Raw genomic sequence first — 228,610 nt, 5'->3', positions numbered from 1 at the left:
CCCCCACCGACGTTGAACACGGCAAATACGTTGCGCAATTGGGCGACTGCATCGCCTGCCACACCGCCAAGCAAGGCAAGGTGATGGCCGGTGGGCTGGAGCTGAGCACGCCGATGGGCACGATCTATTCGAGCAACATTACACCGGACCGCCAGACCGGTATCGGCGCCTATACCTTCGAGCAGTTCGACAAGGTGATGCGCGAAGGTGTGACGCCCACAGGCATGAATCTTTACCCGGCGATGCCGTATCCGTCCTACGCCAAGATGAGCGAGGAGGACATGCGCGCCTTGTACGCCTACCTGATGCACGGCGTAGAGCCTGTGCAACAGGCCAACCTTGAGGCGGACATGGGCTTCCCGTTCAATCAACGTTGGGGCTTGGCACTGTGGAATTTTGCCTTTCTCGACAAGCAGCCGTTCCAGCCGGACCCAGGCCGTAACGAGGTGCTCAACCGTGGCGCGTATCTGGTCCAGGGCCTGGGCCACTGCGGCTCCTGCCACACGCCACGGGGCATCGCCTTCCAGGAAAAAGCCATGAGCGATGACGGCCGCAGCGGCCAGCATTACCTGGCCGGCGAAACCGTCGAACACTGGCGCGCCCTGAGCTTGCGCAACCTATGGACGGTGGAAGACACCGTGCAACTGCTCAAGACCGGGCAGAACCGCTTCGCCACGGTGGCCGGTAACATGGCCGATGTGATCCAGCACAGTACCCAACACTTCAGTGACTACGACCTCACGGCCATCGCCAGCTACCTCAAATCCCTGCCGCCGGGCAAAGACGATCTGCCGATGCCATCAATCGCCCACGCACCTGCCGCGCCGCCGGCGGACCTGTTCACCAGCCGTGGCGGCCTGGGTTACCTGCAGTTTTGCAGCGACTGCCACCGCGGCGACGGCGGCGGCGTAAAAGGCTTGTTCCCACCGCTGGCCGGCAACCCGAGCATTGCCGCCAGCAACCCGACTTCGCTGCTGCACATCACCCTGACCGGCTGGGAGACCGCACAAACTGCCACTCACCCACGGGTCTACACCATGCCTGGTTTCAGCCGGTTGGCCGACCAGGAAATCGCCGAGATCCTAAGCTTCGTGCGCACTCGCTGGGGCAACGAGGGCACGCCGATCAGCGCCGCCCAGGTCAAGAAACTGCGTGACCAACTTAACCCCACCACCACCGATTCGTCGGCCTTCGATACCCCAAGACTGGCAAATTTGCTCGCCGCACCGAATGCCGACCAAGTCGTTCGCGGCATGCGCCTGCACCTGCAAACCAAGGAACTGCTGCCCAACAATGTCGGCAACTCGCTCAATTGCACCAGTTGCCATCTCAACGCCGGCACCGTGGCGGACGGTTCGCCGTTTGTGGGCGTGTCGGCGTTCTTCCCCAGCTATGCGCCGCGTGCAGGCAAGGTGGTCACGCTGGAGGAGCGCATCAACGGGTGCTTGCGTCGCTCGATGAATGGCAAGCCGCTGCCGCCCCAATCGGCGGATATGCAGGCGATGGTCGCGTACTTCGACTGGATGAAAAACAACACCCGCCCCGAAGACAAAGTGGCCGGGCGCGGTGTGGGCAAGGTCGACCCGTCGATCAAACCGGACTTGGAGAACGGCAAGCAGGTGTATGCCAAGCAATGCGCGGTGTGCCACGGCGATAACGGCCAAGGCCTGGCGCGTGCCGACGGCGAGTTGGTGTACCCGCCGTTATGGGGCGAGCAGTCGTTCAATATTGGCGCGGGCATGGCGCGGCCCTACACGGCGGCGGCGTTCGTCAAACGCAACATGCCGATCGGCTTCCACGAGAAATTTCCATTAGGGCAGGGCGGCTTGTCGGACCAGGAAGCGGTGGACGTGGCGGCGTATTTCTCTGGTCAGCCTCGCCCGGATTTCCCGGACAAGGTCAAAGACTGGCCCAATGGCGGTAAGCCGGTTGATGCACGCTACTAAGTCAGCTGTTTGAGGCAGGCCTCGAGCATATCCAGGCCTTCCTCCAGCACCGCAGGCTCAATGGTCAGCGGTGCCAGCAGACGGATGATGTGCCGCGACTTACCGCTGGGCATCAGCAGCAAACCCGCGTCCCGCGCCAGGCTCAGCAGTTGGCTCAGTTGCTTGGGTGCCGGCGAGCCGTCGGCGTTGGCCAGCTCAATGCCGCGCATGGCGCCCACGCCGGTCAGGCGGCCCAGATAGGGCACGCCTTGCGCACGCCATTGTTCATAACGGCTGACGATGGCTTCTTCCTGTTGCGAACCCCAGGTTTGCAGGTGTTCATCCGTCATTGCCTCCAGCGTGGCCAATGCGGCCGCGCAAGCAATCGGGTTGCCGGAGTAGGTGCCGCCCAGGCCGCCTTTGGGCAGGTTGTCGAGCAAGGCTTTACGCCCGACGACCGCGCCCAAGGGCACGCCACCGGCGATGCTTTTGCCGAGCAGGATCAAGTCCGGTTCAATTCCCAGGCGCGAGAAGGCGAAGCGCTGGCCGGTACGCCCGAAGCCGGACTGGATTTCGTCGGCAATCAGCAGGATGTTTTTCTCATCACAGAAACGTCTTAGGGCGTGGGCGAATTCGATGTCCAAGACCAGAAAACCGCCTTCGCCTTGCACCGGCTCGATGATGAAACAGGCTACATCCTCAACGTCGATTTCCACGCTGAACAGGCGGTCCATGGCCTTCAGCGCCTCAGCGCAGGTCACGCCGTTGTCAGCGCTGGGGTAGGGCAGGTGATACACCGGCCCGGGCAGTACACCGACTTTTTGTTTGTAGGGCGCCACCTTGCCATTGAGGTTGAGCGTGGCCAGGGTACGGCCGTGAAAGGCGCCGTCAAAGGCGATCACCGCCGTGCGGCCGGTGGCGCCGCGTACGATCTTCAAGGCGTTTTCCGCCGCTTCCGCGCCACTGTTGGTGAGCATGCCGCTCACCGGGTAATCCACTGGGATAAACGCAGTAAGACGGCCCATCAGTTCGATGTAGGGCGCGTGCGGTACGGCGTTGAACGCGTAATGGGTCAGTTTAGTTGCTTGCTGCACAATCGCCGCGACCACGCCTGGGTGGCAGTGCCCGAGGTTGAGCACGCCGATGCCGCCGACAAAATCGATGTAGCGCTTGCCCGCGGTGTCCCAAACCTCGGCGTTCTTGCCGTGGCTGAGGCTGATGGGGTGAACGATGGAAATCGACTGGCTGATGGTTTCGCGGCTCATGAATCTCGGACTCGGCAATGGCGGGCGTCTTTTTATCTAAGCCGCGCGCCCGGCCTGGCCGCAAACGAAATAAAGTCGCCGGGTCATTATTAAAAGTCGGGATGTGCTTTGAGGTAGTCCACCATCCAGTTGAGGAAGGCCTTCACTTTGGGGATCTCGCCCGCATGTTCGGCATGCGCGATAAAGTGCGCGCCGGTGCTGGGCATTGTGTAATCCCAGGGAATCATCAGGCTGCCATTGGCCAACTCGTCAGCCACCAGATACTGCGGCACCAACGCCACGCCGTAGCCCGATTGCGCCGCGCGGATGCACATGTAGAACGTGTCGAAACGCGGCCCGTGGTAGCTGTTCTGCGAATGCAGGCCTTGTTCCAGGAACCACTCGTGCCAGGCTTGCGGGCGGGACGTGCATTGCAGCAAGGTGTGGCGCGACGAAGCATCGCTGCCTTCAGCGACAAAGCCCGGCGCACAGACCGGCACCACGGCTTCGCGAAACAGCTCGATGCAAGTCGCCCCCGGCCACGAGCCCTGGCCGAAGAAAAACGCGATGTCGGCCTTGGCCTGCAACACGTCGAAGGGCTCCAGTTCGTTGCGCACATCCAGGTGGATATTCGGGTGTTTGGCCGCAAAATCCTTGAGCTTGGGCACCAGCCAGCGGTCGCCGAACGTCGGCTGGGTGGCGATGCGCAGCACTTCGGTCTCGCCGCCGTAGGTGAGGATGTAACGGCTGGAGATGTCCACCTGGGTGAGAATCTTGTGCACTTCGGCCAGGTACAGCGAGCCCGCCGGCGACAGGTACAAACGCTGGCGCACCCGTTCGAACAGGTTGTGGCACAGCATCTCTTCGAGCTGTGCCACTTGCTTGCTCACCGCACTCTGGGTCAGGTGCAGTTCTTCGGCGGCGCGGGTGAAACTCAGGTGACGGGCGGCGGCTTCGAAGCATTGCAGGGCGGTCATCGAAGGGGTCAAGCGTTTTGAGATCATGCAGTTCATTCCAAATCGGAAGGAGCCTTTGCCTAAAGGTCGTTTGTGGCAGGTGTGTAAAGCCGTCGATACTGCGCGGCAACACTATAAACCGGCGCGGGCTGTGCGGCGCCGAATAATAAAGATCGACAGGGAGTGCCTCGCATGAACAACCTCAAAACCACCTTGGCCGCCCTCACCGCTGTTGCGGTCGTGGGCCTGGCGGGAAGCGCCCAGGCGGGTGTGACCCTGGACGCGATCCAGAAAAAAGGCTTTATCCAGTGTGGTGTCAGTGATGGTTTGCCGGGCTTCGGCGTGCCGGACTCCAATGGCAAGATGACCGGCATCGACGTAGACGTGTGCCACGCCGTCGCCGCCGCGGTATTCGGCGACGCGTCAAAAGTGAAGTTCAGCCAGTTGACCGCCAAGGAGCGTTTCACCGCGCTGCAATCGGGTGAAATCGACCTGATTTCGCGCAACACCACCTGGACCAGTTCCCGCGATGCGGGCATGGGCCTGGTGTTCACCGGCGTGACCTACTACGACGGCATCGGCTTTTTGGTGAACAACAAACTGGGCGTTACCGGCGCCAAGCAGCTGGACGGCGCGACCGTCTGCATCCAGGCCGGCACCACGACTGAGCTCAACGTTTCGGATTACTTTCGCACCAACGGCATGAAGTACACGCCGATCACCTTCGACACCGCCGATGAAAGCGCCAAGGGCCTCGAAGCTGGCCGTTGTGACGTGCTTACCACCGATCAGTCGGGCTTGTACGCCCAACGCATCAAAATGGCCCACCCGGACGAGTTCGTGGTGTTGCCGGAAGTGATCTCCAAAGAACCGCTGGGGCCGTTAGTGCGCAAGGGCGATGACGAGTGGTTCAGCATCGTCAAATGGACCCTGTTCGCGATGCTCAATGCCGAGGAAATGGGCATCACCTCGTTGAACGTCGAAGAGCAGGCCAAGTCCACCCAGAACCCCGATATTGCGCGGCTGCTCGGTGCCGACGGCGATTACGGCAAGGACCTGAAGCTGCGCAAGGACTGGGTGGTGCAGATCGTCAAGCAAGTGGGCAACTACGACGAAGTGTTCGAACGCAATATCGGCCAGGGCAGCGTGCTGAAGATCAAGCGCGGGCTCAATGCGTTGTGGAGCAATGGCGGCATTCAGTACGCGCCGCCGGTGCGCTGATGGACAAGCTGTCGGGCTATAGCGATGCAGGCACTGCGGTTTGAAGATGCAGCGCGGTGATCCCATCGCAGCCTCGCTAACGCTCGACAGCTCCCACATGGAGTGGGTTTACTCCGACACCACATCCTTGCCCACCGCCTTGGACCGATACAGCGCTTGATCGGCCCGCGCCATCAAGGCGGCTGGGGCTTCACCCACACGACGCTCCACCACGCCTAGGCTTAGGGTCACTTTGAAATCGCCGACGGCGGGTATCTCGGTGATTTTTTGTCGAATCCTTTCAGCCAGTTGTTTCGCGGTCTCCACGGTAGTTTTGGGCAGGATTACCATAAATTCATCACCGCCCCAGCGCGCCAGTAAATCACTGGAGCGCACGCAGGCTTCCAAGCCTTGCACCACCTGTATCAGGGTCTTGTCACCTACGCCGTGGCCATGTTGATCATTGATTGGCTTGAAATCATCGATGTCCATGGCCACCAGTGCCAGCGGCAAACGAAAACGCTCGGCACGCTCGCATTCCTCCAGCAGTACTTTTTCCAGGCGATAGCGGTTGGCGATGTGTGTCAGGGCGTCCTGTTCGGCCAGGGAGCGGTTTTCGTCCAGCTGTAATTGCAATTGCTGATTGACCCGCGACAGTTCGCGGGTGCGTTCGGCTACCAGCGCTTCCAGGGATTGGTTGCGCCGTTGCAGCTGTTCGATGGAGTTTTTGCGCGTATGGATATCGCGGTGCGCGCCGATCATGCGCGCCACTGAGCCGTCGGGGTTGCGAGCAATGACGTAGCCACGGTCTTCGATCCACAGGTAAGTGCCGTCTTTTTTGCGGCAGCGGTATTCGGCTTGGTAATGGGGCGCGCGTTGGCTGATGTAGTCATCAAACACGCTCATGACGCGGGGGTAATCCTCGGCGTGGATCACGTTCTCCCAGGTGAACACGCTGTTCTCCAGGGAGTGGCGGGGGTAGCCAAGCATTTCGTACCAGCCGGGGTTGCGGTAGACGAAGCCAGTATTGGCGTTCCAGTCCCAGATGCCGTCACTGACCAGCTCCATGACGGCATGCAACATGTCGGCGTTGAGCTCGGAAAAGTCATTGCGCAGCGATTTATTGCCGGATGTATCGTCCATCTTCGCGCTTCCCTGCGTATGCTGGCTCCTGAGGCCAGTCTTCGTTGACGCCGATACTCCGTGGCTGGCGCTACTGTACATCGGGGCTTGCGCGGTTTGAATAGGGCGGGTGTGCTGCTTTAGGCATGTGGCAATAGGCCATCGCGCTCTGCGTGAGAATGCACCCTGTGATGCTCTGCGTCACCTCGCTCCGGGCTTAAGATTTACGCCTGCATCAGGACGCGGACCGTCCGGTGCGGCATTCCCACGCAGAGCGTGGGAATGCTCGGTGCGTATGAAAACTTACTGCGGCGCCACCATCTGCGTCCGAGGCTTCCCATCCGCGTTGTGCTGGTAAATCGCCTCAGGCTGGCCCTGCGCATTGAAAAACACCTGGCCGATCCCGGCCGAATTCCACAGCCGCTCACCCGCTTGCGCATGCTGCGGAATATGCGGCACCACCTGCATGGTGCGCCGGCGAGTGAACCAGTTGAGCGGGGAGCGGGGCGAGTAGAGCCAGCGGTTGAGGCGGTCGAACCATTCCAGCAGTCGTGGGGGGAATTCGTTCTTGATGCCGCTGCTGGTGATCTGCCAGATCCTGGGGCCGGCATTGCGGTGGCGGATCAGCACTTCGTAGACGAACGAGTAATGCACGTCACCCGAGAGGATCACGTAGTTACCCGGCGTGCGCGAGTGGCGGAAGATGTTGAGGATCACCTGGGCGGCGCCGCGATGGGCCATCCAGTTTTCGGCGTCCACCAGCAGCGGGTAGCCACACCAACTGAACATCTTCTGCACGGTCTCGATCAGCTTGACGCCAAAGATCGGCGCGGGCGAAACGATGATGGCGCAAGGGTGGTCCAGCAGTTCCTGTTGCAGCTCGCTCAACGCCTCCCAGTCCAGCAGGCCGGACGGTTGCTTGAGAACAAATTCACTGCGCCAGCGCCGGGTGCGGGTATCGAGCACCACCAGGGCGGGCGTGGTGGGCAGTACGTAATGCCAGCGTTGGAATTTCAGCAGCGCTGCCTGCAGGTCATCTTGCGCAATGGCGTCCAGGTGGTTGTCTTGCGCTTGGGTGGTCAGTGCCTGGGTTTGGCTCAACAGTTCGCCAAACACATCCGGCTGGTTGCCCCAACCCTGGCACAGCAGGTAAGCGAGCAGAGCATTGCCGATGATGCGCTTGGAGAACGGGTGGCCGTAGGCGGTTTCTTCCCATTGAGCGCTGAGGTTCCAGTCATCGGTGATGTCGTGATCATCGAAGATCATCAGCGTCGAGAGGTGGGCGAACACCCGTGCGACGCCCGGCAGGCCGTCACGGAATTGATCGATGTGCACCTGCTCGCGGGCATACCGCCGCTGTTCTTCGACGTTCAGTTGCGGCGCTTGTGGCGTGATCAACTGCCAGGGCGTGGGCGACCAGGCCAGCAAGTACATCGCAATCACTTCGGCAAAGGTCACCAGGTGATTGTCGGCGGTACTGCTGGTAAAAATCGGCTTTTTTACCCCTCCAAAAAACCGTTCACGCAGGGTCTCGTTGCTGTCCAACGCCGGGAGCAGATCCGCCCGATGGTAATAGCTGGCGCGATGCCCATAGAGGCTGGCGCTGTCGTCCACCACCGCGCCTTCCAGGTATTCGTCGTACAGGCCCAAGCGCGCAATCAATGCATGAATGGCGCGCAGCATCGGCCCGGCGACATCGTCGGCGTAAATTTGGTCGCCACTCATCATCAGCAGGGCCGGGCGTTGAGCCGGCGTGTGTGCCTCGGCCAGCACGCGGTCGACGCATAGCAAACCTTCGTCGGCTGGGTGGTGTGGTTTACGGCACGAGCCATGCACCAGCTGGTGGATGCGGCTGTGCAGTACGAAATTGGGGTGCTGCGCTTCGGCATACAGCAAGTGCGGCGCCCACTCGGCGATGCCGATGTTATCGATCAGCAGGTCGTAGCCGATAACCACGTCCAACGGCAGGGCCTCGTCCAGTTGCACGTCGATCAGGTGAATAAAGGCATGGCGCCCCACCGGTACGATTTGGCACTGGCCTTGGTCCAAGCGAATGTCCTGGGTGTGTTCGGCAACGTGCAGCCTCAGGGTCGGCGACAGTTCACGACTTGCCACCAGCCACAACACCAGGCGCTGGGGCGCCAGTCGCCGCAGCAGCGGCCCAGCAAGGACGGCGGGCAGGGTGCCTGCTTGAAGCATAGGGATGACGACTCTGTGCAAGTTAGGCACGTAGATTAACCCAGTGGATGTCAGTGTTTTGTTAAGTGACTGCGCGCAAGTGGAGGGTTGTCGCCCTCCTTTTTTATTACCTAGAGAAGATTGCCTTGGCCCAGGCTATCCAGGTTGCCGGAGCGCCTGTCCTTTTGCGGTTCGCTTGCGCTGCTGAAGTCTATGGTCGATCCCGGAGCGGGCTGGGGCGTTGGCACATGCGTAATCTGTTTGATGTTGGCTACCTGGGTAAAGCTGAGGCTGGTCGCGGCAATGTTGAAAAAAAGATCCATGGTGGTGTCCTCTGTCAGGCTAAGAGTGGTGTTGAGTTATCGCGCTGTAAACGCGCACTGAACTTACAAAGCCTCGGCCGACCGAGCTATATACGTCTTGGGTCAAAACGTGACAAGGCTAGGGGCCACTTCACCGCCGCAAACGGGGCCAAACTGCTTTAAAAATCACCCCCGGCGCCCGCCCCACAGGTGTTCTCCCGTGGCGTAGTTGCGCCTTCCTTGCCTTCCACTACGAAGGCCGCACGGTGTTCCGCCACCCCATTACGTAACGCGCTGTAGTAATCCGGCAGCTTCTGTAGGCTGTCGGTGAGCGGCAACTGTGACGCCCGCGTATCCACCGTGCCACCCACCAGGCTGACCGTGCCCAGTGTCTGCACGGTATCGCTGTCGCCCAGCGGTGAGACCAGAAAACTCAGGACCTTGCCGGCGGCATCGCGGCTGTTACCGGTGCCCAGCAACGGCAACTCGACGATCGGCCCGTTGCCTACGCCCCATACGCCGAAGGTCTGGCCGAAATCGGCGGTATGGCGTGGGATACCAAGGTGGTCCGACACATCGATCAACCCCACCACACCCACCGTGGTGTTCACCGCGAACCGGCCAAGGGTATTAACCGAGCGATGCGGATTGCCTTGCAACAGATCGTTGATAAACACCTTTGGTTCGTTGAAGTTGCTTGCGAAGTTATGCACACCCTGTTGGAAAAAATCCGGCAGGTAACGGTAACCTCGCGCTACAGGCGCCAAGGCGTAGTTATCCACAGCACGGTTGAACGCGAACACACGACGGTTGACCGGCTCGGCGGGGTCATACACCGGGTAGGCCACCTGCGCGCAGCGGGTGGTGGGCGCCACATTGGCCGGGCTGGCACAGCCGGTCAGGTAAGACACGGTCATCAACAACACCGCCTGGCGGGCCAAATGCTGGGGGTAGGTCAGCGAGCGCATGGGCACAGTCTCCACGAAAAGGAGGCCGATGCTGGCAGGCCGAGCTTGCGCAAAGATGTCTGGTTTATTGCGCGGTTGACGCTTTGTTGCACGGTTGAAATATATGACGAACCGCGCCGAATGGTTTTAGATGGCACCTCGACCCAGCCAAGTGATGCCCGCCGGTGAGTAACCTTTTGATCGTGGACGATGACCTTGAAGTCCTCGCGCTGCTGAAGAAATTTTTCCTGCAACACGGCTACGCAGTCGAGACGGCGGCCAGTGGCGCCGACCTATGGGCGGCCATGGAGCGCGAGCCTGCCGACTTGATCGTCCTCGACCTGATGCTGCCTGGGGATAACGGCTTGCTGCTGTGCCAGCGTTTGCGCCAGCAGTACGCGACACCGGTGATCATGCTGACCGCCATGGGCGAGCTCAGTGACCGTGTGGTGGGGCTGGAAATGGGCGCCGACGACTACCTGAGCAAACCCTTCGACGCTCGCGAGCTACTGGCGCGAGTGCGCGCCGTGTTGCGCCGGGCCGGTGAAAACCGGCCACCTATGGGCGAGGTGTCACGGCCGCTGATCCGTTTTGCCGGCTGGCAATTGGACCTGACCCGGCGTGAATTGCGCTCGCCCGACCAGGTGATGATCCCGCTGTCATCTGGCGAGTTCGACCTGCTGTTGGTGTTTGCCGAGCACCCGCAACGCGTGCTGACCCGTGAGCAATTGCTGAACCTAGCGCGCGGCCACAGCCACGATGCGTTCGACCGCAGCATCGACGTGCAGGTCAGCCGCCTGCGCCGCAAGCTGGAGTTCGATACCAAGCGCCCGGCGATGATTCGCACGGTGCGCAACGGCGGTTACCAATTCACCGCCATGGTCACCCGTTCATGAGGCGCCTGCCCCGCGACACGGTGGCGCGTTGGATCGCCCTGACTATCCTGATTGCGATGCTCACGGCGCTCGCGTTTAACGCACTGTTTGTGCAATTGGCTGGCGTATGGGCGCGGCCGCCATTGACTGAAATCGGGCTGCTGGAAAAAGTCGCCGTGTTGGTGCGTGTGGTCGAAGCCTCCGAGCCCGCGCAGCGCCCGCAACTGGTCCAGGCGGTCGGCGATGCGCAGTTCAGCGTGGCGTGGGCCACCCAGCGTGAGACTTTTGGCTTGCCCGAACTGCAAGACCCGGATTTCCATTCGGGGGATGAGGCGTTCAAGCATCTGCTGCCCGGGCCGCCGCGACCGATGGAAGCGTATGAGCCGTCCGATTGGCCGGGCGACACAGGCCATTACGCCCTGTTGGTGCAACTGGTCGACCATTCCTGGCTGATGTTCAGCGCGCCATCGCGCAGTTGGGGCCTTGGGGACGGCGAGCGCAGCGTGATCGTGTTGCTGCTGGTATTGGTCTCTACCGCGTTGGTGACTCTGGTAGCGACGCGCCGCCTGGCGCGCCCGCTGCAGCAGTTCGCCCTAGGCGCACGGCGCTTCGGTTCTGACTTTCGCGCGCCGCCTATCGAGCCGGTCGGCCCCCACGAAATTCGCCAGGCAATCCTCGCCTTCAATAGCATGCAGGCGCAGCTACGGCACTTCATCCAGGACCGCACGCAAATGCTCGCGGCGATTTCCCACGACTTGCGCGCGCCCCTTACGCGGTTGCGCCTGCGCGGCGAGTTCATCGAAGACGCCGACCAGCAGCGCCGACTGTTTCGTGATGTGGATGAAATGCAGGCGATGATCAACACCGCCTTGGAATTCTTCCGCGATGATGCACGCCTGGAGCAGGCCACCCAGCTGGACTTGGCGGAACTGCTGCAAACCCTGATTGACGACTATCGCGACCAAGGCACCGACATCCGCTTTTGTGGCCCGCCACGGCTGGTGTATTTCGGTCGCCCGCTGGGTCTCAAACGCGTAATGACCAACTTGATGGACAACGCCATCCACTATGGCAAGACGCCGGAAATCGAGCTGCTGTACATCGCCGGAGAGGTGGTGATCCACGTGCTGGATCGCGGGCCGGGCATTCCTGCCGAGCATCGTGAGCAGGTGTTTCTGCCGTTCTATCGCCTGGAAGGCTCACGCAACAAAAGCACCGGCGGTGTAGGGCTTGGGCTCTCCACCGCACGGGCGATTGTGTTGGAGCACGGCGGCACGCTGACCCTGGCAGACCGCCAGGGTGGCGGCTTGGTGGCGGTGCTGGTGTTGCCGGTTTAACAGGCGGGTTTTATGTGGCGAGCGGGCTTCCTGTGGCGAGCCCGCTCGCCACAGGAAGCTCACTGTTGACAGTCAGGTCGGCGACAACTCGATGGCCTTTGGCACCGTAAAGATGAATTCGCTGCCCTGGCCCACCTCACTTTGCGCTTCGATCCGCCCGCCGTGGGCCTGCACGATACCCTGCGTGATGTACAGCCCCAGCCCGCTGCCGGTGGGGTTGTTCTCCGTTTGCGTCCAGTAGCGATCAAACACATGCGGCAACTGCTCCGGCGCAATGCCTTCGCCGGAATCGCGCACTGAAAACATGATTTCCTCGCCGTTGCTCAAGGCGCTTACGCTGATGGTTCCCTGGCGCGGGGTGAACTTGATGGCATTGCCGATCAAGTTCGACAACACCTGGAACAGACGCTCCGGGTCCCCATTGATCTGCAGGCCCGGCTCTGTGTTGAACGACAGCTCGATGCCTTTCTCCATCGCCAACGGCGCGAGCAGCGCATAGGCCTCTTCGAACATCTGGTTGACGTCCAGCACCACCGGTTTGACCACATAGCGCCCGGCCTCGATTTTCGAGGTGTCGAGCAAGTCTTCCAGCAGCACGTTCATCCGCCCGGCGGCCTGCTGCATGGTGTCGATGGCCGAGGAAATCCGCCGCGAGGTGTGTGGGCCTTCGGAGCTGAAGGCCTTTTGCATCATCCCGCAAAGCATCGAGATAACTGTCATCGGGTTACGCAGGTCGTGGGACACCACGGCGACCAGATCATCGCGAGCGCGCACGGCTTGTTGTTCGCGCAACACTTGGCGGGCCAGGTCATTTTCCAGGGCGGAACGGCGCAGGTCGTTGGCCGCAAACAGGTCGCCATGGCTCCACTTGGTGGAGATGCCGGCCATTTCCACTTTCCAGATTTCAAACGAGGTGCGTGGGCGAAGACGTAAGCCGGCGTCGGAATTTTCCAAGTTCAGCGGTTTATTCGGGTCGCCGCTCCAGTTGATGTTCTCTTTCACTTCCGGGCGAAACCACAGCACGCCGTTATCCACAGGCTTTGGCAGGCTCATGGCCAACACGCCACTGGCCACGGGCTGAAACTCGGCAGCTGGCGGGTATACCGAGGTCAGGTTGTGGCTGGAGAACACCGGTTCGCCGCTGGTTTGCAGCCACGTGTGCAGCGCACGAATCTGCTCAGGCTGCGGGCAATTGCCGTAGCAGTGCAGCTGTTTGTCTTCGATGATCGCCACGCCGCCCGACAGGGTCAGGTCCATCAGCACGTGCGGCTGCTGGGCCAGGCCATCGAACACATTTTGTTCAGACGCTTTCATCGCCTGATCAAGCAGGGCCAGGGCTTCAACCTTTTCTTCGCGTTGGCGGCTCAGGTCCAGGGCTTCCATGGCACTGATCTGCAACGACAGTACCTGGCCGATGGTTTGGCAGGCTATGCGCAGGTCATTGGGCACCAACAGCGGCTCGCGGTTACCGCAACTGATCAAGCCCCAGAGCTTGTCACCCGCCATCAACGAGATGCTCATGGACGACAGCACGCCCATGTTCTGCATGTACTGGCAGTGAATCGGCGACACGCTGCGCAGGGTGGCAAAGCTCAAGTCCAGCGGCTGGCCGGTGTCCGGGCGCAGCTTGGGCAGCAACGGCACCGGCTCGTAGGCAGCATTCGGGATGATACGCAGCCAATTGGTGCGGTAGAGCTCGCGGGCCTGCTCGGGGATATCGGAGGCTGGGAAGAACAGCCCGTTGAACTGCTCCATGGACGGCGACGACGCTTCGGCAATCACCTGCCCGTGGCCTTCTTCTTCGAAACGATAGATCAGCACCCGGTCATAACCGGTCATGGCCTGGATTTCATTCACGCTGATTTCGTACAGCGCTTGCAGGTTTTTCGCCGACTGCAAGCGTTGCAGCATCTTGCCCAGGTCGCTGGTGCGGCCATTCAGGGGGCGCGGTTTGAAGTCTTCCAGGTGCGGTTCGAATTCCAGCACCAGCACGTCTTGATGGCGATGCAACAGCCCTTCGAATCGCACACCGTTGAAGGTGACGTGCAGCGCCGTCGCGTCGAAAAAAGTGTCGTGTTCAGCCATGGCCTGCACGGCTTGGGCATGTTGCGCGCCAATCAAGGTGTGCAGTGGCTGGCCCAACAGCGCCTCAGGCGCGTGGTTGAACACAGTGCCCACATTGGCGCTGACCTGCATGATGTTCAGCTCAGGTGCCGATAACGTCAGCAACACGCCGTGGGGCTGAATCGCGCCTGGAGTGCGAATGGGTTCGTCGGAACAGTTGGCATGCAGTTCCTCAAAATCTTCGGGTTTCATAGCAGTACCTCCTGGCTGGCAAGCCATTGCTCAAAGCCGCTGAATGTCGAACAGGCAGCAATCACCGCGTGCTGTTTGGCCTGCGTGTCCAGTGGCTGGCGGCTTAGGTAATCGAGAAAGTCTTTCCAGCGCCGGCCGGTCTCGGTGCCGTACACGTTGAGAAACGCGCCGCCGTTGTCCGCGTCGACGGCCAGGCGTTGAGCCATTTTCCGGCGCAACACTTGGCCGCCCAAGGTCGCGCCTTCCAGCACATACAGGGCACCGAGGCAGGCGGCGGGGGTATCGAAAGTGGGGAGTTCGCAGCAACGGGGCAGGGCGCTGATAGCGTCGTCCGTCAGGCCAAGGGCGTAGAGGTCGCGCAGCAGCGTTGGCGTTTTCACACGCAACGACGTATCGAATCCATTAGGGATCAAGCCGCTGTCATACAGCACCGCTTCCATCGGCCTATAAAATCCGTAGTACGCCTGGAGCAAGCGCTGGTACCAGTCGGCATCCAGGCACTCGGAGAAAAACGGCAGGCGTTTTTCCAACGCTACATGCAGCAGGCCAGTGCCTGAGCGCAACGTTTCCAGCAATGAGGGCGCACCAACGTCAAGGGCCTGTGAATGCATTCAATGAGCTCGAACTGGGGGCCTTTCGGCCATGAATGACGCGGGTGAAACCGGCGACAATTCTACACAACTCATTGCCGTCAACTGCACGCACAAGGCGAAAAGGCTGACCAGCGCATCAGAAAAGTCGCTCCTTGCGTGATTAATGACCACAGGGCAACTCATCAAGTTCGCGTTAAGTGATATTGCGGTGCTATCAATGCAGGGACGAGCCCTTTTGGATCAGCGCGGTTTGCACGCACTCAACCAAGTGCTCGGCGCTCCACGGCTTGGGCAAAAAACGCACAGACCCGCCCAGTTGCTCCGCCAGCTTAGTATTGCCGGAGGTCAGCACCACCGGCACCGACGGCCAGCGATGCGCCACCACCTTGCTCAGGTCGTAGCCGTTGAGCAAACCCGGCATCTGGATATCGCTGACAATCAGGTCCACCGGGTCATCGCAGCGTTCCAGGTAAATCATGCCTTCATCCGCCGAAGGAAACGAGGTGACGTGCGCCCCGAAGTCCTCCAGTACATCCACCATTAACGAGCGAATGATCTCGTCGTCTTCCAGCACTAAAATCGATGGCTGAGCCATGATCCTTACTCCACCATCAGGGTTCAGTAAGGTGGAGTGGGGCGGGTGGGGATAGGTTCGATTAGATGTGCCTGAGGCGATGGGTGGTTGTTTGAACCGTCTAGGTTGCGCATCTGCAGGGCGTATTGCACGATACCGACGCTTCCCACCAAGGACCGGCCCACTTCCCACGAGCCGCCGCACAAGGCCGTCAATCATGAACACGCCTTCCGCCCTGCTGATCGACCAAAACCTTGGCAACCGCATGATCAAAGTCGACCACGCCGGCGAGCATGGCGCGATTTGTGTCTACAGTGGCCAACTGTTCATGGCGCGGTTTTTTGCTCCCAGCATGGTGGCTGAGCTGACGGAGTTTCTTTCCCATGAGCGCCGCCACCGCGCGGTGTTCCAGGCCGAGCTGCAGCGCCGTGGTTATCGCCGTTGCCGCAGTTATTGGCTATGCGGGCTGGGTGGGCTGGTGCTGGGGTTGATCACCGGGCTGTGCGGGCGTAAGGCTATCGTCGCTACCACGGTCGCGGTCGAAAGCGTGGTGCTCAAACACCTGGCGCATCAACTTCATACCTTGCACGACATCGACCCCTTAGCCGTGGCGGCGATTGCTTCCATCGTCGAGGAGGAACAACACCACCATGACCACTCGGCCGCACAGATTGATGTGCGTGACCCGTGGTTCAGGGCGCTCACGCCGGTGGTCACGGCGTGGACGGAAACGGTGATCTGGATGGGCATGCGCTCCTGACAAACAGGCATAATCGCCGTAACACCCGCTGTGGAGCCCACCATGAAGTACGCGTTACTGACCCTCGCCCTGATCCTCAACACCGCCCCGGCCTTTGCGGCCGGCGATGCCGAGGCGGGCGGCAAGCTGTTCAGCAAGACCTGCGGCGGCTGCCACAGCATCGGCGAAGGTGCGCGCGGCGGCTTTGGCCCAGAGCTTAACGGCATCATCGGCCGACCCGCCGGCACCACCACGGATTACCAGTACTCCGACGCGATGAAAAACTCCGGCGTGGTCTGGTCCCGCGACAAGCTCGCCGCCTACATCGAGGCGCCGAAGAAGGTGGTCAGCGGCACGCGCATGATCTTCTGGGGCATCAGCGACCCGCAGAAGATTGAAAACATCCTGGCCTACCTGGAAACTTTCCAGCCCAAGTGATCACTCGCGCACATTCTTGAACAGCATCAACCGCGCGCTTTCATGCAGCCCGCGCGTCAGCCCCTGTAAGCGTTGAAACTCTTCGGGATGCTGCTCGGCCACGTCGTCCCGAGGCGTTTGCGAGGCAAGGTCGTGCAGGGTTGGTAAGCTGCCGTCGTGTTGCATCTGCAGCAGGAAGTCCTTGGTCACGCCGCCGATAATCGGGAAGGTGCCCTCGTGCAACACCAGCGGCACCACGCGTTCGCCTTCTGGCGCCGGTTGCTGGATGTCGCGGCCCATCGCGCCATTGCGAAACGGTATGCCGGCCATGCCGGCAACAGTGGGCAGCAAGTCCGCCAGGCCCACGGCCTCTTCAATCACCCGCGGTTGCAGGCCCGGCGCGTGGATCAGCATCGGCACGTTGTTGCTTTCCAGGCCCAATTGCTCGAAGGCCGGTGCCATGTGCGGGATCTGGCTGATGCGGGTGTTGTGGTCGCCGAAGAACACAAAAATGCTGTTGTCGTACCAGCCGCCGGCCTTGGCGATGTCCATCAGGCGGCCGATGTTGAAGTCCAGCAAACGCACTGCGTTGTATTGCTCGACGCTGCGCGAGCCGGCGGCCTGGGCTTGCTCCAGCGTCACGTCATGCACCTGGAAGCCGTCGTTCTGCTTGGGGATGGTGAACGGGCGGTGGTTGCCGGAGGTTTGCACGTAGGCGAAGAAGGGCTGGTCCTTGGGCACGGCGCGCAGCAACTGGTCGCCTTCCTTGAACAGGTCCAGGTCGGAGATGCCCCACACGTCCACCCGTGGCGAGCGCCAGTAGCTTTCGTCAAACAGCTGCACGCCATCGATGCTCTGACGAATCAGCGCATTGATATTCGCCCAGCCAGCGTTGCCGTTGATCATGTAGAACTTCTGGTAGCCCTCGAACGCGTTGATCAGCGTGTGTTGCCGCGTGATCAGCGGGTTGCGCGTGGCGGTCTCCTGGCGCGTGACATCGGGCACCCCGGTGATGCTTGCCCACACGGTTTTGGCAGTGCCGGTGACGGGCACGTAGAAGTGTTTGAAGAACCAGCTTTGCGTCGCCAGTTTGTCCAGGTTCGGCGTGGGGTTCAGCGGGTTGCCGTAGGCACCCACGGCGCTGGTGCCTAGGGACTCGAGCATCACGAAGATCACATTGGGCGGGCGCTCGCCTTGCAGGCGATAGGGCTGCACGCCTTGCTCGCGGGTGAAATTCAGTTGCTTGGGATCGGGCTGAGCAACGCCTAAATACTGCGCAACCTGCGGGTAATGGTCGCGCACTTTGGCTTCATCGAATTGCGATTGGCCAACCTTGAGCGTGTCGTACAAAAACAGCACCGGGTTCAGGCCCACGGCGGCGACCTGGCTGTTGCCGGAAAAGAACGCATCGCTCCAGCGCAGCGGCACCGGGTTTTCCAGGTTGAGGTTGGCCACGCGGCCGAGCAGGGCCAGCAGCACGGCGACAACGCCGACCACGGCCACAGACGCCACCGCCCACTTGCCGATGGTTTTGGCTTCGCGATCCAGGGTCAATCGCTCCAGGCACACCAACGCCCACACCCACAGCGCCACGGCGGCCAGCCAACAGGCGGTTATCCACAGCACCGGGTAGGTTTCCCACACCATCTGTTGCGAAATCTGTGCGTCTTGCAGGTAGCGCAACACCGTCGCATTGATGCGCACGCCAAGGTAGGCGTAATGGCCGAAGTCGATGATGTACACCAGGCCGACTACGGCCAGGGCTACGACCAGATAGCCGCGCGCCAGCCAGCGCAAGGCGGGCAGGGTGGTGAGGTTCCAGCGCGGGAACCAGGCCAGCAGCGCCAGCGGCAGCAGGATCAACACCGCCAGGCGCAGGTCGAAACGCAAGCCGATGCCCAGGGTTTCCAGCAGCGCCGGGGTGTTAAGAGCAAGGCCGGAAAAGCTTATTAAAAATACCAGCCGCAAAGCGGCCAGCAACACAAACACCAACCCGATCGCGCCCACGCCGTAGCGCAGGCGGCGTGATTGCAACACACCCATCATTGACTCTTCCCAATTTCAAAAACTACATAGGGCAAATGTGGGAGCGGGCTTGCCCGCGATGACGGAGTGTCAGCCACCTTACCCGGTACCTGATACACCGCTATCGCGGGCAAGCCCGCTCCCACAGTTTTGAACTTCATTGCTTTCTCGACAGTGCTCGGCTCGGGTATTTCCAGGCTGCTTTTACCAGCAGCCAGGATCCTGCGACTATGCAGTAGCCCGTCAAGAGCGGATCGACCAAGTAATCCCAATAGTTCTCCGACGCCTTGAGCCGCAACGCGAACGCCAGGGTGCCCAGCGCCAGCATCCACACCGCCAGCGCATTGCGCAGCCACAGCATCAACAGCGCCGCCGCGCCCACCAGCACAATCATCGGCCGAGGGTTGAAGCCCCAGCGGTACGGGTCGTAATACGTCAGGCCCAGCGTGGCGGGGTACAACAGCAGGCTCAGCACGCCAAACAGCACCAGCAGTTGCAGCTGATGTTGACGAGTAACCGGCTGCACCACGCCCAACCGGCACAGCCCCACCCACGCCAGCAACACCAAGGTGCTGATGGCCAGGTCATCGGTAAAGCTGCGCACATACGCCGCCAAGGGCAGTTCATTCACCGGGATAAAGCTCAGCACCACCAACACCGGCAGCAGCCACGGCCGCCACGGTGCGGTAAAGCGCAGGGCACACAACGCCACAAACCCCAGCAGCACAAAACTCAAATGGGCTTGCCACACAGAAACCATTACAAATGCTCCGCCAGCCAGGCTTCGTTGAAGCTGACATGTTTGATAAAGGTGTTATTCCACGAGTACACCAAGTGGTACATGCCGTCCGGGCTGCGGCTGAAGTACGGGTACTCGTACTCAAAATCGCAGCCACTGGGTTTGCACACGCGGTAATCCAGGTTGCTCAGAAAGCGCTGCTCCAGCGGCAGGCGCTGGGCACCACTGGAGGCGCGGAAGCCTTCGCCGATGATTTCTTTGTAGGCCTCATGGGCGAACGGCTGGCCGAGCGGGTCGGGCGACTGGTCCAGCTCTATCACCGTGCGCCATTGGCTGAACTGGGCATCGGTGCCGTAAAGGCTGAGCTTGAAGCGGCCGTCTTGCAGGTCGTTGAGGGCGACCAACAAACCGTCGTCCCGGGTGGCCACCGCCGCCAGCGATGAATTGGGGTTGGCCGGCTCCAGCGGGTACGGCTCGCTCCAGGTTTGGCCGGCGTCAATGGTGCGGCTGGCGAGCACGCGGTGATAGGTGTCACCGGCATAGCGCAACATCGCCACGGCGCGCAGGCCATCCTGCGCCACGATGGTCGGTTGCAGAGAGTTCTTGCCACGGCTGATGCGGAATTTGTCGATCACCGCACCGTCGGCGCTCAAGTACAGGTACTCGGCAAACTTGCCCATGAACTCGTGATACACCGGCAGGCCGATAGAACCGTCGGCGTGAAACACCGGCGCGGCACGCACCAAGGTGCTGATATTAAAGAACGGCGAGGTCACCAATTGCCGAGGCGCTGACCAGTTCGCACCGAGGTCCTCCGAGACCATCACGTTGATCGCACTGGTGGCCCAGCCGCCGACCGACACCGACACGTAAAACATCCACAGGCGTTTATCCGGCCCCAGCGCAATCACCGGGTTACCCAGTTTGCGAATGTAGCGCTGAGTGCCGTCGCGGGTACTTTCGCGCGTGGCCAGCACCTGTTCGGCGCCCCATTCACCGCTGCGCGCATCAAACCGCGCGGTGCGCACTTGCACATCGGCGGCGCCTTCGCGCGAACCTGCAAACCACACGGCCATCAAGTCGCCGCCGGGCAGGGCGGTGACGGAGGAGGAGTGCACAAAGTCGGTGAGTTGCGAGGACACGAAGCGGCTGGTGTATTGCGGCGCCGCCGCGACCTTTGAATTGTTCGGGCTCGCTTGGGCAAAGGGCGCCAGCACATGGGGCGGATGGCTAAGCCAGGCGGCGATGAAGACCCCTAGCAGGCTGCAGATCAGTAAAACGGGGCGCATAGAGAACCTGTCGGAAAAAAGGATAACTGCGCATGTTCATCCGGCAGGTGCTCCTGCGGCCGGTGAGCATGGATAACGACAGGTTGTCCCGTACCTGGTCCCATAAACGCAGGAATATTTCTCTGCATACGTGGGAAGGTTCACAGTGCAAAACCAACCTTAGCGCAACCTTAGTTGGCAACGTGGCGTAACATCTTTCCCGCAAGGGCCCGCACCAGAACCGGCATGATTCCGCCGTTTCCTACAGAGAATCTGCTATGCGCCTACTCCTAGTCGAAGATGATCGTGCCCTCGGCCAGGGCATTCGCGTGGCATTGGGCGCCGAAGGCTACACCCTGGATTGGCTGCAAGATGGCCTCAGCGCCCTACACGCCCTGCGCACGGAAAGCTTCGATTTGTTGCTGCTCGACCTCGGCCTGCCACGCCTCGACGGCCTCGACCTGCTGCAACAACTGCGCGCCGAGCAACACGACTTGCCGGTGCTGATCCTCACCGCCCGCGACGGCACCACCGAGCGCATCGCCGGGCTGGACGCAGGCGCCGACGACTACCTGATCAAACCCTTCGACGTCGAAGAGCTCAAAGCCCGCGTGCGCGCCCTGTTGCGCCGCAGCCAGGGCCGCGCGCAACCGATGCTGGAACACGCCGGCGTCAGCCTCGACCCCGCCACCCAGCAAGTGCGCTACCAGGACGCAGACATCATCCTCACCCCGATGGAATACCAACTGCTGCACCAACTGATGGTGCGCCCTGGCAAAGTCGTGACCCGCGAGCGCCTGGCCCGCGCTTTATATGGTTGGCAGGACCGGGTTGAGAGCAACACGTTGGAAGTGTTGATCCATAACCTGCGCAAAAAGTTATCCACAGAGCTGATCCGCACCGTGCGCGGTGTTGGCTATGTGCTGGTGCTCAAACTGTGAACTCGGTTCGCGCGCGCATCCTTATTCCCGTGCTGATGCTGATCCTGCTGGGCGACGCCCTGATCTGCTGGCTGATGCTGCGCGACAGCCACCACGAAATCGAAGAAGTCTACGACGCCCAACTGGCCCAAAGCGCCCGCCTGCTGCAAGGCGTGCTGCGCCAACGCGACCTCGGTGAGGCCGACTTTGACCGCCTCTACCAAGCCTTCGACCACGCCATGAGCCGCATCGGCGAAGACGGCGCCGCCCACCCTTATGAAACGCCGCTGACCTTCCAGGTATGGCGCACCGACGGCCAACTCCTGGTGCGCTCCGCCCAAGCGCCGATCCTCGATGCACCGCCCACCCACCTCGGCGCCCACGACCTGACCCACGACGGCAACGACTGGTGCGCCTTCCTCCTCGTTGACCCACAGCAGGGTCTGCTGATTTGGGTGGGCGAGCGCGACGACATGCGCCAAGACCTGATCGAACGCATCGTGCGCCACACCCTCTGGCCCACCTTGATCGGCGTGCCGCTGCTGACCGTACTGATCTGGCTGGCCATCGGCTGGGGCTTCAAACCCCTGCGCGCCATGGTGCTGGCGATTCGTGGGCGTAACACCGACGCCTTGCAACCGTTGAGCCTCAAGCCCCTGCCCTCCGACCTGGAACCCATGCAAACCGCGCTGAACCGGCTGTTGGTGCACATGGATGACCTGCTGGAACGCGAACGCCGGTTTATCGCCGATGCTGCCCATGAACTGCGCACGCCGTTGGCCATCCTGCGCATCCATGCACAAAACGCCCAAAGCGCCGCCACCGAGGAGCAACGGCGCGAAGCGTTGGACTTTCTGGTGAAGGGTGTGGACCGCGCGACACGGGTTGGCAGCCAATTGCTGACCATGGCGCGCATCGAACCGCACCTGAGCAACCTCGTGTGCAAGCCCGTGCAACTGATGGAATTAGTGCGCGAAGAACTCGCTGAGCTGGCGCCACTGGCGATGGACAAGGGCGTGGAGCTGGTGCTGGAAGGCAACGAAGATTGCTGGGTGGAAACCGAACCGGTGGCCCTGGCCATCGCGCTGCAGAACCTGGTAACCAATGCGCTGAATTTTTCCCCGGCAGGCAGCGAAGTGAAAGTGCTGATTGGCGCTAACTGCTTGAGCGTGGAAGACCAAGGCCCGGGGATTGATGAAGCCGAACTGAGCCGCTTGTTCGAACGGTTCTACAGCCGCGATAACGCCAATGGCGCGGGCTTGGGCTTGGCGATTGTGGACATGATCGTGGGCAAGATCGGCTGTCGGTTGATGTTGCACAACCTGGAGCAGGGCGGGTTGTGTGCGCGGTTGGTATTCAACCAAACCTGAAGCGGCCCCGGCTCAACGGTGGGGAATGTGGGAAATGTGGGGCACGTAGGAAATATAGGAAATGCAGGGCATGTAGGAACGGTGGGAGTTGTCGAGCCCCAGCGAGGCGACGATGGGATCACCTCGGTACGCCTGCCCAACCCAAGCGCCCGCATTGCTGCTCTGCTGCAGATCATTCGTTTAAACTCCGCTCAAGTCATCACATTCACCCTCGATAAGGACATCCCCCATGAAGCGAATCGCGCTGCTCACCCTCGCTCTGGCCCTGTGCGCCTGCCAATCCAACCAGCGTGACTCATCGCCCTCCCTGCTCAAAGACGGCATCCAGCTGCGCCAAAAAACCGTGGCCGTGGACGCAGACCACGCCAAAGTAGTGATGAAAGCCTATGGCGGCACCGCGCCGGTGGAATTCTCGATACGCCGTGAGGGCGACGCCGACCCACGCATGGAAATCCTCGGCACGGTGATGGACACCGGCGAAGGCCGGGTTTTCAACTGGATCGCCAAATTAAACCAGACGGTCGCCAGTGCCGGGCTCAAGCGCTTTCCTCAGTTGGAGATACAGGCTGATCCGGGCAAGCAGTTGACCGTATCCAGCACCGCGAGAGAGTCTCGACCGGGTATCTACTCAATATGCGGGCCGGTGCTCAGCAGCTTCGTGCCGGAGCGGGCGAAGGTGTATTTGGTGGAGTTTCAGTTCAAGGGGGAGGTGTGTGTGCAGCAGGTGTTTGATGTGACGGACCCGGCGAATCGGGTGTTGGTTGAGGGGGCGGGGAGTGGGGTGAAGTCGGGGTGAGTTTTAACGTGGAGCCTGCGGAAATACCACACCGTTGAAGGTGTGGGTGCAGCAGTTACAATTTGGCGTCATCTGTTCGGATGTCAGTTGGGGGTTAACTTTTTGCAGGAGGCCTGCGGCGTCGACCCACAAACCGCTGTAATAGCTGGAATCACCTAATCGCACATATTCGTCTTTGTCGCTTTCATGCAGCGCAACCATCCAGAACACCGGCTCTGTACGATCCAGGCGAGTGTTAGCTTCGCTGAAAACCTTGTCCCACGGCTGGCCGACTTTGGACAGGAGAAAGCGGAATAGTGGCGTGTAGTCAAAACCGTGTCGTTGATGGCTGTGCATTGAGCCACGGTTAGACAGTGAGCTTTTTTCACTTTTGGTATGCCGCTCATAGCGATACGCGCAATGACTACCGTGGTGCACACCATGGGTTCGGGTGTTGACTGAGCGGTAGAGGAGGGGCTTTTTCTCTGAAAGTGAAATTCTACGCATCAAACTTGGACTCTTTGGAAAGTTAGCGTGGTGTGGCCATTACGCGTCGCATGCCAAATACAGCGACGCATTTTTTGGAAATACCAATGAGGTGAATTTTTCGATGCCTTCGATTTGTTGGGGAGTAAGTAGGTAGTCATAAACACATTCGTGTTCGTCCTCCCAACCCATAATAGGCAGCAAATCGGCAGCTTTCAGGTTGAGCGGGATCTCAGTCGAAATATGCTCGCTCCCCGCTGGGACTACGTAGATCAGGTGATTCATGGGTCTATCCTTCTCTTGTCTTCTGCATCTTTGGTTCGTTCACCTGTTATAGGATCGAATTCACCCAAATGCTTCCCTCGCTTGTTGTACTTCTCGACCTTACCTCGTTCGAAGTCCCATTCGTAGATATAGCCATGGGGATCCTTCCAGCGCGGCCTAAGGTGGCCTCCGCCCTTGACTCCGGATTTGGACGGCGCACGTACGGCCTCTGGAAACGCAGTTAAAAACCGTGGGCTCGGTTGATACTTGTGGTCTCCTGCCCGAACGCTAACCACCACATACAGCGGCCGAACCCCCGATTCCACCGGGAACACCAGAATAAAATCCCGATACTCCGGCGGGTAGATCGGGTTCACCAGAATCTGCGCCGCCTTCTCCGTCGGCGGGTAAATCCAAATTACCGGCGCTTGCGGCGCAGCCTCCAACGCCGGAATACCCAGCGTGTCGCCCCGATCAACCGCAGGCGTCCAGATCAGCTCCACGCCCTCACCCAAATCCGCCACAAACTGATCGCCACGGCTTTGGAACTGCACCACATCAATCATCTGCCAATCGGCATGGTTGCCCGTGTAAAACCCATACCCCTTGAGCGTGCCATCCTCACGCTGCTCCACATGCAAACGCATCTGCGACCGCGCCCGTTGCAGCGAACGCAGTTGCTCCTCGCTGTAAAGCGCGCTATCGCCCAGCGCCGACGGCCAAGCCAGCGCCACTAACCCCGCCAACAGCCCACCCGCCACAGTGCCAGCGGCGCCGACTGCGGACTCCACCACCGCTGAGCGCAACGCCAATTGCCCCAAACCAACGGGCAGCGCACTGCCGCTGATCTTGCTCAAGGCAACCGCGCCTCGGCTGTCCACCTCGCGCCCACCCAACAGGCTGAAATGGCCGTAATCCTTGATCAGCTCCAACGGTACGTAACCGGTGGGGTTGTTGTAGCGAATAATGCCGTCGGGCAGTTGGCAGGGTTTAGTGAACACGCAGCCGGGAAGCTTTGCGGGCGAAGGCGCCGGGGCGGGTGCTGAGTCGAATAAATCTATCGGCGGCGAATAGGGCTCCCGCTTCGGCTGCGGAGTCAGGATTCGCCGTTTGAGTTGGTCCTCTTCGGTGATGGGGTACGCGCGTTCTGGCATGACGGGCTCACTTCCTTTTGCGGGGGAGTGAGCGTACGGGGGGGAATCAGAGGTTGATGTCGGCTTTGTGCGATGGTGGGTGTGGGAAAAGTCAGCTGGTTTCTAGCGACCCCAAAGTGGGTAGTTGAGGTTGCTTATATCAGGGCCTCCAAGCAGGTGATCGACTGAGCTATGGCTACATCAATAGCGTACCTCTGGCGCAAGTTCTGGGAACTCGGCAGCTAGTTGCGACAAGCATTGCTGCAGCATTTTGGCATCGTGAGGCATGCGTTCTGAAAAAGCGTTCCATCCGTAGAATTCAAGCTCTTTGGGCATCTCCACCAAGGCGCTGATAGCGTCCCAGAAGGCATCCCAGTTTTCACCGTACCATCCGGGGAAGTTGAGTGAGTTGCTTAACACTGAGTGGAGGTCATCGGAATTTTTGATGCTGCTCAGGTCTATTTTGATGACGGATGATCTGATCACATATTCACCGTTCACCAGCTTGCAGGGGCTTGAATAAATTCGTCCCCTTTACTTGCTTGCCGGCTTGTTGAGAAGTGTTGGCGCCTTGAGTTCCTGAGTTTCAGGTTCGGCAGGGAGCGGAAATCTGTACATACAAAAGCATACTTTCAGGTCTCCCGCTTTCAGATTACCGTCCTGATCGTCGTCTTTATGAGGCGACCGGGCCTGGAAACCCGTGGGTATAGGCGCACAGGTGCCACCATTTATCACGACCGCTGGCGCCACTTTTGTGCCAGCATATGCGTGTTATGGCGGCTGTGCGTGGGAGACTTTCGAGTCTGCCGGGTTTGCCTATTCCCCCGGTTTCCAGCCTGCGCACAGCTGCCACCCATTCGCCTGGAAACGAATGGGGCAGCTCTCTTCGAAGAATGGGAGCTATACCAATGAGTGTTTCTGAAAGGCTTGATCCTCGTATTACCGCAATCCACACCACCGCCCAACCCGGAGGTGCCCAATGATCAACCCACCCCTCAACAAAACCCTCGGCGTCATCACCTTCTCCACCTGCGGCGAACAGCCCAACCTCCACCGTCTATTCCGCGTCAATGCCGGCGTACCCATTCGCGACGCCCTGGAGCATGCCTCCGAGCTGCTGCACTGTTCCAAAATGCTGGCGTTGGATGCAGCAATGGACAACAGCGCGGACCGTTATGCCTGGGCGGCGCATTATTTGGGGGAGATGGCGAAGGCGGTGGTGGATGATTTGGCCAATGGGATGTTGCCGAATGGGGTGATGGAGGAGGGGGAGGCCGTTGGTGTGTAAACGGCTGGTTTGAGGGTATGGCGGCTGGCGTCTTCGCAGGCAAGCCAGCTCCCACATTTGGATCGTGGTGCACCCGCTGAACCGTGTTAGCAGTAAAAAAGACCTTGGGACGCCAAGGTCTTTTTTTGCCGAGCGGTTAGTCAAAGCGTCGTTTGTTCTTCAGTTCCTGCGTACCCCACACTCCTGATGGTGTAAAAACTCGCCCGGCATCACTCGGTCAGCGATTGTGTTGGCTCATCAAATCGGGCGCTAAGCAACGCTTTGGAAAGAGGCGCCGGAACAGGTGGCTTTGGCTTGGGGTAAGCCTCTTGTATTTGGGCTTTATCGCCGTCGCTGATGTCCCAGTTTTCCGATTGACCCCAGCCGCCGGATGTCCAGTCGTCGGTGACCTCGTAATGCATTATCGAATCGCCGTCGTAAGGTTGGTAGCTGTACTTATCACTGCGTTCCAAGGGCAAGATATTTTTGTCGACGAGATCCTGGGTCCAACCATAGCGCTTGAGCAGGTGGTCATACGCCTTCTGCCTGTCCCAAGGAATGCCTGAGTCGGGGTGTTGGTGAGCATGCATTGCGCCCAAGCCATGCCCGAACTCATGCAGCGCCACGAAGCGGAATTTGGGTGAGTGGATGTCGTCCAGCAGGATCATTGTGGGCAGGTGTGGCGGTATTTTTTTCGCGTCTATTCCTGCCGCAGTGCCGTAGGTGTTATTGATATGGTTGAGAGCGATACGGATGTCGCCTTCCTCGCCCAGGACGAAATCGAACTTGAGATTGACGTAAGGCTTCCATTCGTTGATCGCATCCTTTATCGCCTTTGCCTCCTCCTCGTTAACGTCATAGAGCGCTATCTTGAGCGTCGAACCATTGGGCCAGAGCTTGGTTTTGTCGATCACGTTGCGCTTGGTTCGTATCGGGCTGACAGACTGCGCCTCAGGGCTTGAGGCGTTGTCCGCGTAGGTGGCGCTATGGAACGGTTGAAGGAGACTGGGAGCGTTGACCAAAAGACTTATCACCCAAAGGCTATAGGAACCATTGTGTGGTACCGCTGAGGCCTACAGTTCCCTGTGCAGTCTTGTTTCAGTCAATTGCGTTGTCTGTCGCGGGCTTCCGAGCGACAGGCTTGAGCAACTGAGAAACAATAAGCGCACAAGGGATCAGCCCAGCAAGTGTTTGGAGATGATCCGCGAGATCTCCACAATCGAAGTCTTCCCGGTGAATTCAAACTTCACTTTCCCCAGCGACGAAAAGTAAATCTCCAGCTCCGAATCCAGATCAAACGTGCCGGACGTTTCCACCGAGTACGCGACGATGTTTTTGTACGGCAGCGAGGTGAAGTCCTTCTTGCTGCCGGTAATCCCCTGCACGTTCACCGCGATGATGCGTTTGGTGGTGAAGACCACGCCATCGCGCATGGCTTTGTAGGCGTCGATGACTTCTTCGCCGTCGAGCAGCAGGGCTGATACGCGTTCGGCGTATTCGTTGTTTTGCTTGAGTTTGAAGAAGCCTTTGTTGTTGAAGTCGATCATGTGCCTGTCCTTGGGTGAATGGGGCGGTAACCGCCTGCGTGTGTGTATGACGTTTTGCTCGCGGATCTGTATCTAACGGCCTGCTGTTCAACGCCCTACCATGGCGCCCAGCACACACCTTAAGGAGCGGCACCATGCCCGAACTGTCCAGCTGGCTTGCTTATGGCCTGATCTCACTCGGCATGGTGCTCACGCCCGGGCCGAATATGATTTACCTCATTTCCCGCTCGATTTGCCAGGGGCGTAAGGCCGGGTTGATATCGCTCGGCGGTGTTGCGTTGGGTTTTCTGGTTTATATGTTTTGCGCAGCATTGGGCATCACCGCGTTGGTGATGGCGGTGCCCTTTGCGTACGACGTGCTGCGGCTCGGTGGTGCAGTGTATCTGGTGTACCTCGCCTGGCAGGCGGTGAAGCCGGGTGGCCGTTCGCCCTTTCAAGTGCGGGACTTGCCCCAGGACAGCCCGCGCAAGCTGTTCATGATGGGCTTGGTGACCAACCTGCTGAACCCCAAAGTGGCGGTGATGTATTTGTCGTTGTTGCCGCAGTTCATCGACCCGAACGGCCATGGCAGTGTGCTGACGCAGTCGCTGATCCTGGGTTTTACGCAGATTGCCATCAGCGTGAGCGTTAACTCGGTGATCGCCATCATGGCGGGCTCTATCGCGGTGTTCTTCGTCACCCGGCCGGGTTGGCAGGTGGCGCAGCGTTGGCTGATGGGCTCGGTGCTGATGGGCTTGGCGGTGCGTATGGCGGTTGAAGGGCGGCGGTAAGTGGGTGGTCGCAGCGCGGCGTTTGGTTCCGGAACCTGTGGCGAGCAGGTTTGTTGTGGCAAGCCTGCTCGCCACAATGGCAGTGTTCGTTCCATAGCTAATGGGTAGGTACTCAGCGGGCCATGACGTTGACGATCACATGCAGGATGAAGGCGGGGCCGTAGCAAGGCTGGCCGTGTTCATCCTCGATCCGCCAGATCGACGTGACGGTGCAGGTTTCCTTGGGCGCGGCGAATTCCACCGTGAGGTGCACCGGCTGGCCGGGCAGTGTGTCGGCAATCGGGATTTCGTTGTTCAGGCTGCGCAGGTGTGTGTCCATCACCACTTCCAATGGCGCACCCGTGGCGGTGCGTCGGGCGATCACGTATTCGCCGTCTACTCGCACCAACTTGCGGCCGCGCCAGGGGCGGGTGCCGAGGTTTTGGATCTCCCAGGTCTTCTGAAACGTCTCACCGGGTAACACGACGGTTTGGTCTGGCGTGGTGACGTCTGCGTTGAAGACGGCAACGTCGTTGGGGGCTAGCAGGCCGATAGCACGGTTGGTGGTAGCCATCGAGTGAGCGTCAACCGGAGCGCCTGCCAAATCGGCGAAGTAGCGGAACAGTAGCAGCGGTGAAACGTGAAGCGCCTTGGCCAACTTGATCAGTGTGCGCACCGAGGGATCTTTAGAGGCGCCACCGGCCAACCCGTAGAGGTAGGTTCTGGATATGCCCGCTTCCTTGGCCAGGGTGGTCATGGATTTGCCCAGTTCCCGGCTGCGTCGTACGACCAGCGCTCGGAGGGTGTCGCGCGTCTTGATGCTCATAGTTGATTACTCATCCCCAATCCTTGGTGAAAGTCGTTACGTTGTTAGCTAAAAAGGACAACCTGCCCGCCGCAACGTGTAATGGGCCATGCACACTCGCATCCTGCTGGCGACGTTGTGAAGGACATGGATAGTCCGCGTTTTGATTGGCTATATCCAGTGTCGCGGTTTCTCGCATGCTTGCGACCCCGTGTTTGTTGCATTCCTTTACAACCATCTCTGGATATAGCTATGAAACAGATAAAAGCGTGCTGTGAATCCATTGCTCGATCAGGCTTTGGCACCCTGCAAATCTCAGATGCGATGCAGCAGGACTACAAAAAGATCATTGATGGGTACTCGGCAATTTCCCAAACCACTAAGCAATCATTTTCCTTTGCCGAAGACACTGACGGTTTTTTCCCTTTTGGCGCTGAGTATTCGAGCATCGAAGACCACCCGGACCTGTGTGAGCGCTTCTGTTACTGGCCTGCGCATGCGTCGAAGCGAACGGATCTGGAGTTCACCCAAAGCCCGTTCTTCACTGCAGTGGATAGTTTTGAGCGCCAGATCAGCGAGCTCGCCCAAGCGTTAATGGACGGCATTTGTGCAGAGTTTGGCGTTGCTCCATTAGCGCCCTTGCGTTTGGCGTCTTACATCCAACTCTGTGTCTACGGTGCTCAGGCCACAAACGGCGTGCGTCAATTTGCTCAGGACCCTCATGAAGATGGGCACATGCTGTCGTTTATCAAGCCTACCCGCGAAGGGCTGGTGTTGGTGAAGGGCGCTTCATTAGAGCCGGTCCGGCTTCTGGAAGGCGAGATTGCAGTGCTGGCAGGTTCTTTGCTCACTGAGCTTTCCGACCAGTCCATTCCTGCTGCCTATCATGCTGTGCTGGCGCCTAAGCAGCCGGTCGCCAGAAGCTCGTTGATTTACTTTGCAAATCCGAGCCCGGAACAGCAGCCGACAAGCTTTTTCCGCCGCACACCCATTGACCTGAACAGCGCCGTCAACGCTCGTCATACCGGTTTCGGCAATCAGCCTATTCAACTTCTTTAATCGCCTCGCGGACTCGAACATTCCATGTTTCCACACTTCAACGCCCTGTACCTTGAAGGTTTGCTCTTGGGCATCGGACTGTTCGCCGCCCCCGGCCCAAAAGACACCTTGGTAATCCGCCAAGGTGTCGGCCGTGGTCCCATCTGGTGGGTGGTCGCTATTTGTGTGCTGGCCGATATCCTCCTGATCGCTATCGGCGTGACGGGGTTAGGGTCTGTGCTGGAAAGTTGGCCGGCGGTGATGGCGATAATGCTTTTGTCCGGAGCGGCCTATCTGCTGTGGTTCGGTGGTCAGCGCTTGCTGGCCTGCATCCGCAACCAGTCCATGCCGGACACTCAAGGCGGCAATTCGCAACGCGGGCTGTTACGCACGGCGATAGTGCTCGGCTTCGCCAACCCCTACGCCTGGCTGGATACGGTGGTGCTGATCGGCTCTATCGGTGCGGCCAAACCCGCAGGCCAACAAGCCCTGTTCGCGACAGGGGCCATGACGGCATCGTTGGTGTGGTTTGTGCTGTTGGCGTTGGGATGTCAGCGTTTGACCTGGCTGTTTCGCGCGCCCGTGGTCTGGCGATGCTTGGACGCTGGTGTTGCGGTGCTGATGGTTTACTTGGCCGGTGTGTTGATCATTGATTCACTGGATATCTTTCAGATAGTCCTTGAGGGTGGTCAGCGGCGGGCTTAGCTCATCAAGGCTGGGGGCCTGTTGCACATCAGTGGCCAGCTTATGCAGCTCGCGACCGAGTACGGTGTCGGCGCCGCCTAAGGTATTCAAGGTCTGGGCAATGCACTCATCAAGCTTGCGTTGAATCGTGGCCAAATCCCCTTGGCGCACCAACAACCCAAACACCTCGCGCTCATACCCATCCATGACCAGGTCATCCCGCAGAACCGGGCTCGCGCCTTCGGTCTCATGCACCAGCTTGAGAGCAAAAAGCGCAACAGCTTCCAGCGTCAATTCCATGGTCTCGGCTCCTCAACGTCTGCGTTGGCCTGCGCATACTCACTTTTTTACAGGCGAAAAAAAAGACCTTGAATTTCAAGGTCTTTCTTTAAGATGGTGCCCCGAGGGAGAATCGAACTCCCACTTCTTTCGAAAACGGATTTTGAATCCGCCGCGTCTACCAATTCCGCCATCAGGGCTCAATGGCGGCGAAGTATAGAGATGAGATTACCGTTGGTCAATCACGTTTCATGGTCTATTTTCACTATTTCCGCTAGACTTCCCGGCCCTGCTAGACGAACCCCATCATGCGCGTTGCTGACTTTACTTTTGAGCTCCCTGATTCGCTGATCGCTCGCCACCCTTTGGCCGAGCGTCGCGCCAGTCGACTGCTGACCCTGGACGGGGTGAGCGGTGCCCTCGCACACCGTCAATTCACTGATTTGCTTGAGCATTTACGCCCAGGCGATTTGATGGTGTTCAACAATACCCGGGTGATTCCGGCACGGCTGTTTGGCCAGAAAGCGTCCGGCGGCAAGCTGGAAATTCTGGTGGAGCGGGTGCTGGACAGCCATCGCGTGCTGGCCCATGTGCGCTCCAGCAAGTCGCCGAAACCGGGTTCGAGCATCCTGATCGATGGCGGTGGTGAGGCCGAGATGGTCGCGCGCCATGACGCGCTGTTCGAGCTCAAGTTTGCCGAAGAGGTGTTGCCGCTGCTGGAGCGCGTCGGCCATATGCCGTTGCCTCCTTATATAGACCGCCCCGACGAAGACTCGGACCGCGAGCGTTATCAGACGGTGTACTCCCAGCGCCTGGGTGCTGTGGCCGCGCCGACGGCCGGGCTGCATTTCGACCAACTGCTGCTGGACGCGATTGCCGCCAAGGGCGTCGAAAGCGCCTATGTGACCCTGCACGTGGGGGCCGGGACGTTTCAGCCGGTGCGTGTGGATAACATCGAAGACCACCACATGCACAGCGAGTGGCTGGAAGTCAGCCAGGAAGTCGTGGATGCCGTGGCCGCGTGCAAGGCGCGCGGCGGGCGGGTGGTTGCCGTGGGCACCACCAGCGTGCGTTCGCTGGAGAGTGCGGCGCGTGATGGCGTGCTCAAACCGTTCAGTGGTGACACCGATATCTTTATTTTCCCAGGCCGGCCGTTCCATGTGGTCGATTGCCTGGTGACCAACTTCCATTTGCCGGAATCCACGCTGTTGATGCTGGTGTCGGCATTTGCCGGTTACCCGGAGACCATGGCCGCTTATCAAGCCGCCATCGCCAACGAGTACCGTTTTTTCAGCTACGGTGATGCGATGTTTATCACCCGAAACCCGGCGCCGCGCGGCCCAGAGGAAACCTTATGAGTCGTATGTCGTTTGAATTGCTGGCCACGGATGGTAAAGCTCGCCGCGGCCGTTTGACCTTCCCTCGCGGCACCGTCGAAACCCCGGCTTTCATGCCTGTGGGCACCTACGGCACCGTCAAAGGCATGATGCCGCGTGACATCGTCGCCACTGGCGCCGAGATCATCCTCGGCAACACCTTCCACCTGTGGCTGCGCCCGGGCACGGAAGTGATCAAGAAGCATGGCGACCTGCATGACTTCATGAAGTGGCAAGGCCCGATTCTCACCGACTCCGGTGGTTTCCAGGTGTTCAGCCTGGGCGCCATGCGCAAGATCAAGGAGGAGGGCGTGACCTTCGCCTCGCCGGTGGACGGCTCCAAAGTGTTCATGGGCCCGGAAGAGTCGATGCAGGTGCAGCGCGACCTGGGCTCCGACATCGTGATGATTTTCGACGAATGCACGCCGTACCCGGCGGATGAAGACGTGGCGCGCATTTCCATGGAGCTGTCGCTGCGTTGGGCTCAGCGTTCGAAGAACGCCCACGGCGACAACACGGCGGCGCTGTTCGGTATCGTCCAGGGCGGCATGCACGAAAGCCTGCGCAAGCGCTCGCTGGAAGGCCTGGATAAAATCGGTTTTGATGGCCTGGCTATCGGCGGTTTGTCGGTGGGCGAGCCCAAGCACGAGATGATCAAGGTGCTGGATTACCTGCCGGGCCTGATGCCGGCTGACAAACCTCGTTACCTTATGGGCGTTGGCAAACCGGAAGATCTCGTAGAGGGTGTGCGCCGCGGTGTGGACATGTTCGATTGCGTGATGCCAACCCGTAATGCCCGCAATGGGCATCTGTTCATCGATACAGGCGTGCTGAAGATCCGTAACGCGTTCCATCGCCATGATGATTCGCCGCTGGATCCCACCTGTGACTGCTACACCTGCCAGAACTTCTCGCGTGCTTATCTGCACCATCTGGACAAGTGCGGGGAAATGCTGGGTAGCATGTTGAATACCATCCACAATTTGCGTCACTACCAAGTCCTGATGGCTGGTTTGCGCGAGGCTATTCAACAGGGTACATTGGCCGCCTTCGTCGATGCCTTCTATGCCAAGCGCGGGCTCCCTGTGCCGCCCTTGGACTGAGTTTTCCGACCCTAAGATTCACTATTTGCAACTGGAGTGCTAAATGAGCTTTTTTATCTCTAATGCCATGGCTGACGCCGCTGCGCCTGCCGCTGCCGGCCCTATGGGCGGTGGTTTTGAGTGGATTTTCCTGGTCGGCTTCCTGGTCATCTTCTACCTGATGATCTGGCGTCCACAGGCTAAGCGCGCCAAAGAGCAGAAAAACCTGCTGGGCAGCCTGCAAAAAGGCGACGAAGTTGTGACCACTGGCGGCATCGCCGGCAAGATCACCAAGGTTTCCGATGCTTTCGTGGTTCTGGAAGTCTCCGACACCGTAGAAATGAAGTTCCAGAAGGGCGCCATCGCCGCCACGCTGCCAAAAGGCACGCTCAAAGCGATCTGAGTAACAACCTTTACCAATCGACGGGGCGCGCAAGGCGCCCCGCGTTATAAGCGGGCGGCGTGATGCTGAACAAATACCCTCTGTGGAAATACGTACTGATCCTGGCGGTGCTGGCGATCGGTTTTATTTATTCCGCTCCCAATCTCTATCCTGATGACCCTGCGATCCAGATCACTGGCGCCAGCACTTCGCTGCAAGTCAATCAGGCTGACCTGGAACGCGCGAGCAAAGCGCTCACCGACGCGGGCATCCAGGTTAAAGCGGCAACGTTGGCGGCTGATGCGAAGGGCGGCTTGCTGCGCCTGACCAAGGCAGAAGACCAATTACCTGCCAAAGATGTTGTGCGCAAGGCCATGGGTGACGACTACGTTGTTGCACTCAACCTGGCACAGACCACGCCAAAATGGTTGCGCAGCATTGGCGCGCACCCGATGAAGCTGGGCCTGGACTTGTCCGGTGGTGTGCACTTCCTGCTGGAAGTCGACATGGACAAAGCCCTCGACGCACGCCTGAAAGTCTACGAAGGCGATGTGAAGAGCTTGCTGCGTAAAGAGAAACTGCGTTATCGCAGCCTGCCGCAGCTCAACGGTGCCATCCAGCTGGGCTTCTCTGATGAAGCGTCCCGCGAACAGGCCCGTGCACTGATCCGCAAGAACTTCAACGATTTCGACATCGTACCGGCTGACCTCAATGGCCAGGCTGTGCTGCGTCTGGCGATGACCCCAGCCAAGCTGGCGGAAATCCGCGAATACTCCATCAAGCAGAACTTGACCACGGTACGTAACCGCGTCAACGAGCTGGGTGTGGCTGAGCCGATCGTTCAGCGTCAGGGTGCCAACCGCATCGTGGTTGAGCTGCCGGGCGTACAGGACACCGCTGAAGCCAAGCGTATTCTGGGTAAAACCGCCAACCTGGAGTTCCGCCTAGCGGCTGAGCCGGGTGCTTCGCGCGCCACTGCAGAAGAATTCGAGTTCCGCGAAGGCAATCGTCCTCCTGCGTTGATCGAGCGTGGCTTGATCATCACCGGTGACCAGGTAACTGACGCCAAGGCGGGTTTTGACTCGCAGCACGGCTCTCCTGAGGTGAACATCCGTCTGGATGGCCACGGCGGCGAACTGATGAGCCGCGCCACGCGCAGCAACGTCGGTCGCAGCATGGCGGTGATCTTCATCGAGCAGCGCCCAGTCACTACCTACACCAAGCAAATGGTCAACGGCGTCGAGAAAGACGTGCCGGTGCAGACCTTCAAAGAAGAGAAGAAGATCATCAGCCTGGCGACCATCCAGTCGCCGCTGGGTGCTCAATTCCGTATCACTGGCCTGAACGGTCAGGGCGAATCGTCCGAACTGGCACTGTTGCTGCGTGCTGGTGGCCTGGCGGCGCCGATGTACTTCGTTGAAGAGCGTACCATTGGCCCGAGCCTGGGTGCCGACAACATCACCAAAGGTATCGATGCAGCCTTGTGGGGCATGCTGTTTGTGTCGCTGTTCATCATCGCCATCTACCGTTTCTTCGGCGTGATCGCCACCGTGGCCTTGGCGGGCAACATGGTGATGCTGCTGGCGCTGATGTCGCTGCTGGGCGCTACGCTGACCCTGCCAGGTATCGCCGGTATCGTACTCACCATGGGTATGGCGGTAGACGCCAACGTACTGATCTTCTCGCGGATACGTGAAGAGATCGCGGCGGGCATGACCGTACAGCGTGCAATCAACGAAGGCTTCGGCCGGGCATTTACCGCGATTCTCGACTCCAACTTGACCACCTTGCTGGTCGGCGGGATTCTCTTTGCCATGGGCACCGGCCCCGTCAAAGGTTTTGCGGTAACCATGTCCCTCGGTATCTTTACCTCGATGTTCACGGCCATCATGGTGACCCGCGCAATGGTCAACCTGATCTTTGGCGGGCGTGACTTCAAGAAGTTGTGGATTTAAGGGGCTGCCATGTTACGTACAATCAACTTCATGGGCGTTCGCAACGTTGCGTTCGGCGTCACCGTGCTCCTTACCGTTCTGGCGTTGTTCAGCTGGTTCCATAAGGGCCTGAACTACGGTCTGGACTTCACCGGCGGTACGCTCATCGAGCTGACCTACGAGAAACCAGCCGACGTCACCCTGGTGCGCAACGAGCTGGTCAAGGCTGGCTATCACGAAGCCATCGTGCAGAGCTTTGGTGCGACTACCGACCTGCTGGTGCGTATGCCTGGTGAAGACCCGCAACTGGGTCACCAGGTAGCTGAGGCCTTGCAGAAGGTCGGCGGCGACAACCCGGCGTCGGTAAAGCGTGTTGAGTTCGTTGGCCCACAAGTGGGTGAAGAGCTGCGCGACCAAGGCGGCCTCGGCATGCTGATGGCGCTGGCCGGCATCATGATCTACCTGGCGTTCCGCTTTCAGTGGAAGTTCGGCGTCGGCGCGATTGTGTCGCTGATCCACGACGTTATCGTGACCGTGGGTATCCTGTCCTACTTCCAGATCACCTTCGACCTGACGGTATTGGCGGCGGTGCTGGCGATCATTGGTTACTCGCTCAACGACACCATCGTGGTATTCGACCGGGTTCGTGAGAACTTCCGCGTGCTGCGTAAAGCGACGTTGATCGAGAACATCAACATCTCCACCACCCAGACCCTGCTGCGGACCATGGCAACGTCGATCTCCACTTTGCTGGCGATTGGTGCGTTGATGATCTTCGGTGGCGACAACCTGTGGGGCTTCTCCCTGGCGCTGTTCATCGGCGTTCTGGCGGGTACCTACTCGTCGATCTACATCGCCAACGTGGTGCTGATCTGGCTGAACCTCAACAGCGAAGACTTGATCCCTCCTGCCGCTACCGGCAAGGAGGTCGACGACCGCCCTTGATGGGCGCTTGTTGACACGCTGTTACAAAGAAGGCGCGAGTATTGAACTCGCGCCTTTTTTTTTGCTCCAAGGCTGGGTATAGCGCGGACGTTTCAGTCCGCTTGTGATGGTCAGGAGGTTCACGTGAACAAGTCGTTGCTGGTTGGTGCAGTATTGGGTGCTGTCGGTGTGACTGCCGGGGGTGCTGTTGCCACCTACAGCCTGGTAAAAAGCGGCCCTGAGTATGCGCAAGTGCTGGCGGTGCAGCCGGTGAAGACCCAGATTAAAACCCCGCGCGAGGTCTGCAAGGATGTCGCCGTGACCCGGCAGAAGCCGGTGCAGGATCAGCATCAAATCGTCGGCACCGTGGTCGGTGCGCTGGCCGGTGGCCTGTTGGGTAACCAAGTCGGTGGCGGTAATGGCAAGAAGCTGGCCACTGTGGCTGGTGCGGTCGGTGGCGGATACGCCGGTAACAAGGTTCAGGAAGGCATGCAGAACCGTGATACCTACACCACCACGCAAACCCGTTGTAATACCGTTAACGACATCAGTGACAAGGTGGTCGGCTATGACGTGCGGTACAACTTGGACGGCAAGGAAGGTTCGGTGCGCATGGACCGTGATCCAGGTGGCCAAATTCCGGTGGATAAAGAAGGTCGTCTGATTCTCGGTCAGAACCAGCAGTAATTCCAAGCCTGACATAGATCTAAATGTGGGAGCTGGCTTGCCTGCGATAGCGGTGGGTCAGCAACTAATGAATTAGCTGGCAGACCGCTATCGCAGGCAAGCCAGCTCCCACATTGGTTTGTGTTTGGGTCAGTGGTATTGGGTTTGCTCAAATCCCAGGCATAAAAAAAGCACCCCTAGGGGGTGCTTTTTTGTGCTCGCTCGCTTAACGCTTCAGCGAAGCCGGCAGGTGCGGCTGGATCGCCGTCAGTACTGCCTTGAAGCATTTGGTGTTACCGGCAACGACGTGGCCTTTCTCAAGGAAGTCGTGACCACCGGTGAAGTCGCTCACCAGGCCGCCAGCTTCCTGGATCAGCAGGGCGCCTGCAGCCATGTCCCACTCGGACAGGCCCGACTCCCAGAACGCATCAAAACGGCCGGCGGCCACGTAGGCCAGATCCAGGCTGGCAGCGCCGGCGCGACGGATGCCGGCGGTCTGGCCAACCAGGGCGCGGAACATGCCCAGGTAGTTTTCCAGGTTGTCCATCTGGTCGTCACGGAACGGGAAGCCCGTGCCCAGCAGGGCGCCGTCCAGGCTGGTACGACCGCTTACACGCAGGCGGCGGCCGTTCAACTGGGCGCCACGGCCACGGCTGGCGGTGAATTCTTCCTGGCGAACCGGGTCCAGCACAACAGCGTGTTCCAGGCGGCCACGGTATTTGCAGGCGATGCTCACAGCAAAGTGTGGGATGCCGCGCAGGAAGTTGGTGGTGCCATCCAGTGGGTCGATGATCCACAGGTAGTCTTCGCCTTCGCCGCTGCCTTTGTGCAAGCCGGTTTCTTCACCGAGGATGCCGTGGGTAGGGTAGGCCTTGCGCAGAGCGTCGATGATTTTCTGTTCGGCGGCGCGATCCACCTCGGATACATAATCCTTGGCGTCTTTTTCGTCGACCTTGATGGTATCCAGGCGCTCGATGGAGCGGAAGATCAATTCACTGGCGCTGCGGGCGGCGCGCAGCGCGATATTCAGCATGGGCTGCATGGATGTGTCACCTAAGGTTGTTAAAGAAAGCCGAGCATTCTAGCAGAAACTTTCTTCAGGTGAAGGACGACGTTAGCTTTCATGGCATAACCTTAGGCTGTTCTGTAAGATTTGCTCCCCTTTCCCGTGTCCGAGAGCGCCTCCCTTGCTGCAAAACATTCGTGTCGTCTTGGTCAATACCAGTCATCCCGGCAACATCGGCGGGGTGGCGCGAGCCATGAAAAACATGGGGCTGACGCGCCTGGTGCTGGTCGAACCTCGCGTGTTCCCGCACCACGAGGCCGATGCCCGTGCATCCGGCGCCAATGACATCCTGGAAAAAGCCCAGGTCGTCGCCACGCTGGAAGATGCCTTGGTCGGCTGCAACCTGGTGCTCGGCACCAGTGCCCGCGACCGTCGTATCCCCTGGCCGCTGCTGGATCCGCGTGAGTGCGGCACCAAAGTCGTGGAAGAGGCTGCCGGCGGCGCTGAAATCGCCTTGGTGTTCGGCCGTGAAGACTCCGGCCTGACCAATGAAGAGCTGCAGCGATGTCATTACCACGTGCACATTCCATCAGACCCTGAGTTCAGTTCGCTGAACCTCGGGGCAGCGGTGCAGGTGTTGAGTTATGAAGTGCGCATGGCCTGGCTGGCCGCTGAAGGCCAGCCGAGCAAGGTGGAAAAGGATGAAGTCGCCTCGACCAAAAGTGGCGAGTTGGCCACGATGGACGAGCTGGAGCGGTTCTATGAGCACTTGGAGCAAACCCTGGTGGCCATCGAATTCCTCGATCCGGAAAAACCACGGCACTTGATGGCGCGCCTGCGTCGCCTGTACGGGCGCAGTTCGGTCAGCCGAGCGGAAATGAATATATTGCGTGGCATCCTCACGGAAACCCAGAAGGCGGCCCGTGGCGAGCTTCTTAAGCGGAAGGATTAAAAATGTTCGAGCGTTTGCGAGAAGATATCCAGAGTGTTTTCCACCGTGACCCGGCGGCGCGCAACGCCTTTGAAGTGCTGACCTGCTACCCGGGCATGCATGCGATCTGGATTCACCGCCTGTCCGGCACCTTGTGGAGCATGGGCTGGAAATGGCTGGCGCGGCTGGTGTCGAACTTCGGCCGCTGGTTGACCGGGATCGAGATCCACCCGGGCGCCAAGGTGGGGCGTCGCTTCTTTATCGACCATGGCATGGGCATCGTGATTGGCGAGACCGCCGAGATCGGCGACGACGTGACGCTGTATCAGGGTGTGACCCTGGGCGGCACCAGTTGGAATAAGGGTAAGCGCCATCCCACCCTGGGTGATGGCGTGGTGGTGGGGGCGGGCGCCAAGGTGCTCGGTCCATTTACAGTCGGCGCCGGTGCCAAAGTCGGTTCCAATGCCGTAGTGACCAAGGCTGTACCGCCTGGCGCCACCGTGGTGGGTATTCCTGGGCGCATCATCGTCAAGCCGGAAGTCGGCGACGAGCAGGAAGCCAAGCGCAAGGCCATGGCCGAGAAGATCGGCTTCGATGCCTACGGCGTCAGCGAAGACATGCCCGACCCGGTGGCCCGTGCCATTGGGCAGTTGCTTGATCACCTGCAGGCGGTGGACGGCAAGCTGGACGGCATGTGTGGCGCGCTGAAGGAGTTGGGCAGCAGCTATTGCGCCAAGGACCTGCCTGAGCTGCGCGAAGAAGACTTCGCTGAGATCAAGAGCGAAGCGGCTACCACCAAGGCTGGCTGAGCGCGGTCCCCTGTGGGAGCTGGCAAGCCAGCTCCCACATTTGATCTCCATTAGTCTTGAGATTGAGCGCTGGCCCCGTTCCTGCTGTTCGATCCCACCCCATCCTGCTATGATTCGCGCGCCCTTTTTACGGGTAATCCTGACTAAAGTACTAGGTCTTATAGTTGACTTAAATACTCGGGAATCGCATACTTGCTCCCATTCTGAAACACCTTGGTACTTGTCCATGAGACTGACTACAAAAGGCCGATACGCGGTAACCGCCATGCTAGACCTGGCCTTGCACGCGCAAACTGGGCCGGTGTCCCTGGCCGATATCTCCGAGCGCCAAGGCATTTCCCTGTCCTACCTCGAGCAGCTGTTCGCCAAATTGCGCCGTAGCAATTTGGTTTCCAGCGTACGTGGGCCGGGTGGCGGCTACCAACTGTCCCGTGACATGCAGGGCATCCAGGTAGCCCAGGTGATCGACGCGGTCAACGAATCCGTCGATGCCACTAAATGCCAGGGTTTGGGTGATTGCCACGCTGGCGACACCTGCCTGACACACCACTTGTGGTGTGACTTGAGCCTGCAGATCCATGAGTTTTTGAGTGGTATCAGCTTGGCTGATCTTGTGACTCGCCGTGAGGTGCAAGAAGTAGCCCAGCGTCAGGATCAGCGCCGTTGCAACACCAAGGCGCCGCGCCTGGACAAGATCGAAGCGTCCGCCGTCGAGTGACAGCCGCAGAGCTAACGGCACGCCAGCCAGCCTGATTTAGGAGAAAGTCCATGAAATTGCCGATTTACCTTGATTACTCAGCGACCACCCCGGTTGATCCGCGTGTCGCGCAAAAAATGAGTGAATGCCTGCTGGTTGACGGAAACTTCGGCAACCCGGCCTCCCGTTCCCACGTATTCGGCTGGAAAGCTGAGGAAGCGGTCGAGAACGCTCGTCGCCAAGTTGCTGACCTGGTGGGCGCTGACCCACGCGAGATCGTCTGGACCTCCGGTGCTACCGAGTCCGACAACCTGGCAATCAAGGGCGCGGCGCATTTCTACGCGACCAAAGGCAAACACCTGATCACCACCAAGATTGAGCACAAGGCTGTCCTCGACACCATGCGCCAACTGGAGCGTGAAGGTTTCGAGGTTACCTACCTTGAGCCAACCACCGACGGTATCGTCACCTCGGCCATGATCGAAGCCGCTCTGCGTGAAGACACCATCCTGGTTTCCGTGATCCACGTGAACAACGAAATCGGCACCATCAACGACATCGAGGCCATCGGCGAGCTGACCCGCTCCAAGGGCATCCTGCTGCACGTCGACGCTGCTCAGTCCACCGGCAAGGTCGACATTGACCTGTCCAAGCTGAAAGTCGACCTGATGTCGTTCTCGGCCCACAAAACCTACGGTCCTAAAGGCATCGGCGCCCTGTACGTGAGCCGCAAGCCTCGCGTGCGTATCGAAGCCACCATGCACGGCGGCGGTCACGAGCGCGGCATGCGTTCGGGCACCCTGGCGACCCACCAGATCGTCGGCATGGGCGAAGCTTTCCGCGTGGCCAAAGAAGACATGGCTGCCGAAAACGTGCGCATCAAGGCCCTCAGCGATCGCTTCTACAAGCAGGTCGAGAACCTTGAAGAGCTGTACATCAACGGCAGCATGACCGCCCGTGTACCGCACAACCTGAATTTGAGCTTCAACTACGTCGAAGGCGAGTCGCTGATCATGGCGCTCAAGGACCTGGCGGTTTCGTCCGGTTCGGCCTGCACCTCGGCCTCGCTTGAGCCTTCGTACGTACTGCGCGCCCTGGGCCGCAACGACGAACTGGCACACAGCTCGATCCGCTTTACGTTCGGCCGCTTCACCACCGAAGAGCAAATCGACTACGCCGCGCAGAAAGTCTGCGAAGCCGTCAACAAGCTGCGCGTTCTGTCGCCGCTGTGGGACATGTACAAAGACGGTGTCGACATTTCCAAGATCGAGTGGGCGGCACACTAAATATAGAAGCCGCCACCCAAGCTCTGTAGGAACGTGGCGGAAAACGCAGGCGTTTTTACAGGGTTCCAGAGCGGCCCTGATGAGTGAGGATTCAGTACCATGGCTTACAGCGAAAAGGTCATCGACCACTACGAAAACCCGCGCAACGTCGGCAAGATGAACGCGGAAGACCCTGATGTCGGCACTGGCATGGTCGGCGCTCCGGCGTGCGGCGATGTTATGCGCCTGCAGATCAAGGTCAACGACGCTGGCGTTATCGAAGACGCCAAGTTCAAGACTTACGGCTGCGGTTCCGCCATTGCCTCCAGCTCCCTCGCTACCGAGTGGATGAAAGGCAAGACCCTGGATGAGGCTGTCACTATCAGCAACACCCAGCTGGCCGAAGAACTGGCTCTGCCGCCGGTGAAAATTCACTGCTCCGTACTCGCAGAAGACGCTATCAAAGCGGCCGTTCGCGACTACAAGCAGAAGAAAGGCTTGATCTAAGCATTTGGCGACGAGTAAGGAGTCAACGATGGCTATCAGCATGACAGAAGCGGCTGCGCAGCACATTCGCCGCTCCCTGAATGGGCGCGGTAAAGGTGAGGGGATTCGTCTGGGTGTTCGCACCACGGGCTGTTCCGGCCTTGCCTACGTGCTGGAGTTTGTCGACGAGGTGGTTGAAGAGGATCAGGTGTTCGAAAGTCACGGCGAGAAAGTGATCATCGACCCTAAAAGCCTCACCTACCTGGACGGCACCGAGCTCGATTTCGTCAAGGAAGGGTTGAACGAAGGCTTCAAGTTCAACAACCCCAACGTACGCGGTGAATGTGGCTGCGGCGAAAGCTTCAACATCTGAGGCTATTTGTGGGTACTCCTTGTCATTTCGCTTTATTCGAGCTGCAGCCGAGCTTTCGGCTGGACCTCGAGCAGCTTGCCACGCGCTACCGAGAATTGGCGCGTGGTGTGCATCCGGACCGCTTCGCTGACGCTTCCGAGCGTGAGCAACGCTTGGCGCTGGAGCAATCGGCCAGCCTCAATGAAGCCTATCAGACGCTTAAAAGCCCCCCGAAACGCGCGCGTTACCTGCTCGCGATGAACGGTGGTGAGTTGCCGATTGAAGTCACGGTGCACGACCCGGACTTCCTGATGCAGCAGATGCAGTGGCGCGAAGAACTCGAAGACTTACAGGACGAAGCCGATGTGGCCGGTGTCGCAGTCTTCAAGCGCCGTCTGAAAGTGGCCCAGGATGAGCTCAACGAAAGCTTCGCAGCCTGTTGGGATGATGCAGCGCAACGTGAACAGGCCGAACGCCTGATGCGGCGCATGCAGTTCCTCGACAAGCTCACCTACGAAGTGCGCCAGCTAGAAGAGCGCCTCGACGATTAACCCAGTGCTGCCCGTGCACGCCTGATAGACAGATAAGACCTGATTACCATGGCCCTACTGCAGATCGCCGAACCCGGCCAAAGCCCTCAACCGCACCAGCGTCGCCTGGCGGTCGGGATTGACCTGGGCACCACCAATTCCCTGGTCGCCGCCTTGCGCAGCGGCCTGTCCGAGCCGCTGCCCGACGCCGATGGCCAGGTTATCCTGCCGTCCGCCGTGCGCTATCACGCTGACCACATCGAGGTCGGTGAGTCAGCCAAGCTGGCGGCGTCCTCCGATCCTCTGAACACCGTGCTGTCGGTCAAGCGCTTGATGGGTCGTGGTCTGTCCGACGTCAAGCAATTAGGCGAGCAGCTGCCGTACCGCTTTGTCGGCGGCGAATCGCATATGCCGTTCATCGACACTGTCCAGGGCCCAAAAAGCCCGGTGGAAGTGTCGGCCGATATCCTCAAGGTACTGCGCCAGCGCGCGGAAACCACCTTGGGCGGCGAACTGGTAGGCGCGGTGATCACGGTTCCGGCGTATTTCGACGACGCTCAGCGCCAAGCCACTAAAGACGCGGCGAAACTCGCCGGTCTCAACGTGCTGCGCTTGCTCAACGAGCCGACTGCGGCCGCTGTGGCCTATGGCCTGGATCAGCACGCCGAAGGCTTGGTTGCTATCTACGACCTGGGCGGCGGCACCTTTGATATTTCGATCCTGCGCCTGACCGGCGGTGTGTTCGAAGTACTGGCCACCGGTGGCGACACTGCCCTGGGCGGCGATGACTTCGATCACGCGATTGCCGGCTGGATCATCACCAGCGCCGGCTTGTCGGCCGACCTGGACCCGGGCGAGCAGCGTAATCTGCTGCAAACCGCCTGTGCGGCCAAAGAAGCGCTGACTGACGCCCGTTCTGTAGACGTTTCCTACGGTTCCTGGTCGGCTCAACTGACCCGCGAAGCGTTCGACGCGCTGATCGAGCCGATGGTCGCCCGTAGCCTTAAAGCCTGCCGCCGTGCCGTACGTGATTCCGGTGTTGAGCTCGAAGACGTCGCCGCCGTGGTCATGGTCGGCGGTTCGACCCGCGTCCCACGGGTTCGCGAAGCCGTTGCCGAAGCCTTTGGTCGCCAGCCGCTGACTGAAATCGACCCGGATCAAGTCGTCGCCATTGGTGCCGCGATCCAGGCTGATACCTTGGCTGGCAACAAGCGCGATGGTGGCGAATTGCTGCTGCTCGACGTGATCCCGCTGTCCTTGGGGCTGGAAACCATGGGTGGCTTGATGGAGAAGGTGATTCCGCGTAACACCACCATCCCCGTCGCCCGCGCCCAGGATTTCACCACGTATAAAGATGGCCAGACGGCCATGATGATTCATGTGCTGCAAGGCGAGCGCGAGCTGATCAGCGACTGCCGCTCCCTGGCGCGTTTTGAATTGCGCGGCATTCCGGCGATGGTTGCGGGCGCGGCGAAGATTCGAGTGACCTACCAGGTCGACGCCGATGGCCTGCTCAGCGTGGCTGCGCGTGAACTGGCCTCGGGCGTTGAAGCCAGCATCCAGGTTAAGCCGTCCTACGGCCTGACCGACGGCGAAATCGCCAAGATGCTCAAGGATTCGTTCCAGTATGCCGGTGACGACAAGGTCGCCCGCGTACTGCGCGAGCAGCAAGTCGACGCCCAGCGCCTGCTCGAAGCCGTGCAGGGTGCCCTTGATGCTGACGGCGAGCGCCTGTTGGATGCCGAAGAGCGCATGGTCATCGACCTGCAGATGCAGGAACTGGCCGAACTGATGAAAAGCACTGATGGTTATGCCATCGAGCAACAGACCAAGCGTCTGTCGCAAGTGACCGATGCTTTTGCCGCCCGTCGTATGGACCAGTCGGTAAAAGCCGCCCTGGCGGGACGCAATCTGAATGAAATCGAGGAATAATTAATGCCGCAGGTCATTTTTCTGCCACACGCCGAGCATTGCCCGGACGGTATGGTCGTGGAGGCTGAGACCGGCAAGTCCATCCTCGAAGTTGCCCATGACAACCACATCGAGATCGAGAGTGCCTGCGGCGGTGTCTGCGCCTGCACCACCTGCCACTGCGTAATTCGCGAGGGTTTCAACTCTCTGGAAGAAGCCGATGAGCTGGAAGAGGATTTTCTCGACCGCGCGTGGGGCCTGGAGCCGACTTCTCGCCTAAGCTGTCAGGCAAAGGTTGGGACTGAAGACATCACGGTCGAAATTCCGAAGTACTCGCTCAACCATGCGGCCGAAGCGCCGCATTGATTCAAGGAAGTGTCATGATTCTTAAATGGGTTGATGTGCAAGAGATCGCTATCCTGTTGGCCGACGGCAACCCGGATCTGGATCCTTACTCCCTGAACTTTGTAGCTTTGCGTGACATGGTCATGGCGTTGCCAGGGTTTGAAGATGAGCGGGATCGTGGCGGTGAAAAGGTCCTGGAAGCTATCCAGACTGCCTGGAAAGAAGAGCAGGACTGACGCCTCCCTTACGCAGTTAGGCAATACCCAATAACCCGCGTATAATTCGCGGGTTTAATTTTTCGTAAATTACCGTTTCTGGAGTTACACCATGGCTGTTCAACGTACTTTCTCCATCATCAAGCCTGACGCTGTTGCAAAAAACGTCATCGGCGAGATCACCACTCGTTTCGAAAAAGCCGGCCTGAAGGTTGTAGCTTCGAAACTCAAGCAACTGTCCAAAGCTGAAGCTGAAGGCTTCTACGCTGAGCACAGCGCTCGTGGCTTCTTCGGCGACCTGGTCTCCTTCATGATCTCCGGTCCTGTTGTTGTTCAGGTTCTGGAAGGCGAAAACGCTATCGCTCTGAACCGTGAGCTGATGGGCGCTACCAACCCTAAAGAAGCAGCTGCCGGCACCATTCGTGCTGACTTCGCTGAATCCATCGACGCCAACGCTGTTCACGGTTCGGACTCCGAAGCCGCTGCTGCTCGCGAAATCTCGTACTTTTTCGCTGCTACTGAAGTAACCGCTCGCTAAGCATCGGCTTAAAGAGTGAGGGTGAATCCATGACTACATCGACTGTAAAAACCAACCTGCTGGGTCTGACTCAGCCGGAAATGGAGAAATTCTTCGACTCAATCGGGGAGAAGCGTTTCCGTGCCGGTCAGGTAATGAAGTGGATTCACCACTTTGGCGTCGACGATTTCGATGCCATGACGAACGTCAGCAAGGCCCTGCGCGACAAGCTCAAGGTCATTGCTGAGGTCCGTGGCCCCGAAGTGGTCAGCGAGGACATCTCCAGCGACGGCACCCGTAAGTGGGTGGTGCGCGTGGCGTCCGGCAGCTGCGTCGAGACTGTGTACATTCCCCAGGGCAAGCGCGGCACTTTGTGCGTTTCGTCCCAGGCAGGCTGTGCCCTGGACTGCAGTTTCTGCTCCACCGGCAAGCAAGGCTTCAATAGCAACCTCACCGCCGCCGAAGTCATCGGCCAGGTGTGGATTGCCAACAAATCCTTTGGCAGCGTCCCGGCAACCGTCGACCGTGCCATCACCAACGTGGTGATGATGGGCATGGGTGAGCCGCTGCTGAACTTCGACAACGTGATTGCGGCCATGCATTTGATGATGGACGACCTGGGCTACGGCATTTCCAAGCGCCGTGTGACCCTGTCGACCTCAGGCGTGGTGCCGATGATCGATGAGCTGGCCAAGCACATCGACGTCTCCCTGGCGTTGTCGCTGCACGCACCCAATGACGCATTGCGTAACCAATTGGTGCCGATCAACAAGAAGTATCCGCTTAAGATGCTGCTCGAATCCTGCCAGCGTTACATGGCGACCTTGGGCGAGAAGCGTGTGTTGACCATTGAGTACACCATGCTCAAGGACATCAACGACAAGGTTGAGCACGCGGTCGAGATGATCGAGCTGCTCAAGAACACCCCGTGCAAGATCAACCTGATTCCGTTTAATCCGTTTCCACATTCTGGCTACGAGCGGCCGAGCAACAACGCCATCCGCCGTTTCCAGGATCAACTGCACCAGGCGGGCTACAACGTCACCGTACGCACCACCCGTGGTGAGGACATCGACGCCGCGTGTGGCCAATTGGTAGGGCAGGTGCTGGATCGCACCCGTCGCAGCGAACGTTATATCGCCGTGCGCGAACTTAACGCCGCCGAAGATTTGCCGCAAATTGCTGTGAATCGAATCTGAGAGAGGATCTCTATGCCCTTGCGCCTTGCGCTGCTTTTACTTTTTACCGGCCTCGTGGCCGGTTGTGTTTCATCGGGCTATGACAGCCCTTTGCAAACCGATAAAGGCCGTGATGAGGCGCGAGTGGCCTATGTGCAACTGGGCCTGGGTTACCTGCGCCAAGGTATGAGCGAGCAGGCCAAGGTGCCGTTGAAAAAGGCCCTTGAGCTGGACGGCGACGATGCCGACGCGAATGCCGCATTGGCCTTGGTGTTCCAGGCGCAGGCCGAGCCTGAGCTGGCCGATCAGTATTTCCAAAAGGCCTTGGCCGCGCGTCCTGCAGACCCTCGGCTGCTGAACAATTACGGCAGCTTCTTGTTCGCGCAGAAACGTTATGACCAGGCTTCCCGTTATTTCCAGCAAGCTTCCTCCGATGCCCTCTACCCGGAGCGGTCGCGGGTGTTCGAGAACCTTGGGGTCACCTCGGTGCGCCTCGGTCAGCGCGATAGCGCGCGTCAGCAACTGGAAAAAGCCCTGCACCTGAACAGTCGCCAGCCACGTGCGTTGCTCGAAATGGCTGAGATGTCTTACGAAGACAGGCATTATGTGCCGGCACGTGACTATTACGAGCGTTTTAGCCTGCTCAGCGGGCAAAATGCACGTAGTCTATTGCTCGGTGTGCGCCTGGCGACGGTTCATGAAGAACGCGACACGGCCGCACGTTTTGGCCAGCAACTCGAACGACTCTATCCCGGTACGCCGGAATATCAGCAATACCTGTCGGAGCAATGATGAAAGCGTCGCACCCGGAAGTTGTAGCAGCTAATCGCGTAAACCCAGGCGAGACCTTGCGTCAGGCCCGCGAAAGCAATGGTTGGTCGCTGGCAGAAGTGGCCCTCAAGCTCAATTTGACCACGACGTCTCTGGGCAACCTTGAAGCCGGCGCGTTCGACAAGCTGCCTGGGCATACCTTCTCCCGCGGCTATATCCGCGCTTATGCCAAGTTGCTGGGCATTGACCAGACCGTGCTGGTACAGGAATTCGACCAGTTCACCGGCACCGATTCCCAGGGCAGCAATGTGCATGGCCTGGGTCGCATCGAAGAGCCGGTGCGGGTTTCCCACACAATTTTGCGAATTGTCAGCCTGTTGCTGCTGATTGCCGTGATCGGCGGCGGTTTCGTCTGGTGGCAAGACCAGGCCTCCCAGCGCAGCAAGGACCTGACCAGCAACGCCATGGAGCACGTCGAAGTCGAAAGCGCTGACGGCACCACCCAAATTCATCCGCTGGACGAGCCAGAAGACCAGGCCGTTGCCGAAGGGCAGGCCGCGCCGCAAGCGCCGGCCACCGCCGAGCAGCCAGTGCCGGAAGCTGGCACTGCGCCTGCGGCCGCCGCCGTGACGGCTCCCACTGTGCCGGCAACCCCGGCCGCTCCGGCTGCCCAGGCCCACACACCCGCTGTCGCGGCACCGGCTCCTGTGGCCACCACGTCAGCTGCACCGGCAGCGCCGGCAGTTGCGCCGGCTACCGCGCCTGCGTTGATCGCCGGTGACGGGCATATCCAGATTACCTTCGTCGCTGACTGCTGGACGCAAGTCACCGATGGCAACGGCAAAGTGCTGTTTAGCGGTTTGAAGCGTAAGGGAGATACGCTTGACCAGGGCGGCAAGCCTCCTTTGACGCTGCGTCTGGGCTTTGCCCGTGGCGCGCAAGTGGTCTACAACGGCCAGCCTGTGGACGTAGCGCCGTTCACCAGTGGCGAGACTGCTCGCCTCAAGTTGGGACAATAGTCATGCACGGCGAATCTCCAATCAAACGTCGCGTATCGCGCAAGATCTGGGTCGGCTCGGTGCCGGTGGGTGGCGATGCCCCCATCGCGGTACAGAGCATGACCAACAGCGACACCAATGATGTTGCCGCCACCGTGGCCCAGATCAACCGTCTGGAAGCCGCCGGCGTAGACATCGTGCGGATTTCCGTGCCAGACATGGACGCTGCCGAAGCCTTTGGTCGCATCAAACAACTGGTCAAGGTGCCGCTGGTTGCCGACATTCATTTCGACTATAAGATCGCTCTGCGCGTTGCCGAGCTGGGCGTCGATTGCCTGCGCATCAACCCGGGCAACATCGGTCGCGAAGACCGTGTGCGCGCGGTGGTGGATGCTGCCCGTGATCGCGGGATTCCGATCCGTATCGGCGTCAACGCCGGTTCCCTGGAAAAAGACCTGCAAAAGAAATACGGCGAGCCGACCCCAGCCGCGCTGGTTGAATCGGCGCTGCGCCACGTTGAACACCTTGAACGTCTGAATTTTCAGGACTTCAAGGTCAGCGTAAAGGCTTCCGACGTGTTTATGGCCGTAGAAGCTTACCGCCTGCTGGCCAAGGAAATCGTGCAGCCGCTGCACCTGGGTATCACTGAAGCGGGCGGTTTGCGCTCAGGCACAGTGAAATCTGCGGTGGGTCTCGGTATGCTGCTCGCCGAAGGGATTGGCGATACTATCCGCATCTCCCTGGCGGCAGACCCGGTAGAGGAAGTGAAGGTCGGTTACGACATTCTCAAATCCCTGCATTTGCGTTCCCGTGGCATCAACTTCATTGCCTGCCCGAGCTGCTCGCGGCAGAACTTCGACGTGGTGAAAACCATGAACGAACTGGAAGGGCGCCTCGAGGACCTGCTGGTGCCGCTGGATGTTGCGGTGATCGGTTGCGTGGTCAACGGCCCGGGTGAAGCCAAAGAGGCGCACATCGGCCTGACAGGCGGTACGCCGAACCTGATTTACATCGACGGCAAGCCGTCGCAGAAGTTGACGAATGACAATCTGGTGGATGAGCTCGAAAGACTGATCCGCCAGAAAGCGGCCGAGAAGGTCGCGGCTGACGCAGCGCTGATCGCGCGCGGCTAAGAACGAATTTAAGGATTAGATGTGAGCAAGTCTCTGCAAGCCATTCGTGGCATGAACGACATCCTGCCGGAGCAGACGCCACTGTGGCGCTACTTCGAGAGCACGGTCGCGCGCCTGCTGGATAACTACGGTTACAAGCAGATCCGCATGCCGATCGTCGAGTTCACCGAGCTGTTCAAGCGCTCCATCGGTGAAGTGACCGACATCGTCGAAAAAGAGATGTACACCTTTGAAGACCGCAACGGCGACTCCCTGACTCTGCGTCCGGAAGGTACTGCCGCGTGCGTGCGCGCCGTGCTCGAGCATGGCCTCACCGGTGGTGGCCAGCCGCAGAAGCTGTGGTACATCGGCCCGATGTTCCGCCACGAGCGCCCGCAGAAAGGCCGTTATCGCCAGTTCCACCAGATCGGCCTGGAAGTGTTCAACCTCGACGGCCCGGACATCGACGCCGAGCTGATCGTGCTGACCTGGCGCCTGTGGGGCCTGCTGGGCATCCGCGACGCGGTCAAGCTTGAACTTAACAGCCTGGGCACCAGTGAATCCCGTGGCCGCTACCGGGTCGCCCTGGTCGAGTACCTGTCCGCCCACCTCGACAAGTTGGACGAAGACAGCCAGCGCCGTCTGAAAACCAACCCGTTGCGCGTGCTGGATACCAAGAACGCCGACACCCAAGCCGTACTGGTCGACGCGCCGAAAATGGCCGATTACCTGGACGACGAGTCGCGCATCCACTTCGAGGGCCTCAAGGCTCGCCTGGATGCGGCCGGTATTCCGTACGTGATCAACCCGAAACTGGTACGTGGCCTCGATTACTACAGCAAAACCGTATTCGAATGGGTCACCGACAAACTCGGCGCCCAGGGCACCGTGTGCGCCGGTGGTCGTTACGACGGCCTGGTCGAGCAAATGGGCGGCAAGCCGACCACGGGCGTGGGTTTTGCCATGGGCATCGAGCGGCTGATCCTGCTGCTGGAAACCCTGGAGCAGGTCCCGGAAGAAATCTCCCGTCAGGTGGACGTGTACCTGTGCGCCTTTGGCGAGGCCGCCGAACTGGCAGCCCTGGCCTTGAGCGAAAAAGTGCGCGACCAACTGCCGAACCTGCGCCTGCAGATCAATGCCGGCGCCGGCAGCTTCAAGAGCCAATTCAAGAAGGCCGACAAGAGCGGTGCGCTGTATGCACTAATCCTCGGCGATGACGAACTGGCCCAGCAAGTGATAGGTTTCAAACCCCTGCGTGGCCAGGGCGAGCAACAGAACATTGCCTTTGATGCGCTCGCCGCGCACTTGGCCACCTGCGTCGTGCAGGGTTGAAGCTGTCGAACAGCCGAATTTAGCGATTAAGGAGTATTGGGGTGTCGAGTACTGATGATGAGCAGCTGGCCGAGTTCAAGGACTGGTGGCAGCGTAACGGCAAGCCCCTGGTTACCGGCGGCCTGCTGGCTTTAGTGGTGGTGTTCGGCTGGCAAGCCTGGACAAAGTATCAGGCCAACCAGTCCCAAGGCGCCTCGATCCTCTATCAACAATTGCTGGAAACCACGCTGACGCCGGACGGCAAGCCTGATCCTGGCCAAGTGGCAGACTTGGCCGGCAAGCTGAAAGCCGAATTCGGCGGTAGCACCTACGCCCAGTACGGCAGCCTGTTCGTCGCGAAAGTTGCGGTCGACACCGGCAAGCTGGATGACGCAGCCACCGAGCTGAAGGCCATCGCCGACAAGCCGACCAACCCGACCCTGGGTGAAATCGCACGTCAGCGCCTGGCACAGGTGTTGGCAGCACAGAACAAGGCTGACGAAGCACTCAAATTGCTCGACGGCGATGCTGACAAAGCATTTGTGGCCACTCGTGAAGAGCTCAAGGGCGACCTGTTGGTCCAATTGGGTCGTACCGACGAAGCCCATGCTGCGTACCAAAAAGCCAAGGCGGCGCTGTCTGATGAAGCGGCGGTCGGTGGCTTACAAATCAAGCTGGACGACTTGGCCAAAGGGGATGCGTGACGTGATCCGTTGGAAACATGCAGCATTGCTGGCTCTGGCCATTCTGGCCGCGGGTTGCAGCAGCAACAGTAAAAAAGAACTGCCTCCTGCCGAGCTGACCAGCTTCAAGGAAGAAGTGGTCCTGCAGAAGCAGTGGAGCCGCTCCGTCGGTGATGGCCAGGGCGACCTGTACAACCTGTTGCAGCCGGCAATCGACGGCGACAACATCGTGGCCACTGACTCCACGGGCGTGATCATTGCCATGGATCGCATGAATGGCGACGTGAAGTGGAAGAAAGACCTCGAGCTGCCGGTTTCCGGTGGCGTGGGTGTCGGCTACGGCATGGTGCTGATCGGTACGCTTAAAGGCGACGTGGTTGCTCTGGACTCGGCGACGGGCGAAGAGAAATGGCGCGCTCGCGTGACCAGTGAAGTGCTCTCGGCGCCTGCCACCAACGGCGATATCGTCGTGGTGCAGACCCAGGATGACCGTGTGATTGGCTTGGATGCCTCCACCGGCAACCAGCGCTGGCTGTATGACAGCACCCCTGCGGTGTTGACCCTGCGCGGTACCAGTGGTCCGATTGTGACCAACAACCTGGCCGTCGCAGGCCTGTCGACCGGTAAAGTGGTCGCCCTGGATACTCAGAACGGCGTGCCGGCCTGGGAAACCCGTGTGGCCATCCCTCAAGGTCGTTCCGAGCTGGACCGCGTTGTGGACATCGACGGCGGCTTGCTGCTGTCGGGCGAAACCATTTACGTGGCCACTTACCAGGGCCGCGTTGCGGCGCTGGACCTGCAAAGCGGCCGCATCAACTGGCAGCGTGATGCTTCCAGCTATGCTGGTGTCGCCCAAGGGTTTGGCAGCGTCTACGTAAGCCTGGCGTCCGGCACCGTTGAAAGTGTGGACGAGCGTTCTACCACCGCACTGTGGAGCAACGACTCTCTGGCCCGCCGTCAACTGTCGGCACCGGAAGTGTTCTCCAGCTACGTAGCGGTAGGTGACTTCGAAGGTTACCTGCATCTGCTGAGCCAGGTGGACGGTCGTTTTGTCGGCCGCGAGCGTATCGACAGCGACGGCCTGCGTGCCCGTCCGCTGGTTGTGGGTAACATGCTTTATGTGTTTGGCAACAGCGGCAAGCTGCAAGCCCTGACCATCAAGTAAGAACTATGCTTGGGGTAACACCCAGGCGGCCCCGCTTCGGCGGGGCATGCGGCATTTGAATATGCTGCCCCGAGCACCAGCCGCTGCCTTGCAGCGGCTTTTGTATTTTCTGAAATAACGAAGTGGAGAGCCGCATGGTTCCCGTAATCGCCCTGGTGGGCCGACCTAACGTCGGCAAGTCCACCTTGTTCAACCGCCTGACCAGGACTCGCGACGCCATCGTCGGCGACTTGTCCGGTCTGACCCGTGATCGCCAATACGGTGAGGCAAAGTGGCAAGGGCGCTCCTACATTATTGTCGACACCGGTGGTATCTCCGGTGACGAGCATGGCATGGACGAAAAGATGGCCGAGCAGTCGCTGCTCGCTATCGAAGAAGCCGATGTCGTGTTGTTCCTGGTGGACGCCCGCGCGGGCTACACCGCTGCCGACCAAATGATTGGCGAGCACCTGCGCAAGCGCAACAAGCGTTCCTATCTGGTCGCCAACAAGATCGACAACATCGATCCTGAGGCCGCCCGTGCCGAATTCAGCCCGATGGGCCTGGGCGACGCGATTCCGGTCGCCGGTGCTCACGGTCGCGGCATCACCCAGATGCTGGAAATCGCCCTGCGCGACTTCCCTAAGGATGACGCCGAGGAAGAAGAGGGCAGCGAGGAGATCGTCGCCGAAGGTGAGGAAGCCAAGCGCATTCCTGGCCCGAGCGAAAAAGACGGTATCAAGATCGCGATCATCGGCCGCCCTAACGTCGGCAAGTCGACGCTGGTTAACCGCATGCTCGGCGAAGACCGGGTAATCGTGTATGACGAACCCGGCACCACCCGCGACAGCATCTACATCCCGTTCGAGCGTAACGACGAGAAGTACACGCTGATCGACACCGCCGGTGTGCGCAAGCGCGGCAAGATCCACGAGGAAGTTGAAAAGTTCTCGGTGGTCAAAACCCTGCAAGCGATCAAAGACGCCAACGTGGTGATCTTCGTGATGGACGCCCGCGAAGGCGTGGTAGACCACGACCTCAACTTGCTGGGCTTTGCCCTGGAAGCCGGTCGCGCCTTGGTCATCGCGATCAACAAGTGGGACGGCATGACGCCGAGCGAGCGCGATTTCGTCAAGATCGAGCTGCAGCGCCGCCTGTTCTTTGTTGAGTTCGCCGATATTCACTTTATCTCGGCCCTGCACGGCACCGGCGTGGGTAACCTCTACGCCTCCGTACAAAACTCGTTCAAGTCCGCAGTTACCCGCTGGCCGACCAACCGTCTGACCCAGATCCTGGAAGACGCAGTTGGCGAGCACGCGCCGCCGATGGTTAACAACCGCCGCATCAAACTGCGTTACGCCCACTTGGGTGGTGCCAACCCGCCGATTATCGTGATTCACGGTAACCAGATCGAGAAGGTGCCGAAATCCTATGTGCGTTACCTGGAAAACACCTACCGCCGTGTCTTGAAACTGGTCGGTACGCCGATCCGTATCGAGTTCAAAGGTGGCGAGAACCCATACGAAGGCAACAAGAACACCTTGACTGACCGTCAGGTGAACAAGAAGCGTCGTTTGATGACTCACCACAAGAAGGCCGACAAGAAGCGCCGCGACAAGAAATAAACGCCGCTTCAGGTCGTAAGCTGCACGCTGCAAGAGAGGGCTCCTTTGGAGCCCTTTTTTGTGCGCGATGGTTTGTGCCTTGACCCCACGCAGCCGGCAGCTTAAAACTTGAGGCTCACCTGCAGGGGCCTCCGATGATCACCAGCAAGCTGCCGAATGTCGGCACGACCATTTTCACCACCATGTCGCAACTCGCTGCCGAGACCGGCGCACTCAACCTGTCCCAGGGTTTTCCCGATTTCAATGGCCCTAAAGCATTACTCGATGCGGTCGGTAAGCACGTCGCCAGCGGGCATAACCAGTATTCACCGATGACCGGCCTGCCGGCCCTGCGTCAGCAAGTGGCCGCCAAGATCGCCCGTAGCTATGGCGCGACAGTCAACCCCGACAGCGAAGTGACCATCACTCCCGGCGCCACCGCCGCGATTTTCTGCGCGATTCAAGCGGTGATTCGCAACGGCGATGAAGTCATCGTGTTCGACCCCAGCTACGACAGCTATGAGCCCTCGGTCGAACTGGCCGGTGGCCGCTGCGTGCATGTACAACTGAGCCTGCAAGGCTTCGCCTTGGACTTCGAAAGGATCAAGGCCGCGTTGTCACCGCGCACACGCATGATCATCCTCAACACCCCGCACAACCCGACCGGCGCACTGATCAGTCGCGCCGAACTGGACCAGTTGGCCGAACTGATCCGCGACCGCGATATCTATCTGGTCAGCGATGAAGTCTACGAACACTTGGTGTTCGATGGCGTACCCCATGTCAGCGTGCTGGCCCACGAAGAGCTGTATCAGCGTGCGTTCGTGGTCAGCTCCTTCGGCAAGACCTATCACGTCACCGGCTGGAAAACCGGCTACGTGGTCGCGCCCGCCGCTCTGACCGCTGAACTGCGCAAGGTGCATCAATATGTCAACTTCTGCGGCGTGACCCCTTTGCAGTACGCTTTGGCGGACTTCATGGCCGAACACCCGGAACACGTCGAAGAACTGCCGGCCTTCTACCAGGCCAAGCGCGACCTGTTCTGCGACCTGCTGGCGCCGTCGCGTTTCAGCTTTACCCGGGTGACCGGTACTTACTTTCAACTGGTGGATTACTCACAGATTCGCCCGGACCTGGATGACGTCGCCATGTCACTGTGGATGACCCGCGAGCACGGCGTGGCGACGATTCCGGTCTCGGTGTTCTACCAGCACCCACCCCAAGGCCAGCGCCTGGTGCGCCTGTGCTTTGCCAAACGCGAGGAAACGCTGCAACAAGCAGCTGAGAAACTATGCGTGATCTGAGTGCATTACCCGACCTGAATATCGCCCTGGTCCAGACCAGCCTGGTGTGGCATGACCGTCAGGCCAACTTCGAGCATTTCGAGTTGCTGCTGGAACAAGCCCAAGGCGCCGACCTGATCGTATTGCCGGAAATGTTCACCACCGGCTTCTCGATGGAGTCGGCCACGCTCGCCGAGCGCGAAAATGGCCCCACCCATGAGTGGCTCCTGGCCCAGGCGGCCAAATACAACGCGGTGATCACCGGCAGCGTGATCATCCAAGCCGCCGACGGCAGCCACCGCAACCGCCTGCTCTGGGCGCGGCCGGATGGCGAGGTGCTGCATTACGACAAGCGCCACCTGTTCCGTATGGCCGGCGAGCACGACCACTACACGCCGGGCGAGCGTCAGGTGCAGTTCGAGTTGAAGGGCTGGCGTATTCGGCCGTTGATTTGCTACGACCTGCGCTTCCCTGTGTGGAGCCGTGATGCGCAGGACACGGACTTGCTGCTGTACACCGCCAACTGGCCGGGTGCACGGCGCCAGCACTGGAACCGGTTATTGCCAGCACGAGCCATCGAAAATCTGTGCTACGTGGCGGCGGTGAACCGGGTGGGTACCGATGGCAAAGGCTTTGCCTACACCGGAGACAGTCAAGTGCTGGATTTCCAGGGTGAGACCTTGTTGAGTGCGGGGGAGGCGGATGGGGTGTTTCAGGTATGCCTGGAAGCGGCCGAGCTGGCGGCGTATCGCACCAAGTTTCCGGCGAACCTGGATGCCGATAGGTTTCAGTTTGTCTGATACACCGCTATCGCGGGCAAGCCCGCTCGCCACAAAAGCTCGGTTGCTTCAGATTTTGTGTCCACTGGCGGTTATGTAGATGCCGCGATGAGGCCCTTACAAACCACACAAATCTGCAACCCAACAAAAAAGGCCCCTGAGTTCTCACCCAGGGGCCTTTTGCATTTCAGCGTACTGGCTTACGCCGCTTTCGCTTCCTGCTGACTCAACGAACGGTTCAGCGCACTGAACAGCGCCTTGAAGCTCGCTGTGGTGATGTTTTCATCAATGCCCACGCCATGCACTGGGCGCTCGCCGTTCACACGCAGTTCAATGTAGGCCGCCGCCTTGGCGTTGGTGCCTGCACCGATGGCATGTTCGTTGTAGTCCATGATCTCCACGCCAATCGGCAGGCCAGCCACCAGCGCTTCCAGGGCGCCGTTGCCTTTGCCTTTCCAGTGCAGGTTGGTTTCGCCCTGGCCCTTGCCCGAGACTTCCACCTCGACAAAGCTGTTGCCGTTCTCTTCCTGCAGGCGATGGCTGACCAGCGCATACGGGGTGTTGGCTTGCAGGTATTCACGCTGCAGCAAAGCGTAGATCTGCGGTGCGGTCATCTCAAGACCCACGCGGTCGGTTTCAGCCTGCACCACTTGGCTGAACTCGATCTGCATGCGACGCGGCAAGCTGATGTCGTATTCCTGCTCCAGCAGGTAGGCGATGCCGCCTTTGCCCGACTGGCTATTCACACGAATCACCGCCTCGTAGCTGCGGCCAATGTCGGCCGGGTCGATCGGCAAATACGGTACTTCCCACAGTGCGTCGGCTTTCTGCTGGGTGAAACCTTTGCGGATCGCGTCCTGGTGGGAACCGGAGAACGCGGTGTGCACCAAGTCGCCGACGTACGGGTGACGTGGGTGCACCTGGATCTGGTTGCACTCCTCGACGACTTTGCGCACGCCGTCGATGTCGGAAAAGTCCAGCTGCGGGTCGAGGCCCTGGGTGTACATGTTCAGTGCCACAGTGACCAGGTCGACGTTACCGGTGCGCTCGCCGTTGCCGAACAGGCAGCCTTCGACACGGTCGGCGCCGGCCATCAGGCCCAGCTCGGTGGCGGCCACGCCAGTGCCACGGTCGTTGTGGGTGTGCAGGCTGATGATTACGCTGTCACGGCGGTTGATATGGCGACCGAACCACTCGATCTGGTCGGCATAGATGTTCGGTGTGGCGCATTCAACGGTGGCTGGCAAGTTGAGGATCATCTTGTGCTCAGGTGTTGGGTTCCACACCTCGATCACCGCGTCACACACTTCCTTGGCGAACTCCAGTTCAGTGGCGCTGAAGGTCTCCGGGGAATATTCGAAGGTCCACTGGGTTTCCGGCTGCTGGGCGGCGTATTTGACGAACAGCTTGGCCGCGTTGACGGCGATGGCCTTGATGCCGTCCTTGTCCTGGTTGAACACAATGCGGCGGAACGACGGCGAGGTGGCGTTGTACAAATGCACGATGGCTTTCTTGGCGCCGCGCAGGGATTCGAAGGTACGGGCGATCAAGTCTTCACGGCCCTGGGTCAGCACCTGGATGGTGGTGTCCTCGGGGATGTGATTGTCTTCGATCAAGGTGCGCACGAAGTCGAAGTCGGTTTGCGAAGCGGCCGGGAAGGAGGCTTCGATTTCCTTCACGCCCACCGCAACCAGGGTCTTCCAGAAACGCAGTTTTTTCGCGGCGTCCATCGGCTCGATCAGCGACTGGTTGCCATCACGCAGGTCGGAGCTGCACCAGATCGGCGCTTCGGTGATGGTTTTCGACGGCCAGGTGCGGTCCGGGATATCGATGGTCGGGAACGCGCGGTACTTCGAAGACGGGTCTTTGAGCATGCTCATCGGGAAATCCTTTGTTGTAGGGGCCGAGAAAAGGCGGCCTGCCGTGTAACTATTTTTGGGGATGAAGCGTGGGACGAGGCAGATCGATTCAGCCTGGCAGTCGTGCGCTGACGAGGCACAGGCTGCGGTGCTGGCGGAGCTGAATGAGGGTGTGAGAGGTTTTCATAAGCTCAACCCTAACCGCAGGGGTGAAAGATGGCAAGCAGTCGCTAAAAATTGAGAGAAGTTCTTGCTTTGAGTGAGTGGGCGAGATTTTGTAGCTGTATTAGTGGCTAATGACATTTTTATTTGCGCAGGCTAAACGAGGCGCGCAATTGCGGTGACAGGCTCACGCTATCGCGGGCAAGCCCGCTCCCACATTGGAATGCATTCAACTGTGGGAGCGGGCTTGCCCGCGATGAAGCTTGCGGCCCCACCGATCATCTCAGGGCTGGAAGGCGCCGATAAAAATCGCTGGGTCCACTCGTGCATCGTTGAGGCTGATGTTCCAGTGCATGTGCGGCCCGGTCGCACGGCCTGTCGAGCCGACCTTGCCCACCACCGCACCGCGTGCCAGTTGATCGCCCACCTTCACGTCGATCTTCGACATGTGGCAGAACATGCTGATAAAGCCTTGGCCGTGGTCGACGAACACGGTGTTGCCGTTGAAGAAGTAGTTGCCGGTCAGGATCACTTTACCTCCCGCCGGGGTTTTGATCGGCGTGCCGGCGCCGACAGCGAAGTCCAGGCCAGAATGCGGGTTGCGCTCCTCGCCGTTAAAGAACCGGCGCACACCAAACTTGCTCGACAGCGGCCCATTGACGGGTTTATCCAGCAGCAAGTTGCTTGGCGTGTTCGGGCTGAAACTGCGGTAAGCCTTGAGCTGCACGGCCAACTCGCCCTCGATGCGTTTGAGCTGCGCCGGGTCTGGGTTCACCTGGCTTTTGTTCTTCAACGTGATGTGCTGCTCGGGGTACTTCTTGAAGCCCACCACAAACGGCAGGTTTTGCCCGCCACTGGCGATGCGTTGGGTGCCGGGTTTAACCGCAAGCGGAATCCCGACGATCGCCAGCCAGTTGTTCTGTTCCTTGACCACCAATACCGGTCGGTTTTGGTAGGTCGCTTTCGGCGCCGTTGCCGAAGCACCCAGGTCGACCACTGCAACGCCACCGGGCACCGGCTTGTTCAGCAGCCGAGTGATGTAGCTGTCGGCGTGGGCATTGACGGTGAGGCACAACAGCATCAGCAGGCTAAATAGACGAGGCATCAATCAATCCAATAACGAAAGGGTGACGGGTGTCAGGTGGTTGTCTTCCACCCGCACCTGCAATTGGCCTTCACCGAGGCGCGCGGTCAGGCGCTGGCCGGTGTGGGTTTGCGCGGCATTGCGAATCGCCTGGCCGCGGTCGTCCAGCAAAATGCTGTAGCCACGGCCGAGGGTCGCCAGTGGGCTGACCACTTGCAGCGTCTGCACCTGGCTTTGCAGTTGCAGGCGCCGCGCCTTGAGACCTTCGCGCATGGCACGCGGCAGGCGTTCGGCGAGGCTGTCCAGGCGTTGGCGCAGCAGGGCCAGTTGGCGGCCCGGGTGTTGGCCGGCGAGGCGGGTTTCCAGGCGAATCAGGCGTTCGCGGCGGGTATTGAGGCTGCGCTCGAAGGCGCGGCGCATGCGCATGTCCAGGTCATCCAGGCGCTGGGCCTGCTGGCGCAGCCGTTCGCCAGGGTGGCGCAGGCGGCGGGCCATGCCTTCCAGGCGCAGACGGTCGTGGCTCAACCGATTGCGCATCAACAGGACTAAGCGGCGATGCAGGCTTTCGACCTGGCGCACCAGATTGCTGGCGTCCGGCGCGAGCAATTCCGCGGCGGCCGAGGGCGTCGGTGCGCGCACGTCTGCCACAAAGTCCGTGATCGACACATCGGTCTCATGGCCGACGGCGCTGACGATGGGCGTAACGCAAGCATCCACCGCGCGGGCCACGGCTTCTTCGTTGAAGCACCACAGGTCTTCTAACGAGCCGCCGCCACGGGCCAGGATCAACGCGTCGAAGCCGCGCGCGTCGGCCAGTTTCAGTGCGCGCACAATCTGCGGGATCGCTTCGCGGCCTTGCACGGCGGTGGGGATCAACGTCAATTGCACCTGCGGCGCACGGCGGCGGAACACGCTGATGATGTCGCGGATCACCGCACCGGTAGGCGAACTGATAATGCCGATCTTCTGCGGGTGCGCCGGCAGCGGCACCTTGCGTTCGGCACTGAACAGGCCTTCAGCGCTGAGCTTTTCCTTCAAGGCATCGAAGGCCAGGCGCAGCGCGCCATCACCGGCAGGCTCCACGGTGTCGAGGATCAACTGGTAGTCGCCCCGGCCCTCGAACAGCGAGACCTTGCCGCGCACCTTCACCGCCAGGCCATCTTTCAACGCCTGGCGCACCCTGGCGGCATTGTTGCGAAACAACGCGCAACGTACCTGGGCGCCGCTGTCCTTGAGGGTGAAATACACGTGGCCGGAGGCCGGGCGGGCGAGGTTGGAGATCTCGCCTTCGACCCAGATATTGGTGAACACGTCTTCCAGCAACACCCGCGCGCGGCCGTTGAGCTGGCTGACAGTCAGGACTTCGCGGTCCAGGCCCAGACGGGCAAAAGGATCTTTAATCATGGGCGGCAGTTTATAGGCATTCGTGCAAGGTTTGGCAGAATTGCTCGACCAGCGCGCTCGGCGTCTGCGCGCAGGCCAGGGCCACGGTGCTGAGGCTGTCCGGGTCGGCCAGGGGTAAAAAGTGCAGGTTGGCGGGGGCGATGTCCTGCATGGATTTTGGTAACAAGGCAATACCGAAGCCGGCCTGGATCAGTTGCAACTGCGTGGTTTTGCGCGACATCACCCGTGCCGCCTTGGGGAAAAATCCTGCGCGCATGCACAACTCGGCTGACAGATAACTCAGGCCGCCGCGTTGGGGATGGGGGATCGAGATAAATGCTTCGTCCTTGAGTTGCGCCAATGCCACCGGCGCAGTGCTGCGCGCCAGCGCGTGATCAGGCGGCACCGCCAGCAACAGTTGTTCGCTGTATAAAGGCACCACTCGCACGCCTTCGCGCTGGCGCAACACCGGCAGGCGCAACAGCCCGACTTCGAGGCGGCCGTCGGCGATTTCCTCCAACTGCGCTTCGGAGGAAAGTTGGACGATGTCCATCGACACGCCAGGGCAACGCTTCAGCCAGTTGCTGATGCCTTGCAGCAAGGGGCCGCTCATCGGCACGGTGCTCGAATGGCTCAGGCGCAGCGTGCCCAACTGACCGTTGCCCACCTGTGTGGCCATTTCGCTGGCCTTGAGCAACTCGCCCAACAGGTTGCGCGCCCGTGGGTAGAAGGCTTCACCAGCCGCCGTCAGCCGTGGTTGGCGCGCGGTGCGTTCGAACAGCGGGGTTTGCAGCTGGGTTTCCAGCTCTTTGATCTGTCGGCTCAGGGCCGATTGCGCCACAAACAGACGTTCGGCGGCGGCGCTGAAGCTGCCACTGTCGGCGATTTCGACGAAGTAGCGCAGTTGGCGGGTGGAGATCACGCGTCATGCCTTTTCGAGATAGGTGGAGGGCTTTGAAGATATTAGTCGCAACACTCGACGATGGCTAAAGTGGGGGCCAACTCTTTCAAGGAAGTGCCCATGAACCCGGTTGAGCTGATGAGCCAGTGGTCGTTTGGCGGCGTTGATTGGCTAGTGATCGGCGTCGGCATTGTCGTCGCCTATATCGTGTTCGGTATCGCAGGCTTTGGTACGGCGCTGGTCGCCGGGCCGATCCTGATTGTGTTTATGCCGTTGTCGAAAATCATCCCGCTGCTGGTGCTGCTGGATTTCGTCGCGGCCTTTGGCAACCTGCTGCAATCACGGCGGGACGTGAACACGCCGGAGTTGCTGCGTTTGCTGCCGTGCATGGCAATCGGTTGCACACTCGGTGTGATCTTCTTGCTCAACCTGCATTCGGACCTGTTGCTGCTATTGATGGGGCTGTTTATCAGCGCCTATGCGATTTACAGCCTGGCGGTGAAAGCCCGGCCGACGCAGCTGGCGGCCGGCTGGTCGATTCCCATGGGCACCGTGGGCGGGTTGTTTGGTGCGTTGTTTGGCAGTGGCGGCTTTTTATATGCGATCTACCTGAACAGTCGTTTGCCCAAGGACGCGGCGCGGGCCACGCAAAGCGCGTTGATCAGTTGCAGCACGGTGGTGCGCTTGAGCTTGTTCCTGATTGCCGGGGTGTACGCTGATTTGCCGCTGTTGATGTTGGCGCTGTGCCTGTTACCGGCGATGGCCTTGGGGCTGTGGTGCGGGCGCAGGCTGACGATGCGCATGACGCGTGAAGCCTTTGTGCGGTTGGTGACGTGGTTGGTGTTGGCCAGCGGTATTGCGTTGATCGCCCGTTACTTGAGTACTTGACCTGTGGGTGTCAGGGATTAAGCTGCCGGGCTCTAGGGCCTCATCGCGGGCAAGCCCGGCTCCCACAGTTGATCGCATTCCAATGTGGGAGCCGGGCTTGCCCGCGATGAGGCCAGACGCCACACCGCAGGACTCCCAGGCCTCATGAACTCCCAAAGCATCCTTGTCCCGAAAATCTCCACCTTGCCCGTCCACGAACCCCGCGCCCGGGCGATCGTGCGTTGGCTGGTGCGCAAGAACATCATCAAGGAAGAGCTGACCACGTGCGGGCGCACCGGCAACCGCATGGCCTACGCCCTGGCCGATGGCGCCCGCGCGGTGGTGCTGCACCCCGAAGCGCTGCCGTTCAACGAGCCGATCAATGGCCTGGAGATCATCTACAAGCGCTGCATCTACACGCCGGCCAAAGGCTTTCTCGAAGAAGCCGGCTGCCCGGAATGCCTTAAAGAGGTCGGCGAGGCGCTGTTCGAAAGCCTGGAAGACTGGATGCCCGGCCACACCGACAACTTCACCTGCCCGCTGTGTGGGCATGAAGATGACATCAACGGGTTTCTATTTCTGCAGGAATGCGGGTTTTCCAACCTGGGGTTCATCTTCAACAACTGGGCGGAGGCGGGCTTCAAGCAGAGCTTTATCGATGAATTCGCCGACTGGCTGGACCAGAAGATGAGTTGGGTCAAAGTCGAGCTTTAACCCGATCGTCGCGCTCGTACTGATTCTGATCGTTCCCGCGCTCCTGCGTGGGAATGCATCCCGTGACGCTGTGCGTCACCATTGCGCAGGGTTCTAACCTTACGCTGACCCCGGACGCGGAACGTCCAAGGAGGCGTTCCTTTGCTGCGCGTGGGGACGATCAGATTACCCTTCTATCAGTATTACCAAGTTTGTCAGAGTTTTACATTGAGCCTGACAGGGTGCATGTATATAATGGCGCGCTTCCATTTTCCCGCTCGGGAGCCCCCGCGATGCTGCGTATCAGCCAAGAAGCTCTGACATTCGACGACATTCTCCTAGTGCCCGGTTATTCCGAGGTGCTTCCTAACGAAGTCAGTCTCAAGACCCGCCTAACCCGTGGCATCGAGCTGAATATTCCCCTGGTTTCTGCTGCCATGGACACCGTCACCGAAGCCCGTTTGGCAATTGCCATGGCTCAGGAAGGCGGCATCGGCATCATCCACAAGAACATGACCATCGAGCAGCAAGCTGCCGAAGTGCGCAAGGTCAAGCGTTACGAAGCCGGTGTGGTGAAAGATCCAATCACCATCGAAGCCGACGCCACCGTGCGTGACCTGTTCGAACTGACCAGCCTGCACAATATCTCCGGCGTTCCGGTACTGCACGATGGCGACTTGGTCGGCATCGTCACTTCCCGTGACGTGCGTTTCGAGAACCGTCTTGAAGTCACCGTCCGCGAAGTGATGACGCCTAAAGAGCGCCTCGTCACTGTCCGCGAAGGTGCTGACAAGGACGACGCTCGTGAGTTGCTGCACAAGCACCGCATCGAACGCGTGCTGATCGTCGACGACAAATTCGCCCTCAAAGGCATGATGACCGTCAACGACATCGAAAAAGCCAAGGCCTACCCGTTGGCCAGCAAGGATGACCAAGGTCGTCTGCGCGTTGGCGCCGCTGTGGGTACCGGTAAAGACACCGGTGACCGCGTGGCGGCCTTGGTTGCTGCCGGTGTTGACGTGGTAGTGGTCGACACCGCCCACGGTCACTCCAAAGGCGTGATCGAGCGCGTTCGCTGGGTCAAACAGAACTTCCCTGACGTCCAGGTGATCGGCGGCAACATTGCCACCGGCGCAGCCGCCAAGGCCCTGGCCGAAGCCGGCGCCGATGCGGTCAAGGTCGGTATCGGCCCTGGCTCGATCTGCACCACGCGCATCGTCGCCGGTGTGGGCGTGCCGCAAATCAGCGCCATCGCCAACGTCGCCGCTGCCCTTGAAGGCACGGGCGTACCGTTGATCGCCGACGGCGGCATCCGTTTCTCCGGTGACCTGTCCAAGGCCATCGTAGCCGGTGCTTCCTGCGTGATGATGGGCTCGATGTTCGCCGGTACTGAAGAAGCGCCGGGCGAGATCGAACTGTTCCAGGGCCGTTCGTACAAGGCTTACCGTGGCATGGGTTCGCTGGGCGCCATGTCCCAGGCGCAAGGTTCCTCCGATCGTTACTTCCAGGACTCCTCGGCAGGCGCCGAGAAGCTCGTACCGGAAGGCATCGAAGGCCGTGTGCCGTACAAAGGCACCCTCAGCGCGATCATCCATCAACTGATGGGCGGCCTGCGTTCCTCGATGGGTTACACCGGCAGCGCCAACATCGAAGAAATGCGCACCAAGCCAGAGTTCGTGCGGATCACCGGCGCTGGCATGGCTGAGTCCCATGTCCACGACGTGCAGATCACCAAGGAAGCGCCAAACTACCGCGTAGGTTGAGGCTTCCAGCAAAACGTTAAGTAACCGGGGCTGTTTTATTCAGCCCCGAGTTGTTTCTGATTCATTAGACGAGACTGACTTCATGGCCCTCGACATTCACGCCCACCGCATCCTGATCCTCGACTTCGGTTCCCAGTACACCCAGCTGATCGCCCGCCGCGTGCGTGAAATCGGCGTGTACTGCGAACTGCATCCGTTCGACATGGATGACGAAGCGATCCGCGAATTCGCACCTAAAGGCGTCATCCTCGCCGGTGGCCCTGAGTCCGTGCACGAAGCCAACAGCCCGCGCTGCCCGCAAGCCGTGTTTGACCTGGGCGTGCCCGTCTTCGGTATCTGCTACGGCATGCAGACCATGGCCGAGCAACTGGGCGGCAAGGTTGAAGGTTCCGAACTGCGTGAATTCGGTTACGCCCGTGTCGACGTGGTCGGCAAGAGCCGCCTGCTGGATGGCATCGAAGACCACATCGACGCCGACGGCCTGTTCGGCCTCGACGTGTGGATGAGCCACGGTGACAAGGTCACCAAGATGCCGGAAGACTTCCACATTCTGGCCAGCACCCCGAGCTGCCCGATCGCCGGCATGTTCAACGACGAGCGCGGCTACTACGGCGTGCAGTTCCACCCGGAAGTGACCCACACCAAGCAAGGCGGGCGCATCCTGTCGCGCTTCATCCTCGACATCTGCCAGTGCGAAGCGCTGTGGACCCCGTCGAAAATCGCTGAAGACGCCATCGCCAATGTGCGTGCCCAAGTCGGCACCGACAACGTGCTGCTCGGCCTGTCCGGCGGCGTTGACTCCTCCGTGGTTGCCGCGCTGCTGCACAAAGCCATCGGCGACCAACTGACCTGCGTCTTCGTCGACAACGGCCTGCTGCGCCTGCACGAAGGCGAGCAAGTGATGGCCATGTTCGCCGAGAACATGGGCGTCAAGGTGATCCGCGCCAACGCTGAAGATCAGTTCTTGAACAACCTGGCCGGCGAGTCCGACCCAGAGAAGAAGCGCAAGATCATCGGCCGCACCTTCATCGACGTATTCGATGCCCAGGCCAAACACCTGGACAACATCAAGTACCTCGCCCAGGGCACCATCTACCCCGACGTGATCGAGTCGGCCGGCGCCAAGAGCGGCAAGGCCCACGTGATCAAGTCCCACCACAACGTGGGTGGCCTGCCTGAGGAAATGAACCTCAAGCTGGTAGAACCGCTGCGTGAACTGTTCAAGGACGAAGTCCGCCGTCTGGGCCTGGAACTCGGCCTGCCGTACGACATGGTCTACCGCCACCCATTCCCAGGCCCGGGCCTGGGCGTGCGCATCCTGGGTGAAGTGAAGAAGGAATACGCCGACCTGCTGCGTCGCGCCGACCACATCTTCATCGAAGAACTGCGCAAAGCCGACTGGTACCACAAAGTCAGCCAAGCCTTCGTGGTGTTCCAGCCGGTGAAATCGGTTGGCGTTGTAGGCGATGGCCGTCGTTACGCCTGGGTTGTGGCCCTGCGTGCGGTGGAAACCATCGACTTCATGACCGCGCGTTGGGCGCACCTGCCGTATGAGCTGCTGGAAACTGTCAGCGGCCGTATCATCAATGAGATCGAAGGTATTTCGCGCGTGACGTATGACGTGTCGAGCAAGCCGCCGGCGACGATTGAGTGGGAATGATGGGACGTCCGGCATTGCCCGGCACTATCTAGCAAGAAATGCCCTGGAGCCCGCGTAATTGCGGGCTTTTGGCTTTTTTGGGCTCCCCTGGCTCGCCGATGCTGGCGGTCGAGAAGGCGCAACTGCCCAGCGCTGCTACCGCCGACATCCCTGCGGTGCCAGATGGCTCAATCCCTAATGGATTACCGGCGGCCTTCGCACACCGGTGATTCTCCGATGCGGCCTTCCTTGCACAGGTCAATGTTATCTGTGCGCTTGAAGCCGGAGTCTTTCATGCAATAAAACTGCGTGAGTACCTGGTCAATCGGCGTTCTGTCCCCCGTCCCTGTGAGGTTGGTATAGCCGCATGCGGTCATAGCGTTCTTGACGCCCTTTTCAGACACCCCGGCCTTCTTCCAATTGGTAAATTCCGGAGGCGGCGGTTGAAAGCCCCTTCCCGTGCAGCCAACCAGTAATACAGCGCAAAAACTCAGCAACAGGCTTCTCGTGCACATGGCGTTATTCTTCATATTTTGACTCGGATAAGTATGAGATGCCGTGGGGTGAATCTTTCCAGAAAGGCTTGCGAGCGGCTCCATCATCGTCATGGCCGTTGAGCATTGTTTTATCGCTGTCCAGCATGACCGCGCAGCGAGACCATGAAGCCATAACAACCCCCGGCCATGTGCTGGGGCTTTGCATTTTGGGCTCCACGCATTTCAGAAAAACTCATCCAGCAAGCAGTAAAACCTCATGCGCTGCTCATCAGGCTCAACACCATAACGCTCGAAAAATGGCTTCACCCATTCCGGTCCAAGGTTACGTTCGATGCTACGCGCCGCCAGCGCCAAGTCTTGATAACGGTCGCTGACGCCCAGGCGCCCGCAGTCGATAAAGCCGCTGAAACGGCCGCCTTGCACCATGAAATTTGGCAGGCAGGCGTCACCGTGGGCCACCACCAGATCATGGGTGTTTGGCTGAGTCGACAAGAGTTCGGCGAGCACATCTTCGGCGCTGCGTCCGAGGCGTTCGTCGTCGAAATCCGCCGCATCGACCAGCCCGGCACTGACGTGCTGCCGAGCGAGCGCGATGCGCTGGTCAAGGGTGTGATCGAAGGGGCATTGCGCAATAGGTATCTGGTGCAAGGTACGCAGGGCTGTCGCCAAAATGTCGACAATTTGGGCGGCTGACAGCGTGTTTGCGCTGGCCAGATCCTGCCCCGGTACGGCGGTCATCAGCAGCCAGTGGTGATGGTTTTCTGTGAGCGCATCGAGCACGACGGGCGCCGGCAAATTAACCTGCTGGAGCCACCGAAGGCGTTCAATTTCGTGCGCAAGTTCGCCGAATTCGCCCACAGGCTCAGCCTTCAGGAACAGGTCTGCTCCACCGTCCTGGTGCAGCCGAAACACGTCCGCCCGCGATTCGCCGATGGCTTGTTGCTCAATCAGCGCCTGCGGGAACTGTTCGCGCCACTTGCTGGGGATATTCACGGTGTTTGCCCTTTTTCGCCTCAGCGCCGCGCGATGTCCGAAAAGTAAAACTTATCCAACGTATGCCGTGATTCGGTGTACTCGAACTGCCGCCCATCCTGCAAAAACGTCTGGTTGCTCACCACGATCACATGGCTTTGGCCATCGAGGTCCAGGTGTGCCTGGTCGTCTTTGCTGCGCGGCAGGGCTTCGATGGTACGTTGGGCGAAGCTGATGTGCAGCTGCAGCGTTTGCTCGATAAACGCGTAGATCGACTGCTCGGCGATGTCGCGGTCAAGGCCTGGGATCAGCTCGGCGACGAAGTGGTTGATGTCGAGGATCACCCGTTTGCCGCCGATGCGCCGTACCCGTTTGATGCGGGTGATCAGGGTGCCGGGTTCGGCTTCGATGTGTTGCAGCAGCGAGCCTTCCAGCGGGAATTGGCTGAAATCGACGACTTCAGTGCGTACGTCATCGCCCAGGTCGGCATGGGTTTCGTGGAAGCTAACGATGCCGCCCAACTGGAACTCGATGGGGTTGGGCGACAACACAAAGGTGCCCTTGCCGTGGATTTTTTGCGCAAACCCGCGTTCCTGCAACTGCTCGATCGCACGACGCACGGTGCCACGGCTGGCTTGGTAGGCGTCCATCAGTTCGGTTTCGGAGGGAAGGCGCGTGCCGCGTTGCAGGCGTTCGGTGGTGATGCTGGCAAGCAGATCCGTATAGATCTGGTTGTATTTGCTCATGGTTTGGCTCTATGCCCGACTTGATGAAGGTGGACTGCGCAGTTCAAGGCAGGAACCTTAGTGGCAGAGGTGAAGTTTGTCCATTGGACCCACATGGAAGAAAGGGAAATATCTGACTCAAAATTCAGAAATATAAACAATTTGTTACTCGTACAGACGAGTTGTTGATTTAACTCGTACAGACGAGTACTTTTGGCCTCGGCGTGCTGCCAATGACTGCCCCCAAATAAAAAAATTAAAGTGGAAACCAAGCATGAGCCACGACTATTCGACTATTGCCCACCAGATTCTCGAGAACCTCGGGGGCCGCGACAACCTTGAGCAAGCTGCCCACTGCGTGACCCGCCTGCGACTGGCGCTCAAGGACCCGAGTCTGGTCAACAGCAGCGCGTTGAACCAGGTCGACCTGGTCAAGGGCTCGTTCTTCACTGGCGGCCTGTTCCAGGTAGTGATCGGCCCAGGCGAGGTGGAAAAGGTCTACGCCGCCCTGCGCGAACAGACCGGCCTTGCCGCCGCCACCATCGCTGACGTGAAGAAGAAGGGCGCTGACAAGACCAACGCCATGCAGCGTCTGGTGCGCGTATTTTCCGATGTGTTCATGCCGATCCTGCCTGCGCTGATCATCGCCGGCCTGCTGATGGGCATAAACAACCTGATGGGCGCCCAGGGCATGTTCATCGAGGGCAAGACGCTGCTGGAGGCGTATCCGAACCTGGATGGCCTGTGGAGCCTGATCAACCTGATGGCCAACACCTCGTTCGTGTTCCTGCCGGCGCTGGTGGGCTGGTCGGCGGCCAAGCGGTTTGGCGGCAGTGAAATCCTCGGCATCGTGCTCGGCCTGATGCTGGTACACCCCGACCTGCTCAATGCCTGGAACTACGGCAAGGCGGTGGCCGGCCTCGACGGCCAGAGCCTGCCGTACTTCGATATTTTCGGCTGGTTCAAGATTGAAAAAGTCGGTTATCAGGGGCAGATCCTGCCGATCCTGATGGCGGCGTATGTGATGAGCGTCATCGAAAAATGGCTGCGGGCCCGCGTGCCTAACGCGATTCAACTGCTGGTGGTGCCGATCACCACCATCGTCGTGACCGGCGTGCTGGCACTGGCGATCATCGGCCCGATCACTCGTCACCTGGGCATCCTGATTACCGAAGGCGTGGTCACCTTGTTTGACCTAGCACCCATGGTCGGCGGTGCGATTTTCGGCCTGCTGTACGCGCCGCTGGTGATCACCGGCATGCACCATATGTTCCTCGCTGTGGACCTGCAGCTCATCTCTACCCAGGGCGGCACCTTTATCTGGCCGATGATCGTCATGTCCAACTTGGCCCAGGGCAGCGCCGCACTTGGCGTGTTCTACATGACCCGCAATGCGCGGGACAAAAGCATGGCCTCGACCTCGGCGATTTCCGCCTACTTCGGCATCACTGAGCCGGCGATGTTTGGCGTGAACCTGCGCTTCAAATTTCCGTTCTACGCCGCCCTGTTGGGGTCGGCACTGGGCAGCATTTTCCTGTCGCTGAACAAGGTGACCGCCTCGGCCATCGGCGTGGGTGGCTTGCCGGCGTTTATCTCAATCCTTCCGCAGTACATCCCGGTTTTTGTCATCGGGATGGTCATCGCGATTGTGGTGCCGTTTGTTCTGACCTGTGCGTTAAGCATGAAAATTGTGCGGCCGGGGTATCGCGTCGCCTGACCGACCGCTTTCGCGAGCAAGCCCGCTCCCACATTTGATCGCATTCCAAGCTGAAGGAGTCTCCATGCAAAACTGGCAACACTCGGTGATCTACCAGATCTACCCTAAAAGCTTCCATAGCCACGCGGGTAACGCCACCGGTGACCTGCTGGGCATCGTGGACAAGCTCGATTACCTCAAGTGGCTGGGCGTGGATTGCCTGTGGATCACCCCGTTCCTGCGCTCGCCGCAACGCGACAACGGCTATGACATCAGCGACTACTACGCCATCGACCCCAGCTACGGCACCATGGCCGACTGCGACCTGCTGATCAGCGAAGCGGCCAAGCGCGGCATCAAGCTGATGCTCGACATTGTGGTCAACCACACTTCCATTGAGCACGAGTGGTTCCAGCAAGCGCGCAGCAGCCTCGACAACCCGTACCGCGACTTCTACATCTGGCGCGACCAGCCGAATAACTGGGAATCCAAGTTCGGCGGTTCGGCCTGGGAATACGAGGCGCAAACCGGCCAGTACTTCCTGCACCTGTTCGACCACACCCAGGCCGACCTGAATTGGGACAACCCCAAGGTGCGCGCCGAAGTGTTCAAGCTGATGCGCTTCTGGCGCGACAAAGGCGTGGGTGGTTTCCGCTTGGACGTGATCAACCTGATTTCCAAACCCGCCGATTTCCCCGAAGACAACACCGACGGCCGCCGCTTCTACACCGACGGCCCGAACGTGCACGAATACCTGCAGGAAATGCACCGCGAAGTCTTCGAGGGGCACGACCTGATCAACGTCGGCGAGATGTCGTCCACCAGCCTGGAACACTGCATTCGCTACTCCAATCCGGCGTCGAAAGAGCTGTCGATGACCTTCAACTTTCATCACCTGAAAGTGGATTACCCGAACCTGCAAAAGTGGGTGAAGGCCGACTTCGATTTCCTGCAACTCAAGCAAATTTTTTCCGACTGGCAACTGGGCATGCAGGCCGGTGGCGGCTGGAACGCGCTGTTCTGGTGTAACCACGACCAGCCGCGGGTGGTTTCGCGTTTTGGTGACGACGGCGAGCACCGTGTGGTCTCGGCCAAGATGCTTGCCACCGCGCTGCACTTCCTCCAAGGCACGCCGTATGTGTACCAGGGCGAAGAGCTGGGCATGACCAATCCGGGCTTCGACAGAATCGAACAGTACCGCGATGTCGAGACCCTGAACATCTTCCGTCTCAAGCGTGATGCGGGTGAATCCGAGGCGTCGAGCATGGCGGCGATCATGCAGAAGTCCCGCGACAACGGCCGCACGCCGATGCAATGGAGCAGCAACGCCAACGCCGGTTTCAGCACGGGTGAACCGTGGATCGGCATCCCGGCGAATGCGCAGCAGATCAACGTCGAGAGCCAACTGGATGACCCAGACTCGGTGTTGCATCACTACCGCGCGCTGATCGCGCTGCGTCGCCTTGAGCCGCTGATCCAGGAAGGCGTTTATCGCCAGTTGCTACAAGACCATCTCCAGGTTTGGGCGTACGTGCGCGAAGGGCAGGGCGAGCGCTTGCTGGTGCTGAATAACTTTTATGCCAAGCCCTGCGAAATCCAACTGCCCCAAGGCGTCATCGACGCGACGAGCGAGCAACGCCTGCTGATCAGCAACTACCCCGACTGCCCGGTGCGTACGCGCACGGTGGTGTTGCGACCTTACGAATCGTTTGTGCTGCACCTCAAGGATTGAGGCCCGCTGTAACCCCCGTATGAGCGTGCGGGGGCGCTTGAAAAAATCATAATAAAAATACCGGAGTGCTTCATGAAAACAACAATAAAGCTGGGCCTCATTGCATCATGTCTTAGCGCACCTTTTGCCGCTCAGGCCCTCGAGTTTGCTGGTTACTTGCGCAGCGGCGCGGGCACTTCAACGGGCAGCGGCAAGCAGCAATGCTTCCAACTGCCGGGGGCGCAATCCAAATACCGCTTGGGCAACGAATGCGAGCAATACGCCGAACTTGAATTGCGCCAGGACCTGCTGACCCTCGACGACGGCTCGGTGCTCAGCGTCGATGCCATGGCATCGCTGTACAACAAGTACGACCGTGCCCTGAAATTCCAGGGCGAAGACAACGGCTCGGCGCGCATGCCGCAGATGTATGCGCAGTGGTCCAACCTGCCCAGCCTCAATGGCGGCTCGGTGTGGGCCGGGCGGCGTTACTACAAACGTAACGACATCCATATCTCCGACTTCTACTACTGGAACCAGAGCGCCACCGGCGGCGGTGTCGAGGACGTAAAAATCGGCGACCTCAAATACAGCTACGCCCTGTCGCGCAAAGACAACCTGTACCAGAAGGAATACGCCACCCGCCACGACTTCAACGTCGCGGGCTTCAAGACCAACCCCGGCGGTGAGCTCGAGTTGGGCTTGAGCTACATTGAAAAAGCCGGCGGGCGTGATGCCAACAGTGGCTGGGCGATCACGGCGCAGCATGTGCAAAAAGCTTTCCTTGGCGGTAAAAACAAATTCGCCTTGCAGTACGGCGAAGGCCCCGGCACCGGCTTGGGCTACACCGGTAATACGGCCCTGGATAACAGCAGCAAAAGCTACCGCGCCGTGGAGTTTTTCGACTGGCAGATCACCCCGCGTTTCGGCGGGCAGGTCGAGGCGGTGTACCAGAAAGACATTCGCCCAGGCAGCCAGGACCAGACCTGGATGTCCATCGGTGTGCGCCCGGCGTATGCCATCAGCGAACAGTTCAAGCTGGTCACCGAACTTGGGCATGATCAGGTCGACGCTGCCGGCGGTACGCGCAAGCTGAGCAAATTTACCTTTGCCCCGACCTGGTCGCCTAAAGGCCCAGATTTCTGGGCACGGCCGGAAGTGCGTTTGTACTACACCTATGCAACCTGGAACGAAGCGGCCAAGCGTGCGGCAAATGAACTGGCGGCGGGCTCGGCGTTGTCCGACACCGGCGCCTACGGCACGGCGCGGCATGGCTCGAACGTGGGTGTGCAGGTCGAATACTGGTGGAAATAAACACGGACTCACTGTGGGAGCTGGCTTGCCTGCGATGCGAGCGACTCGGTTTTTCAGTGACACCGAGGCGATGCTATCGCAGGCAAGCCAGCTCCCACATTGGACCGTTGTTGGCCCTATGATTTTTACAGAACAAAACAGCAGGTGAAGTCATGACCACAACTCAACCCCTGGAACTGCTGGCGCCGCTGTCCGGTGTGCTGCTGGCGCTGGATCAGGTGCCCGACCCGGTGTTCGCCAGTCGCATGATCGGCGACGGCCTGTGCATCGATCCCACCTCGCAGACCCTTTGCGCGCCGTTGGCCGGGGTGATCAGCAGTATCCAGGACAGTGGTCATGCGGTCAGCGTTACCGACGACAACGGCGTCCAGGTGCTGATGCATATCGGCCTGGACACCGTAAACCTGGCGGGCCAGGGCTTCACGCCGCTGGTGAAGGAAGGCCAGCGGGTGGAGGTCGGGCAGCCGCTGATTGAATTCGATGCTGACTACGTGGCGCTCAATGCACGCAGTTTGCTGACCTTGATGTTGGTGGTCAGCGGCGAGCCGTTTACGCTGCTGACGCCGGACGGTGCTCTGGTGGATGTGGGCCAGCCGCTGCTGCGTGTGTCACCTGGCGAAGCGGCTGCAACAGTGGATGAGGAGGAGGGCGATGCACTGTTCTCCAAACCGCTGACCTTGCCCAACGCCAACGGCTTGCACGCGCGTCCTGCGGCGGTGTTTGCCCAGGCGGCGAAGGGGTTCAGCGCGAGCATTTACCTGCACAAGCAAACCCAGAGCGCCAACGCAAAATCCTTGGTGGCGATCATGGCGTTGCAAACCGTGCAGGGCGATTCCTTGCAGGTGAGCGCGGCCGGCGACGATGCCGAAGCGGCAATCAACGCGCTGGTGGCGCTGTTGGCCGAGGGCTGTGGCGAGACAATCGCGCCAACGCGTGAAGTGGTCAAACCTGTCGCGCCGGTATCGTCGGCCACCTTGTTGCGCGGCGTGTGTGCGTCGCCGGGTTCGGCGTTTGGCCAGGTGGTGCAAGTGGCTGAGCCGGAACTGAACATTACCGAAGCCGGGAGTGGCGAGGCGATTGAGCGTGCCGCACTGGCGCGTGGCCTGTTGGCGGCCGCCGAGGCGCTGCAAGCCTTGCAAGCCAAAGCGGCCGGCAGTGCCCAGGCGGAGATTTTTCGCGCCCATCAAGAACTGCTCGAAGATCCAACCTTGCTCGAGCAAGCCCATGCCCAGTTGGCTAATGGCAAAAGTGCTGCTTTTGCCTGGAACCGGGCCACGGTGACCACTGCCACCTTGTTCCAGGGCCTGGGCAATGCACTGCTCGCCGAACGTGCGGCGGACTTGGCCGATGTGGGCCAGCGCGTGCTCAAACTGATCCTCGGTATCCAGGACCGGGCATGGGATTTACCCGAGCAGGCCATCCTGATCGCCGAGCAACTGACCCCGTCGCAAACCGCCAGCCTGGATACGCGCAAGGTGCTGGGGTTTGTCACCGTCGGCGGCGGGGCGACCAGCCATGTCGCGATCCTCGCTCGCGCGCTCGGCCTGCCGGCGATTTGCGGTGTGCCGGTGCACGTGCTGACGCTGGCCAATGGCAAACAAGTCCTGCTCGACGCCGACAAAGGTGAGCTGCACCTGGTGCCGGACCTGGCTGAAATCGAAAAACTGCAGGCTGCCCGCTATCAGCAAATGCAGCGCCGTCAGCGTGAAGTGGCGCAAGCCGCCTTGCCGGCCACCACCCGCGACGGCCATCACGTCGAGGTCACGGCCAACGTCGCGTCGTTGCAGGAGGTCGAGCAATCCCTGGCCTTGGGCGGTGAAGGCGTCGGCCTGTTGCGTTCGGAGTTCCTCTACCTGGACCGCAACCGCGCACCCAGCCCCGAGGAGCAGGCCGGCACTTACACCGCCATCGCCCGCGCCCTGGGCACCGAGCGTAATTTGGTGGTGCGCACCCTGGACGTCGGTGGCGACAAGCCGTTGGCCTATGTACCGATGGAAAGCGAAACCAACCCGTTCCTCGGCTTGCGCGGTATTCGCCTGTGCCTGGAGCGCCCGGAGCTGCTGCGCGAACAGTTCCGCGCGATCCTCGCCAGCGCCGGTTTCGCACGGCTGCATATCATGTTGCCGATGGTCAGCCTGTTGTCGGAGCTGCACCTGGCGCGCAAGATTCTTGAGGAGGAAGCGCTGGCGCTGGGGCTCAAGGAACTGCCAAAGCTGGGGATCATGATCGAGGTGCCGTCTGCGGCGCTGATGGCCGACGTTTTTGCCCCGCATGTGGATTTCTTCTCCATTGGCACCAATGACCTGACCCAATACACCCTGGCCATGGACCGTGACCATCCACGTTTGGCGAGCCAGGCCGACAGCTTTCACCCGTCGGTACTGCGCCTGATTGCCACCACCGTCAAGGCCGCGCATGCCCATGGCAAGTGGGTCGGTGTGTGTGGTGCGCTGGCGTCCGAAGCGCTGGCGGTGCCGGTGTTGATCGGGCTCGGCGTGGATGAATTGTCGGTCAGCGTGCCGCTGATCCCGACCATCAAGGCCACCGTGCGTGAGCTGGACCTGGCCGACTGCCAGAGCATCGCCCGCCAGGTGCTGGGCTTGGAAGAAGCCGCCCAAGTACGCGAGGCCCTGCGCCTGTACCACGCGGCCACTGTTGAAACCTCACCTGTTGTGGAGCACTGAGCATGTTCGAGAAATTGCAGCGGGCGTTCTGGAAAGCCCTGACCCCGGACTTGATTGCCGAGACGGCGGTGACGGCGACCCCGAGTCTGTTGTCGGCCGATGTACTGAAGGCATTGGGCGGCGCGGATAACCTCAAGTCACAACAACGCGTGGCGCTGACGCGGGTGCGTGTGCAATTGCAGGATGCGGGGCGGTTGGATGAACCGGCACTCAAGGCGGCGGGTGTGCCGGGTGTGATGGTCTTGACCGGTGGGGTCGTTCATTTGATCACCGGTCTCTAAGCCAAGAGCAGATCTATATGTGGGAGCGGGCTTGCTCGCGAAGAGGGAGTGTCAGTCACCAGATGTATCGACTGACCCACCGCTTTCGCGAGCAAGCCCGCTCCCACATTAGTTTTGTGATGTTTGGGAGAGCGCTACAGCTTCGGGTTATCTTCCGGCGGCTTGGTCTTATCCACACCCGGCACATGCAAGTTGCCTTCGACCACCTGGTTGCCTTCCAGCTGCGGCTGGGTCACCCAGGTGAGGATGTCGTAGTAACGCCGGATGTTCGCCACAAAGTGCACCGGCTCGCCGCCGCGCGCATAGCCGTAACGGGTCTTGCTGTACCACTGCTTCTGCGACAGGCGCGGCAACATCTTCTTAACGTCTAGCCACTTGTTCGGGTTCAGGCCATCCTTCTTCGCCAACGTGCGTGCGTCTTCCAGATGGCCGGTGCCGACGTTGTAGGCGGCGAGGGCGAACCAGGTGCGATCCGGCTCGGCGATGCTATCGTCCAGCTCATCCTTGATCTTGGCCAGGTATTTGGCGCCGCCCATGATGCTTTGCTTAGCATCCAGGCGGTTGGACACGCCCATCGCCTGGGCGGTGTTCTGGGTCAGCATCATCAGGCCGCGCACGCCGGTCTTGGAGGTGACGGTCGGTTGCCACAGCGATTCCTGATAGCCGATGGCTGCTAATAGGCGCCAATCGACTTTTTCTTTCTTGGCGTAGGCCCGGAAGTCCTTCTCGTATTTGGGCAAGCGTTGCTGCAAGTGCTGGGCAAAGGTGTAGGCGCCGACATAACCGAGTACATCCACGTGCCCGTAATAGCGGTCTTTAAGGCGCTGCAGGGTGCCGTTCTTCTCGACCTTGTCCAGGTAGCTGTTGATCTCGTTGAGCAGGCTGTTGTCGTCACCGGCCGCCACGGCCCAGCTCTGATTGCTGGCATTGCCGAGGTCGAAGGCCACGCGCACGTTGGGGAAGTACACCTGGTTCATCGCGACTTCGTTGGAGTCCACTAGGGTCAGGTCGATTTGACCCTCGTCGACCATGCGCAGTAGGTCGACCACCTCAACGGCGTCGGATTCTTCGTATTCAATCGCAGGGTTCTGCTTTTTAAGCGCCGCCAATTGCTCGGCGTGGATGCTGCCCTTGAGCACCATGATCTTCTTGCCCACCAAGTCTGCCGGAGCAGTAGGCCGGGACTGGCCATTGCGGTAGATGATCTGCGGGGTCACTTCCAGGTAAGGATGGGAGAAACGCACCTGCTGCTTGCGCTGCTCGCTGCTGACCAGGCCGGCGGCAGCCAGAACCGGGCCGTTGGGTTTACCCAATTGGCCGAACAGGTCATCGAGGTTGTCGGCCGTCTCGATTTCCAGCTTAACGCCCAGGTCGTCGGCAAAGCGCTTGACCAGTTCGTATTCGAAACCGGTTTCACCGTTGCGGTCCTGGAAATAAGTAGCGGGGCTGTTCCGGGTAATCACCCGCAATACGCCATCCTCCTTGATTCGCTCGAGCGTGCTGGGTTTATCAACACAGGCGCTGAGCATCAGGAAGAGTCCGGTTGCGATAAGCCATTTGGCGCATCGCGGGCGCAAAGCAGTAGGGGAGAACATCTGCGCAGTATACGCAAACGGCCCACGGCGCCATATCTCGACAGCAGGGGACTTGTCTGCTAGCACCCTCAAAACTGGGCTGCAGCCCGCAGAAACGCGGGTTGGCGAGGGTTTATGACGGTTAAAATAACTGCGCGCCAACCCTTGGAAAACGCCCCGATACCGTGCAAACCCTGCCAACTGACGTTCGGCAGCGGTCAGCCGTGCCGTTTCGGGTGCCGTTGGCGACGGTTTACGCTAGAATGCACGGCCTCAAAGCACACCCCTTCCCGAGGCTGTCCCGAAGATGTTGATCCTGCGCGGCGCTCCTGCCCTTTCTGCCTTTCGCCACAGCAAACTCCTTGAGCAACTGAGCCAAAAGGTTCCAACGGTTACAGGCTTGTATGCTGAATTTGCTCACTTCGCCGACGTTACCGGCGTGTTGACCGCCGACGAACAGCAAGTGCTGGCACGCCTTCTGAAGTACGGCCCAAGCGTTCCCGTTCAAGAGCCTAACGGCCGCTTGTTCCTGGTTCTGCCACGGTTCGGCACCATCTCGCCCTGGTCGAGCAAGGCCAGTGATATCGCCCGCAACTGTGGCCTGGAAAAAATCCAGCGCCTGGAGCGCGGTATCGCTTTCTACGTCGCTGGCCAGTTCAGCGATGCCGAAGCCGAGCTGATCGCCAGCAGCCTGCACGACCGCATGACCCAGATCATCGTCAGCCAGCTGGAACAGGCTGCCGGCCTGTTCAGCCATGCCGAGCCCAAACCGCTGACCGCGATTGATGTGCTTGGCGGTGGCCGCGCCGCCCTCGAGAAGGCCAACACCGAACTGGGCCTGGCCCTGGCTGAAGACGAGATCGACTACCTGGTCAACGCCTTCACCGGCCTTGCGCGCAACCCGCATGACATCGAGCTTATGATGTTTGCGCAGGCCAACTCCGAGCACTGCCGTCACAAGATCTTCAACGCCAGTTGGGATATCGACGGCCAGAGCCAGGAAAAAAGCCTGTTCGGCATGATCAAGAACACCTACGTGATGCACAGCGAAGGCGTTCTGTCGGCTTATAAAGACAACGCCTCGGTGATCGTCGGCTCCGTCGCCGGCCGTTTCTTCCCGGACCCTGAAACCCGCCAGTACGGCGCGGTGCAGGAGCCGGTGCACATCCTGATGAAGGTTGAAACCCACAACCACCCGACCGCGATTGCCCCGTTCCCGGGCGCAGCCACCGGTTCCGGCGGTGAGATCCGCGACGAAGGTGCGACCGGCCGTGGCGCCAAGCCAAAGGCTGGCCTGACCGGTTTCACCGTGTCCAACCTGCAGATCCCGGGCTTCGAACAGCCGTGGGAAGTGCCGTACGGCAAGCCTGAGCGCATCGTTACCGCGCTGGACATCATGATCGAAGGCCCGCTGGGCGGCGCCGCGTTCAACAATGAGTTCGGCCGCCCGGCGCTGACCGGCTATTTCCGTACCTTTGAACAATCCATCACCACCCCGCGTGGCGATGAAGTGCGCGGCTACCATAAGCCGATCATGTTGGCCGGCGGCATGGGCAACATCCGTGAAGAACACGTCAAGAAAGGCGAGATTCTGGTCGGCTCCAAGCTGATCGTGCTCGGCGGCCCGGCGATGTTGATCGGCCTGGGCGGCGGCGCAGCCTCTTCCATGGCCACCGGTACCAGCTCGGCTGACCTGGACTTCGCTTCCGTACAGCGCGAAAACCCTGAAATGGAACGCCGTTGCCAGGAAGTTATCGACCGTTGCTGGCAGTTGGGTGACAAGAACCCGATCAGCTTCATCCACGACGTCGGCGCGGGTGGTTTGTCCAACGCCTTCCCGGAACTGGTCAACGATGGCGAGCGCGGTGGTCGTTTCGAACTGCGCAACATTCCAAACGACGAGCCGGGCATGGCCCCGCACGAGATCTGGAGTAACGAATCCCAGGAACGCTACGTTCTGGCCGTTGGCCCTGAAGACTTCGCGCGCTTCCAGGCCATCTGCGAACGCGAGCGTTGCCCGTTTGCCGTGGTTGGCGAAGCCACGGCTGAGCCGCAGCTGACGGTTACCGACAGCCACTACGGCAACAGCCCGGTCGACATGCCACTGGAAGTGCTGCTGGGCAAAGCCCCGCGCATGCACCGTTCGGCGGTACGTGAAGCCGAGCTGGGCGATGATTTCGACCCAAGCGCACTGGAATTGGCCGACAGCATCGAACGCGTGCTGCACCACCCGGCGGTTGCCAGCAAAAGCTTCCTGATCACCATCGGCGACCGCACCATCACCGGCCTGGTTGCCCGTGACCAAATGGTTGGCCCATGGCAAGTGCCGGTGGCCGACGTTGCCGTCACCGCCACCAGCTTCGATGTGTACACCGGTGAAGCCATGGCGATGGGCGAGCGCACGCCGCTGGCCCTGCTGGACGCTCCGGCGTCGGGCCGCATGGCCATTGGTGAAACGCTCACCAACATCGCCGCGTCGCGCATCGGCAAGCTGTCCGACATCAAACTGTCGGCCAACTGGATGTCCGCTGCCGGCCACCCGGGTGAAGACGCGCGCCTGTACGACACCGTCAAGGCTGTCGGCATGGAACTGTGCCCGGAACTGGGCATCACCATTCCGGTGGGCAAGGACTCGATGTCCATGGCCACCCGTTGGAACGAAGACGGCACCGACAAGAGCGTTACCTCGCCGCTGTCGCTGATCGTCACCGGTTTCGCACCGGTCACTGACATTCGCCAGACCCTGACCCCGCAACTGCGCATGGACAAGGGCACCACCGATCTGATCCTGATCGACCTGGGCCGTGGCCAGAACCGCATGGGCGCCTCGATCCTCGCGCAAACCCACGGCAAGCTCGGCAAGCACGCGCCGGACGTGGATGACGCCGAAGACCTGAAAGCCTTCTTCGCCGTGATCCAGGGCCTGAATGCCGACGGCCACCTGCTGGCATACCACGACCGTTCCGATGGCGGCTTGCTGACCAGCGTTGTAGAGATGGCGTTTGCCGGTCACTGCGGCCTGAACATCGTGCTCGACAGCGTTGCCGAGGATGCTCGCGAAATCAACGGCATCCTGTTCAACGAAGAGTTGGGCGCCGTGATCCAGGTTCGTCAGGACGCTACCCCAGACGTACTCGCACAGTTCAGCGCTGCTGGCCTGGACGACTGCGTGGCGGTGATCGGCCAGCCGATCAACAACGGTGAAATCAATATCTCCTTTAATGGCGATACGGTGTTTGCCGGCCAGCGCCGCTTGCTGCAGCGCCAGTGGGCTGAGACCAGCTACCAGATCCAACGCCTGCGTGACAACGCCGACTGCGCCGAGCAGGAATTCGACGTGATCCTGGAAGAAGACAACCCGGGCCTGAGCACCAAGCTCAGCTTCGACGTCAACCAGGACATCGCCGCGCCTTACATCAAAAAAGGCATTCGCCCACAAGTGGCGGTACTGCGTGAGCAGGGCGTCAACGGCCAGGTGGAAATGGCGGCTGCGTTCGACCGTGCCGGCTTTAATGCGATCGACGTGCACATGAGCGACATCCTCGCCGGTCGCGTTGACCTCAACGAGTTCAAAGGCCTGGTGGCCTGCGGCGGTTTCTCCTACGGCGACGTGCTGGGTGCCGGTGAAGGCTGGGCCAAGTCGGCCCTGTTTAACAGCCGTGCCCGTGATGCGTTCCAAGGTTTCTTCGAGCGCAACGACAGCTTCACCCTGGGTGTGTGCAACGGTTGCCAGATGATGTCCAACCTCAGCGAACTGATCCCAGGCAGCGAGTTCTGGCCGCACTTTGTGCGTAACCGTTCCGAGCAGTTCGAAGCCCGTGTCGCCATGGTGCAGGTGCAGGAATCCAACTCGATCTTCCTGCAAGGCATGGCCGGTTCGCGCATGCCAATCGCCATCGCCCACGGTGAAGGCCATGCCGAGTTCGAAAGCGAAGAAGCCCTGCTCGAAGCTGACCTGTCCGGCTGCGTGTCGATGCGTTTCGTCGACAACCACGGCAAGGTCACCGAAAGCTACCCGGCCAACCCGAACGGCTCGCCGCGCGGGATCACCGGCCTTACCAGCCGCGACGGCCGCGTGACCATCATGATGCCGCACCCGGAGCGTGTATTCCGCGCTGTGCAGAACTCATGGCGCCCGGAAGAGTGGAACGAAGACGGCGCCTGGATGCGCATGTTCCGCAACGCGCGCGTGTGGGTGAACTAAGGCGGTGTACAAGCTCAGCTTCTTTGTGCCCGATAGCTTTGTTGAGACGGTGAAAACCGCCGTCTTCGCAGCAGGCGGCGGGCGCATCGGCCACTACGACAGCTGCGCCTGGCAAGTGCTGGGCCAGGGCCAATTTCGCGCATTGGACGGCAGTCAGCCGTTTATCGGGCAAGTCGGCCAGGTTGAAGTGGTGGAAGAATGGAAAGTTGAGCTGGTGGTGGCGGATGAGTTGATCGTGGCGGTTGTAGCTGCGTTGAAACTCAGCCATCCCTACGAGACACCGGCGTATGAGGTGTGGCAGCTGGCGGATTTTTGATCCGACGGCGGTGAAACGAGAAACCCGCTGGGCCTTCACGGACAGCGGGTTTTTTGTGCCTGGAAAACAGAAACCCCCTACAGAGGCTAAGTCGCCAGCGACGGTAGTGTGCCGCGCAGGTGCTTCGAGACAGCGCATCCGCATCGGCGGGCGCGTGGATGTCTCGGGCTTAGACCCAGTCGAGAAGGTGTTCCTACATGAAGAAAAACCAGTGGATCGCAGGCAGTGCTCTGGCGGCAATGTTGATTGGAGCCGGTGGCGCGTGGGCCGGCAAACCCGAGGTTAAGGCCAAGGGTAACGTCCAGTTCTATGATTCAGGGCGTTTCGACCTGCCATTCTCCGATGGCGTACGTGTAGGCAATGTGTTTTACACCGCCGGGGAAATCGGCGACGCGCACGGTTCCGACAAAGTGGTGTCAGGCGGTATCGTGCCGGAATCCCGGCAGGCCCTGGAAAACATCAAGACCACGCTTAAGGCCAACGGCTATGAGCTGAAGGATGTGGTCAAGTGCACGGTTTTTCTGGCCGACATCAAGGAATGGCCAGCCTTTAACGAAGTGTACAAAGAGTATTTCAAAAAGCCCTACCCGGCGCGCAGCGCGTTCGGTGGTACCGAACTGGCCTGGAATGCCCGGATGGAAATCGAGTGCATCGCGGCGAAGTGATGCAGCTGGGTTGTTGATCCGCCGGTTGTGAATAAAAGAAACCCGCTGGGCCGGTTCGGTCAGCGGGTTTTTTGTTGGCTATACGGTCGTCATCGCGGGCAAGCCCGCTCCCACATTCGACCGCATTGCCAAGTCGGGCACGGATCAAAATGTGGGAGCTGGCTTGCCTGCGATGACGCCACTTCAGGCCGTGATGATTTACGCCCTGACGCCGACCTCACGGCCACTGACCAACCGCTCCAGCGCCTCACCCAACCCCGATGCCTTGTCACCAATCAACAGGTGCCAAACACCGCTGTCCAGCTGGCTCACACCCTGGCAGCCCAGCGCCGTGAGTTCAGCTTCTGACAACACCGAATCATCCCCCAACTCCACCCGCAGCCGGGTCATCGCCACGGCGTCCAGTTGCCGTACATTCCCTCGACCACCCAAAGCGCTCAGCCATTTCTCGGCTTCTTGCACATTCACTGCAACTGGCTTATCCACAGGCGCGACCGTCACAGGTGCAGCGGCAACAAACGATGGCATCGCCAGGCGGATCTCATCGGCAATGCTGTCGGCCATCGGCCCGACCACCACCTGCAAGCTCCCGCCATTACCCGGCCGTACCACGGCCATGGCGCCGAGGGCTTTAAGCTCCGCATCTACCGCCTTGTTGCGATCCACCATGTCCAACCGCAGGCGCGTGGTACAGGCGCCGACACTCAGCAAGTTAGCCGCACCGCCCAGCGCACGGATATATGCACTGGCCCGCTGGTTATCACTCATCGCCTCGGCCTGCACCACCTGGATGTCTTCACGCCCAGGCGTCTTCAGGTTGAAGCGGCGGATGCAGTAGTTGAACACGCTGTAGTAGATCAGCGCGTAAGCCAAGCCGACGGGGAACACCAGCCAACCGTTGGTGGACTTGCCCCAGCCCAGCACCATGTCGATAAAGCCACCGGAGAAGGTAAAACCGAGGTGGATGTTGAGCATATTGGTCACGGCCATCGACAGGCCGGTAAGCACCGCGTGAATCAGGTACAAAAACGGCGCAAGGAACATGAACGCGAACTCAATCGGCTCCGTCACGCCGGTCAAAAACGAGGTCAGCGCCATCGACAGGAAAATCCCGCCCATGACTTTGCGGCGTTCCGGCAGGGCGTTGCGGTACATCGCCAGGCACGCGGCGGGCAAGCCGAACAGCATCACCGGGAACATGCCGGTCATGAACTGGCCACCTTTGGGGTCGCCGGCGAAGTAGCGGGTCAGGTCGCCAGTCACCACGGCGCCGGTCACCGGGTCGGTGAAGGTGCCGAACACGAACCACGCCATGTTGTTGAGGATATGGTGCAGGCCGGTGACGATCAGCAGGCGGTTGAACACGCCGAACACGAAGGCGCCGAAGCTGCCGCTTTCCATCAGCAGCACACCGAAGCTGTTGATGCCGTGCTGGATCGGCGGCCAGATCAGGCCGAAGATCACACCCAGGGCCACCGCCGAAAAGCCGGTGACGATCGGCACAAACCGTCGCCCGCCAAAGAAAGCGAGGTACTCCGGCAGCTTGATGTCCTTGAAGCGGTTGTACAGCCCACCGGCCATCAAGCCGCTGGCGATACCCGCGAGCATGCCCATGTTGATGCTGGTGTCCATCACCTTGAGCGTGGAGACCATCACCAGGTAACCAATCGCCCCGGCCAACCCTGCCGTGCCGTTATTGTCGCGGGCAAACCCCACGGCGATACCGATGGCGAAGATCAACGCCAGGTTGGCGAAGATCGCTTGCCCGGCGTCGTGCATCACCGCGATGTTGAGCAAGTCGGTGTCGCCCAGGCGCAGCAAGAGGCCGGCGATCGGCAGGATCGCGATCGGCAGCATCAGCGCGCGGCCCAGGCGTTGTAAGCCTTCGATAAAATGTTGGTACATGGCGTGTCTCCCTTTTTCTTGTTGTTGTCAGCTCAGCGGCCAGTGGTGTTGACAGGCTTGGCGAACCGCCTTCGCGCTGCTCAGGTCGAGCAGGCCCAGGCTGAGTTGCCGGCATTGAGCCGCGTCCAGGTGGCGGACGCGGTCCTTGATTTCTCCAATTTGCGGCGGGCTCACCGACAGCTCGCTGACGCCCAGGCCGATCAGCACTGGCGTGGCCAACGGGTCGGACGCGAGGGCGCCGCAAACACCCACCCAACGCCCATGTTTAGCCGCACCGGCGCAGGTCTGTGCGATCAACCGCAGCAGCGCCGGGTGTAAGGCATCGACCCGTGCGGCGAGGCCTGCGTGGTCGCGGTCCATGGCCAGGGTGTACTGGGAGAGGTCATTGGTGCCGATGGAGAGGAAGTCTGCATACAGCGCAAGCTGCTCGGCCATCAGCGCGGCGGCGGGTACTTCGATCATCACGCCCAGCTCCGGGCGCTGGGTCAGCCCCAGCTCGGCACACAACTCATCCAGGCGCTGGCGGATCTGCAGCAGTTCATCCACTTCGCTGACCATCGGCAGCAAGATGCGGCAACGTTCCAGCGGGCTGACTTGCAGCAGCGCGCGCAGCTGCTGGTCGAGCAATTCGGGGCGCACCTGGGCCATGCGAATACCGCGCAAGCCCAACACCGGGTTGGCCTCCACGGGCAGTGGCAGGTAGTCGAGCTGCTTGTCGCCGCCCACGTCGATGGTGCGGATGATCACTGCCTTGTCGCCCATAGCATCCAACACGGCTTGATAGGCCTGGCGCTGTTCCTGTTCGTCCGGCGCGGTGCGGCGGTCGACGAAGAGGAATTCGGTGCGCAACAGGCCGACGCCATCGGCGCCGTTTTCAAACGCCACTTGGGCCTCGGCGCTGGAGGCGACATTGGCGGCGACTTCGATGCTGATGCCATCGGTGGTGCGCGCCGGTTCCTGCGCTTGGGCTTGCTGTTGCTGGCGGCGCAGTTTCTGTGCATCACGAATCTGGTGCACTTCGGCGTGGCGCGCGTCGCTGGGCGCAAGTTCCAGGCGCCCATTGACCGCGTCGAGTACCACGCGCTGGCCTTGCGGCACATCGAGCACGTCTGCGCCCAACGCCACCACACAAGGCAAGCCTTTGCCGCGGGCCAAAATGGCCACGTGGGAGGTGGCGCCGCCTTCGGCCATGCAGATGCCAGCGGCCTGTTGCGTGCTCAGTTGCAGCAAGTCAGATGGCGTCAGTTCATGGGCGCTGACAATCGCCCCGGCAGGCAACTCGAAGTGCCAGGCCTCGCCCAGCAGTGCGCGCAACACCCGCTGTTGCAAGTCGCGCAGGTCATTGGAGCGCTCGGCGAACAGCGGTTTGCCCAACGCCAGCAACACCGCGCATTGCGCCTGGATCGCATCGCGCCAGGCGTGGGTGGCGGCGCTGCCGTGTTCGATGGCGGCGGTGGCCGCTTCCAGCAGGGCCGGGTCTTCCAGCAAGGCGAGGTGGGCGGCGAAGATCTCTTCTTCTTCGATATTTTTGCGTTGGCGGGCGTGGTCCAAGGTGTTGCGGATCTCGCCGCGTACTTGCTCAAGGGCCGTGTCCAGCCGTTGCAGTTGTTCGTCGGCCGAGTGGTTGCCGGCGTCTGCCGGCAGTTCAATACCGGTAAGGCGGAACAACGGCCCACACACCAGGCCCGGTGCAGCACATACGCCTTGCAACACACCGACTTCGGTATTCGCACGGCGCGGAGCCACGGCCACCGGCGCGTGGTGTTCTTTACTGACGGCCACGGACAGCGCGGCAACCAACGCCTGCAACGCCGCCTCGCAATCCTTGCCGCGACAGGTGACGCGCACCTCGTCGCCTTCACCGATCCCCAGCCCCATCAAGCCAATCAGGCTGTCGCACGGCGCGGATTTGCCGGCGAAGTGCAGCTGCGCCTGGCTGCTGAACCCTTGGGCGGTTTTGCGGACCAGCGCGGCGGGGCGCGCATGCAAACCGCCACGGTGAGTAATGCGCACGCTGGCGCGGACTTCGGTGACCGAGTTATCCACAACCGCCTGCGCCGTTGCCGCCGAGCGCGCCACGATGTGCAGCAACGGCTCACCGACCTTGACGGTTTTTCCTGCCACCGGCCGCAGCTCGAAGCGCTCGCCATTGGTCAGGATAATCAGGCTGACCAGGCTTTTGCACTGGCGCGCAATCCGGTCCAGATCAAACTGCACCAGGGCCTGGCCCTTGCTCACCCGTGCGCCTTCCTTCACCAGCAGCGCAAAGCCTTCGCCATTCAGCTCCACCGTGTCGATGCCCACGTGCATCAGCACCTCGGCACCGTTCTCGGCGCGAATGGTTACAGCATGCCCGGTGCGGGCGACGTGGATGATCACGCCGTCGCAGGGGGCGTGCAGGCAATCGTTGAGCGGGTCGATGGCGATACCGTCGCCCATGGCGCCGCTGGCGAACACTTCGTCGGGAACGTTGCCCAGGGTCAGCACCGAGCCACTGAGTGGGGCGCTTAGGGTCAATTCATTATTGTTGTTGGACATGGGCACGGTACTCATCAGGAAAACGCGACTCAGTGAGTGCGGGTAACTTTGCTCAGGTGGCGCGGCTGGTCCGGGTCCATGCCCCGGGCTTGAGCCAGGCCAGCGGCCATTACGTAAAAGCTTTGGATCGCCAGGATTGGGTCCAGGCTTGGGTGTTCGGCGCGGCTCAGGGTCAGGTCGCGTTCGGCGATATCGTCCGGCGCAGCCAGCAGCACGCGGGCGCCGCGTTGGCGCATGTCGGCGGCCAGGCTCAACAGGCCGGGCTGTTCGGCACCGCGTGGGGCGAATATCAGCAGCGGGTAGTTCTCGTCGATCAGGGCCATCGGCCCGTGGCGCACTTCGGCGCTGCTGAAGGCTTCGGCCTGGATCGCCGAGGTTTCCTTGAGCTTGAGCGCGGCTTCCTGGGCGATGGCAAAACCGGCGCCACGGCCGATCACCATCAATTGCTGGCAACCGCGCAAGGCCTCGATGGCGCTGCTCCAATCCTGTTTGGCCGCTGCCCGCAATTCATCGGGCAGGGCGCGGCAGGCTTGCAGCAAGTCGGCTTCCTGGTTCCAGTGGCCGATCAACTGCGCGCTGGCGCTGAGGGTGGCGATAAAGCTTTTGGTCGCGGCCACGCTGAGTTCCGGCCCAGCGCACAGTGGCAGGTGGAATTCGCAGGCGGCTTCCAGCGGTGACTCTTCGGCGTTGACCAGCGAAATGCTCAGGGCACCGCGTTTGCGCAACAGGCGCAGGCTGTTGACCAGGTCCGGGCTTTGCCCCGACTGCGAGAAACCAAACGCCACCTGCCCACTGACCTTCAACGGTGCTTGCAACAAGGTCACCACCGACATCGGCAACGACGCCACCGGGATGCCCACGTGCTGCATGGCCAGGTAGGCGAAGTAGCTGGCGGCATGGTCCGAGCTGCCACGGGCGATGGTCATCGCCACTTGCGGTGGCTGACGGCGCAGGCGCCCGGCGATCTCTTCGAGCATCGGGTCCAGGCGTTGCAGTTGCGCCGCGACGGCATCACAAGAGGCCAGGGCCTCTTCAAGCATTTTTGAAGTCAATGGTTTCTCCTTCGACCATTACGTCGGTGAGGTGCAGGGAGCGGTCCAGGCGCACGCAGTCGGCAAAGCTGCCGGGTTGCAGGCGCCCGCGTTCTTCCAGGCCCAGGTAGTCCGCAGGAAATTGCGACAGGCGTTGTGAGGCTTCGCTGATGGGCAGGCCTATTTTCACCAGGTTGCGCAGCGCCTGATCCATGGTCAGGGTGCTGCCGGCCAAGGTGCCGTCAGCCAGGCGCACGCCGCCCAGGCATTTGGTCACGGTGTGGCTGCCCAGCTTGTATTCGCCGTCGGGCATGCCGGCGGCGGCGGTGGAATCGGTGACGCAGTACAGGCACGGGATCGAACGCAGGGCCACGCGCATGGCGCCGGGGTGTACGTGCAGCAGGTCGGGGATCAACTCTGCGTACTTGGCGTGGGCCAAGGCGGCGCCGACGATGCCCGGCTCGCGGTGATGCAGCGGGCTCATGGCGTTATACAAATGCGTGAAGCTGGTGGCGCCGGCGGCGAGGGCGGCGACGCCTTCTTCATAGCTGCCTAGGGTGTGGCCGATCTGCATGCGCACGCCGCGTTGGCTGAGGGCGCGGATCAGGCCGTCATGCCCGGCGATTTCCGGGGCGATGGTGATCACCCGGATCGGCGCCAATTGCAGGTAGGCTTCCACTTCGGCCATCAGCGCGGTGTGGGCGAAGTTGGGTTGGGCGCCGAGTTTGCCTGGGTTGATGTAAGGGCCTTCCAGGTGTACGCCGAGTACGCGAGCGCTGCCGGTTGGGCGCTGTTCACAGAAAATGCCGAGCTCACTGAGCACGCGGGTGATTTCGTCCACCGGTGCGGTCATGGTGGTAGCCAGCAGTGACGTCGTACCAAAACGCACGTGGGTGCGGGTGATGGTCTCGAAGGCTGCCACGCCTTCCATGATGTCTTTGCCGCCACCGCCGTGTACGTGCAGGTCGATGAAACCTGGCAGCAGGTAGGGCAGTTCGTTGTCAGCCGGGTCGCACGGCGTGCCGTCGATGGCGACCACCTTGCCGTGTTCGTGCACCAGGCGGCCGCGAATCCAGCCGCTGGGCGTGAGGATATTGTCTTCGGACATGGGCAGTTCTCTAAATTCGCAGTTCGGCGCAATAGTCGTGGCGGCGCAGCTCTGCGACGAAGTCGTAGTAGTCGTTGCGGCAGTAGGTGTCGGTGATTTCAATCGGGGTGTTGTCGGCGGTGTAGCCGACCCGCGTCATCAGCAGCATGGCGGTGCCGGGGGCAATGCCCACCAGCTTGGCGAACTCATCCGAGGCGTTGATCGCCTGGATATGCTGCAGGGCACGCACGATAGGCTTGCCGATGCTTTCCAGGTATTCGTACAGCGAATTGCCGATGGCTTGCGGGTGCGGCAGCACCGAGGCGGGCATGGCGGTCATTTCAATTGCCATCACCGTGTCATCGGCCTTACGCAGACGTTTGAGGCGCGCGACTTTGTCGGTAGGCGACAGGCACAGGCGGATCAGCTCTTCGTGGGTCGGCGGGGTGATGTCGCGCTCCAGCCATTGGGACGTGGGCACAAACCCCTTGAGCCGCAGCATTTCACTGAAGCCCGACAGGCGTGACAGCGGTTGTTCCAGGCGCGGCGTGATAAAGGTGCCGGAGCCTTGGCTGCGGCGAATCAGCCCTTGGGCAAACAACACTTCCAGCGCTTTACGCGCGGTCACCCGCGAGATGCTCAGTTGCTCGCTGAGGGCACGTTCCGAGGGCAAAGCCTGCTCGGATTTCCACTGGCCGGCATGGATCGCCGCTTCAAGGTTGCGGGCCAGTTGCAGGTACAGCGGCGTGGATTGTTTGTCGTCGGGGCGCAGCGTCTGGATGGGGTTCATCTGTGAAGTTTCCGATGCGGTTATTGGAGTGTTGTCGCCCGGTAATGGCCGGAAATTAATACCACTTAAATACCATGTCAATGCTGCCAAAACGGTGCGGAACCCGGTTTTAGGGCGCTTTATTTGTGCCTGGTATCAAGTGGTATTAGAGAGGTCTGTATCGCGCGCAGAACTACGCAGCCCGGCGCGGTGAACTGGTATTCACCGGCAGGCGCTGCCAAGGGCAGGAATTATTTTCAGATTATTTTACCAACGGTAGGTGTTTACGGCCGAATCTCGATCAGGGTGCCGTCTTTGACCAAGTTCCAGACTTCGCGCATGTCCACGTTGCGCATGCCGATACAGCCGTCGGTCCAGTCCAGGGTGTGGAACCACTGCTCCGGGTATTCCTCGGTGTCGGGGGTGCCGTGGATCATGATCATGCTGCCCGGTTTCACGCCTTCACGGCGCGCGCGCGCGGAGTCGCTGATATTCGGGTAGGAGATGTGCATGGCGAGGTTGAAGCGGTCGCTGGTTTTGCGCCAGTCGATCCAATACAAGCCTTCCGGCGTGCGGCGGTCGCCTTCGAACAGCTTGGTGCCCTTGGGGTTTTTGCCGAGCGAGATGCGATAGGTCTTCAGCGGCTTACCGTCGTTGATCAACTGCAACTGGTGGGCCGACTTGAGCACCAGGACTTTCTCGACAGGTTTGCCGCCCAGGGTTTCCACCGTGGAGGCCGAAGACAGGGTAGCGAACGACAGGCAGATAAAAGCGAGCAACCAACGCATTAAAACGGTTTCCCTTGTTAGACGGTGCTGCCTGGAATTGTTATGTGGCCGGCCGCGTCATCGGCGGCACCGACTCGCTGCGTACCGGGAACAGCTGTTGTTTACGGTCGGCGAAGAAGCATTCTAAGGTACGCCCGACCGTGCGGAAAGCCAGCTCTGACCAAGGGATGTCGGCTTCATCGAACAGCTTCACTTCAAGGCTTTCGGGGCCGGCGGCGAAGTCCAGGTCGACCAGTTCGGCGCGGTAGAAGATATGCACCTGGCTGATGTGCGGCACGTCGATCAGGGTGTAGAGGCTCAGGTTGCGCACGTGGGCGCAGGCTTCTTCCAAGGTTTCGCGCATAGCGGCCTGTTCCACGGTTTCGCCGTTTTCCATAAAGCCTGCGGGCAGGGTCCAGTAACCCAGGCGCGGCTCGATGGCACGGCGGCACAGTAGCACTTTATCGCCCCAGACCGGCACGGTGCCGGCGACGATATTGGGGTTCTGATAGTGGATGGTTGAGCAGTGATCACACACATAGCGCAGGCGTGCGTCGCCTTCGGGAATGCGCTGGGTAACCGGTTTGCCGCACTGGCTGCAGAAGTTCATGCTGGGGTTCCTGGAGAGTGGGCCTATCTTGGCTTGGCGGGCAGGGCCCTGCAAGTTGTCGTTTCGCGACATGCGCAGGGTTTGGGGTTGGGTGCCTGCCAGCTTTGGTGCATGATGCAAGGTAGCCAACAGACCGAGATGACTCATGCTGGACGAGCTACTTCGCCGGGTAAGCAACCACACCCCTCATCGGCTTGAAACTGACGGGCGTTTCCCCGAGGCCGCCGTGTTGGTGCCAATCACCCGCAGCGACGAACCTGAGCTGATCCTGACCCTGCGCGCCAGCGGCCTGTCGACCCACGGCGGCGAAGTGGCGTTCCCGGGCGGGCGGCGTGACCCCGAAGACCCGGACCTGATCTTTACCGCGCTACGTGAGGCCGAAGAAGAAATCGGCCTGCCGCCCGGCCTGGTGGAAGTCATCGGCCCGTTGAGCCCGCTGATCTCCTTGCACGGCATTCGTGTAACGCCCTATGTCGGTGTTATCCCCGATTACGTCGAATACCTGGCCAATGACGCCGAAATCGCCGCCGTGTTCAGCGTGCCCCTGGAGTTTTTCCGCCAGGACCCGCGCGAACATACCCACCGCATCGATTACCAGGGCCGCAGCTGGTATGTGCCCAGCTATCGGTTTGGCGAATACAAGATCTGGGGGCTGACGGCGATCATGATTGTCGAGCTGATCAACCTGCTCTATGACGACGCCAAGATCAGCCTGCACCAGCCACCCAAGAGCTTCATCAATACGTAAGCCATCGTTTGAATGGCACCGCCGTGAGGACACACCATGAAATACCGCCTGGGCGACGCCCGCGTCGAGACTCATCCGCACAGCTGGGTGGCGCCGAATGCCACGCTGGTCGGCAAGGTCAAGCTTGAAGAGGGCGCCAACGTGTGGTTCAACGCGGTATTGCGTGGCGACAACGAGCTGATCCTGATCGGCAAGAACAGCAACGTGCAGGACGGCAGCGTGATGCACACCGACATGGGCTACCCGCTGACCCTGGGCACCGGCGTGACCATCGGCCACAACGCGATGCTGCACGGTTGCACCGTCGACGACTACAGCCTGATCGGCATCAACGCGGTGATCCTCAACGGTGCCAAGATCGGCAAGCATTGCATCATCGGCGCCAACTCGCTGATCGGCGAAGGCAAGGAAATTCCCGACGGTTCGCTGGTAATGGGCTCGCCGGGCAAGGTGGTGCGTGAGCTGACCGAGGCGCAAAAACGCATGCTCGAAGCCAGCGCCGCGCACTATGTGCATAACGCGCAGCGCTATGCGCGCGATTTGGTTGAGCAGGAAGAATGAACCCGATTGAACGCCCCGTCGCCTCGCCGTGCGTGAACATTTGCGCGCTGGATGATGACGACATTTGCACCGGTTGCCAGCGTACGGTGGATGAGATCACGCGGTGGAGCCGCATGGACAATGCCGAGCGCCGGGTGGTGCTGGGGTTGTGCCATGAGCGGGCGAAAGTAAGTGGGTTGGTGTGGATGATGCCGGGGAAATCGGGCGCCTGAACCACCGCTATCGCAGGCAAGCCAGCTCCCACAGGTGGCCGCGTTGAACCTGTAGGAATGCGGCCAAAATGTGGGAGCTGGCTTGCCTGCGATGAGGCCCTGCGAGACGACATATTTCCAAATGTGAAGTAACCTGTGCCGATTGCTCACAGGTCCATCCGCCATGCTCTTCCTGATTGCCTACATCAGCAGCGTCGTGCTGATCAACTTCGCCTTTTCCACCGCCCCGCACCTGGATGTCATCTGGTCGGCTTGGGGTGGCCTGGTGTTTATCCTGCGCGACATGGTGCAAACCCGCTTCGGCCATGGCGCAATCATCGCCATGCTGGCGGCGCTGGTGCTGTCGTATATCACCTCTGACCCGTCCATCGCCCTGGCCAGCGCCACGGCGTTTGCGGTGTCCGAGTGCATTGACTGGCTGGTCTTCAGCATTACCAAGCGCCCGTTGCACGATCGCCTGTGGATAAGTTCGGCGCTGAGCATTCCCCTCGATACCTTCATTTTCTTCGGCCTGATCGGTGCCCTGACACCGGCGGTCGCGGGCACTGCATTGGTGTCGAAATTCGCCGGGGTCACGGTGGTGTGGCTGATCATGGCCTGGCGTATGCGCAAACGCGCCGTCGCCAACTGAGGCCAATTCTTACAGTTCATGTAAAATGCCGGCCTTTCTCCCCATGATCCGCTCCCCTGAGGACCTGAGATGACCCGAATCGGAACTCCACTGTCGCCAACCGCGACCCGCGTTTTGCTGTGTGGCTGCGGTGAGCTGGGCAAGGAAGTGGTAATCGAACTGCAACGCCTGGGCGTTGAAGTGATTGCCGTGGATCGCTACGCCAACGCCCCGGCCATGCAGGTCGCGCACCGTAGCCATGTGATCAATATGCTCGACGGCGCCGCCCTGCGTGCCGTGATCGAAGCCGAGAAACCGCACTTCATCGTGCCGGAAATCGAAGCCATCGCCACCGCTACGCTGGTGGAGCTGGAGGCCGAAGGCTTCACCGTGATCCCGACCGCGCGCGCCACCTCGCTGACCATGAACCGTGAAGGCATCCGTCGCCTGGCCGCTGAAGAGCTGGACCTGCCGACCTCGCCGTACCACTTCGCTGACACCTTCGAAGACTACAGCAAGGCCGTGCAAGACCTGGGCTTCCCGTGTGTGGTCAAGCCGGTGATGAGCTCCTCGGGCAAGGGCCAGAGCCTGCTGCGCAGCGCTGATGACGTGCGCAAAGCCTGGGATTACGCCCAGGAAGGCGGCCGTGCTGGTAAAGGCCGGGTGATCATCGAAGGCTTTATCGACTTCGACTACGAAATCACCCTGCTGACCGTACGCCACATCGGTGGCACCACCTTCTGCGCGCCGGTCGGCCACCGTCAGGAGAAGGGCGACTACCAGGAATCCTGGCAGCCGCAAGCCATGAGCCCGATTGCCCTGGCGGAATCCGAGCGGGTTGCCAAAGCCGTGACCGAGGCCCTGGGTGGCCGTGGCCTGTTTGGCGTGGAATTGTTCATCAAGGGCGATCAGGTGTGGTTCAGCGAAGTGTCGCCGCGCCCGCATGACACCGGTTTGGTGACGTTGATTTCTCAGGATCTGTCGCAGTTCGCGCTGCACGCTCGCGCCATCCTGGGCCTGCCGATTCCGTTGATCCGTCAGTTCGGGCCTTCGGCTTCGGCGGTGATTCTGGTGGAAGGGCAGTCGACCCAGACCGCCTTTGCCAACCTCGGCGCGGCCTTGAGCGAGCCGGACACGGCGTTGCGTCTGTTTGGTAAGCCAGAAGTTAATGGTCAGCGTCGGATGGGTGTGGCGTTGGCGCGGGATGAGTCGATTGAGGCGGCTCGGGCTAAGGCGACTCGTGCTTCGAAGGCTGTTGTTGTAGAGCTGTAACCCCACGCAGATCGTTCCCACGCTCTGCGTGGGAATGCAGCCCCGGATGCTCTGCGTCCCAAGGCGTGACGCGGAGCGTCACAAGAGGCGTTCCCACGCCGAGCGTGGGAACGATCTGCGCTCAGGCGACCTTGTTCAAATCGTTATCCCGCGTCTCTTTCAGGCACAGCACAGCAATCAAGCTGAGTAACGCTGCCGCCGACACATACCCGCCGACATAACTCAGCCCGCCCATCGCCACCAGCTTGGTCGCGAAGAACGGTGCGGCCGACGCCCCGACGATCCCACCCAGGTTATACGCCGCCGAAGCACCGGTATAACGCACGCGCGTGGGGAACAGCTCCGGCAGCATCGCGCCCATTGGGGCGAAGGTCACGCCCATCAGGAACAGCTCCAGCGCCAGGAACAACGCCACCGCCCAAGTCGAACCGTGGGTGAGCAGCGGCTCCATGGTAAAGCCCGACAGAATGGCCAGGACCGCGCCGACGATCAGCACCGGCTTGCGCCCGTAACGGTCGCTGGCCAAGGCCGCCAGCGGTGTAGCCAAGCCCATGAACAGCACCGCAAAGCACAGCAAACCGAGGAACGTCTCGCGGCTGTAGCCCAGCGTCGACACGCCATAACTCAGGGAGAACGCGGTGGTGATGTAGAACAGCGCATAACACACCACCATCGACGCGGCGCCCAGCAGCACCGGTAGCCAATGCTGGCTGAACAACTCCACCAACGGCACTTTCACCGGGGCTTCTTTGGCCACGGCGTTGGCGAATACCGGGGTTTCATGCAGTTTAAGGCGTGCATACAGGCCGACCATCACCAGTGCGGCGCTGAGGATGAACGGAATACGCCAGCCCCAACTGCGGAACTGTTCGTCGTTCAGGCTCATGGCCAAGATCAGGAACAGCCCGTTGGCCGCCAGAAAGCCAATCGAGGGGCCCAGTTGTGGGAACATGCCGAACCAGCCGCGCTTGCCCTTCGGCGCGTTTTCGGTGGCCAGCAACGCCGCGCCGCCCCATTCCCCGCCAAGCCCCAGGCCCTGGCCGAAACGCAGCACACACAAGAGGATCGGTGCCCAGGCGCCGATGCTGTCATAGCCCGGCAGCAGGCCAATCAGGGTGGTACACACGCCCATCAGCAGCAACGATGCCACCAAGGTGGATTTACGCCCGATACGGTCACCGAAGTGGCCGAACAGCGCCGAGCCCAGCGGGCGGGCGATGAAGGCGATGCCGAAGGTCAGGAACGACGCCAGCATCTGTGCGGTGCCAGAGGTCTGCGGGAAGAATACCGGGCCGATCACCAGCGCCGCAGCGGTGGCATAGATATAGAAATCGTAGAACTCGATGGCGGTGCCGACGATGCTCGCCGTGGCGACCCGTGCGGTCGAGTTGAGCGGGGCGGCGGTCGCGGCCTCGTTATAGGTGGTGCTCATGGAGGTATCCCTGACGGTCATTGCGCGTTTGGACGCGGATTATTATTGGTCGAACACCCATGGATCAGGGGCGTAGGCGGAGCGGCTCGGGATGGGAGCAAACACCGGTAAGACATGGTAACGCAGTGCCTGGACGCGCTGAGTGCGGGTAGCACGCGGTCGGGCGGGGCTTGGGTAAGCCGTGCCGATTATAGGAAGGGGGTTGCGGATCCAACAAGGGGTGCTGGCACGCAGATAAGCTAAATGTGGGAGCTGGCTTGCCTGTGATACAGGCGCCTCGGTGCATCAGGAGTACCGAGGTGATGCCATCGCAGGCAAGCCAGCTCCCACACAAGCCTGCTCCCACATTGGAGTGTGCTGTGCCAGAAAGTTATGCGGCGACCGGCACGCGGCTGGTGTGCCAGATCAGCACCTTGCTCACGCGGTTGTCCTCGGTCTCAAGGATTTCCAGGCGATAGCGGCCGATTTTCAGGCACACCGCGCAGTCAGGAATGGTCTCCAGCGCCTCGGTGACCAAGCCATTGAGGGTCTTGGGGCCGTCGCTGGGCAGGTGCCAGCCGAGGCTCTTGTTCAGTTCGCGGATCGAAGCGGCGCCGTCGATGATGTAGCGGCCATCCGGCTGCGCTTCGATATGGGGGTTGTCCGCCGCCTGATCGCTTTCGAATTCACCGACGATCTCTTCGAGGATGTCTTCCAGGGTGACAATACCGAGCACTTCGCCGTATTCGTCCACCACCATGCCCAGGCGCCGCTGCTGCTTGTGAAAGTTCAGCAATTGCAGTTGCAGGGGCGTGCTTTCGGGGACGAAGTAGGGCTCGTGGCAGGCGGCGAGCAGGGCTTCTTTGGTCAGGCTGGCGTCGGGCAGCAGGTGTTGGATCTGCCGCGTATTAAGCACCGCTTCGACTTGGTTGATATCGCTGTGGAACACCGGCAGGCGGGTGCGCTGGGAGGTGCGCAGTTGCTCGATGATCTCTTCGATCGAGTCATCCAGGTTGATGCCGTCCACTTCGCTGCGCGGCACCAGAATGTCGTTGACCGTGATGTTGTCGAGGGCATGGATGCCGGGCATACCGGGCGTGCGATTGTCGTCGGCCTCGGACTCCGGTTCGTCGTCATGGTCAGGCAGCGGCTCGTCGCTCTTTTTCACCACGCCGGATTTGCGCGCGAACGGGCGCAGCAGCAACAGGCTGATGCCATTGAGCAGCCAGGCCACGGGGTAGAGCACTTTCAGCGGCACGCCCAGCAGGGTGTTGCCAAAGCCCAGCACGGCATGCGGGTGGCGAACCGCGAGGGCGCGGGGCAGGTAGTCGGCGAGCACCAGCAAGATTGCGCAGGAGATCAGCCAGCCGAGCCACGGGCCGTTCAAAGCCCAGGCGTAGATCGCCAGCAGCGTGCAGAGAATTACCACGGCGGCGCGACACAGGCTGTTGCACAGAATCAGGCTGTGACGCGGGAAGTTCAGGCGGGCGGCGGCCTTGTCGCCCTGGCGTGTACCGGGGCGCAGGGCCAGCAAGTGTTGTTGCGCGGCTTCGATGGCGGTAAACAGCGCCGCCCATAACACCAGCAAGGCGATTACGGCGAGCATCGGCCCAAGGGGCAAGTTGTTCATGATCGCTGCCCGTCAGATATGCAGGATGTATTCGCGAACCAGCTTGCTGCCGAAATAGGCCAGCATCAGCAGGCAGAAACCGGCCAGGGTCCAGCGGATCGCCTTGTGCCCACGCCAGCCGAGGCGGTTACGCCCCCACAGCAACACGCTGAACACCACCCAGGCCAGGCACGCCAGCAGGGTTTTGTGCACCAGGTGTTGGGCGAAGAGGTTTTCGACGAACAGCCAGCCGGAAATCAGCGACAGCGACAGCAGGGTCCAGCCGGCCCACAGGAAACCGAACAGCAGGCTTTCCATGGTTTGCAGCGGCGGGAAGTTCTTGATCAGCCCGGACGGGTGCTTGTTTTTAAGCTGGTGGTCCTGCAGCAGCAGGAGCAACGCCTGGAACACCGCGATGGTGAACATGCCGTAGGCCAGGATCGACAACAGGATGTGGGCGAGGATGCCCGGCTCCTCGTCGATCACCTGCACGGTGCCGGTCGGGGTGAATTGCGCCAGCAGCACCGTCAGCATTCCCAGCGGGAATAGCAGCACCAGCAGGTTTTCCACCGGAATGCGGTAGCAGGCCAGCAGGGTTAGCGCGATCACGGCAGCAGCGATCAGGCTGGCGGCGCTGAAAAAGTCCAGGCCCAGGCCAACCGGCGTCATTAGGTGGGTGAACAGGCTGGCGGCGTGGGCCAGCAGGGCCACGACGCCAAGGCTCACCAGCAGGCGTTTGTCCGCCTTGGTGCCTTGGGCCAGGCGAGTGCCCTGATAGAGAGTCGCAGCGGCATACAAGAGTGCGGCGGCGAGGCTGGGTAGCAAACTGGGTGACAAGGGGACCATAAATCCTGATAGACAAGCCCGAAAGGCGCTGAGTTTGGCACACACCAACGCTGCACGAAAGACTCCCGGGCCAGACAGCGGGTGTGCACAGGCGCAGTCTTCGCTATAATCCGCGACCTGCCCACGCCGCAGGCTCGCCGAGCGCTGTTTTTAATAGCGATTTACCACAGCCTGGGCTGCCATTACCTCGGTCTACCAATGCATTTCGATGAATAGGGCCTGAAAGGATCGCGCATGTTTGAAAACCTGACTGACCGTCTCTCGCAGACGCTGCGCCACGTAACCGGCAAGGCCAAGCTGACCGAGGACAATATTAAAGACACCCTGCGTGAAGTACGCATGGCGTTGCTGGAAGCCGACGTGGCCTTGCCGGTGGTGAAGGACTTCGTCAACTCGGTCAAGGAGCGTGCGGTCGGCACCGAAGTGTCCCGCAGCCTGACCCCGGGCCAGGCCTTTGTGAAGATCGTGCAGGCCGAACTCGAAAGCCTGATGGGCGCGGCCAACGAAGATTTGAACCTCAGCGCCGTGCCACCGGCCGTCGTGCTGATGGCTGGTTTGCAAGGTGCGGGTAAGACCACCACCGCCGGCAAGCTGGCGCGCTTCCTTAAAGAGCGCAAGAAGAAATCCGTGATGGTGGTGTCGGCCGACGTGTACCGTCCGGCGGCCATCAAGCAGTTGGAAATGCTCGCGGGCGAAGTGGGTGTGACCTTCTTCCCGTCCGACCTGAGCCAGAAGCCGGTCGACATTGCCAACGCGGCCATTAAAGAAGCCAAGCTGAAATTCATCGACGTGGTCATCGTCGATACCGCCGGTCGCCTGCACATCGACGAAGAGATGATGGGCGAGATCAAGGCGCTGCATGCGGCGATCAACCCGGTCGAGACGCTGTTCGTGGTCGACGCCATGACCGGCCAGGATGCGGCCAACACCGCTAAGGCCTTCGGCGACGCACTGCCGCTGACCGGCGTGATCCTGACCAAGGTTGACGGCGACGCCCGTGGCGGCGCCGCGCTGTCGGTACGCGCCATCACCGGCAAGCCGATCAAGTTTATTGGTATGGGCGAGAAGAGCGACGCGCTCGAGCCGTTCCACCCTGAGCGGATCGCCTCGCGTATCCTCGGCATGGGCGACGTGCTCAGCCTGATCGAGCAGGCCGAAGCCACGCTCGACAAAGACAAGGCCGACAAGCTGGCCAAGAAGCTGAAGAAGGGCAAGGGCTTCGACCTCGAAGACTTCCGTGACCAGCTGCAACAAATGAAGAACATGGGCGGCCTCGGCGGCCTGATGGACAAGCTGCCGAACATCGGCGGTGTGAACCTGGCGCAAATGGGCAATGCCCAGGGCGCGGCAGAGAAGCAGTTCAAGCAGATGGAAGCCATCATCAATTCCATGACCCCGGCCGAGCGCCGCGACCCTGAGCTGATCAGCGGTTCGCGCAAACGTCGGATCGCCATGGGCTCCGGCACCCAGGTGCAGGACATCGGTCGCTTGATCAAGCAGCACAAGCAGATGCAGAAGATGATGAAGAAATTCTCCGCGAAAGGCGGAATGGCCAAGATGATGCGCGGCATGGGCGGTATGTTGCCCGGCGGCGGCATGCCGAAAATGTAAAGTATTCGAGCGCAAGCACGCTTGCGCTCCGACCCACAAGGAAGTGGGATCTCCAGCAAACCCGCCATTGGCGGGAGCTGACTCGCCGTTTTAACCGACGGCTCTATAGCAGATCTGAGTGGCACGCTGATAGGCGCCAGAAAAAGACATTTGCAAAAGTCCGGATATTCCTTAGAATATGCGGCCTTTCGGGCACCTATGCCCGCTGTGCATTTAGATTTGCAGCACCGACTACAGGAACGATGTTCACATGCTAACAATCCGTCTTGCCCTTGGCGGCTCCAAAAAGCGCCCGTTTTACCACTTGACCGTAACTGACAGCCGCAACCCACGTGACGGCTCTCACAAGGAACAAGTTGGCTTCTTCAACCCGATCGCTCGTGGTCAAGAAGTTCGTCTGTCCGTGAACCAAGAGCGCGTAGCCTACTGGCTGAGCGTTGGTGCACAACCGTCTGAGCGTGTTGCTAAGTTGTTGAAGGACTCGGCTAAGGCCGCAGCCTGAGCAATATGAACGCGACGCCAGCTGTTGCTGATGATTTGATCGTTATCGGCAAGATTTACTCTGTTCATGGCGTTCGCGGCGAAGTGAAGGTGTATTCCTTTACTGATCCGACTGAAAACCTGTTGCAGTACAAAACCTGGACGCTCAAGCGCGAAGGTAGTGTGAAACAGGTCGAGCTGGTCAGTGGACGCGGGAGCGATAAGTTCCTGGTCGCAAAGCTCAAGGGTCTTGATGATCGTGAAGAAGCGCGTCTTCTGGCCGGTTATGAGATCTGCGTGCCGCGCAACCTGTTCCCTGAATTGACCGACGGCGAGTACTACTGGTACCAGCTGGAAGGTCTGAAGGTTATTGATCAACTCGGGCAATTGCTCGGGAGAATCGATCATCTTCTGGAAACCGGCGCCAATGATGTAATGGTGGTCAAGCCTTGCGCTGGCAGCCTGGATGATCGCGAACGCTTGTTGCCGTATACCGAGCAATGCGTGTTGGCCGTCGACCTGGCAGCGGGCGAGATGAAGGTGGAATGGGACGCGGACTTCTAAGCGTGGCTAATTTGCGCATTGAAGTGATCAGTTTGTTTCCCGAGATGTTCTCCGCCATCAGCGAGTACGGCATCACCAGTCGGGCGGTGAAACAGGGGCTGTTGCAGCTCACCTGTTGGAACCCGCGAGACTACACGACAGATCGACATCACACTGTGGATGACCGCCCATTTGGCGGTGGCCCGGGCATGGTGATGAAGATCAAGCCCCTGGAAGACGCGTTGGTTCAGGCCAAGGCTGCCGCCGGGGAGAAGGCGAAGGTAATTTACCTGTCCCCTCAAGGCCGTCAGCTGAAACAGGCTGGGGTCCGCGAACTGGCGAATGAGGAAGCACTGATCCTGATTGCCGGTCGCTATGAAGGCATTGACGAGCGGTTTATTGAAGCTCATGTCGATGAAGAGTGGTCGATTGGGGACTATGTCCTGTCTGGCGGCGAGCTGCCGGCGATGGTCCTGATAGATGCGGTTACACGACTGCTGCCTGGAGCTTTAGGGCATGCGGACTCCGCGGAGGAAGATTCCTTCACGGATGGTTTGCTGGATTGCCCGCACTACACCCGACCGGAGGTGTATGCGGATCAGCGTGTTCCCGACGTATTGCTAAGTGGCAATCACGCACACATCCGGCGTTGGCGTTTACAGCAGTCCCTTGGTCGGACCTATGAACGACGCGCCGATCTTCTGGAAAGCCGCTCGCTTTCTGGAGAAGAGAAGAAGCTGCTCGAGGAATACATCCTCGCGCGGGACGATAGTTAACAACGTATCGATGGTAGGTCCGACGACTTACCTTAGGAGCACAGCATGACTAACAAAATCATCCTTGCACTCGAAGCAGAGCAGATGACCAAAGAGATCCCTACCTTTGCCCCGGGCGACACTATTGTCGTTCAGGTGAAAGTGAAGGAAGGCGACCGTTCGCGTCTGCAAGCGTTCGAAGGCGTGGTAATCGCCAAGCGTAACCGTGGTGTGAACAGTGCTTTCACTGTTCGTAAAATCTCCAACGGTGTTGGCGTAGAGCGTACTTTCCAGACCTACAGCCCGCAAATCGACAGCATGGCCGTTAAGCGTCGCGGTGACGTACGTAAAGCCAAGCTGTACTACCTGCGTGACCTGTCCGGTAAAGCAGCTCGCATCAAGGAAAAACTGGCTTAAGTCCAGCTTCCCGATGCAGAAAAAAGCAGCCTACGGGCTGCTTTTTTGTGCCTGAAATTTGTCCATTGCCGGTATTTGCCCATGACCACCCGCCTCGAAGAAATCCAGCGTCGCACCGACCTGTCCGTGACCCACGTGACCAAGGCCGTGTTTCCGCCGACCACCAACCACCACAACACGCTGTTCGGCGGCACTGCGTTAGCCTGGATGGACGAAGTGTCGTTCATCACCGCTACGCGGTTTTGCCGTTTGCCGCTGGTGACGGTCTCCACCGATCGTATCGACTTTAACCATGCGATCCCGGCCGGCTCCATCGTTGAGTTGATTGGCCGTGTGATCAAGGTGGGCAATACCAGCCTCAAGGTCGAAGTCGAAGTGTTTGTTGAAAGCATGAGTGCTGATGGCCGCGAAAAAGCCATCCAAGGCGTGTTTAGCTTTGTCGCGATCGATGCCGACAAGCGGCCGGTGCCGGTGTTGCCTGGGTTTGTGGGCTGATCCGAGACCGAGTCGCAGCCATCGCAGGCACGCCAGCGCCCACAAGGAAATGCATTTTCAGTGTGGGAGCTGGCGTGCCTGCGATAGGATCTACCAGCCACCACCTTCATTCGCCTGAGCCCCTATGCCCGCCATTGACCACCCTTTGATCGACCGCTTCCTCGACGCCCTCTGGCTGGAAAAAGGCCTGTCGGACAACACCCGTCAGGCCTATCGCAGCGACCTGGCGCTGTTCAATGGCTGGTTGCAGGAAAAAAACCTCGAACTGATCAATGCCGGTCGTGAGCTGATCCTCGATCACCTGGCCTGGCGCTTGGAACAGAGCTACAAACCGCGCTCCACGGCGCGCTTTCTCTCCGGCGTGCGTGGCTTTTATCGCTACCTGCTGCGGGAAAAACTCATCGCCGTCGACCCAACTCTGCAAATCGACATGCCGCAGCTGGGTCGGCCATTGCCCAAATCCCTGTCGGAAGCCGACGTCGATGCCTTGCTCTCCGCCCCCGACCTGAGCGAAGCCATCGGCCAGCGCGACCGCGCCATGCTCGAAGTGCTCTACGCCTGCGGCCTGCGCGTGACCGAGCTGATCAGCCTGACCCTGGAGCAAGTCAACCTGCGCCAGGGCGTGCTCCGGGTGATGGGCAAGGGCAGCAAGGAGCGCTTGGTACCCATGGGCGAGGAGGCGATTGTGTGGGTCGAGCGCTACATGCGTGATGCCCGCGGTGAGTTGCTCGGTGGACGGCCCAGCGATGTGCTGTTCCCCAGCCTGCGCGGCGAGCAGATGACCCGCCAGACCTTCTGGCACCGTATCAAGCACCAGGCCAAGGTGGCTGGGATCGGCAAGGCGCTTTCGCCGCACACATTGCGCCACGCGTTTGCCACCCATTTGCTCAACCACGGTGCGGACTTGCGCGTCGTGCAAATGCTGCTGGGTCACAGTGACTTATCCACAACCCAGATCTACACCCACGTGGCACGCGCACGCTTGCAGGATATGCACGCCAAGCACCACCCACGCGGATAAAATAATGTCGGAAAAGGCCCTATTTACCCACCGCAGTCTGCCCTGCGGCCCAACTGTGGTAGGCTTTGCCGGTTAGCAAAGGGGACGGCCTCAGCCCGTATTTCCAGATCGGTGTTCCACACCCGTCCCTGTATCTGCCTTCAGGAGTTCCCATGCGCTTGACCCAGATTATTGCCGCCGCAGCGATTGCGTTGGTTTCCACCTTTGTTGTCGCCGATGACGCCGCCGAGCAAACGATTCGCAAGAGCTTGGCCAACCTGGCGCTCGACACGCCAATCGAAAGCATCAGTGCCAGCCCGATGGCGGGCCTGTATGAAGTCAAGCTCAAGGGCAGCCGCGTGCTGTACGCCAGCGCCGATGGCCAGTACATCGTCCAGGGCTACCTGTTCCAGCTGAAAGACGGCAAGCCGGTCAACCTGACCGAGAAAGCCGAGCGCCTGGGCGTGTCCAAGCTGATCAATGGTATTCCGGTGGCTGAAACCGTGGTTTATCCGGCCATCGGCGAGACCAAGACCCACATCACCGTGTTCACCGACACCACCTGCCCGTACTGCCACAAGCTGCACGCCGAAGTGCCTGCGCTGAACAAGCTGGGTGTGGAAGTGCGTTACGTAGCGTTCCCGCGCCAGGGCCTGGGCTCGCCGGGTGACGAACAGTTGCAGGCAGTCTGGTGCTCGGCCGATAAGAAAGCCGCCTTGGACAAAATGGTCGATGGCAAGGAAATCAAGGCGGCCAAATGCGCCAACCCGGTTTCCAAGCAGTTTGCCTTGGGCCAGTCCATTGGTGTGAACGGAACACCGGCCATCGTGTTGGCTGACGGCCAAGTGATTCCGGGCTACCAGCCGGCGCCACAAGTTGCCAAACTGGCACTGGGTGCGAGTAAGCAGTAATCGTCGAGCCTTTGACGATCTTGCCCCGTCGAACAGTCGGCGGGGCATTAATTGAGAGCCGCAGTTGTGCGGCTGTTTTTCACGGCCGGCCTTGAGTCGGCCGTTTCATGGGGAGTTCTTCAGTGAAACCGGTCAAAGTAGGCATCTGTGGGTTAGGGACCGTCGGTGGCGGCACCTTCAACGTACTTCAGCGTAATGCTGAAGAAATTTCCCGCCGTGCAGGGCGTGGGATTGAAGTGGCGCAAATTGCCACGCGTACGCCAAAGCCTCAGTTCCAAACGACCGGTATTGCGATTACCAACGATGTCTTCGCCGTGGCCACCAACCCTGAAATCGATATCGTCATCGAACTGGTCGGCGGCTACACCGTGGCCCGTGATCTGGTGCTGCTGGCCATCGAGAACGGCAAGCACGTGGTTACCGCCAATAAGGCGCTGATCGCCGTGCACGGCAACGAGATCTTCGCCAAGGCGCGCGAGAAGGGCGTGATCGTTGCGTTCGAAGCCGCCGTGGCCGGTGGCATCCCGGTGATCAAGGCGATCCGTGAAGGCCTGTCGGCCAACCGTATCAACTGGGTAGCCGGCATCATCAACGGCACCGGTAACTTCATCCTCACTGAAATGCGCGAGAAGGGCCGTACCTTCGAAGACGTGCTGGCCGAAGCCCAGGCCCTGGGTTACGCCGAGGCCGACCCGACCTTCGACGTGGAAGGCATCGACGCTGCGCACAAGCTGACCATCCTGGCATCCATCGCCTTTGGTATCCCGCTGCAGTTCGACAAGGCCTACACCGAAGGCATCACCAAACTGACCACTGCCGACGTGAACTACGCCGAGGCCCTGGGCTACCGCATCAAGCACCTGGGCGTGGCGCGCAGCACTGCGGCTGGTATCGAGCTGCGTGTGCACCCGACGCTGATCCCGGCCGACCGCCTGATCGCCAACGTCAACGGCGTGATGAACGCGGTGATGGTCAACGGTGACGCTGCCGGTTCTACATTGTTCTACGGCGCCGGCGCCGGCATGGAGCCAACCGCTTCCTCGGTGATCGCCGACCTGGTGGACGTGGTTCGCGCCATGACCAGCGACCCGGAAAACCGCGTGCCGCACCTGGCTTTCCAGCCGGATTCGCTGTCGGCTCACCCGATCCTGCCGATCGAGGCCTGCGAAAGCGCCTACTACCTGCGCATCCAGGCCCAAGATCATCCGGGCGTGTTGGCTCAGGTCGCAAGCATCCTCTCGGAGCGCGGTATCAACATCGAGTCGATCATGCAGAAGGAAGTCGAGGAGCAAAACGGCCAGGTGCCGATGATCCTGCTGACCCACCGCGTGCTCGAGCAGCACATGAACGATGCCATCCGGGCGCTCGAATCTCTTCAGGGCGTGGTTGGGCCGGTCGTTCGTATTCGCGTCGAACATCTAAATTAATTCAGCTGCAAGCGCCAAGCTGCAAGCTGCAAGTAAAAGCAGAGCTGCTTTAACTTGAAGCTTGTCACTTGAAGCTTGAAGCCCAAACCGAAGGTTTGCCCCTATGCGTTACATCAGCACCCGCGGCCAGGCACCGGCCCTGAATTTCGAAGACGTTTTGCTCGCCGGCCTTGCCACTGACGGCGGCCTGTACGTGCCGGAAAACCTGCCACGTTTTACTCAGGAAGAAATCGCTTCGTGGGCTGGCCTGCCATACCACGAGCTGGCGTTCCGGGTGATGCGCCCGTTCGTCACCGGCAGCATTCCGGATGCGGATTTCAAGAAGATTCTGGAAGAGACATACGGCGTGTTTTCCCACAGCGCCATTGCCCCGTTGCGCCAACTGAACGGCAACGAGTGGGTGCTTGAGCTGTTCCACGGGCCAACCCTGGCGTTCAAGGACTTCGCCCTGCAACTGCTCGGTCGCCTGCTCGATTACGTGCTTGAAAAGCGCGGCGAGCGCGTGGTGATCATCGGCGCTACCTCAGGTGATACCGGCTCGGCGGCCATCGAAGGCTGCAAGCATTGCGAAAACGTTGACATCTTTATCCTGCACCCGCACAAGCGCGTGTCGGAAGTGCAGCGTCGCCAGATGACCACCATTTTTGGCGAGAACATCCACAATATCGCCATCGAAGGCAACTTCGATGACTGCCAGGAAATGGTCAAGAACAGTTTCGCTGACCAGAGCTTCCTCAAAGGCACGCGCCTGGTCGCCGTAAACTCGATCAACTGGGCGCGGATCATGGCCCAGATCGTTTACTACTTCCACGCAGCCCTGCAGTTGGGCGGCCCGGCACGTTCGGTGTCGTTCTCGGTGCCGACCGGCAACTTCGGCGACATCTTTGCCGGCTACCTGGCGCGCAACATGGGCCTGCCGATCAACCAGTTGATCGTCGCCACCAACCGCAACGACATCCTGCACCGCTTCATGAGCGGCAACCAGTACGTCAAGGAAACCCTGCACGCCACGCTGTCGCCGTCCATGGACATCATGGTGTCGTCGAACTTCGAACGCCTGCTGTTCGACATGCACGGTCGCAACGGCGCCGCGCTGGCCGAGCTGATGAGCAGCTTCAAGAGCGGTGGCGGCTTCAGCGTCGAGCAAGAGCGCTGGACCGAAACCCGCAAACTGTTCGACTCCTTGGCGGTGGACGATGCACAGACCTGTGAAACCATTGCTGAGGTCTTTGCGCAGACCGGCGAACTGCTGGACCCGCACACCGCTATCGGCGTGAAGGCCGCACGCGAATGCCGACGCAGCCTGGACATCCCGATGGTGATCCTCGGTACGGCTCACCCGGTCAAGTTCCCGGAAGCGGTAGAGAAGGCGGGTGTGGGCAAAGCGTTGGAATTGCCGGAGCACTTGGCCGACCTGTTCGAACGCGAAGAGCGCTGTACGGTGTTGGCCAATGACTTGAAGGCCGTGCAGGCGTTTGTCAGCCAGCATGGCAACCGCGGCAAGCCACTCTGACCCAGCGGTTTTGCGTGGTGGACCAAGCCCGTCTTCGTGACGGGCTTTTTCATTCTGGCGAGCCATACTTGCGCGGCGACTGACAAGAACAATCAAGGAAACCCAACCGGTGAGTATATCGACCCGAGCACGCGTGTGGATGACGTGCGTGTTGTTGCTATTGCCGGTCTCGGCAAGCCTGGCCGCTGTCAGCCTGCCGTTCAAACTGGTGCCGGCGTTTATAGCCATGGAGCCCATGCCCCTGACGGCCAGCGAGCAACAATGGCTTGCAGCGCATCGGCCATTAAAAGTGGGCATCTCGATTGATGACTATCAACCGATTGATATCACACGCGACCGCAATCGCTACCAAGGCATCAGCGCCGATTACCTGAGCCTGATCGGCGCGCGTTTGAATGCGCCGATGCAAGTACTGGGTTTTTCCGAACGGGCGCAGGCGGTAGAAGCGTTGCGGACCGGTGCCATCGATATCCTCACCAGCGCCAATGGCTACGAGCGTGACGTGCCGGGGCTGCGCTTTACCGCAGACTATATGCCGGACCGTTCGGTGGTGGTTGTGCGTCGGGATGACACCACCCAGAACGAGAGCCTTGAGGACAAGAAGGTGGTGTTGCTGGACGGCTACGCCAACGTCAAGAACGTCCATCAGGCGTATCCCGGCAGCCACATCATGCTGGCGCCGAATCTCTACAGCGGTTTGGAAGCGTTGGCACAAGGCGATGCCGATGCGTTTATCGGCAACGAAGTGATCGTGCGTGCGTACACGTCGCTGCGGCCCCATCTGGGCTTGCAGATCAAAGTGGAAAGCCGGCTGGCGCCCATTGGTTTTGCTTTTGCCACACGCGAGGCCGACCCGCAGTTGGGGGCGATGATGGACCAGGCGCTGTCGAGTATCGACGAGTCCGTGCAGCGCGAAATCCTCGCGCGCTGGACCACCGGCCTGGGCGTCGGGGTGGTCGCTGAGCGCATAGCGCTGTCGGCCTCGGAACGCGCATGGGTGCTCCAGCATCCCCATGTGGTGGTGGCGTCCCAGCCACTCTCGCCGTACCTATTCAAGGACAAGGACGGCCAGTGGGTGGGGCTGAATGTGGACTTGCTCAACCGCATTTCACGCACGACCGGCTTGCAGTTTGTCATGGAGGAAGTGGCGTCCACGGCACAATCCTTGGCGTTGCTGGAAACGGGCAGGGCGGACATGAACACCACCCTGGCCGAGAGTCAGGAGCGCAAGGCATTCCTCAATTTCAGCCATGGTTTTGGTGGCTCCGGCTGGGTGTTTATCCAGCGCGCGGACGAGCCGCCAGTGGCCAGTTTGAGCGAGCTTTCAGGCAGGGTGCTGGCGCTGCCGTCACGGCATGTCCTGGAAGGGTACATTCGTCGCGAACACCCTGGGATCGAGCTGCGCTCGGTCGATACTTACGCCCAGGCCCGCGAACTGGTAACGCGGGGCGATGCGGCGGCGACTATCCAGAGTGAAGTGGAAGTACAAAGCTACCCGGCCGATGAGTTGCGCATCGGTCGCAGTGTCGAGGGCAAGTGGTCGGCCAACTGCTTCTCGGTGCGTAAGGATCAGCCCGAACTGCTGAGCATTCTGAACAAAGCGTTGGAGGCGCTTCCGGTAGCGGAGTTGAGCGCCCTGCGTATGCGTTGGCTTGGGGCCGTGCCGGTCCTGGTGCCCGCCTGGCAACGTGTGCCGCCCTGGGCCTATTGGACGGTCGCCATGGCGTTGTTGTTTGTGCTCGTGTCGCTGGCATGGAACAGCCGGCTTAAGCGCCAGATTCGTCAGCGCCTGCAGGCCGAGCAACGGCTTAACGACCAGTTAGCGTTCAAGAGCGCACTGCTGGACGGGATGCCCAACCCGGTGTTCGTTCGCGACCTGGCCGGGCGGCTGGTGACCTGCAACACCCGCTATGAGCAGCAATTGGCGACCACGCGTGAACAGATCAAGGGCCTGACGCTGATGGAGAGCGGCCTGTTGCCCGAAGCCGTTGCTGCGCGCTTGCACGCCGAGCACATGGAGCAGTTGGCAACGCAACAGTCGCTGTTCGTAGACCGGCAATTGGAGTTCAACGGTGGGACCTTTCATGTCTACCAATGGACGGTGCCGTTCTTTGACGCGAAGGGCCAATTGCAGGGGTTGCTCGGTGGCTGGATCGACATCAACGAGCGCAAACTCCTGGAACACCAGTTGATGGACGCACGCCAGGCCGCTGACGAAGCGAACTACGCCAAAAGCGCCTTTCTTTCGACCCTGAGCCACGAGATTCGCACACCGATGACCGCCATTATTGGTTTGCTTGAGTTGGAGCAAGAACGGGCACTGGCCGAAGGTAATACCGTGTCCGAGGCACTGCAGGTGGCCCATCGTTCTGCACGAGAGTTGATTGCCCTGATCGGTGACAGCCTGGACCTGGCGAAGATTGAAGCCGGCCATCTGCAACTGGCGCCGCAGACCACGGACTTGAGAAGTTTCTTTGAGGGCATACAGCGGCTGTTTGAAGCCATGGCGCAAAAAAAAGGCCTGCATTTGACACTGGCTTTTGATCCCGCTGCGCAAGGGCACTACTGGTTCGACCCGCTGCGCCTGCGCCAAGTCCTCCATAACTTGTTGGGTAACGCGCTCAAATTTACCCAGCGCGGTGAGGTTCGCGTCAGTGTCGAGTGCAAGCGTGATCCGGTGGGTGCTGAATACTTGCATCTGTGTGTGGAAGACAGCGGCCCCGGCATCGGTATTGAGCAGCAGGCGCGGGTGTTCAAGCCGTTTATACAGGTCAGCGCGCTGACGGCTGCCGAGCACGGTGGGACCGGCCTGGGCTTGAGCATCTGCCAGCAGCTGGTGGAATTGATGGGCGGGCGCATCACCTTGAACAGTGTGGTGGGGGAAGGCACGGCAGTGTGTATCGACCTGTATCTGGACCGGGTCAGCAGTGACGACGTGCCTGCGGCACTTGCTGCGTCGTTGCCTGTCGCTGGCCGCAGCCTTTCGGTGCTGGTGGTCGATGACCTGCCGGCCAATCGTCTGGTGCTGGTTCAGCAGCTACAGTTTCTGGGCCATCAGGTCGTGGCCGTCGACTCGGCGGAGGCCGCCTTGCAGTGCTGGCGACGGGAGGTGTTTGACGTGCTGGTCACCGATTGCAACATGCCGGGCATGTCCGGCTACGCCTTGAGCGAGACGATCCGCCAAATTGAAGCGCGCGAGCAACGACCGCGCAGTGCGCTGGTGGGCTGCACGGCCAATGCCTTCGATGACGAACAGCAGCGCTGCCGCGAGGCAGGAATGGATGAACTGCTGGTCAAGCCCGTGACCCTTGAACACTGGACGCGCGTGCTTGCCCGCTTGGCGCCTTCGCGCTCGTTCAGTATCCAGACCCTGCGGGCCATGACCCAGGCCGACGGGCCAGTCTTGCAGCGCATGTTGCAGGAACTGGCCAGGAGCCTTGAGCAGGAACACAACGTGATGGCCGCCGCCATGACAGAACACGACCTGGCCCGGCTGTCGGCCTCTTTGCACCGGCTGAAGGGGATTTGCTGCCTGGTGGATGCATTGCCGCTGGCCAAGGCCTGCGTGGCGCTTGAAGCCTGTATCCGGGATCCGCGTAACGCACAGATCAACGTGCACTGGGTGACGCTGTGCGAAGCCTTGGTCGAGTTCCGGCGCGAGCTGGACGCCTGTCTGAATCAGCCTGAATAGGACATGTCCTATGGGGAAGGCGCGGGTTTTTGACTAGTCTGTAGACTCTCGCTTTCCCCGGTTACGTGTCCATGCGCTCACTCAAAGTCCTGATTCTTGAAGACAACCCGTTCCAGCTGATGGCCCTGCATCAGATGCTCAATGCCAACGGCGTGTTCAATGTGCTCACCGCCGAAACGGTTGACGCTGCCCGCCAGTCCCTGGAAAGCAAGGGCGCGGTGGACATTGCGATATGTGATCTGTACCTGGAGCAGGGCGATGGTCTGGAGCTGATTCGCGAAATGGCCGAACGCCGCCAGGCTCAAGTATTGATCCTGCTGAGCAACGCCGAGCCGGATGTGTTGGACGGGGTGGCGAACATGGCGCGGCAGTTGGGGCTCAACGTGCTCGGCTGCTTGCCCAAGCCTGCGTCGGCAACACTGATCGGGCAAATGCTGACGGCTTGCCAGGCACGCTTGCGGCCGGGGTTGCCGGGGACGTCCTGGGAGCGGGTGCGCCAGTTATTGGGGGTGAGCGACATCGAGCCGTTGCCGCCCTCTGCGGACGTGAGCCAGGTTGCGATCGCACGCTCTGGCACTGTCTGGTATCAGCCAATCGTCAGCCAGGCAGGCGCGTTGCAAGGTGTGGAGGCGCTGGCACGTTGGCAGGCCCCGCAAGGCGAGTTGCTGTTACCTGACGAATTCCTGCCGGTGCTGGAATTTGCCGGAATGGAAGAGGCGTTTACCTGGCACGTGCTCGAACAAGCGCTGGGCCTGGCCTGCCAAGTGAAGCACGAGACCGGCCAAGTGCTGCCGGTGGCGGTGAACATTCCGGGGCGGATGCTGGAGCGCTCGCACTTCCCCGAGGTGTTGCAAGGCTTGCTGCAGCTTCATGGTGTACCCGCGCATAGCTTGACCCTGGAACTGGTGGAAACCTCGCGGTTGAAGACCGACAGCGCCCACGTCACCGGCTTGCTGCGGTTGCGGATGATGGGGTGCAAGCTGTCCATCGGTGATTTCGGCGTGGGCGGTACTAGTCTGCAACGCTTACTGGAGTTGCCCTTCAGCGAGCTGAAAATTCCCCCGGCGTTTGCCAGCGGCATGGCCAGTGACGATCGCAAGGCGGCGGTGGTTGCCGGCGCCATGAGCATGGCCGGGCGACTGGGCATCGGTGTGGTGGTCACCGGGGTTGAAAGCGCTGCCGATTATCACGCGGTGGGTGAACTGGGCGCGGCATGGCTGCAAGGCTGCTTTATTGCCCGGCCCATGGGCGCTGAGGCACTGAAACAATGGATTGCGTCTCAGGCTAGGCCAGCCCGTGTTCCTGTACGTAGATGAACAGGGCCGCATCGTTGTTCAAGCCAAGCTTGCGCATGGCGCTGACTTTTTGCGCGCTGACGGTTTGTTTGCTGCGATGAAGGTGCGCGGCGATCTCGCCCACCGTCAACCCTCCCGCGAGCAGGCGGATGACTTCCAATTCGCGGGGTGACAGCGCGTCCAGGGAGTGCACACGATCGTCACCGCCCAGGTTCAATGCCTGACGGATCGCGTGGGCTACGTAGCGTCGCCGCTGCCGCACGTGGCGGATGGCTTGCGGCAGCTCATCGGCGAGGCTGGCCTTGCTCAACAGGCCCATGACGCCCAGTTCGAGGATGGCATGAAACAACCCCGCGTTATTGAGCATGGTCACCACCACAATCGGCAGAGCCGGGTAATGTCGGCGCACCTGTTCAATCAGGCGCAAGCCGTCTGCGTGTGGGGCGGCGGGCATCATGAAGTCGGTGACCAGCACATCGCAGGCGCACTGTCGCAATAGCTCGGCAAGGGCCTCGGGGGAATTGGCTTCACCGACGATCGTCAGCCGTTCGTCGCGCTCCAGCACCGCCCGCAGGCCGATGAGGAAAATCGGGTGGTCATCGGCCAGGACGATGCGAAGTGGCGATTCAGACGCAGCTCTCAAGACAGGCTCCCGGGATAATTCGGGGATTTTAGCCTGTAAAGCGCAGGAGCGGCATGAGGGCAGGGTCAAGCACTGTGTAAAACGCCGTTTTCCCCGCAAAACAGCCACCCTTTGCGTAAGCAGTTAGGTGCGGCCGTTTTTTGCTTGTCATGTTGCAAGCGCATGCTGGTTCACGTCACTCCCTGACGACCCCATAAAGACGATAAAGCGAACTTTCCTACGTCATAACCAGTCACTTAGGATAGAGGCAGCTGCCGTTGAAACGATTGTTCCCGAACTATTGAGTGGTGATCGAGATGGAAAGTATCAGCCTATTGCTCGAAGAAGCACTGAGCCCTTATCAGGTGACATTGACCACCGCAGGTGTGCAGGGCGAATGCCTGGTGACCGTGAAGAACCCGGCCGGCGCCATTGTTGTCGAGCGTGAAGTCGACCGCGCGCAATTGACTGATAAACGCGTGCTGGTGGATGTGGTGGATTGCCTGCTGCGCGACCTGAAAATCGCCGAAGGGCGCCTGGAGCCTTCCGTCATCGCGGCATTGCGCAACGCTGCCCAGACGCGCAATGGCGCCGCTGCATGAAGAATTGTTTGTCTAGGGAAACTTCCTACAGCATGGCCGGTCAGATTTTGTAACAGCAAGAGCGAACATTGTGCTCCGGTGTTTGTGGCTTGTTGTACTGGTCTTTGTAGGCCACGTTTAACCCCGAAGTGTCTCCCCACTCTTCGGGGTTTCTTTTTGCCTGCGATTTGCCTTGTGATTGCTCAGCGCTCCGGCGAATCCTGGAAAAAGCTCGGGTTGTCGCGCAAATACTGCTCGCGCATGACCGGGTCCAACCACAGCAAGTAGGACTGCAGAAGCTGTTCCTGTGGGATTTCGCGTAGTACCTGGTCGATCCGCGCGATCGCCTGGCGACCTTGGGGCGTGTCCGAGCAACCGATATGCGTACGCTGGTAAGGCGCTGAGCCTTTGATGGGATAGAACATCAAGTCCTGCGGCGCAATGCCCTGCTGTGTGGCGTGATAGCGGATTTCCGGCCAGTAGCCCAGCACCGCTTCCAGCCGCCCAAGGCGCTGCATTTGCAGCAGACTGCCAAGCGCGTCATTGCCGTAATGCAGTGCCAGGATGTGTGAGTCGACGCCTTTTAGCTGTGCATCGATGACCGGGCCGTAGCTGCGTTCGGCGGTCGCGCCAATGCGTGCTTTATGCGAGTCGAGAAAGGCTTGCAGGTCAAATTGGCCCTCGGCAATAAAGGGCGCCATTTGCTGATACTGGCTTCGTCGCAGGGTCACCCCGTTGCTCGCCACCACGAAGGCCTGGGCCGAAAACACAACGTATGTCGCGCGTTCCGGCGTCCATAGCAGCGCCGGGTCGCAGGTCAGCGAGGCTGCGCGCAGCATTTGAATGCTGCGGGCGCGGTTGACGTGCATCATGGTATGACGGTACTCCGGCAGGCGCTCGCTGAGTATCGGTAGCAACTGATCCAGTACGCCCTGGCCTTTTTTTGGCCCCTCGAAGATGGTCACTGGCGGCAGGTCGCGCAGCAGCCAGGTCAAGGTGTCCTGAGCATGCGAGGTGAGCGGCCATACGCCGAATACTGAGCCGAGCAGGCACAGCTGAATGAACCGACGTGTGCGCGGGTGAGCCATCAGATCGCGCCGTCCTCACGCAAGCGGGCAATGGCGGCCGTGTCATAGCCCAACGCATTGAGCACTACGCTGTTGTGTTCACCCAGCTGCGGGCCGACCCACTCACAACTGCCTGGCGTGTCCGAGAGCTTGGGCACGATCCCCGGCATCTTGAAATCCTTGCCGCCCGGCAACTTGGCCTTCAGAAACATTTCCCGCGCCAGAAACTGCGGGTCACCGAGCATGTCTTCGGCGCTGTAGATACGACTGGCCGGGACCTCAGCCTTGTTGAGCTGCTCAACCACTTGCTCCAGCGGCAGTGAGTTGACCCAGCGGTCGATCACGCCGTACAGCTCGTCACGGCGGCTGTCGCGCCCGTCATTGCTGGCCAAGACCGGGTCATTGGCCAGGTCCTCACGGCCAATCGCCGACATGAAACGCTTGAAGATCGCATCGCCATTGGCGCCGATTTGCACGTGCTTGCCATCGGCACTGGTATGGATCGACGAAGGCGTGATGCCGGGCATGATGTTGCCGGTGCGCTCGCGGATAAAGCCGAACACGTCGAACTCCGGGATCATGCTCTCCATCATCGCGAAAATAGCTTCATACAGCGCCACGTCCACCACCTGGCCAAGCCCGCCGTTGACCTCGCGGTGACGCAGCGCCATCAGCGCGCCGATCACCGCCCACAAGGCGGCGATCGAATCGCCGATGGAGATCCCGGTGCGTACCGGCGGGCGGTCTTCAAAACCGGTGATGTAGCGCAAGCCGCCCATCGACTCGCCCACCGCGCCGAACCCCGGCTGGTCTTTCATCGGCCCGGTCTGGCCAAAGCCCGAAAGGCGCACCATCACCAGCTTGGGGTTCAGTGCATGCAGGGTTTCCCAGCTCAGGCCGAGTTTTTCCAGCACGCCGGGGCGAAAGTTTTCGATCAGGATGTCGGCGTCTGCCAACAGCTGTTTAAGGATCGCCAGGCCATCGGGGTGCTTGAGGTTGAGGGTCAGCGACTGCTTATTGCGCGCCTGCACAAACCACCACAGCGACGTGCCCTCATACAGCTTGCGCCATTTGCGCAACGGGTCACCGCCGTCCGGGGATTCAACCTTGATCACCTCGGCGCCGAACTCGGCGCAGATTCGCGACGCAAACGGGCCGGCGATCAGGGTGCCCAGTTCGATGACTTTCAGGCCGGCAAGCGGTTTGGCATTAAGCGACATGAGGATCCTTAGCAAGCGTGGGCGGTGGTGTGATGCCTTTTAACATAGGCGAGCCCCCTTGGGATAAGGATGATGCAGCGCAGTATTCGTTGATTGGCCCCGCCATCGGTTAGACTGGCCGCCTTTCCCTGTCTCTAGAAGCCCGTTCATGGCCCAGCCGTCCACGACCTACAAATTCGAACTCAATCTCACCGACCTCGATCGTTCGGTGTACGAGAGCGTCAAACAGACCATCGCCCGCCACCCTTCGGAAACCGAAGAACGCATGACCGTGCGCCTGCTGGCCTATGCCCTCTGGTACAACGAGCAACTGGCGTTTGGTCGTGGTCTGTCCGATGTGGATGAACCAGCCCTATGGGAAAAAAGCCTGGATGATCGGGTTCTGCACTGGATTGAAGTCGGCCAGCCTGACGCCGACCGCCTGACCTGGTGCTCGCGCCGTACCGAGCGCACCAGCCTGCTGGCCTATGGCAGCCTGCGTGTATGGGAAGGCAAAGTGGTGCCGGTGGCCAACAACCTGAAAAACGTACACATCGCCGCCGTGCCGCAGGAAGTCCTCGAGACCCTGGCCAAGGACATGCCGCGCGTGATCAAGTGGGACGTGATGATCAGTGAAGGCACGATTTTTGTGACTGATGATCGCGGCCAGCACGAAGTGCAACTGCAATGGCTGGTTGGCGAGCGCGGTTGAAAACTGTGGGAGCTGGCTTGTGTGGGAGCGGGCTTGCTCGCGAAAGCATCAACGCCGCGTAACTGCTTGACCGAGGCGCCTGCATCGCAGGCAAGCCAGCTCCCACATTTGATCCACTGCATTTCAACATCCCTGTTTAACCGTTGTATTAGAAGAGAAGCACCCGCCACCTCATGCGTATCGATCCTCGCCCGTTGCCCGCCGTCCTGCCGTTTCTCGGTGAACTGCCACCGCTGTTGACCCGTCTCTACGCCGCGCGCGGGGTGCAGTCTGAAGCCGAGCTGGACAAGAGCCTGGCGCGGTTGATTCCTTACCAGCAGCTCAAGGGCATCGATGCCGCGGTGGACCTGCTGGTGACGGCCTTGGAGCAGCGCCAGCGCATTCTCATCGTCGGTGACTTCGACGCCGATGGCGCCACTGCCAGCACGGTGGGCACCTTGGGCCTGCGTTTGCTCGGTGCGGCGCATGTCGACTACCTGGTGCCCAACCGCTTCGAGTACGGCTACGGCCTGACCCCGGAAATCGTCGCGGTGGCGCTGCAGCGCGAGCCGCAGTTGCTGATTACTGTGGATAACGGTATTTCCAGTGTCGAAGGCGTGGCGGCGGCGAAGGCGGCCGGTTTGCAGGTGTTGGTCACCGACCACCACTTGCCGGGCGATGAGTTGCCGGCGGCAGACGCCATCGTCAACCCGAACCAGCCCGGCTGTGAGTTCCCCAGCAAGGCGCTGGCCGGCGTCGGCGTGATCTTTTACGTGTTGATGGCTTTGCGTGCGCGGTTGCGCAGCCTGGGCTGGTACGACAACAAGCCGCAGCCGAACATCGGCGAATTGCTTGATCTGGTGGCCTTGGGCAGCGTCGCTGACGTGGTGCCCCTGGACGCCAACAACCGCATCCTCGTCCATCAGGGCCTGGAGCGCATTCGTGCCGGTCGTGCGCGGCCGGGCATCAAGGCGATCCTCGAGGTCGCCAAGCGCGACCACGCGCGCATCACCTCTACCGATCTCGGTTTCATTCTCGGGCCGCGCCTGAATGCCGCCGGGCGCCTGGATGATATGAGCCTGGGCATCGAATGCCTGCTCACCACCGACTTCGCCGCCGCGCGGGAAATGGCGGCGCAACTGGACGGTATGAACCAGGACCGCAAATCCATCGAACAGGGCATGCAGCGCGAGGCGCTCGCCCAGCTCAAGGATTTGCCGGTGGAATCGATGCCGTACGGTTTGTGCCTGTTCGACCCGGAATGGCACCAAGGCGTGATCGGCATTCTGGCGTCGCGGATGAAAGAGCGGTATTTCCGCCCGACCATCGCCTTTGCCGACGCCGGCGACGGCCTGCTCAAGGGCTCAGGGCGCTCTGTGCAGGGTTTTCACATCCGTGATGCCCTGGCGGTCGTTGCCAGCCAGCATCCCAACCTGATCGCCAAGTACGGCGGTCACGCCATGGCGGCGGGTCTGACGTTGCCCGAGGCGAATTTCCCACTGTTTGCCGAAGCCTTTGACGCTGAAGTACGTCGGCAACTGCGTGAAGAAGACCTCACCGGGCGCTTGCTGTCTGACGGCACCTTGGCCGTGGAAGAGTTTCACCTGGAACTGGCGCGCGCATTGCGGCATGCCGGGCCGTGGGGGCAGCATTTTCCAGAACCGTTGTTTCACGGCGTGTTTCAGTTGGTCGAACAACGCGTAGTGGGCGAGCGGCACCTGAAAGTGGTGCTCAAGAGCGAATGCGGGTCAGTGAAGCTTGATGGCATTGCGTTTGGTGTGGACCGTGAAGTCTGGCCGAACCCGACGGTGCGTTGGGTGGAGTTGGCCTACAAGCTGGACGTGAACGAGTTCCGTGGGCAGGAAACTGTGCAGTTGATGATTGCGCATATCGAACCGCGCTAGTTATTCGGCACGCCGCAAACAAATGTGGGAGCGGGCTTGCTCGCGAATACGGAGTGAAGTGCGCCCCAAAAGTTGGACAGCTAATGGTTAGGCTACCGCGGACCGGGTTCTGTAAGCCACAGGGCTCAGTCCGCCAAGCTTCGTTTTGATTCGCTTATGGTTGTAGTAATGGATGTACTTATCCAGCCCGGCCTGCAGCTGAGCAACGCTGTCGAAGCTTTCCCGATAGTAAAACTCCGACTTCAGGGTACCGAAAAAGCTTTCCATTGTGGCGTTGTCATAGCAGTTCCCTTTGCGAGACATGCTCTGTTCCAACCCAGCTTTTTCCAGTTTTTCCCGATACTTTGAGTGTCGATAGTGCCAGCCCTGATCCGAGTGCAGCATGGGTTTGGCGCCTTCGGGCAAGCGCTCAAGGGCAAGCTCCAGCATGTCGCCTACCAAGGCGTATTGGGGGCGGACGGCGGTCTTATAGGCCACAATCTCTCCGTTGTACAAGTCCAGTACTGGGGACAGATACAGCTTTTTGCCGGCCACTTTGAACTCGGTGACATCGGTTACCCATTTCTGATTTGGTTGCTCAGCTTCGAACTGACGAGCCAGGATATTGGGCGATACCTCTCCCATTGGCCCTTTATACGATTTGTATTTTTTCGGTCGCACTGTGCATTTCAGGCCTAACTCTCCCATCAGCCGTCGTACCGTTTTACCGTTGATCAACGGCGTTTGCTTACGTAGCTCTAAAGTCATCCGACGGTAACCAAGGCGGCCCTCATTCTCGTCTTGGATAGTCTGGATAGAGGCTTTGATCGAGATAAACCGGTCCGCAACGCCCATCGCCTTGAGTTGGTAGTAGTACGTACTTCGCGCAAGACCTACCAGCTTGAGCAAATCACTCAAGGGGAAAGCTTGTTTGAGCTCAGTGACTAATCGGGCTTTTTCTTCGCTTCTCTCTCTCGCCTCATCACCGCCTCGCCCAACTCTCCAAGCTTTTTTAGGTAGGCGTTCTCCATGCGCAAATACTGCAGTTCATCGAGTAATGCCTTGTGTGCAAGCTGTGCGTCGGTGAGTGGGGTGGTAGTTTTACGCGGTTTAGAAGGCGGCTTGGGCATAGCGGTAATCGATCCTTTTTTCCCTGACTCCAGGGCTTCAATACCGCCACTGTAATACTGCTGTTGCCATCTGCCCACCTGGCTTGAGTTACCCAGGTTGAAGAGCGCCGCTGCGCGGCGCAAAGATAAGGAGTCGCGCCACATGCGTTGCAGCACTGAAAACTTGAACAAGGGACTGTAGCGTTCGCCGGTTCTGCTTAGACAGGCTTCGCCATGTAATCGGTAAGCCTCCACCCAACGACGAAGCAAGGTGGGATCCATTTGAAATTGAGCGGCTATGCGGCGAAAGCCTCGGCCCTGTTCAAGGAAAGTGGTAATGGCGGAAAGCTTGAACTGCGTCGTGTATTTGCTCATGAAAAGCCTCAGGAGTTGGACGGGTGTCCAACTTCTGGGGCGCACTTCAGAGTGTCAGTCAACGTTGCTGTGACTGATCCACCGCTTTCGCGAGCAAGCCTGCTCCCACATTTGGTTTTGCATACAGCCTAGAGTTACTCGGCTTTGTCCTTGGCCTGGTGCTTCACGATGATGTCTACCAGCCGCTGCGCCAGCGCCGGGTAGTTTTCATCAAAGTGATGCCCGCCTGGCAGCTTCACCGCTTCGCCAACAGCGGTCTTGTCGGTGCAGCCACTCTCGTCGACTTCTTCGGCGCCGTAGATGCACACCACTTTGTCAGCCGGCAGCTTGGCCATTTCCGGGCCGGTCGCGGCTTCTTTGCCGGCGTTGCCCAACCAACCTTCCACTTCGATTTCAAAGCTACCGGTACGTGCGAACGCCAGCAGGATGATTGCATCCACGCGCTGCTGTTCGTTTTCCGGCATGCGGTTGTAGATCGCCGGCAGTACGTCAGCGCCGAACGAGTAGCCGGTCAGGACGAAGCGCTTGGTGCCCCATTTCTGCCGGTAGTGCTGCATCAGTTCGGTAAGGTCTTTGGCGCTCTGTTCCGGGGTCTTGTGCTGCCAGTAGTAGCGCAGGGTGTCGATGCCGACCACCGGGTAGCCGATCTTGGCCATTTCACCGGCCACGTCACGGTCCAGGTCACGCCAGCCGCCGTCACCGGAGAGGAACAGGGTAACGGTGTCCTTGGCTTGGCCAGCCGGCACTTCCACCACTGGAATCGCCAGGCCGCCGTTGTCCGAACCGACCAATTGCTTGCGCAGTTCGTTGTTCAGCACTTGTGGGTAATGAATGTCGTAGTCGCTGATGCTGGTGGTCGCGCGCGGAGTGTCGCGTACGAAACTGGCGCTTTCATCGTCAGGGTTATCGTTCCACGCCACCAGCCAGTTGCCATGGGCGGAGGTCTTCGGCAGCGGGTCCTTGCAGCCTTCCTGTACCAGGGCGAAACCGACGGAGATGGCGTTGGCCTTGTCGTCGTTCTGTGTGGCCAACCAGCGCCAGGCGAGCGCAGCGCCAGGGCCGATGCCGCTGACCAGGGTCGCCGGGCCTTTAAGCTGTGCCAGGGCGCTTTGCAGCGCTTGTTCCTGCAGCTTGCAGTCATCTTTTGGCAGGACCACTTGAACGATTTGAGCTGCGCCGCCCTTGCTCAGGGCAATCAACTGGCTGTCGGTCAGGGTTTCATCGGCCATCACGGCCACCGCCACACGGGCTTTTGCCGAGCCGTTAGGCGTTACACGGGTCATCACCGAGCCGTCAGCCTGGGGCAGTTGCTCCAAGGTCGGTTGCGGGGCAGGGCGGTTCCAGTACCAAAAGCCACCCGCCGCGATCAGCGCGAGCAGCACTACAAAGGCCAACACATACCGCCAGGAGCGTCGAATCATCAGCGTTTCACCAATCCAGTCAAGCCGCCCGCAATCAGGGCGGCGGTATCGGCCAGTGCCACCAGCGGATCAAGTCCTGCGGGCACGGCCATATAACGGGGTTCCCAGTCAGGCTGGAACTTGTCTTTAAAGCGGCGCAAACCTTGGAAGTTATACAGTTGCTCGCCACGGCGGAACACCATTGAGCCCAGGCGTTGGGTCAGCGGGGCGCCACGGCGGGGTTGCAAGCCCGACAATGGCACCATGCCGAGGCTGAAGCGGGCGTAGTCGTGGTTCTTATAATGTTGAATCAGGCCAACCATCATGAATTCCATGGTCAGCTTCGGCGCGTCCGGGTGCGCACGCATCAGGTCGAGACTGGCCAGGTCGTGGTTGTAAGTCTCGAGCAAGTTGGCGAAGGCCACCGGGCGCCCTTCGAAGCGAATGATCGCGATGCGAAAGTGCTTGAGGTAGTCGTCGCTGAAACGGCCTAGCGAAAAGCCCTTTTCCCGCACGTTCTTGCCGGTCAGCCAGGCATCGGAGATGACTTTGAGTTCGTCCATCGGCGCCTGGCCCGGGTCGAAGATCTCCAGGGACAGGCCGTCCCGGGTGCCACGGTTCCAGGTGTAGCGCAAATCCTTCATCTCTTTGCCCTTGGCTTCCAGGTCAAAGCGTTTCAGGTCGACGCGGGCTTCTTCACCCAGCTTGATCGCGGTGAGGCCAATGTCCATGTAGTACGGCAGGTTCTCGGCGCGTACCTGGTAGAACACCGGGCGCGCGTGATGGATGTCGCACAGGTCACGGAACTGCCAGATCATCTCGGCGCGCGGTTGGGTCGGGCCGATTGGGTCATACAAAGCCACCAGGCTGCGCCCGCGACGGGCGTACATCAGGAAGGCTTCATCGTTGGGGTGGAACAGCAGCGCCTTGTCACCGGTCAGTGCCAGGCCGCCGTCGGGTTGGGACGAGGCCATCAAGATCTTGGTGGCGCGTTCCAGTTCATCCGGGGTCGGCAGGTGGATCACCGGGCGCGCGGTGCGCAGCAACCAGGTCAACGAGACGATCACCAGCAACACCGCCGCACCCAGCAACGAGCGCAGGCCGCGTGGGGCGTTGGCATCCAGGGTGAACTGCCACCACAGCTGATGGCTGTAGGGTACGTCTTGATAGGCAAACAGCAGCAGCCAGATCGAGGCCCCCAGCACGCACACGCTGGCCACCAGGTAGAGCGGCGAGAACGGCAGCTCGGTCAGGCGGCTGGCGCGGTAGAACGAGCGCCGGAAGATCGCCAGCAGCACGGCGGTCATGATCATCAGGCTGGCTTCTTCCCAGTCGAAGCCTTTAAGCAGCGAGAGCAGGGCGCCGGTCAGCAGCAACACCATGGTCAGCATCCAGGCGGCGGATAAACGCCGACGCAAACCTTGGGCAAGCAACAGGCACAGCACGCCGATCAGGCTGGCACCAAAGTGCGAGGCGTCAATCAGGCGGTGGGGAATCAGGAAGCCGATGTTTTCCAGGCGTGAGTCGATTTCCGGCGTTGCGCCGGAAAACAGCAGGACCACGCCGGACAAAAAAACCAGTACGGCCAGCACCGGTGCGGCCAAGCCTGAGGCCACCCGCAGGCTTTGCTGGGTCTGGAACAGGCGCTGGGCTTCGTTGACCAGCAGGAACACACAGGCGATCAGCAGCGGCAGTACCACATAGATCATCCGGTACAGCAGCAGGGCGGCGGCCAATGGCGCGGCGCCCAGCTTGTCGGCAAAGGCGGCGAGCAGAATTGCTTCGAATACACCCACGCCGCCCGGTACATGGCTGAGCACACCGGCGGCCAGGGCCAGCAGGTACACCAGCAGGAAGGGGCCGAACGGCGGCGCTTCCGGCAGCAGCATATAAAGGACGGTGGCGGCGGCGGCGACGTCCAGTGCGGTAATCACCAGTTGCAGGAACGTCAGGCGCCGGCCGGGCAGGCGCAGCGTGCGGCGACCCGCCTTGACCAGCAGGTTGTCCGGGTAGGGTTGTTCCGCCAGGCGGCGGCGATAGATGCCGATGCACAGCGCGACCGACAGCAGCAGCACCGCACCCGCAATGCCACCCAGCAAACCTTGCGACAGGTGCAGGTAGGTCGATGCTGCCGGCAAGTTGCTCAGCGTGGCCAATGCAGCCAGCGGCGGCAGGGCGCAGCCCAAGGCCAGGCTGGCGAACACGGTCATGTGCGCGACTTCTGAAGCCCCGATGCCATGGCGTGCATATAAACGGTAGCGCACCGAACCGCCGGAGAGCATCGACAGGCCAATGGCGTTGCCGATGGCAAAGGCGGTGAAGCCACCCAGGGCCAAGGTTTTGGCGGGCAGCTTCACCCCGGCATAGCGCGCGCCGGAGAACTCATAGCCCAACAGAATGATGAAACCGACGACCGCCGCCGCAAACGCACCCAGCAGGGCGGGCTTGGGCACTTCCAGGATCGAGTCGTGGAGAGCGTACAGGTCCAGTTCCAACAGCAGGTGTCGGCAGGCGATCAGGGCGATTGCGAACAGCAACAGGGTAACGGCCAACCCGATGGGCTGACGGTATTTGCTCAACAGATCCAGCCAGCGCAAACGGGCGGGTGTGATCGGTTGTGTCGCTGTGACGGTGTCTTGTGGTTCAGACGAGTTGGCGCGCATCAATCACCTCGTGGATTGTGCGCGACAGGATGGAGGTATCCAGCCAAGTTACCAATCCCTATGGACAAAATAATTACAAATATTAACGCGTATCGCCGGGTGCGGCGACTGCGGCCATTGGTTGTAGAGGGGAGCGCTTGAGCATTGAGCATAGCGTGCAATGAGATGGACTCTACAAACCGTATACGGTTTCATGAAAGATGCCATGCCATTGTTTCAGAAGAACTTTTTCGCCAGATACAAAAAAGGCCACTCTTTCGAGTAGCCTTTTTTGATGTTTGGTTGCGGGAGCCGGATTTGAACCGACGACCTTCGGGTTATGAGCCCGACGAGCTACCAGACTGCTCCATCCCGCGTCTGTGGGCGGCATTCTACAGCGCAACGACGAGGTGTCAACCGTTAATCGGCCGATGGGTCAAATTAGTGTGAATTAGTGGCTCAAGCGACCTAAGTTCTCGTTTGGAAACGGTTTTTGTAGTGAGCGGGCTTGTCGAATCGTCGCACCACCCGCGACGGGTTGCGGAGCAGCCCGTAGTGAAGTTCACGCGCTCTGGTCTTTAGAAAATAGACGCGCACAAAAAAGGCCACTCTTTCGAGTAGCCTTTTTTGATGTTTGGTTGCGGGAGCCGGATTTGAACCGACGACCTTCGGGTTATGAGCCCGACGAGCTACCAGACTGCTCCATCCCGCGTCTGTGTGTCGGTATTCTACAGAGGAACGCAGGTGTGTCAACCTGTGAATAGAAGAAAAGCGCTTGTGGTTCAACCGCTTAGCTCTCCAAAGCGTGCCTTGGAAGGGCTCGGGGCCAGTCGGGCCGAGGGTTTCAGCTCTATCGATGGGCTGATTTCGATTGAAAAAATAAATTCATCTGCGAGATTTCCCACCGTTCAAACGGAAGATTCAAACTACTGGTGCTATATACAGGTGTGAGTGCGATACTGGCCGCCCGTTGGATTACACCCTCTGTTTATATGACGCAGCGCAAAATCATCCACGTCGACTGTGATTGCTTCTACGCCGCCATCGAGATGCGCGACGACCCGAGCCTGGCGCAAAAGCCCCTGGCGGTTGGCGGCTCGGCGGACAGAAGAGGGGTGATCGCTACCTGCAACTATGAGGCGCGGGCGTATGGCGTGCGGTCAGCCATGTCGTCACGCCACGCCTTGAAGCTGTGCCCGGACCTGACCATCGTTAAGCCGCGCATGGATGCCTATAAGGAAGCGTCGAAGGAAATCCAGACGATCTTTCGTGATTACACCGACCTGATCGAACCGCTGTCACTGGACGAAGCCTTCTTGGACGTCTCTGACAGCCCGCATTTTGGCGGCAGTGCCACGCGTATCGCCCAGGACATTCGCCGTCGGGTCTCCAACCAACTGCACATCACCGTGTCAGCAGGCGTTGCGCCGAACAAGTTCCTGGCCAAGATCGCCAGCGACTGGAAAAAGCCCAACGGCCTGTTTGTGATCACCCCGGACCAGGTCGAAGACTTCGTGTCCCAGTTACCGGTAAACAAGTTGCACGGCGTCGGCAAGGTCACCGCCGACAAGCTGGCGCGCCTGGGCATTGAAGACTGCCTGCAATTGCGTGAGTGGAACAAGCTGGCGCTGGTGCGTGAATTCGGCAGTTTTGGCGAGCGGCTCTGGAGCCTGGCCCGTGGGATTGATGACCGCGTGGTGCAGAACGATAGCCGCCGGCAATCCATCAGTGTGGAAAACACCTACGACGTGGACCTGCCGGATCTCTCAAGTTGTTTGGCGAAGCTGCCCGAGCTGATGGAAACCCTGGCCGGGCGTATGGCGCGCATCGACAGCAGCTATCGGGCGGGCAAGCCGTTCGTCAAAGTGAAGTTTCATGACTTTACCCAGACCACCTTGGAGCAAGCCGGGGCAGGGCGGGATCTGGAGAGTTATCAACAGCTGTTGACCCAGGCGTTCAATCGCGGTGGTAAACCGGTGCGGTTGCTGGGGATTGGGGTGAGGTTGCTCGACCTAAGCAGCGGCAATGAACAGCTCGAGTTCTCCTGGTAGAAACCCAAAACCACCTGTGGGAGCAGGCAAGCCAGCTCCCGCAGGTGTATTTCGGTGTTCTCGGGAATTCAGCGAGCCCCAGGATCCGCCACCAATCGCCCCGCATCCTTGGTCAGCGCCTGCAGAAACTCCTGCTGCAACTCGGGATCATTGCGGGTCAGTTCGATCAGGCTTTGTTCCAGCTCACTGGCTTCTTCTTCCAGGCCCAGTTCCGACAGACGCTTGACCCTGTGCACCCACTGGTTGACTTCGTCATCTTCCAAGTCGTCGTAAATCAGGCCATGGGCTTCCAGCAACTTGCCGCGCAGGGTGTTGCTGATCGCCAGGGTGGAGTCCGAATGCACGTCGTCCTGGCCATCTTCCACGCTGATCTTTAGGGTCGTGACGCGGTTCAGGTCCTGCTCGGCAAATGGGCTGTCCAACAGGTTCAGGCGCAGTACGCCGTTGCGGTCGGTGGTCAGCTCATGGGTCTGCTTGCCGGCGGTGACCTGTACCGGGCGTTCGCTCCAGGGCAGGCTCGAATACTCCGTGCGCTTGTCGCGCTGGACTTCATCAATGCCGGCCAGGTTCTGTTGCGCACGGCCGTGGGATTGCACGTTCATGAACGGGTTAATGCCGTCCACGCCGTAGCTCAGCCAGTCGCGGGTCATGCTGGTGGGCAGGTTGCCGAGGGCGAAAATGTTCGCCACGTTGGCCCCCGCGCCCGCCACCAAAGCGACCGCGCCCAGTGGCATCTCGTAGAGTTTGCGCCAGGGTTGGTAGGGCGTGTAGCGATCGTAACGGCGGGTGACTTCGAATTCGGTGACCTCAAAGGTCTTCTGCTCGTGAATGCGAACCCGGCGTTGCGGCAGTTCCAGCACTTTGGGTTCGCCTACATCGATCTGCAGGCTGTGATCGAGCAACTTACGCTCGATCCGCTCCTCGTGCTCACTGCGTTGCGACATCTGGTTGGCGCAGCCGCTGACCAGCAGGGCGCCGCACAAGGCGGCGCCCCCCAGGGCTCTGGTGTTTCGCTTGAACATGACTTCTCTTGATCTGATTTTCAGCGACGAATACGCGCCTGAAGGAAAGACAGCACGTCAGCCACCGGCAACGGTTGGGCTTCGGCTTCGGTCCGGCTCTTGTATTCCAGATTGCCATCGGCCAGGCCGCGGTCACTGACCACGATCCGGTGCGGGATGCCAATCAGTTCCATGTCGGCGAACTTGATGCCCGGGCTGGTTTTCTTGTCCCGGTCATCCAGCAACACTTCAAAACCGGCGGCCGTGAGTTCGGCATACAGTTTGTCGGTGGCTTCGCGTACTTGCTCGGTTTCGTAGCGCAGCGGTACCAAGGCCACTTGGAACGGCGCCAGGGCGTCACTCCAGATGATGCCTTTCTCGTCGTTGTTCTGCTCGATGGCAGCAGCCACCACGCGGGACACGCCAATGCCGTAGCAGCCCATGTCCAGGGTGATCGGCTTGCCGTTCTCGCCCAGCACTTCGCACTTCATCGCCTTGCTGTACTTGTTGCCCAGCTGGAAGATGTGCCCGACTTCGATGCCGCGCTTGATTTCCAGGGTGCCCTTGCCATCCGGGCTTGGGTCGCCGGCCACTACATTACGCAGGTCGGCCACGGTCGGAACCGGCAGGTCACGTTCCCAGTTCACGCCAAAGTAGTGCTTGTCGTCGATGTTGGCGCCGATACCGAAGTCGCTCATCAGCTCGACCGAACGGTCGATGATGATCGGCAGCGGCAGGTTCAACGGGCCGAGCGAGCCGGCACCGGCGCCAATGGCGTCGCGCAGTTCGGCATCGCTGGCCATGACCAGCGGGCTGGCCACGCCAGGTTGCTGGGCAGCCTTGATTTCGTTGAGCTCGTGGTCGCCACGGATCACCAGGGCGATCAGCTTGCCTTCTTCTTCGGCGCGCACGATCAGGGTCTTGATGGTCTTTTCAATCGGCAGATTGAATTTTTCCACCAGGGCCGCGATGGTCTTGGTATCAGGTGTGTCCACGAGGCGCAGCGCTTCAGCCGGTACTGGGCGGGAAGTCTCGCGTGGCACGGCTTCGGCTTTCTCAATGTTCGCCGCGTAGTCGGAACCGTTGCTGAACACGATATCGTCTTCGCCGGAGTCGGCCAGCACGTGGAATTCGTGGGAGCCGGCGCCGCCGATGGAACCGTTGTCCGCTTCAACCGGGCGGAATTTCAGGCCCAGGCGCGTGAACACGTTGCAGTAAGCCTTGTGCATGCGGTCGTAGGTGACCTGCAACGAAGCTTGGTCGGCGTGGAACGAATAGGCGTCCTTCATGATGAATTCGCGGCCGCGCATCAAACCGAAGCGTGGGCGGATTTCGTCACGGAATTTGGTCTGGATCTGATACAGGTTCAGCGGCAGCTGTTTATAGCTGCTCAGCTCGTTGCGCATCAGGTCGGTGATCACTTCTTCATGGGTCGGGCCAGCGCAGAAATCGCGGCCATGACGGTCCTTGAAGCGCAGCAACTCAGGGCCGTACTCTTCCCAGCGCCCGGATTCCTGCCACAGCTCAGCCGGTTGGGTGCTCGGCATCAACACTTCCAGAGAGCCGGCGGCGTTCATTTCTTCGCGAACGATCGCTTCGACCTTGCGCATCACCTTCAAGCCCATGGGCAGCCAGGTGTACAGGCCGGAGGCCAGTTTGCGGATCATACCGGCGCGCAGCATCAGCTGATGGCTGATCACAACCGCGTCGGAAGGCGTTTCTTTCTGTGTGGCGAGCAAATATTGACTGGTACGCATGGTAGGCCGTTGTCGGTTGCTTGGACTTGAAATGACTTGGGATTGTACGGGCGCAAACTGCTGGAGTACAGGTATCAGAATACAGAGGGGGCTGTGGGAGCGGGCTTGCTCGCGAAGGCGGTGTATCAGTCATGCATGTATCAACTGACACTGCGCCTTCGCGAGCAAGCCCGCTCCCACATTAACTGAGGTGAGTCAGTCTTCAGTGGGCGGGTTCAAACGAATTCGTCGATTTTCCTGAAACCAATGCAACGCAATCAGGAACAACGTCGGCACACCCAGCAAACAGGTAATCATGAAGAAGTTGTGATACCCGAACTTCTCCACCATCACCCCCGAATAGCCGCCAATCAGGCGAGGCAGCAACAGCATGATCGAGCTGAGCAGGGCGTATTGGGTGGCGGAGAACTTGAGGTTGGTCAGGCTCGACAGGTAGGCGACGAACGCCGAGGTGGCCAGGCCCGAGCTGAAGTTGTCCAGCGAGATGGTGAAAATCAGCATCTGCAGGTCGGGGCCCATGTCGGCGAGCGCGACAAACAGCAGGTTGGTGCCGGCCGAGGCGATGCCGCCGATAAACAGGATCGGCAGGATCCCGAAGCGCACGATCAACAGGCCGCCCATACCGGCGCCGAGCAGGGTCATGATCAGGCCGAAGATCTTGCTGACTCCGGCAATCTGGTCCTTGGTAAAACCCTGGTCGATGTAGAACACGTTGGCCATCACGCCCATCACCGTGTCGGACATGCGATAGGTCGCAATCAGCCCGAGCAGCAGCAACGCCTGCCAGCGGTAGCGCAGGATAAAGTCGTTGACCGGCGTCAGCACCGGCGCCAGCCCCCGGCGACCCATGGCCGACAGGCACAGTGCGGTGAGGATGATATAGAGGATGGCGCGCAGGAACGCGCGGTCTTCCATCAGCAGCTCCCACAGGCTCACGCCGTGGAACAGCACGCTGGCGAAGTCGGTGTTGTACAGCTGGGTGAACATCGCCGGGACCGACACCAGCAGCACGATCAGCACAAATACAGAAACAAGCTGATGCGCGAAGCTGTAGCGGCCGGCCTGCAACTGGGTGCGCAGTGGCACATTGGGCTCGCGCATGAAGAAGGTGGTCAGCAGCGCCGGGATCATCAGCAAGCCGAACAGCACGTAAGTGCCGGTCCACGCCGAGTGTTTATAGTTGAAGCCGGTGGAGCCGAAACCTTCGGCGAAAAACAGTGCACCCGCCGTGGCCAGCAGGGCGGCGATGCGGTAACCGGACATGTAGCTGGCAGCCAGGGCCGCCTGGCGACTGTCGTCGGCGATTTCCAGGCGGTAGGCATCCACCGCGATGTCTTGGGTGGCCGACGCGAAGGCGACGATTACGGCAATGGCAATCAGCCAGGACAGGTGTTTTTGCGGGTCGCAAAAGCCCATGCCGATCAACCCGAGGATCACCAGCGTCTGGGCCAGCACCAGCCAGGAACGACGACGTCCGAGTTTACCGAGCAGCGGCAAGCGCCATTGGTCGAGCAACGGCGACCAGACCCATTTGAAGGCGTAGGCCAAACCGATCAGGCTCGCATAACCGATGGTCTCGCGGGCCACACCGGCCTCGCGCAACCACACTGAAAGCGTCGAGAACACCAACATGTAAGGCAAGCCGGCGGCGAAACCGAGCAACAACAACACTAACGTCGAGGGGCTGGCATAGGCGGCGAGCGCGGCGCGCCAGGTTTTACGGGGCATGGGCTGGAGTCTGCCTCAGATTTGCGGAAACAAAGCGCGCACTCTAACCGCTGTGCTCTACCGGGCGCCAGCCATGACGCTGAATATCAACGCGATTGTTCAGGATACTGACACCTTCACTGCGTAAACGCGCACGTTGTTCGTCGCCTGAGGCACTGCCCACCGGCAGACTTATGCGACCACCGGCACCCAGCACCCGGTGCCAAGGCAACCGAGTGCCCTCTGGCAGCTGGCTGAGCGTGCGCCCGACCCAGCGTGCCGCGCGGCCCAGCCCTGCCAGGTGGGCCAATTCGCCGTAGCTCACCACGCAGCCCTCGGGCACTTGCGCCAATGTCAGGTACAGCGCCGTGCGGCGCATGTCGGCCGGGCTTTGAGGGGGTTCGGCAGGTGGATTTACTGTGGGCATCGTCGGTGTCTTTGTAAGAAACGTCTGTAATCATGGTGTTGAGAATTGAACTCAACATAAATCCTTGAGTCAGTCCTAGCTATCTAACACGATAACGTCCCTTTTTCGCCAACTCCGAGCTCCGAATCCGCTTATGTTGTCCAGAACCCTGCTGTGCCTTGTTGTTTTCAGCGCTTCCACGCCCTTGCTCGCCGACACCGTCTGGTTGAAAAACGGTGACCGCCTGACCGGCAAGATCAAAGTCTTCGACGGTGGCAAGTTGCTGATTCAGACCAGTTACGCAGGGGCGATCCCGGTGGACTGGAAACAGGTGAAAACCCTGGAAAGTGACCAGGAGTTGCTGGTCAAACAGGACGCCTACACCGGCGAAAAAGCCAAATCCCTCAAAGCGGCGGATGATGGCAAGGTGGTGCTGGCCAATGGCGAAGCGCCGAAGACGGTTGAGTTGGCAAGCATCCAGCAAATCATCAAACCCAAGCCTGTGATCGAAGACCTGGTGTGGAAGGGCAACGTTGACCTGGCGCTGGACTACAAGCGTGCCGACAAAGACACCAACGACTACGACATCGACTTCAAGACCACCGCCCGCCACGGCCAGTGGCGTCATACCGGCAAAGGCGAATACAACCGCGAGTTCCAGGACGACGTCACCACCACCGACAACTGGGCGTTGGAATATGACTTGGACCGCTTCATCACCGAGCATTGGTACTGGCAGGGCCGCCTGACCTACAAGCGTGACAAGGTTGAAGACTTGTCCCGCCAACGCACCGTCGGTACCGGCCCGGGCTACCAGTTTTGGGACGATGAGCTGGGTGCGTTCTCCCTCGGCTCCTTGGTAAACCGCACCGACTATGAATATGAAAACGGCCGCAAGACCGACTTCTATTCCCTGGCCATGAAGTGGAACTACAACCGCTACCTCGTAGGCAAGACCGTGGAGTTTTTCACCAACGGCGAGGTGGGCAAGCCGCTCTCCGGGCCGTCCGAATACTCCTTGGATGCGGAGATGGGCCTGCGTTACAAAGTCACCGAATGGGCTTCGCTTAACCTTAAGGCCGAGCGCGACATCATCAGTGGCGAGTCGGAAGGTAGCTTGAGCAAGACCCGTTACACCGCAGGGTTTGGCGTGGCCTGGTAAAAGCACTCTGGCAACCTGCGCGGATATTGATTACCTTGTATTGAGATCCATTCCCATAGTCCCCATAGGCTGTGGGTGGCGGAATACCCGAGGAGTCATACGTTGAGCGCGCACGTTGCCAAGAACGCCCGAGAGCTGTTGCTCAAGGAATACCGTGGGGCTCTCTCCACATTGTCCAAAGCCATGCCCGGGTTTCCCTTCGGCTCCGTCGTGCCGTATTGCCTCGACGAGCAGGGCCGCCCGCTGATCCTGATCAGCCGCATTGCCCAGCACACCCATAACCTGCAAAAAGACCCCAAGTGCTCGCTGCTGGTGGGTGAGCGCGAGGCCGATGATGTGCAGGCGGTGGGGCGCCTGACCTACTTGGCCGAAGCCGAGAAGCTTGAAGACGCCGCTGCCATTGAAGCGGCCGCCGAGCGTTATTACCGCTACTTCCCCGATTCGGCCAACTACCACAAAGCCCACGATTTTGACTTCTGGGTGCTCAAGCCCGTGCGTCACCGTTATATAGGCGGGTTTGGTGCGATCCACTGGGTCGACCAACTGACCTTGGCCAACCCGTTCGCGGGCAAGGCTGAGCGCAGCATGATCGAGCACATGAACAGCGATCACACCAAGGCCATCGCGCATTACGTCGAACTGGCCGGTTTGCCGACCACCGAGCCTGCGCAATTGGCCGGCGTCGACAGTGAAGGCATGCACCTGCGCATTGGCCAATCCCTGCATTGGTTGCCTTTTGCGGAGCCTTGCAATAATCCGACACAAGTACGCGAAGCCCTGGTTTTATTGGCCCACGCCGAGGTCTGGCCGAAAAAAGAGCGCGCCAACGCTTGAATTCACGAAACGGCGACGTCATCTAGGGTGGACTGGCAAGGCATTCTTGCGTTGAGGAACCATTTGATGCGCCCTTTTTTATTGCTCTTTCTGCTATTCCCGGTGTTGGAGCTGTTCGTATTCGTTCAAGTCAGCGGTGCGATCGGGTTTTTCCCGGCACTGTTACTGATCATTCTCGGCTCGATGCTCGGCGTTCTGGTGCTGCGCGTCGCCGGCCTGGCCACGGCGTTGCGTGCTCGTGAAAGCTTGAACCGCGGCGAACTGCCAGCCCAGACCATGCTTGAAGGCCTGATGATGGCCTTGGCCGGTGGCCTGTTGATCCTGCCGGGTTTCATCAGCGACGTGGTCGGCTTGGTCATGCTGCTGCCGTTTACCCGCAAGCTGCTGGCCGGCAAGATGCGCCAGCGTGCCGAAGAGGCGGCGATTCGCCAACGTGCGTTCGCCGACGACCTGCAACCCCGTGGTGGCCCGGCTCCACGCCAGCCGTTGGGGCGTGAAGGTGATGTGATCGAAGGTGAGTTCGAACACCGCGACAGCAAATAACCGCTTTATGGGCACGGCACCTATGGGTGTCGTGTTGCTTTTGGTCGTCAGCAGACACAAAAAATTTCCGCTACGGCCCCTTGTAATAAGCTTATGCGCCCTTATGTAACGGTCACCGCAAGGTTTCTGGTGGCGACACCAGACAGACTTCCGCGTCTTGCTTGGCGAGGCGCGACCGGCACCGCCGGAATACAACCCGCCGGTACCGATACCGGCCGATGAAAAACACAATTAGGAGAGATCGACAATGAGCAAGCTTCGTCCTCTGCACGACCGCGTCGTAATCCGTCGCAGCGAAGAAGAAAAGAAAACCGCTGGCGGTATCGTTCTGCCAGGTTCGGCTGCTGAAAAAGCCAACCACGGTGTGATCATCGCTGCTGGCCCAGGCAAGGCTCTGGAAAACGGTGAAGTACGTGCGCTGGCTGTGAAAGTGGGTGACAAGGTTGTTTTCGGCCCTTACTCCGGCAGCAACACTGTGAAAGTCGACGGCGAAGACCTGCTGGTAATGAGCGAGAACGAAATTCTCGCCGTTCTGGAAGACTGATTCCCCGCTCACTTTCCCGTTACTACAAAGTATTTAAGGAATATCGATCATGGCTGCTAAAGAAGTTAAATTCGGCGATTCCGCCCGCAAAAAAATGCTCGCCGGTGTCAACGTCCTGGCTGACGCAGTAAAAGCGACCCTGGGCCCTAAAGGCCGTAACGTGATCATCGAGAAAAGCTTCGGCGCTCCGACCATCACCAAAGATGGCGTTTCCGTAGCCAAAGAAATCGAGCTGAAATGTCGCTTCGAGAACATGGGCGCGCAGCTGGTCAAAGACGTTGCCTCCCGTGCCAACGATGACGCAGGCGACGGCACCACCACCGCTACCGTTCTGGCTCAGGCAATCGTCAACGAAGGCTACAAAGCCGTCGCTGCCGGCATGAACCCGATGGACCTCAAGCGCGGCATCGACAAGGCGACCATCGCCGTTGTGGCTGAGCTGAAAAACCTGTCCAAGCCATGCGCTGACACCAAGGCTATCGCTCAGGTAGGCACCATCTCTGCCAACTCCGACAGCTCCATCGGCGACATCATTGCCGAAGCCATGGAAAAAGTCGGTAAAGAAGGCGTGATCACCGTTGAAGAAGGCACTGGCCTGGAAAACGAACTGTCGGTTGTAGAAGGCATGCAGTTCGACCGTGGCTACCTGTCCCCGTACTTCGTCAACAAGCCAGAAACCATGGTTGCCGAGCTGGACAGCCCGCTGATCCTGCTGGTCGACAAAAAAATCTCCAACATCCGCGAAATGCTGCCAGTACTGGAAGCCGTTGCCAAAGCCGGCCGCCCACTGCTGATCGTTTCCGAAGACGTTGAAGGCGAAGCCCTGGCGACGCTGGTTGTGAACAACATGCGTGGCATCGTTAAAGTTGCAGCCGTCAAGGCTCCAGGCTTCGGCGACCGTCGCAAGGCCATGCTGCAGGACATCGCTGTTCTGACCGGCGGTACCGTTATCTCCGAAGAGATCGGCCTGAGCCTGGAAAGCGCCACCCTGGAAAACCTGGGTAGCGCCAAGCGCGTGACCATCTCCAAAGAAAACACCATCATCGTTGACGGTGCTGGCGTAGAGCAGGACATCCAGGCGCGCATCACTCAGATCCGTGCCCAGGTTGCTGAAACTTCGTCCGACTACGACCGTGAAAAACTGCAAGAGCGTCTGGCCAAGCTGTCCGGCGGCGTTGCAGTGATCAAGGTTGGCGCGGGTTCCGAAGTTGAAATGAAAGAGAAGAAAGCCCGCGTTGAAGACGCCCTGCACGCAACCCGTGCAGCCGTTGAAGAAGGCGTGGTACCTGGCGGTGGCGTTGCGCTGATCCGTGCTCTGGAAGCCCTGACTAATCTGACCGGCGACAACGCTGATCAGAACGTCGGTATCGCTGTACTGCGTCGTGCTGTTGAAGCTCCACTGCGCCAGATCGCTGCCAACTCCGGCGACGAGCCAAGCGTTGTGGTCAACGAAGTCAAGAACGGCAAAGGTAACTACGGTTACAACGCCGCAACTGGCGTCTACGGCGACATGATCGAAATGGGCATCCTGGACCCTACCAAGGTGACTCGTTCCGCATTGCAAGCAGCGGCCTCCATCGGCGGTCTGATCCTGACCACCGAAGCGGCGATTGCTGATGCACCGGCTGAAGGCGGCTCGGCTGGCGGCGGTATGCCAGACATGGGCGGCATGGGTGGCATGGGTGGCATGGGCGGCATGATGTAAGCCAGCCTTACCCGGCACCTGAAAAACCCCGCCTGCAGTGATGCAGGCGGGGTTTTTTTATGCGCCGCTGATGGTTCTTTATGCGCCGCTGATGGCTCTTTATATATCGCTGAGGGCTCAGCCGATTGAACGTCGGCGTAACAGCCTCTTGAAGGTCATGCCGCGGGCCAGGGTCAATTGGGCATTCGACACCAGTGCCAGGGGTTGCGATGCAGCAGTTTCGTAGAATGGGTGAGGGCCAGGCAGGTGCGCGAGTTTTTCAGCGGCAGTGGCTCTGGGCCTCCTCCTGCGCTCGGCTGTCACGCCCGAGCCCTGCGTGCTTGGGGTCCAGGTATTGGCACTTGGTGTTTTGTCTTGCGCCTGTTGTGATGGCTGGTTCGTGATCGCCTTACCGGGTACGAGTGAGCCGGTAATGATGCACAACGACAGCATCAGTGTGAACACATGCTTTTTGGGGGGACGCATGAACGGGCTCTCCAACCTGGGATTCAGGCGGCAGAGAGTACGGGCAATGGCGGCGCCTCGCTGTCACAGGCTGTAACACGCTCTCTACCGCGGGCGCAGTGGCAACAGCAGTGTCAGGCGTGCACCGCCCAACGGGCTACGGGCCGCCGACAATTCGCCGCAGTGCCACTGGGTGGCACGTTTGGCCAGCGCCAGGCCGAGGCCGAAGCCCCCGGGCGCATCGCCGCCCATGGCTAGGCGCACAAAGGGCTCGAAGATCTTTTCGCGGTTTTCCGCGAGGATGCCGGGCCCGTCGTCGTCCACATGCAACACCAGGTGATGTTGGCCATGGTAGGTGGCACTCACGCACACCTGATCGCGGGCGTAGGTGATGGCGTTGCTCAATAGGTTGCGTACGATCAGGTGCAGCAGGGCACGGTCGCCGATCAGTTCAAGGTGTGCAGGCTCGGTTTCTAGGCTCAGCCGGCGATGGTGCCCGTCGAGCAGGGCAAACTCTTGATGCAGCCAGTCACGCAGGTTGATCGGTTCATGCTGCAGGTCGGTGGGCGCGCCGGCCAGTCGCGCAAAGGCCAGGCTGGCGCGAACCAAGGCTTCGAGCTCTTCGACATCGGTAAGCAAGCGTTCCTGAAGGCGGGTGCGGGTGAGCGGGTCTTCGCTTTTGCTCAGCAGCGACAAGGCGAAGCGCATGCGCGCCAGGGGTGTGCGCAGTTCATGGGAAACCGCCTGGGAGACTTCGCGATGGCGTTCACTCATGGCGCTGATGTCCCGCGCATGTTGTTGCAACGTCAGCAGCAGCGGCGTCCATTCCTTGCTCATGGCGGGCAGCATCACGTTCGGGCTGCGCGCAAGGGTGCCCAGGCAGGTATTGAGCGTGTTCAGCTCGGCGTTGCGCCGCCGGTGTAGACGTAAACCAATCCCGAGGAGTAGCAGGACCGGCAAGCCCGCGACGCAGGCGGTTATCCAGAAAACCGGAAATTTCAGCAGGTCCTTGACCTCGGCGCTCCCCCACATGGGGCCGAATCGGATCACGGTATCGTCGTCAAGCGGGAAGTAGCTGATGTCTTCGTCGCTGTTTAGCGCCGGCTGCTGATGTTCCAACATGACCATGGCTTCCGGCGGCAACTCGACATCGTCCAGCGTGATCAGATTCACCGGGTACTGAAAGTGCGCACGCAGGATGTCCATCCGTGCTTCCCGCTGGTCGACGGGCACGCCTTTGAGCTGTTCAGCCACCAGATAACCCGGCCCGGCCATCAGGCGCAAAAAGCTGTCTTCACCAACAAATACTGAGGCATTGGTGCACAGCCATAGCAGATACAGGGTCAAGGCCGCCCAGCCCGTGCCCACTACGGCCACCATCCACGGCCGCACCTTAGCCAGCATGCTCAGCTTCCTGCGGGATTTCGACGAACAGATAACCTTGGGCCGTGATGGTCTGGATGGTCACCGGGCATTCCAGGCTCATCAGCTTTTTGCGCAAGCGCGATACGCGCATATCGATGGAGCGGTTGAGCCCGTCGTATTCCAGGCCGCGCAGGCTTTGCAGGAGTTTTTCCCGCGTCAGCAATACGCCGCAATGGCGGGCAAAAATCGCCAGCAATTCGAACTCGGCGACCGAGAACTGCAAGGGCGTGTCATTAAGCCAAGCGAAATGGCTGTTCAGGTCCAAGCGAAACGCGCCCCACTGGTAATACGCGCGAGGGGCTTGCGGGTGGCGGCGCAGTAACGAGCGGACCCTGGCCAGCAACAGCAGCGGGTCGACAGGTTTGACCACGTAGTCGTCGGCGCCGACGTTGAAACCGGTCAATTGCTCGGCGTTTTCATCCAAGGCCGTCATCATCAGGATCAGCCCGGGGTACTGGTCGCGGATCTGCCGGCACAGGGTGAAGCCGTCGATACCCGGCAACATCACATCCAGGATCAACAGCGCCGGCTGCTCGTCGCGAATGCGCTGGGCGGCACGGTCGCCGCGGTGCTCAATGGCGACGGTAAAACCTTCGGCGCGCAGAAACTCGGCAGTCAGCGCGGCCAGTGGGCGGTCATCTTCTATCAGCAGCAGGGTGTCGGACATGAAAGGGCGTCGTCGCCGGAGAATGGGCGCAAGTGTTACGCCCTTGCCCTATGGCAGGCAAGGGCTCACGTAGGCTGTCAGCGGACGCTGATGGCGGGAGCCTCATCTTTGGGCGCTTTCCAGCTCAGCAATTGCTGTTTGAAATCATAGCTGGCGGCCTGGTAGTAGGTGATTGCGCGCTGGATCAGCGGGTCATCACTGCCCACGCGCAACTCCTGGCTCTCAGCCAGGGCTTGATCGTGGCGGCGCAAGCCCAGGCGTGGGCTTAGGATCGCCAGGTCCTTGCCGTCAAACAAGCCCAGGTGTTGGTAGTTACCGACCACCACACGCGGTGGCAGCGGGTTGTCTTGCAACAGGTTGCGGCCAAAGAAGGTCGATTCGTAGCTCAGGTTGATCAGGCCCAGCAAAGTGGGCGCAAGGTCGATCTGGCTGGCCAGTTGCGCGGTTTCCCGGGCGTCGATCAGCTTGGGCGCATAGATGAACAGTGGGATCTGGTAGTTGGTGATGGGTAGGTCCTCTTTGCCTGCACTGCCGGCGGTATGGTCGGCGACGAACACGAAGATCGTGTTATCGAACCAAGGCTTCTGGCGTGCCGCCTCAAGGAACTCACCGATAGCGTGGTCGGTGTATTTCACCGCGCCGTCACGGCCGTTGCCGGATTTGATATCGATACGCCCGTCCGGGTAGGTGTAGGGGCGATGGTTGGAGGTGGTCATCAGTTGCAGCAAGAAGGGCTGCTGCTTGGCGTAATCGGCGTCGGCCAGTTTCAGGGTCTGCCGGTAGAGGTCTTCATCGGCCATGCCCCAGGCGTTTTTGAACGAGATTTCGGTTTCCGGCACGCTGCTCTGGTCTACAACCCGATAGCCGTTGCCGCTGAAAAACGCGTTCATATTGTCGAAGTAGCCGCGACCGCCGTAGACAAACACGCTGTCGTAACCGACGGCACTGAGTTGTTGGCCAAGGCTGGCAAAGCCGCTTTCACGGACGATGCGCTTGACGATCGAACGCCCGGGCGTGGGTGGAATCGCCAGGGTGATGGCTTCCAGGCCACGGTCGGTGCGGGTGCCGGTGGCATAGAAGTTATTGAAGTACAGGCTTTGTTTGCGCAGGGCATCGAGGTTGGGCGTGAGGTTGCGCCCATCGCCATTGCTGCCCATGTATTTGGCGCTGAAGCTCTCGATGGTCACCAGCACGATGTTGGGTTTGCGCAAGGTGCCTGGGTTGGTGATTGCACGGCGAATGTCCAGCGGGTCGGTGCCGATAAAGCGCGCGTTGGGCTCGCTGAGTTCGGCGCGCAACTGCTTGGCGACCACCTCGGTGGGCAGGCTTTGGTAGAACTGTGGGTAGTCCAATTCATTGTTACGGAACGCGGCGAAAAACTGGTACGGGCCATTGCTCGCCAGCTCGTTCTTGTAGGCGTTACCGCCTTGGGCGCGCGGGCTGTCCTGGCTGATCAGTTGCAGGCTGAGGCCGGCGACCACCAACAGGCCCAAGGCATTCAGCAGGCGGCCACGCAGCGGCGGCAGCGGCGCGTTCATCGCGGCATTGAACGGCTTGCGCAGGACCACGCTCAACACAATCGCCAGCATCGCCAACAGGCTGAGCAGCTTGCCGATCGGGTAAGACTCCAGCAGGTTGTTCAACACTTCGTCGGAGTACACCAGGTAATCGACGGCGATAAAGTTGAAGCGCACGCCGAACTCATCCCAGAACAGCCATTCGGCCACCGAGGTGAACAGCATGGCGAACAGGCTGACGGTCAGCACCGCCTGCAGGAACCAGCGGTGGCCACGGCGGCGCCACAACGCGGGCGGGCACAGCAGCACATACAACCCCAGCGGCAAGGCGGCATAGGCTAGGAAACCCAGGTCATACAGCAAGCCCACGCCAAACACCGGCAGCAGGTTGCCACCGACTTCATCCAGGTGGGTGAGGAGCAGCACGCTGCGGGTCAGCAGGAAAACAACCAGCCAGGCGCCGGTTACGAGCAGCAAAAAGCGCATAGGCGCCGTTTTGAGAAACCCCATGTCTATGTTCCTTATATCAATGGCGGTGATCTTCGGCCTGACGCTGTAGTCAGTTTGTGAAGCTATAGTGAAAAACTTGTTGGCTTGTGTAATTGGTTGAAAACCTTTATCGACAGACCTTTGAGGTCTATCCCTGAGCCACCGTTGGCCTTAAGCTGCGCGAGCCAACACGGCTGGCACGAAAGAACGGAGACACTGCCCATGCGAATTCTATTGGTTGAAGACAACCGCGATATTCTGGCCAACCTGGCCGATTACCTGGGGCTGAAGGGCTACACCGTGGACTGTGCGCAGGACGGGTTATCGGGCCTGCACCTGGCCGCCACTGAGCATTACGACTTGATCGTGCTCGACATCATGCTGCCCGGCATCGATGGCTACACCTTGTGCAAACGCCTGCGTGAAGACGCCCGTCGCGATACGCCGGTGATCATGCTCACCGCCCGCGACCAATTGGATGACCGGCTGCAGGGCTTCAAGTCCGGCGCCGATGATTACCTGCTCAAACCCTTTGCCTTGTCGGAATTGGCCGCACGCATCGAAGCCGTGCTGCGCCGTGCCCAAGGAGGTGGACGCCGTGCCCTGCAGGTGGCTGACCTGCATTACGACCTCGATACCCTGGAAGTCACTCGCGAAGGGCGGCTGCTGAAACTCAACCCTGTTGGCTTGAAGTTGCTCGCGGTGTTGATGCAGAAGAGCCCCCACGTGCTGCGTCGGGAAATTCTCGAAGAAGCCTTGTGGGGCGACGACTGCCCAGACAGTGACAGCCTGCGCAGCCACGTCCACCAATTGCGCCAAGTGATCGATAAACCCTTCGCCAAGCCGCTGCTGCAAACGGTGCACGGTGTGGGTTATCGCCTGGCCGAGGGTCGTGATGGAGTTTAAGCAAAGCCTTGCCCAGCGGATCATCATCGCCTTCGCCTTGATGAGCGCGTTGGTGGCGGGGGCGTTCGCCATGGGCATCGTTGCAACGGTACACCTGGTGGAAGAAAAGCTGATCTCGGCAGGCTTGGGTGGCGACTTGCAACGCCTGCTGCTGATGGACAGCGTTGAGGACTGGAGCCACCGCCCGGAGCCCGACCAGCTGTTTTATTTCAGCGGTGGGCGTGGGGATTTCGAGCTGCCCAAGGATTTGCGCCACCTGGAGCCGGGTTTTCATGAGGTGTTCCGCGAGTCGCTGTCGTACCACGCTATGGTCGAAGTGGTGGATGGTCGACGCTATGTCCTGCTGCAAGACCAAAGCGATTTTGAAGAGCGCGAGCGCGTGCTGTTTGCCGTGGTGCTGGTGGGCTTTGTGCTCAGCCTGGCGCTGGCGGTGTTCCTCGGTTGGGTGCTGGCGCGCAAAGTAATGGCGCCGGTGGTGCGGCTGGCCCGCCAAGTGCGTCATCGCGACCAGTTGCTGGGCTTGGCGCCGCCGCTGGCGCCGGATTATGCGGCCGATGAAGTCGGCGAGCTGGCCGTGGCTTTCGACGCCACCCTGGGCCGCTTGCGCCAGGCGTTGTCCCGCGAGCAGCTGTTTACCAGTGATGTAAGCCATGAATTGCGCACGCCGTTAATGGTACTGGCCAGCTCCTGCGAACTGCTGCTGGAGAACCCGGCGATTGATCAGCGCGGTCGCAACCAAGTGCTGCGAATCGCCCGTGCCTGTGAAGAGATGCGCGAGCTGGTGCAAACCTTCCTGATGCTGGCCCGTGCCAAGCATGATGATGCGGCCATGTCGCCTCAGGTCAACTTGACCCAGGTGGCCGAAGACTTGCTCGGGATCTGGCGGGAGCCTATCGAGCAAAAAGGTCTGGAATTGGTCTATCTGCCGGGTCATCCGCTGGATACTCGCTACAACACCACGTTCCTGCACGCGGTGATGGGCAACCTGTTGCGCAATGCCCTGCATTACACCGAACAGGGCTTTATCCGCCTGACTCTCGAGCCCAGCGGGTTTGTCGTGGAGGACTCCGGCGTCGGTATTCCCGAAGACAAACGTGAGGCGATGTTCGAGCCGTTCGTGCGCGGCAGCGAAAAGCGCGGTGAAGGCCTGGGCTTGGGCTTGTCGTTGGTGCAACGCATCTGCGAGAGCCAAGGCTGGAGCGTCAGCCTGAGCACGATGGAACCTCACGGATGCCGCTTTCATGTCGAGTTGAGCCAGGCTAAACCCTGACTTCCCACCCTGCCGCTGTCCTGCGGCAGATACCGTGCTTTTCGGCGAAGATGGCCCCATGCCACTGATTGTGTCTGTAAAGTCTTGAAATGTATGAGGCTGGACAGGACAAGTTTTTCACAACGGGTTGACCTGTTGATCACAGTTAGCTGCTTAAGGTTGTAGGCAACAGCTACTGGAGATCCGTTGATGTCTACCCCTATCAAGCTCGATTTTTCTGAAAAGTACGACGATCAGCACGCGAAGAATTATTTGCTCAAGCATCAGGACAATCTGGCTCGCCGGTTGTCCCACAAACGAGACGAGCAATTGGCGCGCGGCGCACTGGCTATGGCCGGCGAGCCAGGCCTGGTGTTGGACTTGCCTTGCGGGGCCGGGCGTTTCTGGCCGCTGCTGGCTGAAAAACCCAACCGTGTGATTATCGGGGCTGACAATTCCGAGTCGATGTTGAAGGTCGCGACCGCCGCTCAGCCGGCGGACGTGGTGAAACGGGTACGCCCCTTGCAGACATCTGCTTTTGATATCGATTTGCCGGATAACTCGGTCGACAGCATCTTCTGCATGCGCTTGATGCACCACATTGGTGAACCGGAGCACCGGCTGGCGATACTGCGGGAATTTCAGCGGGTTACCCGTGACAGCGTGATTATTTCGCTGTGGGTGGACGGCAATTTCAAGGCCTGGAAACGCAAGCGTGCCGAAGTGAAACGTCGCAGTAAAGGTGAGCAGGGAGGTTACCAAAACCGGTTCGTGTTACCGGCTGCTACTGTTGAGGCAGAGTTCGAGCAGGCCGGTTTCCGTGTTCAGGAATCCCTGGACTTCATACCGCTGTACGCCATGTGGCGAGTGTATGTATTGCGTAAGAGGTAACAGGATGGCAGTTGAGTGCATAGCAGGCAGTCATGTAGCTCCCGAAGAACGCTTTGATTATTTTTGGCGCCAACAGGGCGAGTGGGTTGAAGAACCCAACCGCCGACGCGGTGGTGAAAGCGGTGTGCAACGTGTGATGAGCCCTAATGGCCGCTTGCTCTACAGCAAACGCCAGACGGGCCACATCTACCGCAGTGTGCTGCACCCGTTCGGGCGCCCGACCGTGTTGCGCGAACGCGATGCCCTCAAGGGCTTGCGTGCATTGGATGTGCGGGTGCCGGAACTGGTGTTCTGCGAGGCGCGTCGCGATCCGCAACATCAATGGAAAGCGCTGTTGGTGACGGCGTCTCTCGATGGTTTTGACGAGATCGAAAACTGGTACGCCGCCGGTGGCCGTGAGCAGTATGGCGAGTGCGTCCACGAGCGTGTGCTCAAGGAAGTGGCGGGCACCCTGGCGCGTATGCACAAGGGCCGCTGGCAGCACGGTTGCCTGTATATCAAGCACATCTTCTTACGGGTGACGGGCGAGGGCGACTCGGCCAATGTGGAAGTGGCGTTGCTGGATTTTGAGAAATGCCGTCAGCGTTTGACCGCTTATCGGGCGGCGTCCCACGACATGCAGCAACTGCGGCGCCATTCGTCGTGGAGTGACACTGACTGGAAAAAACTCAGCTACTTTTATGAAACGGCGTTTGGCAGCGCTATCAAGGGTTTAACCAGATGAAGCTAGAAATAGCACGAGGTTTGTTCCTGGTCGGGGCGTTGGGCATAGCAGCCCTCGCGCTGGCTGCGTGGGAACAGCCTCGCACACAAGTGCTCAGCGCGGTGCAAGGTAGCGGGCAATGCCTGTTGCCGCGTGTCGCCAAGGCGAGTGTGGCGGTCAAGCCTGATCATGATTTGTTGTTGTTCATGTTTGGGATGTCTCAGGGCATGAGGCCGCAGAGTTGAAACGATTCAAACCCCCGGGAAAGGGCCTTGCGATGCGAGGCCCTTTTTTTGTGTGTGGGGGGGAGATACATATCCGTTGCTGCGGTAATCGTGGTTAACGGGGCCTGTCAGATCGAGATCAAAAGCAGAGTACGGCGGCCTACTAGCCGACCTGAGTGGTAGAAGCAAAAGCAGAGCAAAAACACGGCAGCACACTCTCTGCCTTATGTACTGAGATCCAAGTGTGGGAGCGAGCAAGCCCGCTCCCACATTTTTGACCGAGTTCGGCTGCCAGTACCGCAGTGCTTTGCTTTTCTGTGGGAGCTGGCTTGCCTGCGATGGCATCAACTCGGTGTACTTGATGGACCGAGGTGTCTGCATCGCAGGCAAGCCAGCTCCCACAGTTGATTGAGTTTCAGCTTCCACTATCAGGTCGGCTGTCAGGCCGCCTCGGCTTCGCTTTTGATTTAACCACTCAGGTCGGCTACTAGGCCGCCGTGCTTTTGCTTTTGATCTTGATCTTAGGCGCCCCGTTAAACCACGCTGGCCGAACGCAGGCTTTGGAGCGGGGGTAAACCGGCAGGACGCCGGTTTAGCCGCGATGGGCCAAGGATGGCCCATGGCGGCGGCCCACGGTCCAAAGCCTGCGTGAGGGCACACCGAGCCTAAGCGAGGTGCCGAGTGGTGGGGCAAGAGCCCTTTTGGTTACTTTTGGGGCTCTTTTCCAAAAGTGACCCGCTGTAAGAGCGGAACCCTACGAAGCCGTTACCGCAGCAACGGATATGCCCCCAACAACGTCAAACCAGATGCAAATGGTTATCCCAAAACCCCGAAGGCAATTCCAACGGCTTAGCGACCAACGGCGTCTGCCGGCAGTCATAAAACCGGCAACGCCCCTGGCCTGAAGTCACCACAAACCCATCCGCCACCGCACCCACCCCGGCGCAGTCGGGCAACGGCCCATCCAGGCGCAGCTCACCACTGTCCATGTCCCAGATAAAAAACCGATTCCCCCGCGGCGCCGTCAACGCCACCAACCGCAACTCACTGTGCACCGCGACACTGGCGGTGTAATGCCCCATCGCCTGCAACTGCTCATCCGCCACCGGGAACGCCACAAACGGCTGCCCCGGCCGCTTGATCGCCAGCAACTCGGAGCGCTCCTGCGACGCCCCCATAAACTGCTGCCCCGTGAGAATAGTGCCGTCGCTGGCAATCCCCATATGACGCACGCTGTTCATCTGCTGGCCCAGGGTTTCCTTGCTGATCAGGCTGCCATCGCGATGCATCAAGACAAGGCTCGGCGCCATGGCATTGAGGTTCATCTCCACCCGGCTTTCAGCCTCGGTGCGAATCCCGCCATTGGCCACCACCAAGGTCTCACCGTCAGGCATCCACGACACTTGATGCGGGCCGATACCGTGAGTGGAAATCTCCCCCGTGTGCACCAGCCGCTCACCTTCGAACTTATACACACCCAACAACCCACGGCCCGGGTCGGACGTGTCGTTCTCGGTCGCATACAGCCAGTCGCCGCTCTTATGGATCACCGCATGCCCATAAAAATGGCGGTTGGCATTCGAGGTGATGGTCTGCAGCAGCGCGCCATCACGCAGGTTGATCAGGTAACTCTCGGTGCCCGGGCGACGGGCGACGAACAGCGCAATCGGCAGCGTCGGGTGGTTGATGATGTCGTGGCAGCGCTGGCCGACCTGGGTGGCAAACACCTGCTTGCCGTCCAACTGGTAGCCGACGGCGTAGTGTTTGCCGTCCGCATCATCGCGCGCCGACAGCAGCAGCGGGCCTTTCAACCCCTTCTGCTTGAACAACGTCCAGCCGCCCAACGTGAGTGCGCTGAGCAGCACGCTGCCAATCGCCAAAGCCTGTCGCCTGAGCATCATCAGTCACCGTCGTTGGCGTTAAAGCCCAGTTGGATGCCCAGCGCCTTGGCCAGCTCACCTTCGTGCAGGCGGTGGACCACGTTGAGGCTGTCGTAGAGGTCGTTGAGCTGCTGGCGCCCGGCATCGTCGGCCAACAATTCATTCAGCGTGCGCGGGTTGGCGGCGAACAGCTTCAGCGACGCGGCATAGGCGGCGTCGATCTTGTCGGCCAATGGCTTCTGGTCCGAAGGCAGCAGGCCACGCAAGCCTTTGTTGTCGACCCCGGCCCACACGGTCTGGGCGGCGGCTAGGCTCGCTTGCAGGCTTTGCAGGGACGACTGGCTGCGCCATGCATCGGCCTGGAACGGCTGCGCAATGCCCTTGGTCTGGCGACCCATCGGCGTGCCGAGTTTTTTCTTCAGGGTGTCCAGCGCGGTCACTTGCACACGCAGCAGATCGGCGATGGCTTCGTGGGAGTCGGCGTAGCGTTGGTTCGGAAACTTGGTCATCTGCGCGAGCATGCCGTCGGTGCTGTTCCAGCTGGCCAGGATCTCTTCGGCCAGGGCTTTCTGGCGCTCGCCAATGGCCACCAGCAGCGGGCAGTAACGGGCTTTCTGGGCTTCGTCGGCGATGTCGGTCTTGGCGTCGTAGAGGATGTATTCGTAGGCCGACAGGCCTTGTACTACGACGCTGGATTTGGCCAAGGCGGCGCTGTCGATCTGCGGCTGGGCGATGACCAGCTGTTCAACCTGTCGGCCCACCAGGTTTTTCTTGTCCGGCCAGAACTGCACTTGCCACGAGCGGTTGCCCTCGGCCAGCGGGCCGATCAGCAGCGGCTGCAACTCGGCCCAGGCTTTTTGCGCGTGGAGGAAGTCGGCGCGGGCGGTCTCCAGGCTTTCCTTGCCCTGGCAGTAGGCGAGGGCGCTGACGGCCAGTTGGCGGTCGGCTTCAACCCAGCGGCTGTAGGTCGGCAGGATCACTTGCTTGGCGATGGCCGCCGAGGTCACCGCTTGCGGGTCCTGGGGCGAGCAGGCGCCGAGGGCGAGGGCGGCAAGGCTGGTGAACAACAACTTGGGACGAAACATGTCGAGCTCCCTTCTGTAAGTGGGGCAAAGCTTATAAAGAATTCAGGAACGCCAGCAACGCGGCACGTTGCTCGGCATTAAAGGACAACACATGCTGCTGCGCCGTTTGTGCTTCACCGCCATGCCACAGCACGGCTTCGAGCAGGTTGCGGGCGCGGCCATCATGCAAAAATTGAGTGTGGCCACTGACGGTTTGCGTCAGGCCAATGCCCCACAACGGCGGGGTACGCCAGTCGCGGCCACCGGCCTTGAATTCGCTGCGGTTGTCGGCAAGGCCTGGGCCCATGTCGTGCAACAGCAGGTCGCTGTAGGGGCGAATCACTTGGTTGGCCAGTTCGGGTTCGGCGGCGTTGGCGGCCGTGGTAAACGTCGGCTTATGGCAGCCCTGGCAACCGGCTTGGTAGAACAGGTTTTTCCCGGCCAGCACCTGCGGCGTGTTGACGCCACGGCGCACCGGCACGGCCAGGTTGCGGGTGTAGAACAGCACCAGGCGCAGGATGTTATCGCTGACTTCCGGCTCGCCATCGGGGCCGTTGCCGTTGGGGGCCTGTTTGCAGGCGACTTGGGTGTCGGTGCAGTCATCAAAGGGTCTCAGGGACGTGGTGAGGCCCATATCACCAGAAAACGCGTGAACATTTTGTTGATTGAGGTTGGGTTGCCCGGCCTTCCAGCCGAAGCGCCCGAGCACGGTTTTCTGCTGGGCGTCATCCCAGACCCAATTGGCGCGGCCCACGAGGGCTTCTTTGTCGGCCGTTTTTGGGTCAGTGTTGCGCAGCACATCGGCGTCGCTGATGGCTTCGAGCAGGCCCAAGCCGATCATCGGCGGGGCGATGCGCGCTGAGAAGAGTGTCTCCGGGTGCATCGGGCCGTAGCCGAGCTGGGTGATTTGCAGGGCCGGCTTGCGCAGTTCGACCACGGTGCCGTCCTTGAACGCCACGTTAACCGGTGTGTAGTCGACCCGCACTTTGCCTTCCGGCACTACGCCCGGCACGGCCATGTCTTGCAATTGCCCGCCGTAGACCGGTTCGGGCACTACGCCAACCTGCTCGATAAGCTTGGCGAGGGCGGGTGTATCCGGGATGGAGAGGCGCACCAGCATCGACACCGCATTAGGCGCATCGGGCAGCGGCGGATGGCCACGGCCGTCCTTGATATGGCAGTTCTGGCAGGCGTTGGTATTGAACAGCGGGCCGAGGCCATCACGCGCGGTGGTGGTGGACGGCGCGATCACCCACGGGCTGCGAAAAAAGCTGTTGCCGACGCTGAAGTCCAGGCGGCGGGTGGGCGCCAGGTTCGCCGAGGGCAGGGAAAAGGCGTTCTGGTCGCGCTTGTTCACCGTCGTCGCGCCGCCGGCCCGCGCTTCACCAGGCTCTGCCTTAGTGAAGCGGGGAGCGTCATCGCAGGCAGCCAGGCTCAAAGCCATCAATGCTGCGGACAGGCGAAATAGCGAACGGAACATCAAGATTCCTGAAGCGATGGCCAAAATTAGGCCGCAAAGTCTAACAGGGCGGGGCGGATTGAATAAGAGCAATTATCGTTTGGTCGAATCCGATTCATTCCCGCTAGAATGGCTGCACATTTTTCTCTGGAGGTGGCCAATGCAGGCTCTCGACGCTTTGCTCAACCGTGTTTCCGTACCGCGTTTGCTGGAACCGGCACCGACCCAGGAGCAGCGCGATCTGCTATTCGCCGCCGCCATGCGTGCGCCGGACCACGGCCAGTTGCGCCCATGGCGTTTCCTTACCGTAGAAGGCGCCGCCCGCGAGCAGATGGGCACGCTGTTAGCCGAAGCTGCGCGCCTGCAAGACGCCGACGCCCCGCAAGCGGCCATCGATAAGGCGCAGAACGGCCCGTTGCGCGCGCCGCTGGTGGTGGTGGTGATTGCTCGCTTGCAAGCGCATTTCAAGGTGCCGAAATCCGAGCAACTGCTGGCGGCCGCGTGTGCGGCCCACGGTATTCTGCTGGCGGCTTACGCCCAAGGGATTGGCGCAGTGTGGCGCACGGGGGAGTTGTCCTATTCGGCTCACGTGGCTAAAGGCCTGGGGCTGACGGAGGGCGAGGAAGTGATTGGCTTCCTTTACTTGGGCACGCCGCAGAACCCGCCGCGTACTGCGCCGAAGGAAGATGTGGCGGCGTTTGTTCAGGCTTGGACTGGCCTTTAGAACAACAGTGATCTAAATGTGGGAGCGAGCAAGCCCGCTCCCACATTTGCCCCTCATTGGTTTCAGGAGTGGCGTTACACCTTGAACTGATCCATCAGCTTCATCTGCTGGCTGGCCAAGGCGTTCAGTTGGCTGCTGATCGCCGCCGACTCGGTGGCCTGGCTGGTAAGGGTTTCGGTCACGGTGCGGATCGCCGAGACGTTGCGGTTGACCTCTTCGGCCACGGCGCTCTGTTGTTCGGCGGCGCTGGCGATTTGCAGGTTCATGTCGCTGATCACCGTCACCGCATCGCTGATCTTGCCTAGCGCTTGCACCGCTTGATGGATCTGCCCGGCATTGCTCTGGGCTTGGTGCTGGCTGGAATGCATGGTCGCCACCACGCCACGGGTGCCGCTCTGGATGCGCTCGATCACCAGGCGAATCTCTTCCACCGAATCCTGAGTGCGTTTGGCCAGGTTGCGTACCTCGTCGGCCACGACCGCAAAACCCCGTCCGCTTTCTCCGGCGCGCGCCGCTTCGATGGCGGCGTTGAGTGCCAGCAGGTTGGTCTGTTCGGCAATGCTGCGGATCACTTCCAGCACCGAGCCGATCTGTTCGCTGTTCACCGCCAGGGCTTCCACTTCGCCTACGGCCTTGCTGACTTCTTCGGCGAGGGTGGTGATGTCGCGGGTGCTCTGTTCAATGATCGCCATGCCGTCACGCGCCGACTGGTCCGCCCCGCGTGCTGCGCTGGCGGCGTTGGAGGCGCTGCTGGCTACTTCGTGGGCGGTGGCGCTCATTTCGTTGGAGGCGGTGGCGACCTGGTCGATCTCGCGGAACTGCACCTGCATGCCTTCGCTGGTCTGGCGCGCGATGGCGGACGACTGATCCGCCGTGCCACGTGCCTCGGTGATGCTTTGCTTGATCTGCGCGATGGTCGGTTGCAGCTTGTCGAGGAAGCGGTTGAACCAGTTCGCCAGCTCGCCCAATTCGTCTTTTTTGGCGTAGGTCAGGCGCTGGGTGAGGTCGCCTTCGCCGCTGGCGATGTTCTTGAGCATCGCGGCCACGGTATTGATCGGGCGGGTCACGCCGGTGGCGGTCAGCCAGATCAGCAGCAAGCCCAGCAGTGCGGCGGCGGCACCGACCAGCAAGGCTTTGAGCGTGCCGGCAGCCTGGGCTTTGTCGAGTACGCCTTGCAGTTTCAAGGTGTCGGCAAGCATCACGCTCTTGGGCAGTTTGATCACAATGCCCCAGGACTTGGCGTCGGCAATCGGCTTGACCGGGTACACGGTGCGAATCGTGTCGTCTTGCTCGCGGATCGTGCGCGTGTCGTTGGCCAACAACTGCACAATCTCCTTGCCCTCGGCACCGAGGGTGTCCATCAGGTTTTTGCCGACTCGGGCCGGGTCACCGCTGTAGGCCGCAATCAAGCCGGTGCTGGAGATAATCTCCAGGTGCGCCGCGCCGTCGAACAGTTCTTTCTGGGCGGCATCCGACGAGGCTGGCAGGGTATTGAGGGCGATATCGATACCGATCACACCGATGACTTTACCGTCGACGATCAACGGCAGGGAGATGGTGGTCATCAGCACCTGTTTGCCGGCCACTTCATCGGAATACGGGTCAAGCAGACAAACGTTGCGCGTGTCCCGTGGGCAGGTGTACCAGATGTTGTAGGGCGTACCGCTGAGGTTGGGGGTGGTCTTGGTCAGGTCGTCCTCGACCATTACCGTGTTCAGGCCATCGCCAGCGGCGCGGCTCCAGTAGCTGGAGAAGCGGCCTTTTTCGTTGGAGACGCGGGCTTTATCGTCGACAAACTCGCTGTCCTTGCCATCCAGACCGTTAGGTTCGAACGACAGCCAGATCCCCAGCACCTTGCTGTTGCGTTCGAACGCGGTTTTAAGACTTTGGTTGAGTTCCTCACGCAGGGCGCTCGGTTCCAGCGAGCGTTTGCTGGCGAGGGCGCGCAGGTCCTTGACCTGATCGGCCAGTGCTGTGACCACTGCCAGATTTTCGCCAAAGGTTTTCTGCAATTGCACTGCTTGCTCGGCGGCTTTGGCTTGCAACAGCTGTTGCACGCTTTGGGTGAGCATTCGCGAGCTTGAATCGCTGATCAGTTGATCATTTTGGCTGGTTTCGTACAGGTTGATGCTGATGATCAGCGCAATCACCCCTACCAGGCAAAGGCCAGACAGCAGCACGATTTTCAAGCGGATGGAGAGGGTGTCGAACATAGGTTCACTCGCGAATAGTCTTGTTGGTGTGCAAGCTGGGCGAGCCAATTCCATTCGGCGCTATGTCCGAAACATCGGCGCATCGAGATGTTTCATGAGGGAAAGGCGATGAGCGGTAGGTAAAAGACTACACGCCTCGCTACACGGGCGTTGCAAGCCGTTCCGGGCGTGACCAGATCCACAGGTTGCCCAGGCTCATGCCGGCAATCGCCAGGTAAATCGGCCAGCCGTGATCGAGCATCACCAGCATCAAGACGGCACACAGCAGCATGCTCACGGTGGCGCTGACTTTGGCGCGGCGCGCGATGATTTTGCCGTTGCGCCAATTGAACAGGATCGGCCCGAACAGCCGGTGGTTTTCCAGCCAAGCGCTCAGGCGCGGCGAGCTTTTGGTCGCAGCCCAGGCGGCGAGCAGAATGAATTCGGTGGTGGGCAAACCCGGTATGACAATCGCCACCAACCCAATGCCCAGGCTGACGTAGGCCAGCAGGCCGAAGAGGATCTGCGCGATTTTTGAGGTGGATTGGGTTTTGCCGGTCATGGGTAGGGTGATCACAAAAATCAGTTTGAAATGGGATTCAAATGTGGGAGCGGCGGGGCGACGATTCGACTTGCCGCTCCCACATTTTTAATCGCATTCCAGCAGTCAGGCCAGTTCAGGGGCGTTAGCGTACGCCTGTTCCAGCAGCACGGTGAAGCGCACAAACGCGTCGATCGCACCTTTTTCTACTGCGGCTTCTTCTTCGGCGCTGAATACCAGGCCATCGAGGGTGCGGGTGAAGCTTTTCCAGCCTTCTGCGCGACCACCGGCCGGCTCGCCAAGGTGGCGAGCACCGAAGGTTTCGCTCAGGCCCAGGCCCACGGCGCGTTTGATCAGGAACGCAGCGCCGAGCTTGGAGCCTTCGGACACGAACAGCCAACCCAAGGCTTGCGCCTTGCTCGGGTTCTTCACAGCGCCGGCGACCGGTGCAGGCACGTCGGTGTCCAGGTCGATCAGGTCCAGCTTGGCGGCGTCGGCGCGGCAGCGCTCAGCCAAGTCCGGGACGATCTTGATCAGCTCAGGGTCGTTGTACAGGGCCACCAGTTCCGATTGGAACAGGTACTGCGCGACCACGAAGCGGGCGAAGTTAGCTTGGGTTTCGAATGGGGCGTGAGCTTTGACCAGCGCGTCGAGCTTGGTGTGTGGCTCGTTGGTGATCTGGTTCAGGCGCTGGGAGCGTAGGCTTGGGCGTTCTGCGGTAGGGGAAGCGGTCATCGAAAAAGTCCTTGAGAAGAGTAGCGCCTGGGTGCCCTAAAGAGAGCTGTTATCAACTAGACGAACAAGAAGACGCGGCACAGTAAAAAATCCTCACCTCGCCGCTGCAATGCTGGCGAGGTAAGGGACGGCATTTGGGTGAAGTGCTGTCAGATGTCCCAGATCAGGTTGATCGCGAAGTTGCGCCCGGGCTGGGTCAGGCGGTCGAGGTTGGCCGGGCCGGTCACAGCGGCTTCGCCGACGCTGTCGTAGCTGCGCACGTCATCCCAGTTCCAGTATTTTTTGTCGGTGAGGTTGTAGAGGCCGCCGTTGAGGGTCACGTCGTTGGTGACTTTGTAATAGGCGGTCAGGTCGAAGACGCCGAAGCCTGGCGTCTTGAACGGGCCGTTGGTGTCGCCGTCGGGGGCGTGGAAGGTCGTGCTGTCGACGCGGTTCTGCTTTTTCACCAGGGTCCAGCTCAGCAGCCCACCATAGGTGTCCTGATCGTAACCCAGGCCGAACACGCCCTTGAGCGGGTTGACGCTGTTCAGCGCCTCGCCGTTGTCGTCGTTACGGCCGTAGGCGTAGGAGATCGAACCTTGGGTGTACAACCCCTGCGGTGCGCCGAATGCATCCAGGTTCAAACGGCCCTTGGCCTCTGCGCCTTTAATGGTGGCACGCTTGATATTCACGGCCTGGAACTGTTCGACAGTGCCGCCGACCACGGCGTTGTCTTCGTCGATAAAGTCGCGATACTTGTTGTAGAACACCGCGATGTCGAAGGAACCCTCGTCGAACTTGCCGCGAATCCCGGTTTCGATGCCTTTGCTGGTTTCCGGCTTCAGGTCAGGATTAGGCTCGACGGTGTAGCCCAGGTTGAGGTTTTCAAAGCGTCCGTACAGCGCCTTGGCTGACGGGGTGCGGAAACCCTCGGCGTATTGACCGAACCAGGTGTATTGATCGGTCAGCGCGTAGGTCAGGCCGAACTTGGGCGTCACACGGTGCCAGATTTTTTCCTTGTCGCTGACCGGGTCCTTGCCGGTCGGGTTGACGGTGTTGAGAAATTCCTGGGTCAGCTTCGGCTTGAGCTGGGTGTAGTCGTAGCGCACAGCAGGCAGGAAGGTCCATTTGTCCCAGCTGATCTGGTCCTGTGCGAACAGCGAGTAGGTGTTGATGGTCGGGTCCGGGAAGTCACTGGCCTTTTTTACACTGTCGCCGGCGGAGGGGCTGGGCGCGCCGATGGCCGTGCAACCCGAACCGACGGCGAGGCAGGAGGCTGAACCTTCGCGGGAGCCGGTGACTTTCTGCTGCTTGAGTGTGGTGCCGTAGGTGACGTGGTGATCGGTTTCACCGAGGCTGAAAGCCTTGTCCAGTTGGGCGTCGAAGACCCACTGTTTTTCTTCGTAAAGCGTGTCACGGGTGCGCAACACGCGACGACCGGCCTGGTAGATCTCAGCGGTGGTCTGGTCGGTCTTGGCGATCTGGTAATTGAGGCTGGTTTTGATGCGATCGGCCATCGCTGATTCGAGGGCGAAGGTGTTTTCCAGGCCGAAGCGTTCACGGGTGATGGTGTCGTTGCCCGAGCGGGCGCGGTACAGATTCATCCCCCGACCACCGATAAACGGGCCGCCCACGGCGTTTTTCAGGTTTACGTCGCGATCATCCTTGAACTTCTCGTACGTCAGGCCCAGTCGGTTGTCATCGCCGTAATTCCAGCCCAACTTGGCGAGGATATTGGTGGTGCGCGCATCTTCCGGGTTGGCGCCGGTGCGGGCCAGGCCGGTGGCGTTGTTGCCATCGTATGACTCCATTTCGTGGCCGTTGCGCTGGCTCAGGTGCAGCAAACCGTCGACGTCCTGCACGCGGCCGGCGACGGTGCCGGAGGTCAGCCAGCTTTCATCGGCGGAGCTGTAGCCGGTTTTCAGGCGGGCGCCGACGTCCTGGCCGGGCTTGATGATGTCATCCGGGTCGAGGGTGAAGTAACTCACTGCGCCGCCGATGGCGCTGCTGCCATACAGGGCCGAGGCCGGGCCGCGCAGGATCTCCACGCGCTTGACGATTTCCGGGTCGACGTAGTTGCGGCGGGTCTTGGCGTAAGGGCCGTTGAAGAAGTTGTCCGGCACTTCCACGCCATCCACCTGGGTGAGGATGCGGTCGCCGTCGATGCCGCGAATGTTGTAGCCCGCGTTGCCGGCGCGGGTGCCGGCGCCACCGACGGACACGCCGGGTTCGTAGCGCACCAGTTCGCGAATGGTATTTACGTTCTGGCGGTCCAGCTCTTCGCGGTCGTGCACGCTGACGGTGCTCGGCACACTGTTGACGTCCTGCTCGTTACGCGTGGCGCTGATGGTCACCTGTTGCAGGTTGAGCACGCTGCCGGCTGCGCGTTTTTCCAGCACGATGTTGTTATTGCCCAGTTTGCGGTAGTTCAGGTTGGTCCCCACCAACAGCCGGTCCAGGGCTTTTTCCGCTGACAGTGGGCCGCGTACGCCAGGGGACGACACACCCTGGCCCAGCTCCGCCGGCAGGCCGACTTGCCAGCCGGTCACCGCAGTAAATGCATTAAGTGCTGAGACCAGCGGCTGCTGCTCGATGCTGAAGGTGTAGTTGCCGTGGCTGCGGGCGACCGGCTCGGCAGCGGTGGCGGTGGCGGCCATCACGGGCGCGCTGGCCAACAGGATCGCGGCGGTCAGCAAGGACAGGACGGGCGAAGAAGACCGGCGGTTGAAACGAGAGGACATCGAGAGCGCTCCGGAGGTACGAATCTTATAGTTGCGAACCGAATCAAATAGGAATCAGTTGCATTGGCTATAACGAGACGTACCGCCGGTTACCTTCGAGTAAAAATAATTCTCATTTAGTTCAAGATGACCAGCGCCGGGTATTCCGAGAGATTAGCCGAGGTGATGTGCGCCAGCGAGCGCACCACGTCCAGGGGCTGGTCGAGGCGGTAGTTGCCGGTGACGGCGGTGCTGGCGAGCTTGTCATTGGTGTTGACGATCCAGCCCGGGTAGTAGCGGCGCAATTCGGCAAGCACTTCGCTCATCGGGCAATTTTCGAACACCAGCCGGCCCTGGACCCAGGCCAGGTCCTTGCTCACATCCAGCTTGGCGGGCTGGCCAAAGCCTTTGGGGCCGATACGGATGCTCTCACCGGCGCGCAGGCGCACGCGGGCATCGTCGAAGGTGTTGCTCAGGTCGACGTCACCGCGCTGCACCTGCACTTGCGCCTCGCCGTTGAGGTAGCGCACGGCGAAGTCAGTGTCGCGCACGCTGGCGCGCACCGGGCCGGCATCGATCTCAAGCGGCAGACCGCGGTTGGGCGCAATTTCGAAAAACGCCTCGCCCTGGTACAGGCGAGCGATGCGCTGGTGGTCCTTGATGCTGCTGGAAAATGCCGAGTTGGTATTCAGCAACACTTTAGCGCCATCGTCCAACTGCACGCGCTGACGTTCGCCGACCACCGTGAGATGGTCGGCTTGCAGGCGCATGGGTAGGTTGCTGAAGCTGAACAGGCCGATCAGCAGCACGGCGGCGGTGGCCAAGGGTTTCCAATGCGGTTTGATCCGGCGCCAGGTGCTCGGTTTACGCGGCGCCGCCAAGGCCACGGCGGCGCTGTGTACCGGCGCGCCGCCCCAAGCAGCCTGGGCTTTGTTGAAGGCGTGCAGATGCGCCGGGTCGCTGGCCAGCCAGGCGTCGAACTCGGCCTGTTGCCCGGGTTGCGGGCACTGCAAGGCGATCAGCCAGTCGAGGGCCTGGTCCATAACCGTGTCTTGCAACACCTCATGAGCCAGCTCATGGGGGCGCAGTTTATTCGGGTCCGTCACGGTGTTCCTCGGGTCTTCGCCACGTTCTATTCATCTTTCCTACAGCCTGGATCGATACCTCTGTCAGGTGCAGCTTAAGGCTGATCCAGCCGTTCGGCCACACCTACACAGATGGCCATGATCAATTTCAGTTCCTTTTGCACGGTGCTCAAGGACACTTGCAACTGGTCGGCAATCTCCTGGTAGCTGCAACCGTGCAGGCGGCTGAGGATGAAAATCTGCTGTTGACGGGCGCTCAACTGGCCGAGGCTGACACTCAGGTGTTCGAGCAATTGCTCGGCCTGGGTCGCGTCTTCGGGCGTGCTGATAGGGGCGGCGACGCTTTGCAGCACGTTCAGTGGGACATCTTCCTGCAACGTGCGCGCCTGGATTTTGCGCGAGCGCAGGTGGTCCAGCGCCAGGTTGCGCGCCGTCTGGTAGACGAAGGGTTCGAGGTGGTCGATCGGCCGCTCGCTGAGGGCCCGGGTGACGCGCAGGTAGGTTTCCTGCAACAGGTCCTCGGCAGTGCTGGGGTTATTCACCATCCGCTGCAAGGTACGTAGCAGAATCACCCGTTGGGTGAGAAAGACATGGTTGAAGCGAGATTGGCTCACAGTGCTACCAGATCGATTTGCAGTTAATGATAATGCTTATCATCAACCCAAATGGCAAGTGGCACGTTGAGAGGGGGCGAAGAACCCTGTGGGAGCCGGGCTTGCCCGCGATGCAGACACCTCGGTATTTCAATCACACCGAGGCGATGCTATCGCAGGCAAGCCAGCTCCCACAGGGGATCTGCATTGGTCAATTACTCGGCGTTACACAGCGCCAAGCAGTTATCCAGCATCCGGTTGGAGAAGCCCCACTCGTTGTCGTACCAAGCCAGCACTTTCAGCAACTTGCCACTGACTTTGGTGTGATTGGCATCGAAAATCGAAGACAGTGGGTTATGGTTGAAGTCACTGGAAACCAGCGGCAGGGTGTTGTAGCCGAGGATTGTCGAGTGCTGACTGGCTTCCTTGAGCAGTGCGTTGACCTGCTCGGCCGTGGCTTCTTTTTTCAGCTGCACGGTCAGGTCAACCAGCGACACGTTGATCACCGGTACACGCACCGCCATGCCGGTCAGCTTGCCCGCCAGTTCCGGCAGCACCAGGCCCACTGCTTCAGCGGCGCCGGTCTTGCTCGGGATCATGTTCTGGGTGGCCGAGCGCGCGCGGTACGGGTCGGTGTGGTAGACGTCAGTCAGGTTCTGGTCGTTGGTGTAGGCGTGAATGGTGGTCATCAGGCCGCTTTCAATGCCCAGCTCGCGGTGCAGCACCTGAGCCACAGGCGCCAGGCAGTTGGTGGTGCAGGATGCGTTGGAGATGATCTGGTGGGATTGACGCAAAATGTCATGGTTCACACCGTAAACCACGGTGGCATCGGCGCCTTTGGCCGGGGCCGAGATGATCACCTTGCGCGCGCCGGCGCTAATATGGGCGGCAGCTTTGTCACGGTCGGTGAACAGACCGGTGCATTCGAACACCACGTCGATCTTGTGCGCAGCCCACGGCAGGTCGGCTGGGTTACGAATGGCACTGACGGCAATCCGGTCACCATTGACGGTCAGGCTTTCCTGATCGTGGGCAACCTCTGCTTCGAATGTGCCATGTACGGTGTCGTATTTGAGCAGGTGGGCGTTGATCGAACTGTCGCCCAGGTCATTGATGGCGACGATCTGCAAATCCTGGCGGTAGCCTTGGGTATACAGTGCGCGCAGGACATTGCGGCCGATACGGCCAAAACCATTGATTGCGATACGAAGAGTCATTGGAAAGTGCCTGTCGTCGATTTGTTGTAAGAATTACAAGATTATTCGCATAAAAATAGAAAACAAGCCTTTTTAGTGGCAATATTTTGTTCAATCTACAACGAGTGACCTGAATCAACTGGTCCGATTGGTCAAGTAACACCCTGCCAACCTCTTCGCGGCGGGCGTTTGACCAGCATAGACTCTCAGGTCGCCACATCCGTTAGCCTGGAGTTCTATACATGCATCCCCGCGTTATTGAGGTCACCGAACGGCTTATCGCCCGCAGTCGTGCAACCCGCGAGGCTTACCTTGCGCTCATTCGCGGCGCAGCCAGCGACGGCCCGATGCGCGGCAAGCTGCAATGCGCCAACTTCGCCCACGGCGTGGCCGGTTGCGGCACTGAAGATAAAAATAGCCTGCGAATGATGAATGCCGCCAACGTGGCAATTGTTTCGTCATATAACGACATGCTCTCGGCGCACCAGCCGTACGAACATTTCCCTGAACAGATCAAGACCGCCCTGCGCGAAGTCGGCTCGGTCGGCCAGTTCGCCGGCGGCACGCCTGCCATGTGCGACGGCGTGACCCAGGGCGAGCCCGGCATGGAGCTGAGCCTGCTCAGCCGTGAAGTCATCGCCATGTCCACGGCGGTAGCGCTGTCCCACAACATGTTCGATGCCGCGCTGATGCTGGGCATCTGCGACAAGATCGTCCCGGGCCTGATGATGGGCGCATTGCGTTACGGCCACCTGCCGATGGTCTTTGTACCGGGCGGCCCAATGCCGTCGGGCATCTCCAACAAGCAGAAGGCCGACGTGCGCCAGCGCTACGCCGAAGGCAAGGCCACCCGCGAGGAGCTGCTGGAGTCGGAGATGAAGTCCTACCACAGCCCTGGCACCTGCACCTTCTACGGCACCGCCAACACCAACCAGTTGCTGATGGAAGTGATGGGCCTGCACTTGCCGGGCGCCTCGTTCGTCAACCCGTACACGCCGCTGCGTGATGCGCTGACCCGCGAAGCTGCGCATCAGGTCACGCGCCTGACCAAGGCCAACGGCAACTTCACGCCGATCGGCGAGATCGTCGACGAAAAATCCATCGTCAACTCCATCGTCGCGCTCAACGCCACCGGCGGTTCCACCAACCACACCCTGCACATGCCGGCCATCGCCATGTCGGCGGGCATCATCCTCACCTGGCAGGACATGGCCGACCTCTCCGAGGTGGTGCCGACCCTGTCCCACGTGTATCCGAACGGCAAGGCCGACATCAACCACTTCCAGGCAGCGGGCGGCATGTCGTTCCTGATCCGTGAACTGCTTGAAGCCGGTTTGCTCCACGAAGACGTCAACACCGTGGCGGGCAAGGGCCTAAGCCGTTACACCCAGGAGCCGTTCCTGGTCGACGGCGAGCTGATCTGGCGCGAAGGCCCGATCGAAAGCCTCGACGAAACCATCTTGCGTCCCGTGGCCCGTGCGTTCTCGGCGGAAGGCGGCCTGCGCGTGATGGAGGGCAACCTCGGCCGGGGCGTGATGAAAGTCTCGGCCGTGGCGCCAGAGCACCAGATCGTCGAAGCACCGGCTGTGGTGTTCCAGGATCAACAGGATTTGGCCGATGCGTTCAAGGCTGGCCAGCTGGAAAAAGACTTTGTCGCGGTGATGCGCTTCCAGGGCCCGCGCTCCAATGGCATGCCGGAACTGCACAAAATGACGCCGTTCCTCGGTGTGTTGCAGGACCGTGGCTTCAAAGTGGCGTTGGTGACAGACGGGCGTATGTCCGGCGCGTCGGGTAAGATCCCCGCCGCGATTCACGTCAACCCCGAAGCTCAGAGCGGCGGGCCGCTGGCGCGGGTCAAAGATGGCGATATCATTCGCGTGGATGGCGTGAAGGGCACCTTGGAGCTTAAGGTGGACGCCGAAGAATTTGCAGCGCGCACGCCTGCCACGGGCCTGTTGGGCAATAACGTGGGGGCGGGGCGTGAGCTGTTTGCATTTATGCGCTTGGCCGCAAGCTCCGCAGAGCAGGGCGCCAGCGCCTTTACCTCTGCCTTGGAGACGCTTAAGTGAAGCTAGCGCTGGTCGGTGACATCGGGGGTACCAACGCCCGTTTTGCGTTGTGGCAGGATCAGGCGCTGCATTCGATCCGCGTGCACGCCACGGCGGATCACCACAGCCCTGAGGAGGCCATCAAGGTCTACCTCAAGGAAGAAGGCCTGGACATCGGCGCCATCGGCGCGGTGTGCCTGTCAGTCGCGGGGCCTGTGAGTGGCGATGAATTTAAATTCACCAACAATCACTGGCGCCTGAGCAAAACGGCATTCTGCAAAACCTTGCAGGTCGATGAGCTGCTGCTGATCAATGACTTCTCGGCCATGGCCCTGGGCATGACCCGCCTCAAGCCCGACGAATTTCGCGTGGTGTGCGAAGGCACGCCGGAACCGTTGCGCCCAGCCGTGGTGATCGGCCCGGGCACCGGCCTGGGTGTCGGCACCTTGTTGGATTTGGGGGGCGGGCGCTTCGCTGCGTTGCCGGGGGAGGGCGGGCATGTCGACCTGCCGCTGAGCAGCCCGCGTGAAACCCAGCTGTGGCAGCACATCTACGCTGAGATCGGCCACGTCAGCGCCGAAACGGCCTTGAGCGGTGGCGGCTTGCCGCGCGTGTACCGCGCCATTTGTGCGGTTGACGGGCATACACCGGTGCTGGACACGCCCGAAGCCATTACGGCAGCCGGCCTGGCCGGCGACCCGGTGGCAATGGAAGTGTTAAACCAGTTCAGCGTTTGGCTGGGCCGCGTCGCGGGGAACAACGTGCTGACCACCGGTGGACGCGGTGGCGTGTACATCGTGGGCGGGGTGATTCCACGGTTTGCCGACTTCTTTATCAACAGCGGTTTTGCCAAGAGTTTCGGCGACAAGGGCTGCATGAGCGACTACTTCAAAGGCATTCCGGTGTGGTTGGTGACCGCGCCGTATTCCGGGTTGACCGGGGCTGGAGTTGCACTGGAGCAGGCTTTTGCGTAGGCCATGAGGGCGCTATCGCAGGCAAGCCAGCTCCCACAGGGGAATGCATTCGTGCTGAAAAATGTATTTCAAATGTGGGAGCGGGCTTGCCCGCGATAGGGCCTGAAGGGCAACAAATGACTTAAGCTTGGCCATAACAACAAGGAGGACCCCGTGAGCGTAATCAGTAAATCGATTCTCCTCGTCGACGACGACCAGGAAATCCGCGAATTGCTGCAAACCTACCTCAGTCGCGCCGGCTTCCAGGTGCGTGGCGTGCCGGATGGCGCGGGGTTCCGCCAGGCGATGAACGAGGCGCCGTGCGACCTGGTCATCCTCGATGTGATGTTGCCCGACGAAGACGGTTTCAGCCTCTGCCGCTGGATTCGCCAGCACCCGCGCCAGGCGCAGGTGCCGATCATCATGCTCACCGCCAGCTCCGACGAAACCGACCGCGTGATCGGCCTGGAACTGGGTGCCGACGACTACATCGGCAAGCCGTTCAGCCCTCGCGAGCTGCAAGCGCGAATCAAAGCCCTGTTGCGCCGTGCCCAGTTCGGCCAGGAGCGCGGCAGCGGTGGCGATGTGTGGGTGTTTGATGAATGGCGCCTGGACATGGTCAGCCATCGTTTGTTTCACGTCGACGGCGAAGAGGTGATTCTCTCCGGCGCCGACTTTGCCCTGCTCAAATTGTTTCTCGACCACCCGCAACAAATTCTCGACCGCGACACCATCGGCAACGCCACCCGTGGCCGCGACCTGATGCCGCTGGACCGCATCGTCGACATGGCCGTCAGCCGCCTGCGCCAACGCCTGCGCGATACCGAAAAACCGCCACGGCTGATCCGCACCGTGCGTGGCAGCGGTTATCAGTTGGCAGCCAGCGTGGTTGCCGGCAATGCCCACTGAGCATGTGACCGAACGCCGCCGTTTTCCGGTGCCGCGCTCGCTGCTGGGGCGCATGCTCCTGCTGACCTTGCTCGCGGTGCTGTTCGCCCAGGCGCTGTCCAGCGTGATCTGGGTCTCGCAATTGCGTGCCACCCAGCTCGAAGGCCTGATCACCAGCGCCCGCAGCTTGGCGCACTCGATGACGGCCAGCGTGAGTTATTTCCGTTCGCTGCCCGTGGCCTATCGCCCGCTGGTGCTGGATCAGTTGCGCAGCATGGGCGGCACGCGTTTTGTGGTGACCCTCAACGACCGACCTTTGGATATGCAGATATTGCCGCAGACCCCGCGCAAACAGGCGGTGCTGCAAGCGGTAGACGAAGTGTTGCGCCAGACCCTGGGCGGCGATGTGCATATCTCGGTGGAGTTCGTCAGTGCCGAGGACCTGCGTATTTTCAACGCCGGCTTGAAACTCGATGAACTGCCGCGCTCCTGGGCGCATTACGCGCTGACCCTGGAGCCGGTGAACCCGCCGGTGCTGGTCACCCAGATCCAGCTGGCGCCGGGCGAATGGCTGTACATCGCCTCACTGTTGCCCGAGCCCTACACCAGCCTTGAAGAACAAGGCCTGCCGTCGCAACAGGTGTGGTTCATCGTGCTGACCAGCGGCTTCCTGTTACTGTTTATTGGCCTGTTGGTGCACTGGCAGAGCCGGCCACTCAAGCGCCTGGCGCTGGCGGCGCGGGATATGTCACTCGGCGCGGACGTGGAGCCGGTGGCCGAAGGCGGCGGCAGTGAAGTGGTGGAAGTGGGCCGTGCGTTCAATGCCATGCGCGAGCGCATCAGCCGTTACTTGACCGAGCGCAGCCAATTGTTCAGCGCGATTTCCCACGACTTGCGCACACCGATTACCCGCCTGCGCCTGCGCGTGGAACTGCTCGAAGACGAGAACCTGCAAACCAAATTCGGCCGCGATCTGGATGAACTGGAGTTGCTGGTGAAGGGCGCGCTGCAATGCGTGAAAGACACCGACATCCACGAAAACATCGAGCCGGTCGACCTCAATCACGTGCTTGACTGCCTGGTGGAACCGTACCTGGCGCCCAATGGTAATGGCCGTATCACTCAGGACGGTCGAGCATTGGCGCCGTATGCGGGCAAGCCGCTGGCGCTCAAGCGTTGCATCGGTAACCTGATCGACAACGCGTTGAAGTATGGGCAGAACGCGCATTTGCACATCGAAGACGATGGCGCGGAATTTATCCTGCACGTGGATGACGAAGGGCCTGGCGTACCGGAGCAGCGGCTGGAGCAAGTCTTTGAGCCGCACTTTCGGTTGGCTGGGCAGCAGCAGGGTTATGGGTTGGGGTTGGGCATTGCGCGCAACATTGCCCACAGCCATGGTGGTGAAGTGAGTTTGCAGAACCTGCGTGAGGGTGGTTTGCGAGTGACGCTGCGGTTGCCCCGGACCCTGGACTAAAGAACACCGAGGATCAAATGTGGGAGCTGCGCTGAGTCAGATACTTTGGCGCAGTCTGGCCAGATCCCGCAGCGGCGGCGCCCCAAACAACCGGCTGTACTCCCGGCTGAACTGCGACGGGCTTTCATACCCCACCCGATACCCCGCCGCCGAAGCCTCCAGGCCTTCGGCAATCATCAGCCGCCGCGCCTCCTGCAAGCGCAACTGCTTCTGGTATTGCAGCGGGCTCATGGCGGTGATCGCCTTGAAGCGGTGGTGCAAGGTCGAGACGCTGAGGTTCACTTCCTTGGCCAGGTCATCAATGCGCAGCGGTTGTTCATAGTTGCTGTTCAACCACTTGATCGCCTGGCTCACGCGATGGCTCTGACTGTTGGCCACGGCGATTTCATACAGCCGATAGCCCTGCGGCCCACGCAGCAAACGATAAAGAATCTCGCGGTTGATCAACGGCGCGAGCATCGTGATGTCTTTGGGGCTGTCCAGCAGGCGCGCCAGGCGCAGCACCGCGTCGAGCAGTTGGGAGTCGATGCAGTCGACGTACATGCCGCGCGATGTCGGGCGCGAGGGCACGCCCATCGGGCCGGCCTCGGCGATCAGCGCCGTCAGCTGCGCGGGGTCGATGTTGATGCGCACCGACAGGTTCGGGTCTTCGGGGGTGGCGTCGATGATCCGCCCGGCCACCGGCATGGCGACCGAGAACACCAAATAGTTAAGCGGGTCGTAGGCAAAGATTTCGTCGGCCAGGCGCACTTCCTTGCTGCCGCTGGCGAGGATGCACAGCGCGGGCTCCACCAGCACCGGCATGAAGTCGCGTGGCGTGTTATGACGGTTGAGGAACAGTGAAGTGATTGCGGTGCCGTAGGAGCCGTCTTCCCAGGTATGCCGATGCACGATGCTGGCCAGTTCGGCGCGCTGTTTTTCCGTCTCGGCATCGAGGGGAATGGACTTATGTTCCGGCGACGGCATTGGGGCGTCCTCTACACACTTCTTTGATGGGCCAAGCTTAGCGGCGGTGTTTGAAAAGGTGTTACGTCGATTCTGCACAATCCTTGCCTGATCCTGCGATAAGTTGCGAATCAGGCAAGTGCCGCGCCTGTCATCTCCCTGAAACACTGAGCATGAGCCTGGAATAAACCTCAGGGGCCCTACGTCTCGCCTGCGCTTCTCGCAGGATTGTGCAATAAGCCGGCAGGAATTGACTAACCGCGCCCACACCCGCGCCGTTATCTTTGATCCTGTGGCAACACGCCCTCACAGTGCTTGCCGAGCATCACTTCTCAACGGGAGAGTTGAACATGTCCACCCCCATTCCCGCGAGCCATATGGCCTTTATCCGCGCCCGTACCGGGTGCAGCACCGAACTCGGTGCACGCTTGAGCAGTTTGATCGAACCGGGCCGTCAGGCTCAGGGTTGCCTGCAATTCTCGTTGCAGCACTCACAGGTCGACCCCGATGTATGGCTGGTTTCGGGCTTCTGGAGCAGCGAGCAGGCGATGAGCGCCTACTTCAATTCTCCCGCCCTGATGATCTTTACCGAGCTGTTGAACGACAGGGTGTTGCGCAGCATGGACTTCCAGACCTTTACCGATGCATCCGCTGCGCATGCCTATGGCGAGTACCTGCAACTGGCCGGCTAGTGCTTTAGAATGGCCGACTTACCCATTGGCCAGGACCTGCAACATGGCACGTAAACAATTTGCCCACCACGAAGCTGTTTCCGCCTTGGTACGTGAAGAGGCGGGTGGCTACAGTGCTGCCATCGCCGTGAAGGCACTGGATGGCATGGGCGCACCGCGTTTTCACAAGATCCTTGATGGGCAGACGTTCAAGACCGCCTCCGACGCTGATGATGCGGCTACCGTGCAATTAGAGCGGTTGATCGATGTGGACGAAGAGGGTCAACTGACCTGGGCAACTGCCGCCAGCTAACGCTCTTTCTGCTGATCAACATAGACCAAATGTGGGAGCCGGGCTTGCCCGCGATGAGGGCGTAATGGTCGACTCATTGGGTGGCCGACACGCCGCTATCGCGGGCAAGCCCGGCTCCCACACTGGTCTGTTGTGTCTGTTGGGAAGTATTCCAATCAGCGAGGGCGATACATCTTGAACAACGCCTCCGGCCCCAACTGGAAGTAATCCGCCGGCCCACCACCGCGCAAGATCGGCTCCGCGGCGGCGGTGTCGTAGACCCCATCCTTAAGCAGCCACTTGGCAATGTGCACCGCGACCACTTCGCCCAGTACCAGCCAGCTCGGTACCAACTCTTTGTCGGCGCGCTGCAGCTGAATGATCTGCGTCACCTTGCACTCGAACGACACCGGGCTTTCGCCCACGCGCGGCACGCCGACGATTTTCGACGCCACCGGCGTCAGGCCGGACAGCTCGAACTCATTCACATCCGGCGATACCGCCGCGCAACTCTGGTTCATCTGCTCGGCCAGTGGGCGGGTAGCCAGGTTCCACACAAACTCGCCGGTCTGCTCGATATTGTTCAGGCTGTCTTTGCGCCCGACGCTGGAAAACCCAATGATCGGTGGAATGTAGTTGAACGCATTGAAGAAACTGTAGGGCGCCAGGTTCAGGCGGCCTTCGCGGTCGTGGGAGGAAATCCAGCCGATCGGCCGAGGGCCGACGATGGCGTTGAACGGGTCGTGGGGCAGGCCGTGGCCGTTGGCGGGCTCGTAGAAATGGATATCGTCAGACATGGGCCGGGGTTCCTGCTGCGGGGTTCTGGGAGGTAGCCATAGTGCAATCCATAGCGGCGAAATTCCATTGGCTGGATAGAATTTTCATTGATTGCCCACCTATTTTTCACAGCGTCCGGTTCAGTCTGCGCGCCAGGTCGATACCCCCTATAAGTCGGCCCAATGAAAGACTGAGCTTCGGAGCCTTGCGCATCATGAACAAACTTCCTCAGATCACCCTGGCGTTCTGGGTCATGAAAATCTGCGCAACTACCCTGGGCGAAACCGCCGGGGATTTGTTGTCGATGACCCTGAACGTTGGCTACGCCATCAGCTCGATGATCCTGATCAGCGTGTTTCTCGTCACCCTGGTGACGCAACTCTGGTCGAAAACCTACAACCCGGTGCTGTACTGGATCGTGATTTTGTCCACCAGCACGGCCGGCACCACGATGTCGGACTTTATGGACCGTACGCTGGGCCTGGGGTATGCCACGGGGTCGATGATCCTGATCGTGATCCTGATGATCATCTTTGCCGTGTGGCACCTCAGCGGCGATTCGCTGAATGTGAACAAGGTGCAGACCTTGCGGGGTGAGTTGTTTTACTGGATGGCGATTCTGTTCTCCAACACCTTGGGCACCGCGTTGGGCGACTTCCTGGCGGACGATTCCGGGCTGGGCTTTGCTGGCGGCGCCTTGCTGATCGGCTCGGCCATTGCGGTGGTGGTGGCACTCAAATACTTCACTCAACTGTCGTCGGTGCTGTTGTTCTGGGTGGCGTTTGTGCTGACGCGACCGTTTGGCGCGACCCTGGGCGATTTCCTCACCAAGCCCGATGAAAAGGGCGGGCTGGATTTCGGCACCATTGGTTCATCGGCGGTGTTGGCGGGCGTATTGGTAGTGATGATTGCCGGCGCGTCGTATGCGCAGCGTCGGTATGGGCGCGCCGCATTAGCGGACGTGTCCTGATTCAAAATGTGGGAGCGGGCTTATGTGGGAGCCGGCGGTTCGACGCTTCGACTTGCCCGCGATGCAGGTACCTTGGTTTATCAGGTAGACCGAGGTGATGCTATCGCAGGCAAGCCAGCTCCCACATGTTTTAGCGCGATAAACCTTTAGTCCGTAGTAATCCGCGAGTGCTTGCGCGTGTCCTTCATGGTCACGTAAACCACCAGCGACACCGCAATACATGCCGTTACATACCAGTAGTAACCGGTTTCCATGCCAATGCTCTTGAACCACAGTGCGATGTATTCAGCGGTACCGCCGAAGATCGACACGGTCAGCGCATACGGCAGGCCCACGCCCAGGGCGCGAATTTCCGTAGGGAACAGCTCGGCTTTCACCACCGCGTTGATCGAGGTGTAGCCGCTGACGATGATCAGCGCCGCCATGATCAGGAAGAACGCGCCCCACCAGCTTTGGATGGTGTGCAGGGTGGTGAGAATTGGCACGGTGAACAGCGTACCGAGTATGCCGAAGGCGATCAGGATCGGGCGACGGCCGACTTTGTCGGAGAGCCCGCCGACCAGGGGTTGCAGGCACATGAACAGAAACAGCGTGGCGGCTGAAATGGTGGTGGAGTCGGAGATGCTCATGCCGACGGTGTTCACCAGGTATTTCTGCATGTAAGTGGTGTAGGTGTAGAACGCCAGTGTGCCGCCCATGGTCAGGCCGACCACGGTCAACACTTCCTTGGGGTGGCGCATCAAGGTGCGCATCGCGCTTTCCTTGGCTTTTTCCTTTTTGGTGAACGACTCGGTTTCTTCCATGCCACGACGCAGGAACAGCGCGACCACTGCGCACAGCGCGCCGATGGCGAACGGGATGCGCCAGCCCCAGGCATACAGCTGCTCGGTGGTCAGGGTTTGTTGCAGCACGATCAATACGGCCAGGGCGATGAGTTGGCCGGAGATCAGGGTCACGTACTGGAAGCTGGAGAAGAAACCGCGACGTTCCTTGGTCGCCATTTCACTCAAGTAGGTGGCCGAGGTGCCGTACTCGCCGCCGACCGACAGGCCTTGCAGCAAGCGTGCGAACACCAGCAGGATCGGTGCGCCGATGCCGATGGTGTCGTAACCCGGGGTCAACGCGATCAGCAGCGAGCCGAAGCACATCAGCAATACCGAGGCCATCAGCGCGGCCTTGCGGCCCTTGTAGTCAGCGTAGAGGCCCATCAGCCAGCCACCGATCGGGCGCATGATGAAACCCACGGCGAAGATGGCGGCGGTGTTCATCAACTGGGCGGTTGAAGAGCCGGCGGGGAAGAAGGCTTTGGCGAAGTACAGCGAGAAGGCGGCGTAGACGTACCAGTCATACCACTCGACCATGTTGCCGACGGAGCCGCTGAAGATCGATTTGATCCGGCTGGACGTCGTGCGTTCTTTTGCCGGCGCAGCCACCGACCCCAGAGGCAAGGTGTTGGAGTTATCCATTGAAGGATCCTTCATCTAATTGTTTTTGTGGAGCGGCGCGAGCGCTGCCTGGTTCGGCTATAGCAGGAGCTGTGCCAAGTAGATGAAGGCCCGGTTTAGAAGGGTTTCAGAATATTTTTGAGCGGAAAGTCGCTGATGGTTTGAGGGTGATGAGCGGAAATCCGCTTATGGCTACTGGCCTCATCGCAGGCAAGCCAGCTCCCACAGTTGAATGTGTTCACAAATCAAAATGTGGGAGCTGGCGTGCCTGCGATGGCGTCTGTGAAAACAACACAAAAACCGGCCTACAGAAACGTATCCCGCACCAACCCATGGCGCTGCATCTTTTCATTGAAGGTTCGCCGCGGCAGTTGCAACTCGGCCAACACCGCCTTGATATCACCCTTATGCCGAACCAGCGCCGCTTTCAGGCAGTGCGCTTCAAAGGCCTCCTGCTGCGCCGCCAACGATTGCCCCGCCTCGATACCTTCCGGCTCCGGTTCACCCAGGCCCAGCACTTGGCGTTCGGCAACGTTAGCCAGCTCACGCACGTTGCCCGGCCAATCATGGCTGAGCAGCCGCCCCAGTTGTGCGCCGCTCAAGGGTTCGGCGCTACGCCCCAGCCGCTCGGCGGCGCTGTGGGCAAAGTGGTCGAACAGCAGCGGAATATCTTCGCGGCGTTCGCGCAACGGCGGCAGGCGCAGTTGCGCGACGTTCAAGCGATACGCCAAATCCTCGCGAAACCTTCCGGCGCGGGCCTCTTCCAGCAGGTCCGGCTTGGTGGCAGCGATGATGCGCAGGTCCACGTGAATGCTTTGGTTCGAGCCCAACCGCTCCAGCTTTTGCTCCTGCAACACACGCAGCAGTTTCACTTGCTGCGCCAAGGGCATGCTTTCGATTTCATCCAGGAACAGCGTGCCGCCGTGGGCGTATTCCAATTTGCCGATGCGCTTGCCCTGGGCGCCGGTGAACGCGCCACTTTCGTGGCCGAACAATTCGGCCTCAAACAGTTGCTCGGGGATGGCGGCGCAGTTGAGCGCTACAAATGGCTTTTTCGCGCGCGGGCCGAAATCATGCAGGCAGCGCGCGACCAGCTCTTTACCACTGCCGGTCTCGCCACGGATCAACACATTGACCGGCAAACTGGCCAAGTCGAGCACCTGGCGGCGCAAATTCTGCAAACCGCGGGACACGCCCAGCAGGCTGGATTCCAGTTGCGCGCGATGGTCGGCCTGTTGATGCAAGCGACGGTTTTCCAGGATCAGCCCGCGTTTGTCCAAGGCGCGGCGCAGGCTGTTGAGCAAGGCGTCGGGGCTGAAGGGTTTTTCCAGAAAGTCGTAGGCGCCGTCGCGCATGGCTTCCACCGCCATCGGCACATCGCCGTGGCCGGTCAGCAAGATCACTGGCAAGTCGGCATCGCGGCGTTGCACTTCGGCCAGCAGCTCCAGGCCGCTGAGCCCGGGCATGCGCACGTCGCTCAAGATCACTCCGGGAAAGTCCTTGGGCAGTTGCGCCAGGCACTCTTCGGCGCGGCTGAACAACTGCACCGCAAACCCCGACAGGCTCAACCATTGTTCGACGGCCGTGCGAATGCTGGCTTCGTCATCGACCACAATCACTGCGTTCAACATAGGTCGGGCGTCTCCAGCGCAATCGGCAAGGTCAAGGTAAATACTGCGCCGTCGCCACGGTTGCCGGCGAGCAAGCGCCCGCCCAGTTCGTGGACGATAGCGTAGGACACCGCCAACCCAAGGCCGAGGCCGTCGCCCACGGGTTTGGTGGTAAAAAACGGGTCGAACACGCTGTTCAAGTGTTCCTCGGCAATCCCGCCGCCGCTGTCGCTGACGGTCAACTGCCACAGTTGCTGATCGGCGTGCAGGCGGATTTCCAGGCGTTTGCGCGGCTTGTCGGCCATCGCGTCGAGGGCGTTGCGCAGCAGGTTGATCAGCACCTGTTCCAGGCGGATGGCATCGCCGCGCACCCAGGCCGGGCGGGTCAGGTCCAGCACCACGCCGATGGTTTCGTCGCGCAGGCGCGCGTCGAGCAAGTGCAGGGATTGATCGACCACGGTGGCCAGGTCCAGCTTTTCGCGCAGGCCGCTGGGGCTTTTGCGCGCGAAGGTCTTGAGGTGGCCGGTGAGTGCGGCCATGCGCGTGAGCATGTCGTCCAGCGGCGTGAGGGCCTTGTAGGCATCGTCCACACGGCCGTGGTCCAGCAGCAGGCGCAGGGTCGCCAACTGCATGCGTTGGGCGGTCAGTGGCTGGTTGATCTCATGGGCGAGGGCGGCGGACATCTGCCCCAATGCCGCCAGTTTGGCCGATTGCACCAACCCATCCTGGGCCGTACGCAGCGCCTGGGTGCGCTCCTCCACAAGCCGTTCAAGTTCTTCGCGGCTGCGTTGGCGCAAACGGGCCAGGCGCCAGCGTTGGGTCAGGAACAGCACCAGGAACACCAGCGCCAGCCAGGAACCGGCAGCGGCGAGGCCGGCATTGCGCTGGTCTTCAAAGGCGAACTGCGGTTTGCGCAGCAGGTGCAAGGTCCAGCCTTCGGCCTTCAGCGGCAGCGATTCCCAGATGTAATTGGCGCTGCCGTCGGGACCGTTGACGCGCATCAGGTGGCTGTTTTCGTCAAAGCGCTGCAACGTTTGCGTGTCCAGCGGCTGCAATTGTTTTTTGTCGTATTGGCGTGTGGCCTTGAGGTCGGCGAGGTCACTGGCCGACAGCGGGCGCAGGTTGCGGTAACGCCAGCCTGGCTGGTTGGCGATAAACACGATGCCGCGCGCATCGCTGACCAGCAGCAGGTCGTTGCCCTGGGCCCACTCGCGCTCAAGTTCGGGGAATTCGAGCTTCACGACCATGGCGCCGAGGAACTGTTCATGTTCATCGACCATTGCGCTGGAGAGGAAGTAACCCGGGATCCCGGTGGTCACGCCCACCGCATAAAAACGCCCGGTGCCCTGGCTCAAGGTCTGGCTGAAATAGGGGCGAAATGCGTAGTTGTGCCCGACATAACTGCTCGGCAGGTTCCAGTTGCTGGCGGCCACGGCCAGGCCGGTGCGGTCCATCAGCTCCAGGGTGGAGGACTGCGCAGCACTGTTGATGCGCTCCAGTTTGCGGTTGAGCAGGTCTTGGGTGGTGTCGCTCAACGGGCCTTTCAACGCGTTGATCATTTCCGAGTCCAGCGCCAGTACGGCGGGCAGGGCGCGGTAGCGTTCGATCAGGGTGTGCAGGGAGTTGGCGTACAGCGCCAGCTGTTGATTGGCGCGGGCGGCGTCGTCTACCAAAGCTTGGCGTTCGGCATGGCGTGTGGCCAAGGCAGCGGCCAGCACCGCACCGGCGATGATCAACAGGGAGTAGAAGGTCAGGCGCAGGGGGCGTGGGATCGCGATCATACGGTGATGAACAGGCACAGTAAGGGGTGAGCACCATAGCATGCACAACGTTGATGTTGTGGGAGCTGGCTTGCCTGCGATGGCATCACCTCAGGTTCAATGAAAAACCGAGGTGCCTGCATCGCAGGCAAGCCAGCTCCCACATGACCGCGTTCGTCATTACAAAATTACCCTGCATAAAAAAGGCGACTGGGCCATGGGGCCACAGTCGCCTTTATCCTTGCGGGGGAAGTGTTTACTGCACTTCTACCGCCAGGCTTTCACTGATCTTTTTCTGCCAGATGGCAGGACCGGTGATGTGGACGGATTCGCCCTTGCTGTCCACCGCAACGGTGACCGGCATGTCTTTCACGTCGAACTCGTAGATCGCTTCCATGCCCAGTTCGGCGAAAGCCACCACGCGCGACTTCTTAATGGCTTGCGCCACCAGGTAAGCGGCGCCGCCCACAGCCATCAGGTACACGGCTTTGTGGTCTTTGATCGCTTCGATCGCAGTCGGGCCGCGCTCGGATTTGCCGATCATGCCCAACAGGCCGGTTTGCTCGAGGATCTGGCGGGTGAACTTGTCCATCCGCGTGGCGGTGGTTGGGCCAGCCGGGCCAACCACTTCTTCGCGCACTGGATCAACCGGGCCGACGTAGTAGATGAAGCGACCCTTGAGGTCCACCGGCAGGGTTTCGCCCTTGTTCAGCATCTCGACCATGCGCTTGTGCGCCGCGTCGCGACCGGTGAGCATCTTGCCGTTGAGCAGTACGGTTTCGCCCGGCTTCCAGCTCTGCACGTCTTCCGGGGTCAGGGTGTCGAGGTTGACGCGACGGGCCGACGGGCCGGCTTCCCAGACGATTTCCGGGTAGGCGTCCAGCGATGGCGCTTCCAGCGACGCAGGGCCCGAACCGTCGAGCACGAAGTGCGCGTGACGGGTGGCGGCGCAGTTGGGGATCATGCACACCGGCAGCGAGGCTGCGTGGGTCGGGTAGTCCATGATTTTCACGTCGAGCACGGTGGTCAGGCCACCCAGGCCCTGGGCGCCGATGCCCAGTTGGTTGACCTTCTCGAACAGCTCCAGGCGCATCTCTTCGATACGGTTGGACGGGCCGCGCTTTTTCAGCTCGTGAATGTCGATGGATTCCATCAACACTTCCTTGGCCATCACGGCGGCTTTCTCGGCGGTGCCGCCGATACCGATGCCGAGCATGCCCGGTGGGCACCAGCCGGCGCCCATGGTCGGAACGGTCTTGAGCACCCAGTCGACGATCGAGTCGGAAGGGTTGAGCATGGCCATTTTCGACTTGTTCTCGGAGCCGCCGCCCTTGGCCGCCACGTCCACTTCCACGGTGTTACCCGGGACGATGGAGTAGTGGATCACGGCCGGGGTGTTGTCCTTGGTGTTTTTGCGCGCGCCTGCCGGGTCGGCGAGGATCGATGCACGCAGGACGTTTTCCGGCAGGTTGTAAGCCTGGCGCACGCCCTGGTTGATCATGTCGTCCAGGCTCATGGTGGCGCCGTCCCAGCGTACATCCATGCCCACGCGCACGAACACGGTAACGATACCGGTGTCCTGGCAGATCGGGCGATGGCCGGTGGCGCACATGCGCGAGTTGATCAGGATCTGCGCGATGGAGTCACGGGCTGCCGGCGACTCTTCGCGCAGGTAGGCTTCGTGCATCGCTTGGATGAAGTCAACGGGGTGGTAGTAGGAAATGAATTGCAGGGCGTCGGCAACGCTCTGAATCAGGTCGTCTTGCTTGATCACGGTCATGAGTCGCGCTCCTCTATAAGGGAACATTCAATAAAGGTGGCTCAGTGGGGTACATCGGTCGGCTGAGTCCACCTTTCCAAGGCACGCCGTATGGTGCAGGCGCGACGCTAAAAAGGCGCGGCAGTATAACCCGGCGCGGTGGCCGATACACCCGACTATGGTCAAACTCTGTCGGGCATGATTTCCTGTACGCGGCCCTTCTGATTGAGACCTTATATGCCTGAACTGCACGTCGGCGAACGCCACTGGTCGGTAGCCACCGGCAGTAACCTGTTGGATGCCTTGAATCAGGCGGGTGTGGCCGTGCCTTACAGTTGCCGGGCAGGCAGTTGCCATGCCTGCCTGGTGCGCTGCCTGGGTGAGGTTGAGGACAAGCAACCTGACGCCCTGAGCCCGGCGCAACGCCAGGACGGCTGGCGCTTGGCCTGCCAGTGCCAGGTCAGCGGGGATCTTCAGGTCGAAACGTTTGACCCGTTGCGTGACGGTTTGCCGGCTCAGGTCGTGGGTGTCGATTGGTTGAGCGCGGCGGTGCTGCGCCTGCGTCTGCAACCGGAACGCGGCCTGCGTTACCGGGCCGGGCAGCACTTGGTGGTGTGGGCGGGGCAGGTGGCACGCCCCTACTCGTTGGCGAGCGTGCCCCAGGAAGATACCTTCCTGGAATTTCATCTCGATTGCCGTCAACCCGGTGAATTCAGCGATATTGCCCGTCAGTTGCAAGTGGGCGACCGCCTGCGACTGGGCGAGTTGAGAGGCGGGGCGCTGCACTATGACCCCGATTGGCAATTGCGGCCGCTCTGGCTTCTGGCCTATGGCACGGGGCTTGGGCCGTTATGGGGCGTGTTGCGTGAGGCGTTGCGCCAGGATCACCAGGGCGCCATTCGCGTGATTCACCTGGCCCATGATGCCGACGCGCATTACTTGGCCGAGCCCCTGGCGCAGTTGGCTGCGCAGCACCCGAACCTGACCGTGGAGCTGTGGACGGCGGCTGAGTTAACCCAGGCATTGGCGCAACTGCGGCTTGTTTCGCGGCAAACTCTGGCTTTACTCTGCGGGCACCCTGCCAGCGTCGAGGCGTTTTCCAAGCGCCTGTTCCTGGCGGGTTTGCCGCGTAATCAACTGCTGGCCGATGTGTTTTTGCCCCGTGGTTGAGCGCTGAATTCTACAGCCGCGAGATTCACCATGACCGACGCCATCCTGCTGCAACGTGAACGCGGGCTGCTGACCTTGCAGCTCAACCGCCCCGACAAGAAAAACGCCCTGACCCGGACCATGTACACGCAATTGGCCCAGGCGCTGGAGCAGGCTGATGCGGACGAAGGCGTCCGCGCCGTGTTGATCCAGGGCAGCAGCGACTGTTTCACTGCCGGCAACGACATTGCCGACTTCCTTGAGCAACCACCCAGCGACCTCGATAGCCCACCGTTCCACTTTATGAAAAGCCTGCTCAATTGCCGTAAACCGGTGATCGCCGCCGTGGCCGGTGCGGCCGTTGGCATTGGTACAACGCTGCTGCTGCATTGCGACCTGGTTTATATCAGTCGCGATGCACGCTTGCGCATGCCGTTCGTCAACTTGGGATTGTGCCCGGAGTTTGGTTCCAGCCTGATCCTGCCGCGGCTGTTGGGGCATGCGAAAGCGGCTGAACTGTTGCTGTTGGGGGACGGTTTTACCGGCGAGCAGGCGGCGGCATGGGGCATTGCCACCGAGGCACTGGGCAGTGGTGAGGCGGCCTTAGCCAAGGCGCGGGAAGTGGCTGAGCGTTTTGAAACGTTGGCGCCCGCAGCGGTGCAGGTGACCAAACAATTGATGAGGGGTGTTGATCGGGAGCAGTTGCGGCGGGTGATTGAGGAGGAGGGGGCGTTGTTTGTCCAGCGGCTGAAATCACCGGAGGCGATAGCGGCGTTGTCGGCATTTAATGCTCGGCGATGAATGTGCGTTGATGGGGCGGACCTCATCGCGGGCAAGCCATGGGTATCTATGCAACTTTTTGTGTTGCTTTTAGCCTGCGATGGTTTAGGTAGATTGAGTACATATCCGTTGCTGCGGTAACGGCTGCTATGGGTTCCGCTCTTACAGCGGGTCACTTTTGGAAAAGAGCCCCAAAAGTAACCAAAAGGGCTCTTGCCCCACCACTCGGCACCTCGCCTAGGCTCGGTGTGCCCTCACTCCGGCTTTGGACCGTGGGCCGCCGCCATGGGCCATCCTTGGCCCATCGCGGCTAACCCGGCGTCCTGCCGGGTTACCCACGGATTCAAGCCTGCGTTCGGCCATCGTGGTTAACGGGGCGCCTAAGATCAAGATCAAAAGCAAGAGCACGGCGGCCTAGTAGCCGACCTGAGTGGTAGAAGCAAAAGCAGGGCAGAAGCAGAGCACCACCTTATCTAGCTGATGTAATGAGATCCCAATGTGGGAGCGGGTTTGCTCGCGAAGGCGGTGGGTCAGTCAGCTCATGTGTAACTGCCACACCGCCTTCGCGAGCAAGCCCGCTCCCACAATTTTGACCGAGTTTAGCTGCCAGCACCGCAGTGCTCTGCTTTTCTGTGGGAGCTGGCTTGCCTGCGATGCAGGCACCTCGGTGTATCAGGCATAACCAGTTGATGCCATCGCAGGCAAGCCAGCTCCCACATTTGATTGAGTTTCAGTTTCCAAGATCAGGTCGGCTGTCAGGCCGCCTCGGTTTTGCTTTTGATTTAACCACTCAGGTCGGCTACTAGGCCGCCGTGCTCTTGCTTTTGATCTTGATCTTAGGCGCCCCGTTAAACCACGCTGGCCGAACGCAGGCTTTGGAGCGTGGGTAAACCGGCAGGACGCCGGTTTAGCCGCGATGGGCCAAGGATGGCCCATGGCGGCGGCCCACGGTCCAAAGCCGGAGTGAGGGCACACCGAGCCTAGGCGAGGTGCCGAGTGGTGGGGCAAGAGCCCTTTTGGTTACTTTTGGGGCTCTTTTCCAAAAGTGACCCGCCGTAAGGGCGGAACCCATAGCAGCCGTTACCCAAATAACGGATATGTACCCCGCGCCCCCGCGACAACCAAAGAACTCAACCCATAAAAAGATGTGTAGATACCCATGCCGCGATGAGGCCCTCTCATTCAACAAATCCTCAGGCCTTTAAATGCAAAAAGCCCCGCCATTCACATGGCGGGGCTTTTGTTTTTCAGCGTGTCACTCAGACCATTGGGTCGCCAACGTGCAGGATCTTCATGCCGTTGGTGCCGCCGATGGTGTTGTAGCTGTCGCCCTTGGTCAGGATGACCCAGTCGCCTTTCTCCACCACGCCGCGCTTGATCAGCTCGTCGATGGCCGCCTGGCTGACTTCGTGCGGTGGCAACGAAGCCGGGTCGAACGGTACGGTGTACACACCACGGAACATGGCCGCACGGGCCTGGGTTTCGCGGTGCGGGGAGAACGCGTAGATCGGGATCGAGGAGCGGATGCGCGACATGATCAACGGCGTGTAGCCACTTTCGGTCAAGGCGATGATCGCTTTAACGCCCGGGAAGTGGTTGGCGGTGTACATGGCGGCCAAGGCGATGCTCTGGTCGCAGCTTTCAAACACTTTGCCCATGCGGTGGCTGGAGGTCTTGCTGGTCGGGTGCTTTTCAGCACCGACGCAGATACGCGCCATGGCCTGGACGGCTTCCAGCGGGTATGGGCCAGCAGCACTTTCAGCCGAGAGCATCACGGCGTCGGTGTAGTCGAGCACGGCGTTGGCCACGTCGGACACTTCGGCACGGGTCGGCATCGGGTTCTGAATCATCGACTCCATCATCTGGGTCGCCACGATCACCGCTTTGTTGTGGCGGCGTGCGTGCAGGATGATCTTCTTCTGGATACCGATCAGCTCGGCGTCACCGATTTCCACGCCCAGGTCGCCACGGGCAACCATCACAGCGTCGGACGCCTTGATCAGGGCGTCGAGGGTTTCGTCATCGGCCACAGCTTCGGCACGTTCGATCTTCGCCACCAGCCAGGCAGTACCGCCGGCTTCGTCGCGCAGCTTACGGGCGTATTCCATGTCGGCAGCGTCGCGCGGGAAGGACACGGCGAGGTAGTCCACTTCCATTTCTGCGGCGAGCTTGATGTCGGCCTTGTCTTTTTCAGTCAGGGCCGGCGCTGTGAGGCCACCGCCGCGACGGTTGATGCCTTTGTGGTCGGACAGCGGGCCACCGATGATCACGGTGCAGTTCAGCTCTGTCGAGGTGGCAGTGTCGACGCGCATGACCACACGGCCGTCGTCCAGCAGCAGTTCGTCGCCGACGCCGCAGTCTTTGACCAGGTCCGGGTAGTCGATACCCACGACGTCCTGGTTGCCTTCGGTCAGCGAATGGCTGGTGGAGAAGGTGAACTTGTCACCGATCTTCAGCTCGATCCGCTTGTTGGCGAATTTGGCGATACGGATTTTCGGGCCTTGCAGGTCACCCAGCAGTGCCACGAAGCGGCCGTGCTTGGCGGCCAGGTCACGCACCAGCTTGGCGCGAGCCTTGTGCTCGTCCGGGGTGCCGTGGGAGAAGTTCAGACGGGCAACGTCCAAACCAGCCAGAATCAGCTGTTCGAGGACTTCCGGCGAGTTACTGGCCGGGCCAAGGGTGGCGACGATTTTGGTACGACGGACGGACATGCACAGACTCCTGAGTTCAAGCGCTGGGCAAGGCTACTATGCTCTTTCGTTGTAGTCATTGTTCGTTTGCACTACTTATCGACGATTGGCTTGTTTTTGCAGCGGTCGAATTGACCAACATCCTTGAAGATTTTCGACGAAGGGTCGATACACTGCTCAAGACAGGAGAACCCCCATGCGAATTTTGCTCGTTGCTGCCTTGGCCGTCAGTGTTGTCGGCTGTACCCGCTGGTCGATGGACCACCATTTGAACAACGCTTACCGTGCCTATGGGGTGGGTGATTGCGAGCGTGTCACCCTGGAGTTATCCCAGGTCGACCGCGAGAGCCGTACCCGTCGTTATGTGCAACCGGAGGTCTCGATGTTGCGCGGGCAATGCCTGGAACGGCAAAAGTTGTTTGTTGATGCCGTACAAACCTACCAGTTCATCATCAACCAGTACCCTTCAAGCGAGTACGCTTACCGTGCCCGTGCCAGGCTAGACACCCTGCAGCAGTTGGGGCATTACCCCGGCGCCAGTGCCGCAAAGCCCCGTCCAGCGTCTTTGTGATGATATTTATCACGCGGTAGCTCGCTCGTCGCCAGTCTTGGGCTATCCTTTGAGTGTTCGTTTGTACAAGTTTCTATTCAAACGAAGGCAAGGCCCGGATCCGGCAGCTGTTTAGTGACTGAAGCGATGTGTTGTCACACCGAGATCCAGGGAGAGCGAGCCGTTGGCTTGTTCCGAATCACTGGCACGGCCACAAAACATGGCCATTGGATGGCGAACTCACATGTTTACGCACCGACGGATTGAGCGGCACCAGTTACATAGCTTCCTGCAGGTGTTCAATCGTCTTACAGACAAGCCTATTGGTTTTTTGGGCAATGTTTCTGAAGACGGGCTGATGTTGATCAGCCAATTACCCATGATGGTCGACGTGGACTTCGAGCTGCGCTTGAAAGTCCCTGGACCCGACGGCGAGTTCCAGGCAATCGACCTCACGGCGACCTGCTTGTGGAGCCATGAAGATATCAATCCTCAGCATTACGACTCGGGGTTTAGCGTGATTCAGGCGTGCGATGAGTACGCCCAACTGATCAAAGCCTTGCTGAATTACTTCAGTTTCGATCCATTACAGGCATCCGCCTAGACGCTGCACAGTGTCGGCCTGGTTCGGGCGTGTTACTCAAACGCGGTCGCACGCTCGCCACACAGCACTTTTACCAGGGTGCTTGTTCCAGAAGGCGGCGTTTCATAAGGCGCCGGCTTTTTTCCAACCCAGATACCGTGTCACCAACGCGGCTCCCAGCTGTGAAGGTGGGGTATCCAATACAGACAAGCCATGCGCGCTCAGACGGTCGTGGAGTTCGTTTCGCGTGTTGAGGTAGTCCACCGTGCCGCTATAAATCAACGCCTCGGGAAGGGTTTGCACGGGTGCCTGGCGCAGCTGATCAAGCACTTCCTCGCGCAGGCTGGCTACCAATACGCGGTGCTGTCGGCTGATACGCTTGACCGCGGTCATCAATGCCTCATCGTCCTCGTCGCGCAGATTAGTGACTACGATCACCAGCGCCCTGCGCTTTTGCCGGGCCAGCAATTGGCTGGCGGCCGCCTGGTAGTCGGCTGTTCGCCGGGTGGTATCCAAGTCGTATACCGCGTTGAGCAGCAGGTTCAACTGGCCACTGCCCTTAACCGGGGCCAGAAAGCGCGACTGGTCACCGGCAAAAGTGCACAGGCCCACGGCATCGCCCTGGCGCAACGCCACATAGCTGAGCAGCAGGCAGGCGTTGAGCGCGTGGTCGAAGTGCGATAACTCATCATCCTGACTGCGCATGCGCCGACCGCAATCAAGCATGAACACAATTTGCTGGTCGCGCTCATCCTGGTATTCCCGGGCGATCGGTGTGCGTTGCCGTGCGGTGGCCTTCCAGTCGATCTGACGCAGGCTGTCACCTTCGCGAAACTCGCGCAGTTGATGGAACTCCAGACCCAATCCCCTTCGCTGGCGTTGTTGCACACCGAGTTGACTCAGCCAGTTATCCACACCCAGCAATTGTGCACCGTACAAGCGGGCGAAGTCCGGGTAGACGCGGGTCGAATCTTCAATCTCAATAAAACGTCGTGCCGACCACAGCCCAAAGGGGCTGGGCAGGTGAACTTCACAGCGGCTAAACCGGAAGAGTCCACGGCGCAAAGGGCGCAGTCGGTAGCCCAGCTCGCTGCGTTCACCGGGGCGCAGTTCGATGCTCTGCGGCAGGTTTTCCATGCTCAGGCCGTCTGGGACGTGATCGAACACCTCTACGGTGAGTGGCTGCGGGTAGTTGTGGGTCAGGGTCAGTCGAGCGTCCCCCCAGCGGCCGAGCGCCAGGCTGCCGGGCATTTGCCGTTGCACCTGCACAGAAGGGCGACGACGCAGGCGTGCAGCGTCCAACAGCGCCAGCAGCAACAGCGCCAGCAACAGTCCCCAGGCGATCGAGTGCACCGTGTCGGGCACATTGAGCTGCAACGCCGCAGCACCGCCGAGCAGGATGTTCAGGCCCAGCAGCACACCCAGCCAGCTTAACAACAGTCGAGTCGGCTTCATGGGCGCGTCACTGCCGGGGCGCCGGAATCTGGTCCAGCAGTTGCTTGAGCACTTGGTCTACCTCAAGGCCGTCGATATCCAGCTCCGGTGCAATACGCACTCGATGACGCAGTACCGCCAGGGCACACCCTTTGATGTCGTCCGGGGTGACGAACTCACCGCCGCGCAACAAAGCCCGCGCCCGGGCACCACGGACCAGGGCGATGGAGGCCCGAGGGCCGGCGCCGATGGCCAGCCCTGGCCAGGTACGGGTCGCTCGTGCCAGGCGCACGGCGTAGTCGAGTACTTGCTCATCCAGGGCCAGCTCACTGGCGATCTGCTGCAGTTGCAACACGTCCTCGGCCTGCAGCACGGTGCGCAGTGGTTGCACATCAAGCATGTCCGCCCTGGACGAGCGGGTCACTTCACGCACCATGTCGAGCTCCTGCTGGGCTTCGGGGTAGTCCATGCGCACCTTGAGCATGAACCGGTCCAGTTCGGCCTCGGGCAGGGGATAGGTGCCTTCCTGTTCGATGGGGTTCTGGGTCGCCAGCACCATGAAGGGTTGGCCGATGGGCAGCGCCTCGCCTTCGAGCGTGACCTGGCGCTCCTGCATGGCTTCGAGCAGGGCGGCCTGGGTTTTCGCCGGGGCACGGTTGATTTCGTCGGCCAGCAACAGGTGAGTGAACAGTGGCCCTTTGCGCAACTTGAACTGCTCGGTATGCAGGTCGTACACCGCGTGGCCGGTGACATCGCTGGGCATCAGGTCCGGCGTGAACTGGATACGCGCGAAGTCGCCACCGAAACAACGGGCCAAGGCCCGTACCAGCAAAGTCTTGCCCAGACCTGGTACGCCTTCGAGCAGGACGTGGCCGCCTGCGATCAATGCGGTGAGTACATCGTCAATCACCTGGTCCTGGCCAATCACCGCCTTACGCAGTTCCACGCGCAGGGCTTGTGCCTGCTGGCTGGCGTGTTGAAGGCTTTCGGTGGTGGGGGCCGTGGCTGCTGGGAAATCGCTCATAGGGCATTCCTGAGAGTTTGCAGGCACGCCACCTGACGGCTGAAATCGGCGCTGGTGAGCCGTTTTGCCGGGAGTGGGCCGAGGGCCTGACTGATGATGTGGGAGGGTTGGCGCGTCAGGCGTTCAAGTACCTGCCACTGGTCAGCGGTGTCGAGGTGTTCAAAGCCTGGGTGACGCCGCCTTGCCGCGCGTTGGACGTCACGCTGCAAGGCTTGCAAGAGCGGGCCTTGGCCACTGCGGCGCAGCAGGAAGTCGGCGCTGGCCTTCAAGTGTTCCTGCAACTGTCGGCGTGCCTTGGGTGCCGGAGCCTGGACCGGCCCCTGGCGCATTCCGGCGTGCCACAACGCCAGGGCAATCAGCGCTACAAGCGCCACCAGCGCCTGGGGGAAATTGCGCACCAACAAGGTCAGCAGGTTGTCCACGTCGCTGTTGAACAGCAACGTCACGTCAGTGCCCTGGTTGAGGTACCACAGCAGCCAGGCGTTATCGTGTTTGCCGATGGCTGGGGTTTTCCACAGGTCGCTGTCGGTCACCACCGTCACGGTGCCGTGCCCGAGGTCGCGTTGCATCAGGTGGCTGGACTTGGCGCTGTTGGCGGAAAACTGCGCCAGGTGCTTGGGGTCGGAGAGGTTGAAGGCGGTATCGAAGCTGAAATAGGCCGGTGCGGTTTCATTGTCGACATAGAGCTTGGTCAGGTCCGGCGCTTTCTTTTTGCGCGGGGACGCAGGTTCGTCAATGTCGTCACTTATGAGCTGGTGGATGTTTAAACGATCGAGCAGTAAGTCGCCGCTTTTGCCCGTTTCTTCATCCCACAACGCTTCGGCGACTACCAGCAGATGGCCACCGGACTTCGCCCAGTCCAACAGTTGATCCACCTGGCGTGGGGTCATGTTGCTGCGCTCGCCCAGCAGTAACAGGCTATTGCCTTTGGGAGGAAGGTCGGCAAGTCGTTTTAGGCTATTGGCGTGCTCAACTACGAGGCCTTGCTTGCGCAGAAAGTATTCCGCTGCCAGATAAGGATTCTGACGGGCGTGCGGCGATGGACCACGGTCTACCACCTCGTCATAAGGGATTGCCTTGTGCCAGGCATAAAACGCCCCGGCGCCCAGCAGGCACGCCAGCAGTAACCCGACCCACACTAATGGCCGGTTCATTGGGCGGCTCCCGAGTTGAATAACGCACGCCAATCGTTGCAGAGTTTCTGCTGGGCAGAGGCCGTAGGCACATGGTGACCATAGGCGAGGCTCTGCCAGTGCCGGGTCAATTCATCACTGAACGCCAGTAGATGTGGTTGTTGCAGTTGGTGAACCCGCTCCAGGACCTGGCCTTCGGTATCGGCGCTTTTCAGTGGCAGGTTGTAGTCATGCAGCAACCGACTGAGCAGGCCACGGTACAGGAGGCCAAGGGCTTCCCGTGGCTGAGAGGGCCATAGTTGCTCGGCGGTGCTGGCGATGTCTTCAGGTAACGTCTCTAGACCCAGGTCCAGTCCGAACAATTGCGCCGGTGCCGGTTTGGCGATTTTGGGGCTGCGGCTCGGGCGCAGGCTGACAAAGGCGCGCAGCCAGTCACGGTAGCGCCAGACCAGCAGGGCCAAGATGGCGATCACCACGCTCCACAGGAGTACTTCCAGTCCTTGGCCGACATGCTTGAAGGTGTTGCTGTTGAGGTGGTTCAGCAGCGATTGAAGCCAGGCGGGTAATTTTCCGTCTCCGTGAACTTTGTTTTTAGGCGCAGGTTTATCTTCGCCAAAACGATAACGCGTGACGGTTTCCGGGTTTTTGAAAGGCGGTTGTTCAAGCACTGTCTTTATTGATTGGGCGGCGGCTTGAGTGCTGAGCTGTTGGGTGGCGTTCGACTCGTCAGCCATGGCCGGCGGGCTGGCAGGTATCAGCAACAGCCCGACAACCAGCAGTAGCAGCAGTAGCAGCGGTGCAGCGCTGCTCAGGCGTTGGCGCAAACGGCGGAATACCAACTCCAGGTCCCAGGCTTCCAGTACGGTTCGACGGTTGAGGTACAGGCTGAAACCGCAGGCAACATAGATGGGTTCCCAGAACACCAGGATCAAGGCGTAAAAGGTGTTGGTCAGGTGCTCCAGCCATAGCCATTCCGCGCCGGTTGAGAGCGCGAGGCGTTGCCAGTCCCAATCCACTTCAACCTGATCCGGGATGAAGAGATAGAACACCGCCATGCAGCCAAACCACAGGGCGATTTCCAGGTGTACACCGATGATGGTCAGCCAGCGCGCGGCACTCGCGTTGCGTTGCAGCAGCACGCCCAGGCGTTGCTGGCGTGCCTGGCCCCCCAGGCCTTCAAGTTGGCTTACCGGCAGTAAAAAACTGCGGCTGAGGCTGAGCCGACGCCAGGTCAGGCTGACCAGCAACTGGCTTTTAAGCAGTCGTGGCCAATGGCGTACGGCGTGTTTGACGCTGGGTGTCTCACCAAACAGGGCTTTGGACAGAATGTACAGCGGCAAGCGGTCGAACGCAGGCTTAAGCCACCAGAACACGAATAGTGCGACAGAGGGGTGTTCCCAGAGCAATACGCTGAGCAAAGCAAACACCGGCAAGCTCACCAGCGCCCAACTGCTCATCAGCAGCAGGCGATGTTCCCGAGCCATTAATACGCCAAGGTCCATGGCTTCCCAGGTGGTACGTGGGCGAATCACCACACTGGCATCACTCAGGCGCATGGCGAGTCCGTCCAGCGAAAATAAGGTAAGCGGCCACCAGCAACCAAAGCGCAGCGCCAACGAGGTATTTGGCCCAAGGGGCAATGGAGGTGGTGGAAGACCAGTAGGCTTCAATAAACGCGGCAATCAGCAGGAACACCATAACGCCGCAGAGCATCTGCACGCTTTTACGGGCCGCCAGCCGTAGGGATTCGCTGCGAGCCAGCGACCCCGGAGCGATCAGCGCCCAGCCCAATTGCAAGCCCGCCGCGCCAGCCAGGGCGATGGCACTCAGCTCGAATGCACCGTGGCCGATGACAAATGACCAGAAGGTCTGGCCGTAGCCAATTTCGGTCAGGTGCCCGGAGACGGCCCCGATGATCAAGCCGTTGAAAATCAGAAAAAACACGCTGCCCAGGCCAAACAGCAGGCCGGCGGCAAAGGTCTGGAAGGCGATGCCGATGTTGTGCATCACGTAGTAGCCAAACATCATCCAGTCTTCGCTGGAGGCGCGTTCGGCGGCGCGGCCCAAGCGGCTGGCATCCGGGTCGTACATGCTTTGCATTTCTGCCACCTGCTGGGGGCTGACGATGCTGTAGATCAGGTCTGGAAACAGGTAGACCAGCAGCGCTATGCCCACCAGGCTGCCAAAGAACAGCAGGCTGGCGATCAGCACGAAACGCCACTGCTCACGTACCAGTCGCGGGAAGTCGGCCAGAATGAAGGCCAATACGTTGGCCCCCAGTTGGCTGCGGTGGCGATATAACTGTTGGTGGCCACGCAGGGCCAGTTGCTGCAGCGGATCAACCAGGTAACTGCTATAGCCGCGCTCTTGGGCAAGGGCCAGGTGCTGGCACAAACGTCGATAGTGGTGGGGGAAATCAGCCACGTCACGGGTCTTGGCTTTACCTTGCTCCAACTGTTTCAGTTGCTCGTCAAAGGCTTGCCATTGGGCTTGGTGACGGCTTTCGAACTGGCTCTGTTTCATGTTGGGCCCAACAAACCACGGGCCACACCATTGAGCTGTTCCACGGCCCGCGGCGTAGACACTTGCAGGGGCGCGGCGAGGATTGAGGCCAGTTCATGCACCCGCTCGCTGGACAGTTCGCCTTGGCGTTCGGCAAAGCCGAGGATGGCGCGTTGTTCGCTCAGGTCCAGGGCGAAAGGCAGGCGCAGGGCGACAGCCTGAGGAATTTGGGGGCGGGCCAGGGGCTGCTCGCGGTAGATCACCAAGGTGCCCGCAGCCAAGTCGCCGAGGCGTTTGAAATAGGGATGTTGCAGGCAACTGATGGCGCCGAGGAAGTAACCGAAGGGCAGCATATCGACAAAGCGCAGCAGGTTACGGATCAGTGATGCGGACCAACCGACCGGTGTGCCGTCGTCCTGTACCACCCGCAGGCCCATGACCTGCTTGCCGGGGGAGCAGCCCTGATTGAGCACCTCAAACAACACCATGTACCACCAACTGACCAGGAATAGCAGCAACGAGCCCAGGCCAATGCCGATATTGCCCAGCAATGCCAACGGTACGAGCAGGATGCCCATGATCAGCCCGCGCAAACCCAAGTCGAAAGCGAAGGCCAGTGCGCGTGGCAGCAGGCCGGCCGGGCGCAAGGGTAGATCGATGCCCTCCGGGGTCTCGATTTGGTAGCGGGTATCCAAAGGGGTTGATGGCATTGCGATCCTTGGCAGTGCAGAGCGGCTGGGAGACTCGGATGCTAGCAGTGTCGACGATGGAAGCAACCTTTCCAGGTTTTACTGGATGTTTGTACAGTTAGGTATCGCTGGCCCCGGACGCCTTGCAGCGCCTAGACTTTGTCGACCTCCAGTACAGGAACAGCCCGTGACCTCTATTTTCTGGTACGACTATGAAACCACCGGCATTAACCCGCGCAGCGATCGCCCGCTGCAGGTCGCCGGTATTCGTACCGACCTCGAACTCAACGAGGTCGGCCCGCCGGTCAATCTTTATTGCCAGCCCAGTGACGATATCCTGCCTCACCCGGTCGCCTGCGCGATCACCGGTATCACCCCCGGTATCCTGGCGGAAAAGGGCTTGGCCGAAGCTGATTTCATGACCCGAGTGCATGCCGAGTTGGCTGCGCCAGGTACCTGTGGCGCCGGTTACAACACCCTGCGATTTGATGATGAAATGACGCGTTACAGCCTGTACCGCAACTTTTTTGACCCCTACGCCCGCGAGTGGCAGGGCGGTAACAGTCGTTGGGATTTGATCGATGTCGTGCGCACGGCCTACGCGCTGCGCCCGGAAGGTATTGAGTGGCCTGAGCAGGATGGGCGCGTGACGCTCAAGCTTGAGCGCTTGACCGAGGCCAACGGCATTGATCATGGCCAGGCCCACGATGCCCTGTCGGACGTGCGTGCCACGATTGCCTTGGCGCGCCTGGTCCGTGAGAAACAGCCCAAGTTATATGAATGGCTGTTTCAGCTGCGCAGCAAGCAGCGAGTGATGGATCAGGTGCGGCTGCTGCAACCCATGGTGCATATTTCTGGGCGCTTTTCCGCTGAGCGTCATTACTTGGGCGTGGTACTGCCTCTGGCCTGGCACCCGCGCAATCGTAATGCGTTGATTGTCTGTGACCTTGGGCTCGACCCGCAGGGTTTGCTGGACCTGGACGCCGATACTTTGCGCCGGCGCCTCTACACGCGCCGTGATGAGCTGGCGGAAGGGGAGCTGCCAGTGCCGCTCAAGTTGTTGCATATCAACCGCTGCCCGGTGGTTGCCCCATTGAATGTGCTGCGGGCTCAGGACCGTGAGCGACTTCAGTTGGATATGCAGGTGTGTCAGGCGCGGGCGGTGCGACTAACTGACGCACAGGAAGTTTGGCGCGATAAGTTGGCGGCCATTTACGCCGAGGACGACTTTGCGCCGAGTTCAGACCCGGAGCAACAGCTCTATGATGGTTTTATTGGCGACCGCGACCGTCGTTTATGTGAACAAGTCCGGGCGGCTGAGCCTGCTCATCTGGCACATCAGCAGTGGCCTTTTGATGATCATCGTTTGCCGGAATTATTATTCCGCTACCGCGCGCGTAACTTCCCGGACACCTTGAACATCGAGGAGCAACAGCGCTGGAAACTTTTTTGCCAGCAACGGTTGTCGGCGCCGGAATGGGGGGCGCCCAATACCCTCTCGGCATTTAAACGGGCGCGGGAAGAGTTGGCTGTTACTGCCACATCGTTTCAGTGCCAGGTCGTGGATCAATGGCAGGAATATGCCGACTCTTTAGCCGCTCGCCTGAATCTGTAGGCCGGTAATTGCAGATTATTCGGACAATAAAAAAACGCCAGCAAGCTGGCGTTTTATTTTGCTGCATATCAGGCGAGTGCCCGACCAGGCTTAGCCCAGCAGGGTAGCCCAGCCTTCAACTACGTCGCCGCCCCACTTGGCTTTCCACTCTTTCAGAGTCTTGTGGTTGCCACCTTTGGTTTCAATCACTTCGCCGTTGTGCGGGTTCTTGTATTGCTTGACCTTGCGAGCACGCTTGGTGCCGGTAGTTTTCACAGCGCCACGAGGGGCTTTAACTTTCGACTCTGGATCCAGCAGCGCGATGATGTCGCGCAGGGATTTGGAGTATTCACCCATCAGGGTGCGCAGTTTGCCTTCAAATTCCAGCTCGGTTTGCAGCTTGTCGTCTTGGGACAGGTTCTTCAAACGGGCTTGCAGCTCTTTAATAGCTTCTTCGGTGGCACGGTATTCGTTGATCAGAGACATGTGGACTACCTTATGTAGAGCGCTGATTGACAGGGTAAGTGGCCCAATAATAGTCAGGCCACTTGCGCAAGTAAACATTTAAGGATGCATTTATGTGAATTACTTTGAATGTTTGTAGCAAAGCTACGCAATCGAGTTAATTAGTAGGTGTATGCCTAAAGATAATCTCGTTTATTTTCCGATAACTGCCCGAGGTGACATTTTACGGCCATATAGCGGCTGTAAAACCTTACGCTGTTAAGGGCTGTACCCAGGGCGGGGGGACAGAATAAGGTGCAAGGAATACTGCAGTTTTTCTGCGTAATCGATAGAATGGCGGCCTTTGCGAAGTTCTGGAGTTTCCCCCTAATGCGCACTTTTCGGCTGGTGATCGCTTGCCCGGACCGGGTTGGCATCGTTGCCAAAGTCAGTAACTTTCTGGCCTCCCACAACGGCTGGATCACCGAGGCGAGCCATCACTCGGACGATCTCAGCGGTTGGTTTTTCATGCGTCACGAAATTCGTGCCGACACGCTGCCCTTTGGTCTTGAAGCCTTTCGTGAAGCGTTCGCGCCGATCGCCGAAGAGTTTTCGATGACCTGGCACATCACCGACACCGAGCAGAAAAAACGCGTTGTGCTGATGGCCAGCCGTGAATCGCACTGCCTGGCCGACCTGCTGCACCGCTGGCACAGTGATGAGCTGGACTGCGAGATCGCCTGTGTCATTTCCAACCATGACGACCTGCGCAGCATGGTCGAGTGGCATGGCATTCCTTACTACCATGTGCCGGTCAACCCGCAGGACAAGGAGCCGGCGTTTGCCGAGGTTTCCCGTCTGGTGAAGCAGCACGACGCTGACGTGGTAGTGCTGGCGCGCTACATGCAAATCCTGCCGCCGGAACTGTGCCGTGAGTACGCCGGTAAGGTGATCAACATTCACCATAGCTTCCTGCCATCGTTCGTCGGTGCCAAGCCTTACCACCAAGCCTCCCTGCGTGGCGTGAAGCTGATTGGCGCAACCTGCCACTACGTTACCGAGGAACTGGACGCCGGCCCGATCATCGAGCAGGACGTGGTGCGCGTCAGCCACAGCGACAGCATTGAAGACATGGTGCGTTTCGGCCGTGATGTCGAGAAGATGGTGCTGGCGCGCGGCCTGCGTTATCACTTGGAAGATCGCGTGCTGGTGCACGGCAACAAGACAGTGGTGTTCTGATAACCGCGTTTTGAACGATTGAAGAATAAAGGGCCTGGGCGTTAAATCGTCCCAGGCCCTTTTTCTTTGCCTGCCATTGAGGATTGATTGATGAGCGATCCACTCGACAAAGCCACCTCCAAAGCCCCGGCGACGCTGGGGGAAGGCTGTTTGAGTCGATATGACCCGGATGACCTCGACGCCGAGGACGGCACCGAGTTTCCTGGCGCCGCCGAACTGTGGGAGCGTGAGCAGGGCCCATCCCGGACCAAGGACGAATAACGCCCGCCGCCCTGTGAGACGGCGAGCACGCGGATCAGATCCGGAAACTGCCTACCAACTGTTTCAAGCGCGCCGCCTGTTGTTCCAGGTCGGTGCAGGCGCGCAGGGTTGAATGCAGGTTTTCCACACCTTCCTGGTTGAGGGTGTTGATCTCGGTGATGTCCATGTTGATCGACTCCACCACCGAGGTTTGTTCCTCGGTGGCGGTGGCCACGGACTGGTTCATGCCGTCGATCTCGCCGATGCGCTGGGTCACGCTGTTCAGGCGCTCGCCGGCCAGGTTGGCGATTTCCACGCTGTCCTGGCTGTGGCGCTGGCTTTCACTCATGGTGCTGACCGAATCTCTGGCGCCGACTTGCAACTCCTCGATCATCTTTTGCACTTGTTGCGCCGACTCTTGCGTGCGATGCGCCAAGTTGCGCACTTCATCGGCCACGACCGCAAACCCGCGCCCGGCTTCCCCGGCACGTGCTGCTTCGATGGCGGCGTTAAGCGCGAGCAGGTTGGTTTGCTGGGAGATGCTGGTGATCACTTCCAGAATCTGCCCGATATTCACGGTCTTGCTGTTCAGCGCTTCGATATTGCTGCTGGACGCGCTGATCATCGCGGACAGTTGGGTCATCGCCTTGATATTACGATCGACCACCTGTTGACCGTCTTCGGCCAAGTGCCGCGCGTCGCTGGCCTGGTTGGAGGCTTGTGCGGCGTTACGCGCAATTTCCTGGGCCGCAGCGCCCAGCTCGTTGATGGCCGCTGCGACGCTATTAGTGCGGTTGGCCTGCTCATCGGAATTCACCATCGACGAGTTGGAGGCGCTGACCACGCGTAAAGCGACTTCGTTGACTTGCTCGGTGGCCGAGGACACTTCGCGAATCGATGTATGAATCCGCTCCACGAATCGATTGAAGGCATTACCGAGCGTACCGAACTCGTCGTTGTTCTGGATGGTCAAGCGGCGGGTCAAGTCACCCTCGCCATCGGCGATGTCCTGCATGGCGCGGGTCATCACGTGCAGCGGTTGCAGCAGCACACGGATCAGCATGCCCAGCAGCGCAATGATGATTACCACGGCAATGATCGTGGCAATCACTGCCGAGGTGCGAAATTCGCTGAGCATGGCGAAGGATTTGTCTTTATCCACCGAAATGCCCAGGTACCAGTTCACTGACGGCAAGCCCTTGATCGGTGTGAAGGTCACGATGTTGTCCTTGCCGTTGGCCTGGACTTCGCTGAAATTACCCGTGATCTTCGGTGTGTTTTTTGGGTAGACGTCAGCCAGGGTTTTCATCACCAGGCTCTTGTCCGGGTGCACCAGCACTTTGCCGTCAGCACTGACTAGGAACGCATAACCCATGCCGCCGAAGTTCAGCGCGCCGATGTTATCCACCAGGGTTTGCAGGCTCAGGTCGCCGCCTACCACGCCGATGCTTTGGCCGGATTTGGTGCTGCTGGGAGTGGCGACGGAGATGATCAACTGGCCGGTAGCGGCGTCAATATAAGGTTCGGTCAGGGTCGAACCGTTGCTGCTCTGGGCGCCCTTGTACCAAGGGCGAACCCGCGGGTCGAAGCCGTCCGGCATCTTGGTGTCGGGACGGATGGTAAAGGCGCCTTTGCTGTCGCCCACGTAGGTGGCCATGAACGAGGAGGTCAGGGTTTTCTGCTCGAGCAGGTTGGTAATCACGGTGGGTTCAGGGTTGATAGCAATGTTTTGTGCAGCGTTTTCCACCAAGGCGATACGCCCGGTGAGCCAGGTTTGGATATTGCTGGCGGTGACATCGCCCATTTCGTGCAGGTAGTTATTGAGGTCGTCGCGAATCGCATTGCGTTGCAGGTAGTCGTTATAGAGGGTAAACAGTGCGAAAGCGGCGATGACGATAAGGGAGGCTGCAAGCAGGATTTTGTGGCTGAAACGCAGGTTCTTATTCATGGCTTGTAGGGTCCGCTAGGGTCTAAATATCCGAAGCGCGTCTTTGTGGGATGCGCAAAATGGCTGCGTCAAAAAAGGTGTGATACTGCGGATGATAGCTCTGTGGGTCCCTCCTGTAGGAACTATGCGCACAGGCACTATCTGACCTATTTTTAGACTTTGTTGGTCTTACATCTGTCTGTATCGACCTGGCTGCACTAAAGATTAACCAAAGGTGACGAAATGCCTGACTCCTCGCAACTGCTTATCGGCGCCGGCCCAGACGGCCAGCCCATCGCCCAGGCCATGCGCCTGGCCAACCGTCATGGGTTGATTGCCGGTGCCACCGGCACAGGTAAAACCGTCACGTTGCAGCTCCTGGCGGAGGCCTTCAGTGAGGCGGGCGTGGCCGTGTTCGCCGCTGATATCAAGGGCGACCTGTGTGGCCTGGGGGCTGCGGCCAACCCTCAAGGTAAAGTGGCCGAGCGCATCGCGGGCATGCCTTTCCTTAATTACACGGCGAAGGCTTATCCGGTAACGCTGTGGGATATTCACGGGCAATCCGGTCATCCGCTGCGCACCACCATCAGCGAAATGGGGCCGTTATTGCTGGGCAGTCTGTTGGAACTCACCGACAGCCAGCAGTCGGCGCTCTATGCCACCTTCAAGGTCGCGGACCGCGAAGGTCTATTGCTGCTGGACCTCAAAGATCTCAAGGCGTTGCTCAACCACTTGCGCTATCACCCGGAACTGCTGGGCGACGATGCCGCGCTGATGACCACCGGCTCCAGCCAGGCGCTGTTACGGCGCCTGGCCGTGCTTGAGCAGCAGGGCGCCGAGGCCTTGTTTGGCGAGCCGGCCCTGCAACTTGAAGATATTTTGCAGCCCGCCAGTGACGGTCGCGGGCGCATCCATCTGCTGGATGCCAGCCGCTTGGTGCATGAGGCGCCGAAAGTCTACGCGACCTTCTTGCTATGGCTGCTCGCAGAGCTGTTCGAACAGTTGCCTGAGCGTGGTGATGCTGACAAACCGCTCTTGGCGCTGTTCTTCGACGAGGCGCATTTGCTGTTCGCGGACACGCCCAAGGCTTTGCAGGATCGCTTGGAACAAGTGGTGCGCTTGATTCGCTCCAAAGGCGTCGGCGTGTACTTTGTCACGCAATCCCCAGGTGATTTGCCTGACACGGTCCTGGCGCAACTCGGCCTGCGTATTCAGCACGGCTTGCGGGCGTTCACCACGAAAGAGCAGAAATCCCTGCGCGCAGTGGCGGATGGTTTTCGGCCCAACCCGGCGTTTGATGCGTTGTCGGTGCTGACTGAACTGGGCACGGGTGAGGCGCTGGTGGGCACCTTGCAGGAAAAAGGCACGCCGGAAGTGGTCCAGCGCGTGCTGGTAGCGCCGCCGCAATCACGCATTGGGCCACTCAGTGAGGCCGAACGTGCCGCACTGATCGCCAGTTCGCCGTTGCAAGGGCGCTATGACAAGCCGATTGATCGTGAATCAGCCTATGAAGTGCTGATGGCACGTAAGGAGCTGGGGCCGAGCGAAGAGGCCAAGCCCGCCGCCGAAGAGCCGAGCTTTACCGACAAGGCTGGCGCGTTTTTGGGCACTGCGGCCGGCAAGGCGCTTAAATCCGCGATGCAACAGGCCGCCAATCAGATGGGGCGTCAGTTGGTGCGGGGGTTGTTGGGCTCGTTGCTAGGCGGCAGCAAGCGCAAGTAGCGGTTCAGGCTTTGGGCTTGGCGTGGGCGGCCAACCGCTCTAGTGCTGCACGCAAGCCCGGATCGCTTATGCCGTCGGCCGTGGCCTGGATGGTTTCGGCCGCATTTACCGAGAGGTCTATGCTGTGACCCACTGCGCGTTGTGGCGCAGTGGGTGGCTGCACCTTGAACTGGATACGGGTCAATCTGGCAAACTCGTCAAATGCCATCAATTGCCGCAGCAGGCGTTTTTGCTGATAACGCAAACGGGTGGCCCAATGACCGTCGGTGACAATTAATAGAAGATTACCTTCGCGCCAGGACGCCACATGGCAATGTTCCCGCGCGGCAGGTTGCAGCTGGCTTTCTAAAAGGCGTTGCAAACGGCCCAGGCGCTGCGCGTGGCCGAAGATGGCTTTCAACGGTTTGGCTTCGCGGAGCAACACGCTTGGCGCGCGGGCTGTAAGAGGGCGAAATGCCATGTCTAGACACCTTAGGTAACAGAGCCGCCATCTTAGCAGAAAGCGCCTGTGTGCCCCCAGGCCATGCGTCAGCCAGCTTTGCCCATGAAATCAATAGGTAACTTCTGCGCTCCATGGGTTGAAGTTCCAGCAAAAGCCCTTATTTTAAACAAGCCCTCTCACAGCGCCATGCCAGCATCGAGGAACAACGCCACTTTCCTCACCCACGATTCCGGGTAGAATGCGCGTTCGCATGCGGCCGTGAGGGCTGCTCGGGCCACTCACGGTGCGCCCTCCATCCCTATGTGTGGAAGAACCTGCCGATATGTTTGCGCCTTTGTTAAAGAAACTTTTTGGAAGCAAGAATGAGCGCGAAGTTAAACGCATGCTCAAGACGGTGCAGCTGGTCAATGCCTTCGAAGAGCAGATGGTTGCCCTTTCGGACGAGCAATTGCGCGCCAAGACCGAAGAGTTCAAGGCCCGCATAGCCAAAGGTGAAACCCTCGACAAGCTGCTTCCCGAAGCCTTTGCGGTCGCCCGTGAAGCCGGTAAGCGTGTCATGGGCATGCGCCACTTCGACGTCCAGTTGATCGGCGGCATGACCTTGCATGAAGGCATGATTGCCGAAATGCGCACCGGTGAAGGCAAGACCCTGGTGGCAACCCTGGGTGTTTACCTCAACGCATTGTCCGGCAAGGGCGTGCACGTTGTGACGGTGAACGACTACCTGGCTCGCCGGGATGCCAACTGGATGCGTCCGCTGTATGAATTCCTCGGCCTGACCGTCGGCGTGGTAACGCCGTTCCAGCCGCCGGAAGAGAAACGCGCCGCCTACGCTTGCGACATTACCTACGGCACCAACAACGAATTCGGTTTCGACTACTTGCGCGACAACATGGCGTTCAGCATGGATGAGAAATTCCAGCGCGAACTCAACTTTGCCGTGATCGACGAAGTCGACTCCATCCTCATCGACGAAGCCCGTACCCCGCTGATCATCTCCGGCCAGGCCGAAGACAGCTCGCGTCTGTACACCGAGATCAACAAGTTGATCCCGCGTCTGGAGCAGCACATCGAGGAAGTGGAAGGCGTGGTGACCAAAGAAGGTCACTTCTCCATCGACGAGAAGACCCGTCAGGTCGAACTCAACGAAGCCGGTCACCAGTTCGTTGAAGACATGCTGACCCAGATCGGTGAGCTGGCCGAGGGTGAAAGCCTGTATTCGGCACACAACCTGGGCCTGTTGACCCACGTGTATGCCGGCCTGCGCGCCCACAAGCTGTTCCACCGCAACGTTGAATACATCGTCCAGGACGGCCAGGTCGTACTGGTTGACGAACACACCGGTCGTACCATGCCGGGTCGTCGTCTGTCCGAAGGCCTGCACCAGGCCATCGAAGCCAAGGAAGGGCTCAACATCCAGGCCGAAAGCCAGACGTTGGCGTCCACCACCTTCCAGAACTACTTCCGTCTGTACAACAAACTGTCCGGCATGACCGGTACGGCCGACACCGAAGCGTTCGAATTCCACCAGATCTACAGCCTGGCCGTGATGGTGATCCCACCGAACAAGCCGCTGGCGCGTAAAGACTTCAACGACCTGGTGTTCCTGACTGCCGAAGAGAAATACGCGGCAATCATCAACGACATCAAGGACGGCATGGCCCAGGGTCGTCCGATCCTGGTGGGTACCGCCACCATCGAAACTTCCGAGCACGTGTCCAACCTGCTCAACAAGGAAGGCATCGAGCACAAGGTCCTCAACGCCAAGTTCCACGAAAAAGAAGCCGAGATCATCGCCCAGGCCGGTCGCCCAGGCGCGCTGACCATCGCCACCAACATGGCCGGTCGTGGTACCGACATCCTGTTGGGCGGTAACTGGGAAGTGGAAGTGGCTTCGCTGGACAATCCGACCCCTGAGCAGATCGCCCAGATCAAGGCCGACTGGCAGAAACGCCACCAGGCAGTGCTGGAATCCGGCGGCCTGCAGGTGATCGCTTCCGAGCGTCACGAATCGCGCCGTATCGACAACCAGTTGCGTGGTCGTGCCGGTCGTCAGGGTGACGCCGGTTCCAGCCGCTTCTACCTGTCGCTGGAAGACAGCCTGATGCGTATCTTCGCCTCTGATCGGGTGAAGAACTTCATGAAAGCCCTGGGCATGCAGTCCGGTGAAGCGATCGAGCACCGCATGGTGACCAACGCCATCGAGAAAGCCCAGCGCAAGGTTGAAGGCCGCAACTTCGATATTCGTAAGCAACTGCTCGAGTTCGATGACGTCAACAACGAACAGCGTAAAGTGATTTATCACATGCGTAACACGTTGCTGGCCGCCGACAACATTGGCGAGACCATCGCTGATTTCCGTCAGGACGTGCTCAACGCCACCGTCAGCGCACATATTCCGCCACAGTCCCTGCCGGAACAGTGGGATGTTGCCGGTCTGGAAGCTGCATTGAAGAGCGACTTCGGTGTCGACTTGCCGGTTCAGCAGTGGCTGGACGAAGACGACCACCTGTACGAAGAGACGCTGCGCGAGAAGCTGATGACCGAGCTTCTGGCCGCATACAACGAGAAAGAAGAGCAGGCCAGTGCCGAAGCACTGCGCACCTTCGAGAAGCAAATCGTACTGCGCGTGCTGGACGACTTGTGGAAAGACCACCTGTCGACCATGGACCACTTGCGTCATGGTATCCACCTGCGTGGCTACGCCCAGAAGAACCCGAAGCAAGAGTACAAGCGCGAGTCGTTCACGCTGTTCTCCGAGCTGCTGGATTCGATCAAGCGCGATTCGATTCGCGTGCTGTCCCACGTTCAGGTGCGTCGCGAAGACCCGATCGAGGAAGAAGCTCGCCTGCGCCAGGAAGCCGAAGCACTGGCGGCCCGCATGCAGTTCCAGCACGACGAAGCGCCGGGCCTGGACGCGCCTGAAGTATTGGGCGAAGAGGTCGATGTGGCCTTGGCTCAAGCGCCGGTTCGCAATGATCAGAAGCTGGGCCGTAACGAGCTGTGCTGGTGCGGTTCGGGCAAGAAGTTCAAACACTGCCACGGCGAAATCAACTAAGATTTTTGCCTGACGCTGCAACACCCCGCGCCGCGACCGGCATCAGCCGTCGCGGCGTTTTGCCATTAATTCCCACCGTCGATAGCGACGGCACAGACATCACCTATTTTTAAGGAGCGCATTCATGGCTGTTGGTCTTGGTCCTTTGCCCACATTGCACCCGGTTGCCGGTTTTGAACTCGGTATCGCTTCGGCCGGCATCAAGCGCCCGGGGCGCAAGGATGTGGTGGTGATGCGCTGTGCCGAAGGCTCGACCGTCGCCGGTGTGTTCACCCTTAACGCGTTCTGCGCGGCGCCGGTAATCCTGGCCAAGCAACGCGTGGCCGGGCCGATTCGCTACTTGCTGACCAACACCGGCAACGCCAACGCCGGCACCGGCGAGCCAGGCCTGGTGGCCGCCGCGCGCACCTGCGCCAAGCTGGCTGCGCTTACTGGCGTGGACGCCAGCCAAGTGCTGCCGTACTCCACCGGCGTGATCGGTGAGCCGTTGCCGGTGGAAAAAATCGAAGGCGCCCTGCAAGCCGCGCTGGATGACCTGTCTGTGGATAACTGGGCGGCTGCGGCCACCGGCATCATGACCACCGACACCCTGCCAAAAGGCGCGAGCCGTCAGTTTGTGCACGACGGCGTGACGGTCACCGTCACCGGCATCAGCAAAGGCGCGGGCATGATTCGCCCGAACATGGCCACCATGCTTGGCTACATCGCCACCGACGCCAAAGTCTCCCGTGACGTGCTGCAACGCCTGATGCTGGACGGCGCCAACAAGTCGTTCAACCGCATCACCATTGATGGCGATACCTCGACCAACGACTGCTGCATGCTGATCGCGACCGGCCAGGCCAACCTGCCGGAAATCACGTCCACCGAAGGCCCGCTGTTTGCGGCGCTGAAACAGGCGGTGTTCGAGGTGTGCATGGACGTGGCTCAGGCCATCGTGCGTGACGGCGAGGGCGCCACCAAGTTCGTCACGGTTGAAGTCAACGGCGGCGGCAATCACCAGGAATGCCTGGATGTGGGCTACACCGTGGCGCATTCGCCGTTGATCAAGACTGCACTGTTTGCCTCCGACCCGAACTGGGGTCGTATCCTCGCCGCGGTAGGCCGTGCCGGCGTGCCGGACCTGGACGTGAGCAAGATCGATGTGTTCCTCGGCGACGTGTGCATTGCCAGCCGTGGCGCCCGCGCCGAAACCTATACCGAAGCCCAGGGCTCGGCGGTGATGCAGCAAGAAGAAATCACCATCCGTATTGAGTTGGGTCGCGGTGAGTGCAGCGAAACCATCTGGACCACTGACCTGTCCCACGAGTACGTGAAGATCAATGCGGAATACCGCACCTGACAGCCAAGAGGATAAGTGCGGTGAAACGAGTGCATGTAGCAGCAGCGGTGATCCGCGGTGTCGATGGCAGGATCCTGCTGGCACGCCGCGCCGATACCCAGCACCAGGGCGGCCTCTGGGAGTTTCCCGGTGGCAAGGTGGAGGCCGATGAATCGGTCGCTGCCGCGCTGTCTCGCGAGTTGCAGGAAGAACTGGGCATCCAGGTCACCACGGCGCGGCCGTTGATCAAGGTGCAACATGACTACCCGGACAAGCAGGTATTGCTGGATGTCTGGGAAGTCTCGGCCTTTACCGGCGAGCCCCATGGTGCCGAAGGGCAGCCGTTGGAATGGGTGACCCCGCGGGACTTGATCAACTATGAGTTCCCCGCGGCGAATGCCCCGATCGTTGCGGCGGCGCGGTTACCGGCTGAGTACCTGATTACCCCTGGCGAACTGGAAACCCCGGTGTTGCTGCGCGGTATTCAGAAAGCTGTTGCCGGTGGTATCAAGCTGATCCAGTTGCGTGCGCCTAATGGCTACGACCCGAAATACCGTGACCTGGCGGTGGATGCAGTGGGTTTGTGTGCTGGCAAGGCGCAGTTGATGCTCAAGGGCCCGTTCGAGTGGCTGGGAGATTTCCCGGCGGCCGGTTGGCACATGACGTCGGCGCAGTTGCGTAAATACGCGAGCAAGGGCCGGCCGTTGCCGAAGGATCGCTGGTTGGCGGCCTCATGCCACAACGCTGAAGAGCTGGCACTGGCGCAAATGATGGACGTGGATTTTGTCACGCTGTCGCCGGTGCAGCCGACCCAGACGCATCCTGATGCTCAGCCATTGGGTTGGGAGCAGGTGGCCGAGTTGATCCGTGGGTTCAGCAAGCCGGTGTTTCTGTTGGGCGGCGTTGGGCCGGCGGAGCGGGAACAGGCTTGGGAAGCTGGGGCTCAGGGTGTGGCAGGGATTCGGGCGTTCTGGCCGCAGGTTTGATGATCGTACCCACGCTCTGCGTGGGAATGCAGCCGAGGACGCTCCGCGTCCCAAAGCGTGACGCGGAGCGTCACAAGAGGCATTCCCACGCAGAGCGTGGGAACGATCTTAGTGTGGCTTCGCTGCCGCCTGCCACAACACCTCAGCCACCCCCTGTCGCTTGGCAATCACCCGCGCCGCCACAAACAACAAATCCGACAACCGATTGATATACGCCAACCCCACGCCCTCCAGCGGTTCCAGCGTATTCAACTGCTGACACCGCCGTTCCGCACTGCGCGCCAGGCTGCGGCACACATGCGCCTGGGCAATCAGCGCTGAACCACCGGGCAAGATGAAGTTTTCCAACGGCCCGACTTCCTCGTTCCAGCGGTCAATCGCCGCTTCAAGCCGGTCGACTTCAGCCGCATTCAACGCCTTGTACACCGGCATCGCTAGCTCACCGCCCAGGTCGAACAGGCGATGTTGGCAAGGTGTGAGCACCTCAATCACATCGTTCAGTTGCGGATGTTTGCCGCTCTGCTCTTCAAGGTTGGCCAACAACAAGCCCAACTGGCTATTCAGCGTGTCCACCTCGCCAATGGCCTCCACCCGTGGGTGGTCCTTGGGCACGCGGCGGCCGTCGCCCAAGCCTGTTTCGCCTTTGTCGCCGGTACGCGTGTAGATTTTCGACAGGCGAAAGCCCATGGTCATTGCTCCAGTTGAGTCAGGTCAAAGGATGGTATTTGGCTGCCGGCCAGGGGCAGGCGCAGGGTGAAGCACGTGCCTTGGCCGAGGGTGGAGTGCACTTCCATCTGGCCTTTATGGTTATTGGTGATGATGAAATACGACACCGACAGCCCAAGCCCAGTGCCTTGGCCGATCTCCTTGGTGGTGAAAAACGGCTCGAAGGTGCGTTTGCGCACGTTTTCGCTCATGCCGATGCCGTTGTCTTCCACTTGGATCTCCGCCCACGGTGCATTGAGGCGTGTGCGCAAAATAATGCGTCCAGGCTCGCGGCCGTCTTCACGCAGGTGAATGGCTTGGGCAGCGTTTTTCAGCAAGTTGAGCAGCACCTGTTCCAGTTCGTTGGCGGTGCCGGGCACTGGGCCCAGTTGCGGGTCGAACTGGCGGATGATCGCCAGGCCCTTGAAGTCGAAGCCGACCGTGAGGTCGAAGTCGTTACCGGCAATTTCTACCGCTTGGTCGATCAGCGCCGGCAAATCGCACGGCGCCATCTGGCGATTACTGCGGCGGCTGAAACTGAGCATATGGGTGACGATCTTCGCCGCCCGCGCGCCGGCTTGCTGGATGCCGTCAAGCAGTTGCGGGACTTCGCGGCCTTGCAGGTAGCGGTTGACCGTATCGAGATCGATGCCCGACTGTTCGGCGTGTTCCAGGTTCTTCGGCAGATCGGGGGACAGGCGGCGGCGGATGTTTTGCACGTTATGCAGGATCGCGCCCAACGGGTTATTGATCTCATGGGCCATGCCGGCCGCCAGGCCGCCGACGGAGAGCATTTTTTCTGACTGCACCATCATTTCTTCCAGGGACAGGCGCTGGGTGATGTCGTCGATACGGATCACCACGCCGCGCCCGGCGCCGCCCATCAACGGGTAGAACGTCAGGGCGTAATGCTTGGCCTCATCGTCCTTGAACCAGGTGACGCGCTCAATGCGTTCCACCGTGTGTCGCTCGACCGTGGCCTTGATTTGCGGCAGGTAGGGCTTAAGCGGTTGGAAGGCGAGGAAGATCGGCTGGTTCAGCGCTTCATCCAGGCGTGTACCGGAAAGCGCGCTGGCCTCCTGGTTCCACTGGGTGACGTAGAGCTGTTCGTCCAGGGCGATCAGGGCCGACGGCATCGAGTCGATAATGCTGTTCAGGTAGTTCTGAAACCCAGTGAGCTTTTTCTCGATCTTGCTGCGTACCTGGACTTCCAGTTCCAGCTTGCGGTTGGTGTGGCGTGTTTCCTCGGCCAGGCCCTGAGCCTGAGCGTAGGCGGCCTGGGAGTCGTCACGCGCACGCTTGAGTTGTTGCTCGCGGGCTTCGATGCGCGACAACATGGTGTTGAACGCTTCGGCCAAGCTGCCGATTTCATCGTGGTTGCCGCGCCCGGCGCGCAGGGCATAGTTTTCTTCGCGGGTGACCTGGCGCGAGAGTTCTTCCAGTTCGTGGATCGGGCGGGTGATCAGGCGTTTGATCTGCCGGGCGATGACCAGCCAGAGCAACACACTGAAAATCAGGATGCCGAGGCTCGCGGTCAGCGTGCCGGTATAGAACGCCACGGGCAGCTCACTGGTGGCCACCAGCAGCAGGTGCCCAGAAGGCTGGCCGGTGCGGGGCAGGGTGATGATCTGGTTACTGCGAAACTCGGTGACGCGCCAGGCCTCGATATGCCGGTAGTTTTCCGGCAACTGCAAACGGTTGCCGTGTTGCATCTGCGCCAGGCGGTTGCCTTCGCCGTCGTAAAGCGCGGCGGCGCGCAGCGGCGAATAGCTGGTCAGTTCATTGAGCAAGGCTTCGGCCTTGGCTGGGGATTCCAGGCCTTCAGCGGCAAGTGACGGGTTGGACACCAGACGCCCGATGGCCTGCAGCGCCTGGGGCGCCATGCTCTCCTGGGAAATCCAATAGGCGGCACTGATAAACGTCAGGTTGGCCACCAGCAATACGGTGGTCAACAACACCAGCAAGGCGGCCAGCAGTTTCTGCCCTACCGGTAGATTTTCAAGACGCTGGCGCAGTGGCATCAGGGTTTTCCCAGGTGATAGACAGGTAGGCAGGGTAGCGCGTGCCTCAGTTGCTGGCCAATCCGCGTGCACGTAAGTGGTCGATCAGCCGCGATTGCAGTTGTTGCAGGTGCGGCAGGACCAATTGGTGACGGGCGGCGGCCGAGCAGGCATAGCCCAGCAGGTAGCTGATTTCGGTGCGTCGGGCGTTCGCCACGTCCTGATACATGGACGAGTAGTTGGCCGCTGTGGCCTGGATCACCCGTTCCACTTCATTGTGCAGATCCTCGGCCGCCGCCGGCTGGCCGCAACATTCGAGTAACTCGCTTAATTCGGCGCACAAGGTGGCGACTTCACACTGATGATCCTGCAGGCCACCGTTGCGGCACTGGTACAGCACGGTCAGTGGGTTAATGGCGCAATTGAGGGCCAGTTTGCGCCACAGGCGCGTAAGAATGTCGGTGCTCCAGGCGTGGGGAATGCCGGCGGCGTGCAGGTCGTCCAGCCATAACGGTGGAGTAGGGTGGCCTGCATCGCCCAGCCAGGTGTAGCCGTGGCCGGCAAACACCACGCGCCAATCGCCATCGCGGAATGCGCCTTCGGTGCTGGAGGCAAAGATACAGCGGGCCTGGGGAAGCTGTGCGGCCACCGCGTCCTGGCTGCCGAGGCCATTTTGCAGCAGGATCAGTTCGGCATCCGGCTCCAGCCGGTGTTGCAGCTGTGCGATGGCGCCTTGGGCGTCGTAGGCTTTGCACGCCACTAGCAGGCGATGAATCGGCTCAGGGCTGTCGGGCATTTCGCCGATCACCGGGTAGGTGTGTTCTACGCCTTGTTCGACCAGCGTCAGCCCAGGTCCTGCCTGGTAGCTGGCCAGGCGCGCAGCATCGCGCAAGATCAGCTTCACGGGCACGCCCGCGCGGGCCAGGCGGGTGGCCCAGAGTGTGCCCAGGCTGCCGGCGCCGAGAATGTGCCAGGTGGTCGACATCAGTTTATGCTCCGTGGGGTCGCTCACAGTGAACGGGACGAAAGAACCGCTATAATGCCTCGGCATTTTAGCTCGGGCGCGCTCCATCTCTACTGAGCCCGCCCCTTATATTGGAGAAATGACATGCCTTCGTTCGACGTGGTATCCGAACTGGACAAACACGAAGTCACCAACGCCGTCGAGAACGCCGTCAAGGAACTGGACCGCCGCTATGACTTGAAAGGCAAGGGCAGCTTCGAATTCAAGGAAAAGGAACTGACCGTCAACCTGACCGCTGAAGCCGATTTCCAGCTGGAAGCGATGATCGAAATCCTCAAGCTGTCGCTGGTCAAGCGCAAGATCGACGCGCAATGCCTTGAAATCAAGGATGCCTACGCCTCCGGCAAGCTGATGAAGCAGGAAGCGGTCCTCAAGGAAGGCATCGACAAAGAGTTGGCGAAGAAGATCGTTGCGCACATCAAGGACGCCAAGCTGAAAGTCCAGGCCGCCATCCAGGGTGAGCAGGTTCGCGTTACCGGCAAGAAGCGTGATGATTTGCAGGACGCGATCGCGGCCCTGCGCGCCAAGACCTTCGACATGCCGCTGCAGTTCAATAACTTCCGCGACTGATGGCACTTTGGGGAACCTGTAGGCGTTTTTGACGTCCCACGCCCCAGAGTCTGTGCCTACACTTGAGCCCCACGGGGCTCATTTGCGTTTTCAGGCAGTCAATAAAGCCGCATATCCGCTAAATAGGAGAAGCTACATGGATTTAAACGCAGAAGTGGATCAACTGATCAAGACCTCGCAGTCATGGATCCCGATGATCATGGAATATGGCAGCCGGGTATTGCTGGCCGTTATCACCCTGGCCATCGGCTGGTGGTTGATCAACAAACTGACTCACAAGATGGGTCGTCTGTTGGCCATGCGTAACGCTGACCTGGCGCTTCAGAGCTTTGTTACCAGTATCGTGAACATCGTGCTCAAGATCATGCTGGTGATCAGCGTGACTTCGATGATTGGCGTGGAAACCACTTCGTTCGTTGCGGCTATCGCAGCTGCAGGCTTTGCCATCGGCATGGCGCTGCAAGGCAGCCTGACCAACTTTGCCGGTGGCGTACTGATTCTGTTGTTCCGCCCGTTCCGCATTGGTGACTGGATCGAAGCCCAGGGCACCTCGGGTACGGTCGACAGCATCCAGATCTTCCACACCGTACTGCGCACCGGCGACAACAAAACCGTGATCGTGCCGAACGGCATCTTGTCCAACGGCATTATCACCAACACCAACCGTCAGCCGACCCGCAAGGTGGTGTTTGACGTAGGTGTAGACTACGAAGCCGACCTGCAGAAAGCCCGTGAAGTGCTGCTGGAACTGGCGAAAGACCCGCGCGTGCTAACAGATCCTGAGGCGGTGGCTGTGGTGTCGACCTTGGGCGACAGTTCGATCACCGTGTCTTTGCGCTGCTGGACCAAGACGTCGGATTATTGGGACGTGGTATTCATGCTTAATGAATTGGCGCGTGATCGCTTGAAAGGGGCGGGGATTGATATTCCGTTTCCACAGCGGGTTATTCGAGTAATGCAGGAACCAGCGGCCAAATAACTAAGCGGCAAGGGTTCGAACTTGGCCGATAGGTCAGGTTCGAGTCTGGCAGCTAATCTCGTTAGTTAGCTTGCTAGTTATTTTAAGCTGAAATAAAACTGCAATAAAAAAGCCGCTCCCTTTTAAACAGGGGAGCGGCTTTTTATTTAAGGCCGAGGCCTTAAGTCATCGTTGTAATCAAACAGCCAATTACAAGATGTTCAGCGGGTATTGCGCGATCAGACGCAGTTCGTCGAGAGAACCCGAGTAAACCTGATCAGACGAGCGATAGGTCGCTTGACGTACGCGCAGGCTCAGGTCTTTTGCCGGGCCGCTCTGGATCACGTATTTGGCTTCGATATCGCGTTCCCACTCTTTGCCGTTGCTGGTGCTGGCGATGTTGGCGCCCGTACCTTTCACGTAGCGAGTCATGAAGCTCAGGCCAGGAATACCGAAGGTAGCCATGTTGAGGTCATAACGTGCCTGATAGGACTTCTCGCCTTCGGCGTTGAAGTCGGAACGGGCGATGGAGTTGGCCAGGAAGATCGTGCCGCCGCCGTCTACGCCGTAGGCGTATTGGCCGTCGCCGGTGACTTTCTGCGCTGCCAGGGTGAAGGTATGGGCGCCGACAGAGTAAGCACCCTGCAAGCTGAACGCACGGTTGTTGAGCTTGGTAGTGCTGTCTTTGTCGGAACGTACCAGGCCTGCGCCGTCGCTCTTGGTGTCGTATATGTTGAAGTCGACAGCCACGGATTGGTCATTGCTAAGCGCGTGGGTCCAGTTCACGTTGGCGTAGAGCTTCTTCCAGTAGTCTTCCACTTTGGAGTAGTAGAGGCTGGTGGTGATCTCTGGAGTCCAGGCGTAGACACCGCCCACGAAGTTGGCATCGCGCAGGCCAGTCTTCGTGCCAGGCTCAGAGCTCCCGATGCTGTCGCGGAAGCTTTTGTCCTGGGCAACGATCGATGTGAAGTGACCGGCTTCCAGTTTCAGGTCTTTGATCTCGCTGCTAGTGATGGAGATGCCTTGTGGCAACTCCGGAAGCAAACGGCTGTCATCGGAGGCGAACACTGGCGCGGTGGTGTATTGATCACCGACCTTCAGGACCGTATTGGAAATACGGAACTTGACGGCAGCGCCGCCTTTGGAATAGTCGTCCTGCGAACGACCGTCGGAACCCGTAGGGAACAGACCGGTACCGGCACGACCCTTGCCGCTGTCGAGTTTGACGCCCAGCAGGCCGATGACATCAACGCCGACACCGATGGTGCCTTGGGTGTAGCCCGAACTGAACAGACCGTGGAAGCCGAGACCGGTTTCTTCGTAACGGCTTTGCTTCGCATCGTGGTTACGGTAGTCACGGCTGAAGTACAGGGTACGAGTCAGAATGCTGGCTGTGCTGTCTTCAATAAAGCCCTTGGAATCATCTTGGGCGGACGCCATTGCGAACTGCGAGGTGCCTGCTGAAACAGCCAGGGCGATCATGCTCCACTTCATCACGCGCATCGTGATTTGCTCCTTTGGTTTTAGGAAGAGTACTGCCGTCCCACCTGTATTTTTATCTGGGCGGCTCTTTCTTTTTTGTGTCGGCGCAAAGTTATATCACGCAGACTCTATTGACGATACTTAGTCATCTATCCTTTCAGCTTCTTTACGAGGCTGTCGTAAATTGCTAGTTCCCTGTCGCAAATTCACAGCCCGAATGTAAACAGGCTGACAACTTAAGTGCTGCTTTCAGACCCCTTTCGAAGTTTGAACTCATCCTTGATAGGCACTCAAACGCTACTGTTTTTTATCGCGAAACACCTGCGTCCAAACGGGTGCCGTTGCCGACGATACGGGTGTGAATGCAACAAGCGTGCACAAAGCGGTAACCGAATGTCATTTTTTCGTGAAAAACGTTACGGCAGTGTAAAAACCTCATAAGCACGGGCTTTTTGCGTCGTTTGGTTTGGGCCTGGCGCTCACGTTTTACCGAGGCGGGGTCGTACACAAATCCTGTGCCTGTGCAAAACGTTACCGGTTGACCCTCATAGTGGGTAATTGGCGGATCCCTTTGAGGCACAAGTGGGTCATTTTGGTGCATCCCGCCCGGGCCCGATCTAGCGTAGCTCAAATATCCGACTGCCTCGAACGGGTGTGTTTTTTTATCGAGCCGCTTCAAAGCTCCCCGTATTCGCCGTGAAGCCTTGAGCATTCAAAGGTATGCTGGGCGCCTGAAACTGACTTGCCCGAACGGAGTGCCCGCGTGTTCGCCTTAGACCAACGCCTGCAACAAGACACACTGGCTATTGGAGACTTCCCGCTCTGCCGCCTGCTGCTGTCCAATGACGCGAATTACCCTTGGTTCATCCTGGTACCGCGCATAGACGGTATCAGTGAAGTGTTTCAACTGGATGTCGCAGATCAACAGATGCTGTGGCAAGAAACGACGGCCTTGGCACAACTGCTCAATGAGGGCCTGGCTGCCGACAAGATGAACATTGGCGCGCTGGGGAATGTCGTCAGCCAGTTGCATGTGCACGTGATTGTGCGCAAACGCGATGATGCCGCCTGGCCCGCACCGGTCTGGGGCAAACATCCGGCCCAGCCGTATACCGAAGAGCAAGTGGCGGCGATTCGCGCCCGACTGCGCGGGTTATTGCCAGCCCACTTCATCTTTACCCAGGACTGAGCCATGGACCTGCAAGACCGCGTCAACGACCTGGAAATGCGCCTGTCCTTCCAGGACGACACCATCGACACCCTAAATGCCATCCTCGTCGCTCAGCAGCGGGCGGTGGAGCGCCTGCAATTGCAGATGATGGCGCTGCTCAAGCGTCAGGAGGAAATGGGCGGCCAGTTCGAATCCTCCGAAGAAGAAGCGCCGCCGCCGCATTATTAAGTGCACGGCATAAAAAAACCGCGACCCAGCAGAGCTGGATCGCGGTTTTTTATTGCGCCGAGGGTGGGAATCAGCGACGCGGCAATGCCGCGATCACGTCTTCGGCTTGCAGGCCCTTGTCGCGGTTCATGACGGAGAACTCTACGCGCTGGCCTTCGACCAGAACGCGGTGACCTTCGCCGCGGATGGCCCGGAAATGGACGAAGATATCGTCGCCCGAATCGCGGGAAATAAAGCCGAAGCCTTTGGAAGTGTTGAACCACTTGACGGTCCCGGTATCCCGGTTGGTCATGTCGTAGTTTTGCGACGCAGCGGCGGGGGACGAACGGTAGAAGCTGATGGCCAGGTGAAGAACGATGGCGACCACAGCAATCACCAGGCTGAGCAGGATGGCCGGGTGGCCGCCGACTTCAGGCATAGGTGCGAGGAGGGTGAGGGTTTGAACGACAACGGTCAGTACCAGCAGCGCGCTGACCAGGTTTTGCAGTTGATGACGCGTGCCTTTGTTCCAGTAAGGGATCACCGGTGCCAGCGTCAGGTTAAGAAGGCCGAACAAGGCCAGGTACAGAGCGTCGTGTTGTTCCAGGTAGGGAGGGCTTCCCTGTTGCAAGCTCGGTATAAAGGACAGCAGCAACGCTGCAACGCCCGTTAGCAGGTGGACGATTTTCAACATTTTGATTAACTCACGTTTAGAAGGATCACAAGGAAGAGCTGACTGGCACGGTTCGCTTCTGAACAATGGGAGGCGTTGGGCACGTGCGCGGGTATCAGCCTATGTGGCGTGCCGCAGAAATAAACGGCCAACCACACAGCGCCTATTTAACAGCAAAGGCTGTGCCTACTCAAATCAAGCATTTCGGGGCGTTGCGAGCGCCATGGCATTTCTGCGTCAAACGCTTGTCCTAGACAGGTGCGGGCTTTTTTTGCGGCATTTTTGAGAATTTTCCTACTCTGTGAAAAGGCTTGCGCGCCGCCGTCAGGCGAGCCGCAGAGGGGCGATTTGCCGCATGCCAGCTGTGTGTGTCGGGCTGCACAGAGTCGGCACTCTTGCTAGAGTGGTCCTGCACCTGATCAATGAATGCTCGTCAATTGAAGGGGAAAAACATGGCAATCGATATTGGTATCAGTGAAGAAGATCGTAAATCCATCGTTGATGGGCTTTCGCGGCTGCTGTCCGATACCTATGTACTGTATTTGAAGACCCACAACTTCCATTGGAACGTCACGGGCCCCATGTTTCGTACGCTGCACTTGATGTTTGAAGAGCAGTACAACGAACTGGCGCTGGCGGTGGACTCCATTGCCGAGCGTATCCGCGCCCTGGGTTTCCCGGCGCCGGGCGCCTATTCGATCTATGCCCGCCTTTCTTCGATCAAAGAAGAAGAGGGTGTGCCCAGCGCTGAAGAGATGATCAAGCAGTTGGTGGCGGGCCAGGAAGCGGTGACGCGCACCGCACGTGGCATCTTCCCCTTGCTGGATAAGGTCAGCGATGAACCGACTGCCGATCTGCTGACCCAGCGTATGCAAGTTCATGAAAAAACCGCGTGGATGCTGCGTTCTCTGCTCGAAAACCAGTAAACCCGCGCCTGAGCGGCGCCGCCCTGGCGCCGCTCACTTGTTTCGCTGCACTTCCTGGCGTTGTCCTACGACTATCAGATCCCCGTCTTCTGGCTGCCCCGCGCTTCCTGCTGTTTTATAGACCCACTGTCCGATGGGAGAAACCCATGGGCTGCTGTTTGGCAATGGAGTGTCAGGTGTATGTCACGCGGAGTGGGTAATGGAGTGATGGAAACCTGTGGTTTTCATAAGATAAAGGTCGACCCCTTTGCAAAAGGGTTCGATATGGGACTGGCCAAGCCATTGTCCCGGTCGGTCAGGCTCAACGGGTTTTCCACCTGTCTGCGGCTCGAACAGATCTATTGGAATATCCTCACGGAGATAGCCAGGATCAATGCCTGCTCAGTCAGTGCGTTGCTGTCTTATGTCGATCGGGAAGTGCATTTGCGTTATGGGGGAGTGAAGAACTTCAGCGGGTTGGTCAGGGTGGTGTGCGTGGTTCACGTATTAAAAGCTCGCACTACCCCGACGAGCGCCGATTAATCCGGCGGTTGCGGAGCCGGCCTTGCGTCATGGCGGGCCGGCCCTGGGGTAGAAAGCCGGCTGCGCTGTGTCGATTTACCAGATATAATCCCGCGCTTTGCTACGCATCCCGGGCTTGCCCACAGGGCCGGCGTGGCGCAGTTAGATCTGATCGCCGAGACATCTCCATGCCCATGTACGACTATCAATGTGCTTCCTGTGGTCATCAGTTGGAAGCCATTCAGAAGATCAGCGCAGCGCCGCTGGTCGATTGCCCTGCCTGCCAGGCGCCTGAGCTGAAGAAGATGTTGTCCATGCCGGGCTTCCGCCTGAGTGGCAGCGGCTGGTACGAGACCGACTTCAAGACCGGCGCCAAGAAGAACCTGGCAGGCGGCGACAAAGCAGACTGAGTTGAACTCTACGCGCAGGCTCCTGCATTATCCGTCCCCTGCTTAACTGTACGGTGACGAGGCGAGCCTCCACCGAATTTCGAATTACGAGAAGTGAAACCACTACCATGATGCGCAGCCACTATTGCGGCCAACTGAACGAGACCCTGGAAGGTCAGGAAATCACCCTTTGCGGATGGGTTCACCGTCGCCGCGACCACGGCGGGGTGATTTTCCTCGATATCCGTGATCGTGATGGTCTGGCCCAGGTGGTGTTCGACCCGGACCGCGCTGAAAGCTTCGCCGCCGCCGACCGCGTGCGCAGCGAATACGTCGTGAAAATCACTGGCAAGGTTCGCCTGCGTCCGGCCGGTGCCGTGAACGCGAACATGGCTTCCGGCGCCATCGAAGTGCTGGGTTACGAGCTGGAAGTGCTGAACGAGTCGGAAACCCCGCCGTTCCCGCTCAACGAATATTCTGATGTGGGCGAAGAAACTCGCCTGCGCTACCGCTTCCTGGACCTGCGTCGCCCGGAAATGGCCGAGAAGCTGCGTCTGCGTTCGCGCATGACCACCAGCATCCGCCGCTTCCTCGACGAAAACGGCTTCCTCGACGTGGAAACGCCAATCCTCACCCGGGCCACCCCTGAAGGCGCGCGTGACTACCTGGTGCCGAGCCGTACCCACGCCGGTTCCTTCTTCGCCTTGCCGCAATCGCCGCAGCTGTTCAAGCAACTGCTGATGGTGGCCGGCTTCGACCGTTACTACCAGATCGCCAAGTGCTTCCGCGACGAAGACCTGCGCGCTGACCGTCAGCCTGAATTCACCCAGATCGACATCGAGACCAGCTTCCTCGATGAAAAAGAGATCATGGGCCTGACCGAACAAATGATCCGCAACCTGTTCAAGGAAGTGCTGGATCTGGAATTCGGCGAATTCCCGCACATGACCTTCGAAGAAGCCATGCGCCGCTACGGTTCCGACAAACCAGACCTGCGTAACCCGCTGGAACTGGTGGACGTGGCCGACCAGCTCAAAGAAGTCGATTTCAAGGTGTTCAGCGGCCCGGCCAATGACCCTAAATGCCGCATCGCCGCCCTGCGCGTGCCTGGCGGCGCGAGCATGCCGCGCAAGCAGATCGACGACTACACCAAGTTCGTAGGCATCTACGGTGCCAAGGGCCTGGCGTACATCAAGGTCAACGAGCGTGCGAACGGCGTTGATGGCCTGCAGTCCCCAATCGTGAAAAACATCCCGCTGGACAACCTGAACGCGATCCTCGATCGCGTCGGTGCGGTCGACGGTGACATCGTGTTCTTCGGCGCTGACAAAGCCAAGATCGTCAGCGAAGCCCTGGGCGCGCTGCGGATCAAGCTGGGCCACGACCTGGACCTGCTGACCTGCAAGTGGGCCCCGATGTGGGTCGTCGACTTCCCGATGTTCGAAGAGAACGACGACGGCAGCTTCAGCGCCTTGCACCACCCGTTCACTGCGCCGAAGTGCTCGCCTGAAGCGTTGGAAGCCAACCCGGCAGGCGCGCTGTCGCGTGCCTACGACATGGTGCTCAACGGCACCGAGCTGGGTGGCGGTTCGATCCGTATCCACCGCAAAGAGATGCAACAAGCGGTGTTCCGCCTGTTGGGCATCAACGAAGCGGAACAGGAAGAGAAGTTCGGCTTCCTGCTCGACGCCCTGAAGTACGGCGCACCGCCGCATGGTGGCCTGGCATTCGGCCTGGACCGTCTGGTGATGCTGATGACCGGCGCCCAGTCGATCCGTGAAGTGATCGCCTTCCCGAAAACCCAGAGTGCTGCGGACGTCATGACCCAGGCGCCGGGCGTGGTTGATGCCAAGGCGCTGCGCGAGCTGCACATCCGTCTGCGCGAGACGCCGAAGGCTGAGTAAGGCTGCTGCGTGAAAGCGCACTGAGGTTTACGCAGTCTAAAAAGGCGCATCTTCGGATGCGCCTTTGCGTTACAAGGGTTGTGCTTTTAAGAGAGAAGTCCTGCCTGGGGCGGGATTGTTAAGGTTTCTAGAGAATTTCGGAGTTGTGTTATGGCTGGCCATTCCAAGTGGGCGAACATCAAGCACCGCAAAGAGCGACAGGATGCCAAGAAAGGCAAGATCTTCACCAAGTGGATTCGCGAACTGACCGTCGCTGCCCGCCAGGGCGGCGGTGACCCGGGCTCCAACCCACGTCTGCGCCTGGCGCTGGACAAGGCGTTGGGCGCGAACATGAGCCGCGACATCATCGACCGCGCTGTGGCCCGTGGTGCCGGCGCGGCCGACACCGACGACATGGTCGAGCTGAGCTACGAAGGCTACGGCCCGGGCGGCGTGGCGGTGATGGTCGAGTGCATGACCGACAACCGCAACCGTACTGCCGCAGCCGTGCGCCATGCGTTCAGCAAATGCGGCGGTAACCTGGGCACCGACGGCTCGGTGGCTTACCTGTTCGAGCGCAAGGGGCAGATCTCCTTCGCACCCGGCGTGGATGAAGATGCGCTGATCGAAGCCGCAATGGAGGCAGATGCCGACGACGTGGTGACCAACGAAGACGGTTCCATCGACGTATTCACCTCGTTCGCAGGTTTCTACGCGGTGCGTAATGCCCTGGAAGCCGCCGGTTTCAAAGGCACTGACGCGGAAATCGTGATGCTGCCGACCACCAGCGCCGAGCTGGACCTGGACGGTGCGCAGAAAGTGCTAAAGATGCTCGATATGCTTGAAGACCTGGATGATGTGCAGAACGTTTATTCGAATGCCGACATTCCAGAAGAAGTGGCCGAACAGCTCTCTTAAGGGGCGCGCCGCTCCACTGTGTGAGCTGGTTTGGGTGAGTGCTGGCTTGCCTGCGATAGCGTCACCTCGGTTTGACAGAAGCACCGAGGTGTCTGCATCGCAGGCAAGCCAGCTCCCACAGTTGATTGATGTTGGCCGCAAGAATTGTGTTTTCCCTACTCCGCAGGCGTTATGACTTTAATCCTAGGTATCGACCCCGGTTCGCGCATCACCGGTTTTGGCGTGGTGCAACATACCCCGCGCGGCTGCGTTTACGTCGCCTCGGGCTGCATCCGCACCGGCGCGGGCGAGTTGGCCGAGCGCCTGCAGATCGTCTATCGCGGCGTGCGTGAAGTGATCCAGACCTACGGCCCGGTGACCATGGGCATCGAAAAAGTGTTCATGGCCAAAAACGCCGACTCCGCGCTGAAACTCGGCCAGGCGCGTGGCGCCGCCATCGTCGCCGGCGCGGAGGAGGGTATGGAAATCGCCGAATACACCGCGACCCAGGTCAAGCAGGCTGTGGTCGGCACCGGTGCGGCGAATAAGGAGCAGGTGCAGATGATGGTTATGCACATGCTCAAGCTCACCTCAAAACCGCAGATCGATGCCTCCGACGCCCTGGCCATTGCCATTTGCCATGCGCACACCCGCTCAAGCTTGCTGCCGCATGGCCTGGGCACGGCACGCAGTCGTGGCGGGCGGCTGCGTCTCTGATAGCATCAGCGCAATCGTTATTTCCGGTCAGGCCTTGTTCTGACCCTAAGCTTTAAGGATCTGAACCGTGATTGGACGCTTGCGCGGCACCCTGGCTGAGAAACAGCCGCCGCACCTGATTCTGGATGTAAATGGGTTGGGCTATGAGCTGGAAGTGCCCATGACCACCCTGTATCGCCTGCCGTCGGTCGGCGAGCCGCTGACCCTGCACACCCATCTGGTAGTGCGTGAAGATGCGCAATTGCTCTATGGTTTCATTGGCAAGCGTGATCGCGACTTCTTTCGCGAGCTGATTCGCCTCAATGGCGTGGGCCCCAAGCTCGCGCTGGCATTGATGTCGAGCCTGGAAGTGGATGAGTTGGTGCGCGCGGTTTCGGCCCAGGACACCTCGGCGTTGACCAAGGTGCCGGGCGTTGGCAAGAAAACTGCCGAGCGCCTGCTGGTGGAACTCAAGGACCGTTTCAAAGCCTGGGAAGTCGTACCGAGCATGTTTGCCCTGGTGCCGAACCAGCCGGATATGCCAGCCGGCCAGGTCGCCAGCGCCGAAAGCGATGCGGTCAGCGCGTTGATCTCCCTGGGCTACAAGCCGCAGGAAGCGAGCAAAGCCGTATCGGCCATCAAGGATAAGAACCTGAGCAGCGAAGACATGATCCGCCGAGCCCTGAAGGGAATGATTTAAGTGATTGAAGCTGATCGTCTGATCGCGGCCACTGGCCCGCGCGACCGTGAAGAAGTCCAGGACCGGGCCATCCGCCCGCTGAGCCTGGCCGACTATATCGGCCAGCCCACCGTGCGTGAGCAAATGGAGTTGTTCATCCAGGCCGCGCGCGGGCGCAGCGAGTCCTTGGACCACACGTTGATCTTCGGCCCGCCGGGGCTGGGTAAAACCACCCTGGCAATGATCATCGCCAATGAAATGGGGGTGTCGATCAAGTCCACCTCCGGCCCGGTGCTGGAGCGTCCGGGGGACTTGGCGGCGTTGCTGACCAATCTTGAGCCGCACGACGTGCTGTTTATCGACGAAATCCATCGGCTGTCGCCCATCGTCGAGGAAGTGCTGTACCCCGCCATGGAAGACTTTCAGCTCGACATCATGATCGGCGAAGGCCCTGCGGCCCGCTCGATCAAGCTCGATTTGCCGCCGTTCACTCTGGTGGGGGCGACCACCCGCGCAGGCATGTTGACCAACCCGCTGCGAGACCGTTTCGGCATTGTTCAACGTCTAGAGTTCTATAGCACTGCGGATTTGGCCACCATCGTCAGCCGTTCGGCGAGCATCCTTGGCTTGCCCCTAGACCCGGACGGCGCGTTTGAAATCGCCCGCCGCGCCCGTGGTACGCCGCGGATCGCCAACCGTTTGTTACGGCGTGTGCGCGATTTTGCCGAGGTGCGGGCCAAGGGGCATATCACCAAGGCCGTGGCTGATCTGGCCTTGAACCTGCTGGATGTGGACGAACATGGCTTCGATCACCAGGATCGGCGTCTACTCTTGACCATGATCGAGAAGTTCGACGGCGGCCCGGTGGGCGTAGACAGCCTGGCGGCGGCGATCAGCGAGGAGCGCCACACGATTGAAGATGTGCTGGAGCCGTACCTGATCCAACAGGGTTACATCATGCGTACGCCAAGGGGGCGGGTGGTGACGCGCCATGCCTATTTGCACTTCGGGTTAAACATTCCGTCACGATTGGGCGAGATGCCTGTAGTAGACGAATTCCTCGATGCAGTGGACGATTAAAAAGGTCACGCCAGTCGATTTATCTGAGCTTTGTGCTGTCCTAGTGGCTGGTGTCGTCATTCAGTTGTTAGAAATGTGTCATAGGATCAAAAAACAGTTGCCCAGCCGGATTGGCAACCTGAGGAGTAAGCACTAGAGTATGCGCGCGCAAAACGGGGATCAGTCGTTCGCACATCGCTGTCGCGTTTATTACGAGGACACCGATGCTGGCGGCATCGTTTATTACGTCAACTACCTCAAGTTCATGGAGCGGGCTCGAACCGAGCGGCTACGGGAGCTGGGCTTTGCCCAATCCCAGCTGGCAGGGGAGGACCTGTTATTTGTCGTGCATTCCAGCGAGGCGCGCTACCACGCACCGGCGCGATTGGACGATGAATTGTTGGTCAGCGCTGAAGTAATCGAATTGAACCGTGTCAGCCTGCGCTTTAAACAGCAGGTCAGGCGGGCAACGGATGCAACGCTGCTCTGTGAGGGGCAGTTCCTGGTGGCCTGTGTGCGCACCAATAGTTTGAAACCCCGGGCCATTCCCGAAGCTCTACGTGCGGCCTTTGCCGGCGTAAGCGGCGCGGGTAAACAATCAAAGCAGGAGATTTAGCGTGGAACCTACCGTCGTCGACCATTCCTCCATGTGGAGCCTGGTCAGCAATGCCAGTGTTGTGGTTCAACTGGTGATGCTGATCCTGGTAGCCGCATCGGTTACCTCTTGGGTCATGATTTTTCAGCGCAGCAACCTGCTGCGTGCCGGTCGACGTGCCCTGGAGAGCTTCGAGGAGCGCTTCTGGTCGGGTATCGACCTGTCCAAGCTGTACCGCCAGGCCGGCAGCAATCCGGACCCTGATTCGGGCGTCGAGCAGATCTTTCGCGCCGGTTTCAAGGAATTCTCCCGCCTGCGTCAGCAACCGGGCGTTGACCCGGAAGCGGTCATGGAAGGCGTGGCCCGTGCCATGCGCGTCGCCATTTCCCGCGAAGAAGAGAAGCTTGAGCAAAGTTTGCCGTTCCTCGCCACCGTGGGTTCCGTCAGCCCGTACATCGGCTTGTTCGGTACTGTGTGGGGGATCATGAACTCCTTCCGCGGCCTGGCCCAGGCCCAGCAAGCGACCCTGGCCACCGTGGCCCCGGGTATCGCCGAAGCCCTGATCGCCACCGCGATCGGCTTGTTCGCCGCTATCCCGGCAGTAATCGCCTACAACCGTTTTGCCGCGCGCGGCGAGACTTTGATCAGCCGTTACTACACCTTCGCCGATGAATTCCAGGCGATCCTGCACCGTAAAGTGCACACCAGCGAAGAATAAGCAGGTAATTCCCAATGGCTTTAATCGCTCGAGCTCGCAAAAAGCGCAAGCCGGTCGCCGAGATGAACGTAGTGCCCTACATCGACGTGATGCTGGTGCTGCTGGTGATCTTTATGGTGACCGCGCCGATGCTCAATCAGGGCGTGAAAGTTGATTTGCCCAAGGTTTCCAGCGAAGCCTTGCCGCAAGACAACAACACTCAGGTCCTGACCATTTCGATCAAGGCTGACAAGACCTATTACTGGAACCTTGGCAGCGAAGTCGACACCCAGAAACAGCAGGACAAGGCCATGACCTTGCCGCAGATGACCGACGCCGTGACCAAGATCATCCGGTCCGGCAACGAAGGCGGCAAGCACACGCAAGTGTTCATTCGCGGCGACAAAGTGGTCGACTATGGCTCCGTCATGGGCGCCATGGGTGGGCTGCAGAAGGCCGGCGTGGGTAACGTTGGCTTGATTACCGAGGCGCCCTGATGCACCAACAGCGAGAGCCGTCCGCCTCGGAAAGCTTCTTCTGGCCTAGCGTCTGGGCAATTGCCCTGCACGTCCTGGTGTTTGGCATGCTGTTCGTCAGCTTTGCCATGACCCCGGACCTGCCGCCAGCCAAGCCGATCGTGCAGGCGACCCTGTATCAGCTGAAATCGAAAAGTCAGGCCACCACCCAGACCAATCAGAAGATTGCGGGTGAGGCCCAGAAGTCGGCTGCGCGCCAGACTGAAGTCGAGCAGATGGAACAGAAGAAGGTCGAGCAGGAAGCGGTGAAGGCTGCTGCGGAACAAAAGAAAGAAGAGGCGGCTCAAAAGGCCGAGGAATCGAAAAAGGCTGACGAAGCCAAGAAAGCTGACGAGGCGAAAAAGGCTGATGAAGCCAAGAAAGCCGACAAAGCTGCCGAAGCTAAAAAAGCCGAAGAGAAACAATTGGCTGATATAGCCAAGAAGAAGTCTGAAGAAGAAGCCAAAAAAGCGGCCGAAGAAGAGGCCAAGAAAAAGGCCGCTGAAGACGCCAAGAAAAAGATAGTCGAAGACGCGAAGAAAAAAGCCGCCGAAGACGCCAAGAAAAAAGCTGAAGCAGACGAGGCGAAGAAGAAAGTCGCCGACGACGCGAAGAAGAAAGCTGCCGCCGACGCCAGCAAGAAAAAGGCCCAGGAAGCAGCACGTAAATCCGCCGAAGAGAAAAAGGCCCAGGCCTTGGCAGATTTGCTCTCCGACACGCCGCAGCGTCAGCAAGCCTTGGCAGATGAACGTGGTGATGAAGTCGCGGGCAGTTTCGACGATCTGATTCGGGCACGGGCAGCGGAAGGCTGGACACGTCCACCTTCGGCACGCAAAGGCATGACAGTAGTGCTGCAGATCGGCATGTTGCCGGACGGTACGGTGACTTCGGTCAGCGTGGCCAAGTCTAGTGGTGACGGTTCGTTCGACAGTTCGGCGGTTGCCGCGGTCAAGAACATTGGCCGGTTGACCGAGATGCAGGGAATGAAACCAAGCGACTTCGCTCCCTATCGTTCATTCAAGATGACATTCACACCTGAGGATCTAGCCTTGTGAGAAACCTTCTTCGAGGAATGCTTGTCGTTATTTGCTGTATGGCAGGGATAGCGGCGGCGGATGAAAAGAACATCCTGGTCACCAGCGGTAGCGATCGGGCCACCCCGATCGCCGTAGTACCGTTCGGCTGGCAGGGCGGCAGCGTGCTGCCGGACGACATGGCCCAGATCGTCAGTGACGACCTGCGCAACTCCGGTTACTACGCGCCGATTCCGAAAGGCAACATGATCAGCCAGCCCAACCAGGCGAGCGAAGTTGTGTTCCGTGACTGGAAAGCAGTGGGCGCGCAGTACCTGATGGTCGGCAACATCACGCCAGCCGGCGGTCGCCTGCAAATCCAGTACACGTTGTTCAACGTGGCCACCGAGCAGCAGGTCTTGACCGGCAGCGTATCGGGCACCGCCGAACAACTGCGGGACATGGCGCACTACATCTCCGACCAGTCGTTTGAAAAGCTCACCGGTATCAAAGGTGCTTTCTCGACGCGTCTGCTTTATGTAACGGCTGAGCGTTTCTCCGTAGATAACACGCGTTACACATTGCAGCGTTCGGACTACGACGGTGCACGGGCTGTGACGTTGTTGCAATCGCGTGAGCCAATCCTGTCGCCGCGTTTTGCGCCGGACGGCAAGCGTATTGCCTACGTGTCGTTCGAGCAGCGCCGTCCACGTATCTTCGTGCAGCACATTGATACGGGTCGTCGTGAGCAGATCACCAACTTCGAAGGCCTCAACGGTGCACCTGCCTGGTCGCCGGATGGTTCGCGCCTGGCGTTCGTACTGTCCAAAGACGGCAACCCGGACATCTACGTGATGAACATGGCTTCGCGCCAGATCAGCCGTGTTACCAGCGGCCCGGGCATCAACACTGAACCGTTCTGGGGTAAAGATGGTTCTACCATCTACTTCACCTCCGACCGGGGCGGCAAGCCACAGGTCTACAAGGCAAATGTGAGCGGCGGCAGCGCGGAACGAGTGACCTTTATTGGTAACTACAACGCAAATCCGAAGCTTTCGGCTGATGAAAAGACGTTGGTGATGATTCACCGTCAGGATGGTTTCACTAATTTCCGGGTTGCGGCCCAGGATTTGCAGCGCGGAACCGTAAAAATCCTTACAGATACCAACCTTGATGAGTCAGCTACTGTTGCGCCCAACGGCACCATGGTAATCTACGCCACCCGCCAGCAGGGCCGGGGAGTCTTGATGCTCGTATCCATTAATGGACGCGTAAGGCTCCCACTTCCTACCGCACAAGGCGAAGTCAGAGAACCATCCTGGTCCCCTTACCTGAACTGACGCGGCGCTACAAAAAGAAGTACTTAACACACTGGGGTTCATTAGGAGTTTCACGATGGAAATGCTGAAGTTTGGTAAGTTTGCTGCTCTGGCTCTGGCTCTGTCCGTAGCCGTTGGTTGCTCCTCTAAAGGCGGCGACAATGCCGGTGAAGGCGCAGCTGTTGATCCAAACGCTGGTTACGGCGCTAACACTGGTGCAGTTGACGGCTCCCTGAGCGAAGAAGCTGCTCTGCGCGCTATCACCACTTTCTACTTCGAATACGACAGTTCGGACCTGAAGCCAGAAGCCATGCGCGCTCTGGACGTTCACGCCAAGGACCTGAAAGCTAACGGCGCTCGCGTTGTTCTGGAAGGTAACACTGACGCCCGTGGTACTCGTGAGTACAACATGGCACTGGGCGAGCGTCGTGCGAAAGCCGTTCAGCGCTACCTGGTACTGCAAGGTGTTGCTCCAGGCCAACTGGAACTGGTTTCCTACGGTAAAGAGCGTCCAGTTGCAACTGGCAACGACGAACAGTCGTGGGCTCAGAACCGTCGCGTCGAACTGCGTAAGTAATTCGTCATGCGAACGTGCCGTCGTGCTCTAACTGTATTGGCTCTCAGCCTCGCACCGCTTGCGGTGTGGGCTGCGGTTCCTGTAACGGATAGCAACTCAGGCTATAACAATAGCGGGAGCAGTTATCCGCCAGCGGGTTATGGCACGAACGGCGCCTATGCTGGGGGAGCGGTTACGTCCGCTCCCTCGGCACAGGGCGAACTGTTCAACCAGCTGCAACGCATGCAGGATCAATTGTCCCAGCAACAAGGCGCAATTGAAGTTCTGCAGAACCAAGTGAACCAGCTGAAGCAAGAAGGCCTGGAGCGATACCAGGATCTTGATCGTCGTATTGGAGCCGGTGTTGCACCTGCCGCCACTCCTGATAATTCTTCTGCCGGTGGTGCGCCAAGTGCTGCCGCCGGTGGTGCTGCAGCGGGGGCCGCTGCTGCCAGCCAAGCCCCTGCCGCCAGTAGCGAACCGGGTGATCCTGCGAAGGAAAAACTGTATTACGATGCAGCCTTCGACCTGATCAAAGCCAAGGATTTCGATAAGGCCAGCCAGGCTTTTACCGCCTTCCTGCGCAAGTACCCGAACAGTCAATACGCGGGCAATGCCCAGTACTGGTTGGGCGAGGTCAACTTGGCCAAGGGTGACTTGCAAGCAGCAGGCCAGGCGTTTGCCAAGGTCAGCCAGCTTTACCCAAAGCATGCCAAGGTGCCTGATTCGCTGTACAAACTCGCTGACGTAGAACGCCGCCTGGGTCATACCGACAAGGTCAAAGGCATTCTGCAGCAGGTGGTTGCCCAATATCCGGGTACCTCCGCTGCCCAGTTGGCGCAACGGGATCTGCAACGCTTGTAAGCGCTGCAGCCCCGTTCAGAAGAAACCCGCGCCTGGCGCGGGTTTTTTCGTTAGAATCCACGCCCTTTTATGAAACACGCTCCTTGGGGTTGACGCGTTGGCGCAATCCCTCGAAGTGCCTGACGGAGGCGGACAGCCTGTTTAGCTGTTACGCCCGTGGCGACTATGCAAGACACATTACGTATTACCGAAGTTTTTTACTCGTTACAGGGTGAAACGCGAACCGCTGGCCTGCCCACCGTATTTGTACGGCTGACCGGCTGCCCTTTGCGTTGCCAATACTGTGACAGCGCCTACGCCTTCAGTGGCGGCACCGTGCGCACCCTCGACGACATCCTTGAGCAGGTTGCCGGCTTCAAGCCGCGCTACGTCTGTGTGACTGGCGGCGAGCCCCTGGCCCAACCCAATGCCATCCCATTGCTCAAGCAGCTGTGTGACGCCGGTTACGAGGTCTCGTTGGAAACCAGCGGCGCCTTGGACATCTCGGCGGTGGACCCGCGCGTCAGCCGAGTGGTCGACCTCAAGACCCCAGGCTCCAAAGAGGCGCACCGTAACCTCTACGACAACATGGACCTGCTGACGGCCAACGATCAGGTCAAGTTCGTGATCTGTTCCCGCGACGATTATGACTGGGCGGCCTCCAAGCTGATCCAGTACGGCCTGGACCGTCGCGCAGGCGAGGTGCTGTTTTCCCCAAGCCATCACGACCTGAACGCCCGCGACCTGGCGGACTGGGTGGTAGCGGACAACCTGCCGGTACGCCTGCAATTGCAGTTGCACAAATACCTGTGGAATGACGAACCGGGGCGCTGAGATGGCTGATCAACAACGTGCAGTCATCCTGCTCTCTGGCGGCCTGGATTCCGCCACGCTGGTGGCCATGGTCCGCGCCCAAGGCTACAGCTGCTACACCATGAGCTTCGACTACGGCCAGCGCCACCGCGCCGAGCTGGACGCCGCCGCGCGTGTCGCCCATGACCTGGGCGTAGTCGAGCACAAAGTGATCGGCCTCAACCTCAATGGCATCGGCGGTTCGGCCCTGACTGACAGCAGCATCGACGTACCTGTGGCGCCCAGCGAAGGCATCCCGCTGACCTATATGCCCGCACGTAACACCGTGTTCCTGTCCCTGGCCCTTGGCTGGGCCGAAGTGCTGAATGCCCGCGAGATCTTCATCGGCGTCAATGCACTGGACTACAACGGCTACCCGGACTGCCGTCCAGAGTATGTCGAGGCATTCGAGCGCATGGCCAACCTGGCCACCAGAGCCGGTGTAGAAGGGCAGGGGTTTCGCATCCAGGCGCCGCTGCAGAACATGAGCAAGGCGGACATTGTGAAGGTTGGTCTAGGGCTTGGCGTCGATTACACGCTGACTGTTTCCTGCTACCAAGCAGACAATGCCGGCCGTGCGTGTGGGAAATGTGATGCTTGCAGACTGCGCGCAGAAGGCTTTCAAGCGGCCGGAATTGCTGACCCAACGCGCTATTTCTGATTTATTTCAAATAAGGTGTTGAATAATCCTTAGAAATCAGTATTATACGCGCCACAACACAGCGGGTCGTTAGCTCAGTTGGTAGAGCAGTTGGCTTTTAACCAATTGGTCGTAGGTTCGAATCCCACACGACCCACCATTTTTGGCGGTTTAGAAAATCCGGAAGGCCCACGCAAGTGAGGATTTCCGGGTTTTTTTTTGCCTGCGATTTGGTGGGGTTCGAGTCCCGATACACGGGTATGACCAACGTACGGTACTGCTAGCTGCGCAGGCGTTCAATATCACGCCTGAGTGCTAGACGTCTTCTGTCACATCAACCGTGACTGTCAGTTACTGACCTTGTTTTTTTAGGAAAAGCCCGGGCTCTTTTAGTGATTTTTCTGACAGTCTCTTCTGGTGTCGGCCCTCTACTGTTGTGTTATGAAAAATTAACGAGCCTGAGCCCTTGTCCGTCAAGGATGGACGTTCCCCTGGCATGCGTTACGTTAGTTATTCAAGTTGGACAGGACTCCTTAAGATTATGCCAATGAATAGGCGCTGGATTAACGATTGTTAATTGCTTTTTCAAGAAAGGGTCTGTCGCGAATATGAATATTTATCGTCCTCAACTGTTTCCACAAACAACTCCCGAGTCATTTGTTCAACCTCAAACGCCATCCTCAGCTTCAGTCACTGAAAAATCACATAACGACCAGAACAAAGAACATAACAACAGCCTTCAGTTACCGGCGCGTGGTATCGCTTCGAACACTGTGCATCCCCTCTCAAATGGTGCTGCTGGCGCACGGACTGTTTTGCCAGCGCTCACTACCGATACTTCAAAGCTTAATAAAGTCAGCGATCCAAGGCACGAAATTAAGAAAGAGGCAACATCGCCCAATGGACTGCTTGCTGTGAGTTACTCACTTGCTACACCAAGCTCTGGGTTGAGCAATATCACCTTTCCAATGTCTATCGACGAAGGTCTTCAAAGAAAGAGTGGCACGGACGCGGGCATTTATTACGCGATGATGTTTGGTGTTAATACCGAGAAAAATACCTATCTTGGCCGCGGCTATATCGGCATGCAGCCACGCGGGGACGCAAAGGCGCTGATTATTTTTTCTGGGTATGGGCCGCACTTCAAAGCATCACAAGGCACAGCTGAGTTTGATGGAGTAAAGGGGGCCAGCAATAGCACATTGGTAGACTTTAAATTTGGCAATAAATATAACCTTACGGTTGAGCGAGATCCTGCGAATGCGAAGAACTTGAAAGCCTATATTCAGGATGTCACGGATCCCGATAATCCTGAGCCCAGGCAGCATGTCAAAGATCTGTCTGTCGACCAGCGTGTTGTATTGGTCGGCACAGATACAGGTTTCGTCGAACAGTACGGCGCGAAAATAAATCAAAGCTCGCAGATAGCGCCTACTCGAGGTAGTTTTTTTGCACCTTTCACGACAGATGATGAGGGCAATATTAAAGTGGGTGAAATCAAGAGCAATGGTTTATATGGAAGGTACAAAAACTCAGTGGTAGGTCAGCAGCAGATTGTCAAAGCAGGGGGTGTAGGTAAGGAGTTAGAGTTTTCTTTACAGGGCGTGGTTAAAGAGGAAGCCCCGGCGGCGGCGAAATGATAGAAACTGTTTCTTGACCTGCGGGGCTCTGTCAGAGTCCCGCACGCCCCACGATGAAGGCGGTACTTATAAAATACACTGCCAACGGCTCAGCCAAACCGCTCGGTAATATAGTCCTCGGTCTGCTTCATCTTCGGCTTGGTAAAAACCTCGTCTGTATTCCCATACTCAATCAATTCCCCCATGAACATGAACGCGGTGTTGTCCGACACCTGCGCGGCTTGCTGCATGTTGTGGGTCACGGTGATCACCGTGTAGTGCGCCTTTAACTCTGTAATCAGCTGCTCGATACGCCCAGTGGAAATCGGGTCGAGCGCTGAAGTCGGTTCGTCCAGCAGCAACACCTGCGGGCGCAGCGCAATGGTGCGTGCAATGCGCACGCGCACGCGCCTTCGCCTGGGGCGTTGGTCATGATCAGGTTGAAGTCTTTGGCGTTGGCCCAGTCGGCGGTATCTGCGGCGGCCTGGAACGCCTTAGCGTCAGGTTTGACGAATGTGCCCGACGCATTTTTCAACTGGGCGTAGGTCATCTTGTTCTGCAGGGCGTAGGCGTATTCCACAAAGCCGATGGAGTTCTTGATCTGCTTCACGTAGGCCGAAACGCCTTCGTTACCCTTGCCGCCCACACCGACCGGCCACGGCACGGTGGTGCCGAAACCAATCTTGGTTTTCCAGCTGTCACTGACTTTGGCCAGGTAGTTGGTGAACATTTAGAAATGTTTGCAGCGGTGAACGTAGGCGTGCCCACGTCCACTGCCGCGATGCTACTTAGTTGATGCTCTGGTCGATCCCAGCCTGCAACTCCTGGCTATCGCTGTGCCCGCCGACCCGCAGCGGCCCAAGGTTGAAGGCTTGATCCTTACGCGTGGCGTCGTCCTGTTTCTGGGTCAGTTCGTCCTTGGCGCCCAGCACCAGGTTGACCGGTGACTTCGACAGGTTCAGCCCCACATCGGCTCGGTAGTCGCTGCCGGCCAACGTCGTTGCCGTCACCTTGGAACCACCCAGGTCGACCTTGCCCTGGTCCGCGCTGATCCGCGCGCCCGTCAGGCGGGTTTCGCCACTCACCTGCAGGTTGACGCCCTGCGTACCGCGGATGCCCGATGCTTGAGTGACGCTGTCTTTCACCACATGGCTGACGTCCAGGTTCAACGTCGGGGTGTAGGACGTGTTGCCGCTCTTGTCGCCGAGCAGCACGCTTTCGGCGGTATTGGCCACCGAGCTGCCGGTGGTGTTCTTGCCGCTGACGGCGTAGCTGTCAGTGGTTTTTGGCCAGACCTTTTCCTTGAGGTCCGACAGGCGAGTGCCCACGGCATCCTTCTTGTCCGCCAGGTAAGCCTTGGCTTTGTCCACGCTCGTACCGAAGGCGCTACGCGGCTCGGGGTTCACGTCGTAGCTACCGTTGCGGGTGAGTTTTTCGCCCAGGCGTTCCTTGGCGTTACCAACGCTGTTGACCACGCTGTCCTTGGCCGAGGCCAGGTGCTCGGTGCCCTTGTCGACGGCGTTCTCCAACTTGTCGCGATGCTTGTCGAACGCGCCCTCGGCCTTGGCTTGCACCTTGTCCTTGAGCGGGCCGCTGGCCTTGGCCAGT

At 60.0% G+C, this 228,610-nt stretch carries 209 protein-coding genes, 4 tRNA genes and 3 pseudogenes (2 of these 216 cut by a window edge); 125 read left to right on the top strand and 91 right to left on the bottom strand.

Going from position 1 to position 228,610, the window contains the following annotated elements; all coding sequences use genetic code 11:
* A protein-coding gene (locus K0P33_RS26760; RefSeq protein WP_242152445.1) for a c-type cytochrome crosses the window boundary here: on the top strand, positions 1–1,946 show its 3' portion. The gene continues 70 nt to the left of window position 1, outside the view; only the last 1,946 of its 2,016 coding nucleotides appear in the window; its start codon lies beyond the left edge, outside the window; it ends in the stop codon at positions 1,944–1,946.
* Here the strand turns inward: K0P33_RS26760 and K0P33_RS26755 are convergent.
* The gene (locus K0P33_RS26755) at positions 1,943–3,190 is read right to left on the bottom strand and encodes an aspartate aminotransferase family protein (protein WP_242152442.1); all 1,248 of its coding nucleotides are present in this window, start codon (positions 3,188–3,190) and stop codon (positions 1,943–1,945) included. The genes K0P33_RS26760 and K0P33_RS26755 overlap by 4 nt on opposite strands.
* 89 nt (positions 3,191–3,279) lie before the next feature.
* Positions 3,280–4,173 (bottom strand): LysR substrate-binding domain-containing protein, encoded by an 894-nt coding sequence (locus tag K0P33_RS26750; protein WP_094949394.1) that lies wholly within the window; start codon positions 4,171–4,173, stop codon positions 3,280–3,282.
* A 144-nt stretch (positions 4,174–4,317) separates the two neighbouring features.
* Between K0P33_RS26750 and K0P33_RS26745 the strand changes: the two genes are divergently transcribed.
* On the top strand, positions 4,318–5,346 hold the full coding sequence (locus K0P33_RS26745) for an amino acid ABC transporter substrate-binding protein (protein WP_242152440.1): 1,029 nt from the start codon (positions 4,318–4,320) through the stop codon (positions 5,344–5,346).
* Between the two features lie 108 nt (positions 5,347–5,454).
* Here the strand turns inward: K0P33_RS26745 and K0P33_RS26740 are convergent, their stop codons facing one another.
* The 4 genes from K0P33_RS26740 to K0P33_RS26725 all read right to left on the bottom strand — a co-directional run bounded on the left by K0P33_RS26740 (position 5,455) and on the right by K0P33_RS26725 (position 9,895).
* Positions 5,455–6,468, bottom strand: a complete 1,014-nt coding sequence (locus K0P33_RS26740; RefSeq protein WP_242152436.1) for a sensor domain-containing diguanylate cyclase — start codon at positions 6,466–6,468, stop codon at positions 5,455–5,457.
* 282 nt (positions 6,469–6,750) lie between these two features.
* The gene (locus K0P33_RS26735) at positions 6,751–8,646 is read right to left on the bottom strand and encodes an alkaline phosphatase D family protein (protein WP_094949397.1); all 1,896 of its coding nucleotides are present in this window, start codon (positions 8,644–8,646) and stop codon (positions 6,751–6,753) included.
* Between the two features lie 110 nt (positions 8,647–8,756).
* Entirely contained in the window at positions 8,757–8,948 is a 192-nt protein-coding gene (locus K0P33_RS26730; protein ID WP_242152433.1) for a hypothetical protein, read from the bottom strand.
* A 158-nt stretch (positions 8,949–9,106) separates the two neighbouring features.
* Complete coding sequence (locus K0P33_RS26725) at positions 9,107–9,895, bottom strand: VacJ family lipoprotein (protein WP_242152431.1); 789 nt, start codon at positions 9,893–9,895, stop codon at positions 9,107–9,109.
* 164 nt (positions 9,896–10,059) lie between these two features.
* On the opposite strand from K0P33_RS26725, the gene K0P33_RS26720 reads away from it, so the two are divergent.
* Entirely contained in the window at positions 10,060–10,770 is a 711-nt protein-coding gene (locus K0P33_RS26720) for a response regulator (protein ID WP_094949400.1), read from the top strand.
* On the top strand, positions 10,767–12,086 hold the full coding sequence (locus K0P33_RS26715; protein WP_094949401.1) for an ATP-binding protein: 1,320 nt from the start codon (positions 10,767–10,769) through the stop codon (positions 12,084–12,086). Before K0P33_RS26720 ends, K0P33_RS26715 begins: the two co-directional genes overlap by 4 nt.
* Positions 12,087–12,158: 72 nt before the next feature.
* On the opposite strand, the gene K0P33_RS26710 is transcribed toward K0P33_RS26715, so the two are convergent.
* The 3 genes from K0P33_RS26710 to K0P33_RS26700 all read right to left on the bottom strand — a co-directional run bounded on the left by K0P33_RS26710 (position 12,159) and on the right by K0P33_RS26700 (position 15,590).
* Positions 12,159–14,402 (bottom strand): ATP-binding protein, encoded by a 2,244-nt coding sequence (locus K0P33_RS26710; RefSeq protein ID WP_242152429.1) that lies wholly within the window; start codon positions 14,400–14,402, stop codon positions 12,159–12,161.
* Entirely contained in the window at positions 14,399–15,013 is a 615-nt protein-coding gene (locus tag K0P33_RS26705; RefSeq protein WP_094949403.1) for a biliverdin-producing heme oxygenase, read from the bottom strand. The genes K0P33_RS26710 and K0P33_RS26705 overlap by 4 nt, the downstream gene beginning before the upstream one ends.
* A gap of 196 nt (positions 15,014–15,209) precedes the next feature.
* On the bottom strand, positions 15,210–15,590 hold the full coding sequence (locus K0P33_RS26700) for a response regulator (RefSeq protein ID WP_094949404.1): 381 nt from the start codon (positions 15,588–15,590) through the stop codon (positions 15,210–15,212).
* A 196-nt stretch (positions 15,591–15,786) separates the two neighbouring features.
* On the opposite strand from K0P33_RS26700, the gene K0P33_RS26695 reads away from it, so the two are divergent.
* Positions 15,787–16,329 (top strand): demethoxyubiquinone hydroxylase family protein, encoded by a 543-nt coding sequence (locus K0P33_RS26695; protein WP_242152426.1) that lies wholly within the window; start codon positions 15,787–15,789, stop codon positions 16,327–16,329.
* Between the two features lie 42 nt (positions 16,330–16,371).
* Positions 16,372–16,746, top strand: a complete 375-nt coding sequence (locus tag K0P33_RS26690; RefSeq protein ID WP_094949405.1) for a cytochrome c family protein — start codon at positions 16,372–16,374, stop codon at positions 16,744–16,746.
* On the opposite strand, the gene K0P33_RS26685 is transcribed toward K0P33_RS26690, so the two are convergent.
* The 3 genes from K0P33_RS26685 to K0P33_RS26675 all read right to left on the bottom strand — a co-directional run bounded on the left by K0P33_RS26685 (position 16,747) and on the right by K0P33_RS26675 (position 20,778).
* The gene (locus K0P33_RS26685) at positions 16,747–18,768 is read right to left on the bottom strand and encodes an LTA synthase family protein (RefSeq protein ID WP_094949406.1); all 2,022 of its coding nucleotides are present in this window, start codon (positions 18,766–18,768) and stop codon (positions 16,747–16,749) included.
* 139 nt (positions 18,769–18,907) lie between these two features.
* On the bottom strand, positions 18,908–19,510 hold the full coding sequence (locus K0P33_RS26680) for a hypothetical protein (RefSeq protein WP_094949407.1): 603 nt from the start codon (positions 19,508–19,510) through the stop codon (positions 18,908–18,910).
* The gene (locus K0P33_RS26675; protein ID WP_242152422.1) at positions 19,510–20,778 is read right to left on the bottom strand and encodes a sialidase family protein; all 1,269 of its coding nucleotides are present in this window, start codon (positions 20,776–20,778) and stop codon (positions 19,510–19,512) included. Before K0P33_RS26675 ends, K0P33_RS26680 begins: the two co-directional genes overlap by 1 nt.
* A 257-nt stretch (positions 20,779–21,035) precedes the next feature.
* On the opposite strand from K0P33_RS26675, the gene K0P33_RS26670 reads away from it, so the two are divergent.
* The 3 genes from K0P33_RS26670 to K0P33_RS26660 all read left to right on the top strand — a co-directional run bounded on the left by K0P33_RS26670 (position 21,036) and on the right by K0P33_RS26660 (position 23,843).
* Positions 21,036–21,698 (top strand): response regulator, encoded by a 663-nt coding sequence (locus K0P33_RS26670; protein WP_094949409.1) that lies wholly within the window; start codon positions 21,036–21,038, stop codon positions 21,696–21,698.
* Positions 21,695–23,047 (top strand): ATP-binding protein, encoded by a 1,353-nt coding sequence (locus tag K0P33_RS26665; RefSeq protein WP_094949410.1) that lies wholly within the window; start codon positions 21,695–21,697, stop codon positions 23,045–23,047. The genes K0P33_RS26670 and K0P33_RS26665 overlap by 4 nt, the downstream gene beginning before the upstream one ends.
* Positions 23,048–23,276: 229 nt before the next feature.
* Complete coding sequence (locus K0P33_RS26660; RefSeq protein WP_094949411.1) at positions 23,277–23,843, top strand: hypothetical protein; 567 nt, start codon at positions 23,277–23,279, stop codon at positions 23,841–23,843.
* Between the two features lie 3 nt (positions 23,844–23,846).
* Here K0P33_RS26660 and K0P33_RS26655 read toward each other — a convergent pair whose 3' ends face one another.
* The 4 genes from K0P33_RS26655 to K0P33_RS26640 form a co-directional block, all read right to left on the bottom strand.
* A complete protein-coding gene (locus K0P33_RS26655) occupies positions 23,847–24,329 on the bottom strand; it encodes a hypothetical protein (RefSeq protein WP_242152419.1) in 483 nt (160 codons plus the stop codon).
* A gap of 39 nt (positions 24,330–24,368) precedes the next feature.
* Entirely contained in the window at positions 24,369–24,593 is a 225-nt protein-coding gene (locus K0P33_RS26650; protein ID WP_094949413.1) for a hypothetical protein, read from the bottom strand.
* A complete protein-coding gene (locus tag K0P33_RS26645) occupies positions 24,590–25,726 on the bottom strand; it encodes an S-type pyocin domain-containing protein (protein WP_242152416.1) in 1,137 nt (378 codons plus the stop codon). Before K0P33_RS26645 ends, K0P33_RS26650 begins: the two co-directional genes overlap by 4 nt.
* Positions 25,727–25,906: 180 nt before the next feature.
* On the bottom strand, positions 25,907–26,191 hold the full coding sequence (locus tag K0P33_RS26640) for a barstar family protein (protein WP_094949459.1): 285 nt from the start codon (positions 26,189–26,191) through the stop codon (positions 25,907–25,909).
* Between the two features lie 493 nt (positions 26,192–26,684).
* Here K0P33_RS26640 and K0P33_RS26635 point away from each other — a divergent pair, with 493 nt between their 5' ends.
* Complete coding sequence (locus K0P33_RS26635) at positions 26,685–26,993, top strand: DUF3077 domain-containing protein (RefSeq protein ID WP_242152413.1); 309 nt, start codon at positions 26,685–26,687, stop codon at positions 26,991–26,993.
* A 209-nt stretch (positions 26,994–27,202) separates the two neighbouring features.
* Here the strand turns inward: K0P33_RS26635 and K0P33_RS26630 are convergent, their stop codons facing one another.
* Positions 27,203–27,886: a peptidase M12 gene (locus K0P33_RS26630; RefSeq protein ID WP_242152411.1), complete on the bottom strand. Its 684-nt coding sequence runs from the start codon at positions 27,884–27,886 to the stop codon at positions 27,203–27,205.
* A gap of 261 nt (positions 27,887–28,147) precedes the next feature.
* Positions 28,148–28,519: a PH domain-containing protein gene (locus K0P33_RS26625; protein ID WP_094949417.1), complete on the bottom strand. Its 372-nt coding sequence runs from the start codon at positions 28,517–28,519 to the stop codon at positions 28,148–28,150.
* Between the two features lie 134 nt (positions 28,520–28,653).
* On the opposite strand from K0P33_RS26625, the gene K0P33_RS26620 reads away from it, so the two are divergent.
* Positions 28,654–29,289 carry a LysE family translocator gene (locus K0P33_RS26620; protein WP_242152409.1) on the top strand — a complete coding sequence of 212 codons (636 nt, stop codon included), beginning with the start codon at positions 28,654–28,656 and terminating at the stop codon, positions 29,287–29,289.
* 112 nt (positions 29,290–29,401) lie between these two features.
* On the opposite strand, the gene K0P33_RS26615 is transcribed toward K0P33_RS26620, so the two are convergent.
* Entirely contained in the window at positions 29,402–30,094 is a 693-nt protein-coding gene (locus tag K0P33_RS26615) for an NBR1-Ig-like domain-containing protein (protein WP_094949419.1), read from the bottom strand.
* Positions 30,095–30,325: 231 nt separating this feature from the next.
* Between K0P33_RS26615 and K0P33_RS26610 the strand changes: the two genes are divergently transcribed.
* Positions 30,326–31,132 carry a 2OG-Fe(II) oxygenase family protein gene (locus K0P33_RS26610; protein ID WP_242152406.1) on the top strand — a complete coding sequence of 269 codons (807 nt, stop codon included), beginning with the start codon at positions 30,326–30,328 and terminating at the stop codon, positions 31,130–31,132.
* A 24-nt stretch (positions 31,133–31,156) separates the two neighbouring features.
* A complete protein-coding gene (locus K0P33_RS26605) occupies positions 31,157–31,816 on the top strand; it encodes a LysE family transporter (protein WP_094949420.1) in 660 nt (219 codons plus the stop codon).
* Here K0P33_RS26605 and K0P33_RS26600 read toward each other — a convergent pair.
* Both K0P33_RS26600 and K0P33_RS26595 read right to left on the bottom strand, forming a co-directional pair.
* Positions 31,766–32,095 carry a hypothetical protein gene (locus K0P33_RS26600; RefSeq protein WP_094949421.1) on the bottom strand — a complete coding sequence of 110 codons (330 nt, stop codon included), beginning with the start codon at positions 32,093–32,095 and terminating at the stop codon, positions 31,766–31,768. The genes K0P33_RS26605 and K0P33_RS26600 overlap by 51 nt on opposite strands.
* A 94-nt stretch (positions 32,096–32,189) precedes the next feature.
* Positions 32,190–32,274, bottom strand: a tRNA-Leu gene (locus tag K0P33_RS26595).
* A 108-nt stretch (positions 32,275–32,382) separates the two neighbouring features.
* Between K0P33_RS26595 and queA the strand changes: the two genes are divergently transcribed.
* The 6 genes from queA to K0P33_RS26565 all read left to right on the top strand — a co-directional run bounded on the left by queA (position 32,383) and on the right by K0P33_RS26565 (position 38,459).
* Positions 32,383–33,432 (top strand): tRNA preQ1(34) S-adenosylmethionine ribosyltransferase-isomerase QueA, encoded by a 1,050-nt coding sequence (gene queA, locus K0P33_RS26590; protein ID WP_094949422.1) that lies wholly within the window; start codon positions 32,383–32,385, stop codon positions 33,430–33,432.
* Between the two features lie 5 nt (positions 33,433–33,437).
* Positions 33,438–34,553: a tRNA guanosine(34) transglycosylase Tgt gene (gene tgt / locus K0P33_RS26585; protein ID WP_162490598.1), complete on the top strand. Its 1,116-nt coding sequence runs from the start codon at positions 33,438–33,440 to the stop codon at positions 34,551–34,553.
* Between the two features lie 43 nt (positions 34,554–34,596).
* Entirely contained in the window at positions 34,597–34,935 is a 339-nt protein-coding gene (yajC, locus tag K0P33_RS26580; protein WP_003175975.1) for a preprotein translocase subunit YajC, read from the top strand.
* 62 nt (positions 34,936–34,997) lie between these two features.
* A complete protein-coding gene (gene secD, locus K0P33_RS26575) occupies positions 34,998–36,869 on the top strand; it encodes a protein translocase subunit SecD (protein WP_094949423.1) in 1,872 nt (623 codons plus the stop codon).
* A gap of 9 nt (positions 36,870–36,878) precedes the next feature.
* Positions 36,879–37,793, top strand: coding sequence for a protein translocase subunit SecF (gene secF / locus K0P33_RS26570; RefSeq protein WP_094949424.1), 915 nt, complete (start codon positions 36,879–36,881; stop codon positions 37,791–37,793).
* Positions 37,794–37,916: 123 nt separating this feature from the next.
* On the top strand, positions 37,917–38,459 hold the full coding sequence (locus tag K0P33_RS26565) for a glycine zipper 2TM domain-containing protein (protein WP_065908615.1): 543 nt from the start codon (positions 37,917–37,919) through the stop codon (positions 38,457–38,459).
* 205 nt (positions 38,460–38,664) lie between these two features.
* Here K0P33_RS26565 and suhB read toward each other — a convergent pair whose 3' ends face one another.
* A complete protein-coding gene (gene suhB / locus K0P33_RS26560) occupies positions 38,665–39,480 on the bottom strand; it encodes an inositol-phosphate phosphatase (protein WP_003175971.1) in 816 nt (271 codons plus the stop codon).
* A 145-nt stretch (positions 39,481–39,625) separates the two neighbouring features.
* Here suhB and trmJ point away from each other — a divergent pair, with 145 nt between their 5' ends.
* The 21 genes from trmJ to K0P33_RS26455 all read left to right on the top strand — a co-directional run bounded on the left by trmJ (position 39,626) and on the right by K0P33_RS26455 (position 58,386).
* Entirely contained in the window at positions 39,626–40,396 is a 771-nt protein-coding gene (gene trmJ / locus K0P33_RS26555) for a tRNA (cytosine(32)/uridine(32)-2'-O)-methyltransferase TrmJ (protein WP_003210307.1), read from the top strand.
* A gap of 2 nt (positions 40,397–40,398) precedes the next feature.
* On the top strand, positions 40,399–41,184 hold the full coding sequence (gene cysE, locus K0P33_RS26550) for a serine O-acetyltransferase (RefSeq protein WP_242152404.1): 786 nt from the start codon (positions 40,399–40,401) through the stop codon (positions 41,182–41,184).
* Between the two features lie 226 nt (positions 41,185–41,410).
* Complete coding sequence (gene iscR, locus K0P33_RS26545; protein WP_003194020.1) at positions 41,411–41,902, top strand: Fe-S cluster assembly transcriptional regulator IscR; 492 nt, start codon at positions 41,411–41,413, stop codon at positions 41,900–41,902.
* Positions 41,903–41,952: 50 nt separating this feature from the next.
* The gene (locus K0P33_RS26540) at positions 41,953–43,167 is read left to right on the top strand and encodes an IscS subfamily cysteine desulfurase (protein WP_242152402.1); all 1,215 of its coding nucleotides are present in this window, start codon (positions 41,953–41,955) and stop codon (positions 43,165–43,167) included.
* Between the two features lie 99 nt (positions 43,168–43,266).
* A complete protein-coding gene (gene iscU / locus K0P33_RS26535) occupies positions 43,267–43,653 on the top strand; it encodes a Fe-S cluster assembly scaffold IscU (protein WP_003175965.1) in 387 nt (128 codons plus the stop codon).
* A gap of 28 nt (positions 43,654–43,681) precedes the next feature.
* The gene (iscA, locus tag K0P33_RS26530; protein ID WP_003209680.1) at positions 43,682–44,005 is read left to right on the top strand and encodes an iron-sulfur cluster assembly protein IscA; all 324 of its coding nucleotides are present in this window, start codon (positions 43,682–43,684) and stop codon (positions 44,003–44,005) included.
* A gap of 8 nt (positions 44,006–44,013) precedes the next feature.
* Entirely contained in the window at positions 44,014–44,535 is a 522-nt protein-coding gene (hscB, locus tag K0P33_RS26525; protein ID WP_094949427.1) for a co-chaperone HscB, read from the top strand.
* 48 nt (positions 44,536–44,583) lie between these two features.
* Positions 44,584–46,446 carry a Fe-S protein assembly chaperone HscA gene (gene hscA, locus K0P33_RS26520; protein WP_083356866.1) on the top strand — a complete coding sequence of 621 codons (1,863 nt, stop codon included), beginning with the start codon at positions 44,584–44,586 and terminating at the stop codon, positions 46,444–46,446.
* Positions 46,447–46,449: 3 nt separating this feature from the next.
* Positions 46,450–46,791, top strand: coding sequence for an ISC system 2Fe-2S type ferredoxin (gene fdx, locus K0P33_RS26515; RefSeq protein WP_083356867.1), 342 nt, complete (start codon positions 46,450–46,452; stop codon positions 46,789–46,791).
* A gap of 14 nt (positions 46,792–46,805) precedes the next feature.
* Positions 46,806–47,006, top strand: coding sequence for a Fe-S cluster assembly protein IscX (gene iscX / locus K0P33_RS26510; RefSeq protein WP_083356868.1), 201 nt, complete (start codon positions 46,806–46,808; stop codon positions 47,004–47,006).
* A gap of 91 nt (positions 47,007–47,097) precedes the next feature.
* Complete coding sequence (gene ndk / locus K0P33_RS26505) at positions 47,098–47,523, top strand: nucleoside-diphosphate kinase (protein WP_083356869.1); 426 nt, start codon at positions 47,098–47,100, stop codon at positions 47,521–47,523.
* Between the two features lie 29 nt (positions 47,524–47,552).
* Complete coding sequence (gene rlmN, locus K0P33_RS26500; protein WP_242152399.1) at positions 47,553–48,701, top strand: 23S rRNA (adenine(2503)-C(2))-methyltransferase RlmN; 1,149 nt, start codon at positions 47,553–47,555, stop codon at positions 48,699–48,701.
* Between the two features lie 12 nt (positions 48,702–48,713).
* Complete coding sequence (gene pilW / locus K0P33_RS26495; RefSeq protein WP_094949430.1) at positions 48,714–49,472, top strand: type IV pilus biogenesis/stability protein PilW; 759 nt, start codon at positions 48,714–48,716, stop codon at positions 49,470–49,472.
* Positions 49,472–50,470 carry a RodZ family helix-turn-helix domain-containing protein gene (locus K0P33_RS26490; RefSeq protein ID WP_242152396.1) on the top strand — a complete coding sequence of 333 codons (999 nt, stop codon included), beginning with the start codon at positions 49,472–49,474 and terminating at the stop codon, positions 50,468–50,470. Before pilW ends, K0P33_RS26490 begins: the two co-directional genes overlap by 1 nt.
* Before the next feature lie 2 nt (positions 50,471–50,472).
* Complete coding sequence (ispG, locus tag K0P33_RS26485) at positions 50,473–51,582, top strand: flavodoxin-dependent (E)-4-hydroxy-3-methylbut-2-enyl-diphosphate synthase (protein ID WP_094949432.1); 1,110 nt, start codon at positions 50,473–50,475, stop codon at positions 51,580–51,582.
* Positions 51,583–51,603: 21 nt separating this feature from the next.
* Positions 51,604–52,893, top strand: a complete 1,290-nt coding sequence (hisS, locus tag K0P33_RS26480) for a histidine--tRNA ligase (RefSeq protein WP_242152394.1) — start codon at positions 51,604–51,606, stop codon at positions 52,891–52,893.
* Between the two features lie 41 nt (positions 52,894–52,934).
* Positions 52,935–53,576 (top strand): YfgM family protein, encoded by a 642-nt coding sequence (locus K0P33_RS26475; protein WP_094949434.1) that lies wholly within the window; start codon positions 52,935–52,937, stop codon positions 53,574–53,576.
* Complete coding sequence (bamB, locus tag K0P33_RS26470) at positions 53,569–54,720, top strand: outer membrane protein assembly factor BamB (RefSeq protein ID WP_094949435.1); 1,152 nt, start codon at positions 53,569–53,571, stop codon at positions 54,718–54,720. The genes K0P33_RS26475 and bamB overlap by 8 nt, the downstream gene beginning before the upstream one ends.
* Positions 54,721–54,854: 134 nt before the next feature.
* On the top strand, positions 54,855–56,324 hold the full coding sequence (der, locus tag K0P33_RS26465) for a ribosome biogenesis GTPase Der (RefSeq protein ID WP_094949436.1): 1,470 nt from the start codon (positions 54,855–54,857) through the stop codon (positions 56,322–56,324).
* A 134-nt stretch (positions 56,325–56,458) separates the two neighbouring features.
* Positions 56,459–57,607 carry a pyridoxal phosphate-dependent aminotransferase gene (locus K0P33_RS26460; RefSeq protein ID WP_242152392.1) on the top strand — a complete coding sequence of 383 codons (1,149 nt, stop codon included), beginning with the start codon at positions 56,459–56,461 and terminating at the stop codon, positions 57,605–57,607.
* Positions 57,595–58,386: an amidohydrolase gene (locus K0P33_RS26455; RefSeq protein ID WP_094949438.1), complete on the top strand. Its 792-nt coding sequence runs from the start codon at positions 57,595–57,597 to the stop codon at positions 58,384–58,386. The genes K0P33_RS26460 and K0P33_RS26455 overlap by 13 nt, the downstream gene beginning before the upstream one ends.
* 179 nt (positions 58,387–58,565) lie before the next feature.
* Here K0P33_RS26455 and leuA read toward each other — a convergent pair whose 3' ends face one another.
* The 4 genes from leuA to K0P33_RS26435 form a co-directional block, all read right to left on the bottom strand.
* Positions 58,566–60,245: a 2-isopropylmalate synthase gene (gene leuA / locus K0P33_RS26450; protein WP_083356880.1), complete on the bottom strand. Its 1,680-nt coding sequence runs from the start codon at positions 60,243–60,245 to the stop codon at positions 58,566–58,568.
* A gap of 424 nt (positions 60,246–60,669) precedes the next feature.
* Positions 60,670–61,491, bottom strand: coding sequence for a peptidoglycan DD-metalloendopeptidase family protein (locus K0P33_RS26445; protein WP_094949440.1), 822 nt, complete (start codon positions 61,489–61,491; stop codon positions 60,670–60,672).
* 3 nt (positions 61,492–61,494) lie between these two features.
* Positions 61,495–62,874 carry an exodeoxyribonuclease VII large subunit gene (gene xseA / locus K0P33_RS26440; RefSeq protein WP_094949441.1) on the bottom strand — a complete coding sequence of 460 codons (1,380 nt, stop codon included), beginning with the start codon at positions 62,872–62,874 and terminating at the stop codon, positions 61,495–61,497.
* Positions 62,875–62,884: 10 nt separating this feature from the next.
* On the bottom strand, positions 62,885–63,775 hold the full coding sequence (locus tag K0P33_RS26435; protein WP_242152390.1) for a LysR family transcriptional regulator: 891 nt from the start codon (positions 63,773–63,775) through the stop codon (positions 62,885–62,887).
* Positions 63,776–63,874: 99 nt separating this feature from the next.
* Between K0P33_RS26435 and K0P33_RS26430 the strand changes: the two genes are divergently transcribed.
* The 4 genes from K0P33_RS26430 to guaA all read left to right on the top strand — a co-directional run bounded on the left by K0P33_RS26430 (position 63,875) and on the right by guaA (position 68,737).
* The gene (locus K0P33_RS26430) at positions 63,875–64,642 is read left to right on the top strand and encodes a sulfite exporter TauE/SafE family protein (protein WP_242152388.1); all 768 of its coding nucleotides are present in this window, start codon (positions 63,875–63,877) and stop codon (positions 64,640–64,642) included.
* Between the two features lie 144 nt (positions 64,643–64,786).
* Positions 64,787–65,335 (top strand): hypothetical protein, encoded by a 549-nt coding sequence (locus K0P33_RS26425; protein ID WP_015885727.1) that lies wholly within the window; start codon positions 64,787–64,789, stop codon positions 65,333–65,335.
* A 272-nt stretch (positions 65,336–65,607) separates the two neighbouring features.
* Positions 65,608–67,077 carry an IMP dehydrogenase gene (guaB, locus tag K0P33_RS26420; RefSeq protein ID WP_242152385.1) on the top strand — a complete coding sequence of 490 codons (1,470 nt, stop codon included), beginning with the start codon at positions 65,608–65,610 and terminating at the stop codon, positions 67,075–67,077.
* Positions 67,078–67,159: 82 nt separating this feature from the next.
* Positions 67,160–68,737 (top strand): glutamine-hydrolyzing GMP synthase, encoded by a 1,578-nt coding sequence (guaA, locus tag K0P33_RS26415; RefSeq protein WP_094949445.1) that lies wholly within the window; start codon positions 67,160–67,162, stop codon positions 68,735–68,737.
* 182 nt (positions 68,738–68,919) lie between these two features.
* On the opposite strand, the gene K0P33_RS26410 is transcribed toward guaA, so the two are convergent.
* Genes K0P33_RS26410 through treR form a run of 4 tightly spaced genes read right to left on the bottom strand, consistent with a single transcriptional unit; the run spans position 68,920 to position 70,931 of the window.
* A complete protein-coding gene (locus K0P33_RS26410) occupies positions 68,920–69,231 on the bottom strand; it encodes a hypothetical protein (RefSeq protein ID WP_094949460.1) in 312 nt (103 codons plus the stop codon).
* Between the two features lie 4 nt (positions 69,232–69,235).
* Positions 69,236–69,418 (bottom strand): hypothetical protein, encoded by a 183-nt coding sequence (locus K0P33_RS26405; RefSeq protein ID WP_141240509.1) that lies wholly within the window; start codon positions 69,416–69,418, stop codon positions 69,236–69,238.
* A gap of 17 nt (positions 69,419–69,435) precedes the next feature.
* Entirely contained in the window at positions 69,436–70,206 is a 771-nt protein-coding gene (locus tag K0P33_RS26400; protein WP_094949446.1) for an APH(3')-II family aminoglycoside O-phosphotransferase, read from the bottom strand.
* A 20-nt stretch (positions 70,207–70,226) separates the two neighbouring features.
* Positions 70,227–70,931, bottom strand: coding sequence for a trehalose operon repressor (gene treR / locus K0P33_RS26395; protein ID WP_094949447.1), 705 nt, complete (start codon positions 70,929–70,931; stop codon positions 70,227–70,229).
* Positions 70,932–71,184: 253 nt separating this feature from the next.
* Here treR and treP point away from each other — a divergent pair, with 253 nt between their 5' ends.
* From treP to K0P33_RS26370, 5 genes are all read left to right on the top strand, one after another.
* Positions 71,185–72,627 carry a PTS system trehalose-specific EIIBC component gene (gene treP / locus K0P33_RS26390; RefSeq protein WP_094949448.1) on the top strand — a complete coding sequence of 481 codons (1,443 nt, stop codon included), beginning with the start codon at positions 71,185–71,187 and terminating at the stop codon, positions 72,625–72,627.
* A 64-nt stretch (positions 72,628–72,691) separates the two neighbouring features.
* Positions 72,692–74,338 (top strand): alpha,alpha-phosphotrehalase, encoded by a 1,647-nt coding sequence (gene treC, locus K0P33_RS26385; protein WP_094949449.1) that lies wholly within the window; start codon positions 72,692–72,694, stop codon positions 74,336–74,338.
* A 72-nt stretch (positions 74,339–74,410) separates the two neighbouring features.
* A complete protein-coding gene (locus tag K0P33_RS26380) occupies positions 74,411–75,631 on the top strand; it encodes a carbohydrate porin (protein WP_094949450.1) in 1,221 nt (406 codons plus the stop codon).
* Between the two features lie 152 nt (positions 75,632–75,783).
* Positions 75,784–78,315 carry a phosphoenolpyruvate--protein phosphotransferase gene (gene ptsP / locus K0P33_RS26375; protein WP_242152382.1) on the top strand — a complete coding sequence of 844 codons (2,532 nt, stop codon included), beginning with the start codon at positions 75,784–75,786 and terminating at the stop codon, positions 78,313–78,315.
* A 2-nt stretch (positions 78,316–78,317) separates the two neighbouring features.
* Positions 78,318–78,596: a PTS transporter subunit EIIB gene (locus K0P33_RS26370; RefSeq protein WP_242152378.1), complete on the top strand. Its 279-nt coding sequence runs from the start codon at positions 78,318–78,320 to the stop codon at positions 78,594–78,596.
* Positions 78,597–78,730: 134 nt separating this feature from the next.
* Here K0P33_RS26370 and mltF read toward each other — a convergent pair whose 3' ends face one another.
* Complete coding sequence (mltF, locus tag K0P33_RS26365; RefSeq protein ID WP_094949453.1) at positions 78,731–80,191, bottom strand: membrane-bound lytic murein transglycosylase MltF; 1,461 nt, start codon at positions 80,189–80,191, stop codon at positions 78,731–78,733.
* Between the two features lie 286 nt (positions 80,192–80,477).
* Between mltF and purL the strand changes: the two genes are divergently transcribed.
* The 3 genes from purL (at position 80,478) to K0P33_RS26350 (ending at position 85,355) form a co-directional block, all read left to right on the top strand.
* Positions 80,478–84,374 carry a phosphoribosylformylglycinamidine synthase gene (gene purL / locus K0P33_RS26360; protein ID WP_242152375.1) on the top strand — a complete coding sequence of 1,299 codons (3,897 nt, stop codon included), beginning with the start codon at positions 80,478–80,480 and terminating at the stop codon, positions 84,372–84,374.
* Between the two features lie 4 nt (positions 84,375–84,378).
* Positions 84,379–84,690 carry an NGG1p interacting factor NIF3 gene (locus K0P33_RS26355; RefSeq protein ID WP_242152373.1) on the top strand — a complete coding sequence of 104 codons (312 nt, stop codon included), beginning with the start codon at positions 84,379–84,381 and terminating at the stop codon, positions 84,688–84,690.
* A gap of 197 nt (positions 84,691–84,887) precedes the next feature.
* The gene (locus K0P33_RS26350) at positions 84,888–85,355 is read left to right on the top strand and encodes a Rid family hydrolase (protein ID WP_242152370.1); all 468 of its coding nucleotides are present in this window, start codon (positions 84,888–84,890) and stop codon (positions 85,353–85,355) included.
* Between the two features lie 198 nt (positions 85,356–85,553).
* Here the strand turns inward: K0P33_RS26350 and nagE are convergent, their stop codons facing one another.
* The 7 genes from nagE to K0P33_RS26315 form a co-directional block, all read right to left on the bottom strand.
* The gene (nagE, locus tag K0P33_RS26345) at positions 85,554–87,260 is read right to left on the bottom strand and encodes an N-acetylglucosamine-specific PTS transporter subunit IIBC (protein WP_242152367.1); all 1,707 of its coding nucleotides are present in this window, start codon (positions 87,258–87,260) and stop codon (positions 85,554–85,556) included.
* 27 nt (positions 87,261–87,287) lie between these two features.
* Positions 87,288–89,798, bottom strand: a complete 2,511-nt coding sequence (gene ptsP, locus K0P33_RS26340; protein ID WP_242152364.1) for a phosphoenolpyruvate--protein phosphotransferase — start codon at positions 89,796–89,798, stop codon at positions 87,288–87,290.
* Between the two features lie 29 nt (positions 89,799–89,827).
* Complete coding sequence (locus K0P33_RS26335; RefSeq protein ID WP_094951933.1) at positions 89,828–90,850, bottom strand: SIS domain-containing protein; 1,023 nt, start codon at positions 90,848–90,850, stop codon at positions 89,828–89,830.
* A complete protein-coding gene (nagA, locus tag K0P33_RS26330; protein WP_242152361.1) occupies positions 90,831–91,937 on the bottom strand; it encodes an N-acetylglucosamine-6-phosphate deacetylase in 1,107 nt (368 codons plus the stop codon). Before nagA ends, K0P33_RS26335 begins: the two co-directional genes overlap by 20 nt.
* Positions 91,938–91,947: 10 nt before the next feature.
* The gene (locus K0P33_RS26325; protein WP_094951935.1) at positions 91,948–92,706 is read right to left on the bottom strand and encodes a GntR family transcriptional regulator; all 759 of its coding nucleotides are present in this window, start codon (positions 92,704–92,706) and stop codon (positions 91,948–91,950) included.
* A 263-nt stretch (positions 92,707–92,969) separates the two neighbouring features.
* Positions 92,970–93,473: a L,D-transpeptidase family protein gene (locus tag K0P33_RS26320; protein ID WP_094951936.1), complete on the bottom strand. Its 504-nt coding sequence runs from the start codon at positions 93,471–93,473 to the stop codon at positions 92,970–92,972.
* 40 nt (positions 93,474–93,513) lie between these two features.
* A complete protein-coding gene (locus tag K0P33_RS26315; protein ID WP_094951937.1) occupies positions 93,514–94,062 on the bottom strand; it encodes an NUDIX hydrolase in 549 nt (182 codons plus the stop codon).
* Between the two features lie 145 nt (positions 94,063–94,207).
* On the opposite strand from K0P33_RS26315, the gene K0P33_RS26310 reads away from it, so the two are divergent.
* The 5 genes from K0P33_RS26310 (at position 94,208) to purT (ending at position 97,465) form a co-directional block, all read left to right on the top strand.
* Positions 94,208–94,810, top strand: a complete 603-nt coding sequence (locus K0P33_RS26310) for a CoA pyrophosphatase (RefSeq protein WP_094951938.1) — start codon at positions 94,208–94,210, stop codon at positions 94,808–94,810.
* Between the two features lie 36 nt (positions 94,811–94,846).
* A complete protein-coding gene (locus K0P33_RS26305; RefSeq protein ID WP_071485746.1) occupies positions 94,847–95,371 on the top strand; it encodes a gamma carbonic anhydrase family protein in 525 nt (174 codons plus the stop codon).
* Positions 95,368–95,583: a DUF1289 domain-containing protein gene (locus K0P33_RS26300; RefSeq protein ID WP_083356907.1), complete on the top strand. Its 216-nt coding sequence runs from the start codon at positions 95,368–95,370 to the stop codon at positions 95,581–95,583. The genes K0P33_RS26305 and K0P33_RS26300 overlap by 4 nt, the downstream gene beginning before the upstream one ends.
* A 163-nt stretch (positions 95,584–95,746) precedes the next feature.
* Positions 95,747–96,214: a VUT family protein gene (locus tag K0P33_RS26295; RefSeq protein WP_056858699.1), complete on the top strand. Its 468-nt coding sequence runs from the start codon at positions 95,747–95,749 to the stop codon at positions 96,212–96,214.
* 69 nt (positions 96,215–96,283) lie between these two features.
* Positions 96,284–97,465 carry a formate-dependent phosphoribosylglycinamide formyltransferase gene (purT, locus tag K0P33_RS26290; RefSeq protein WP_094951941.1) on the top strand — a complete coding sequence of 394 codons (1,182 nt, stop codon included), beginning with the start codon at positions 96,284–96,286 and terminating at the stop codon, positions 97,463–97,465.
* A gap of 121 nt (positions 97,466–97,586) precedes the next feature.
* Here purT and K0P33_RS26285 read toward each other — a convergent pair whose 3' ends face one another.
* The 3 genes from K0P33_RS26285 to ccsA form a co-directional block, all read right to left on the bottom strand.
* Complete coding sequence (locus tag K0P33_RS26285; RefSeq protein WP_094951942.1) at positions 97,587–98,897, bottom strand: MFS transporter; 1,311 nt, start codon at positions 98,895–98,897, stop codon at positions 97,587–97,589.
* Positions 98,898–99,267: 370 nt separating this feature from the next.
* Positions 99,268–100,506, bottom strand: a complete 1,239-nt coding sequence (locus tag K0P33_RS26280) for a transporter associated domain-containing protein (RefSeq protein ID WP_094951943.1) — start codon at positions 100,504–100,506, stop codon at positions 99,268–99,270.
* Between the two features lie 12 nt (positions 100,507–100,518).
* Positions 100,519–101,322: a cytochrome c biogenesis protein CcsA gene (gene ccsA / locus K0P33_RS26275; RefSeq protein WP_242152357.1), complete on the bottom strand. Its 804-nt coding sequence runs from the start codon at positions 101,320–101,322 to the stop codon at positions 100,519–100,521.
* A gap of 243 nt (positions 101,323–101,565) precedes the next feature.
* Between ccsA and ffh the strand changes: the two genes are divergently transcribed.
* From ffh to K0P33_RS26215, 12 genes are all read left to right on the top strand, one after another.
* Positions 101,566–102,942 (top strand): signal recognition particle protein, encoded by a 1,377-nt coding sequence (ffh, locus tag K0P33_RS26270; protein ID WP_010207982.1) that lies wholly within the window; start codon positions 101,566–101,568, stop codon positions 102,940–102,942.
* 250 nt (positions 102,943–103,192) lie between these two features.
* Complete coding sequence (gene rpsP, locus K0P33_RS26265; RefSeq protein WP_003238923.1) at positions 103,193–103,444, top strand: 30S ribosomal protein S16; 252 nt, start codon at positions 103,193–103,195, stop codon at positions 103,442–103,444.
* Positions 103,445–103,449: 5 nt separating this feature from the next.
* Positions 103,450–103,986, top strand: coding sequence for a ribosome maturation factor RimM (gene rimM / locus K0P33_RS26260; RefSeq protein ID WP_242152354.1), 537 nt, complete (start codon positions 103,450–103,452; stop codon positions 103,984–103,986).
* Positions 103,968–104,741: a tRNA (guanosine(37)-N1)-methyltransferase TrmD gene (gene trmD / locus K0P33_RS26255; protein ID WP_016977714.1), complete on the top strand. Its 774-nt coding sequence runs from the start codon at positions 103,968–103,970 to the stop codon at positions 104,739–104,741. Before rimM ends, trmD begins: the two co-directional genes overlap by 19 nt.
* 45 nt (positions 104,742–104,786) lie before the next feature.
* Positions 104,787–105,137, top strand: a complete 351-nt coding sequence (gene rplS / locus K0P33_RS26250) for a 50S ribosomal protein L19 (RefSeq protein WP_003175895.1) — start codon at positions 104,787–104,789, stop codon at positions 105,135–105,137.
* An 81-nt stretch (positions 105,138–105,218) separates the two neighbouring features.
* Complete coding sequence (locus K0P33_RS26245; RefSeq protein WP_094951946.1) at positions 105,219–105,632, top strand: acyl-CoA thioesterase; 414 nt, start codon at positions 105,219–105,221, stop codon at positions 105,630–105,632.
* A 124-nt stretch (positions 105,633–105,756) separates the two neighbouring features.
* Positions 105,757–106,653, top strand: a complete 897-nt coding sequence (gene xerD, locus K0P33_RS26240; RefSeq protein WP_242152352.1) for a site-specific tyrosine recombinase XerD — start codon at positions 105,757–105,759, stop codon at positions 106,651–106,653.
* Positions 106,654–106,805: 152 nt separating this feature from the next.
* Positions 106,806–107,543 carry a thioredoxin fold domain-containing protein gene (locus tag K0P33_RS26235; RefSeq protein WP_094951948.1) on the top strand — a complete coding sequence of 246 codons (738 nt, stop codon included), beginning with the start codon at positions 106,806–106,808 and terminating at the stop codon, positions 107,541–107,543.
* Between the two features lie 122 nt (positions 107,544–107,665).
* Positions 107,666–108,970 carry a homoserine dehydrogenase gene (locus K0P33_RS26230; protein WP_094951949.1) on the top strand — a complete coding sequence of 435 codons (1,305 nt, stop codon included), beginning with the start codon at positions 107,666–107,668 and terminating at the stop codon, positions 108,968–108,970.
* A 103-nt stretch (positions 108,971–109,073) separates the two neighbouring features.
* A complete protein-coding gene (gene thrC / locus K0P33_RS26225; protein WP_094951950.1) occupies positions 109,074–110,483 on the top strand; it encodes a threonine synthase in 1,410 nt (469 codons plus the stop codon).
* 139 nt (positions 110,484–110,622) lie between these two features.
* Positions 110,623–114,174: a transporter substrate-binding domain-containing protein gene (locus K0P33_RS26220; RefSeq protein WP_242156123.1), complete on the top strand. Its 3,552-nt coding sequence runs from the start codon at positions 110,623–110,625 to the stop codon at positions 114,172–114,174.
* A gap of 71 nt (positions 114,175–114,245) precedes the next feature.
* A complete protein-coding gene (locus K0P33_RS26215) occupies positions 114,246–115,490 on the top strand; it encodes an EAL domain-containing response regulator (protein ID WP_242152350.1) in 1,245 nt (414 codons plus the stop codon).
* Here K0P33_RS26215 and K0P33_RS26210 read toward each other — a convergent pair.
* Entirely contained in the window at positions 115,459–116,112 is a 654-nt protein-coding gene (locus K0P33_RS26210; RefSeq protein WP_094951952.1) for a response regulator transcription factor, read from the bottom strand. The genes K0P33_RS26215 and K0P33_RS26210 overlap by 32 nt on opposite strands.
* Before the next feature lie 296 nt (positions 116,113–116,408).
* Here K0P33_RS26210 and K0P33_RS26205 point away from each other — a divergent pair, with 296 nt between their 5' ends.
* The gene (locus tag K0P33_RS26205) at positions 116,409–116,693 is read left to right on the top strand and encodes a DUF3509 domain-containing protein (protein WP_094951953.1); all 285 of its coding nucleotides are present in this window, start codon (positions 116,409–116,411) and stop codon (positions 116,691–116,693) included.
* 182 nt (positions 116,694–116,875) lie between these two features.
* On the opposite strand, the gene K0P33_RS26200 is transcribed toward K0P33_RS26205, so the two are convergent.
* Together K0P33_RS26200 and K0P33_RS26195 are read right to left on the bottom strand one after the other, a co-directional pair.
* Positions 116,876–117,760, bottom strand: coding sequence for a TIGR02285 family protein (locus K0P33_RS26200; RefSeq protein ID WP_094951954.1), 885 nt, complete (start codon positions 117,758–117,760; stop codon positions 116,876–116,878).
* Entirely contained in the window at positions 117,760–118,959 is a 1,200-nt protein-coding gene (locus K0P33_RS26195) for a CaiB/BaiF CoA-transferase family protein (RefSeq protein ID WP_242152347.1), read from the bottom strand. The genes K0P33_RS26200 and K0P33_RS26195 overlap by 1 nt, the downstream gene beginning before the upstream one ends.
* A gap of 148 nt (positions 118,960–119,107) precedes the next feature.
* On the opposite strand from K0P33_RS26195, the gene K0P33_RS26190 reads away from it, so the two are divergent.
* Both K0P33_RS26190 and recJ read left to right on the top strand, forming a co-directional pair.
* A complete protein-coding gene (locus K0P33_RS26190; protein ID WP_003193952.1) occupies positions 119,108–119,650 on the top strand; it encodes a YaeQ family protein in 543 nt (180 codons plus the stop codon).
* A gap of 173 nt (positions 119,651–119,823) precedes the next feature.
* Entirely contained in the window at positions 119,824–121,533 is a 1,710-nt protein-coding gene (recJ, locus tag K0P33_RS26185) for a single-stranded-DNA-specific exonuclease RecJ (protein WP_094951956.1), read from the top strand.
* Positions 121,534–121,620: 87 nt separating this feature from the next.
* Here recJ and K0P33_RS26180 read toward each other — a convergent pair.
* The 5 genes and pseudogenes from K0P33_RS26180 to K0P33_RS26160 all read right to left on the bottom strand — a co-directional run bounded on the left by K0P33_RS26180 (position 121,621) and on the right by K0P33_RS26160 (position 127,750).
* A pseudogene (locus K0P33_RS26180) lies at positions 121,621–122,996 on the bottom strand (IS3 family transposase).
* A gap of 134 nt (positions 122,997–123,130) precedes the next feature.
* Positions 123,131–124,417 (bottom strand): AcvB/VirJ family lysyl-phosphatidylglycerol hydrolase, encoded by a 1,287-nt coding sequence (locus K0P33_RS26175; RefSeq protein WP_242152344.1) that lies wholly within the window; start codon positions 124,415–124,417, stop codon positions 123,131–123,133.
* Positions 124,417–127,059 carry a bifunctional lysylphosphatidylglycerol flippase/synthetase MprF gene (mprF, locus tag K0P33_RS26170; protein WP_242152341.1) on the bottom strand — a complete coding sequence of 881 codons (2,643 nt, stop codon included), beginning with the start codon at positions 127,057–127,059 and terminating at the stop codon, positions 124,417–124,419. The genes K0P33_RS26175 and mprF overlap by 1 nt, the downstream gene beginning before the upstream one ends.
* Before the next feature lie 279 nt (positions 127,060–127,338).
* Positions 127,339–127,415: transfer RNA gene (locus K0P33_RS26165), tRNA-Met, on the bottom strand.
* Positions 127,416–127,673: 258 nt separating this feature from the next.
* Positions 127,674–127,750 (bottom strand) — tRNA-Met (locus K0P33_RS26160).
* Between the two features lie 280 nt (positions 127,751–128,030).
* Between K0P33_RS26160 and dinB the strand changes: the two genes are divergently transcribed.
* Positions 128,031–129,089: a DNA polymerase IV gene (gene dinB / locus K0P33_RS26155; RefSeq protein WP_094953014.1), complete on the top strand. Its 1,059-nt coding sequence runs from the start codon at positions 128,031–128,033 to the stop codon at positions 129,087–129,089.
* Positions 129,090–129,157: 68 nt separating this feature from the next.
* Here the strand turns inward: dinB and K0P33_RS26150 are convergent, their stop codons facing one another.
* The 4 genes from K0P33_RS26150 to K0P33_RS26135 all read right to left on the bottom strand — a co-directional run bounded on the left by K0P33_RS26150 (position 129,158) and on the right by K0P33_RS26135 (position 133,981).
* Positions 129,158–130,111 (bottom strand): hypothetical protein, encoded by a 954-nt coding sequence (locus tag K0P33_RS26150; RefSeq protein ID WP_094953013.1) that lies wholly within the window; start codon positions 130,109–130,111, stop codon positions 129,158–129,160.
* 20 nt (positions 130,112–130,131) lie between these two features.
* On the bottom strand, positions 130,132–131,847 hold the full coding sequence (locus K0P33_RS26145; RefSeq protein ID WP_242152338.1) for a proline--tRNA ligase: 1,716 nt from the start codon (positions 131,845–131,847) through the stop codon (positions 130,132–130,134).
* A gap of 195 nt (positions 131,848–132,042) precedes the next feature.
* Entirely contained in the window at positions 132,043–133,575 is a 1,533-nt protein-coding gene (locus K0P33_RS26140; RefSeq protein ID WP_094953011.1) for an AmpG family muropeptide MFS transporter, read from the bottom strand.
* A gap of 43 nt (positions 133,576–133,618) precedes the next feature.
* Positions 133,619–133,981 carry an MGMT family protein gene (locus tag K0P33_RS26135; protein WP_094953010.1) on the bottom strand — a complete coding sequence of 121 codons (363 nt, stop codon included), beginning with the start codon at positions 133,979–133,981 and terminating at the stop codon, positions 133,619–133,621.
* A gap of 133 nt (positions 133,982–134,114) precedes the next feature.
* Here K0P33_RS26135 and K0P33_RS26130 point away from each other — a divergent pair, with 133 nt between their 5' ends.
* The 5 genes from K0P33_RS26130 (at position 134,115) to groL (ending at position 138,748) form a co-directional block, all read left to right on the top strand.
* Positions 134,115–135,122 carry a DUF481 domain-containing protein gene (locus K0P33_RS26130; protein ID WP_242152335.1) on the top strand — a complete coding sequence of 336 codons (1,008 nt, stop codon included), beginning with the start codon at positions 134,115–134,117 and terminating at the stop codon, positions 135,120–135,122.
* 102 nt (positions 135,123–135,224) lie between these two features.
* Positions 135,225–135,956 (top strand): DUF2470 domain-containing protein, encoded by a 732-nt coding sequence (locus tag K0P33_RS26125; protein WP_094953008.1) that lies wholly within the window; start codon positions 135,225–135,227, stop codon positions 135,954–135,956.
* A gap of 66 nt (positions 135,957–136,022) precedes the next feature.
* Positions 136,023–136,499 (top strand): FxsA family protein, encoded by a 477-nt coding sequence (locus K0P33_RS26120; protein WP_024077215.1) that lies wholly within the window; start codon positions 136,023–136,025, stop codon positions 136,497–136,499.
* 247 nt (positions 136,500–136,746) lie between these two features.
* Complete coding sequence (locus K0P33_RS26115; protein WP_094953007.1) at positions 136,747–137,043, top strand: co-chaperone GroES; 297 nt, start codon at positions 136,747–136,749, stop codon at positions 137,041–137,043.
* Between the two features lie 49 nt (positions 137,044–137,092).
* Entirely contained in the window at positions 137,093–138,748 is a 1,656-nt protein-coding gene (gene groL / locus K0P33_RS26110) for a chaperonin GroEL (RefSeq protein WP_242152332.1), read from the top strand.
* Positions 138,749–138,865: 117 nt separating this feature from the next.
* Here groL and K0P33_RS26105 read toward each other — a convergent pair whose 3' ends face one another.
* The 4 genes from K0P33_RS26105 to K0P33_RS26090 all read right to left on the bottom strand — a co-directional run bounded on the left by K0P33_RS26105 (position 138,866) and on the right by K0P33_RS26090 (position 143,311).
* The gene (locus K0P33_RS26105) at positions 138,866–139,213 is read right to left on the bottom strand and encodes a hypothetical protein (protein ID WP_242152329.1); all 348 of its coding nucleotides are present in this window, start codon (positions 139,211–139,213) and stop codon (positions 138,866–138,868) included.
* Between the two features lie 84 nt (positions 139,214–139,297).
* A complete protein-coding gene (locus K0P33_RS26100) occupies positions 139,298–140,596 on the bottom strand; it encodes an ATP-binding protein (RefSeq protein WP_242152326.1) in 1,299 nt (432 codons plus the stop codon).
* Complete coding sequence (locus K0P33_RS26095; RefSeq protein ID WP_094953003.1) at positions 140,586–141,284, bottom strand: response regulator transcription factor; 699 nt, start codon at positions 141,282–141,284, stop codon at positions 140,586–140,588. The genes K0P33_RS26100 and K0P33_RS26095 overlap by 11 nt, the downstream gene beginning before the upstream one ends.
* Before the next feature lie 77 nt (positions 141,285–141,361).
* Positions 141,362–143,311, bottom strand: coding sequence for an LTA synthase family protein (locus K0P33_RS26090; protein WP_242152323.1), 1,950 nt, complete (start codon positions 143,309–143,311; stop codon positions 141,362–141,364).
* 201 nt (positions 143,312–143,512) lie between these two features.
* On the opposite strand from K0P33_RS26090, the gene colR reads away from it, so the two are divergent.
* The 5 genes from colR to K0P33_RS26065 all read left to right on the top strand — a co-directional run bounded on the left by colR (position 143,513) and on the right by K0P33_RS26065 (position 147,284).
* Positions 143,513–144,196 carry a two-component system response regulator ColR gene (gene colR, locus K0P33_RS26085; RefSeq protein ID WP_016975511.1) on the top strand — a complete coding sequence of 228 codons (684 nt, stop codon included), beginning with the start codon at positions 143,513–143,515 and terminating at the stop codon, positions 144,194–144,196.
* Positions 144,186–145,466, top strand: a complete 1,281-nt coding sequence (locus K0P33_RS26080; RefSeq protein WP_242152320.1) for a HAMP domain-containing sensor histidine kinase — start codon at positions 144,186–144,188, stop codon at positions 145,464–145,466. The genes colR and K0P33_RS26080 overlap by 11 nt, the downstream gene beginning before the upstream one ends.
* Before the next feature lie 189 nt (positions 145,467–145,655).
* Positions 145,656–146,336, top strand: a complete 681-nt coding sequence (locus K0P33_RS26075; protein ID WP_094953000.1) for a class I SAM-dependent methyltransferase — start codon at positions 145,656–145,658, stop codon at positions 146,334–146,336.
* A 4-nt stretch (positions 146,337–146,340) separates the two neighbouring features.
* A complete protein-coding gene (locus tag K0P33_RS26070) occupies positions 146,341–147,060 on the top strand; it encodes a lipopolysaccharide kinase InaA family protein (protein WP_094952999.1) in 720 nt (239 codons plus the stop codon).
* Entirely contained in the window at positions 147,057–147,284 is a 228-nt protein-coding gene (locus tag K0P33_RS26065; protein ID WP_053257809.1) for a hypothetical protein, read from the top strand. The genes K0P33_RS26070 and K0P33_RS26065 overlap by 4 nt, the downstream gene beginning before the upstream one ends.
* Positions 147,285–148,060: 776 nt before the next feature.
* Here the strand turns inward: K0P33_RS26065 and K0P33_RS26060 are convergent.
* The 3 genes from K0P33_RS26060 to K0P33_RS26050 are packed head-to-tail and all read right to left on the bottom strand — an operon-like array spanning position 148,061 to position 151,687.
* The gene (locus K0P33_RS26060; RefSeq protein ID WP_094952663.1) at positions 148,061–149,161 is read right to left on the bottom strand and encodes a DUF1513 domain-containing protein; all 1,101 of its coding nucleotides are present in this window, start codon (positions 149,159–149,161) and stop codon (positions 148,061–148,063) included.
* A gap of 2 nt (positions 149,162–149,163) precedes the next feature.
* Complete coding sequence (locus K0P33_RS26055; protein WP_094952662.1) at positions 149,164–150,228, bottom strand: imelysin family protein; 1,065 nt, start codon at positions 150,226–150,228, stop codon at positions 149,164–149,166.
* 31 nt (positions 150,229–150,259) lie between these two features.
* On the bottom strand, positions 150,260–151,687 hold the full coding sequence (locus K0P33_RS26050; protein WP_242152317.1) for a di-heme oxidoredictase family protein: 1,428 nt from the start codon (positions 151,685–151,687) through the stop codon (positions 150,260–150,262).
* 139 nt (positions 151,688–151,826) lie between these two features.
* Between K0P33_RS26050 and K0P33_RS26045 the strand changes: the two genes are divergently transcribed.
* Positions 151,827–152,390 (top strand): NAD(P)H nitroreductase, encoded by a 564-nt coding sequence (locus K0P33_RS26045; protein WP_094952660.1) that lies wholly within the window; start codon positions 151,827–151,829, stop codon positions 152,388–152,390.
* 74 nt (positions 152,391–152,464) lie between these two features.
* Here the strand turns inward: K0P33_RS26045 and K0P33_RS26040 are convergent, their stop codons facing one another.
* From K0P33_RS26040 to gap, 7 genes are all read right to left on the bottom strand, one after another.
* Positions 152,465–154,603 carry a methyl-accepting chemotaxis protein gene (locus K0P33_RS26040; protein ID WP_242152315.1) on the bottom strand — a complete coding sequence of 713 codons (2,139 nt, stop codon included), beginning with the start codon at positions 154,601–154,603 and terminating at the stop codon, positions 152,465–152,467.
* 139 nt (positions 154,604–154,742) lie between these two features.
* Positions 154,743–155,144 carry a YbaN family protein gene (locus tag K0P33_RS26035; RefSeq protein ID WP_094952658.1) on the bottom strand — a complete coding sequence of 134 codons (402 nt, stop codon included), beginning with the start codon at positions 155,142–155,144 and terminating at the stop codon, positions 154,743–154,745.
* 105 nt (positions 155,145–155,249) lie between these two features.
* Positions 155,250–155,858 (bottom strand): biliverdin-producing heme oxygenase, encoded by a 609-nt coding sequence (locus K0P33_RS26030; RefSeq protein WP_094952657.1) that lies wholly within the window; start codon positions 155,856–155,858, stop codon positions 155,250–155,252.
* Positions 155,859–156,007: 149 nt separating this feature from the next.
* Positions 156,008–158,578 carry a TonB-dependent receptor gene (locus tag K0P33_RS26025; protein WP_242152311.1) on the bottom strand — a complete coding sequence of 857 codons (2,571 nt, stop codon included), beginning with the start codon at positions 158,576–158,578 and terminating at the stop codon, positions 156,008–156,010.
* Positions 158,579–158,694: 116 nt separating this feature from the next.
* Positions 158,695–159,663: a FecR domain-containing protein gene (locus K0P33_RS26020; protein WP_242152308.1), complete on the bottom strand. Its 969-nt coding sequence runs from the start codon at positions 159,661–159,663 to the stop codon at positions 158,695–158,697.
* Positions 159,664–159,737: 74 nt separating this feature from the next.
* Entirely contained in the window at positions 159,738–160,256 is a 519-nt protein-coding gene (locus tag K0P33_RS26015; RefSeq protein WP_094952654.1) for a sigma-70 family RNA polymerase sigma factor, read from the bottom strand.
* A 194-nt stretch (positions 160,257–160,450) separates the two neighbouring features.
* Positions 160,451–161,452, bottom strand: coding sequence for a type I glyceraldehyde-3-phosphate dehydrogenase (gap, locus tag K0P33_RS26010; RefSeq protein WP_242152305.1), 1,002 nt, complete (start codon positions 161,450–161,452; stop codon positions 160,451–160,453).
* Between the two features lie 221 nt (positions 161,453–161,673).
* On the opposite strand from gap, the gene edd reads away from it, so the two are divergent.
* The 4 genes from edd (at position 161,674) to K0P33_RS25990 (ending at position 166,797) form a co-directional block, all read left to right on the top strand.
* Positions 161,674–163,500: a phosphogluconate dehydratase gene (gene edd, locus K0P33_RS26005; RefSeq protein WP_094952652.1), complete on the top strand. Its 1,827-nt coding sequence runs from the start codon at positions 161,674–161,676 to the stop codon at positions 163,498–163,500.
* A complete protein-coding gene (locus K0P33_RS26000; protein WP_094952651.1) occupies positions 163,497–164,453 on the top strand; it encodes a glucokinase in 957 nt (318 codons plus the stop codon). The genes edd and K0P33_RS26000 overlap by 4 nt, the downstream gene beginning before the upstream one ends.
* Positions 164,454–164,606: 153 nt before the next feature.
* A complete protein-coding gene (locus K0P33_RS25995) occupies positions 164,607–165,341 on the top strand; it encodes a response regulator transcription factor (protein ID WP_094952650.1) in 735 nt (244 codons plus the stop codon).
* The gene (locus tag K0P33_RS25990; protein WP_242152302.1) at positions 165,331–166,797 is read left to right on the top strand and encodes an ATP-binding protein; all 1,467 of its coding nucleotides are present in this window, start codon (positions 165,331–165,333) and stop codon (positions 166,795–166,797) included. Before K0P33_RS25995 ends, K0P33_RS25990 begins: the two co-directional genes overlap by 11 nt.
* 36 nt (positions 166,798–166,833) lie before the next feature.
* On the opposite strand, the gene K0P33_RS25985 is transcribed toward K0P33_RS25990, so the two are convergent.
* A complete protein-coding gene (locus K0P33_RS25985) occupies positions 166,834–167,763 on the bottom strand; it encodes an AraC family transcriptional regulator (RefSeq protein ID WP_094952648.1) in 930 nt (309 codons plus the stop codon).
* Positions 167,764–168,092: 329 nt separating this feature from the next.
* Here K0P33_RS25985 and K0P33_RS25980 point away from each other — a divergent pair, with 329 nt between their 5' ends.
* Together K0P33_RS25980 and K0P33_RS25975 are read left to right on the top strand one after the other, a co-directional pair.
* Positions 168,093–168,434, top strand: a complete 342-nt coding sequence (locus tag K0P33_RS25980; protein WP_094952647.1) for an antibiotic biosynthesis monooxygenase family protein — start codon at positions 168,093–168,095, stop codon at positions 168,432–168,434.
* 43 nt (positions 168,435–168,477) lie between these two features.
* The gene (locus K0P33_RS25975; protein WP_094952646.1) at positions 168,478–168,726 is read left to right on the top strand and encodes a hypothetical protein; all 249 of its coding nucleotides are present in this window, start codon (positions 168,478–168,480) and stop codon (positions 168,724–168,726) included.
* A 155-nt stretch (positions 168,727–168,881) separates the two neighbouring features.
* On the opposite strand, the gene K0P33_RS25970 is transcribed toward K0P33_RS25975, so the two are convergent.
* On the bottom strand, positions 168,882–169,502 hold the full coding sequence (locus K0P33_RS25970; RefSeq protein WP_094952645.1) for a flavin reductase family protein: 621 nt from the start codon (positions 169,500–169,502) through the stop codon (positions 168,882–168,884).
* 194 nt (positions 169,503–169,696) lie between these two features.
* On the opposite strand from K0P33_RS25970, the gene K0P33_RS25965 reads away from it, so the two are divergent.
* Positions 169,697–170,452 carry a hypothetical protein gene (locus K0P33_RS25965; RefSeq protein ID WP_242152299.1) on the top strand — a complete coding sequence of 252 codons (756 nt, stop codon included), beginning with the start codon at positions 169,697–169,699 and terminating at the stop codon, positions 170,450–170,452.
* Between the two features lie 146 nt (positions 170,453–170,598).
* On the opposite strand, the gene K0P33_RS25960 is transcribed toward K0P33_RS25965, so the two are convergent.
* The 4 genes from K0P33_RS25960 to K0P33_RS25945 form a co-directional block, all read right to left on the bottom strand.
* A complete protein-coding gene (locus K0P33_RS25960) occupies positions 170,599–171,918 on the bottom strand; it encodes an MFS transporter (RefSeq protein WP_094952643.1) in 1,320 nt (439 codons plus the stop codon).
* A gap of 284 nt (positions 171,919–172,202) precedes the next feature.
* Positions 172,203–173,528: a sigma-54 dependent transcriptional regulator gene (locus tag K0P33_RS25955; RefSeq protein WP_094952642.1), complete on the bottom strand. Its 1,326-nt coding sequence runs from the start codon at positions 173,526–173,528 to the stop codon at positions 172,203–172,205.
* Complete coding sequence (locus tag K0P33_RS25950) at positions 173,522–175,288, bottom strand: ATP-binding protein (protein WP_094952641.1); 1,767 nt, start codon at positions 175,286–175,288, stop codon at positions 173,522–173,524. Before K0P33_RS25950 ends, K0P33_RS25955 begins: the two co-directional genes overlap by 7 nt.
* A 235-nt stretch (positions 175,289–175,523) precedes the next feature.
* Positions 175,524–177,047 (bottom strand): fumarate hydratase, encoded by a 1,524-nt coding sequence (locus tag K0P33_RS25945; RefSeq protein WP_094953881.1) that lies wholly within the window; start codon positions 177,045–177,047, stop codon positions 175,524–175,526.
* A gap of 216 nt (positions 177,048–177,263) precedes the next feature.
* Between K0P33_RS25945 and K0P33_RS25940 the strand changes: the two genes are divergently transcribed.
* Positions 177,264–178,196 carry an iron-sulfur-binding ferredoxin reductase gene (locus tag K0P33_RS25940; RefSeq protein WP_242152296.1) on the top strand — a complete coding sequence of 311 codons (933 nt, stop codon included), beginning with the start codon at positions 177,264–177,266 and terminating at the stop codon, positions 178,194–178,196.
* Between the two features lie 30 nt (positions 178,197–178,226).
* Positions 178,227–178,976: an enoyl-CoA hydratase-related protein gene (locus tag K0P33_RS25935; protein ID WP_094953883.1), complete on the top strand. Its 750-nt coding sequence runs from the start codon at positions 178,227–178,229 to the stop codon at positions 178,974–178,976.
* Positions 178,977–180,214: 1,238 nt separating this feature from the next.
* On the opposite strand, the gene pyk is transcribed toward K0P33_RS25935, so the two are convergent.
* Positions 180,215–181,666: a pyruvate kinase gene (pyk, locus tag K0P33_RS25930; protein ID WP_094952409.1), complete on the bottom strand. Its 1,452-nt coding sequence runs from the start codon at positions 181,664–181,666 to the stop codon at positions 180,215–180,217.
* Between the two features lie 175 nt (positions 181,667–181,841).
* Here pyk and K0P33_RS25925 point away from each other — a divergent pair, with 175 nt between their 5' ends.
* Both K0P33_RS25925 and K0P33_RS25920 read left to right on the top strand, forming a co-directional pair.
* Positions 181,842–182,216 (top strand): hypothetical protein, encoded by a 375-nt coding sequence (locus K0P33_RS25925; RefSeq protein WP_094952410.1) that lies wholly within the window; start codon positions 181,842–181,844, stop codon positions 182,214–182,216.
* 223 nt (positions 182,217–182,439) lie between these two features.
* Positions 182,440–182,799: a PilZ domain-containing protein gene (locus K0P33_RS25920; protein ID WP_094952411.1), complete on the top strand. Its 360-nt coding sequence runs from the start codon at positions 182,440–182,442 to the stop codon at positions 182,797–182,799.
* Between the two features lie 102 nt (positions 182,800–182,901).
* On the opposite strand, the gene K0P33_RS25915 is transcribed toward K0P33_RS25920, so the two are convergent.
* From K0P33_RS25915 to K0P33_RS25890, 6 genes are read right to left on the bottom strand one after another with little or no spacing between them, the layout of a single operon-like run.
* Complete coding sequence (locus K0P33_RS25915; protein WP_094952412.1) at positions 182,902–184,233, bottom strand: DUF58 domain-containing protein; 1,332 nt, start codon at positions 184,231–184,233, stop codon at positions 182,902–182,904.
* A 7-nt stretch (positions 184,234–184,240) separates the two neighbouring features.
* Positions 184,241–185,236, bottom strand: coding sequence for a MoxR family ATPase (locus K0P33_RS25910; protein ID WP_094952413.1), 996 nt, complete (start codon positions 185,234–185,236; stop codon positions 184,241–184,243).
* Positions 185,233–186,390: a DUF4350 domain-containing protein gene (locus tag K0P33_RS25905; protein WP_094952414.1), complete on the bottom strand. Its 1,158-nt coding sequence runs from the start codon at positions 186,388–186,390 to the stop codon at positions 185,233–185,235. Before K0P33_RS25905 ends, K0P33_RS25910 begins: the two co-directional genes overlap by 4 nt.
* Positions 186,387–187,925: a DUF4129 domain-containing protein gene (locus K0P33_RS25900; RefSeq protein WP_242152293.1), complete on the bottom strand. Its 1,539-nt coding sequence runs from the start codon at positions 187,923–187,925 to the stop codon at positions 186,387–186,389. Before K0P33_RS25900 ends, K0P33_RS25905 begins: the two co-directional genes overlap by 4 nt.
* On the bottom strand, positions 187,912–188,892 hold the full coding sequence (locus tag K0P33_RS25895) for a stage II sporulation protein M (RefSeq protein ID WP_094952416.1): 981 nt from the start codon (positions 188,890–188,892) through the stop codon (positions 187,912–187,914). The genes K0P33_RS25900 and K0P33_RS25895 overlap by 14 nt, the downstream gene beginning before the upstream one ends.
* Entirely contained in the window at positions 188,889–189,581 is a 693-nt protein-coding gene (locus K0P33_RS25890) for an RDD family protein (protein WP_094952417.1), read from the bottom strand. The genes K0P33_RS25895 and K0P33_RS25890 overlap by 4 nt, the downstream gene beginning before the upstream one ends.
* A 166-nt stretch (positions 189,582–189,747) precedes the next feature.
* On the opposite strand from K0P33_RS25890, the gene sbcB reads away from it, so the two are divergent.
* The gene (gene sbcB, locus K0P33_RS25885) at positions 189,748–191,175 is read left to right on the top strand and encodes an exodeoxyribonuclease I (protein WP_094952418.1); all 1,428 of its coding nucleotides are present in this window, start codon (positions 189,748–189,750) and stop codon (positions 191,173–191,175) included.
* 90 nt (positions 191,176–191,265) lie between these two features.
* Here sbcB and mvaT read toward each other — a convergent pair whose 3' ends face one another.
* Entirely contained in the window at positions 191,266–191,640 is a 375-nt protein-coding gene (mvaT, locus tag K0P33_RS25880) for a histone-like nucleoid-structuring protein MvaT (protein WP_005790963.1), read from the bottom strand.
* A 348-nt stretch (positions 191,641–191,988) separates the two neighbouring features.
* Here mvaT and purU point away from each other — a divergent pair, with 348 nt between their 5' ends.
* Both purU and K0P33_RS25870 read left to right on the top strand, forming a co-directional pair.
* Positions 191,989–192,837, top strand: coding sequence for a formyltetrahydrofolate deformylase (gene purU, locus K0P33_RS25875; RefSeq protein WP_019821236.1), 849 nt, complete (start codon positions 191,989–191,991; stop codon positions 192,835–192,837).
* Between the two features lie 90 nt (positions 192,838–192,927).
* A complete protein-coding gene (locus K0P33_RS25870; RefSeq protein WP_176462980.1) occupies positions 192,928–193,098 on the top strand; it encodes a hypothetical protein in 171 nt (56 codons plus the stop codon).
* 34 nt (positions 193,099–193,132) lie between these two features.
* Here the strand turns inward: K0P33_RS25870 and K0P33_RS25865 are convergent, their stop codons facing one another.
* Positions 193,133–195,025, bottom strand: a complete 1,893-nt coding sequence (locus tag K0P33_RS25865; RefSeq protein WP_242152290.1) for a methyl-accepting chemotaxis protein — start codon at positions 195,023–195,025, stop codon at positions 193,133–193,135.
* A gap of 222 nt (positions 195,026–195,247) precedes the next feature.
* Here K0P33_RS25865 and K0P33_RS25860 point away from each other — a divergent pair, with 222 nt between their 5' ends.
* Complete coding sequence (locus K0P33_RS25860; RefSeq protein WP_242152288.1) at positions 195,248–196,726, top strand: helicase HerA-like domain-containing protein; 1,479 nt, start codon at positions 195,248–195,250, stop codon at positions 196,724–196,726.
* Between the two features lie 4 nt (positions 196,727–196,730).
* Here the strand turns inward: K0P33_RS25860 and K0P33_RS25855 are convergent, their stop codons facing one another.
* On the bottom strand, positions 196,731–197,186 hold the full coding sequence (locus K0P33_RS25855; protein WP_094952421.1) for a DciA family protein: 456 nt from the start codon (positions 197,184–197,186) through the stop codon (positions 196,731–196,733).
* A 304-nt stretch (positions 197,187–197,490) separates the two neighbouring features.
* On the opposite strand from K0P33_RS25855, the gene secA reads away from it, so the two are divergent.
* The 3 genes from secA (at position 197,491) to K0P33_RS25840 (ending at position 202,533) form a co-directional block, all read left to right on the top strand.
* Positions 197,491–200,226: a preprotein translocase subunit SecA gene (gene secA / locus K0P33_RS25850; RefSeq protein WP_094952422.1), complete on the top strand. Its 2,736-nt coding sequence runs from the start codon at positions 197,491–197,493 to the stop codon at positions 200,224–200,226.
* Positions 200,227–200,350: 124 nt separating this feature from the next.
* On the top strand, positions 200,351–201,568 hold the full coding sequence (gene argJ / locus K0P33_RS25845) for a bifunctional glutamate N-acetyltransferase/amino-acid acetyltransferase ArgJ (protein WP_094952423.1): 1,218 nt from the start codon (positions 200,351–200,353) through the stop codon (positions 201,566–201,568).
* A gap of 20 nt (positions 201,569–201,588) precedes the next feature.
* On the top strand, positions 201,589–202,533 hold the full coding sequence (locus tag K0P33_RS25840) for a Nudix family hydrolase (protein ID WP_242152286.1): 945 nt from the start codon (positions 201,589–201,591) through the stop codon (positions 202,531–202,533).
* A gap of 108 nt (positions 202,534–202,641) precedes the next feature.
* On the opposite strand, the gene K0P33_RS25835 is transcribed toward K0P33_RS25840, so the two are convergent.
* The 3 genes from K0P33_RS25835 to K0P33_RS25825 are packed head-to-tail and all read right to left on the bottom strand — an operon-like array spanning position 202,642 to position 206,223.
* Positions 202,642–203,220, bottom strand: coding sequence for a cob(I)yrinic acid a,c-diamide adenosyltransferase (locus tag K0P33_RS25835; RefSeq protein WP_094952425.1), 579 nt, complete (start codon positions 203,218–203,220; stop codon positions 202,642–202,644).
* 2 nt (positions 203,221–203,222) lie between these two features.
* A complete protein-coding gene (locus K0P33_RS25830; RefSeq protein ID WP_094952426.1) occupies positions 203,223–205,259 on the bottom strand; it encodes an ATP-binding protein in 2,037 nt (678 codons plus the stop codon).
* A gap of 46 nt (positions 205,260–205,305) precedes the next feature.
* Positions 205,306–206,223 (bottom strand): putative 2-dehydropantoate 2-reductase, encoded by a 918-nt coding sequence (locus K0P33_RS25825; RefSeq protein WP_242152282.1) that lies wholly within the window; start codon positions 206,221–206,223, stop codon positions 205,306–205,308.
* 123 nt (positions 206,224–206,346) lie between these two features.
* Here K0P33_RS25825 and K0P33_RS25820 point away from each other — a divergent pair, with 123 nt between their 5' ends.
* Positions 206,347–206,832 (top strand): YajQ family cyclic di-GMP-binding protein, encoded by a 486-nt coding sequence (locus K0P33_RS25820; protein WP_053135814.1) that lies wholly within the window; start codon positions 206,347–206,349, stop codon positions 206,830–206,832.
* Between the two features lie 136 nt (positions 206,833–206,968).
* Positions 206,969–207,811, top strand: coding sequence for a mechanosensitive ion channel domain-containing protein (locus tag K0P33_RS25815; protein WP_094952428.1), 843 nt, complete (start codon positions 206,969–206,971; stop codon positions 207,809–207,811).
* Between the two features lie 189 nt (positions 207,812–208,000).
* On the opposite strand, the gene K0P33_RS25810 is transcribed toward K0P33_RS25815, so the two are convergent.
* Complete coding sequence (locus tag K0P33_RS25810; protein WP_242152279.1) at positions 208,001–209,293, bottom strand: OprD family porin; 1,293 nt, start codon at positions 209,291–209,293, stop codon at positions 208,001–208,003.
* A gap of 742 nt (positions 209,294–210,035) precedes the next feature.
* On the opposite strand from K0P33_RS25810, the gene K0P33_RS25805 reads away from it, so the two are divergent.
* A complete protein-coding gene (locus tag K0P33_RS25805; protein ID WP_094952500.1) occupies positions 210,036–210,461 on the top strand; it encodes an HIT domain-containing protein in 426 nt (141 codons plus the stop codon).
* Positions 210,462–210,464: 3 nt separating this feature from the next.
* On the top strand, positions 210,465–210,671 hold the full coding sequence (locus K0P33_RS25800) for a SlyX family protein (protein WP_094952499.1): 207 nt from the start codon (positions 210,465–210,467) through the stop codon (positions 210,669–210,671).
* A 70-nt stretch (positions 210,672–210,741) separates the two neighbouring features.
* Here K0P33_RS25800 and K0P33_RS31400 read toward each other — a convergent pair whose 3' ends face one another.
* Positions 210,742–211,344: a cold-shock protein gene (locus K0P33_RS31400; protein WP_083356990.1), complete on the bottom strand. Its 603-nt coding sequence runs from the start codon at positions 211,342–211,344 to the stop codon at positions 210,742–210,744.
* A gap of 431 nt (positions 211,345–211,775) precedes the next feature.
* On the opposite strand from K0P33_RS31400, the gene K0P33_RS25790 reads away from it, so the two are divergent.
* The 19 genes from K0P33_RS25790 (at position 211,776) to K0P33_RS25700 (ending at position 227,023) form a co-directional block, all read left to right on the top strand.
* Entirely contained in the window at positions 211,776–212,249 is a 474-nt protein-coding gene (locus tag K0P33_RS25790; protein WP_003193874.1) for a Dps family protein, read from the top strand.
* Positions 212,250–212,429: 180 nt separating this feature from the next.
* A complete protein-coding gene (locus K0P33_RS25785; RefSeq protein ID WP_094952498.1) occupies positions 212,430–212,771 on the top strand; it encodes a ribbon-helix-helix domain-containing protein in 342 nt (113 codons plus the stop codon).
* A 167-nt stretch (positions 212,772–212,938) separates the two neighbouring features.
* On the top strand, positions 212,939–213,160 hold the full coding sequence (locus K0P33_RS25780) for a zinc ribbon domain-containing protein (RefSeq protein WP_003193872.1): 222 nt from the start codon (positions 212,939–212,941) through the stop codon (positions 213,158–213,160).
* Between the two features lie 107 nt (positions 213,161–213,267).
* Positions 213,268–215,043 carry an aspartate--tRNA ligase gene (gene aspS, locus K0P33_RS25775; RefSeq protein ID WP_094952497.1) on the top strand — a complete coding sequence of 592 codons (1,776 nt, stop codon included), beginning with the start codon at positions 213,268–213,270 and terminating at the stop codon, positions 215,041–215,043.
* Positions 215,044–215,193: 150 nt separating this feature from the next.
* A complete protein-coding gene (locus K0P33_RS25770) occupies positions 215,194–215,940 on the top strand; it encodes a YebC/PmpR family DNA-binding transcriptional regulator (RefSeq protein ID WP_094952496.1) in 747 nt (248 codons plus the stop codon).
* A 171-nt stretch (positions 215,941–216,111) separates the two neighbouring features.
* A complete protein-coding gene (ruvC, locus tag K0P33_RS25765; protein ID WP_024077147.1) occupies positions 216,112–216,636 on the top strand; it encodes a crossover junction endodeoxyribonuclease RuvC in 525 nt (174 codons plus the stop codon).
* Positions 216,637–216,703: 67 nt separating this feature from the next.
* Entirely contained in the window at positions 216,704–217,315 is a 612-nt protein-coding gene (gene ruvA / locus K0P33_RS25760) for a Holliday junction branch migration protein RuvA (RefSeq protein ID WP_025854761.1), read from the top strand.
* A complete protein-coding gene (gene ruvB / locus K0P33_RS25755) occupies positions 217,316–218,374 on the top strand; it encodes a Holliday junction branch migration DNA helicase RuvB (protein WP_094952494.1) in 1,059 nt (352 codons plus the stop codon).
* Between the two features lie 139 nt (positions 218,375–218,513).
* Positions 218,514–218,969, top strand: a complete 456-nt coding sequence (gene ybgC / locus K0P33_RS25750) for a tol-pal system-associated acyl-CoA thioesterase (protein ID WP_071484353.1) — start codon at positions 218,514–218,516, stop codon at positions 218,967–218,969.
* A 1-nt stretch (position 218,970) separates the two neighbouring features.
* Complete coding sequence (tolQ, locus tag K0P33_RS25745) at positions 218,971–219,666, top strand: protein TolQ (RefSeq protein ID WP_048727035.1); 696 nt, start codon at positions 218,971–218,973, stop codon at positions 219,664–219,666.
* A 23-nt stretch (positions 219,667–219,689) separates the two neighbouring features.
* Entirely contained in the window at positions 219,690–220,142 is a 453-nt protein-coding gene (gene tolR / locus K0P33_RS25740) for a protein TolR (protein WP_161630238.1), read from the top strand.
* Positions 220,142–221,215 carry a cell envelope integrity protein TolA gene (tolA, locus tag K0P33_RS25735; protein WP_083356996.1) on the top strand — a complete coding sequence of 358 codons (1,074 nt, stop codon included), beginning with the start codon at positions 220,142–220,144 and terminating at the stop codon, positions 221,213–221,215. The genes tolR and tolA overlap by 1 nt, the downstream gene beginning before the upstream one ends.
* Before the next feature lie 17 nt (positions 221,216–221,232).
* Entirely contained in the window at positions 221,233–222,513 is a 1,281-nt protein-coding gene (tolB, locus tag K0P33_RS25730; protein WP_176462982.1) for a Tol-Pal system beta propeller repeat protein TolB, read from the top strand.
* 55 nt (positions 222,514–222,568) lie between these two features.
* On the top strand, positions 222,569–223,069 hold the full coding sequence (gene pal / locus K0P33_RS25725; RefSeq protein ID WP_003193861.1) for a peptidoglycan-associated lipoprotein Pal: 501 nt from the start codon (positions 222,569–222,571) through the stop codon (positions 223,067–223,069).
* A gap of 6 nt (positions 223,070–223,075) precedes the next feature.
* Positions 223,076–223,912 (top strand): tol-pal system protein YbgF, encoded by an 837-nt coding sequence (ybgF, locus tag K0P33_RS25720; protein ID WP_242152276.1) that lies wholly within the window; start codon positions 223,076–223,078, stop codon positions 223,910–223,912.
* A gap of 165 nt (positions 223,913–224,077) precedes the next feature.
* A complete protein-coding gene (gene queE, locus K0P33_RS25715) occupies positions 224,078–224,725 on the top strand; it encodes a 7-carboxy-7-deazaguanine synthase QueE (protein WP_083356998.1) in 648 nt (215 codons plus the stop codon).
* Position 224,726: 1 nt separating this feature from the next.
* Complete coding sequence (queC, locus tag K0P33_RS25710) at positions 224,727–225,404, top strand: 7-cyano-7-deazaguanine synthase QueC (RefSeq protein ID WP_242152273.1); 678 nt, start codon at positions 224,727–224,729, stop codon at positions 225,402–225,404.
* Between the two features lie 63 nt (positions 225,405–225,467).
* Positions 225,468–225,543, top strand: a tRNA-Lys gene (locus K0P33_RS25705).
* A 448-nt stretch (positions 225,544–225,991) separates the two neighbouring features.
* Positions 225,992–227,023, top strand: coding sequence for a hypothetical protein (locus K0P33_RS25700; RefSeq protein ID WP_242152268.1), 1,032 nt, complete (start codon positions 225,992–225,994; stop codon positions 227,021–227,023).
* An 89-nt stretch (positions 227,024–227,112) separates the two neighbouring features.
* On the opposite strand, the pseudogene K0P33_RS25695 reads toward K0P33_RS25700, so the two are convergent.
* The 3 genes and pseudogenes from K0P33_RS25695 to K0P33_RS25685 form a co-directional block, all read right to left on the bottom strand.
* A pseudogene (locus tag K0P33_RS25695) lies at positions 227,113–227,415 on the bottom strand (phosphate ABC transporter ATP-binding protein); the annotation flags it as partial.
* Positions 227,415–227,729 (bottom strand): annotated as a pseudogene (locus K0P33_RS25690) (phosphate ABC transporter substrate-binding protein PstS); the annotation flags it as partial. The pseudogenes K0P33_RS25695 and K0P33_RS25690, both read right to left, overlap by 1 nt.
* A gap of 61 nt (positions 227,730–227,790) precedes the next feature.
* Positions 227,791–228,610, bottom strand: partial view of a hemagglutinin repeat-containing protein gene (locus K0P33_RS25685; RefSeq protein ID WP_242152265.1) — the 3' end only. 4,136 nt of this gene lie beyond the right edge of the window; only the last 820 of its 4,956 coding nucleotides appear in the window; the start codon falls outside the window, past its right edge; the stop codon is at positions 227,791–227,793.

This window comes from Pseudomonas sp. ArH3a (genome assembly GCF_022648765.1).
Taxonomy (GTDB): domain Bacteria; phylum Pseudomonadota; class Gammaproteobacteria; order Pseudomonadales; family Pseudomonadaceae; genus Aquipseudomonas.
The sequence above is the reverse complement of the archived record's forward strand: the minus strand, read 5'-3'. Positions and strand labels throughout refer to the sequence as shown.

Excerpts from the sequence above, each read along its gene's own strand:
- K0P33_RS26755 (WP_242152442.1), bottom strand. The coding sequence starts at position 3,190 with ATGAGCCGCGAAACCATCAGCCAGTCGATTTCCATCGTTCACCCCATC.
- K0P33_RS26750 (WP_094949394.1), bottom strand. The coding sequence starts at position 4,173 with ATGATCTCAAAACGCTTGACCCCTTCGATGACCGCCCTGCAATGCTTC.
- K0P33_RS26745 (WP_242152440.1), top strand. The coding sequence starts at position 4,318 with ATGAACAACCTCAAAACCACCTTGGCCGCCCTCACCGCTGTTGCGGTC.
- K0P33_RS26740 (WP_242152436.1), bottom strand. The coding sequence starts at position 6,468 with ATGGACGATACATCCGGCAATAAATCGCTGCGCAATGACTTTTCCGAG.
- K0P33_RS26735 (WP_094949397.1), bottom strand. The coding sequence starts at position 8,646 with ATGCTTCAAGCAGGCACCCTGCCCGCCGTCCTTGCTGGGCCGCTGCTG.
- K0P33_RS26730 (WP_242152433.1), bottom strand. The coding sequence starts at position 8,948 with ATGGATCTTTTTTTCAACATTGCCGCGACCAGCCTCAGCTTTACCCAG.
- K0P33_RS26725 (WP_242152431.1), bottom strand. The coding sequence starts at position 9,895 with ATGCGCTCGCTGACCTACCCCCAGCATTTGGCCCGCCAGGCGGTGTTG.
- K0P33_RS26715 (WP_094949401.1), top strand. The coding sequence starts at position 10,767 with ATGAGGCGCCTGCCCCGCGACACGGTGGCGCGTTGGATCGCCCTGACT.
- K0P33_RS26710 (WP_242152429.1), bottom strand. The coding sequence starts at position 14,402 with ATGAAACCCGAAGATTTTGAGGAACTGCATGCCAACTGTTCCGACGAA.
- K0P33_RS26705 (WP_094949403.1), bottom strand. The coding sequence starts at position 15,013 with ATGCATTCACAGGCCCTTGACGTTGGTGCGCCCTCATTGCTGGAAACG.
- K0P33_RS26700 (WP_094949404.1), bottom strand. The coding sequence starts at position 15,590 with ATGGCTCAGCCATCGATTTTAGTGCTGGAAGACGACGAGATCATTCGC.
- K0P33_RS26695 (WP_242152426.1), top strand. The coding sequence starts at position 15,787 with ATGAACACGCCTTCCGCCCTGCTGATCGACCAAAACCTTGGCAACCGC.
- K0P33_RS26690 (WP_094949405.1), top strand. The coding sequence starts at position 16,372 with ATGAAGTACGCGTTACTGACCCTCGCCCTGATCCTCAACACCGCCCCG.
- K0P33_RS26685 (WP_094949406.1), bottom strand. The coding sequence starts at position 18,768 with ATGGGTGTGTTGCAATCACGCCGCCTGCGCTACGGCGTGGGCGCGATC.
- K0P33_RS26680 (WP_094949407.1), bottom strand. The coding sequence starts at position 19,510 with ATGGTTTCTGTGTGGCAAGCCCATTTGAGTTTTGTGCTGCTGGGGTTT.
- K0P33_RS26675 (WP_242152422.1), bottom strand. The coding sequence starts at position 20,778 with ATGCGCCCCGTTTTACTGATCTGCAGCCTGCTAGGGGTCTTCATCGCC.
- K0P33_RS26670 (WP_094949409.1), top strand. The coding sequence starts at position 21,036 with ATGCGCCTACTCCTAGTCGAAGATGATCGTGCCCTCGGCCAGGGCATT.
- K0P33_RS26660 (WP_094949411.1), top strand. The coding sequence starts at position 23,277 with ATGAAGCGAATCGCGCTGCTCACCCTCGCTCTGGCCCTGTGCGCCTGC.
- K0P33_RS26655 (WP_242152419.1), bottom strand. The coding sequence starts at position 24,329 with ATGCGTAGAATTTCACTTTCAGAGAAAAAGCCCCTCCTCTACCGCTCA.
- K0P33_RS26650 (WP_094949413.1), bottom strand. The coding sequence starts at position 24,593 with ATGAATCACCTGATCTACGTAGTCCCAGCGGGGAGCGAGCATATTTCG.
- K0P33_RS26645 (WP_242152416.1), bottom strand. The coding sequence starts at position 25,726 with ATGCCAGAACGCGCGTACCCCATCACCGAAGAGGACCAACTCAAACGG.
- K0P33_RS26635 (WP_242152413.1), top strand. The coding sequence starts at position 26,685 with ATGATCAACCCACCCCTCAACAAAACCCTCGGCGTCATCACCTTCTCC.
- K0P33_RS26625 (WP_094949417.1), bottom strand. The coding sequence starts at position 28,519 with ATGATCGACTTCAACAACAAAGGCTTCTTCAAACTCAAGCAAAACAAC.
- K0P33_RS26620 (WP_242152409.1), top strand. The coding sequence starts at position 28,654 with ATGCCCGAACTGTCCAGCTGGCTTGCTTATGGCCTGATCTCACTCGGC.
- K0P33_RS26615 (WP_094949419.1), bottom strand. The coding sequence starts at position 30,094 with ATGAGCATCAAGACGCGCGACACCCTCCGAGCGCTGGTCGTACGACGC.
- K0P33_RS26610 (WP_242152406.1), top strand. The coding sequence starts at position 30,326 with ATGAAACAGATAAAAGCGTGCTGTGAATCCATTGCTCGATCAGGCTTT.
- K0P33_RS26605 (WP_094949420.1), top strand. The coding sequence starts at position 31,157 with ATGTTTCCACACTTCAACGCCCTGTACCTTGAAGGTTTGCTCTTGGGC.
- K0P33_RS26600 (WP_094949421.1), bottom strand. The coding sequence starts at position 32,095 with ATGGAATTGACGCTGGAAGCTGTTGCGCTTTTTGCTCTCAAGCTGGTG.
- queA (WP_094949422.1), top strand. The coding sequence starts at position 32,383 with ATGCGCGTTGCTGACTTTACTTTTGAGCTCCCTGATTCGCTGATCGCT.
- tgt (WP_162490598.1), top strand. The coding sequence starts at position 33,438 with ATGTCGTTTGAATTGCTGGCCACGGATGGTAAAGCTCGCCGCGGCCGT.
- yajC (WP_003175975.1), top strand. The coding sequence starts at position 34,597 with ATGAGCTTTTTTATCTCTAATGCCATGGCTGACGCCGCTGCGCCTGCC.
- secD (WP_094949423.1), top strand. The coding sequence starts at position 34,998 with ATGCTGAACAAATACCCTCTGTGGAAATACGTACTGATCCTGGCGGTG.
- secF (WP_094949424.1), top strand. The coding sequence starts at position 36,879 with ATGTTACGTACAATCAACTTCATGGGCGTTCGCAACGTTGCGTTCGGC.
- suhB (WP_003175971.1), bottom strand. The coding sequence starts at position 39,480 with ATGCAGCCCATGCTGAATATCGCGCTGCGCGCCGCCCGCAGCGCCAGT.
- cysE (WP_242152404.1), top strand. The coding sequence starts at position 40,399 with ATGTTCGAGCGTTTGCGAGAAGATATCCAGAGTGTTTTCCACCGTGAC.
- iscR (WP_003194020.1), top strand. The coding sequence starts at position 41,411 with ATGAGACTGACTACAAAAGGCCGATACGCGGTAACCGCCATGCTAGAC.
- K0P33_RS26540 (WP_242152402.1), top strand. The coding sequence starts at position 41,953 with ATGAAATTGCCGATTTACCTTGATTACTCAGCGACCACCCCGGTTGAT.
- iscU (WP_003175965.1), top strand. The coding sequence starts at position 43,267 with ATGGCTTACAGCGAAAAGGTCATCGACCACTACGAAAACCCGCGCAAC.
- iscA (WP_003209680.1), top strand. The coding sequence starts at position 43,682 with ATGGCTATCAGCATGACAGAAGCGGCTGCGCAGCACATTCGCCGCTCC.
- hscA (WP_083356866.1), top strand. The coding sequence starts at position 44,584 with ATGGCCCTACTGCAGATCGCCGAACCCGGCCAAAGCCCTCAACCGCAC.
- fdx (WP_083356867.1), top strand. The coding sequence starts at position 46,450 with ATGCCGCAGGTCATTTTTCTGCCACACGCCGAGCATTGCCCGGACGGT.
- iscX (WP_083356868.1), top strand. The coding sequence starts at position 46,806 with ATGATTCTTAAATGGGTTGATGTGCAAGAGATCGCTATCCTGTTGGCC.
- ndk (WP_083356869.1), top strand. The coding sequence starts at position 47,098 with ATGGCTGTTCAACGTACTTTCTCCATCATCAAGCCTGACGCTGTTGCA.
- rlmN (WP_242152399.1), top strand. The coding sequence starts at position 47,553 with ATGACTACATCGACTGTAAAAACCAACCTGCTGGGTCTGACTCAGCCG.
- pilW (WP_094949430.1), top strand. The coding sequence starts at position 48,714 with ATGCCCTTGCGCCTTGCGCTGCTTTTACTTTTTACCGGCCTCGTGGCC.
- K0P33_RS26490 (WP_242152396.1), top strand. The coding sequence starts at position 49,472 with ATGAAAGCGTCGCACCCGGAAGTTGTAGCAGCTAATCGCGTAAACCCA.
- ispG (WP_094949432.1), top strand. The coding sequence starts at position 50,473 with ATGCACGGCGAATCTCCAATCAAACGTCGCGTATCGCGCAAGATCTGG.
- bamB (WP_094949435.1), top strand. The coding sequence starts at position 53,569 with ATGCGTGACGTGATCCGTTGGAAACATGCAGCATTGCTGGCTCTGGCC.
- der (WP_094949436.1), top strand. The coding sequence starts at position 54,855 with ATGGTTCCCGTAATCGCCCTGGTGGGCCGACCTAACGTCGGCAAGTCC.
- K0P33_RS26460 (WP_242152392.1), top strand. The coding sequence starts at position 56,459 with ATGATCACCAGCAAGCTGCCGAATGTCGGCACGACCATTTTCACCACC.
- K0P33_RS26455 (WP_094949438.1), top strand. The coding sequence starts at position 57,595 with ATGCGTGATCTGAGTGCATTACCCGACCTGAATATCGCCCTGGTCCAG.
- leuA (WP_083356880.1), bottom strand. The coding sequence starts at position 60,245 with ATGAGCATGCTCAAAGACCCGTCTTCGAAGTACCGCGCGTTCCCGACC.
- K0P33_RS26445 (WP_094949440.1), bottom strand. The coding sequence starts at position 61,491 with ATGCCTCGTCTATTTAGCCTGCTGATGCTGTTGTGCCTCACCGTCAAT.
- xseA (WP_094949441.1), bottom strand. The coding sequence starts at position 62,874 with ATGATTAAAGATCCTTTTGCCCGTCTGGGCCTGGACCGCGAAGTCCTG.
- K0P33_RS26430 (WP_242152388.1), top strand. The coding sequence starts at position 63,875 with ATGAACCCGGTTGAGCTGATGAGCCAGTGGTCGTTTGGCGGCGTTGAT.
- K0P33_RS26425 (WP_015885727.1), top strand. The coding sequence starts at position 64,787 with ATGAACTCCCAAAGCATCCTTGTCCCGAAAATCTCCACCTTGCCCGTC.
- guaB (WP_242152385.1), top strand. The coding sequence starts at position 65,608 with ATGCTGCGTATCAGCCAAGAAGCTCTGACATTCGACGACATTCTCCTA.
- guaA (WP_094949445.1), top strand. The coding sequence starts at position 67,160 with ATGGCCCTCGACATTCACGCCCACCGCATCCTGATCCTCGACTTCGGT.
- K0P33_RS26410 (WP_094949460.1), bottom strand. The coding sequence starts at position 69,231 with ATGTGCACGAGAAGCCTGTTGCTGAGTTTTTGCGCTGTATTACTGGTT.
- K0P33_RS26405 (WP_141240509.1), bottom strand. The coding sequence starts at position 69,418 with ATGCAAAGCCCCAGCACATGGCCGGGGGTTGTTATGGCTTCATGGTCT.
- treR (WP_094949447.1), bottom strand. The coding sequence starts at position 70,931 with ATGAGCAAATACAACCAGATCTATACGGATCTGCTTGCCAGCATCACC.
- treP (WP_094949448.1), top strand. The coding sequence starts at position 71,185 with ATGAGCCACGACTATTCGACTATTGCCCACCAGATTCTCGAGAACCTC.
- treC (WP_094949449.1), top strand. The coding sequence starts at position 72,692 with ATGCAAAACTGGCAACACTCGGTGATCTACCAGATCTACCCTAAAAGC.
- K0P33_RS26380 (WP_094949450.1), top strand. The coding sequence starts at position 74,411 with ATGAAAACAACAATAAAGCTGGGCCTCATTGCATCATGTCTTAGCGCA.
- ptsP (WP_242152382.1), top strand. The coding sequence starts at position 75,784 with ATGACCACAACTCAACCCCTGGAACTGCTGGCGCCGCTGTCCGGTGTG.
- K0P33_RS26370 (WP_242152378.1), top strand. The coding sequence starts at position 78,318 with ATGTTCGAGAAATTGCAGCGGGCGTTCTGGAAAGCCCTGACCCCGGAC.
- mltF (WP_094949453.1), bottom strand. The coding sequence starts at position 80,191 with ATGTTCTCCCCTACTGCTTTGCGCCCGCGATGCGCCAAATGGCTTATC.
- purL (WP_242152375.1), top strand. The coding sequence starts at position 80,478 with ATGTTGATCCTGCGCGGCGCTCCTGCCCTTTCTGCCTTTCGCCACAGC.
- K0P33_RS26350 (WP_242152370.1), top strand. The coding sequence starts at position 84,888 with ATGAAGAAAAACCAGTGGATCGCAGGCAGTGCTCTGGCGGCAATGTTG.
- nagE (WP_242152367.1), bottom strand. The coding sequence starts at position 87,260 with ATGTACCAACATTTTATCGAAGGCTTACAACGCCTGGGCCGCGCGCTG.
- ptsP (WP_242152364.1), bottom strand. The coding sequence starts at position 89,798 with ATGTCCAACAACAATAATGAATTGACCCTAAGCGCCCCACTCAGTGGC.
- nagA (WP_242152361.1), bottom strand. The coding sequence starts at position 91,937 with ATGTCCGAAGACAATATCCTCACGCCCAGCGGCTGGATTCGCGGCCGC.
- K0P33_RS26325 (WP_094951935.1), bottom strand. The coding sequence starts at position 92,706 with ATGAACCCCATCCAGACGCTGCGCCCCGACGACAAACAATCCACGCCG.
- K0P33_RS26320 (WP_094951936.1), bottom strand. The coding sequence starts at position 93,473 with ATGCGTTGGTTGCTCGCTTTTATCTGCCTGTCGTTCGCTACCCTGTCT.
- K0P33_RS26315 (WP_094951937.1), bottom strand. The coding sequence starts at position 94,062 with ATGAACTTCTGCAGCCAGTGCGGCAAACCGGTTACCCAGCGCATTCCC.
- K0P33_RS26310 (WP_094951938.1), top strand. The coding sequence starts at position 94,208 with ATGCTGGACGAGCTACTTCGCCGGGTAAGCAACCACACCCCTCATCGG.
- K0P33_RS26305 (WP_071485746.1), top strand. The coding sequence starts at position 94,847 with ATGAAATACCGCCTGGGCGACGCCCGCGTCGAGACTCATCCGCACAGC.
- K0P33_RS26300 (WP_083356907.1), top strand. The coding sequence starts at position 95,368 with ATGAACCCGATTGAACGCCCCGTCGCCTCGCCGTGCGTGAACATTTGC.
- K0P33_RS26295 (WP_056858699.1), top strand. The coding sequence starts at position 95,747 with ATGCTCTTCCTGATTGCCTACATCAGCAGCGTCGTGCTGATCAACTTC.
- purT (WP_094951941.1), top strand. The coding sequence starts at position 96,284 with ATGACCCGAATCGGAACTCCACTGTCGCCAACCGCGACCCGCGTTTTG.
- K0P33_RS26285 (WP_094951942.1), bottom strand. The coding sequence starts at position 98,897 with ATGAGCACCACCTATAACGAGGCCGCGACCGCCGCCCCGCTCAACTCG.
- K0P33_RS26280 (WP_094951943.1), bottom strand. The coding sequence starts at position 100,506 with ATGAACAACTTGCCCCTTGGGCCGATGCTCGCCGTAATCGCCTTGCTG.
- ffh (WP_010207982.1), top strand. The coding sequence starts at position 101,566 with ATGTTTGAAAACCTGACTGACCGTCTCTCGCAGACGCTGCGCCACGTA.
- rpsP (WP_003238923.1), top strand. The coding sequence starts at position 103,193 with ATGCTAACAATCCGTCTTGCCCTTGGCGGCTCCAAAAAGCGCCCGTTT.
- rimM (WP_242152354.1), top strand. The coding sequence starts at position 103,450 with ATGAACGCGACGCCAGCTGTTGCTGATGATTTGATCGTTATCGGCAAG.
- trmD (WP_016977714.1), top strand. The coding sequence starts at position 103,968 with ATGGGACGCGGACTTCTAAGCGTGGCTAATTTGCGCATTGAAGTGATC.
- rplS (WP_003175895.1), top strand. The coding sequence starts at position 104,787 with ATGACTAACAAAATCATCCTTGCACTCGAAGCAGAGCAGATGACCAAA.
- K0P33_RS26245 (WP_094951946.1), top strand. The coding sequence starts at position 105,219 with ATGACCACCCGCCTCGAAGAAATCCAGCGTCGCACCGACCTGTCCGTG.
- xerD (WP_242152352.1), top strand. The coding sequence starts at position 105,757 with ATGCCCGCCATTGACCACCCTTTGATCGACCGCTTCCTCGACGCCCTC.
- K0P33_RS26235 (WP_094951948.1), top strand. The coding sequence starts at position 106,806 with ATGCGCTTGACCCAGATTATTGCCGCCGCAGCGATTGCGTTGGTTTCC.
- thrC (WP_094951950.1), top strand. The coding sequence starts at position 109,074 with ATGCGTTACATCAGCACCCGCGGCCAGGCACCGGCCCTGAATTTCGAA.
- K0P33_RS26220 (WP_242156123.1), top strand. The coding sequence starts at position 110,623 with ATGACGTGCGTGTTGTTGCTATTGCCGGTCTCGGCAAGCCTGGCCGCT.
- K0P33_RS26215 (WP_242152350.1), top strand. The coding sequence starts at position 114,246 with ATGCGCTCACTCAAAGTCCTGATTCTTGAAGACAACCCGTTCCAGCTG.
- K0P33_RS26205 (WP_094951953.1), top strand. The coding sequence starts at position 116,409 with ATGGAAAGTATCAGCCTATTGCTCGAAGAAGCACTGAGCCCTTATCAG.
- K0P33_RS26200 (WP_094951954.1), bottom strand. The coding sequence starts at position 117,760 with ATGGCTCACCCGCGCACACGTCGGTTCATTCAGCTGTGCCTGCTCGGC.
- K0P33_RS26195 (WP_242152347.1), bottom strand. The coding sequence starts at position 118,959 with ATGTCGCTTAATGCCAAACCGCTTGCCGGCCTGAAAGTCATCGAACTG.
- K0P33_RS26190 (WP_003193952.1), top strand. The coding sequence starts at position 119,108 with ATGGCCCAGCCGTCCACGACCTACAAATTCGAACTCAATCTCACCGAC.
- recJ (WP_094951956.1), top strand. The coding sequence starts at position 119,824 with ATGCGTATCGATCCTCGCCCGTTGCCCGCCGTCCTGCCGTTTCTCGGT.
- K0P33_RS26175 (WP_242152344.1), bottom strand. The coding sequence starts at position 124,417 with ATGATTCGACGCTCCTGGCGGTATGTGTTGGCCTTTGTAGTGCTGCTC.
- mprF (WP_242152341.1), bottom strand. The coding sequence starts at position 127,059 with ATGCGCGCCAACTCGTCTGAACCACAAGACACCGTCACAGCGACACAA.
- dinB (WP_094953014.1), top strand. The coding sequence starts at position 128,031 with ATGACGCAGCGCAAAATCATCCACGTCGACTGTGATTGCTTCTACGCC.
- K0P33_RS26150 (WP_094953013.1), bottom strand. The coding sequence starts at position 130,111 with ATGTTCAAGCGAAACACCAGAGCCCTGGGGGGCGCCGCCTTGTGCGGC.
- K0P33_RS26145 (WP_242152338.1), bottom strand. The coding sequence starts at position 131,847 with ATGCGTACCAGTCAATATTTGCTCGCCACACAGAAAGAAACGCCTTCC.
- K0P33_RS26140 (WP_094953011.1), bottom strand. The coding sequence starts at position 133,575 with ATGCCCCGTAAAACCTGGCGCGCCGCGCTCGCCGCCTATGCCAGCCCC.
- K0P33_RS26135 (WP_094953010.1), bottom strand. The coding sequence starts at position 133,981 with ATGCCCACAGTAAATCCACCTGCCGAACCCCCTCAAAGCCCGGCCGAC.
- K0P33_RS26130 (WP_242152335.1), top strand. The coding sequence starts at position 134,115 with ATGTTGTCCAGAACCCTGCTGTGCCTTGTTGTTTTCAGCGCTTCCACG.
- K0P33_RS26120 (WP_024077215.1), top strand. The coding sequence starts at position 136,023 with ATGCGCCCTTTTTTATTGCTCTTTCTGCTATTCCCGGTGTTGGAGCTG.
- K0P33_RS26115 (WP_094953007.1), top strand. The coding sequence starts at position 136,747 with ATGAGCAAGCTTCGTCCTCTGCACGACCGCGTCGTAATCCGTCGCAGC.
- groL (WP_242152332.1), top strand. The coding sequence starts at position 137,093 with ATGGCTGCTAAAGAAGTTAAATTCGGCGATTCCGCCCGCAAAAAAATG.
- K0P33_RS26105 (WP_242152329.1), bottom strand. The coding sequence starts at position 139,213 with ATGCGTCCCCCCAAAAAGCATGTGTTCACACTGATGCTGTCGTTGTGC.
- K0P33_RS26100 (WP_242152326.1), bottom strand. The coding sequence starts at position 140,596 with ATGCTGGCTAAGGTGCGGCCGTGGATGGTGGCCGTAGTGGGCACGGGC.
- K0P33_RS26095 (WP_094953003.1), bottom strand. The coding sequence starts at position 141,284 with ATGTCCGACACCCTGCTGCTGATAGAAGATGACCGCCCACTGGCCGCG.
- K0P33_RS26090 (WP_242152323.1), bottom strand. The coding sequence starts at position 143,311 with ATGGGGTTTCTCAAAACGGCGCCTATGCGCTTTTTGCTGCTCGTAACC.
- colR (WP_016975511.1), top strand. The coding sequence starts at position 143,513 with ATGCGAATTCTATTGGTTGAAGACAACCGCGATATTCTGGCCAACCTG.
- K0P33_RS26080 (WP_242152320.1), top strand. The coding sequence starts at position 144,186 with ATGGAGTTTAAGCAAAGCCTTGCCCAGCGGATCATCATCGCCTTCGCC.
- K0P33_RS26075 (WP_094953000.1), top strand. The coding sequence starts at position 145,656 with ATGTCTACCCCTATCAAGCTCGATTTTTCTGAAAAGTACGACGATCAG.
- K0P33_RS26070 (WP_094952999.1), top strand. The coding sequence starts at position 146,341 with ATGGCAGTTGAGTGCATAGCAGGCAGTCATGTAGCTCCCGAAGAACGC.
- K0P33_RS26065 (WP_053257809.1), top strand. The coding sequence starts at position 147,057 with ATGAAGCTAGAAATAGCACGAGGTTTGTTCCTGGTCGGGGCGTTGGGC.
- K0P33_RS26060 (WP_094952663.1), bottom strand. The coding sequence starts at position 149,161 with ATGCTCAGGCGACAGGCTTTGGCGATTGGCAGCGTGCTGCTCAGCGCA.
- K0P33_RS26055 (WP_094952662.1), bottom strand. The coding sequence starts at position 150,228 with ATGTTTCGTCCCAAGTTGTTGTTCACCAGCCTTGCCGCCCTCGCCCTC.
- K0P33_RS26050 (WP_242152317.1), bottom strand. The coding sequence starts at position 151,687 with ATGTTCCGTTCGCTATTTCGCCTGTCCGCAGCATTGATGGCTTTGAGC.
- K0P33_RS26045 (WP_094952660.1), top strand. The coding sequence starts at position 151,827 with ATGCAGGCTCTCGACGCTTTGCTCAACCGTGTTTCCGTACCGCGTTTG.
- K0P33_RS26040 (WP_242152315.1), bottom strand. The coding sequence starts at position 154,603 with ATGTTCGACACCCTCTCCATCCGCTTGAAAATCGTGCTGCTGTCTGGC.
- K0P33_RS26035 (WP_094952658.1), bottom strand. The coding sequence starts at position 155,144 with ATGACCGGCAAAACCCAATCCACCTCAAAAATCGCGCAGATCCTCTTC.
- K0P33_RS26030 (WP_094952657.1), bottom strand. The coding sequence starts at position 155,858 with ATGACCGCTTCCCCTACCGCAGAACGCCCAAGCCTACGCTCCCAGCGC.
- K0P33_RS26025 (WP_242152311.1), bottom strand. The coding sequence starts at position 158,578 with ATGTCCTCTCGTTTCAACCGCCGGTCTTCTTCGCCCGTCCTGTCCTTG.
- gap (WP_242152305.1), bottom strand. The coding sequence starts at position 161,452 with ATGACTCTTCGTATCGCAATCAATGGTTTTGGCCGTATCGGCCGCAAT.
- edd (WP_094952652.1), top strand. The coding sequence starts at position 161,674 with ATGCATCCCCGCGTTATTGAGGTCACCGAACGGCTTATCGCCCGCAGT.
- K0P33_RS25990 (WP_242152302.1), top strand. The coding sequence starts at position 165,331 with ATGCCCACTGAGCATGTGACCGAACGCCGCCGTTTTCCGGTGCCGCGC.
- K0P33_RS25985 (WP_094952648.1), bottom strand. The coding sequence starts at position 167,763 with ATGCCGTCGCCGGAACATAAGTCCATTCCCCTCGATGCCGAGACGGAA.
- K0P33_RS25980 (WP_094952647.1), top strand. The coding sequence starts at position 168,093 with ATGTCCACCCCCATTCCCGCGAGCCATATGGCCTTTATCCGCGCCCGT.
- K0P33_RS25975 (WP_094952646.1), top strand. The coding sequence starts at position 168,478 with ATGGCACGTAAACAATTTGCCCACCACGAAGCTGTTTCCGCCTTGGTA.
- K0P33_RS25970 (WP_094952645.1), bottom strand. The coding sequence starts at position 169,502 with ATGTCTGACGATATCCATTTCTACGAGCCCGCCAACGGCCACGGCCTG.
- K0P33_RS25965 (WP_242152299.1), top strand. The coding sequence starts at position 169,697 with ATGAACAAACTTCCTCAGATCACCCTGGCGTTCTGGGTCATGAAAATC.
- K0P33_RS25960 (WP_094952643.1), bottom strand. The coding sequence starts at position 171,918 with ATGGATAACTCCAACACCTTGCCTCTGGGGTCGGTGGCTGCGCCGGCA.
- K0P33_RS25955 (WP_094952642.1), bottom strand. The coding sequence starts at position 173,528 with ATGTTGAACGCAGTGATTGTGGTCGATGACGAAGCCAGCATTCGCACG.
- K0P33_RS25950 (WP_094952641.1), bottom strand. The coding sequence starts at position 175,288 with ATGATCGCGATCCCACGCCCCCTGCGCCTGACCTTCTACTCCCTGTTG.
- K0P33_RS25945 (WP_094953881.1), bottom strand. The coding sequence starts at position 177,047 with ATGACCGTGATCAAGCAAGACGACCTGATTCAGAGCGTTGCCGACGCC.
- K0P33_RS25940 (WP_242152296.1), top strand. The coding sequence starts at position 177,264 with ATGCCTGAACTGCACGTCGGCGAACGCCACTGGTCGGTAGCCACCGGC.
- K0P33_RS25935 (WP_094953883.1), top strand. The coding sequence starts at position 178,227 with ATGACCGACGCCATCCTGCTGCAACGTGAACGCGGGCTGCTGACCTTG.
- pyk (WP_094952409.1), bottom strand. The coding sequence starts at position 181,666 with ATGTCCGTCCGTCGTACCAAAATCGTCGCCACCCTTGGCCCGGCCAGT.
- K0P33_RS25925 (WP_094952410.1), top strand. The coding sequence starts at position 181,842 with ATGCGAATTTTGCTCGTTGCTGCCTTGGCCGTCAGTGTTGTCGGCTGT.
- K0P33_RS25920 (WP_094952411.1), top strand. The coding sequence starts at position 182,440 with ATGTTTACGCACCGACGGATTGAGCGGCACCAGTTACATAGCTTCCTG.
- K0P33_RS25915 (WP_094952412.1), bottom strand. The coding sequence starts at position 184,233 with ATGAAGCCGACTCGACTGTTGTTAAGCTGGCTGGGTGTGCTGCTGGGC.
- K0P33_RS25910 (WP_094952413.1), bottom strand. The coding sequence starts at position 185,236 with ATGAGCGATTTCCCAGCAGCCACGGCCCCCACCACCGAAAGCCTTCAA.
- K0P33_RS25905 (WP_094952414.1), bottom strand. The coding sequence starts at position 186,390 with ATGAACCGGCCATTAGTGTGGGTCGGGTTACTGCTGGCGTGCCTGCTG.
- K0P33_RS25900 (WP_242152293.1), bottom strand. The coding sequence starts at position 187,925 with ATGCGCCTGAGTGATGCCAGTGTGGTGATTCGCCCACGTACCACCTGG.
- K0P33_RS25895 (WP_094952416.1), bottom strand. The coding sequence starts at position 188,892 with ATGAAACAGAGCCAGTTCGAAAGCCGTCACCAAGCCCAATGGCAAGCC.
- K0P33_RS25890 (WP_094952417.1), bottom strand. The coding sequence starts at position 189,581 with ATGCCATCAACCCCTTTGGATACCCGCTACCAAATCGAGACCCCGGAG.
- mvaT (WP_005790963.1), bottom strand. The coding sequence starts at position 191,640 with ATGTCTCTGATCAACGAATACCGTGCCACCGAAGAAGCTATTAAAGAG.
- purU (WP_019821236.1), top strand. The coding sequence starts at position 191,989 with ATGCGCACTTTTCGGCTGGTGATCGCTTGCCCGGACCGGGTTGGCATC.
- K0P33_RS25870 (WP_176462980.1), top strand. The coding sequence starts at position 192,928 with ATGAGCGATCCACTCGACAAAGCCACCTCCAAAGCCCCGGCGACGCTG.
- K0P33_RS25865 (WP_242152290.1), bottom strand. The coding sequence starts at position 195,025 with ATGAATAAGAACCTGCGTTTCAGCCACAAAATCCTGCTTGCAGCCTCC.
- K0P33_RS25860 (WP_242152288.1), top strand. The coding sequence starts at position 195,248 with ATGCCTGACTCCTCGCAACTGCTTATCGGCGCCGGCCCAGACGGCCAG.
- K0P33_RS25855 (WP_094952421.1), bottom strand. The coding sequence starts at position 197,186 with ATGGCATTTCGCCCTCTTACAGCCCGCGCGCCAAGCGTGTTGCTCCGC.
- secA (WP_094952422.1), top strand. The coding sequence starts at position 197,491 with ATGTTTGCGCCTTTGTTAAAGAAACTTTTTGGAAGCAAGAATGAGCGC.
- argJ (WP_094952423.1), top strand. The coding sequence starts at position 200,351 with ATGGCTGTTGGTCTTGGTCCTTTGCCCACATTGCACCCGGTTGCCGGT.
- K0P33_RS25835 (WP_094952425.1), bottom strand. The coding sequence starts at position 203,220 with ATGGGCTTTCGCCTGTCGAAAATCTACACGCGTACCGGCGACAAAGGC.
- K0P33_RS25830 (WP_094952426.1), bottom strand. The coding sequence starts at position 205,259 with ATGCCACTGCGCCAGCGTCTTGAAAATCTACCGGTAGGGCAGAAACTG.
- K0P33_RS25825 (WP_242152282.1), bottom strand. The coding sequence starts at position 206,223 with ATGTCGACCACCTGGCACATTCTCGGCGCCGGCAGCCTGGGCACACTC.
- K0P33_RS25820 (WP_053135814.1), top strand. The coding sequence starts at position 206,347 with ATGCCTTCGTTCGACGTGGTATCCGAACTGGACAAACACGAAGTCACC.
- K0P33_RS25815 (WP_094952428.1), top strand. The coding sequence starts at position 206,969 with ATGGATTTAAACGCAGAAGTGGATCAACTGATCAAGACCTCGCAGTCA.
- K0P33_RS25810 (WP_242152279.1), bottom strand. The coding sequence starts at position 209,293 with ATGCGCGTGATGAAGTGGAGCATGATCGCCCTGGCTGTTTCAGCAGGC.
- K0P33_RS25800 (WP_094952499.1), top strand. The coding sequence starts at position 210,465 with ATGGACCTGCAAGACCGCGTCAACGACCTGGAAATGCGCCTGTCCTTC.
- K0P33_RS31400 (WP_083356990.1), bottom strand. The coding sequence starts at position 211,344 with ATGTTGAAAATCGTCCACCTGCTAACGGGCGTTGCAGCGTTGCTGCTG.
- K0P33_RS25790 (WP_003193874.1), top strand. The coding sequence starts at position 211,776 with ATGGCAATCGATATTGGTATCAGTGAAGAAGATCGTAAATCCATCGTT.
- K0P33_RS25785 (WP_094952498.1), top strand. The coding sequence starts at position 212,430 with ATGTCACGCGGAGTGGGTAATGGAGTGATGGAAACCTGTGGTTTTCAT.
- K0P33_RS25780 (WP_003193872.1), top strand. The coding sequence starts at position 212,939 with ATGCCCATGTACGACTATCAATGTGCTTCCTGTGGTCATCAGTTGGAA.
- aspS (WP_094952497.1), top strand. The coding sequence starts at position 213,268 with ATGATGCGCAGCCACTATTGCGGCCAACTGAACGAGACCCTGGAAGGT.
- K0P33_RS25770 (WP_094952496.1), top strand. The coding sequence starts at position 215,194 with ATGGCTGGCCATTCCAAGTGGGCGAACATCAAGCACCGCAAAGAGCGA.
- ruvC (WP_024077147.1), top strand. The coding sequence starts at position 216,112 with ATGACTTTAATCCTAGGTATCGACCCCGGTTCGCGCATCACCGGTTTT.
- ybgC (WP_071484353.1), top strand. The coding sequence starts at position 218,514 with ATGCGCGCGCAAAACGGGGATCAGTCGTTCGCACATCGCTGTCGCGTT.
- tolA (WP_083356996.1), top strand. The coding sequence starts at position 220,142 with ATGCACCAACAGCGAGAGCCGTCCGCCTCGGAAAGCTTCTTCTGGCCT.
- tolB (WP_176462982.1), top strand. The coding sequence starts at position 221,233 with ATGCTTGTCGTTATTTGCTGTATGGCAGGGATAGCGGCGGCGGATGAA.
- pal (WP_003193861.1), top strand. The coding sequence starts at position 222,569 with ATGGAAATGCTGAAGTTTGGTAAGTTTGCTGCTCTGGCTCTGGCTCTG.
- ybgF (WP_242152276.1), top strand. The coding sequence starts at position 223,076 with ATGCGAACGTGCCGTCGTGCTCTAACTGTATTGGCTCTCAGCCTCGCA.
- queE (WP_083356998.1), top strand. The coding sequence starts at position 224,078 with ATGCAAGACACATTACGTATTACCGAAGTTTTTTACTCGTTACAGGGT.
- queC (WP_242152273.1), top strand. The coding sequence starts at position 224,727 with ATGGCTGATCAACAACGTGCAGTCATCCTGCTCTCTGGCGGCCTGGAT.
- K0P33_RS25700 (WP_242152268.1), top strand. The coding sequence starts at position 225,992 with ATGAATATTTATCGTCCTCAACTGTTTCCACAAACAACTCCCGAGTCA.